This window comes from Blastococcus saxobsidens DD2 (genome assembly GCF_000284015.1).
Lineage (GTDB): Bacteria > Actinomycetota > Actinomycetes > Mycobacteriales > Geodermatophilaceae > Blastococcus > Blastococcus saxobsidens_A.
The window spans coordinates 3364117-3593910 of sequence record NC_016943.1 but is presented as its reverse complement, the minus strand read 5'-3'; the positions used below and the strand labels follow the sequence as shown (position 1 = coordinate 3593910).

Annotated in this window: 200 protein-coding genes, 3 rRNA genes and 1 pseudogene (2 of these 204 cut by a window edge); 128 read left to right on the top strand and 76 right to left on the bottom strand. The window is 73.0% G+C overall.

The annotated features are described in order from the left end of the window. The 6 genes from BLASA_RS16980 to rrf all read left to right on the top strand — a co-directional run. A protein-coding gene (locus BLASA_RS16980; RefSeq protein ID WP_014377443.1) for a M16 family metallopeptidase crosses the window boundary here: on the top strand, positions 1-125 show its final stretch. The gene continues 1240 nt to the left of window position 1, outside the view; only the last 125 of its 1365 coding nucleotides appear in the window; the start codon falls outside the window, past its left edge; the stop codon is at positions 123-125. Positions 126-133: 8 nt separating this feature from the next. Continuing rightward, positions 134-481, top strand: coding sequence for a hypothetical protein (locus BLASA_RS16975; protein WP_014377442.1), 348 nt, complete (start codon positions 134-136; stop codon positions 479-481). A gap of 48 nt (positions 482-529) precedes the next feature. Further along, positions 530-1327 carry a 4-hydroxy-tetrahydrodipicolinate reductase gene (gene dapB, locus BLASA_RS16970; RefSeq protein WP_014377441.1) on the top strand — a complete coding sequence of 266 codons (798 nt, stop codon included), beginning with the start codon at positions 530-532 and terminating at the stop codon, positions 1325-1327. A gap of 353 nt (positions 1328-1680) precedes the next feature. After that, positions 1681-3199 (top strand): 16S ribosomal RNA (locus tag BLASA_RS16965). Between the two features lie 491 nt (positions 3200-3690). Then, positions 3691-6817: ribosomal RNA gene (locus BLASA_RS16960) — 23S ribosomal RNA — on the top strand. Positions 6818-6929: 112 nt separating this feature from the next. Continuing rightward, a 5S ribosomal RNA gene (gene rrf / locus BLASA_RS16955) occupies positions 6930-7046 on the top strand. Together the 16S, 23S and 5S rRNA genes form the textbook arrangement of a ribosomal RNA operon. 151 nt (positions 7047-7197) lie before the next feature. Here rrf and BLASA_RS16950 read toward each other — a convergent pair. Both BLASA_RS16950 and BLASA_RS16945 read right to left on the bottom strand, forming a co-directional pair. Next, positions 7198-7863, bottom strand: coding sequence for a DUF2461 domain-containing protein (locus tag BLASA_RS16950; protein WP_014377440.1), 666 nt, complete (start codon positions 7861-7863; stop codon positions 7198-7200). Then, positions 7860-8429 carry a GNAT family N-acetyltransferase gene (locus BLASA_RS16945; protein WP_014377439.1) on the bottom strand — a complete coding sequence of 190 codons (570 nt, stop codon included), beginning with the start codon at positions 8427-8429 and terminating at the stop codon, positions 7860-7862. The genes BLASA_RS16950 and BLASA_RS16945 overlap by 4 nt, the downstream gene beginning before the upstream one ends. A 65-nt stretch (positions 8430-8494) precedes the next feature. Here BLASA_RS16945 and BLASA_RS16940 point away from each other — a divergent pair, with 65 nt between their 5' ends. Beyond that, positions 8495-9718: a winged helix-turn-helix domain-containing protein gene (locus BLASA_RS16940; protein WP_014377438.1), complete on the top strand. Its 1224-nt coding sequence runs from the start codon at positions 8495-8497 to the stop codon at positions 9716-9718. Here BLASA_RS16940 and BLASA_RS16935 read toward each other — a convergent pair. Then, complete coding sequence (locus tag BLASA_RS16935; protein WP_014377437.1) at positions 9681-10112, bottom strand: DUF1232 domain-containing protein; 432 nt, start codon at positions 10110-10112, stop codon at positions 9681-9683. The genes BLASA_RS16940 and BLASA_RS16935 overlap by 38 nt on opposite strands. Positions 10113-10159: 47 nt before the next feature. Between BLASA_RS16935 and thyX the strand changes: the two genes are divergently transcribed. The 5 genes from thyX (at position 10160) to BLASA_RS16910 (ending at position 15011) form a co-directional block, all read left to right on the top strand. Further along, complete coding sequence (gene thyX / locus BLASA_RS16930; protein ID WP_014377436.1) at positions 10160-10912, top strand: FAD-dependent thymidylate synthase; 753 nt, start codon at positions 10160-10162, stop codon at positions 10910-10912. Between the two features lie 77 nt (positions 10913-10989). After that, positions 10990-11796, top strand: coding sequence for a thymidylate synthase (locus BLASA_RS16925; protein ID WP_014377435.1), 807 nt, complete (start codon positions 10990-10992; stop codon positions 11794-11796). Positions 11797-11869: 73 nt separating this feature from the next. Next, a complete protein-coding gene (locus BLASA_RS16920) occupies positions 11870-12403 on the top strand; it encodes a dihydrofolate reductase (RefSeq protein ID WP_014377434.1) in 534 nt (177 codons plus the stop codon). Continuing rightward, a complete protein-coding gene (gene dapA / locus BLASA_RS16915) occupies positions 12400-13296 on the top strand; it encodes a 4-hydroxy-tetrahydrodipicolinate synthase (RefSeq protein ID WP_014377433.1) in 897 nt (298 codons plus the stop codon). The genes BLASA_RS16920 and dapA overlap by 4 nt, the downstream gene beginning before the upstream one ends. 14 nt (positions 13297-13310) lie before the next feature. Further along, positions 13311-15011 (top strand): ribonuclease J, encoded by a 1701-nt coding sequence (locus BLASA_RS16910; protein ID WP_014377432.1) that lies wholly within the window; start codon positions 13311-13313, stop codon positions 15009-15011. A gap of 97 nt (positions 15012-15108) precedes the next feature. Here BLASA_RS16910 and BLASA_RS16905 read toward each other — a convergent pair whose 3' ends face one another. Beyond that, positions 15109-17040, bottom strand: a complete 1932-nt coding sequence (locus tag BLASA_RS16905) for an alpha/beta hydrolase family protein (protein ID WP_014377431.1) — start codon at positions 17038-17040, stop codon at positions 15109-15111. Between the two features lie 89 nt (positions 17041-17129). Here BLASA_RS16905 and BLASA_RS16900 point away from each other — a divergent pair, with 89 nt between their 5' ends. The 4 genes from BLASA_RS16900 to BLASA_RS26340 all read left to right on the top strand — a co-directional run bounded on the left by BLASA_RS16900 (position 17130) and on the right by BLASA_RS26340 (position 22524). Beyond that, the gene (locus BLASA_RS16900) at positions 17130-19649 is read left to right on the top strand and encodes an FtsK/SpoIIIE family DNA translocase (RefSeq protein WP_014377430.1); all 2520 of its coding nucleotides are present in this window, start codon (positions 17130-17132) and stop codon (positions 19647-19649) included. A gap of 67 nt (positions 19650-19716) precedes the next feature. Continuing rightward, positions 19717-21183: a MiaB/RimO family radical SAM methylthiotransferase gene (locus tag BLASA_RS16895; protein WP_014377429.1), complete on the top strand. Its 1467-nt coding sequence runs from the start codon at positions 19717-19719 to the stop codon at positions 21181-21183. A gap of 5 nt (positions 21184-21188) precedes the next feature. Further along, positions 21189-21851, top strand: a complete 663-nt coding sequence (gene pgsA / locus BLASA_RS16890; protein ID WP_231839484.1) for a CDP-diacylglycerol--glycerol-3-phosphate 3-phosphatidyltransferase — start codon at positions 21189-21191, stop codon at positions 21849-21851. A 271-nt stretch (positions 21852-22122) separates the two neighbouring features. Beyond that, positions 22123-22524: a helix-turn-helix domain-containing protein gene (locus BLASA_RS26340; RefSeq protein WP_014377427.1), complete on the top strand. Its 402-nt coding sequence runs from the start codon at positions 22123-22125 to the stop codon at positions 22522-22524. 41 nt (positions 22525-22565) lie between these two features. Here the strand turns inward: BLASA_RS26340 and BLASA_RS16880 are convergent, their stop codons facing one another. Both BLASA_RS16880 and BLASA_RS16875 read right to left on the bottom strand, forming a co-directional pair. Then, positions 22566-23060, bottom strand: a complete 495-nt coding sequence (locus BLASA_RS16880) for a GNAT family N-acetyltransferase (RefSeq protein ID WP_014377426.1) — start codon at positions 23058-23060, stop codon at positions 22566-22568. Continuing rightward, complete coding sequence (locus BLASA_RS16875; RefSeq protein ID WP_014377425.1) at positions 23057-24070, bottom strand: PfkB family carbohydrate kinase; 1014 nt, start codon at positions 24068-24070, stop codon at positions 23057-23059. Before BLASA_RS16875 ends, BLASA_RS16880 begins: the two co-directional genes overlap by 4 nt. A gap of 128 nt (positions 24071-24198) precedes the next feature. Here BLASA_RS16875 and BLASA_RS16870 point away from each other — a divergent pair, with 128 nt between their 5' ends. Next, positions 24199-25035 carry a PspA/IM30 family protein gene (locus BLASA_RS16870; RefSeq protein WP_014377424.1) on the top strand — a complete coding sequence of 279 codons (837 nt, stop codon included), beginning with the start codon at positions 24199-24201 and terminating at the stop codon, positions 25033-25035. A 60-nt stretch (positions 25036-25095) separates the two neighbouring features. Here the strand turns inward: BLASA_RS16870 and BLASA_RS16865 are convergent, their stop codons facing one another. Next, positions 25096-25953 (bottom strand): DNA-formamidopyrimidine glycosylase family protein, encoded by an 858-nt coding sequence (locus BLASA_RS16865; RefSeq protein WP_041775821.1) that lies wholly within the window; start codon positions 25951-25953, stop codon positions 25096-25098. 369 nt (positions 25954-26322) lie between these two features. On the opposite strand from BLASA_RS16865, the gene BLASA_RS25190 reads away from it, so the two are divergent. Continuing rightward, positions 26323-26595 (top strand): TM2 domain-containing protein, encoded by a 273-nt coding sequence (locus BLASA_RS25190; RefSeq protein WP_166486574.1) that lies wholly within the window; start codon positions 26323-26325, stop codon positions 26593-26595. Positions 26596-26603: 8 nt separating this feature from the next. On the opposite strand, the gene BLASA_RS16855 is transcribed toward BLASA_RS25190, so the two are convergent. Continuing rightward, the gene (locus BLASA_RS16855; RefSeq protein WP_014377421.1) at positions 26604-31268 is read right to left on the bottom strand and encodes an ATP-dependent helicase; all 4665 of its coding nucleotides are present in this window, start codon (positions 31266-31268) and stop codon (positions 26604-26606) included. An 88-nt stretch (positions 31269-31356) separates the two neighbouring features. Here BLASA_RS16855 and BLASA_RS16850 point away from each other — a divergent pair, with 88 nt between their 5' ends. The 4 genes from BLASA_RS16850 to BLASA_RS16835 all read left to right on the top strand — a co-directional run bounded on the left by BLASA_RS16850 (position 31357) and on the right by BLASA_RS16835 (position 34880). Continuing rightward, entirely contained in the window at positions 31357-32634 is a 1278-nt protein-coding gene (locus BLASA_RS16850; protein ID WP_014377420.1) for an MFS transporter, read from the top strand. A 180-nt stretch (positions 32635-32814) separates the two neighbouring features. After that, on the top strand, positions 32815-33009 hold the full coding sequence (locus BLASA_RS16845) for a DUF3046 domain-containing protein (RefSeq protein WP_014377418.1): 195 nt from the start codon (positions 32815-32817) through the stop codon (positions 33007-33009). Between the two features lie 175 nt (positions 33010-33184). Beyond that, positions 33185-34222 (top strand): recombinase RecA, encoded by a 1038-nt coding sequence (gene recA / locus BLASA_RS16840; RefSeq protein WP_014377417.1) that lies wholly within the window; start codon positions 33185-33187, stop codon positions 34220-34222. A 4-nt stretch (positions 34223-34226) separates the two neighbouring features. After that, positions 34227-34880 (top strand): regulatory protein RecX, encoded by a 654-nt coding sequence (locus BLASA_RS16835; RefSeq protein WP_014377416.1) that lies wholly within the window; start codon positions 34227-34229, stop codon positions 34878-34880. A 91-nt stretch (positions 34881-34971) separates the two neighbouring features. Here the strand turns inward: BLASA_RS16835 and BLASA_RS24625 are convergent, their stop codons facing one another. The 5 genes from BLASA_RS24625 to BLASA_RS16810 all read right to left on the bottom strand — a co-directional run bounded on the left by BLASA_RS24625 (position 34972) and on the right by BLASA_RS16810 (position 38990). Further along, positions 34972-35601 (bottom strand): hypothetical protein, encoded by a 630-nt coding sequence (locus BLASA_RS24625; protein WP_014377415.1) that lies wholly within the window; start codon positions 35599-35601, stop codon positions 34972-34974. Between the two features lie 71 nt (positions 35602-35672). Further along, on the bottom strand, positions 35673-36569 hold the full coding sequence (locus tag BLASA_RS16825; protein ID WP_014377414.1) for an amino acid ABC transporter permease: 897 nt from the start codon (positions 36567-36569) through the stop codon (positions 35673-35675). Beyond that, positions 36566-37216, bottom strand: coding sequence for an amino acid ABC transporter permease (locus BLASA_RS16820; protein ID WP_014377413.1), 651 nt, complete (start codon positions 37214-37216; stop codon positions 36566-36568). The genes BLASA_RS16825 and BLASA_RS16820 overlap by 4 nt, the downstream gene beginning before the upstream one ends. A gap of 95 nt (positions 37217-37311) precedes the next feature. Continuing rightward, positions 37312-38199, bottom strand: coding sequence for a glutamate ABC transporter substrate-binding protein (locus BLASA_RS16815; RefSeq protein ID WP_014377412.1), 888 nt, complete (start codon positions 38197-38199; stop codon positions 37312-37314). A gap of 35 nt (positions 38200-38234) precedes the next feature. Then, positions 38235-38990: an amino acid ABC transporter ATP-binding protein gene (locus BLASA_RS16810; RefSeq protein WP_014377411.1), complete on the bottom strand. Its 756-nt coding sequence runs from the start codon at positions 38988-38990 to the stop codon at positions 38235-38237. 144 nt (positions 38991-39134) lie between these two features. Here BLASA_RS16810 and miaB point away from each other — a divergent pair, with 144 nt between their 5' ends. Further along, positions 39135-40613: a tRNA (N6-isopentenyl adenosine(37)-C2)-methylthiotransferase MiaB gene (gene miaB / locus BLASA_RS16805; protein WP_014377410.1), complete on the top strand. Its 1479-nt coding sequence runs from the start codon at positions 39135-39137 to the stop codon at positions 40611-40613. Positions 40614-40823: 210 nt separating this feature from the next. Beyond that, positions 40824-42197, top strand: a complete 1374-nt coding sequence (locus BLASA_RS16800; protein ID WP_014375120.1) for an IS4 family transposase — start codon at positions 40824-40826, stop codon at positions 42195-42197. Positions 42198-42233: 36 nt separating this feature from the next. On the opposite strand, the gene BLASA_RS16795 is transcribed toward BLASA_RS16800, so the two are convergent. Beyond that, positions 42234-43694 (bottom strand): DUF349 domain-containing protein, encoded by a 1461-nt coding sequence (locus tag BLASA_RS16795; protein WP_014377408.1) that lies wholly within the window; start codon positions 43692-43694, stop codon positions 42234-42236. A 40-nt stretch (positions 43695-43734) separates the two neighbouring features. Here BLASA_RS16795 and BLASA_RS16790 point away from each other — a divergent pair, with 40 nt between their 5' ends. From BLASA_RS16790 to dapF, 3 genes are read left to right on the top strand one after another with little or no spacing between them, the layout of a single operon-like run. Beyond that, positions 43735-44460 carry a hypothetical protein gene (locus tag BLASA_RS16790; protein ID WP_014377407.1) on the top strand — a complete coding sequence of 242 codons (726 nt, stop codon included), beginning with the start codon at positions 43735-43737 and terminating at the stop codon, positions 44458-44460. Continuing rightward, positions 44457-45377, top strand: coding sequence for a tRNA (adenosine(37)-N6)-dimethylallyltransferase MiaA (gene miaA / locus BLASA_RS16785; RefSeq protein ID WP_014377406.1), 921 nt, complete (start codon positions 44457-44459; stop codon positions 45375-45377). Before BLASA_RS16790 ends, miaA begins: the two co-directional genes overlap by 4 nt. Further along, complete coding sequence (gene dapF / locus BLASA_RS16780) at positions 45374-46246, top strand: diaminopimelate epimerase (protein WP_014377405.1); 873 nt, start codon at positions 45374-45376, stop codon at positions 46244-46246. Before miaA ends, dapF begins: the two co-directional genes overlap by 4 nt. A 6-nt stretch (positions 46247-46252) precedes the next feature. Here the strand turns inward: dapF and BLASA_RS16775 are convergent, their stop codons facing one another. Continuing rightward, positions 46253-46471, bottom strand: coding sequence for a hypothetical protein (locus tag BLASA_RS16775; protein WP_014377404.1), 219 nt, complete (start codon positions 46469-46471; stop codon positions 46253-46255). Positions 46472-46612: 141 nt separating this feature from the next. Here BLASA_RS16775 and hflX point away from each other — a divergent pair, with 141 nt between their 5' ends. From hflX to BLASA_RS16760, 3 genes are read left to right on the top strand one after another with little or no spacing between them, the layout of a single operon-like run. Continuing rightward, the gene (hflX, locus tag BLASA_RS16770) at positions 46613-48076 is read left to right on the top strand and encodes a GTPase HflX (protein WP_014377403.1); all 1464 of its coding nucleotides are present in this window, start codon (positions 46613-46615) and stop codon (positions 48074-48076) included. A 56-nt stretch (positions 48077-48132) separates the two neighbouring features. After that, on the top strand, positions 48133-48855 hold the full coding sequence (locus BLASA_RS16765; protein WP_231839483.1) for a phosphatase PAP2 family protein: 723 nt from the start codon (positions 48133-48135) through the stop codon (positions 48853-48855). Continuing rightward, positions 48827-49894 carry a hypothetical protein gene (locus BLASA_RS16760; protein ID WP_014377401.1) on the top strand — a complete coding sequence of 356 codons (1068 nt, stop codon included), beginning with the start codon at positions 48827-48829 and terminating at the stop codon, positions 49892-49894. The genes BLASA_RS16765 and BLASA_RS16760 overlap by 29 nt, the downstream gene beginning before the upstream one ends. A 3-nt stretch (positions 49895-49897) precedes the next feature. Here BLASA_RS16760 and BLASA_RS16755 read toward each other — a convergent pair whose 3' ends face one another. Beyond that, the gene (locus BLASA_RS16755; protein WP_041775820.1) at positions 49898-50653 is read right to left on the bottom strand and encodes an IclR family transcriptional regulator; all 756 of its coding nucleotides are present in this window, start codon (positions 50651-50653) and stop codon (positions 49898-49900) included. Positions 50654-50760: 107 nt separating this feature from the next. On the opposite strand from BLASA_RS16755, the gene BLASA_RS16750 reads away from it, so the two are divergent. The 5 genes from BLASA_RS16750 (at position 50761) to BLASA_RS16730 (ending at position 57052) form a co-directional block, all read left to right on the top strand. Next, positions 50761-52041 (top strand): CaiB/BaiF CoA transferase family protein, encoded by a 1281-nt coding sequence (locus BLASA_RS16750; RefSeq protein ID WP_014377399.1) that lies wholly within the window; start codon positions 50761-50763, stop codon positions 52039-52041. After that, complete coding sequence (locus BLASA_RS16745) at positions 52038-53222, top strand: ABC transporter ATP-binding protein (RefSeq protein WP_014377398.1); 1185 nt, start codon at positions 52038-52040, stop codon at positions 53220-53222. Before BLASA_RS16750 ends, BLASA_RS16745 begins: the two co-directional genes overlap by 4 nt. Before the next feature lie 62 nt (positions 53223-53284). Next, the gene (locus tag BLASA_RS16740; protein WP_014377397.1) at positions 53285-54376 is read left to right on the top strand and encodes an ABC transporter substrate-binding protein; all 1092 of its coding nucleotides are present in this window, start codon (positions 53285-53287) and stop codon (positions 54374-54376) included. A gap of 55 nt (positions 54377-54431) precedes the next feature. Further along, positions 54432-56267, top strand: coding sequence for an ABC transporter permease (locus BLASA_RS16735; protein ID WP_014377396.1), 1836 nt, complete (start codon positions 54432-54434; stop codon positions 56265-56267). Then, the gene (locus BLASA_RS16730) at positions 56264-57052 is read left to right on the top strand and encodes an enoyl-CoA hydratase/isomerase family protein (protein WP_014377395.1); all 789 of its coding nucleotides are present in this window, start codon (positions 56264-56266) and stop codon (positions 57050-57052) included. The genes BLASA_RS16735 and BLASA_RS16730 overlap by 4 nt, the downstream gene beginning before the upstream one ends. A gap of 69 nt (positions 57053-57121) precedes the next feature. Here BLASA_RS16730 and lexA read toward each other — a convergent pair whose 3' ends face one another. Continuing rightward, complete coding sequence (gene lexA / locus BLASA_RS16725; protein WP_014377394.1) at positions 57122-57889, bottom strand: transcriptional repressor LexA; 768 nt, start codon at positions 57887-57889, stop codon at positions 57122-57124. Positions 57890-58096: 207 nt separating this feature from the next. Here lexA and BLASA_RS16720 point away from each other — a divergent pair, with 207 nt between their 5' ends. The 4 genes from BLASA_RS16720 (at position 58097) to BLASA_RS16705 (ending at position 63425) form a co-directional block, all read left to right on the top strand. Next, a complete protein-coding gene (locus tag BLASA_RS16720; protein ID WP_085972518.1) occupies positions 58097-58600 on the top strand; it encodes a LysM peptidoglycan-binding domain-containing protein in 504 nt (167 codons plus the stop codon). A gap of 125 nt (positions 58601-58725) precedes the next feature. Beyond that, a complete protein-coding gene (locus tag BLASA_RS16715; RefSeq protein WP_014377393.1) occupies positions 58726-59466 on the top strand; it encodes a hypothetical protein in 741 nt (246 codons plus the stop codon). A 377-nt stretch (positions 59467-59843) separates the two neighbouring features. Next, positions 59844-60398: a transcriptional regulator NrdR gene (gene nrdR, locus BLASA_RS16710; protein ID WP_014377392.1), complete on the top strand. Its 555-nt coding sequence runs from the start codon at positions 59844-59846 to the stop codon at positions 60396-60398. A 144-nt stretch (positions 60399-60542) separates the two neighbouring features. Next, entirely contained in the window at positions 60543-63425 is a 2883-nt protein-coding gene (locus BLASA_RS16705) for a vitamin B12-dependent ribonucleotide reductase (RefSeq protein WP_014377391.1), read from the top strand. A gap of 362 nt (positions 63426-63787) precedes the next feature. Here BLASA_RS16705 and BLASA_RS16700 read toward each other — a convergent pair whose 3' ends face one another. Continuing rightward, positions 63788-64252 (bottom strand): PH domain-containing protein, encoded by a 465-nt coding sequence (locus BLASA_RS16700; protein ID WP_014377390.1) that lies wholly within the window; start codon positions 64250-64252, stop codon positions 63788-63790. Between the two features lie 541 nt (positions 64253-64793). On the opposite strand from BLASA_RS16700, the gene BLASA_RS16695 reads away from it, so the two are divergent. The 3 genes from BLASA_RS16695 (at position 64794) to BLASA_RS16685 (ending at position 66237) form a co-directional block, all read left to right on the top strand. Beyond that, positions 64794-65057 (top strand): hypothetical protein, encoded by a 264-nt coding sequence (locus BLASA_RS16695; protein WP_014377389.1) that lies wholly within the window; start codon positions 64794-64796, stop codon positions 65055-65057. 52 nt (positions 65058-65109) lie between these two features. Then, a complete protein-coding gene (locus tag BLASA_RS16690) occupies positions 65110-65688 on the top strand; it encodes an MBL fold metallo-hydrolase (RefSeq protein WP_014377388.1) in 579 nt (192 codons plus the stop codon). Between the two features lie 126 nt (positions 65689-65814). Further along, positions 65815-66237 (top strand): VOC family protein, encoded by a 423-nt coding sequence (locus BLASA_RS16685; RefSeq protein ID WP_014377387.1) that lies wholly within the window; start codon positions 65815-65817, stop codon positions 66235-66237. Between the two features lie 60 nt (positions 66238-66297). On the opposite strand, the gene BLASA_RS16680 is transcribed toward BLASA_RS16685, so the two are convergent. After that, the gene (locus BLASA_RS16680; RefSeq protein ID WP_014377386.1) at positions 66298-68409 is read right to left on the bottom strand and encodes a M14 family zinc carboxypeptidase; all 2112 of its coding nucleotides are present in this window, start codon (positions 68407-68409) and stop codon (positions 66298-66300) included. A 116-nt stretch (positions 68410-68525) separates the two neighbouring features. After that, a complete protein-coding gene (locus tag BLASA_RS16675; RefSeq protein ID WP_041775818.1) occupies positions 68526-68885 on the bottom strand; it encodes a hypothetical protein in 360 nt (119 codons plus the stop codon). Between BLASA_RS16675 and BLASA_RS25185 the strand changes: the two genes are divergently transcribed. After that, positions 68884-69057: a hypothetical protein gene (locus BLASA_RS25185; RefSeq protein ID WP_166486573.1), complete on the top strand. Its 174-nt coding sequence runs from the start codon at positions 68884-68886 to the stop codon at positions 69055-69057. The two genes, BLASA_RS16675 and BLASA_RS25185, sit on opposite strands and share 2 nt — an antisense overlap. Before the next feature lie 17 nt (positions 69058-69074). Here BLASA_RS25185 and BLASA_RS25180 read toward each other — a convergent pair whose 3' ends face one another. Further along, positions 69075-69233 carry a hypothetical protein gene (locus BLASA_RS25180; protein WP_014377384.1) on the bottom strand — a complete coding sequence of 53 codons (159 nt, stop codon included), beginning with the start codon at positions 69231-69233 and terminating at the stop codon, positions 69075-69077. An 85-nt stretch (positions 69234-69318) separates the two neighbouring features. Between BLASA_RS25180 and mgrA the strand changes: the two genes are divergently transcribed. The 8 genes from mgrA to BLASA_RS16630 all read left to right on the top strand — a co-directional run bounded on the left by mgrA (position 69319) and on the right by BLASA_RS16630 (position 76248). Further along, complete coding sequence (mgrA, locus tag BLASA_RS16665; RefSeq protein ID WP_014377383.1) at positions 69319-70353, top strand: L-glyceraldehyde 3-phosphate reductase; 1035 nt, start codon at positions 69319-69321, stop codon at positions 70351-70353. A gap of 54 nt (positions 70354-70407) precedes the next feature. Beyond that, complete coding sequence (locus BLASA_RS16660) at positions 70408-70698, top strand: hypothetical protein (protein ID WP_166486572.1); 291 nt, start codon at positions 70408-70410, stop codon at positions 70696-70698. Then, on the top strand, positions 70695-71954 hold the full coding sequence (locus tag BLASA_RS16655) for a hypothetical protein (RefSeq protein WP_014377381.1): 1260 nt from the start codon (positions 70695-70697) through the stop codon (positions 71952-71954). Before BLASA_RS16660 ends, BLASA_RS16655 begins: the two co-directional genes overlap by 4 nt. 61 nt (positions 71955-72015) lie before the next feature. Then, positions 72016-72621 carry a hypothetical protein gene (locus tag BLASA_RS16650; RefSeq protein WP_014377380.1) on the top strand — a complete coding sequence of 202 codons (606 nt, stop codon included), beginning with the start codon at positions 72016-72018 and terminating at the stop codon, positions 72619-72621. Continuing rightward, entirely contained in the window at positions 72618-73211 is a 594-nt protein-coding gene (locus BLASA_RS16645; protein WP_014377379.1) for a hypothetical protein, read from the top strand. The genes BLASA_RS16650 and BLASA_RS16645 overlap by 4 nt, the downstream gene beginning before the upstream one ends. 92 nt (positions 73212-73303) lie before the next feature. Continuing rightward, positions 73304-75373, top strand: coding sequence for a glycosyltransferase (locus tag BLASA_RS23625; protein WP_014377378.1), 2070 nt, complete (start codon positions 73304-73306; stop codon positions 75371-75373). A gap of 117 nt (positions 75374-75490) precedes the next feature. Then, positions 75491-75700 carry a DUF4177 domain-containing protein gene (locus tag BLASA_RS16635; protein WP_014377377.1) on the top strand — a complete coding sequence of 70 codons (210 nt, stop codon included), beginning with the start codon at positions 75491-75493 and terminating at the stop codon, positions 75698-75700. Further along, positions 75697-76248: a DUF4334 domain-containing protein gene (locus BLASA_RS16630; RefSeq protein ID WP_014377376.1), complete on the top strand. Its 552-nt coding sequence runs from the start codon at positions 75697-75699 to the stop codon at positions 76246-76248. The genes BLASA_RS16635 and BLASA_RS16630 overlap by 4 nt, the downstream gene beginning before the upstream one ends. Here the strand turns inward: BLASA_RS16630 and BLASA_RS16625 are convergent. The 3 genes from BLASA_RS16625 to BLASA_RS16615 are packed head-to-tail and all read right to left on the bottom strand — an operon-like array spanning position 76232 to position 78119. Continuing rightward, positions 76232-76639 carry an arsenate reductase ArsC gene (locus BLASA_RS16625; protein ID WP_014377375.1) on the bottom strand — a complete coding sequence of 136 codons (408 nt, stop codon included), beginning with the start codon at positions 76637-76639 and terminating at the stop codon, positions 76232-76234. The genes BLASA_RS16630 and BLASA_RS16625 overlap by 17 nt on opposite strands. Further along, complete coding sequence (arsB, locus tag BLASA_RS16620) at positions 76636-77760, bottom strand: ACR3 family arsenite efflux transporter (RefSeq protein WP_014377374.1); 1125 nt, start codon at positions 77758-77760, stop codon at positions 76636-76638. Before arsB ends, BLASA_RS16625 begins: the two co-directional genes overlap by 4 nt. Beyond that, on the bottom strand, positions 77757-78119 hold the full coding sequence (locus BLASA_RS16615; protein WP_014377373.1) for an ArsR/SmtB family transcription factor: 363 nt from the start codon (positions 78117-78119) through the stop codon (positions 77757-77759). The genes arsB and BLASA_RS16615 overlap by 4 nt, the downstream gene beginning before the upstream one ends. Positions 78120-78224: 105 nt before the next feature. Between BLASA_RS16615 and BLASA_RS16610 the strand changes: the two genes are divergently transcribed. Continuing rightward, complete coding sequence (locus BLASA_RS16610; RefSeq protein WP_014377372.1) at positions 78225-78659, top strand: ArsI/CadI family heavy metal resistance metalloenzyme; 435 nt, start codon at positions 78225-78227, stop codon at positions 78657-78659. A gap of 88 nt (positions 78660-78747) precedes the next feature. After that, positions 78748-79695 carry a hypothetical protein gene (locus BLASA_RS16605; RefSeq protein WP_166486571.1) on the top strand — a complete coding sequence of 316 codons (948 nt, stop codon included), beginning with the start codon at positions 78748-78750 and terminating at the stop codon, positions 79693-79695. Between the two features lies 1 nt (position 79696). On the opposite strand, the gene BLASA_RS16600 is transcribed toward BLASA_RS16605, so the two are convergent. Continuing rightward, positions 79697-80323, bottom strand: a complete 627-nt coding sequence (locus BLASA_RS16600) for a CAP domain-containing protein (RefSeq protein ID WP_014377370.1) — start codon at positions 80321-80323, stop codon at positions 79697-79699. 86 nt (positions 80324-80409) lie between these two features. Between BLASA_RS16600 and BLASA_RS16595 the strand changes: the two genes are divergently transcribed. The 4 genes from BLASA_RS16595 to BLASA_RS16580 are packed head-to-tail and all read left to right on the top strand — an operon-like array spanning position 80410 to position 84322. Then, positions 80410-81216 carry an SDR family oxidoreductase gene (locus BLASA_RS16595; protein ID WP_014377369.1) on the top strand — a complete coding sequence of 269 codons (807 nt, stop codon included), beginning with the start codon at positions 80410-80412 and terminating at the stop codon, positions 81214-81216. 16 nt (positions 81217-81232) lie between these two features. Next, positions 81233-82339, top strand: coding sequence for a carboxylate-amine ligase (locus BLASA_RS16590; RefSeq protein WP_014377368.1), 1107 nt, complete (start codon positions 81233-81235; stop codon positions 82337-82339). Beyond that, entirely contained in the window at positions 82332-83642 is a 1311-nt protein-coding gene (locus BLASA_RS16585; protein ID WP_014377367.1) for an erythromycin esterase family protein, read from the top strand. Before BLASA_RS16590 ends, BLASA_RS16585 begins: the two co-directional genes overlap by 8 nt. Further along, positions 83639-84322: an alpha/beta hydrolase gene (locus BLASA_RS16580; protein ID WP_014377366.1), complete on the top strand. Its 684-nt coding sequence runs from the start codon at positions 83639-83641 to the stop codon at positions 84320-84322. Before BLASA_RS16585 ends, BLASA_RS16580 begins: the two co-directional genes overlap by 4 nt. 79 nt (positions 84323-84401) lie before the next feature. Here the strand turns inward: BLASA_RS16580 and BLASA_RS16575 are convergent, their stop codons facing one another. Then, positions 84402-85829: an NAD(P)/FAD-dependent oxidoreductase gene (locus BLASA_RS16575; RefSeq protein WP_014377365.1), complete on the bottom strand. Its 1428-nt coding sequence runs from the start codon at positions 85827-85829 to the stop codon at positions 84402-84404. On the opposite strand from BLASA_RS16575, the gene BLASA_RS24360 reads away from it, so the two are divergent. Beyond that, positions 85759-86583 carry an alpha/beta fold hydrolase gene (locus BLASA_RS24360; protein ID WP_083878181.1) on the top strand — a complete coding sequence of 275 codons (825 nt, stop codon included), beginning with the start codon at positions 85759-85761 and terminating at the stop codon, positions 86581-86583. The two genes, BLASA_RS16575 and BLASA_RS24360, sit on opposite strands and share 71 nt — an antisense overlap. Positions 86584-86779: 196 nt before the next feature. After that, positions 86780-87982 (top strand): IS30 family transposase, encoded by a 1203-nt coding sequence (locus BLASA_RS16565; RefSeq protein ID WP_014376903.1) that lies wholly within the window; start codon positions 86780-86782, stop codon positions 87980-87982. A 350-nt stretch (positions 87983-88332) separates the two neighbouring features. On the opposite strand, the gene BLASA_RS23620 is transcribed toward BLASA_RS16565, so the two are convergent. Together BLASA_RS23620 and BLASA_RS16555 are read right to left on the bottom strand one after the other, a co-directional pair. After that, positions 88333-89025: a DUF4190 domain-containing protein gene (locus tag BLASA_RS23620; RefSeq protein WP_014377364.1), complete on the bottom strand. Its 693-nt coding sequence runs from the start codon at positions 89023-89025 to the stop codon at positions 88333-88335. A gap of 442 nt (positions 89026-89467) precedes the next feature. After that, a complete protein-coding gene (locus BLASA_RS16555; RefSeq protein ID WP_014377363.1) occupies positions 89468-90886 on the bottom strand; it encodes a xylulokinase in 1419 nt (472 codons plus the stop codon). Between the two features lie 226 nt (positions 90887-91112). Here BLASA_RS16555 and BLASA_RS16550 point away from each other — a divergent pair, with 226 nt between their 5' ends. Continuing rightward, positions 91113-92393, top strand: coding sequence for an ROK family transcriptional regulator (locus tag BLASA_RS16550; protein WP_014377362.1), 1281 nt, complete (start codon positions 91113-91115; stop codon positions 92391-92393). A gap of 58 nt (positions 92394-92451) precedes the next feature. After that, on the top strand, positions 92452-93615 hold the full coding sequence (xylA, locus tag BLASA_RS16545; RefSeq protein ID WP_014377361.1) for a xylose isomerase: 1164 nt from the start codon (positions 92452-92454) through the stop codon (positions 93613-93615). A 42-nt stretch (positions 93616-93657) separates the two neighbouring features. Here xylA and BLASA_RS16540 read toward each other — a convergent pair whose 3' ends face one another. The 3 genes from BLASA_RS16540 to BLASA_RS16525 all read right to left on the bottom strand — a co-directional run bounded on the left by BLASA_RS16540 (position 93658) and on the right by BLASA_RS16525 (position 95603). Next, positions 93658-94071 carry a hypothetical protein gene (locus BLASA_RS16540; protein ID WP_014377360.1) on the bottom strand — a complete coding sequence of 138 codons (414 nt, stop codon included), beginning with the start codon at positions 94069-94071 and terminating at the stop codon, positions 93658-93660. Next, the gene (locus tag BLASA_RS16535) at positions 94071-94580 is read right to left on the bottom strand and encodes a cupredoxin domain-containing protein (RefSeq protein WP_014377359.1); all 510 of its coding nucleotides are present in this window, start codon (positions 94578-94580) and stop codon (positions 94071-94073) included. The genes BLASA_RS16540 and BLASA_RS16535 overlap by 1 nt, the downstream gene beginning before the upstream one ends. 519 nt (positions 94581-95099) lie before the next feature. Then, positions 95100-95603 carry a hypothetical protein gene (locus tag BLASA_RS16525; protein ID WP_014377357.1) on the bottom strand — a complete coding sequence of 168 codons (504 nt, stop codon included), beginning with the start codon at positions 95601-95603 and terminating at the stop codon, positions 95100-95102. 164 nt (positions 95604-95767) lie between these two features. On the opposite strand from BLASA_RS16525, the gene BLASA_RS16520 reads away from it, so the two are divergent. The 6 genes from BLASA_RS16520 (at position 95768) to BLASA_RS16495 (ending at position 103311) form a co-directional block, all read left to right on the top strand. Next, positions 95768-96931, top strand: a complete 1164-nt coding sequence (locus tag BLASA_RS16520) for an ROK family protein (RefSeq protein ID WP_014377356.1) — start codon at positions 95768-95770, stop codon at positions 96929-96931. 143 nt (positions 96932-97074) lie between these two features. Then, positions 97075-98649: a sugar ABC transporter ATP-binding protein gene (locus BLASA_RS16515; RefSeq protein WP_231839481.1), complete on the top strand. Its 1575-nt coding sequence runs from the start codon at positions 97075-97077 to the stop codon at positions 98647-98649. Continuing rightward, on the top strand, positions 98646-99845 hold the full coding sequence (locus tag BLASA_RS16510; RefSeq protein ID WP_014377354.1) for an ABC transporter permease: 1200 nt from the start codon (positions 98646-98648) through the stop codon (positions 99843-99845). Before BLASA_RS16515 ends, BLASA_RS16510 begins: the two co-directional genes overlap by 4 nt. A 121-nt stretch (positions 99846-99966) precedes the next feature. Beyond that, positions 99967-101022 carry a substrate-binding domain-containing protein gene (locus BLASA_RS16505; protein ID WP_014377353.1) on the top strand — a complete coding sequence of 352 codons (1056 nt, stop codon included), beginning with the start codon at positions 99967-99969 and terminating at the stop codon, positions 101020-101022. Between the two features lie 68 nt (positions 101023-101090). Beyond that, a complete protein-coding gene (locus BLASA_RS16500; RefSeq protein ID WP_014377352.1) occupies positions 101091-102272 on the top strand; it encodes a Gfo/Idh/MocA family protein in 1182 nt (393 codons plus the stop codon). A gap of 31 nt (positions 102273-102303) precedes the next feature. Further along, entirely contained in the window at positions 102304-103311 is a 1008-nt protein-coding gene (locus tag BLASA_RS16495) for a sugar phosphate isomerase/epimerase family protein (protein WP_014377351.1), read from the top strand. Positions 103312-103401: 90 nt separating this feature from the next. Here BLASA_RS16495 and BLASA_RS16490 read toward each other — a convergent pair whose 3' ends face one another. Then, on the bottom strand, positions 103402-104988 hold the full coding sequence (locus BLASA_RS16490; protein ID WP_231839480.1) for a DEAD/DEAH box helicase: 1587 nt from the start codon (positions 104986-104988) through the stop codon (positions 103402-103404). Positions 104989-105400: 412 nt separating this feature from the next. Between BLASA_RS16490 and BLASA_RS16485 the strand changes: the two genes are divergently transcribed. Continuing rightward, positions 105401-106735, top strand: coding sequence for an MFS transporter (locus BLASA_RS16485; RefSeq protein ID WP_014377349.1), 1335 nt, complete (start codon positions 105401-105403; stop codon positions 106733-106735). On the opposite strand, the gene BLASA_RS16480 is transcribed toward BLASA_RS16485, so the two are convergent. The 3 genes from BLASA_RS16480 to BLASA_RS16470 form a co-directional block, all read right to left on the bottom strand. Beyond that, a complete protein-coding gene (locus BLASA_RS16480) occupies positions 106715-108322 on the bottom strand; it encodes a GMC family oxidoreductase (RefSeq protein WP_014377348.1) in 1608 nt (535 codons plus the stop codon). The genes BLASA_RS16485 and BLASA_RS16480 overlap by 21 nt on opposite strands. Further along, positions 108319-109872, bottom strand: coding sequence for an aldehyde dehydrogenase family protein (locus BLASA_RS16475; RefSeq protein WP_014377347.1), 1554 nt, complete (start codon positions 109870-109872; stop codon positions 108319-108321). The genes BLASA_RS16480 and BLASA_RS16475 overlap by 4 nt, the downstream gene beginning before the upstream one ends. Positions 109873-109933: 61 nt before the next feature. Next, on the bottom strand, positions 109934-110374 hold the full coding sequence (locus BLASA_RS16470) for an ATP-binding protein (RefSeq protein WP_041775815.1): 441 nt from the start codon (positions 110372-110374) through the stop codon (positions 109934-109936). Between the two features lie 132 nt (positions 110375-110506). Here BLASA_RS16470 and BLASA_RS16465 point away from each other — a divergent pair, with 132 nt between their 5' ends. After that, the gene (locus BLASA_RS16465) at positions 110507-113491 is read left to right on the top strand and encodes a sacsin N-terminal ATP-binding-like domain-containing protein (protein WP_014377345.1); all 2985 of its coding nucleotides are present in this window, start codon (positions 110507-110509) and stop codon (positions 113489-113491) included. Positions 113492-113509: 18 nt separating this feature from the next. On the opposite strand, the gene BLASA_RS16460 is transcribed toward BLASA_RS16465, so the two are convergent. Then, positions 113510-113860, bottom strand: coding sequence for a hypothetical protein (locus BLASA_RS16460; protein WP_014377344.1), 351 nt, complete (start codon positions 113858-113860; stop codon positions 113510-113512). A gap of 227 nt (positions 113861-114087) precedes the next feature. On the opposite strand from BLASA_RS16460, the gene BLASA_RS26010 reads away from it, so the two are divergent. From BLASA_RS26010 to fabG, 3 genes are all read left to right on the top strand, one after another. Continuing rightward, positions 114088-114486 carry an STAS domain-containing protein gene (locus BLASA_RS26010; RefSeq protein ID WP_014377343.1) on the top strand — a complete coding sequence of 133 codons (399 nt, stop codon included), beginning with the start codon at positions 114088-114090 and terminating at the stop codon, positions 114484-114486. 106 nt (positions 114487-114592) lie between these two features. Continuing rightward, entirely contained in the window at positions 114593-115804 is a 1212-nt protein-coding gene (locus tag BLASA_RS16450; protein ID WP_014377342.1) for an acetyl-CoA C-acetyltransferase, read from the top strand. A 44-nt stretch (positions 115805-115848) separates the two neighbouring features. Next, a complete protein-coding gene (gene fabG, locus BLASA_RS16445) occupies positions 115849-116619 on the top strand; it encodes a 3-oxoacyl-ACP reductase FabG (RefSeq protein WP_014377341.1) in 771 nt (256 codons plus the stop codon). 3 nt (positions 116620-116622) lie between these two features. On the opposite strand, the gene BLASA_RS16440 is transcribed toward fabG, so the two are convergent. Beyond that, positions 116623-117498 carry a DUF1206 domain-containing protein gene (locus BLASA_RS16440; protein ID WP_014377340.1) on the bottom strand — a complete coding sequence of 292 codons (876 nt, stop codon included), beginning with the start codon at positions 117496-117498 and terminating at the stop codon, positions 116623-116625. Then, positions 117498-118349: a DUF1206 domain-containing protein gene (locus BLASA_RS16435; protein WP_041775814.1), complete on the bottom strand. Its 852-nt coding sequence runs from the start codon at positions 118347-118349 to the stop codon at positions 117498-117500. Before BLASA_RS16435 ends, BLASA_RS16440 begins: the two co-directional genes overlap by 1 nt. Positions 118350-118464: 115 nt before the next feature. Here BLASA_RS16435 and BLASA_RS16430 point away from each other — a divergent pair, with 115 nt between their 5' ends. The 3 genes from BLASA_RS16430 to BLASA_RS16420 all read left to right on the top strand — a co-directional run bounded on the left by BLASA_RS16430 (position 118465) and on the right by BLASA_RS16420 (position 122069). After that, positions 118465-119121, top strand: coding sequence for a hypothetical protein (locus BLASA_RS16430; protein WP_014377338.1), 657 nt, complete (start codon positions 118465-118467; stop codon positions 119119-119121). A 70-nt stretch (positions 119122-119191) separates the two neighbouring features. Beyond that, positions 119192-120799 carry an SIR2 family NAD-dependent protein deacylase gene (locus BLASA_RS16425; protein ID WP_041775813.1) on the top strand — a complete coding sequence of 536 codons (1608 nt, stop codon included), beginning with the start codon at positions 119192-119194 and terminating at the stop codon, positions 120797-120799. A 40-nt stretch (positions 120800-120839) separates the two neighbouring features. Then, entirely contained in the window at positions 120840-122069 is a 1230-nt protein-coding gene (locus BLASA_RS16420; protein WP_014377336.1) for a cytochrome P450, read from the top strand. 155 nt (positions 122070-122224) lie between these two features. On the opposite strand, the gene BLASA_RS16415 is transcribed toward BLASA_RS16420, so the two are convergent. Both BLASA_RS16415 and BLASA_RS16410 read right to left on the bottom strand, forming a co-directional pair. Continuing rightward, the gene (locus BLASA_RS16415) at positions 122225-124507 is read right to left on the bottom strand and encodes an ATP-dependent DNA helicase (RefSeq protein WP_014377335.1); all 2283 of its coding nucleotides are present in this window, start codon (positions 124505-124507) and stop codon (positions 122225-122227) included. 164 nt (positions 124508-124671) lie between these two features. Further along, the gene (locus BLASA_RS16410; RefSeq protein ID WP_014377334.1) at positions 124672-125433 is read right to left on the bottom strand and encodes a hemerythrin domain-containing protein; all 762 of its coding nucleotides are present in this window, start codon (positions 125431-125433) and stop codon (positions 124672-124674) included. A 268-nt stretch (positions 125434-125701) separates the two neighbouring features. Here BLASA_RS16410 and BLASA_RS16405 point away from each other — a divergent pair, with 268 nt between their 5' ends. The 5 genes from BLASA_RS16405 (at position 125702) to BLASA_RS16385 (ending at position 131563) form a co-directional block, all read left to right on the top strand. Then, the gene (locus tag BLASA_RS16405; protein WP_014377333.1) at positions 125702-126502 is read left to right on the top strand and encodes an alpha/beta fold hydrolase; all 801 of its coding nucleotides are present in this window, start codon (positions 125702-125704) and stop codon (positions 126500-126502) included. Next, entirely contained in the window at positions 126499-128778 is a 2280-nt protein-coding gene (locus BLASA_RS16400; protein ID WP_014377332.1) for a SpoIIE family protein phosphatase, read from the top strand. The genes BLASA_RS16405 and BLASA_RS16400 overlap by 4 nt, the downstream gene beginning before the upstream one ends. 74 nt (positions 128779-128852) lie before the next feature. After that, positions 128853-129170 (top strand): hypothetical protein, encoded by a 318-nt coding sequence (locus BLASA_RS16395; protein ID WP_014377331.1) that lies wholly within the window; start codon positions 128853-128855, stop codon positions 129168-129170. A gap of 100 nt (positions 129171-129270) precedes the next feature. Further along, on the top strand, positions 129271-130431 hold the full coding sequence (locus BLASA_RS16390) for an acyl-CoA dehydrogenase family protein (RefSeq protein ID WP_014377330.1): 1161 nt from the start codon (positions 129271-129273) through the stop codon (positions 130429-130431). Positions 130432-130510: 79 nt separating this feature from the next. Continuing rightward, a complete protein-coding gene (locus BLASA_RS16385) occupies positions 130511-131563 on the top strand; it encodes an acyl-CoA dehydrogenase family protein (protein ID WP_014377329.1) in 1053 nt (350 codons plus the stop codon). A gap of 23 nt (positions 131564-131586) precedes the next feature. Here the strand turns inward: BLASA_RS16385 and BLASA_RS16380 are convergent, their stop codons facing one another. The 3 genes from BLASA_RS16380 to BLASA_RS16370 all read right to left on the bottom strand — a co-directional run bounded on the left by BLASA_RS16380 (position 131587) and on the right by BLASA_RS16370 (position 134397). Continuing rightward, complete coding sequence (locus BLASA_RS16380) at positions 131587-132810, bottom strand: MFS transporter (protein ID WP_014377328.1); 1224 nt, start codon at positions 132808-132810, stop codon at positions 131587-131589. A gap of 70 nt (positions 132811-132880) precedes the next feature. Beyond that, entirely contained in the window at positions 132881-133678 is a 798-nt protein-coding gene (locus BLASA_RS16375; protein ID WP_231839479.1) for an SDR family NAD(P)-dependent oxidoreductase, read from the bottom strand. Next, the gene (locus BLASA_RS16370; protein ID WP_014377326.1) at positions 133675-134397 is read right to left on the bottom strand and encodes a GntR family transcriptional regulator; all 723 of its coding nucleotides are present in this window, start codon (positions 134395-134397) and stop codon (positions 133675-133677) included. The genes BLASA_RS16375 and BLASA_RS16370 overlap by 4 nt, the downstream gene beginning before the upstream one ends. A gap of 208 nt (positions 134398-134605) precedes the next feature. On the opposite strand from BLASA_RS16370, the gene BLASA_RS16365 reads away from it, so the two are divergent. From BLASA_RS16365 to BLASA_RS16330, 8 genes are all read left to right on the top strand, one after another. Further along, a complete protein-coding gene (locus BLASA_RS16365; RefSeq protein WP_014377325.1) occupies positions 134606-135625 on the top strand; it encodes a TAXI family TRAP transporter solute-binding subunit in 1020 nt (339 codons plus the stop codon). An 80-nt stretch (positions 135626-135705) separates the two neighbouring features. After that, complete coding sequence (locus tag BLASA_RS16360; protein WP_231839478.1) at positions 135706-136218, top strand: hypothetical protein; 513 nt, start codon at positions 135706-135708, stop codon at positions 136216-136218. Continuing rightward, complete coding sequence (locus BLASA_RS16355) at positions 136218-138491, top strand: TRAP transporter permease (protein ID WP_014377323.1); 2274 nt, start codon at positions 136218-136220, stop codon at positions 138489-138491. The genes BLASA_RS16360 and BLASA_RS16355 overlap by 1 nt, the downstream gene beginning before the upstream one ends. A gap of 30 nt (positions 138492-138521) precedes the next feature. Then, positions 138522-139361, top strand: a complete 840-nt coding sequence (locus BLASA_RS16350) for a DUF6282 family protein (protein WP_231839477.1) — start codon at positions 138522-138524, stop codon at positions 139359-139361. Beyond that, complete coding sequence (locus tag BLASA_RS23615) at positions 139358-141571, top strand: Ldh family oxidoreductase (protein WP_014377321.1); 2214 nt, start codon at positions 139358-139360, stop codon at positions 141569-141571. The genes BLASA_RS16350 and BLASA_RS23615 overlap by 4 nt, the downstream gene beginning before the upstream one ends. After that, positions 141568-142821, top strand: a complete 1254-nt coding sequence (locus BLASA_RS16340) for an MFS transporter (protein ID WP_014377320.1) — start codon at positions 141568-141570, stop codon at positions 142819-142821. Before BLASA_RS23615 ends, BLASA_RS16340 begins: the two co-directional genes overlap by 4 nt. A gap of 29 nt (positions 142822-142850) precedes the next feature. Continuing rightward, positions 142851-143534, top strand: a complete 684-nt coding sequence (locus BLASA_RS16335; protein WP_014377319.1) for a dimethylmenaquinone methyltransferase — start codon at positions 142851-142853, stop codon at positions 143532-143534. Continuing rightward, positions 143531-144412 (top strand): DUF1932 domain-containing protein, encoded by an 882-nt coding sequence (locus BLASA_RS16330; protein WP_014377318.1) that lies wholly within the window; start codon positions 143531-143533, stop codon positions 144410-144412. The genes BLASA_RS16335 and BLASA_RS16330 overlap by 4 nt, the downstream gene beginning before the upstream one ends. A 6-nt stretch (positions 144413-144418) precedes the next feature. Here the strand turns inward: BLASA_RS16330 and BLASA_RS16325 are convergent, their stop codons facing one another. Together BLASA_RS16325 and lhgO are read right to left on the bottom strand one after the other, a co-directional pair. Then, a complete protein-coding gene (locus tag BLASA_RS16325; protein ID WP_014377317.1) occupies positions 144419-145618 on the bottom strand; it encodes an MFS transporter in 1200 nt (399 codons plus the stop codon). 64 nt (positions 145619-145682) lie between these two features. Continuing rightward, entirely contained in the window at positions 145683-146906 is a 1224-nt protein-coding gene (gene lhgO, locus BLASA_RS16320; RefSeq protein WP_014377316.1) for an L-2-hydroxyglutarate oxidase, read from the bottom strand. Between the two features lie 136 nt (positions 146907-147042). Here lhgO and BLASA_RS16315 point away from each other — a divergent pair, with 136 nt between their 5' ends. The 4 genes from BLASA_RS16315 to BLASA_RS16300 are packed head-to-tail and all read left to right on the top strand — an operon-like array spanning position 147043 to position 150383. After that, on the top strand, positions 147043-147930 hold the full coding sequence (locus BLASA_RS16315) for a dihydrodipicolinate synthase family protein (RefSeq protein ID WP_014377315.1): 888 nt from the start codon (positions 147043-147045) through the stop codon (positions 147928-147930). Between the two features lie 30 nt (positions 147931-147960). After that, complete coding sequence (locus BLASA_RS16310; protein WP_014377314.1) at positions 147961-148815, top strand: fumarylacetoacetate hydrolase family protein; 855 nt, start codon at positions 147961-147963, stop codon at positions 148813-148815. A gap of 3 nt (positions 148816-148818) precedes the next feature. Further along, positions 148819-149610 (top strand): SDR family oxidoreductase, encoded by a 792-nt coding sequence (locus tag BLASA_RS16305; RefSeq protein ID WP_014377313.1) that lies wholly within the window; start codon positions 148819-148821, stop codon positions 149608-149610. Next, on the top strand, positions 149610-150383 hold the full coding sequence (locus tag BLASA_RS16300; RefSeq protein WP_014377312.1) for a fumarylacetoacetate hydrolase family protein: 774 nt from the start codon (positions 149610-149612) through the stop codon (positions 150381-150383). The genes BLASA_RS16305 and BLASA_RS16300 overlap by 1 nt, the downstream gene beginning before the upstream one ends. Positions 150384-150398: 15 nt before the next feature. Here BLASA_RS16300 and BLASA_RS16295 read toward each other — a convergent pair whose 3' ends face one another. Beyond that, positions 150399-151085, bottom strand: coding sequence for a TetR/AcrR family transcriptional regulator (locus BLASA_RS16295; protein ID WP_014377311.1), 687 nt, complete (start codon positions 151083-151085; stop codon positions 150399-150401). A 100-nt stretch (positions 151086-151185) separates the two neighbouring features. On the opposite strand from BLASA_RS16295, the gene BLASA_RS16290 reads away from it, so the two are divergent. The 7 genes and pseudogenes from BLASA_RS16290 (at position 151186) to BLASA_RS16255 (ending at position 159915) form a co-directional block, all read left to right on the top strand. Next, positions 151186-153333, top strand: coding sequence for an acetate--CoA ligase family protein (locus tag BLASA_RS16290; protein ID WP_014377310.1), 2148 nt, complete (start codon positions 151186-151188; stop codon positions 153331-153333). A 32-nt stretch (positions 153334-153365) separates the two neighbouring features. Then, the gene (locus tag BLASA_RS16285; RefSeq protein WP_014377309.1) at positions 153366-154103 is read left to right on the top strand and encodes an enoyl-CoA hydratase-related protein; all 738 of its coding nucleotides are present in this window, start codon (positions 153366-153368) and stop codon (positions 154101-154103) included. Between the two features lie 65 nt (positions 154104-154168). Continuing rightward, positions 154169-155305, top strand: a complete 1137-nt coding sequence (locus BLASA_RS16280; RefSeq protein WP_014377308.1) for an acyl-CoA dehydrogenase family protein — start codon at positions 154169-154171, stop codon at positions 155303-155305. Then, entirely contained in the window at positions 155302-156381 is a 1080-nt protein-coding gene (locus BLASA_RS16275; RefSeq protein WP_014377307.1) for an acyl-CoA dehydrogenase family protein, read from the top strand. The genes BLASA_RS16280 and BLASA_RS16275 overlap by 4 nt, the downstream gene beginning before the upstream one ends. Beyond that, a pseudogene (locus BLASA_RS16270) lies at positions 156378-157826 on the top strand (UGSC family (seleno)protein). The gene BLASA_RS16275 and the pseudogene BLASA_RS16270 overlap by 4 nt, the downstream one beginning before the upstream one ends. Then, a complete protein-coding gene (locus BLASA_RS16260; protein WP_014377304.1) occupies positions 157823-158857 on the top strand; it encodes a hypothetical protein in 1035 nt (344 codons plus the stop codon). The pseudogene BLASA_RS16270 and the gene BLASA_RS16260 overlap by 4 nt, the downstream one beginning before the upstream one ends. Continuing rightward, the gene (locus BLASA_RS16255; RefSeq protein ID WP_014377303.1) at positions 158854-159915 is read left to right on the top strand and encodes a hypothetical protein; all 1062 of its coding nucleotides are present in this window, start codon (positions 158854-158856) and stop codon (positions 159913-159915) included. Before BLASA_RS16260 ends, BLASA_RS16255 begins: the two co-directional genes overlap by 4 nt. A 33-nt stretch (positions 159916-159948) precedes the next feature. Here BLASA_RS16255 and BLASA_RS16250 read toward each other — a convergent pair whose 3' ends face one another. From BLASA_RS16250 to BLASA_RS24615, 4 genes are all read right to left on the bottom strand, one after another. Continuing rightward, positions 159949-160569: a hypothetical protein gene (locus BLASA_RS16250; protein WP_014377302.1), complete on the bottom strand. Its 621-nt coding sequence runs from the start codon at positions 160567-160569 to the stop codon at positions 159949-159951. Between the two features lie 110 nt (positions 160570-160679). After that, positions 160680-162164 (bottom strand): HNH endonuclease signature motif containing protein, encoded by a 1485-nt coding sequence (locus BLASA_RS16245; RefSeq protein ID WP_051005051.1) that lies wholly within the window; start codon positions 162162-162164, stop codon positions 160680-160682. A gap of 93 nt (positions 162165-162257) precedes the next feature. Further along, positions 162258-163136, bottom strand: a complete 879-nt coding sequence (locus BLASA_RS25400; protein WP_193345663.1) for a hypothetical protein — start codon at positions 163134-163136, stop codon at positions 162258-162260. Between the two features lie 35 nt (positions 163137-163171). Further along, entirely contained in the window at positions 163172-163762 is a 591-nt protein-coding gene (locus BLASA_RS24615; RefSeq protein ID WP_166486567.1) for a DUF6318 family protein, read from the bottom strand. 150 nt (positions 163763-163912) lie between these two features. Here BLASA_RS24615 and BLASA_RS16235 point away from each other — a divergent pair, with 150 nt between their 5' ends. Genes BLASA_RS16235 through BLASA_RS16225 form a run of 3 tightly spaced genes read left to right on the top strand, consistent with a single transcriptional unit; the run spans position 163913 to position 167686 of the window. Beyond that, on the top strand, positions 163913-165445 hold the full coding sequence (locus BLASA_RS16235) for a class I adenylate-forming enzyme family protein (protein ID WP_014377298.1): 1533 nt from the start codon (positions 163913-163915) through the stop codon (positions 165443-165445). 43 nt (positions 165446-165488) lie between these two features. Beyond that, complete coding sequence (locus BLASA_RS16230) at positions 165489-166538, top strand: LLM class F420-dependent oxidoreductase (protein WP_014377297.1); 1050 nt, start codon at positions 165489-165491, stop codon at positions 166536-166538. After that, positions 166535-167686, top strand: coding sequence for an acyl-CoA dehydrogenase family protein (locus BLASA_RS16225; RefSeq protein ID WP_014377296.1), 1152 nt, complete (start codon positions 166535-166537; stop codon positions 167684-167686). The genes BLASA_RS16230 and BLASA_RS16225 overlap by 4 nt, the downstream gene beginning before the upstream one ends. Positions 167687-167696: 10 nt before the next feature. Here the strand turns inward: BLASA_RS16225 and BLASA_RS16220 are convergent, their stop codons facing one another. Genes BLASA_RS16220 through BLASA_RS16210 form a run of 3 tightly spaced genes read right to left on the bottom strand, consistent with a single transcriptional unit; the run spans position 167697 to position 169673 of the window. Then, on the bottom strand, positions 167697-168122 hold the full coding sequence (locus BLASA_RS16220) for a hypothetical protein (protein WP_014377295.1): 426 nt from the start codon (positions 168120-168122) through the stop codon (positions 167697-167699). Between the two features lie 50 nt (positions 168123-168172). Then, positions 168173-169207: a glutathione S-transferase family protein gene (locus BLASA_RS16215; protein WP_014377294.1), complete on the bottom strand. Its 1035-nt coding sequence runs from the start codon at positions 169205-169207 to the stop codon at positions 168173-168175. A gap of 46 nt (positions 169208-169253) precedes the next feature. Continuing rightward, complete coding sequence (locus BLASA_RS16210) at positions 169254-169673, bottom strand: DUF1810 domain-containing protein (RefSeq protein WP_014377293.1); 420 nt, start codon at positions 169671-169673, stop codon at positions 169254-169256. A 54-nt stretch (positions 169674-169727) separates the two neighbouring features. On the opposite strand from BLASA_RS16210, the gene BLASA_RS16205 reads away from it, so the two are divergent. Then, positions 169728-170309, top strand: coding sequence for a TIGR03086 family metal-binding protein (locus BLASA_RS16205; RefSeq protein ID WP_041775809.1), 582 nt, complete (start codon positions 169728-169730; stop codon positions 170307-170309). On the opposite strand, the gene BLASA_RS16200 is transcribed toward BLASA_RS16205, so the two are convergent. Together BLASA_RS16200 and BLASA_RS16195 are read right to left on the bottom strand one after the other, a co-directional pair. Further along, complete coding sequence (locus BLASA_RS16200; protein ID WP_051005047.1) at positions 170273-170740, bottom strand: hypothetical protein; 468 nt, start codon at positions 170738-170740, stop codon at positions 170273-170275. The genes BLASA_RS16205 and BLASA_RS16200 overlap by 37 nt on opposite strands. Continuing rightward, the gene (locus BLASA_RS16195; protein ID WP_014377290.1) at positions 170737-171324 is read right to left on the bottom strand and encodes a TetR/AcrR family transcriptional regulator; all 588 of its coding nucleotides are present in this window, start codon (positions 171322-171324) and stop codon (positions 170737-170739) included. Before BLASA_RS16195 ends, BLASA_RS16200 begins: the two co-directional genes overlap by 4 nt. Before the next feature lie 55 nt (positions 171325-171379). Here BLASA_RS16195 and BLASA_RS16190 point away from each other — a divergent pair, with 55 nt between their 5' ends. The 3 genes from BLASA_RS16190 to BLASA_RS16180 all read left to right on the top strand — a co-directional run bounded on the left by BLASA_RS16190 (position 171380) and on the right by BLASA_RS16180 (position 174519). Then, the gene (locus tag BLASA_RS16190; RefSeq protein WP_014377289.1) at positions 171380-172435 is read left to right on the top strand and encodes a flavin-containing monooxygenase; all 1056 of its coding nucleotides are present in this window, start codon (positions 171380-171382) and stop codon (positions 172433-172435) included. A gap of 93 nt (positions 172436-172528) precedes the next feature. Then, entirely contained in the window at positions 172529-172999 is a 471-nt protein-coding gene (locus BLASA_RS25175) for a hypothetical protein (RefSeq protein ID WP_014377288.1), read from the top strand. A gap of 122 nt (positions 173000-173121) precedes the next feature. Then, positions 173122-174519 (top strand): DUF4407 domain-containing protein, encoded by a 1398-nt coding sequence (locus tag BLASA_RS16180; RefSeq protein ID WP_014377287.1) that lies wholly within the window; start codon positions 173122-173124, stop codon positions 174517-174519. A 53-nt stretch (positions 174520-174572) separates the two neighbouring features. Here the strand turns inward: BLASA_RS16180 and phaZ are convergent, their stop codons facing one another. Beyond that, positions 174573-175811 (bottom strand): polyhydroxyalkanoate depolymerase, encoded by a 1239-nt coding sequence (gene phaZ / locus BLASA_RS16175; RefSeq protein ID WP_014377286.1) that lies wholly within the window; start codon positions 175809-175811, stop codon positions 174573-174575. Between the two features lie 199 nt (positions 175812-176010). Between phaZ and BLASA_RS16170 the strand changes: the two genes are divergently transcribed. The 11 genes from BLASA_RS16170 (at position 176011) to BLASA_RS16120 (ending at position 187845) form a co-directional block, all read left to right on the top strand. Further along, positions 176011-176475, top strand: a complete 465-nt coding sequence (locus tag BLASA_RS16170) for a hypothetical protein (protein ID WP_014377285.1) — start codon at positions 176011-176013, stop codon at positions 176473-176475. Between the two features lie 37 nt (positions 176476-176512). Next, positions 176513-177046, top strand: coding sequence for an NUDIX hydrolase family protein (locus BLASA_RS16165; RefSeq protein ID WP_014377284.1), 534 nt, complete (start codon positions 176513-176515; stop codon positions 177044-177046). A 38-nt stretch (positions 177047-177084) separates the two neighbouring features. Then, positions 177085-177858, top strand: a complete 774-nt coding sequence (locus BLASA_RS16160) for an IclR family transcriptional regulator (protein ID WP_014377283.1) — start codon at positions 177085-177087, stop codon at positions 177856-177858. A 154-nt stretch (positions 177859-178012) separates the two neighbouring features. Beyond that, entirely contained in the window at positions 178013-180454 is a 2442-nt protein-coding gene (locus tag BLASA_RS16155; RefSeq protein ID WP_014377282.1) for a GcvT family protein, read from the top strand. Positions 180455-180456: 2 nt separating this feature from the next. Beyond that, the gene (gene solA, locus BLASA_RS16150; RefSeq protein WP_014377281.1) at positions 180457-181608 is read left to right on the top strand and encodes an N-methyl-L-tryptophan oxidase; all 1152 of its coding nucleotides are present in this window, start codon (positions 180457-180459) and stop codon (positions 181606-181608) included. Next, positions 181605-182735 carry an aromatic ring-hydroxylating oxygenase subunit alpha gene (locus tag BLASA_RS16145; protein WP_014377280.1) on the top strand — a complete coding sequence of 377 codons (1131 nt, stop codon included), beginning with the start codon at positions 181605-181607 and terminating at the stop codon, positions 182733-182735. Before solA ends, BLASA_RS16145 begins: the two co-directional genes overlap by 4 nt. 93 nt (positions 182736-182828) lie before the next feature. After that, entirely contained in the window at positions 182829-183416 is a 588-nt protein-coding gene (locus BLASA_RS16140; protein ID WP_041775808.1) for a helix-turn-helix domain-containing protein, read from the top strand. Further along, a complete protein-coding gene (locus BLASA_RS16135) occupies positions 183407-183868 on the top strand; it encodes a hypothetical protein (protein ID WP_041775807.1) in 462 nt (153 codons plus the stop codon). The genes BLASA_RS16140 and BLASA_RS16135 overlap by 10 nt, the downstream gene beginning before the upstream one ends. Before the next feature lie 108 nt (positions 183869-183976). Then, complete coding sequence (locus tag BLASA_RS16130) at positions 183977-187249, top strand: DEAD/DEAH box helicase (protein ID WP_014377277.1); 3273 nt, start codon at positions 183977-183979, stop codon at positions 187247-187249. A 31-nt stretch (positions 187250-187280) separates the two neighbouring features. Beyond that, the gene (locus tag BLASA_RS16125; protein WP_014377276.1) at positions 187281-187511 is read left to right on the top strand and encodes a ribbon-helix-helix protein, CopG family; all 231 of its coding nucleotides are present in this window, start codon (positions 187281-187283) and stop codon (positions 187509-187511) included. A 1-nt stretch (position 187512) separates the two neighbouring features. Further along, positions 187513-187845: a type II toxin-antitoxin system PemK/MazF family toxin gene (locus tag BLASA_RS16120; RefSeq protein WP_014377275.1), complete on the top strand. Its 333-nt coding sequence runs from the start codon at positions 187513-187515 to the stop codon at positions 187843-187845. Between the two features lie 84 nt (positions 187846-187929). Here BLASA_RS16120 and BLASA_RS16115 read toward each other — a convergent pair whose 3' ends face one another. The 13 genes from BLASA_RS16115 to eat all read right to left on the bottom strand — a co-directional run bounded on the left by BLASA_RS16115 (position 187930) and on the right by eat (position 206232). After that, positions 187930-188289 (bottom strand): PIN domain-containing protein, encoded by a 360-nt coding sequence (locus tag BLASA_RS16115; protein ID WP_166486566.1) that lies wholly within the window; start codon positions 188287-188289, stop codon positions 187930-187932. A gap of 23 nt (positions 188290-188312) precedes the next feature. Further along, positions 188313-188564, bottom strand: coding sequence for a type II toxin-antitoxin system CcdA family antitoxin (locus BLASA_RS16110; protein ID WP_197536232.1), 252 nt, complete (start codon positions 188562-188564; stop codon positions 188313-188315). Positions 188565-188601: 37 nt separating this feature from the next. Continuing rightward, positions 188602-189807 (bottom strand): DUF3322 domain-containing protein, encoded by a 1206-nt coding sequence (locus BLASA_RS16105; RefSeq protein WP_014377272.1) that lies wholly within the window; start codon positions 189805-189807, stop codon positions 188602-188604. Between the two features lies 1 nt (position 189808). Beyond that, a complete protein-coding gene (locus BLASA_RS16100; RefSeq protein WP_014377271.1) occupies positions 189809-193192 on the bottom strand; it encodes an ATP-binding protein in 3384 nt (1127 codons plus the stop codon). After that, positions 193189-193836: a DUF4194 domain-containing protein gene (locus BLASA_RS16095; RefSeq protein WP_014377270.1), complete on the bottom strand. Its 648-nt coding sequence runs from the start codon at positions 193834-193836 to the stop codon at positions 193189-193191. The genes BLASA_RS16100 and BLASA_RS16095 overlap by 4 nt, the downstream gene beginning before the upstream one ends. Before the next feature lie 126 nt (positions 193837-193962). Further along, positions 193963-194262 (bottom strand): type II toxin-antitoxin system PemK/MazF family toxin, encoded by a 300-nt coding sequence (locus BLASA_RS16090; protein ID WP_014377269.1) that lies wholly within the window; start codon positions 194260-194262, stop codon positions 193963-193965. Beyond that, on the bottom strand, positions 194262-194498 hold the full coding sequence (locus BLASA_RS16085; RefSeq protein WP_014377268.1) for a hypothetical protein: 237 nt from the start codon (positions 194496-194498) through the stop codon (positions 194262-194264). The genes BLASA_RS16090 and BLASA_RS16085 overlap by 1 nt, the downstream gene beginning before the upstream one ends. Before the next feature lie 59 nt (positions 194499-194557). Further along, positions 194558-196015: a DUF3375 domain-containing protein gene (locus BLASA_RS16080; protein ID WP_014377267.1), complete on the bottom strand. Its 1458-nt coding sequence runs from the start codon at positions 196013-196015 to the stop codon at positions 194558-194560. A 132-nt stretch (positions 196016-196147) separates the two neighbouring features. Continuing rightward, entirely contained in the window at positions 196148-197470 is a 1323-nt protein-coding gene (locus BLASA_RS16075) for a helicase-associated domain-containing protein (RefSeq protein WP_014377266.1), read from the bottom strand. Beyond that, positions 197467-199236 carry a DUF6398 domain-containing protein gene (locus BLASA_RS16070; protein WP_014377265.1) on the bottom strand — a complete coding sequence of 590 codons (1770 nt, stop codon included), beginning with the start codon at positions 199234-199236 and terminating at the stop codon, positions 197467-197469. The genes BLASA_RS16075 and BLASA_RS16070 overlap by 4 nt, the downstream gene beginning before the upstream one ends. Before the next feature lie 191 nt (positions 199237-199427). Further along, entirely contained in the window at positions 199428-203924 is a 4497-nt protein-coding gene (locus tag BLASA_RS16065) for a cation-translocating P-type ATPase (RefSeq protein ID WP_014377264.1), read from the bottom strand. Between the two features lie 81 nt (positions 203925-204005). Next, positions 204006-204761 (bottom strand): FadR/GntR family transcriptional regulator, encoded by a 756-nt coding sequence (locus BLASA_RS16060; protein ID WP_014377263.1) that lies wholly within the window; start codon positions 204759-204761, stop codon positions 204006-204008. A 19-nt stretch (positions 204762-204780) separates the two neighbouring features. Further along, the gene (gene eat / locus BLASA_RS16055) at positions 204781-206232 is read right to left on the bottom strand and encodes an ethanolamine permease (RefSeq protein ID WP_014377262.1); all 1452 of its coding nucleotides are present in this window, start codon (positions 206230-206232) and stop codon (positions 204781-204783) included. 297 nt (positions 206233-206529) lie between these two features. Here eat and BLASA_RS16050 point away from each other — a divergent pair, with 297 nt between their 5' ends. The 4 genes from BLASA_RS16050 to BLASA_RS16035 are packed head-to-tail and all read left to right on the top strand — an operon-like array spanning position 206530 to position 210737. Further along, positions 206530-207894, top strand: coding sequence for a glutamine synthetase family protein (locus BLASA_RS16050; RefSeq protein WP_014377261.1), 1365 nt, complete (start codon positions 206530-206532; stop codon positions 207892-207894). A gap of 31 nt (positions 207895-207925) precedes the next feature. After that, complete coding sequence (locus tag BLASA_RS16045) at positions 207926-208612, top strand: gamma-glutamyl-gamma-aminobutyrate hydrolase family protein (RefSeq protein WP_014377260.1); 687 nt, start codon at positions 207926-207928, stop codon at positions 208610-208612. Next, positions 208609-209970, top strand: coding sequence for an aldehyde dehydrogenase family protein (locus BLASA_RS16040; protein ID WP_014377259.1), 1362 nt, complete (start codon positions 208609-208611; stop codon positions 209968-209970). The genes BLASA_RS16045 and BLASA_RS16040 overlap by 4 nt, the downstream gene beginning before the upstream one ends. Positions 209971-209972: 2 nt before the next feature. Continuing rightward, entirely contained in the window at positions 209973-210737 is a 765-nt protein-coding gene (locus BLASA_RS16035; protein WP_014377258.1) for a 3-oxoacyl-ACP reductase, read from the top strand. Here the strand turns inward: BLASA_RS16035 and BLASA_RS16030 are convergent. From BLASA_RS16030 to BLASA_RS16010, 5 genes are all read right to left on the bottom strand, one after another. Next, positions 210724-212076 (bottom strand): ABC1 kinase family protein, encoded by a 1353-nt coding sequence (locus BLASA_RS16030; protein WP_014377257.1) that lies wholly within the window; start codon positions 212074-212076, stop codon positions 210724-210726. The two genes, BLASA_RS16035 and BLASA_RS16030, sit on opposite strands and share 14 nt — an antisense overlap. A 32-nt stretch (positions 212077-212108) precedes the next feature. Next, complete coding sequence (locus BLASA_RS16025; protein ID WP_014377256.1) at positions 212109-212531, bottom strand: nuclear transport factor 2 family protein; 423 nt, start codon at positions 212529-212531, stop codon at positions 212109-212111. A 207-nt stretch (positions 212532-212738) separates the two neighbouring features. Then, positions 212739-213011, bottom strand: coding sequence for a type II toxin-antitoxin system VapC family toxin (locus BLASA_RS16020; protein ID WP_014377255.1), 273 nt, complete (start codon positions 213009-213011; stop codon positions 212739-212741). A 16-nt stretch (positions 213012-213027) separates the two neighbouring features. Continuing rightward, a complete protein-coding gene (locus BLASA_RS16015; protein WP_014377254.1) occupies positions 213028-214953 on the bottom strand; it encodes a primary-amine oxidase in 1926 nt (641 codons plus the stop codon). 110 nt (positions 214954-215063) lie between these two features. Next, positions 215064-216242 (bottom strand): LLM class flavin-dependent oxidoreductase, encoded by a 1179-nt coding sequence (locus BLASA_RS16010; protein WP_014377253.1) that lies wholly within the window; start codon positions 216240-216242, stop codon positions 215064-215066. A gap of 275 nt (positions 216243-216517) precedes the next feature. Here BLASA_RS16010 and BLASA_RS16005 point away from each other — a divergent pair, with 275 nt between their 5' ends. Further along, entirely contained in the window at positions 216518-216895 is a 378-nt protein-coding gene (locus BLASA_RS16005) for a YybH family protein (protein ID WP_014377252.1), read from the top strand. A gap of 163 nt (positions 216896-217058) precedes the next feature. Here BLASA_RS16005 and BLASA_RS16000 read toward each other — a convergent pair whose 3' ends face one another. Next, positions 217059-217682 (bottom strand): hypothetical protein, encoded by a 624-nt coding sequence (locus tag BLASA_RS16000; protein ID WP_014377251.1) that lies wholly within the window; start codon positions 217680-217682, stop codon positions 217059-217061. A gap of 661 nt (positions 217683-218343) precedes the next feature. On the opposite strand from BLASA_RS16000, the gene BLASA_RS15995 reads away from it, so the two are divergent. From BLASA_RS15995 to BLASA_RS15980, 4 genes are all read left to right on the top strand, one after another. Beyond that, on the top strand, positions 218344-219420 hold the full coding sequence (locus tag BLASA_RS15995) for a DNA cytosine methyltransferase (protein WP_231839476.1): 1077 nt from the start codon (positions 218344-218346) through the stop codon (positions 219418-219420). Between the two features lie 60 nt (positions 219421-219480). Further along, positions 219481-220554, top strand: coding sequence for a NaeI family type II restriction endonuclease (locus BLASA_RS15990; RefSeq protein WP_014377248.1), 1074 nt, complete (start codon positions 219481-219483; stop codon positions 220552-220554). A 91-nt stretch (positions 220555-220645) separates the two neighbouring features. Beyond that, positions 220646-221038, top strand: a complete 393-nt coding sequence (locus tag BLASA_RS15985; protein WP_231839475.1) for a very short patch repair endonuclease — start codon at positions 220646-220648, stop codon at positions 221036-221038. A gap of 62 nt (positions 221039-221100) precedes the next feature. Further along, on the top strand, positions 221101-222216 hold the full coding sequence (locus tag BLASA_RS15980) for a DNA cytosine methyltransferase (protein ID WP_014377246.1): 1116 nt from the start codon (positions 221101-221103) through the stop codon (positions 222214-222216). Between the two features lie 308 nt (positions 222217-222524). Here the strand turns inward: BLASA_RS15980 and BLASA_RS15975 are convergent, their stop codons facing one another. Beyond that, entirely contained in the window at positions 222525-223937 is a 1413-nt protein-coding gene (locus BLASA_RS15975; RefSeq protein ID WP_014377245.1) for an IS1380 family transposase, read from the bottom strand. 501 nt (positions 223938-224438) lie between these two features. Between BLASA_RS15975 and BLASA_RS15970 the strand changes: the two genes are divergently transcribed. Further along, complete coding sequence (locus BLASA_RS15970; protein WP_166486807.1) at positions 224439-229142, top strand: sacsin N-terminal ATP-binding-like domain-containing protein; 4704 nt, start codon at positions 224439-224441, stop codon at positions 229140-229142. Further along, positions 229139-229794, top strand: the start of a protein-coding gene (locus tag BLASA_RS15965) for a nuclease-related domain-containing DEAD/DEAH box helicase (RefSeq protein ID WP_041775804.1). Its footprint extends 856 nt past the window's final position; the window shows 656 of its 1512 coding nt (coding positions 1-656); it begins with the start codon at positions 229139-229141; its stop codon lies beyond the right edge, outside the window. Before BLASA_RS15970 ends, BLASA_RS15965 begins: the two co-directional genes overlap by 4 nt.

Here is a 229794-nt window from a genome sequence, read left to right as displayed (position 1 = left end):
TGCTCGCCCGGATCGAGGCCGTGGACGAGACGCAGGTGCGGTCGGTCGCGGGGGAGATCTTCGGCCGGGAGACCTGTCTCGCCGTCGTCGGGCCGTACCGCGAGTCCGACCTCGACCGTCTCTGAGGTCCCGGGTGGGCGCTGTCGGCGGGGCTCCGGCCCGCGCCACCTTCGCGCTCGTCGTCCTGGTGTCGCTGGTCGTGCTGTTCGTGCCGGCGTCCGGGGTGCCCTCGGCGCCGCCCGGGACCGACAAGGTGGTCCACCTGCTGCTGTTCGCCGCGCTGGCGGTCAGCGGCCGGTGGGCAGGCGCGCGGACGGCACCGCTCGCGGCCGCGCTGCTGACCTACGCGGCCGCCAGCGAAGTCGTCCAGGGCCTGACCCCGCTGGCGCGGTCCATGTCGTTCGCGGACTGGGCCGCGGACGCGATCGGCGTCGCCGTGGGGCTGGTGGCGTGGGCCTGGGCCACCCGTCGGCCGCGTTGATCCGCGGGCTGTCTTGCGTCCCGGCCCCGGGCCGGGAAACCTGACCGGGTGACCACCAGCGCGACCGACCACCAGCCCGCCCCCGCCGCCCGCGAATCCGCGCTCATCCCGGTGGGGGTGCTCGGGGCGCGGGGCCGGATGGGCACCGAGGTGGTCAAGGCGGTGAACGACGCCGAGGATCTGGAGCTCGTCGCGATGGTCGACGACGGCGACTGGTTGTTCAACGTGGCCGACGCCGGTGCCCAGGTCGTCGTCGACTTCACCCGGCCCGACGTCGTCATGGACAACATCCGCTTCTGCATCGACAACAACATCCACTGCGTCGTCGGCACGACCGGTTTCGACGAGGCGCGGTTGGCCACCGTCGCGGAGTGGCTGGAGCCCAAGCCCGAGGTGGGTGTGGTCATCGCCCCCAACTTCGGCATCGGCGCCATCCTGCTCATGCGCTTCGCCCAGGAGGCGGCGCGGTTCTTCCCCTCGGTGGAGATCGTCGAGCTGCACCACCCCGACAAGGTCGACGCGCCCTCGGGGACGGCCGTGCGGACGGCCCGGCTCGTCGCATCCGCCCGTCGCGCGGCCGGGCTGCCGGCCTCACCCGACGCGACCACCGACTCGCTCCCGGGCGCACGGGGCGCGGACGTCGAGGGCGTGCCCGTGCACGCCGTGCGCCTGACCGGACTGGTCGCCCACCAGGAGGTCCTCCTGGGTGCGGCGGGGGAGTCCCTGACCCTGCGGCACGACTCCTACGACCGGGCGTCGTTCATGCCAGGTGTGCTGCTCGCCGTCCGGGAGATCACCCGCCGGCCCGGACTGACGGTGGGCATCGAGAGCTTCCTCGGCCTCTGAGCCCGCTGCCCGGGGCACCCGAGCGGGGGCGTGGCGGGCGTCACGGGGGGTGGGTTTGACCGGGCCTGGGGGGCGGTGTAACTTTCTCTTTGCGCCGCGCGGCCCGCAAGGGCCGCCGGACCAGGCCCCGGTAGACGGGCTGCTGGAAACCGGCGTAGAGTTGGACAGCCAGCCAGGGATGAAGCCCGGAAGGGCCGATTTTCTGCGCGTCCGCTCCTTGAGAACTCAACAGCGTGCCGAAAGTCAGTGCCAAGTAATACCCCGTGCCATGGCTGTTGTGGTTGTGGCAGGGATTCCTTTGGTTGATTGATATCGCGAGTGTCAGCTCGCGGTTCTCAGCTGCGATCAAATCATCTACGGAGAGTTTGATCCTGGCTCAGGACGAACGCTGGCGGCGTGCTTAACACATGCAAGTCGAACGGTGAACTCCGCTTGCGGGGGGATCAGTGGCGAACGGGTGAGTAACACGTGGGCAACCTGCCCCTGGCTCTGGGATAACTCCAAGAAATTGGGGCTAATACCGGATATGACCGCTGACCGCATGGTCTGGTGGTGGAAAGATTTATCGGCTGGGGATGGGCCCGCGGCCTATCAGCTTGTTGGTGGGGTAGTGGCCTACCAAGGCGACGACGGGTAGCCGGCCTGAGAGGGTGACCGGCCACACTGGGACTGAGACACGGCCCAGACTCCTACGGGAGGCAGCAGTGGGGAATATTGCGCAATGGGCGGAAGCCTGACGCAGCGACGCCGCGTGGGGGATGACGGCCTTCGGGTTGTAAACCTCTTTCAGCAGGGACGAAGCGAGAGTGACGGTACCTGCAGAAGAAGCACCGGCCAACTACGTGCCAGCAGCCGCGGTAATACGTAGGGTGCAAGCGTTGTCCGGAATTATTGGGCGTAAAGAGCTCGTAGGCGGTTCGTCGCGTCGGCTGTGAAATCCCGAGGCTCAACCTCGGGTCTGCAGTCGATACGGGCGGACTTGAGTTCGGCAGGGGAGACTGGAATTCCTGGTGTAGCGGTGAAATGCGCAGATATCAGGAGGAACACCGGTGGCGAAGGCGGGTCTCTGGGCCGAAACTGACGCTGAGGAGCGAAAGCGTGGGGAGCGAACAGGATTAGATACCCTGGTAGTCCACGCCGTAAACGTTGGGCGCTAGGTGTGGGGCTCATTCCACGAGTTCCGTGCCGCAGCTAACGCATTAAGCGCCCCGCCTGGGGAGTACGGCCGCAAGGCTAAAACTCAAAGGAATTGACGGGGGCCCGCACAAGCGGCGGAGCATGTTGCTTAATTCGATGCAACGCGAAGAACCTTACCTAGGCTTGACATGCACGGAAATCCTCCAGAGATGGTGGGTCCGTAAGGGCCGTGCACAGGTGGTGCATGGTTGTCGTCAGCTCGTGTCGTGAGATGTTGGGTTAAGTCCCGCAACGAGCGCAACCCTCGTTCTATGTTGCCAGCACGTCATGGTGGGGACTCATAGGAGACTGCCGGGGTCAACTCGGAGGAAGGTGGGGATGACGTCAAATCATCATGCCCCTTATGTCTAGGGCTGCAAACATGCTACAATGGCTGGTACAAAGGGCTGCGATACCGCGAGGTGGAGCGAATCCCAAAAAGCCGGTCTCAGTTCGGATTGGGGTCTGCAACTCGACCCCATGAAGTTGGAGTCGCTAGTAATCGCAGATCAGCAACGCTGCGGTGAATACGTTCCCGGGCCTTGTACACACCGCCCGTCACGTCACGAAAGTCGGTAACGCCCGAAGCCGGTGGCCCAACCCTTGTGGAGGGAGCCGTCGAAGGCGGGATCGGCGATTGGGACGAAGTCGTAACAAGGTAGCCGTACCGGAAGGTGCGGCTGGATCACCTCCTTTCTAAGGAGCACTGGCCGCCCACTCAGCTCCGCTGGGGTAGTGGGTGGTCCAGAGCTGCGCCCACATCGTGATCGGTGCCCATCTGCGGGTGCCGGCGTGTGTGTGGGGTGGTGCTCGAGGGTGGAACGCTGACCAGTTCGGCCGGCAGCTGCTGCTGCCCCTAGTACGGCGTCACCTTGCGGTGGCGTGTGGAGCGGGGTGTCGGTGGGTGGGTCCGGTCGTAGGCACGCTGTTGGGTCCTGAGGGAACGGGCCGCCCCGCGTGCGGGGTCGGGTTGTTGTCCTTGTGTCAGGGCCGGTCTGCATCTCGTACCACCGATGCCCCTTGCGGGGTGGGTCGGGTTCGGCGGGGTCGGGTGACCGGTGGCTGGTCGTACGTTGAGAACTGCACAGTGGACGCGAGCATCTTTTGACTCTGATTAGCAGAGTTTCGAGTGTGTAGGCCCGCTCATCGATGTCCTTCCGGGCGTGTGGTGGGTGGGATTTTTGTGTGGCCAAGTTGTTAAGGGCACACGGTGGATGCCTGGGCACCAGGAGCCGATGAAGGACGTAGGAGGCTGCGATAAGCCTCGGGGAGCTGTCAACCGAGCGTTGATCCGAGGATGTCCGAATGGGGGAACCCCGCACCAGTCATGTGGTGTGACCCGCGCCTGAACACATAGGGCGTGTGGAGGGAACGTGGGGAAGTGAAACATCTCAGTACCCACAGGAAGAGAAAACAACAGTGATTCCGTGAGTAGTGGCGAGCGAAAGCGGAAGAGGCTAAACCGTTTCCATGTGATAGCCGGCAGGCGTTGTGGAGGCGGGGTCGTGGGACAGTTCAGTCACTCCTGCCGGGGTGGCGGGGAGTCATAAAAGACTTGTGTTAGTGGAAGGCCTCTGGAAGGGGTCGCCGTAGAGGGTGAGAGCCCCGTACACGAAAACCGAGTCTCTCCCGAGCTTGTTCCCAAGTAGCACCGAGCCCGTGAAATTCGGTGTGAATCTGGCGGGACCACCCGCTAAGCCTGAATACTCCCTGGTGACCGATAGCGGACAAGTACCGTGAGGGAAAGGTGAAAAGTACCCCGGGAGGGGAGTGAAATAGTACCTGAAACCGTGTGCCTACAAGCCGTGAGAGCCTTATGCCCTTCGGGGTGGGGGTGATTGCGTGCCTTTTGAAGAATGAGCCTGCGAGTTAGTGGTACGTGGCGAGGTTAACCCGTGTGGGGTAGCCGTAGCGAAAGCGAGTCCGAACAGGGCGATCTTCAGTCGCGTGCTCTAGACCCGAAGCCGAGTGATCTACCCATGGCCAGGTTGAAGCGCGGGTAAGACCGCGTGGAGGACCGAACCCACCAGGGTTGAAAACCTGGGGGATGAGCTGTGGGTAGGGGTGAAAGGCCAATCAAACTCGGTGATAGCTGGTTCTCCCCGAAATGCATTTAGGTGCAGCGTCACGTGTTTCTTGCCGGAGGTAGAGCACTGGATGGCCGATGGGCCCCACAAGGTTACTGACGTCAACCAAACTCCGAATGCCGGTAAGTGAGAGCGTGGCAGTGAGACTGCGGGCGATAAGGTTCGTAGTCGAGAGGGAAACAGCCCAGATCATCGGCTAAGGCCCCTAAGCGTGTGCTAAGTGGAAAAGGATGTGGGATCGCAGAGACAACCAGGAGGTTGGCTTAGAAGCAGCCACCCTTGAAAGAGTGCGTAATAGCTCACTGGTCAAGTGGTTCCGCGCCGACAATGTAGCGGGGCTCAAGCACACCGCCGAAGCCGTGGCATTCACATGATCGCCCGCCGGTACCTCTCGAAGGTGCCGGCCAGGTGTGTGGATGGGTAGGGGAGCGTCGTGTGGCGGTGGAAGCGGCGGAGTGATCCAGCCGTGGACGCCACACGAGTGAGAATGCAGGCATGAGTAGCGAGAGGGGAGTGAGAACCTCCCCCGCCGGAAGACCAAGGGTTCCTGGGCCAGGCTAATCCGCCCAGGGTGAGTCGGGACCTAAGGCGAGGCCGACAGGCGTAGTCGATGGACAACGGGTTGATATTCCCGTACCCGCGAAGGAACGCCCATGCTGAACCCAGCGATGCTAACCCACCGACGCCGGTGCGCCCACTTGTGGGCACGCCGGGGAAGCTGGGGACCCGGACTGGTAGTAGGCAAGCGATGGGGTGACGCAGGAAGGTAGTCCTACCGGTGAGTGGTAGTACCGGGGCAAGGGTGTGGCCCGTGGGATAGGTAAATCCGTTCCACACGAGGGTGAGACCTGATGCATAGCCGATTGAGGCGAATTGGATGATCCTATGCTGCCGAGAAAAGCCTCTAGCGAGTTCCGAGTGGCCCGTACCCCAAACCAACTCAGGTGGTCAGGTAGAGAATACCGAGGCGATCGAGCGAACTGTGGTTAAGGAACTCGGCAAAATGCCCCCGTAACTTCGGGAGAAGGGGGGCCATCGATCGTGAACCGCTCTTGCAGTGGGGAGCGGTGGGTGGCCGCAGAGACCAGTGAGAAGCGACTGTTTACTAAAAACACAGGTCCGTGCGAAGTCGTAAGACGATGTATACGGACTGACGCCTGCCCGGTGCTGGAACGTTAAGGGGACGGGTTAGCCGCAAGGCGAAGCTCAGAACTCAAGCGCCAGTAAACGGCGGTGGTAACTATAACCATCCTAAGGTAGCGAAATTCCTTGTCGGGTAAGTTCCGACCTGCACGAATGGCGTAACGACTTCTCAGCTGTCTCAACCACAGGCTCGGCGAAATTGCACTACGAGTAAAGATGCTCGTTACGCGCGGCAGGACGGAAAGACCCCGGGACCTTTACTATAGCTTGATATTGGTGTTCGGTTCGGCTTGTGTAGGATAGGTGGGAGACTGCGAAGCGGGCACGCCAGTGTTCGTGGAGTCGCCGTTGAAATACCACTCTGGTCGAATTGGATGTCTAACCTCGGTCCGTGATCCGGATCAGGGACAGTGTCAGGTGGGTAGTTTAACTGGGGCGGTTGCCTCCCAAAATGTAACGGAGGCGCCCAAAGGTTCCCTCAGCCTGGTTGGCAATCAGGTGTCGAGTGCAAGTGCACAAGGGAGCTTGACTGCGAGACCGACGGGTCGAGCAGGAGCGAAAGCTGGGACTAGTGACCCGGCACCGGCATGTGGAAGCGGTGTCGCTCAACGGATAAAAGGTACCCCGGGGATAACAGGCTGATCTTCCCCAAGAGTCCATATCGACGGGATGGTTTGGCACCTCGATGTCGGCTCGTCGCATCCTGGGGCTGGAGTAGGTCCCAAGGGTTGGGCTGTTCGCCCATTAAAGCGGTACGCGAGCTGGGTTTAGAACGTCGTGAGACAGTTCGGTCCCTATCCGCCGCGCGCGTAAGAGACTTGAGAAGAGCTGTCCCTAGTACGAGAGGACCGGGACGGACGAACCTCTGGTGTGCCAGTTGTACCGCCAGGTGCACTGCTGGTTAGCTACGTTCGGCAGGGATAACCGCTGAAAGCATCTAAGCGGGAAGCTCGCTTCAAGATGAGGTCTCTCACCGGGTCAACCGGGTAAGGCCCCCGCCCAGACCAGCGGGTTGATAGGCCGGAAGTGGAAGCACCGCAAGGTGTGCAGCTGACCGGTACTAACAGGCCGAGGGCTTGACCACACAACACCTACACTCAGGTGCTCTGTGACAACGGGTCAACACGAAGATGTCACGCGTCCACTGTGCGGTTCTGAACGCACGAACCAGACCGGTTCGTACAGGTTCACAGAGTTACGGCGGCCATGGCGAGAGGGAAACGCCCGGCAACATTCCGAACCCGGAAGCTAAGCCTCTCAGCGCCGATGGTACTGCCCTGGAGACGGGGTGGGAGAGTAGGACGCCGCCGGACAACCATTCCCGAAGGGGCCCCAGCATCCGTGCTGGGGCCCCTTTCGGCATGCCCGGCACCGGACGGGCACACTGCCGTCCCCCCGCGTCAGGTGCACATGCCACCGGCCCGGGACCTCCTGCACAGAAGTCCGGCCGTGCCTGGAGAGGCCTCAGCGGCGGGGGCGCGGTTCTTTCGTCGTGGCGCCCACGTTGTCGCCCAGCCAGACGTTCAGCGTCGCCAGGTCCCGCCACGAATCGCGGACCCGGGTCGGCACTGCCGGCGTGTGCAGCCAGTCCTCCGGCGTCCAGTGCCGGGTGGCGTGCAGCGACTTGTGCCTCAGCAGGTCGATCCGGTCGTCGTCGGCGGAGAAGCCGGCCGGCACCCGGACCAGGCGGTCGCCCTCGATGTCCCAGCCGCCGGCACGGAGCCGGGCCACCTCGGCCTCCAGTCGGGGGCCCTGCACGTCGTCGGCCACTGCGCGGCGGTACCGCGCCACCTGGTCGGACTCCAGTCGCCAGCACCCTCCGGAGACCATCAGTCCGTCGGCGGAGATCTGGACGTACCAGGAGCCCGCCCCGCGTCCCCCGAGCGTCACCACGGCGCCTTGGTGGGTCTTGTACGGCGTCTTGTCGTGGCTGAAGCGCACGTCGCGGTAGGGACGAAACATCTTGGCCGCGCCGAACTGCGGGGCCAGCTCCTCGAGGAGTGCCGCCATGGGGGCGCGTACGTGCGCCTCGTAGTCCGCCCGGTGCGCCGTCCAGTACGTCTTGCTGTTGTCGGCCTCGAGGCCCTCGTAGAAAACCAGCCCCTCGTCGGGGAAGCCGGCGAAGCTCATCGGTCCGCGACCTCCTCGTCCAGCGTCGTGTGCCAGCGCAGTTCCCGCAGGGGTGCGTCGCCGGTCTCCAGCGTGCGGGCCCAGCCGTCGGCCCCCCAGCCCGCCGACTCGAAGAACCCCGCGGAGACCTCGTCCGATTCCGGGAGCCACGTCTGGAGCCGCCGCACTCCCTCACCGGCCGCCAGGTCGGCGACGGCGGCCAGCAGACGGCTGCCGTGGCCGCGGCGTCCCCACCGGGGCTCGACCAGGAGCGGGCCGAGCTCGGCGGCCTCCTGGTCGTCGGCGACCGGGGCCACGGCTGCGAACCCGACCACCTCGTCGCGCTCCACGGCGACCAGGACGCGGTGACGCGGCGTCGGAGGCGCGGTGATCGCCTGGCGCCACGACGCGGTGACGGCGGCGTCGTCCCAGCTGTCGAGGACCGCGGCGGGCAGGACGGCGCGGTAGGCCGTGCGCCACGTCGTCGCCTGGACCCGGGCGATCGCCGGGGCATCGGCCGGACGGGCGGGGCGGACGGAGACGTCCGCCGATCCCGTGAGGCGCGGGAAGGGCGGCAGGGAGGTCACCCGGGCAGCGTATGTCTGCGGCTCCCGGCCGCGGAGGTCGTACCGGGCAGGCAGGATCGGACGACGTGACCGCTGTCGAACGGCTGCCTGCCGCGCTGGCCCGGCGCATCGCCCTTGCCGCGCAGGGGTTCGCCGATCCGCGCCCGGCCACCGCCATCGGCACGCGTCAGCTGCGCCGGCTCACCGACCGGCTCTCGGTGGTGCAGATCGACTCGGTGAACGTGCTCTCCCGGTCGCACTACCTTCCCGCCTTCAGCCGCCTCGGCCCCTACCCCCGGCCGGCGCTCGATGCGCTGTCCAACCGGCGGCACGAGCTGTTCGAGTACTGGGCGCACGAGGCGTCGTTCCTCCCCGTGCGGTTGCACCCGTACCTGCGCTGGCGCATGGCGGCCGCCCACCAGGAGGCGTGGGGTTCGATGACGCGGGTCCAGCGGGAACGGCCCGAGTACGTCGCCGCGCTGCTCGACCGGGTCAAGTCGGACGGGCCGATCCGGGCCAGCCAGCTGCAGGAGGAGCGACCCAACCGGCCCGGCAGCATGTGGAACTGGCATGCCGGCAAAGCCGGCCTGGAGTACCTGTTCTTCACCGGCGCGCTGACCGCGACCGCCCGCACCGCGGGCTTCGAACGGGTCTACGACCTGCCCGAGCGCGTGCTGCCCGCCGAGATCGTTGCCGCGCCCACCCCGGACCGTGCCGACGCCGTCCGGGAACTCGTCCGCGCCGCCGCCCGTGCGCTCGGGGTGGCCACCGAGACCGATCTGCGCGACTACTTCCGGCTCAGCCCGGCCGATGCGCGGACGGCGATCGCCGAGCTCGCCCATGCCGGTGAGCTGCAGCCGGTGGAGGTGGCGGGCTGGAGCCGCCCGGCATGGCTGGATCCCGCGGCCCGCCGACCCCGGTGGGTCCGCGCGCGGGCCCTGCTGAGCCCGTTCGACTCCCTGGTGTGGGAGCGGCCGCGGGTCGAGCGCATCTTCGGGTTCCGGTACCGGCTGGAGATCTACACGCCGGCGGTCAAGCGCGTGCACGGCTACTACGTGCTGCCGTTCCTGCTCGGGGACCGGCTCGTGGCCCGCGTCGACCTCAAGGCCGACCGGCAGGCGGGCGTGCTGCGGGTGCAGGCGGCCCACGCCGAGGAGCGGACCGACCGCGATGTCGTCGCCGCGGCGCTGGCCGACGAGCTGCGGCTGATGGCCGGCTGGGTGGAGCTCGGCGACGTCGCCGTCGTCGAGCGGGGCGACCTGTGGCCCGACCTCAGCCGCGCGCTCCGGGTCCCGTCGTCCCCGGCGTGAGCCCCGCCAGCCGGCACACCACCGCCAGCCCGGCCGGCTCGCCCGGCCAGTGCCGGAGGAGCGCCTCGTCCCCGGCGCCGCGCACCACCGAGCGCAGCGCCCAGGCGACGACCACCACGTCGTCGGCGTAGCCGAGGACCGGGACGACGTCGGGGACCAGGTCGACCGGTGAGAGCAGGTAGGCCAGCAGCAGCCACAGCCGGATCCGCAGCCGCCGCGGGAGGGACCGGTCGCCGGCCAGGCGGCGTACGAGCCGGGCGACGTCGGGCAGCAGCCGCAGGCCGTCGCGCACGGTGAGCCCGTCGGGGCGGGTGTGCCACAGGACGGCCAGCAGCAGCAGCCATGCGAGCAGCAGCCCGCCGGCGACGGCGATCAGCAGGCGCGGCCCGTCCACGCTGCCAGTGTGCCGGGGGTCCGGGCCCGCGGCCGTACGCTCGGGCCGTGCCCCAGATCGTGCCGCTCCGGGTCCAGGTCATCGCGCAGACCCAGTTCGCCCCACCGGCGGACCTGCCGTGGGACACCGACGCCGACGGCGGCCAGGCGCTCGCCGAGTTCGCCGGTCGGGCCTGCTACCAGTCGTGGGACAAGCCGAACCCGGCGACGGCGACCAACGCCGGCTACCTGCGGCACATCCTCGAGGTCGGCCACCTCTCGGTGCTCGAGCACGGCACCGTGAGCCTGTACCTCACCGGCGTCTCCCGGTCGCTGACCCACGAGCTGGTCCGGCACCGGCACTTCTCCTACAGCCAGCTCTCGCAGCGCTACGTCCCCGAGGGCGACGCGGCCGTCGTCGAACCGGCCGTCATCGCCGAGGACCCCGAGCTGCACGAGCAGTTCCGCGCCGCCACCGAGGCGTCGCTGGCCGCGTACCGGAGGCTGCTCGAGCGGCTGGAGGAGCGGTTCGCCGACGTCCCCAACGCCACGCTGCGCCGGAAGCAGGCCCGTCAGGCCGCGCGCGCGGTGCTGCCCAACGCCACCGAGACGCGGGTCGTCGTCACCGGCAACTACCGGGCCTGGCGGCACTTCATCGCCATGCGGGCGAGCGAGCACGCCGACGTCGAGATCCGCGAGCTGGCGATCGCCTGCCTGCGCGAGCTGCAGCAGGTCGCCGGCAACGTCTTCGGCGACTTCCGGATCAGCGCACTGGCCGACGGCACCGAGGTCGCCGCCAGCCCCTTCGTCGCCGAAGGCTGAACACCTCGCTGGCATCTCCTGGCACGTCAGGCGCTGGCCTTCCGGAGCTGTCGGTGGCCGGCCGTAGTCTCGGGTACGTGGCAGCTCCGATCGACACCCAGTACGAGGACCTCCTGCGGCGGATCCTGGAGCAGGGGACCCCGAAGGAGGACCGGACCGGAACCGGCACGGTCAGCCTGTTCGGCGAGCGGCTCCGGTACGACCTGTCCGAGACCTTCCCCCTGGTGACGACGAAGAAAGTGCACTTCAAGTCGGTCGCCGTGGAGCTGCTGTGGTTCCTGCGGGGCGACAGCAACATCGCCTGGCTGAAGGAGAACGGCGTCACCATCTGGGATGAATGGGCCTCGCCCGACGGTGAGCTGGGGCCGGTCTACGGCGTCCAGTGGCGGTCCTGGCCCACGCCGGACGGGCAGCAGGTGGACCAGATCACGGCGCTGCTCGACACGCTGCGGACCGACCCCGACTCCCGGCGCATGATCGTGTCGGCGTGGAACGTGGGCGCCCTGCCGGAGATGGCGCTGGCCCCCTGCCACGCGCTGTTCCAGTTCTACGTGGCCGACGGCAAACTCTCCTGCCAGCTCTACCAGCGCAGCGCCGACATGTTCCTCGGGGTGCCGTTCAACATCGCCAGCTACGCGCTGCTGACCCGCATGATCGCCGCCCAGGTGGGCCTGGCGCCGGGCGACTTCGTCTGGGTGGGCGGCGACTGCCACATCTACAACAACCACGTCGACCAGGTGACCGAGCAGCTCTCCCGGGACGTGCGGCCCTTCCCGGCGCTGGAGCTGGCGGAGGCCCCGTCGCTGTTCGACTACACCTACGGGCACTTCACGCTGCGCGACTACCGGCACCACCCCGCGATCCGGGCAGCCGTGGCGGTGTGACCGAGCTTGCGAGGTCACCGATGGGCACAGCACGGTCCGGAGCGGGCCCGACGAGCGCCAGCGAGGCGGACACGTGACGGTCGGGCTGATCTGGGCCCAGGCCCACGGCGGCGTCATCGGCGCAGAGGGCGGCCTGCCCTGGCACCTCCCCGAGGACCTCGCGCTGTTCCGGCGGCTGACCACCGGCTCCACGGTGGTGATGGGCCGGCGGACGTGGGAGTCGCTGCCCGAGCGCTTCCGCCCGCTGCCCGGCCGGCACAACGTCGTGCTGACCACCGACCGCGGGTGGTCCGCCGACGGCGCCCGGTCCGCGCACTCCGTCGAGCAGGTCCTGGCCGAGCACGAGTCGTTCTGGGTGATCGGTGGCGGAGCGGTGTACGCGGCGTTCCTGCCGCACGCGGACCGCCTGGTGGTCACCGACGTGGACGCCGACTACCCGGGGGACACCTGGGCGCCGGACCTCGACGGCTGGACCCGGTCGTCGCGGGCGCCCACCGAGGGCTGGTCGGTGTCCGGCTCCGCCGGACTGCGCTATGCGGTGTCGGAGTACGTGCGCCCTGGGCGCGACCCGGCCGTGTCGCAGGGCTCGGTAGATTCCACGTCATGACCACCGACCCCGCCCGGCCGTTCGGGCGCGTCCTGACGGCGATGATCACCCCCCTCGCCGAGGACGGCTCGATCGACCTGGCCGGGGCCCAGCAGCTGGCCGCGCACCTGGTCGACCGGGGCGGCAGCGACGGGCTGGTCGTCTTCGGCACGACCGGGGAATCGCCGACGATCAGCGACGCCGAGCAGCACGCGGTGCTGGAGGCCGTCCTCGACGCCGTCGGTGACCGCGCCACCGTCCTCGCCGGCGTCGGGACCAACGACACCGCGCACTCCATCGAGAAGGCGCGGTCGGCCGAGCGGCTGGGCGTCGACGGCCTGCTGGTGGTCACCCCGTACTACAACAACCCGCCGCAGGCCGGACTGCTCCGGCACTTCACCTCGATCGCCGACAGCACCGACCTGCCGGTGATGCTGTACGACATCCCGCCGCGCTCGGTGGTGCCGATCGAGGTGGAGACGCTCGTGCGGGCGGCCGAGCACCCACGCATCGTCGCGGTCAAGGACGCCAAGGCCGACATGGGCGCGATCGCGTGGACGCTGGCCCGGACCGACCTCGCCTACTACAGCGGCGAGGACATGCTGACCCTGCCGATCCTCGCCCTGGGCGGCGTCGGCGTGGTCAGCGTCGTCAGCCACGTGGTCGGCCCCCGGCTGGCCGAGATGATCGCTGCCGTGGAGAGCGGTGACCTGGTCACCGCCCGGTCGATCAACCAGAGCCTGCTGCCGGTCTACACCGGCATCTTCCGCACCCAGGGGGTCATCCTCACCAAGGCGGCGCTGAACGAGCTCGGCCTCCCGGCCGGTCCCGTGCGCCCGCCGCTGGTCGATGCCACCCCCGAACAGATTGCGCAGCTGCGCACCGACCTCGCCGCCGGCGGGGTCCAGCTCTGAGAGGCGACGACGTCGTGAGTGGTCAGGTCACCCAGCCCCATCTGGACCTCAAGGCGCCCCCGCCGCTCCCCGAGGGGGGCCTGCGCGTCATGGCGCTGGGCGGTCTCGGCGAGATCGGCCGCAACATGGCCGTGCTCGAGTTCGACGGCTCCCTGCTCGTCATCGACTGCGGCGTCCTCTTCCCGGAGGCCGAGCAGCCCGGCGTCGACCTGATCCTGCCCGACTTCGGCGTCATCGAGCACCGCCTCGACGACATCGCCGCCGTCGTGCTGACCCACGGCCACGAGGACCACATCGGGGCGATCCCGTACCTGCTGCGGTTGCGTGAGGACATCCCGCTGGTCGGGTCGCGGTTCACCCTGGCGCTGGTGGCGGCGAAGCTGCGCGAGCACCGGCTGGACGCCACGTTCGTCGAGGTCGCGGCCGGCGACGACCACCTGGCCGGGCCCTTCCACTGCGAGTTCATCTCGGTGAACCACTCGATCCCCGACGCGCTCGCCGTCGCCGTGAACACGCCGGCCGGCCTGCTGGTGCACACCGGCGACTTCAAGATGGACCAGCTGCCGCTCGACGGCGTCCTCACCGACCTCGGCGCGTTCGCCCGGCTCGGCGTGGAAGGCATCGACCTGCTGCTCGCCGACTCCACCAATGCCGAGGTCCCCGGCTTCGTCACGCCCGAGCGGTCGATCGGCCCCGTGCTGGACGATGTGTTCGCCCGCGCCTCGCAGCGGCTGATCGTCTCCAGCTTCGCCAGCCACGTGCACCGGATCCAGCAGGTCCTCGACTGCGCGGACAAGCACGGCCGCAAGGTGGCGCTCGTCGGTCGCTCGATGGTCCGCAACATGGGCGTGGCCCGCGACCTGGGGCTCCTACGCGTGGCACCCGGACTGATGGTCTCCCTGGACGACGCGGCCAAGATGCCGCCGGAGCAGGTGGTGCTGGTCAGCACCGGCTCCCAGGGCGAGCCGCTGTCGGCGCTGGGACGCATGGCCCGCGGCGACCACCACCAGGTGACCATCGAGGCCGGTGACACCGTCGTCCTCGCCTCGTCCCTGGTGCCCGGCAACGAGACGGCCGTCTACAAGGTCATCAACGGCCTGGCCCGGCTGGGCGCGACCGTGGTGCACAAGGAGACCGCGCGGGTGCACGTCTCCGGGCACGCGCCGGCGGGTGAGCTGCGCACGCTGCTCAACGTGGCCAAGCCGCGTTACCTGATGCCCGTGCACGGAGAGTGGCGGCACCTGCGGGCGCACGCCAAGCTCGCCGAGGAGACCGGCATGGCCACCGATCGCATCCTCCTGGCCGAGGACGGCGTCGTCGTGGACCTCGTCGACGGGAAGGCGACGATCGTCGGCTCCGTGCCGATCGGCAACGTGTACGTCGACGGGCTGAACGTCGGCGACGTCGGCGAGGAGGCGCTGCAAGCCCGGCGGATCCTCGGCGACGAGGGCTTCGTGGCGCTCACCGTGGTCATCGAGCCCTCGACCGGGACGATCGTCCGCCCGGTGCACCTGTCGACCAAGGGCTTCTCCGACGACCCTGCGGCGTTCGACGAGGTGCTCCGGCTGGTGGAGGACAACCTCAAGCGGGCGTTGCAGGACGAGGGCGTCGACGCGCACCGGCTGTCGCAGATCATCCGGCGCACCGTGGGCAAGTGGGTGTCGGACAAGCACCGCCGCCGCCCGATGATCATCCCGACGGTGCTGGAGGTCTGACCCGCCCTCGTCCGCGGGCTCCCGAATGATCAGGTCACCTGATCATTTGGGCTCCTGGCTCAGCACCGACGGTGAGCCAGGATCCAGAACGATCAGGTCACCTGATCGTGATCGGGGCGAGCTTCTCGGCGGCGGGCAGGTCGAAGCCCCAGACCTGCGCGTAGAAGCTGAGCTCGCCGTCCAGGGCTGCCCGGATGTTCGCCGCCTTGCGAAAACCGTGCTGCTCCCCCGGGAAGAGCAGGTAGGCGTGCGGCACCCCCCTCTCCCGCAGGGCCGCCACGATGGCCTCAGCCTGCGACGGCGGCACGACGGCGTCCTCGTCGCCCTGGAAGACCGCCAGCGGGGTGTCGAGGGTGTCGACGTGGTTGATCGGTGACCGCTCGGCGTAGACGCCGGCGCCCTCCGGCCAGGGTGCGACCAGCCCGTCCAGGTAGCGGGACTCGAACTTGTGGGTCTCGGCGGCCAGGGCCGCGAGGTCGGCGACGCCGAAGTGGCTGGCGCCGGCGGTGAAGACGCCCGGGCGCATGGCGAGCGCGGCGAGGGTCGTGTAGCCGCCGGCCGAGCCGCCGCGGATCGCCATGCGGGCCGGATCGACCCGCCCGGCGTCGGCGAGGAAGCGGGCGCACGCGACGACGTCGTCGAGGTCGACCACGCCCCACCTGCCCTGCAGCGCGTCCCGGTAACGGCGGCCGTAGCCGGTGGAGCCGCGGTAGTCGACGTGCGCGACGCAGAAGCCACGGGAGGTGAAGTACTGGATCTCCAGGTTGAGCACGCGGTCGTGGCTGGACGTCGGCCCGCCGTGGACCATCACCACCAGCGGTGGCAGCTCGCCGTCGGGTGCCTGGGCGTCCGGGTTGGCCGGCGGATAGACCACCGCGTGGGCGATGTCGATGCCGGTGCCGTCGTCGGAGGTGGGGAAGGTGACGAACTCGGGCCGGGAGAACCACGCCGGGGCCAGGCCGAGGTCGCGTGCCTCGCGCAGCACCTCCGCGGTGGCGGAGTCGGCGTCCACCCGGAGGACGACGGGCTCGGCCGCCGGCCCACCGGCCGCGCAGACGATCCGCGTGCCCTGGGCGCCGAGGCAGCCGAACGCCGCGTACGGGACGTCGAGCTCGCGGGGCCCCGCACCGGGGGAGAGGACGGCGAGCCGGTCGGCGCTGTCCCGGCCGTAGGCCAGGGCGACCCTCCCGTCGTCCAGCAGCGCGAAGCGGCGCTGTCCGAACCGCCACTGCGGACCGGCGATGTCGCTGCCGACGTCCAGCACCAGCTCGGCCTCGCCGCCGGCGCGCCAGCGGTACAGCGACCAGACGTCGGTGCGGTCGCAGAGGAACCACAGCGTGCCGTCGGCGGCCCACGTCGGCTGCACCACCGACTCGCCCGACCCCCCGGCGACGACGGTCTCCCTCCCGTCGCCGGAGCGGACGACCAGCTGGGCGGCATCCCACGGCATGGAGGGGTGGTCCCACTGCAGCCAGGCGAGTGCGCCGTCCGGTCCGGGGCGCGGGTCGGAGACGAAGTCGGGTCCGGTGACCAGGACGTCGGTGCCGCCGTCGGGCCGCACGAGCACGATCTCGTTCACCACGTCGGCCGCGGCACCGGAGACGGTGTGCGTCTCACGCACGGCCAGCACGCCGGCGGGGGTGACGTGCAGGTCCGCGTGGCGGACGCCCGATGGCACCGCCGGCTCCGGAGTGACGGCGACCGGTGCGGCGCTGCCGGCGTCCAGTCGGTACAGCCGCTGGTCGGAGAACTCGATGAACCACAGGGAGCCGCCGGATACCGTCCACGCGCCGCCGCCGTACTCGTGCACGCGGGTCCGGGCGTTCCAGGGCGCGGCGAGCACGTCGGCGACCGTGCCGTCGGACGACCGCCGCACGATCACCGACCGGCCGCCCTCGTCGGGCCGGGACTCCGACCACCAGACCTCCTCGCCGTCCACCACCACCTCTCCCAGCCGCGCCGCGGTGCGGACGACCAGTTCGGAGGTGATCGGGGTGGGCCAGCTGCCGGTGGGGAGCGCGGTGCTCATGCCTGTGACGTTAGGAGATGGGCGGCCGGTGTGGGACACGACGTCTGGCCTGCCCGGCGACGACCCCGCTCGGGCTTACGGTCTGACGCATGCCTGCCCGCACCACGTCGACCCGCCGGCCGGCCGCCACCCGCAGCCGATCGGGTTCGACGGCGGCGAGCAAGAAGCGACCCCCTGCCAAGAAGGCGCCCAACCGCCGTCCGCCCGCGAAGAAGAAGGCCCCCGCGGGCCCGAGTCTCTGGCGGATCGCCAGCGGCGGCTGGAACCTGCTCGCCCGCGGCGCCGGTGGCCTCGCCCGCTCGGTCGCCCGTCCGGAGGAGGCCGAGCCGCTCGCGCCCGAGCACCGGCGCGACGGCGTCGGGCTCGCCGTCCTCGGTCTGGCGATCGTCCTCGGTGCCGCCGCCTGGAGCGACGGCATCGGGCCGGTCGGGGCCGGGCTGACCGACGGCGTGCGCTGGATCGTCGGCTCGCTGGTGATGGTGCTGCCGGTCGTCCTCTTCTTCGCGTCGCTGCGGCTGCTGCGTCGCGGGCCTCGGCCCGAGGCCCGCGGCCGGCTGGCCATCGGCTGGCTGTGCAGCGTGGCCTCGGTGTTGGGCATCGCCCACATCGTGGGCACGGCGGCCGACCCGCAGAAGGGCCGGCCAGGGTCCGGTGGGCTCGTCGGGTGGGCCGTCGGCACCCCGCTGACCGCCGGGCTCGGTGCGGTGGTCGCCGTCGTGCTGCTCACGCTGCTGGCCTTCTTCGGGCTGCTGGTCATCACCGCCACCCCCGTGCACCAGATTCCCGAGCGGTTGCGCGAGTTCACCGACCGGCTGCTCGGCCGCGACGAGTACGACGACGAGGCGGACGACGAGTACGGCGACTACGACGACGAGGAGCCGGAGGAGGAGCCGGTCAGCCGCCGGTCCCGCCGGCGATCCCTGTCCGAGGACCTGCTCACCACCGGGCCCATCGACCACGCCGCCTACGCCGAGGCGCCCGAGGCCACCCGCACCACCGAGCCGGAGCACACCGTGCTGGCGCCCCCGCCGCCGGTGCCGTCGGTGCGGCGGCCGGTCGAGGACCGCACCTTCCCGCCGGAGGACCTCCCGCCGATCACCGAGCCGGAGCAGCTGTCCATCCAGCCGGTCGAGGGCGACTACGTGCTGCCGGCGCTGTCGATGCTGCGGCCCGGGGACCCGCCGCGGGCGCGGTCGAAGGCCAACGACGTCGCCATCGAGGCGATCACCGGCGTGCTCGACCAGTTCAACATCGACGCCGCCGTCACCGGGTTCACGCGTGGGCCGACGGTGACCCGCTACGAGGTGGAGCTCGGTCAGGGCGTCAAGGTCGAGAAGATCACCGCGCTGACCCGGAACATGGCCTACGCGGTGGCCAACGACAACATCCGCATCCTCGCGCCGATCCCCGGCAAGTCCGCCGTCGGCATCGAGGTGCCCAACACCGACCGCGAGAAGGTCAGCCTGGGCGACGTGCTGCGCTCGCAGGCCGCCAAGCAGGACCCGCACCCGATGCTGGTCGGCCTCGGCAAGGACATCGAGGGCGGCTTCGTCTGCGCGAACCTGGCGAAGATGCCGCACCTCCTGGTGGCCGGTGCCACGGGTGCCGGTAAGTCCAGCTGCGTCAACTCGATCCTGACCTCGCTGCTGCTGCGGGCCACCCCGGACCAGCTGCGGATGATCCTGGTCGACCCGAAGATGGTCGAGCTGACGCCCTACGACGGCATCCCGCACCTGATCACGCCGATCATCACCGACCCCAAGAAGGCCGCGACCGCGCTGGCCTGGCTGGTCGAGGAGATGGAGCAGCGCTACCAGGACATGAAGTCCACCGGCGTCCGGCACATCGACGACTTCAACCGCAAGGTGGAGAAGGGCGAGATCACCGCCCCGCCGGGGAGCGAGCGGGTCTACCGGCCCTACCCGTACATCCTGGCGATCGTCGACGAGCTCGCCGACCTGATGATGGTGGCGCCGCGCGACGTCGAAGAGCACATCGTCCGGATCACCCAGAAGGCCCGTGCCGCCGGCATCCACCTGATCCTGGCCACGCAGCGCCCGTCGGTCGACGTCGTCACCGGCCTGATCAAGGCCAACGTGCCCTCCCGGCTGGCCTTCTCGACCTCCAGCCTCACCGACAGCCGGGTCATCCTCGACCAGCCGGGCGCGGAGAAGCTCATCGGCATGGGTGACGCCCTGTTCATGCCCATCGGCGCCGGCAAACCGATGCGCGTCCAGGGCGCCTTCGTCACCGACGCCGAGATCGAGGCGGTCGTCGAGTTCACCAAGCGCCAGGCCGAGCCGGAGTACCGCGAGGAGGTCTTCTCCGCCGGTTCGACCGGTGAGAAGAAGGAGATCGACGAGGACATCGGCGGTGACCTGGACCTGCTGCTGCAGGCCGTGGAGCTGATCGTCACCAGCCAGTTCGGGTCGACGTCGATGCTCCAGCGCAAGCTCCGGGTCGGCTTCGCCAAGGCCGGCCGCCTCATGGACCTCATGGAGAGCCGCGGCATCGTCGGACCCTCCGAGGGCTCCAAGGCCCGCGACGTGCTGATCAAGCCCGACGAGCTCGAGGCGACGTTGTTCACCATCCGCGGCGGCGAGGGCTGACGCAGCTACGGGCGGGATCACTCCGACGCGAGGTGGGAACCGCCGGTCCGGCGACTACGATGGGCGGGTGACAGCCACGCCCCGCCCTGCCCGGACCGTGGCCGTGGTGACGCTCGGGTGCGCCCGCAACGAGGTCGACTCCGAGGAGTTGGCCGGCCGACTGGCCGCCGACGGGTACGAGCTCGTCGAGGACGCCGACGGCGCCGACGCCGTCCTGGTCAACACCTGCGGGTTCATCGAGACGGCCAAGAAGGACTCGGTCGACGCGATCCTGGCTGCGACCGACTCCGGTGCCTCCGTCGTGGCGGTCGGCTGCATGGCCGAGCGCTACGGCTCCGAGCTCGCCGGGGCGCTGCCGGAGGCCACCGTGCTCGGCTTCGACGACTACGCCGCGATCGGCGAGCGGCTCGACGACGTCCTCACCGGCCGCCCGCTCGTGCCGCACACCCCGCGCGACCGCCGCACCCTGCTGCCGATCAGCCCCGTCCAGCGTTCGGCGGTCCTCGCCGGGGCCGGGGGGCGGGGAGAGGACAGCGCGCCGGCCATCCCCGGGCACGACTGGCTCCGCCGGCGCCGGCTGGCCTCGGGCCCGACGGCGGCGCTGAAGCTCGCCTCGGGCTGCGACCGGCGCTGCGCGTTCTGCGCGATCCCGACCTTCCGGGGCGCCTTCGTCTCCCGTCCGCCCGCCGAGGTGCTGTCCGAGGCGGCGTGGCTGGCCTCGCAGGGCGTCCGCGAGCTGGTGCTGGTCAGCGAGAACTCCACGTCCTACGGCAAGGACCTCGGCGACCTGCGCTCGCTCGAGAAGCTGCTGCCGCAGCTGGCCGCCGTCGAGGGGATCGTGCGGGTCCGCGTGGCCTACCTGCAGCCGGCCGAGCTGCGCCCCGGGCTCCTGGAGGTCATCGCCGGTGCGGGGGGCCACGGGGGAGTCATAGCTCCGTACTTCGACCTGTCGTTCCAGCACTCCTCGCCGACGCTGCTGCGCCGCATGCGACGGTTCGGTGGCACCGACGACTTCCTGCGCATCATCGAGCGGGCCCGTAGCCTGGCACCGGGCGCCGGCTTCCGCACCAACGTCATCCTCGGCTTCCCCGGCGAGACCGAGGACGACGTCGCTGAACTCGAGCGCTTCCTCACCGAGGGCCGCCTGGACGCGGTCGGTGTGTTCGGCTACTCCGACGAGGAGGGCACCGAGGCGATGCGGCTGGCCGGCAAGCTCGCGCAGCACGAGATCGACGCCCGCGTCCGGCGGATCACCGACCTGGTCGAGGAGCTCACCGCGCAGCGGGCCGAGGACCGGATCGGCGAGCGGGTCGAGGTCCTGCTCACCGAGGACCTCTCGGCCACCGAGGGGCCCGGGACATGGCTGGGGCACGCCGGGCACCAGGACCCCGACGCCGACGGCACCACCACCGTCACCGGGGTGCCGGCCGACGCGGTCGACGGCCGGCTGGTCGACGCGGAGGTCGTCGACACCGAGGGCGTCGACCTCGTCGCCCGCGCCCTCGTGCCCGCCGCCGCCCCAGCGGGGCGGTGACCGCTGTGACCGACGCCGCCGACCCGGTCGTGACGCCGCCGCAGTCGGTCAGGCTGGTCAACCTGCCCAACGCGCTCACCGTGCTGCGACTGGCTCTCGTCCCCGTCTTCGCCGTGCTCCTGCTGCAGGACCACGGCCTCGACGACGCCGGGCGCTACTGGGCGACGCTGGTCTTCGGCCTGGCGATCATCACCGACCGGTACGACGGGCTGATCGCACGGCGTACCGGGCAGGTGACCGAGTTCGGGAAGCTGGCGGACCCGATCGCCGACAAGGCGCTCACCGGGACCGCGCTCATCGGCCTGTCGATCCTCGCGTTCCTGCCGTGGTGGGTGACGGCGGTCATCCTCGTCCGCGAGGTCGGCGTCACGCTGCTGCGCTTCTGGGTGATCCGGCACGGGGTCATCGCCGCCAGCCGTGGCGGCAAGGCCAAGACCGTGGTGCAGTCCCTCGCGATCGCCCTCTACATCCTCCCGCTCACCGGGGCGCTGGCGACCACCCGCTGGTGGGTGATGGCAGCAGCCGTGCTGCTGACCGTGCTGTCGGGCCTGGACTACGTCTACCGGGCCGTGACGCTGCGCCAGACCAGCGCCCGGGCCATGCGTGCCGCCGCCGCGCGCCGTGCCGCGGGGCCCGGCGCGGGCGCCCGCACGGACACCGCCGCCTGAGCGACGTGACCTCCCGGCTGGAGGCGCTCACCGGCGACGTCCACCGCGCGCTGCTCGCCCGCGGCGAGGTCCTGGCGGCGGCGGAGTCCCTCACCCGCCCTGCTCGACCGGCTGCGCGAGCCCGCGCGCGGGAACGCCGGAGGGGAGGCCGGCGTTACGCCATGAGCGGACTCGGGCCCGTCGGCAGGCTGCCGGTACGGGTGCCGCGTACCGTGGGCGCACGGTGCTCGACGGCACCGCCGCTTCCCCGCTCGCAGGACAGGAGACGGCCATGATGCTGCTGCGCACCCAGCTCGGGAACACCCTGCGCGGCCACCGGCTGCGTCAGCACCGCACGTTGCGCGACGTCTCCGGTGCTGCCCGGGTCAGCCTGGGATACCTCTCCGAGGTGGAGCGTGGGCAGAAGGAAGCGTCCTCGGAGCTGTTGGCCTCCATCTGCGACGCCCTGGAGCTCGAGCTGGCCGATCTGCTCGCCGAGGTGAGCCTGGAGTTGCGCGGCGCGACCGCCGGCGCCGAGGTGCGTCCGCTGGGTGCGCCCGCCGAGACGCCCGCCGGCGCGACGGCCGGGCAGCAGCAGACCGACGCCGGCGCGGAGCCGGCTCTCGCCCTCGTGGGCGCGGGCCAGCAGGGTCGGACCTCGCGGCAGCGCGACGCGGTGTCGCTCGCCGCCTGAGGACGCGCGCCCGGACGGGGCCGGCGGCCTCGTCGCGGCGGTCAGGCCTGGTGCGGGGGTAGGGCGCGGGTGAAGACCACCCGGTCGGCGCCCGGACCGGCGTGGCCGGGCGACGGCGCGGCGTGCGCGCCGAACCGGGCGGCCAGGACGGCTGCGGCCGGATCGCCGGGCAGCGCCACGCCCTGCACGACGCGGGCGCCCACGCCCCCGGCCAGGCCGGCGAAACGCCCGAGCAGTCTGACCGCGATCCCGCGGCCGCGGTGGTCGGGATGGACGGCGACCGCTTGCACCACGCCGAGGCGGTCCGCGCTCACCACGCCCAGCAGGTAACCCGCGTCCTCGTCGTCCGCGGTGAGGGCGAGGGCGCCGAACCCGCCGAGCTGGTGGAAGAACACCGGGTCGTGCAGCCCGGTGATCGACGCGTCGTCGAGCGCCGAGCCCGCCCAGAACTCGGCCCGGCGGGCGAGCAGCCGGCCGAGCAACGCGCCGGCGGAGAGCTCCTCGAAGCCGACCAGCCGGAGACGGTCCTCCGTCACCGGCGGTCCCGGGCGGCGGCCAGCTCGTCGCGCGTCGGGGGATCGGCGCCCACCCGCGTGCAGTTCAGCGCCGCGACCAGCGCCGCGTCGTCCACCAGGGCCAGCAGCTCCTCGTCGGGGAGGCCCGCCAGCGACGTGCGGCTGGCGACACCCACGGCAAGCAGTCCGGTGAGCAGGCCCGCGGCGAGCGAGTCGCCGGCGCCGACGGTGTCGACGACGTCCACACGCGGGCTCTCCCGGTGCAGCACCGGCCGGTCCGGGCGGGCGATCCGCAGCGGTCCGCCGCCGTCGGTGAGCACCACCAGTGCCGGTCCCCGGTCCGCCCAGCGGCGAGCGGCCTCGTCCAGGTCGGTGGTGTCCGGCTCCAGCCAGGCGAGGTCCTCGGCGCTCACCTTGACCAGGTCGGCGTGCGCGACGAGCTCGACCAGGCGGCGGGTGACCCCCGCGCGGTCGTTGCCGAGGGAGGCCCCGACCGGGCCGTCGGCGAGCATCGGCCGGATGTTGGGGTCGACGCTGACCAGCGCGTCGTCGCCCAGCCGGGCGACGAGGCGGGCGATGGCGGCGCTGCCCGGCTCGGTCCAGCTGGAGATGGAACCGACGTGCAGGGCACCCACCTCGTCCGGGAGGACCCGGCCCAGCTCCTCCTCGGTCCACCGCCAGTCGGCCGCGCCGACCACGTGGAAGCCGTAGTCGGGGCTGCCGTCCTGCCCGAGGCCGACGACGGCGAGGCTGATCGGCTCCCCGGCGTCGACGAACCCGGCGGTGTCGACCCCCGCGAGCTCGGCGTGCCGCCGCAGGTGCCCGGCCAGCGGGCCGGTGCCGAGCCGGGCCAGCAACCGCACCGGCGCGCCCAGCCGTCCGGCGGCGACGGCGACGTTCAGCGCGTTGCCCCCGGGACGGGCGACGTAGTGCGGTGACGTGCCATCCGGTCCCGCACCTGCCTCGGGCACGGGCAGCAGGTCGACGACCAGTTCGCCGAGGACGCAGAGCGTCCGGCCAGGGGTCTGCACGCCCCGAACCCTAGCTGCGCCTCACCCGTGAGGACGCCCGCGTTGGCTCCGGGGGGCGATCACCTGGAACGATGCTCGGTGACGAGCATTGCCGGGCCGGCTGTGCGCCGGAGCAGGAGGACCCACCCATGCCCAATCCGTTCGTGAAGCTGTGGAAGTACCTCACCGCATCGGCCAACGCGCAGATCGACCAGCGTGCGGACCCGAAGATCCAGATCGCCCAGGCCATCGAGGCCGAGCAGCAGCGCCACCAGTCCCTGGCCAACCAGGCCGCCGCGGTGCTGGGCAACCAGCGCCAGCTCGAGATGCGGCTGAACCGGCAGCTCGGCGAGGTGGAGAAGCTCCAGTCCTCCGCCCGCCAGGCGCTCGTGCTGGCCGATCAGACGCGGGCCAAGGGGGACGCCGCCAAGGCCGCCGAGTACGAGCAGGCCGCGCAGGCGTTCGCCACCCAGCTGGTGGCCGCCGAGCAGTCGATGGAGGACCTCAAGCGCAGTCACGACGAGGCGCTGCAGGCCGCCGAGCAGGCCCGGGGGGCGGTCGAGCAGTCCCGGATGCGGCTGCAGACGACGCTGGCCGAGCGCACCAAGCTGATGAGCCAGCTGGAGCAGGCCAAGATGCAGGAGCACGTCGCCGCCTCGATGCGTCAGGTGAACGAGCTCTCCGCGCCGGGCAACACCCCGAACCTGGGTGAGGTCCGCGACAAGATCGAGGCCCGCTACGCCAACGCGCTGGGTCAGGCCGAACTGGCGCAGACCTCGGTCGAGGGCCGGATGCTCGAGGTGCAGAAGGCGACCCTCGACGTCGCCGGCTCCTCCCGGCTGGACCAGATTCGGGCCTCGATGGGCGGCGGCACGCCGGCCGTCGAGGGCACGTCTGCCGCGGGTGCGATCGAGCAGGGTGCATCGATGCCGCAGCCGGCCGCCGAGCAGCACGAGGCCCAGCCGGCCGATCGGCCCGAGCAGTAGCAGGACCCTCCTGGCCCCCCACCGCCCGCAGGCTCGCGGCGGAACCCTGCGGGAGGGCCGTCAGCGGTAGACGGTCACCGGCCGCGGGCGGTCCGGCTCCCCGGTGCGGGCCTGTGGGTCGATCGGAGAGCGGGCCGCCTGGCAGCGCGGGCACCACCAGGTGACCCGCTCCTGCAGCGGCGGACCCTGCTCGCCGAGCAGGATCGCGGTGCCGCAGCGGAAGCACGGCTTGCCTTGCCGGCCGAACACCCAGTGGTCGCGGCCGCGCCGCCGGTCGCCGGTCGTGTTCTGCTCCGGGTGGTGCAGGTTCGCGCGCATCAGCCGCTGCGCGCGTTCGATCAGCGGGCGCAGCCGCTCGTCGACGTCGGCCACGCGGGCCCAGGGGTTCAGCCCGAGCAGGAACAGCGACTCGACCTTGTAGAGGTTCCCGATCCCCGCCAGATTCCGCTGGTCGAGGATCGCGACGCCCACCTGGGCGTCGGGGTCGCCGCGCAGCCGGCGCAGTGCCTCCTCCAGATCCCAGTCGGGGCCCAGGATGTCGGGGCCCAGGTGGCCGACGAGCCGGTCCTCCTCGGCCGTCGGGACCAGCTCGACGTCGTGCAACCGGTAGCCGACGCACTCCCACTCGCCGGTGGCCAGCACCATGCGGACGTCATGGGCGGGTCCGCCCTGCCACCGCGTGCCGGGCCGGTAGATGTGCCAGCTGCCGTCCATCCGGAAGTGCGTGCGCAGCGTGCGACCGTCGACCAGCCGGACGAGCAGGTGCTTGCCGCGGGGCACGACCTCCGTGACCGTCGCCCCGGTCAGGTCGACGGTCGCCAGCTGGGGAACCCGGAACTCGCCGCGGCGCAGGGTGGCGCCGCCCAGCGCGCTGTGCATGCGCTGGGCGGCCAGCCACACGGTGTCTCCTTCTGGCACGGGCCCATGATCCCCGGCTGAGGACGGTCGAGGCGGGGGCGGTGCGCCGTGCGAATCCCTGCAGGCGGGTTCGCGTGAACTTCCGCTGCCGGATGCCGATGCATCAGGCGTCGGACCGGCCGGTCTGCGCACTCATCCCGCACCCGAGGACGCGACATGACCTACCCACCGCAGGGCGGCCCCGGCGATCCGACGAACGCGCAGTGGGGTCCGTCCTTCCATCAGCACGGTGGCCAGCCGGCCTCCGCTCCGCCACCCAGTCCTGGGTGGCCGTACGCGCCGGTGCCGCCACAGCCTGCTCCACAGCACATCGGCCATCCGCAGGTCCCGGTCCAGTCGTATGCGACCGGCCCGTACCCGGTGATGCCGATGCCCTACAAGGACACCACCGCCGCCTGGCTCCTGTGGCTCTTCCTCGGTGCGTTCGGCGCCCACCACTTCTACCTCGGCCGGACCAGTTGGGGGGTCGCCTACGCGGTGGGCTTCGTGCTCAGCTGGTTGCTCGTGGTCGTGATCATCGGATTCTTCGGGCTGATCGCGCTTTTCGTGCTCTGGATCGTCGATGCCACCCAGATGTCGCAACGGCTCCTCCGGCACAACGCCCACGCGTACGCGGTCAACCGGTCACTGGGACTGGTCTGAGGCCGGAATCACTTCACCGGCCGGCGCGGGACCGGCGCCAGTCCCGGCGAGGTGACTCCGCCGCGTAGGCGCAGGCCTCGGGGCGTCGCGGCGAAGCCGGCCCCCTGCAGGGCCTGGGACAGCGGGGTCGATTCGTGCACCGAGGCGCCGTCGGCCTTCTGCACCACCATCCGGCCCAGTGCGCCCGCGGACACTGCGCCGGAGAGAGCCGTCGCCGCCTCCTTGAGCAGCTGCTCGTCCTCGGTCCAGGACAGCAGGGTCTTCCCGCCGCGCTCGACGTAGAGCACCAGTTCGCCGTCGACCAGGACGACGAGGGCGCCGGCCTTGCGGCCCGCCCGGTGCCCGGCGGCCTTGGGGGTGGCTCCGGTGCCTTCCCCGACGTCGACCGCGTCGCCGTCGACCGGCACGGACCGGTCGGGCCACGGCAGTGCGGCGCCGTAGACGTTCGCCGGGTCCGTGGCCGCCAGCACCACCGCGCCGGCGGGAACCCGGTCCGGCGAGGCGAAACTGCGCAGCCGGTCGACGGAGCCCGGTGTGCCGAACTGGGCCGCGCCGAGCGTCTCCACGAAGTAGCCCCGGCGGGCCCGGCCGTTGTCCTCGAACGCGCGCAGCACCGGGTAGACGGCGGAGAAGCCACCGGGTACCTGCTCGGCCATGACCGCACCGCGGGTGAGCACGCCGTGCCGCTCCAGCAGCGCCTCGGCCCGGGCGGTGCCGCGGCGGGTGGCGTTGGGCTCCCGCTCGGGCAGCCGCGACCACCGTCCGGCGACCGTGGGCGGTCCGGTCCGGGTGGGCATCGCGGGGCGACCCAGCCGGCCGCGGCCCGCGCGGGCACGGTCCAGCCGGACGCGCGGCGCCGCGGGCGGCCTCCGGTGGGTTCCACCGCCGCCGAGCCGGGTGCGCAACGGGGCCAGCGTGTCGTTGGTGAGGGCGCCGGCCCAGACCAGGTCCCAGAGGAGGTCGGCCAGCGCGGTGTCGTCGGTGGCGCCGAGGCTGTCGGACAGACCGCGGAAGAACATGGCCTGTCCGCCGGCGAGCAGGTCGAGCAGCGGCTGCCCCTCGGCGGGGAGCTCCAGCTGCTCCGGCAGCAGCAGGGACGCCAGGTCGGCGGGCACGAGGCCGATCCAGCCGTCACCCCCGGGCAGCCCGCCGGAACCGGCCCAGAGCACCTCGCCCGCGCTGGTCAGCTCGTCCAGCATGGCGGGGGAGTAGTCGCGCACCCGGGACGGCAGGACGAGCGACTCCAGTGCGCTGGCCGGCAGCAGTGCACCGGCCAGTTGCTCCACGACCGCCAGGACGCCGTCGGCACCGCGCAGCCGGCCGCCGACCGACTGCCAGGACGGGGTGAATCTGGCCAGCGTGCTGATCGGGACCGGTTCCACCTCCTGGCGGAGCCTGGCCAGGCTCCGCCGCCGGATGGAGCGCAGGACGTCGGCGTCGCACCATTCCTGCCCGCTGCCGCCGGGGCGGAACTCCCCGGTGACCAGCCGGCCGGTGCCGGTGAGCCGCTGCACGGTCGCGGTGACCACCGCGACGCCCAGGCCGAGCCGGGCGGCGATCTCGCCGGGCTGGAACGGACCGTGGGTGCGGGCGTACCGGCCGACGAGGTCGCCCAGCGGGTCGGCGACCGGCTCGGTGAACACCTCGGGCACGCCCACGGGCAGGGCGGTCCCCAGCGCGTCGCGCAGCCGGCCGGCGTCCTCGATGGCGACGTAGCGCTCCTCGCCGGCGATCCGCACCACGATCGCGCGCCGGGCCGAGACCAGCTCGTCCAGCCAGGCCTGCGGCGCCCCGCGGCGGGCGGCCTCGACGGCGGTGAGGTCGCCGACGACCCGCAGCAGGTCGCCGGCGCCGTCGACGTCGCGCGGGTGGCGCTGCTCGGGCAGCCGTTGCAGCTCCGCCTCGATCTCCGCCATGGCCTCCGCGTCGAGCAGCTCGCGCAGCTCCGAGCGCCCCAGCAGCTCGGCGAGCAGGCCGGTGTCCAGTGCGAGCGCCTGGGCGCGGCGCTCGGCCAGCGGGGCGTCGCCCTCGTAGAGGAACTGGCCGACGTAGCCGAACAGCAGGGACTGGGCGAACGGGGATGCCGTCTCGGTCTGCACGTCCGCGACCCGCACCCGGCGGGCTCGCACGTCCCGCATGAGCTCGACCAGGCCGGGCACGTCGTAGACGTCCTGCAGGACCTCCCGCGCGGCCTCCAGCGTGATCGGGAACGAGGAGAACTCGCTGGCCACCGAGAGCAGCTGGGCCGCCCGCTGCCGCTGTTGCCACAGCGGGGTGCGGCGGCGCGGGTCGCGGCGGGGGAGGAGCAGCGCCCGGGCGGCGCACTCGCGGAACCGGCTGGCGAACAGGGCGGAGCTGCCGACCTCGGCGGTGACCTCGCGCTCGACGTCGTCGGGATCGAGGACGGCGAGCTCGGCCTCGGGCGGTTCTCCGGTGGTCTCGGGCAGCCGCAGGACGATGCCGTCGTCGGAGTGCATCGCCGAGACGTCGACGCCGTACCGCTCCCGCAGCCGGGCCGCCAGCACGAGCGCCCACGGCGCGTTGACCTGCGCGCCGAAGGGGGAGTGCACGACCAGCCGCCAGTCGCCCAGCTCGTCGCGGAAGCGCTCGACCAGCAGGGTGCGGTCGTCGGGGAGGTGGCCGGTGGCCGCCTTCTGCTCGGCCAGGTAGGCGGCGAGGTTGGCCGCGCCCCACTCGTCGAGGCCGGCGGCGCGTGCCCGCTCCAGCCCGGCTTCCGGCGTCGCCGCGCCCACCTCGCGGAGGAAGGCGCCCAGTGCCCGGCCGAGTTCCAGCGGCCGGCCGGGCGCGTCGCCGTGCCAGAACGGCATCTTCCCGGCCTGGCCCGGCGCGGGGGTGACCAGCACCCGGTCGTGGGTGATGTCCTCGATCCGCCAGGACGACGAACCCAGCAGGAAGACGTCGCCCACCCGCGACTCGTAGACCATCTCCTCGTCGAGCTCGCCGACCCGCCGTCCGCCGGTCCCCTCGGCGCCGACGAGGAAGACGCCGAACAGGCCCCGGTCGGGGATCGTCCCGCCGCTGGTCACCGCCAGCCGCTGCGCGCCGGCCCGGGCGGTGAGCGTGTCGGTGACGCGGTCCCAGGTGAGCCGCGGGCGCAGCTCGGCGAAGGCGTCGGAGGGATAGCGCCCGGCCAGCATGTCCAGGACGGCGTGCAGCGCCGACTCCGGCAGCGAGGAGAACGCCGCCGACCGGCGCACCAGCGCACCGACCTCGTCGACGGTGCGCGGCCGTTCGGACACCATCGCCACGACCTGCTGGGCCAGCACGTCGAGCGGGTTGCGCAGGTAGCGGATCGACTCGATGGCGCCGGCCTTCATCCGCTCGGCCACCAGCGCGCACTGCACGAGGTCGCCCCGGTACTTGGGGAACAGCACCCCGCGGCTGACCGCGCCCACCTGGTGCCCGGCCCGGCCGACCCGTTGCAGCCCACTGGCGACGGTGGGCGGCGCCTCGACCTGGACGACGAGGTCGACCGCCCCCATGTCGATGCCGAGCTCCAGGCTCGAGGTGGCGACGACGGCGGGCAGCTGCCCCGACTTCAGCGCCTCCTCGACGATCGCCCGTTGCTCGCGGGACACCGACCCGTGGTGGGCGGCCGCCACCGGGCTGACCGCGCCCGGCGTCCCGCCACCCGACACGCCCTGCGTGCACATCAGCGCGGCGGCGTTGGTGCCCGGCGGCACGGTCTCGCCGGTGGCCCGCTCGTAGGCCAGCTCGTTGAGCCGGCTGGTCAGCCGCTCGGCCAGCCGCCGGGAGTTGGCGAACACGATCGTGCTGCGGTGCGCCTGCACCAGGTCGAGCACCCGCTCCTCGACCGCCGGCCAGATCGAGTTGCGCGGCTGGTGGCCCGCCGCCGAGCCCTCCAGCTCGCCGGTGGGCTGCCCGAGCTCGCTCATGTCCTCGATCGGGACGACGACGGAGAGGTCCCACTGCTTCGTCGATCCCGGGGCGACCACCTGCACCGGGCGGCCCCCGGCGAGGAACGTGGCCACCTCCTCGACCGGCCGGACGGTGGCCGACAGGCCGATCCGCTGAGCCGGCCGTTCGAGCAGCTCGTCGAGCCGGTCGAGGGAGACGGCCAGGTGCGCGCCGCGCTTGGAGTCGGTGACCGCGTGCACCTCGTCGACGATCACCGTCTCCACCCCGCGCAGCGCCTCTCGCGCAGCACTGGTGAGCAGCAGGAACAGCGATTCGGGGGTGGTGATGAGGATGTCGGGTGGGCGGCGGGCGAAGGTGCGCCGCTCGTCGGCCGGGGTGTCGCCGGAGCGGATGCCGACCCTGATCTCCGGCCGGGGGAGGCCCAGCCGCGCGGCGGCCTGACCGATGCCGGCCAGCGGGGCCCGCAGGTTCCGCTCGACGTCGACCGCCAGGGCCTTCAGCGGTGACACGTAGAGGACGCGGCAGCGCGTCCGCTCGTCCGCCGGCGGGGTGGCGGCCAGCCGGTCGAGCGACCAGAGGAAGGCGGCGAGGGTCTTGCCCGAGCCGGTGGGGGCCACGACCAGCGCGTGCTCGCCGCTGCTGATCGCCTGCCAGGCGCCGTCCTGGGCCGCCGTCGGCCGCTCGAAGGCGCCGGTGAACCACGCCCGGGTCGGCTCGGAGAACCGGGCCAGCGCACCCCGGCCACGGGCGGGATCGGACGCGCGGGCGGACACGACGACAGTGTCCCCGCGGTGTACGACACTTCGCTGGCCGACGGCGGAGTCCGCCGCCCGGACCACCCGCAAAGCGACAGGAGCGCACGTGGCAGCACCGCAGCAGATCGAGCCGGCGGTCGACGTCGCCGGCGTCCAGCGTCGTACCGTCGGCGTCCTGAGCGGCGGCGTGGCGCTGGCCGGGCTCGGCGTGACCGTCGGCATCACCGCCGGCGGGCTGCTCGCCCGCGACGTCGCCGGCACCGACAGCGCCTCGGGACTCGGCCAGACCGCCGGCGTGCTCGGCGCCGCGGTCCTCGCCGTGCCCCTGGCCCGGATCAGCGACTCCGCCGGCCGGCGCACCGGGCTCGCCACCGGCTACGGCATCAGCGTCGTCGGTGCGGTGGTCACCGTCCTGGCGGCGGCGGCCTCCTCCCTCGCGCTGCTGCTGGTGGGGCTGTTCCTCTTCGGGGCGTCGACGGCGTGCGGGCTGCAGGCCCGCTACGCCGCGGCCGACCTCGCGGCGCCCGACCGTCGCGGCCGGGCGCTCTCCCTGGTCGTCTGGGCCACCACCCTCGGATCCGTCGTGGGTCCCAACCTCGCCGCACCGGGCGCGGAGCTGGGCGTGGCGCTCGGGCTGCCGGCTCTCGGCGGGGTGTTCGTCGTCTCCGCCGTGGTGTTCGCGGTGGTCGCGGTGGGGATCCTGCTGCTCCTGCGGCCCGACCCCCTCCTGCTGGCCCGGCGGATCGGCGGGGGCAGCCGCGCGCCGCGGCCGCGCCGGGCCACGTGGGCAGCGCTGCACGTCGTGTGGGCGACCCCCGGCGGGCGCCTGGGCCTCACGGCCGTGGTCGTGGCCCACTCGGTGATGGTCGGCGTCATGGTGATGACGCCGGTGCACATGGGCCACGCCGGAGGTCCCGACGACGCGGTGCTCCGGCTGGTGGGCCTGGTCATCAGCGTGCACGTCGCCGGCATGTACCTGTTCTCGCCGTTGGTCGGCGTCCTCGCCGACCGGATCGGCGCATCCTCCGTCGTCGCGCTCGGCGGCCTGCTCCTGCTGGCCGCCGCCGCCGTGGCGGGCACGGCGGCGCCGGCGGAGTCGGTGCAACTGGGTGTCGGCCTGCTGCTCCTGGGCCTTGGCTGGTCGTGCGGGCTCATCGCCGGCTCGGCGCTGGTGACGGCGTCGGTGGGCGCGGAGCTGCGGCCGACCGCGCAGGGGGGGACCGACCTGCTCATGGGGCTGGGCGCGGCCCTCGCCGGGGTGGTCGGCGGCCCGTTGCTCGCGTGGGGCGGGTTCGGCCTGGTGTCCGGTGTCTCGGCCGTTCTGGTGGTACCGCTGGCCGTGGTGTGGTCGTGGGCGCGTTTCAGCGCCCGCGGTAGTTCCTGATCAGCAGCACGATCGTCACGACCAGCAGCAGGGCGATCGCGATCTGGCCGATGGTGTCCAGCTCGGACGAGCCGGTGCTGGGGATCACCCGGCCAGTCTAGGAGCCGACGGTGCCCGTGACGGGGCCCTGCGCCCCGGTGGCCGACGTCGCCCTCCGGACCGGCGCGCTAGCGTCGAGGTGTGCGACTGCAGGAGTTCTGGGCCCGGCTCGACCGCCAGTTCGGGGCGATGCGCGCCCAGAGCGTGGCCCGTGACCACGTCTTCGCCGACCTGGGGGGTTGCACCGCCGCCGACGCGATCGAGGCGGGCGTGCCGGTGCGGAAGGTGTGGCTCGCCGTCTGCGAGGCGTTCGACGTGCCCGCCAAGGAGCGCTGAGTCCCGGGCGTCGAGAGGACCGGCGTGTCGGCCTGGCGATCGAACACCTGTTCGTCCTACTGTGGCATCCACAGGGCGGTCGCTCTTCCACACCCCGCCCGGAATCCGAAAACTGTCGGTGCCTCGCCCTAGCGTCGGTCCCGACCCGCTTCTCGCGAACCGAAGGTGACGCACCATGGCAGCAACGCTCGACCGCGACAAGGCCCTCGACATGGCCCTCGCCCAGATCGACAAGCAGTTCGGCAAGGGCTCGGTCATGCGGCTGGGCGACAGCCCCGAGGTGGCCATCAAGGTCATCCCGACCGGCTCGATCGCCCTCGACATCGCCCTGGGCATCGGCGGGCTGCCGCGTGGCCGGGTCGTCGAGGTCTACGGGCCGGAGTCCTCCGGTAAGACCACGGTGGCCCTGCACGCGGTCGCCAACGCCCAGGCCGCCGGCGGCATCGCCGCCTTCATCGACGCCGAGCACGCCCTCGACCCGGAGTACGCCCGCGCCATCGGCGTGGACACCGACGCCCTCCTGGTCAGCCAGCCCGACACCGGTGAGCAGGCCCTCGAGATCGCCGACATGCTGATCCGCTCCGGCGCGCTCGACGTCATCGTCATCGACTCGGTGGCGGCGCTCGTGCCGCGCGCCGAGATCGAGGGCGAGATGGGTGACAGCCACGTCGGTCTGCAGGCTCGGCTGATGAGCCAGGCGCTGCGGAAGATCACCGGCGCGCTGAGCAACTCCGGCACGACGGCGATCTTCATCAACCAGCTGCGCGAGAAGGTGGGCGTCGTCTACGGCTCGCCGGAGGTCACCACCGGTGGCCGCGCGCTGAAGTTCTACTCGTCGGTGCGGCTCGACGTCCGCCGCATCGAGACCCTGAAGCAGGGCACCGACGCGATCGGTAGCCGCACCCGCATCAAGGTCGTCAAGAACAAGGTCGCCGCGCCGTTCAAGCAGGCCGAGCTCGACATCCTCTGGGGTCAGGGCTTCAGCCGTGAAGGCGGCATCGTCGACGCGGGTGTCGAGCAGGGCATCGTGAAGAAGTCCGGCGCTTGGTACACCTACGAGGGCGACCAGCTCGGTCAGGGCAAGGAGAACGTCCGCAACTTCCTGAAGGACAACCCCGACCTCGCCGACGAGATCGAGAAGAAGGTCAAGGAGAAGCTGGGCATCGGCCCGACGCTAGACGCCCCGGTAGCGGTCGACGCGCCCGACTTCTGACCCGGTGCTCGACGATCGGCCGTCGAACCGCCGGCGCGGCCCCGGCAACGCCCGGGCCGGCCGGCGGTCGCGGGCGACCGGGAGCGACGATCCCCTGACCCCGGACGTCGCCCCCGGGTCCCCGGAGGACGAGACGGGCGATCCCGCACAGGTTGCCCGGGCTCTCTGCCTGCGGGCGCTGACCGGCGCCCCCAAGACCCGTCAGCAGCTCGCCGACCTCCTCGCCAGGCGGGATGTGCCGGACGAGGCGGCCGAGGCCGTGCTCGACCGGTTCACCGATGTGGGCCTGATCGACGACGCGGCGTTCTCCCGCGCCTGGGTGAGCAGCCGGCAGGCCGGGCGCGGGCTGGCCCGCCGGGCGCTCGCGGCTGAACTGCGGGCCAAGGGCGTGGACCCGGAGACGGCCGCAGAGGCGGTGCAGGTCGTCGATGACGACGACGAGCGCGAGGCCGCCCGCCGGCTGGTGGAGCGGCGCGCCCGCGGGATGGGCCGGCTGGATCGAGCGACGGCCACCCGGCGGCTGATCGGGATGCTGGCGCGCAAGGGCTACAACGGCGGGCTGGCGGCGGCGGTGGTCCGGGAGGCGCTGGACGAGGCCGACCTCGCCGGGGACGCCGACGACGTCCCGGAGTTCGACGAGGACAGCGCGCTTCCCTGAGGGGTTCGCGGGCGCCCGCTGGCTCGGAGGTGCCCGGACGTGCCGCAGGGGCCGGTCCGGATCGGACCGGCCCCTGCTGGTGTCACGGGGGTCAGCCGGTGGCCAGCCACGCCGTCACGTCGACCGCCAGGCCGTCCGGCGCCTCGGGGTCGGGCACCAGCCAGGCCGGGTCCCGGAGCTGGCCGCTGGCGAGCCAGCGGGTGATCTCCTCGCCCAGGCCGTCCTGCGACGAGGTGCCGGGGCGGCGGCGCTCCCCGACGAAGGTCAGGTCCGCCTGCGTGCCGTCGGCGTAGCGGAACACCACCCGGCACCGGGAACGGCGGTGCCGGGCCGGCGGCACCACCTCCCGGACGAGGGCGCTCTCGGCTCCGGCGGCCTCGGCGAAGGTCGCGCCGGCCGCGCGCAGCCGGGCCACGAAGGCCTGCCCGGCATCGATGCCGGCGGTGGCGTCGGGGCCGCCGGGGACAACCGGCTCGATCGCGGCCTCGGTCTCGGCCTCGGCGGGGGCGGGGGCATCGAACCGAGCGGCGACCTCAGGATCGGCGGGGGCGCTGATCGTGGTTACGGCAGCGACCGTCTCGGCGGGGGAGGTCGTCTCGGCGGCGGTGATGGTGCCGACCGTGGCGGACCTGATCGTCTCGGCGGCGGCCCGGGGGACCGGGGGCAGGTTGCGGCGCCCCACCGCGTGCATCGTCTCCATCGTGACGAACAGTCTCGCCACGAACTCCTACCGTGCCGCGTCGGCACGCCAGGGTGGTACGACTGGGTCGGACGGGATCGAGCGTCGCCAGGTCACGCCCCGTCGCGTACGGGCACCGGGGCGCCCTCCGTGGCCTTCACCGGTCGACCTGCTCGTCCCTGTCTCGCCTGGATGTACTGGGCCAGTCGGCCGAGGGTGTAGTTGATCGCGATGTAGAGCAGCGCGATGACCGTGAAGGTCTGGATCGGGTTGTCCAGGTTCCGGATGATGCTCTCGCCCTGGCTCAGCAGTTCGTCGAAGTTGGCCACGAAGACCACCAGCGAGGTGTCCTTCAGCACGACCACCAGCTGGCTGATGATCGCCGGGAGCATGATCCGGAACGCCTGCGGCAGCAGGATGATCCGCATGGTCTGCCCGTTGGTGAGGCCGGTGGCCAGCGCCGCTTCGCGCTGCCCGCGGGGCAGGGAGGCGACCCCCGCGCGGACCACCTCCGCGAAGATGACCATGTTGTACGCCGTGAGGCCGATGATCAGGCCCCAGAACACCTGGCCACCCGGCCATCCGCTCAGGTCGACGCCCACGTCGGGCAGCGCCCGGACGCTCAGGTACACGAGGACGACGACCGGCAGGCCGCGGAACACCTCGACGAACCCGATGAGCGGGATCCGGGCGTACCGGCCCAGGGACAGGCGCGCGACGGCGATGAGCGTGCCGATCACCACCGACAGCGTCATCGCGACGAGCGCTGCCTTGATGGTGTTGACGATGCCCTCGGCGATGACCCCCCAGACCAGCTCGAAGTTCTCGTTCCCCGGGTTGATCAGCGGCCCCCAGAGCTCCATGGAGAACTGGTTCTGGCCGGCCAGGCGCAGCACCACCAGGACGGCGATGGCGAGCAGGAAGATTGCGCCGACGGCGGTGCCGATCGCCGTCCGGCGGCGGGCCTTCGGGCCCTGTGCGTCGAAGAGCACGGTTTCCTGCTGGTTCATCGCGCGATCGCCACCTTCCGCTCGATGATCTGCAGGACCGCGCCGGCCGGGAGGGTGATGAGCAGGAACCCGATCGCCACACCGATGAAGATCGGCAGCGTCTCGTAGCCGCGCGCGCTGGTCAGCGTCTGACCGGTGCTCCACAGGTCACCACCGACGCCGAAGGCGCCGACCACGGCGGAGTTCTTGAACATCGCGATGATCACGCTGCCCAGCGGCGGCACCACCGTGCGCAGCGCCTGAGGGAGGACGACGAAGCGCAAGCTCTGCGAGAAGTTCAGGCCGATCGAGCGGGCCGCCTCCGCCTGGCCGGCGGGGACGGAGTTGATGCCCGACCGGATGGCCTCGCAGACGAACGCGGACGTGTACACGATCAGGCCCAGGACGCCGAAGAAGTAGAAGGTCCGGTTGATGCCGAGTTCGGGCAGGCCGAAGGCGCAGAAGAACAGCACCACCGACAGCGGGGTGTTGCGGAAAATCGACACCCAGAAGGTGCCGAAGGCGCGCAGCGGCGGGACGGGGGAGACCCGGAACGCCGCGATCAGCGTGCCGAGCAGCAGCGAGCCGACCATGGCCACCACGATGATGCTCAGCGACGTCAGGAAGCCGTCGACGTACAGGTCGAGGTTCTCGATGACCGGGCTCACGTACCCCCCTCAGTGCCAGCGGTGACGGTGCCGCGCTGCGGCCGTCAGCGACCGGCCGGCCGTCGTGGCCGACCGGTCGCTGGTGGGACGGACGATCAGACGCACTCGGCGGGCTCGGGGAGCTCGGGCGTCTGGGTGCCCTCGATCTGACCCGCGGTGGCCTCCCAGGCGGCCACGTAGGCCTCCTCGTTCGCGGCGAGCGTCTCGTTGATGAACTCGCAGAAGGCGACATCGCCCTTCTCGATGCCGATGCCGTACGGCTCCTCGGTGAACTGCTCGCCGACGAGCTTGAACTCGCCGTCGGACTCGGAGACGAAGCCCAGCAGGATCACGTTGTCGGTCGTGACGGCGTCGACCTGGCCGTTGCTCAGGGCGTCGGCGCACTGCGAGTACTCGTCGAACAGCACCAGCTGCGAGTCGCTCGCCAGGTACTCGCGGATCTGCTCCGACGGCGTCGAGCCGGTCACCGAGCAGACGGTGGCGTCCGGGTTCTCGGTGAACGACTCCGGTCCGGTGATCGTGTCGTTGTCGGCCGCGACCATGATCTGCTGGCCGGCCTCGTAGTACGGCCCGGCGAAGGTGATCCGCTCGGCCCGCTCGTCGTTGATCGTGTAGGTGGCGACGACCATGTCGACCTCGCCGCCCTCGATGACCTCCTCGCGCACGGCGGAGGGGGTCTGCTCCCAGGTGATGTCCTCGGGCGCGATGCCGAGTTCGGCGGCGATGATCTTGGCGATCTCGACGTCGAAGCCCTCGAGCTCGCCGTCCAGCGTCTCCAGGCCGAAGCCGGGCTGGTCGAACTTGGTGCCGACGGTGATCGAGCCGCTCTCGGCGATCTCGGCCATCGTCGTCCCCGCCTCGAACTCGGGGGCCTCGGCGACGTCCGGCTCGGGGGCGGCCACCTCGTCGTCGCCGCCGCACGCGGCGGCGGTGAGGGCGACGACGGACAGGGTGGCTACCAGGGCGCCACGGCGAAAACTCATGATTCGGGGTCCTCTCGCTTGACGGTCTCGTGTGATCAGTGGGTGAGGATCTTGGACAGGAAGTCCTTGGCCCGGTCCGACTGCGGGTTGGTGAAGAAGGCCTCGGGTTCGGCGGTCTCGACGATGCGACCGCCGTCCATGAAGACGACGCGGTTGGCCGCCCGGCGGGCGAAGCCCATCTCGTGGGTGACGACGACCATCGTCATCCCGTCCCCGGCCAGGCCGACCATGACGTCGAGGACCTCGTTGATCATCTCCGGGTCGAGCGCCGAGGTGGGCTCGTCGAAGAGCATCACCTTGGGCTCCATCGCGAGCGCGCGGGCGATGGCCACACGCTGCTGCTGCCCGCCGGAGAGCTGCGCGGGGTACTTGTCCGCCTGGGCGCTGACGCCCACCCGGTCGAGGAGCTCGCGGGCCCGCTTCTCGGCGTCGGCCTTCGACTGCTTGCGCACCTTGATCGGCCCGAGGGTGACGTTCTCGAGGATCGTCTTGTGCGCGAAGAGGTTGAAGCTCTGGAACACCATGCCGACGTCGGCGCGCAACCGCGCCAGCTGCTTGCCCTCGTCGGGCAGCCGATCGCCGTCGATGGTGATCTCGCCCTTCTCGATCGGTTCGAGCCGGTTGATCGCGCGGCACAGCGTCGACTTGCCCGAACCCGACGGGCCGATGACGACGACCACCTCGCCCCGGGCGATGTCCAGGTCGATGTCCTGCAGGACGTGCAGGTCACCGAACCACTTGTTGACGCCGGACAGGCGGACGAGTGGCTCTCCGTTCGAACGGCTGGTCATTCTCGCGACCCTAAGGGCGGAAGGTCGCAGTTCCCGCACCGTGGGATCACGAAGGCGTAACGAAGGTGGATGTTTCCCCCGGGCGGGGCACCGGCCGTCGCCGCGGTCGGGCCGGCGCACGGGCGCCGTACCCTCGCTCCTGTCATGGAGAGCCCTGTCGAGAGCCCCGCGCGCACGTACCGCGTGCGCACCTACGGGTGCCAGATGAACGTGCACGACTCCGAGCGCCTGTCCGGCCTGCTCGAGGAGGCCGGCTACGCCGCCGCCGCGGAGGGCGACGACGCCGACGTCGTCGTCCTCAACACCTGCGCGGTCCGGGAGAACGCCGACAACCGGCTCTACGGCAACCTGGGCCACCTGCGGCCGGTCAAGGACGCCCACCCCGGCATGCAGATCGCCGTCGGCGGCTGCCTGGCGCAGAAGGACCGCGGCGAGATCGTCCGCCGGGCGCCGTGGGTCGACGTCGTCTTCGGCACGCACAACGTGGGCTCGCTGCCGGCGCTGCTCGACCGGGCCCGGCACAACGCCGAGGCCCAGGTGGAGATCGCCGAGTCCCTCGAGGTCTTCCCGTCCACGCTGCCGGCGAAGCGCGACTCCGCCTACTCGGGCTGGGTGTCGATCAGCGTGGGCTGCAACAACACCTGCACGTTCTGCATCGTCCCGGCCCTGCGTGGCAAGGAGAAGGACCGCCGGCCCGGCGAGATCCTGGCCGAGGTGCAGGCGCTGGTCGACCAGGGCGTGCTCGAGGTGACCCTGCTCGGGCAGAACGTGAACGCCTACGGCGTCGAGTTCCGCGACCGGGGCGCCTTCGCCGACCTGCTGCGGGCCACCGGGGCGATCGAGGGGCTGGAGCGGGTGCGCTTCACCAGCCCGCACCCGCGGGAGTTCACCGACGACGTCATCGACGCGATGGCCGAGACCCCGGCGGTGTGCCACCAGCTGCACATGCCGCTGCAGAGCGGGTCGGACGACGTGCTCCGCCGGATGCGCCGCGGCTACCGGCAGGACCGCTACCTCGGCATCATCGACCGGGTGCGCGCCGCCATGCCCGACGCGGCCATCACCACCGACATCATCGTGGGCTTCCCCGGCGAGACCGAGGAGGACTTCGAGCAGACCCTCGAGGTCGTCCGGCGGGCCCGGTTCGCCAGCGCCTTCACCTTCCAGTACTCCAAGCGCCCCGGCACGCCGGCCGCGGAGATGGCCGGCCAGCTGCCCAAGGACGTCGTCCAGGAGCGGTACCTGCGGCTGACCGCGCTGCAGGACCAGATCAGCTGGGACGAGAACCGGAAGCTCATCGGGCGGAAGGTCGAGCTGCTCGTCGCCTCCGGCGAGGGCAGCAAGGACGCTGCGCGCGGCCGGCTCTCCGGCCGCGGCCGCGACGGCCGGCTCGTGCACTTTACGGCGGCCGACGGCGTGCGGCCCGGCGACGTCGTCGAGACCGCCATCACCGAGGCGGCCCCGCACCACCTGGTCGCCGACGGCGCGCTGCTCTCGCACCGGCGCACCCGGGCCGGCGATGCGTCGGAGGCCGGGCGGAAGCCCACGACGCCGGGCGTCTCGCTCGGCATGCCGCGGATCGGCGTCCCCGAGCCGCTGCCGGTGCTCACGACCGGCTGCTGAACCACGGCAAAGGAGGCTATGCATACGGAATCGCGCGGCAAACCGTATGCATAGCCTCCTATGCCTGGGGGGCTAGCGGCAAGGCCGTTCAGTTAGCGGCAGCGGTGAGGTGTCAAGGACGTCGTTGTTGCGGCGTGTCGATGCGGGAACAGGCAACGGAGCTCCGGTAAGAGGGGACGTCCGCCAAGACGATCTCCACCGGGAGCTCCGTTGCCCGTCGAGTCTGACATCAGCCAGGTCGTTCGTGTGGTCAACGTCGCCGGAGGCCGGTTCGCGCCGGGTCATCTGGGTGAGCTGACCCAGATCGTGCCGTTCGAGATGGTCGACGCCGTGCTGGCCAAGACCGGCACGGTGCAGCAGCGGGTGCGGGACCTGCCCTCGCGGGTGGTGGTCTACCTGCTGCTGTCCGCGGTGCTGTTCGCCGAGTGCGGCTACCGGCAGGTGTGGGATCGGATGACCGCCGCCCTGGACGGGCTTCCCGTGCCGGCGCCGACTCCTGCGGCGCTGGCCGCGGCGCGCCGCCGCATCGGTGCGGCACCACTGCGAGCCTTGTTCGACCTGCTCCGCGGGCCGGCCGCCGGCCCGGCCACCAAGGGCGTGTGGTGGCGGGGCCGGCTGGTGACCGCGATCGACGGCACCACGATGTGCTGCCCGGACACCCCGGCCAACCTGGTCGTCTACCGCAAGGGCGGCGGGCACCACGGCGGCACCGGCTATCCGATGATCCGGCTGCTGGCCCTGGTCGCCTGCGGCACCCGGGGGCTGCTGGCCACCACGTTCGGGACAACCGGCCGCGGTGAGACCGGCTACGCCACCGACCTGGTGCCGGCCATGCGCGCGCCGATGATCGTGCTGGCCGACCGCAACTTCGCCGCCGCCGATCTACTCGCCCAGATCGCCGACCGGGGTGCGGACCTGCTGGTCCGGGTCAAGACCGGACGCCGGCTGCCGGTCTGCGCCCGCTGCGCCGACGGGTCCTGGCTGTCCCGGATCGGCCCACTGGAGGTCCGGGTCATCCGAGCCGAGATCACCATCACCACCCCCGGCGGGCAACGCACCGAGGTCTACCAACTGGTCACCACGGTGACCGACCCGGACTGCCCGGCCACCGAGCTCGTCCGGCTCTACCACGAGCGGTGGGAGATCGAGACCGCCTACTGCGAACTCAAGCAGACCATCGGAGACGGACGGGTCCTGCGCGCACGCACCCCCGCCGGCCTCGAGCAGGAGATCTACGCCCTGCTGGTGGCCTACCAGGCGCTGCGGATCACCATCGCCGACGCCACCCTCACCGCACCCGACGTCGACCCCGACCGGGGCAGCTTCACCATCGCCCTGAACACCGCCCGCGACCAGCTCATCAAGGCCGCTGGGGTCATCGCCGAGACCACCGTCGACCTCCTCGGCGGCATCGGCCGGCAGGTCCTTGAGCACCTGCTGCCCGACCGCCGCTGCCGGACCAGTCCGCGCGTGGTCAAGCGGGCGATTTCCAACTACGCCCCACACACCGCCAGCGGGCGCCTCCGCGGCCCCAGCCACAAGGCCACCATCAGCATCGACGTCCTGGTCCACCCCGACCCTTGACAACCGAGCCCGACGCCTAACTGAACGGTATTGGGGCTAGCGGCGGGCGGACTTCTCCGCTTCGGCCAGCCACTCCCGCCGGGTGGCGAGATTGGCCTGCGCCTCGGTGATGCGCCGCTGGTCGCCGGCGGCCTCGGCCTTGGCCAGCTGCTCCTCGGCCTTGGTGACGGCGGCCCGCATCGAGGCGACCATCGGGTTCTCCGGCGCGGTGCGCACCCGGCCGGCGTCGGTGGCGCCGCGCACCTTCTGCTCGACGGCCTGCATGCGGTCCTCCAGCGAACGCATGACCCCGCGCGGCACGTGGCCGATGGCGTCGTAGCGCTCCTGGATCCTGCGCAACGCGTGCTGCGCCCCGCGCAGGTCCTTGGCCGGGTCGAGCTGCTCGGCCTCCGCCAGCAGCTCCTCCTTGGCCCGCTGGTTGGCGACCTGCTCGGCGTCGCGCGCCTTGTCCTGCTCGGCGCGGGCGGCGAAGAACGCGTCCTGGGCGGCGCGGAACTCCTTCCACAGGTCGTCGTCGCCGTCCCGGCCGGTGCGCGGCACCGCCTTCCAGCGGTCCATCAGCGAGCGCATGGCGGCGCTGGTCGGGCCCCAGTCGGTGGACGCCGACAGCCGCTGCGCCTCCGTGATCAGCTCCTGCTTGGCGGCGCGGGCCTCACCCCGCTGCGCGTCCAGCTGGGCGAAGTGGGTGCCGCGACGGCGGCCGAAGGCGTCCCGGGCGGCCGCGAAGCGGGACCACAGGGCCTCGTCGGTCTTGCGGTCGATGCCGCGGATGGTCTTCCACTCCTCGACGATCGCCTTGAGGCGGTCGCCGGCAGCCTTCCACGCCGTCGATTCGGCGGCAATCTGCTCCGCCTCGGCGGCCAGCGCCTCCTTGCGTGCGATCTGCGCGGCGCGGGCGGCGGCCTTCTCGGCGCGCGAATCGGCGGCCGCGGAGTCGGCGGTCGCCACCATCGCGCGGGCGCGGGCGGCGAGCCCTTCGAGGTCGCCGACGGCGGCCGCGGTCGGGATCGACCCGGCCAGGGCCTGCGCCTTGTTCTTGATCTCCGCCGGGTTGCCGGTGTGCGCCTTGAGCCGGGCCTCCAGCAACGAGACCTCGGTGGCGAGGTCGTCGAACCGGCGGCCGTAGTGGGCCAGACCGGCCTCGGCATCGCCGGCCTGCCAGGAGCCCACCTCGCGCTCGCCGTCGGCGGTGCGCACGTAGACGGTGCCGTCCTCGTCGACCCGTCCCCACTGCGCGGGGTCGCTGACCACGAGGGCCGGGGGCGGCCCGGGAACGGGCGCCGGCGACGCCGGCGACGCCGGTGCCGCCGCATCCTCCGTGGGGTCGGCGAGGGCCGCCTCCCCGGGGGTCGGCGCCGCCGGCGTACCGGCCGCGGGGGTCACCGCGTCGGGACTGCCGGAAGCGTGCTCCGCCTCGGGGGCGGTGGTCTCGGGGGTCTCCGCAATCGGCGGAGCGGCCTGCTGCACCCCGTTGCCGGGGTCGTCCGTGCTCGACACGTCCCGCAGTGTTCCACGTCGCATCGGCGACACTGCTGCAGTGACCATCGTTCCCGGCGGCCTCCCGGCGCGGACGCCCCGTCCGTCGGCCGCCATCGCGTTCTGCCCGTGCCCGCCGCTGCTGCTCCCGGCGGTGGAGGGCCGGCCGGCGCCGGAGACCCGGGCCCTGCGCGCGGCCTGCGCCGAGGCGGTCGCCGAGCTGGTCACGGCGGCCCCCGAGGTGGTGGTCGTCGTCGGCCCGGGCGCCGTCGGGGGCGAGCGGTTCGGCCCCGGGGACGGCGGCGACCTCCGCGGCTACGGCGTCGACCTGGAGCTGCCCTTCGACGGCCGGGTGCGCCCCGGCGGCCGCCGGCTGCCGCTGGCGCACACGGTGGGGGCCTGGCTGCTGGACGAGGCGTCGTTCGCCGGGATCCGGGTGGGCGTCGGCCCGGCCGATCTCGGCCAGCTGCTGCGGGACCTGCCTGCACCCGTCGGCGTCCTGGCCATGGGCGACGGCTCGGCCCGCCGGACGCTGAAGGGGCCCGGGTACCTCGACCCCGCGGCCGAGCCATTCGACGCCGTGGTGGGCGCCGCTCTGGCCGCCGGTGACGCCGCGGCGCTGGCCGGGCTGGACGCCGCGGAGGGCGCGCGACTGCTCGCCGCGGGCGTGCCCACCTGGCGGGCGGTCGGTGCCGCGTTCACCGGCCGGCACGTCACCGCGCGGCTGTGGCACGACGCCGCCCCGTTCGGGGTGGGCTACCCGGTGGCCGACTGGATGGTGGCGTGACCGCGCCGCCGGTCGTCGCCGTCGTCGGGCCGACCGCCACGGGGAAGACGGCGCTGGCCGTGACCCTGGCGCACCGGCTGGGCGGTGAGGTGGTCAACGCCGACTCGATGCAGCTCTACCGCGGCATGGACATCGGCACCGCCAAGCCCGGCCCTGCCGAGCGCGGGGGCGTGCCGCACCACCTCATGGACCTGTGGCACGTCCGGGAACCGGCGTCGGTGGCCGAGTACCGGCAGCGCGCCCGCGCCGAGATCGACCGGCTCCGTGCGGCAGGGGTGGTGCCCTTCCTGGTCGGCGGCTCCGGGCTCTACGTCCGCGCCGTCCTCGACGAACTCGACTTCCCGGGGACCGACCCGGCGCTCCGTGCCCGTCTCGAGGAGGAGCTGACCGCCGTCGGCGCCGGGGAGCTGCACGCCCGGCTGGCCGCCCTGGACCCGGCCGCGGCCGCGGCCGTGCTCCCCACCAACGGACGGCGGATCGTCCGGGCGCTGGAGGTCATCGAGCTCACCGGTGGCCCCTTCCGGGCGCAGCTGCCCGAGCCCGCCCCGCACTACCCGGCCGTCGTCATCGGCGTGGACCGCGCGCCGGCCGAGCTCGACGCGCGGATCGCCGCGCGGGTCGACCGGATGTGGGCCGCCGGTTTCGTCGACGAGGTGGCGGGGCTGGCCGCGGACGGGCTCCGGGACGGCCCGACGGCGTCCCGAGCGTTCGGCTACGCCCAGGTGCTCGCGGAGTTCGACGGCACCCTGACCGCCGACGAGGCGCGGGAGCGGACCGTCAGCGCCACCCGGCGCTTCGTCCGCCGGCAGCGGTCGTGGTTCCGCCGCGACGCCGCCACGGCGTGGTTCGACGCCGCCCGCCCCGACCTGGCCGACGCGGTCCTGGGCGAGATCACCGGCCGTACGATCGAGGGGTGACCGCCTTCCCGCGCGTGCTGCAAGGGCACGGCACCGAGAACGACTTCGTGGTGCTGCCCGACCCCGACGGCACGGTCTGGGCGGGGGACCGGCTCGACGCGGCCACCGTCCGCCGGCTGTGCGAGCGCCGCGCCGGGCTGGGTGGCGACGGCGTCCTCCGGCTGGTCCGCAGCGCCCACGTGCCCGACGCGCCGCAGGTGCTGGGGGAGGACCTGGGCCGGTGCGAGTGGTTCATGGACCACCGCAACGCCGACGGTTCGTACGCGGAGATGTGCGGCAACGGCATCCGGCTGTTCCTGCACGCGCTGATCGCCGAGGGGCTGCTGGACCGGGCCGCCTGCGCGGAGGGCGTGCTCGTGGGCACTCGCGGCGGGCCCCGGCGGGTGGGCGCTGCCGCCGACGGCGGCTACTGGGTGGACATGGGCCCCGCCCGTGAGTTCGGCCGGGGGGCCGCCGAGCTGGACGGGCGCAGCTTTCCCGGGCTGGCCGTCTCGATGGGCAACCCGCACCTGGCCGCCCTCACCGACGTGGACGTCGGCAGCCTCGACCTGACGACGCCGCCGCTGTTCGACGCCGACCTCTTCCCCGAGGGCGTCAACGTCGAGCTGGTCAACGTCGTCGAACCCGGTGCGCACATCCGGCTGCGGGTCTTCGAGCGGGGCGTGGGGGAGACCCGGTCGTGCGGCACCGGCGCCTGTGCCGCGGCGTACACCGCCCTGCGGTCCGAGGGCGTGACCGTGGGCACCGTCGTCGTGGACGTCCCCGGAGGCCGCCTGTCGGTGCAGGTGACCCCCGGGACGACGATCCTCAGCGGGCCGGCGGTCCTGGTCTCGACCGGCACCCTCTGCCCGGAGTGGCTCGCCGCCTGATCCGGCTCAGAGGCCGCCCTTCTCGCTACCGGTCGGCGGCTCGTCGGGCTTGCTCCCGGCCTGCCGCTCGTCGAGCGACGGGCGGCCCGGCGTGTAGCCGGCATCCCGGCTGACCCCGCCCGGCGCGTCCAGGATGTCCCGCGGCGGATGGAGCCCCTTCGGGTCCCGACCCGGGTCGTCGATCGCGTCGTCGGCTCCGGGGGTACTGGCTCCGGACTCGGTCATCGGTTCCTCCTCGTGCTGGGCCGTCGGATCCCCCGGCCCTACCCGCAGCGCCGATCGGGATGCACAGCGGCGGTTCCGGTGTTCTACCCGGCGATGACAACTCAGGTGCCTTCCCTGCAGGACCGTGCCAGGCTGGACACGATGACGACCGCCCCCGACGCCCTGCCGTTCGACGAGCAGACCGAGCTCGACACCCGCCGCGCGGCCGCCGCGCAGCGGGACGAGACCGACGAGACCACCGGCTCCTACGCACGGGAGGCGCGTGGCGCGCTCCGCCGCGTCGCGGGGCTCTCCACCGAACTCGCCGACGTCACCGAGGTCGAGTACCGGCAGCTGCGACTCGAGCGGGTCGTGCTCGTCGGGGTCTGGACCGAGGGCACGCAGGCCGACGCCGACCGCTCGCTCGCCGAGCTCGCCGCGCTGGCCGAGACCGCCGGCTCCCAGGTGCTGGAGGCGGTCAGCCAGCGCCGCGACAAGCCCGACGCGGCCACCTACGTCGGCTCGGGCAAGGCCAACGAGATCCGCGACGTCGTCGCCGCGACCGGCGCCGACACCGTGATCTGCGACGGCGAGCTCACCCCCGGCCAGCTCAACCAGCTGGAGAAGATCCTCAAGGTGAAGGTCGTCGACCGGACCGCGCTGATCCTGGACATCTTCGCCCAGCACGCGAGCAGCCGGGAGGGCAAGGCCCAGGTCGAGCTCGCCCAGATGCAGTACATGCTGCCGCGACTGCGCGGCTGGGGTGAGTCGCTGTCCCGGCAGGCCGGTGGCCGCGTCGCCGGCGGTGGCGGGATCGGTACCCGCGGTCCCGGTGAGACGAAGATCGAGACCGACCGGCGGCGGATCCGCGCCCGGGTGAGCAAGCTGCGCCGGGAGATCGCCGGCATGGCGACCGCGCGGGCCACCCAGCGGTCCAGCCGGGACCGCCACGCGGTGCCGAGCGTGGCGATCGCCGGCTACACCAACGCGGGCAAGTCCAGCCTGCTCAACCAGCTGACCGGTGCCGGGGTGCTGGTCGAGAACGCGCTGTTCGCGACCCTGGACCCGACGGTGCGCCGGGCGCAGTCACCGGATGGCCGGGAGTACACGCTGACCGACACGGTCGGCTTCGTGCGCCACCTGCCGCACCAGCTGGTGGACGCCTTCCGCTCCACGCTGGAGGAGGTGGCCGCCGCCGACCTGCTCGTGCACGTCGTCGACGGCTCCGACCCCGACCCGCTCGGCCAGATCGACGCCGTCCGGATCGTGCTGTCCGAGATCGACGCGGCCGCCGTCCCCGAGCTCATCGTCGTCAACAAGGTCGACGCGATGACCGAGGAGGACATCCTCACCCTCCGCCAGGCCCTGCCCGGCGCCGTGTGGGTGTCGGCCCGCACCGGAGCCGGGATGGAGACCCTGCGCCGGATGATCGCCGAACGGCTGCCGCACCCCGACGTCGAGGTCGACGTGCTGGTTCCCTACGAGCGGGGTGACCTCGTGGCCCGGGTCCACCGGGACGGCGAGGTCCTCGCCGAGCAGCACGAGGGCGCCGGGACCCGGCTGACCGCACGGGTGGACGGCGCGCTCGCGGCGGTGCTCGAGGAGTTCGCGGTCCCGGTCGGCTGAGTGCCGGACCCGGTCGGCCGGATCACGATCCGGTCACGGGCCGGTACGGTGACGGCGTGACGAGGGGAGCGGTGCGGGAGACCGGTCTGCCCGGGTCCCCGCCCGTCGTCTCGGTGGGCCGCCCCCCGTGGTGGCTGCTCGTCGTGGCGGCGCTGGTCGGCGGTCTGGTGACCGCCGACCTGCTCGCCCGCGGGGCACTGGAGCGGCTGGACCTGCGGCTCTCGGAGATCGTGAGCGACTGGGGCCTGCAGGACTCCGCGGCCTATCCGGTGGTCTGGCTGTTCACCCAGCTCGGCGGCCGGGTGACGATCCTGGTCGTCCTCGCCGGGCTGGTGGGGTACCTGCTGTGGCAGCGGCGGACCTGGTTGCCGATCGCCCGGGCGGTGCTGGCGGTCGCCGTGCTCACCGCCGGGGTCTATGCGATCAAGTACGGCATCGGGCGGACCGCGCCGGCGTTTCCGGGGTCGTACTTCTTCCACGCCGACGGCGTCTCGTTCCCCTCGGGGCACGTCGCCAACGCGGTGCTGATGTGGGGCGTCGCCCGGTGGCAGGCGGTCGAGTACGGCCTGCCGCCCGCGGTCCAGCGCACCTTCTGGTGGTTGAGCGTGGCCGGCCCCGTGGGCACCGGGGTGGCGATGGTGTCGCTGGACTTCCACTGGATCACCGATGCGGTCGTCGGAGCGGCCGTCGGTATCGTCCTGCTGGGCGTGGTTCATGCACTCGACGCACTCGTTCTGTCACGCTGGGTCCGTGCCCGAGCCGGCCGACCGACCGCGTAGCCGCGCCCGTGGGCGCTGGCCGCCCCCGGCGACCGCGCTGGCCGGTGGGCTGGCGGTCGTGGTCGTCGCCGCCGGTCCGGCGCTGGCGGAGGAGGCGGCACCGGGGGCGGCGGCGCCGTCCGTCCGGTGTGCCGTCACCGACCCGCGTCTCGCCGAGCTGTCCGGGCTCGTCGTCGTCGGCGAGCAGATGCTCGCGCTCAACGACGGCGGCGACCAGGTGGCCGTCTTCGGTCTCGACCCGTCCTGCTCGGTGGTCGACGTGCAGACCGCTCCGGTCGATCCGTACGACCCCGAGGACCTCGCCGTCGGGCCGGACGGCACCGTGTGGGTCGCCGACACCGGCGACAACAACAGCGACCGCGCGACCGTGGCGCTGCACGTGCTGCGGCCCGACGGCACGGCGTCGCTGCACCGGCTGACCTACCCCGACGGTGCGCACGACGCGGAAGCGCTGCTGATGGCGCCGGACGGCACCCCCTACCTGGTGACCAAGGAGGTCCTCGGCGCCAGCGCGGTGTACCGGCCGGCCGGCGCGCTCGTCGACGGCGGGACGGTGGCGCTGGAGCGGGTCGGCAGCGTGGACGTGACGCTCACCGGTACGCCCGGCGGCCCGGTCGGCCGGGCCGGGCAGCTGATGATCACCGGTGGTGCGGTCGCCGCGGACGGCAGCGCACTGGCCCTGCGCACCTACACCGACGCCTACGTCTGGCCGCTGCAGGGCTCCGACGTCGCCGGCGCACTGACCGGGGAGCCCGTGCGCACCCCGCTGCCGGAGTCGCCGCAGGGCGAGGCGGTCAGCTTCGCCGCGGACTCCCGCGCGCTCGTGGTCGCCAGCGAGGGCCTGCCCAGCGAGGTCACCGTCGTCCCGCTCCCGGTCGCGGCCGTGCCGGCGACCACCGCCCCGCCCCCTGGTGAGCCGCTGCCCAGTTTCGCCGATCTCACCCGGTCGGACCGCTCGCCCCTCCCGGCCGCGCTCATCGCGGCGGCGGTCGCCACCCTCGTCGTGTGGCTCGGTGGCCGGCTGCGCCGGCGGTCCTGAGGTTCATGGCGTGGGCCGCCAGCCCAGCTGGCGGCTGCACTCCGCCGCGGCCGCGGTGACCTGTTCCCCGTAGACCGGCCACAGGCGCCGGGGGCACCGGGAGGTCGGCAGCGACAGGCTCAACGTGGCCACGGGCATGCCGGAGCCGTCGAGGATGGCCGCCCCCACCGCAGCGATGTCCGGGTGGCGGGTGCCCACGGAGACGGCGTAGCCCTGCCGGCGCACCCGCCGCAGCTCGCGGAGCAGGGTCTCGGGATCGGTGTCGGTGTGCGCGGTGAGCGCCTCCAGCGGGGCGGCGCGCAGCAGCGCGGCGGCCCGCGGCTCGGCCATCGCGGCGAGCACAGCCTTTCCCGACGCCGTCGTGTGGAGGGGGGCGCCGTTCCCCACCGAGGCATGGGTCCGGACCGGGTGAGCGCCGTCGATCTTGTCGAGCAGGACGATCCGCCGCTCCTCCGGCACCGACAGGTGGACGGTTTCGCCGGTCGCTGCGGAGAGCCGGTGCATGGCCGGCAGCGCGACGCGCCGGATCTCCTCGTCCGCTCGGTGCCGGGATCCGATGGCCTGCGCCTTGGCGGTGAGCGACCACCGGGTCGGCTCCTCGGTGCCGGCCCGGATCCAGCCCAGCTCGCCGAGGGTCAGGAGCATGCGCTGGACCGTGGACTTCGGCAGCTGCATGGCCCGTGACAGGTCGCTGACCCCGATGGGCTGGTGCTCGGAGACGGCTTCGAGCACGGCCAGCGCCACGGATACCGACCTCATGTGGTTGACGTCACCCTTCCCTCGGCCCTACTGTGGCGCCCACCACAGCGTGCCACTGTACGGCAAAGCGTGCCACACAGTGGCACGGTCGGCAAGGCAGTCGGGAGATGTACGTGTCAGACCAGGTCCCCCAGGGCGCCCTCTCCGGCGTGCGGGTCCTCGACCTCACCCAGGTCATGGCGGGGGCGTACTGCTCCATGCTGCTGGCCGACATGGGTGCCGACGTGATCAAGATCGAGCGGCCCGAGGGCGGGGACGACACCCGCCGGATGTCCCGCGGCCCGGACGTCGAGCACTCTCCGGCGTTCAACGCCATGAACCGCAACAAGCGCGGTATCGCCGTCGACCTGAAGGACCCACGTGGCGCGGACGTCGTCCGGCGGCTGGCCGAGGACGCCGATGTGCTCGTGGAGAACTTCCGTCCCGGCCTGCTGGACCGGTTCGGACTGGGACAGGAGGCGCTCCGGGCGGCGAACCCGGCTCTCGTCTACTGCTCCATCTCCGGATTCGGCGCCACTGGTCCGTACGCCGGTCGCGGCGGATACGACCTCATCGCCCAGGCGATGAGCGGCCTGATGAGCATGACCGGTGAGCCCGGACGGCCGCCGGCCAAGGTCGGCGTCCCCATCTGCGACCTCAACGCCGGCGTGTTCGGCGCCTACGGCGTGCTGTCGGCCTACATCCACCGGCTGAAGACGGGGGAGGGGCAGTTCGTCGACACGTCGCTGCTCGAGGCGGGGATCGCCTACACGGTCTGGGAGACGGCGATGTTCTTCAGCCTGGGGGACGTGGCCAGCCCGATGGGATCGGCGCACCGGTTGTCCGCCCCCTACGAGGCGCTGCCCACGGCCGACGGGTGGATCGCCATCGGGGCGGCCAACGACCGGAACTGGGCGCGGTTGTGCGCCGGCCTCGGGATGGAGCGGCTGCTGCAGGATCCGCGGTTCGAGAACAACCCCGCCCGGATGACGTACCGGTTCGAACTGGCCGGGGAGCTGGCGGCGACGCTGCGGCAGCGGACGACGGCCGAGTGGCTCGAGGCCCTGCACGCGGCCGGGGTGCCCAGCGGGCCGCTCTACGACATCGAGCAGGTCTACGCGGACCCGCACGTGCAGGCACGGGAGATGCTCGTCGAGACGCAGCACCCCCGCATGGGCACCGTCCGCCACATCGGCGCCCCCGTGAAGCTGTCCGGCACCCCGTCGGCCATCCGCCGCCCGGCGCCCCTGCTCGGCGAGCACAGCCGCGAGGTGCTGGCGGAGGCCGGGATGTCCGCCGCGGAGATCGAGGAACTCGTCTCCGCCGGCGTCCTGGTGACGCCTGACGACCACACCCGCACGACCGGTGCGGCAGCCAGCCCCCTCGATTCGACGGAGGTCCCCGCGTGACCCACCTCGTCCTGTCCGGACTGACCAAGAGTTTCGGCGCCGCACCGGTGGTCGACCACGTCGATCTCTCCATCGAGGAGGGGGAGGCCGTCGTCCTGCTCGGGCCCAGCGGCTGCGGCAAGACCACCTGCCTGCGCATGATCGCCGGCTTCGAGCGCCCGGACGCCGGGGAGATCCGGCTGCGGGACAAGGTGCTGGCCGGGCCGCGCATGTTCGTCCCGCCGGAGCGCCGCCAGATGTCGGTGGTGTTCCAGAGCTACGCCCTCTGGCCGCATCTCAGCGTGCGGGAGAACGTCGGTTACGGGCCGACGACGGCGAAAGCGAGCCGTGGGGAGGTCCGGCGCCGGACCGACGAGGCGCTGGCCATGGTGCAGCTGGACGGTCTGGCCGACCGCTACGCCCACCAGCTCTCCGGTGGCCAGCAGCAGCGCGTCGCGCTGGCCCGGGCCCTGGTGAACGACCCGGCACTCCTGCTGCTGGACGAGCCGCTGTCCAACCTCGACACCCGGCTCCGGGAGGAGATGCGCTCGGAGATCAAGCGCATCCACCGGTCGCTCGGGGTGACGATGGTCTACGTCACCCACGACCAGGCCGAGGCGCTGTCGCTCGCGGACCGGCTGGTCGTCATGCACGCGGGCCGGGTGGTGCAGGTCGGCGCCCCGGAGGAGGTCTACCGGCGCCCGAGGACGAGCTTCGTCGCCCGGGCCCTCGGCGCGACGAACCTGCTGCCCGCCACCGTGTGCGGTTCGCCGTCCCCCGAGGGCGTGCCCCTCCGGCTGCCCGGTGGCATCACGGTGACCGCCCCACCGCCGGCGGACGTGGCCGTGCAGGCGGGGGACGAGGTGGCCGTGTCGATCCGTCCCGTCGATCTCCGGCTCACCTCCGGGACCTCCAGCGCCGCGGGGGCCGCTCGGGTCAGCGAGGCGCTGTTCTTCGGGGACCACGTGCAGTACGCCGTCGACCTGCCCGGACTCGCCGAGCCGCTGAAGGCGACCGGTCCCAGCCTGGGCCGCTTCGACGTCGGCCAGGACGTCGTGATCGAGGTGGACGGCACCGCGGTCGCCATCGTCAGCGATGGACCGGCGGCCTCCGTCCCCGGCGATGACGGCCACCACCCGGGGCCATCGGCCAACGCGGGCGCCTCGCCCGCCCCAGCTCCGGCCGGGCGGTCCGCCGCGTGACCGGGATCCGTCGCTCCGCCGTTCGTCCACCGTCCACGCACGTCCGTCCGAGAAGAGGCACCGTGTCGATTCGTCCCACCGCCCGCCGCAGGAACGCCCTGTTCGCCGTTCCCTTGTCCGCCGTCCTTCTCGCCGGGTGCGGCAACGGCTCCGAGCCGGCCGCCGAGGGCGGTGAGGCGGCGAGCGAAGCCGCCGGCATCGAAGGCATCAGCGAGGACCTGATCGCCGCTGCCCAGGAGGAGGGTGGAGTCGTCATCTACGCCGGCGGGCACACCCGTCCGGGGGTCGAACTGCTCCAGCAGCGGATGCAGGAGCTCTTCGACGTCGAGGTGACCTTCACCCGGGAGGACTCCGGCTCGGTCGCCAACTCCATCTCCGCCGAACTGGCGAGCGGCTCTCTCAACGCCGACGTGGTCAGCCTCACCGACCCGGACACGCTGCAGCAGTGGGCGGACGAGGGGATCATCACCGAGCCCGAGATCCCCAACGCCGACGAGATCATCGACGGCCTGGACGATCCCGACAACCCGCAGGTGCCCTACAGCCTCGTGCCCCTCGGGATCATGTACAACGGCGCCAGCACCGACCCCGCAGACCTGCCCACCACGTGGGAGGAGTTCGCCTCCTCGACGGAGGGCACGATCGTGAGCTCCGACCCGGGGGCGTCGGGTACCGCGCTCGCGTTCTACACGACGCTCACCGGCCTCTACGGGGAGGAGTGGCTCGCGCAGCTGGCCGAACGCGATGTGATCGTCACCGACAGCAGCCTGGCCCTGGCGCAGCTGGTGCTCACCGGCGAGGCCGACATCGGTGTCCCGGCGATCGAGTCCGCGGTGCTCAGTGCCGCCGCGGAGGGCGAGCCGCTGGAGATCGCCTTCATGGAGGACGGCGTGCCGACCTTCACCAGCGAGCTGGCGATGCTGACCGACGCCCCGCGGCCCAACGCCGCGAAGCTCCTGATGCAGTACCAGCTCAGCGAGGACTTCCAGAACGCGCTGGTCGAGCTCGGCGGGCGCAGCGTGCTGGAGGGCGCTCCGCAGCCGGCGGAAGGTGCCGACCTCTCCGACGCCACGCTCCTTCCCGCCGATCTCGAGGAGATCGCTGCCCGGGGAGACCAGGTGGTGGCCCGCTTCGCCGAACTGTTCAACCGGTGAGCACGGACGCGGTACGGGCCGGCGCGCTCGCCGGCCCGTGCGAAGGGAGCGGGCCGTGACCCTGAGCGGCCCCGCGACGTCGACGGTGCCGGGCGCCGATCCGCGCGAGCGGTCGGCGGCCGGCCCGGCCGGGGGGCCACCCCCCGGCCGGGCGCCGCGCCGACGTCGGTCGACCGGTTTCGAGCGCGCCATGCGCCTGGTGTGGGTGCTGGCGCTGCTGGCCCTGGTGGGCTATCCGATCGCGCAGGTGTTCGGGCAGAGCTTCGTGGCCGACGACGGCGGGTTGACCCTGTCGAACTACGCGTTGCTGGGCACCGAACCCCTGTTGCTCGAGGCCATCCGCAACTCGCTCTGGATCGCCTGCGGCACGGTGCTGGGCAGCTTCCTCGTCGGCCTGCCGCTGGCCTGGTTCACCGTGCGCACGGACATGCCGATGCGGCGGTTCTTCCGCGGCAGCGCCGTCCTCACCTTCGCGGCACCCAGCTTCATCGCCGCGCTGGGGTGGGTGCTCCTGCTCGGGCCGCGCAACGGCGTCCTGAACACCACGCTGATGTCGATCTTCGGCCTGGAGGAGTCACCGTTCGACATCTTCACCCCGTGGGGAATCATCTTCGTCCTGTCGCTGTTCCTCTACCCGCTGGTCTTCCTGCCCGTGTCAGCGGCCCTCGAGGGCATCGACCCCGCACTGGAGCAGGCCGCGGCGAGCCTCGGCGCCTCCCGCTGGCGGGTGCTGCGGACGGTGACGTTCCCCGTCATCGCGCCGGCCCTGATCGCCGGCTCGATCCTGGTGTTCGTCTCCTCGGCGATCATCTTCGGCCCGGTGGCGATCCTCGGCGCACCGACCGGTTTCCAGACCATCCCGACCGTGCTGCTGAGCCTCATGCAGTTCCCGCCGCGGATCGAGGTGGCCGCGGTGATCTCCGTGCCGATCCTCGTCATCATCGCGGCGCTGCTGCTCATCCAGCGAAAGCTCGTGGGCGGCAGGAAGTTCACCGTCATCGGGGGCAAGCCGGGCCGGCAGGACGTCACGCACCTGGGAGCCGGTCGCTACCCGGCGGTGGCGTTCTGCGTGGCCGTCGTGGTGCTGAGCCTGGTCATGCCGTTCGGCATGCTGCTGGTGACGTCCTTCCGCAAGGCCCTGGGCCGTCCTCTCGGGTGGGACAACTTCACCCTGACCGGCAACTACGAAGAGGTCTTCGGCCGGCCGCTCATCGCCGCCGCCATGGGCAACAGCTTCGCGCTGGCGATCGGCGGCACCCTGCTGGCCCTGGCCGTGGCGCTGCTCGCCTCGTGGTTGGTGCACCGCACCAAGGCACGCAGCAACGCGGTGATCGTCGGTGCCATGGCCGCGCCGCTGGCCTTCCCGGGGGCGGTCCTCGGCATCGGATTGATCATCGCCTACGCCGCCCAGCCGTTCGGGCTGGGCGGGACGCTGACGATCCTGCTGATCGCCTACACGGGCAGCGCACTGCCGTTGACGTTCGCCTACGTCCACGCCGGCATGGGTCAGATCGGTGCGGAGGTGGAGGAGGCCTCCCGCAGCCTGGGCGCCTCCTGGGCGCGCACCTGGCGGCGGATCACCGTCCCGCTGCTGCGGCCCTCCCTCCTGGCCGCGGGACTGCTCAACTTCGTGCTCCTCTTCAGGGAGCTCGAGATGTCGGTGTTCCTCTACACCGGCGCCAATCCGACGGTCGCCACGGTGCTCTACAACCTGGCCAGCGAGTCGCTGTACCAGCGGGTCGGCGCGCTCTCCGTGGTGATCCTCCTGATCAACATCGTGGTGACCGTGGTCGCGATGCGGCTGCTCGACCGCAAACCCGGCGAGTCCCCCCGGCGGTCCCGCCGTTCCCCGTCCGTCGCACTCAACACACCCCCGGAGGAAGCAGCATGACCGTGACCACCACCGATGTCGGTAGCGGCGTCCACCTGCGCTACGAGACCCCGCACATCGCCGTCCTCACGCTGGACAGCCCTCCCTCCAACACCTTCAGCTGGGAGAGCCGGCGGTCCTTCATGAAGGCGCTGGACATCCTGGACGCCGACGAGAACGTCCGGTGCCTGGTGATCACCGGTGAGGGCCGCGCCTTCACCGCGGGAGCGCACCTGGGCGAGGACCAGTCCATGAGCGACGAGCAGCTGACCGACTACCTCGCCGAGTTCAGCCGGGTGCTCAACGGAGTCCAGCACTTCCGCGCGCCGGTCATCGCGGCCATCAACGGGGCGACGATCGGCGGGGGGCTGGAGTTCTCCCTCTGCTGCGACATCCGCATCGCGTCCACGGACGCGTTCTTCGTGGCCGCCGGCGTGAACGTCGGTCTCATCGTCAGCTTCTGGCGCCTGCCCCGCGTGATCGGGCTCGGCCCGGCCAAGGAGATCCTGCTGACCGGCGCCCGCTACACCGCCCAGCAGGCGCTCAACTGGGGACTGGTGACCGAGGTCCACGAGCCGGCCGATCTGATGCCTGCCGCGCTGGCGAAGGCGCAGCGCATCGCCACGCGTGCCCCGCTGTCGGTCGAGGTCACGAAGGAGGCGGTGACGGGGGCCTTCGAGATGGACTTCGCCCAGGGACAGGCGCTGCAGACCAAGCGGTTCCTGGAGATGTTCCGTACCGAGGACCACCAGGAGGCGCTCCGGGCCTTCTTCGAGAAGCGGGACGGCGACTACAACCGGCGCTGATCGATCCTCGGACGTCAACGGCGGGTCCGACCTCTCCGGAGGACGGACCCGCCGTCGGCCGTTCCGGGATCAGACCCGGCGGAGGACGCTGACCACCCGGCCGAGGATCGTCGCCTCATCGCCCGGGATGGGCTCGTAGGCGGAGTTGTGCGGCAGCAGCCACACGTGCCCGTCCCGGCGCTTGTACGTCTTGACCGTCGCCTCGCCGTCGATCATGGCGGCCACGATCTCACCGTTCTCCGCCGTGGGCTGCTGACGCACCACGACCCAGTCGCCGTCGCAGATGGCTGCCTCGACCATCGAGTCACCGGCCACCTTGAGCATGAAGACCGTGCCCTCGCCGACGAGCTCGCGCGGGAGGGGGAAGACGTCTTCCACCGCTTGCTCGGCGAGGACCGGGCCACCGGCCGCGATCCGCCCGACCAGCGGCACGTACGCGGGCGCCGACGCCCGGTCGCCGTCCCCGAGCGCCGGCGGCTCGACGACCGCGGTCGCGCTGCGGCCGGCCTCGCCGGGAAGACGCACGTCGAGGGCCCGGGGCCGGTTGGGGTCGCGGCGCAGCCAGCCCTTCTTCTGCAGGACCGACAGCTGGTGGGCGACCGACGAGGCGGAGGAGAGGCCGACGGCCTCACCGATCTCCCGGACGGACGGCGGGTAGCCGCGACGCTCGATGGAGTCGCGGATCACCTCCAGCACCCGGCGTTGCCGCTGGGTCAGGCCGTCGCCGTCGGCGCTCCGGTCGGGGAAGGTGCGCACCGACGCCGAATCGCCGGCCGGGTCCGGTGTGGTGCCCGCGGTGCCACGTCGGCCGCCGGACGTCCCACTCGAGTCCGTCACGTCTCCTCCTCGCCGGCTGCCCGTGCAGCTGCTCAGCCCTGGTCGTCGGAGGAACCGTAACGCCGATCGCCGGACAGTTCAAACAGGTGTTCGAAGATCGTCGTGTCGCGTCGCATCTGTCGGTGGCATCCGGTACACATCGGACAGACGTTCGAATCGAACGTGTGTTCGGGTCGACGGGCGTCGGCCGGCGAGAGGTGGACAGCGATGGCGAGCACTCGTGCACTGTTGGCGCATGGCGGCGAGGTGGGGGTGGAGGGCCGGGTCGCCGGCGCGGCGCCCTCCGCGCGGCATCTCCGGGCGCTGCCGCCGGTACCCGCCGCGTACGCGGTCCCGCCGGCGCCGCGACGTCGCTCGGTCGCCTTGTCGCCGGACCCCGAGGCGGTCCGACCGGTGCCGCGCCGGACGGCCGGCCCGCAGGCCCCGCCGCTGCGGTTGACCGCACGGGGCCGGCGCCTGGTGGTGGTCCTGCTGCTCCTCGTGGTCACGGGGATCGCCGCAGCCGCCGGTGCGCTGCTGAGTGACGACGCAGAGCGCCTGGAGCTCATGGGCACCAGCAGCGTCATCGTCGAGCCGGGCGACACGCTCTGGTCCATCGCGAGCGGAGTGGCAGGGGAGCGGGACGTTCGCGAGGTGATCGACGGGATCCAGCTGCTCAACGGCCTGGACAGCGCTTCCATCGAGCCCGGTCAGGTGCTCGAGCTCCCCTGAGCTCCTCGCGGTGGGCGGTCGAACGGCCCCGCGAGGACAGCTGCACAATGCGACCGGCCGACTTCGTCAACCCTGAGTGCGAGCACGTTCACGCTCTGTCGCGACGAGGCGCATACGGTCCTCCCGTGTCGAGCGTCGTGGAGAACCGAGCAGCCGTGTTCGCCAGTCAGCCCCAGGTCGTCGAGGTCTACCAGGCAGGTGCCTGGTGGGCGGGGGAGCTGCTGGGCTGGCGACATGACGACACCGGCACGTGCCAGGTGTGGGTCCGGGCGGTCGTGGACGGGATCGAGCAGACGACGTGGACCGACCTGGCGACGTTGCGGCTGCCCGAGCGCTCGCCGGCCCCGCAGGCCGCCCCGGTGGTCGCGGTGACGCAGGCCCTGCCCGCCGCCGCTCCGGCACACGACCACGACACCACTGCCAGCCTTCCCCTGAAGCGGGACCACCTCCGGCGGCCCGCTCCGGCCCGCGCCGGGGGACGACGGCGCGCACCGGAGGAGGCCGACGTCCACCTGGCCCATGCCTCCTCCACGCCGGTGCCCGCGCCGGGGCGCCACCGCGCCTCCGGTGAGGCGGTGGACGTGGCCGCCGGGCGGCATCGGGCTGCTGACACGGGGCTGTTCCCCGCCGTCGGCGGAGCCGGAGCCGAGGTGGCGCCCGCACGGCGGGACGAGTGCCCCGAGACCACCGCCCGGCCGGTCCCGTCGGCTCGTACGGCGCTTCCCGTGGAGGTGTCGTCGGTGGGCCGGGGGTGGACGCCTCCGGCCGATCTGGACGGTGACCTGCTGACCCGCCCCATGCGCCTGGGTGACCAGGTGCCGCACTCCCGCCGCCCCCGGGTGAAGGGTCCGTGCAGCAGCGTCTGACGCCAGGCGTCGCATTCGACGGCGCCGGACCCCACGGGGCCCGGCGCCGTCGGCATGCCCGGGTGCGAGCGCCGGGGGAGGGGGACCGGCGCGTCCTCCGGCAACTGTTCCGCGCGTCGCCCCGGCGTGTCGTGTGACTGGAGGGGACCGGTGTTCCGCGTGCGCACGGGCGGGTCGGGGCGGAACACGCCGGGGAAACGATCACTTGCACATCTTGTGTGGCCCGTCCTAGGGTTCCCCTACATCTAGTAGTTACAGAGCTGTAAGCCCGTCCACAGGCCCTTCCTCAGGTTCTCCCCCGAGCATCCACCGGATGTCCCCAGGGGGGTCCACAGCCGGCCGGGGGCGGGGCACCCGGAGGGAGGAGGTGAACCACCGTGCGTTGCCCGTTCTGCCACAACCCCGACAGCCGGGTCATCGACTCCCGCGAGGCCGACGAGGGCGCCACCACCCGGCGCCGTCGGTCCTGCCCGAACTGCGGGCGGCGGTTCACCACCGTCGAGGAGGCGGTGCTCGCCGTCGTCAAGCGCAACGGCGTCAGCGAGCCGTTCAACCGCAGCAAGGTGGTCGCCGGCGTCCGGCGCGCCTGCCAGGGGCGCCCCGTCGACGAGGACCAGCTGAAACTCCTCGCCCAGCAGGTCGAGGACGCCATCCGCGCCACCGGCGCCGCCGAGGTGCCCAGCCACGAGGTGGGGCTGGCCATCCTGCGGCCGCTGCGCGAGCTGGACGAGGTGGCGTATCTCCGCTTCGCCAGCGTGTACCGGGCCTTCACCTCGCTCGAGGACTTCGAGAAGGAGATCTCCGAGCTCCGGGCCCGGCACATCGCCGCGGGCACCCCGCCGCTGCCGGGCATGCAGACCGACCCACCGGTCCGCCGGCGGGGCGGTGGGCGCAGTCAGCCCACGGCCGACGCCGGCGCCGCCGGCACCTGAGAACTGTCAGTGCCCACCGATAGACAGCAGTTCGAGCAGTTACCGATCGCGGCTCTTCCCCAGCCCCCGATCCGCCACCGCGCAGCACCACCGCGCAGCCCCGCGAAGCACCATGCGACACACGACCAGGGAGAGCTCCACACCATGACCGAGACCGACGACCGCTTGGCCGGCGCCCGCACCCGCCGCAGCGCGAAGGCGCCCAGCCGGGGCAAGGGCCTCAAGATCAAGCGCGTTTTCACCACCGCCGGTGTGCACCCGTACGACGAGGTGACCTGGGAGCGCCGCGACGTCGTCATGACCAACTGGCGTGACGGCTCGATCAACTTCGAGCAGCGCGGGGTCGAGTTCCCGGCCGAGTGGAGCATCAACGCCACCAACATCGTCACCACGAAGTACTTCCGCGGTGCGGTCGGCACCTCGCAGCGGGAGACCAGCCTGCGCCAGCTCATCGACCGGGTGGTGCTGACCTACACCGAGGCCGGCCGCGAGCACGGCTACTTCGGCAGCGAGGGCGACGCCGAGATCTTCGAGCACGAGCTCACCTGGATGCTGCTGCACCAGTACTTCAGCTTCAACAGCCCCGTCTGGTTCAACGTCGGCACGAGCGCGCCGCAGCAGGTCAGCGCCTGCTTCATCCTCGCCGTCGACGACGAGATGGACTCGATCCTGAACTGGTACCGCGAGGAGGGTCTGATCTTCAAGGGCGGCTCCGGTGCCGGCCTGAACCTCTCCCGCATCCGCTCGTCGAAGGAGCTGCTCTCCTCCGGTGGCACGGCCTCCGGTCCGGTCAGCTTCATGCGCGGCGCCGACGCCTCCGCCGGGACCATCAAGTCCGGTGGCGCCACCCGACGTGCGGCGAAGATGGTCGTCCTCGACATCGACCACCCCGACGTCGAGGAGTTCATCGAGACCAAGGCGCGCGAGGAGAACAAGATCCGCGCGCTGCGCGACGCCGGGTACGACATGGACCTGGGCGGCAAGGACATCACCAGCGTCCAGTACCAGAACGCCAACAACTCCGTCCGCGTCTCCGACGAGTTCATGCGTGCGGTCGACGAGGGCGCCGCCTTCGGTCTGCGCGCCCGTCTGGACGGCTCGGTGATCGAGACCGTCGACGCCAAGACGCTGTTCCGCAAGGTCACCCAGGCCGCCTGGGAGTGCGCCGACCCGGGCATCCAGTACGACGACACGATCAACGACTGGCACACCAACCCCGAGACCGGCCGCATCAACGCGTCGAACCCGTGCTCGGAGTACATGAGCCTGGACAACAGCTCGTGCAACCTGGCGTCGCTGAACCTCATGAAGTTCCTGAAGGACGACGGCACGTTCGACAGCAAGAACTTCGTGAAGGCCGTCGAGCTGGTCATCACCGCGATGGACATCTCGATCTGCTTCGCCGACTTCCCGACCGAGCCGATCGGTGAGACCACCCGTGCCTACCGTCAGCTGGGCATCGGCTACGCCAACCTCGGCGCCCTGCTCATGGCCACCGGCCACGCCTACGACTCGCGGGGCGGCCAGAGCCTGGCCGCGGCGATCACCTCGCTGATGACCGGCACCGCCTATCGCCGCTCGGCCGAGCTCGCCGGCATCGTCGGCGCCTACGAGGGCTTCGCCCGCAACGCCGACGCCCACGCCCGGGTCATGCGCAAGCACGCCGCGGCCAACGACGCCATCCGCCCCGTCGGGGCCGACGACGCCGACGTGCTCAAGGCCGCGACCGCGCAGTGGCAGGAGTGCCTGGAGATCGGTGCCGAGAACGGCTGGCGCAACGCGCAGGCCTCGGTGCTGGCCCCCACCGGAACCATCGGCTTCATGATGGACTGCGACACGACCGGCATCGAGCCGGACTTCTCGCTGGTCAAGTTCAAGAAGCTGGTCGGCGGCGGCTCGATGCAGATCGTCAACCAGACGGTGCCGCGGGCGCTGCGCAGCCTGGGCTACCAGGAGGAGCAGATCGAGGCGATCGTCGAGTACATCGCCGAGCACGGCCACGTCGTGGACGCCCCGACCCTGCGCCCGGAGCACTACGAGGTCTTCGACTGCGCCATGGGGGAGCGGGCCATCTCGCCGATGGGCCACGTCCGCATGATGGCCGCGGTGCAGCCGTTCATCTCCGGCGCGATCAGCAAGACGGTCAACATGCCGGAGTCGGCGACCATCGAGGACGTCGAGAAGATCTACTTCGAGGGCTGGAAGCTCGGCCTCAAGGCGCTGGCGATCTACCGCGACAACTGCAAGGTCGGCCAGCCCCTGTCCGGCGGCAAGGGCAAGAACGACGGCACCAAGGACGAGGCCAAGGCCGAGGCCGAGGCGCCCGCCGCGCTGTCGCACCCGGTGCGCAAGCGGCTGCCGAAGAAGCGGACGAGCGTCACCACCTCGTTCAGCGTCGCCGGCGCCGAGGGCTACATGACCGCGGGCATGTACGAGGACGGCAGCCTGGGTGAGGTCTTCCTCAAGCTGGGCAAGCAGGGGTCGACGCTCGCCGGTGTGATGGATGCCTTCTCGATCGGCATCTCGCTGGCCCTGCAGCACGGTGTGCCGCTGGAGACCTACATCCAGAAGTTCACCAACATGCGGTTCGAGCCGGCCGGCATGACCGACGACCCGGACATCCGGATCGCCCAGTCGGTGATGGACTACATCTTCCGTCGCCTGGCGCTGGACCACCTGCCCGTGGAGAAGCGCGCCGGCCTCGGCATCTTCACCGCCGAGGAGCGGGCCGCCCAGGTCGCCGGCTCGTACGGGACCTCGGCCTCGACCGCCACCGTGCAGGAGGATGAGGTCGACCTGGAGCAGCTGCGTGGCTCCGCGCCGATCGAGGCCGCCAAGCTGCAGGAGAAGGTCACCCCCGACGGCCCGACGTCGGTCAAGGAGGCGCACTCCTCGGCCGAGCTGCTCGAGCTGGTCACCGGCACCGCCACCGACGCTCCGCTGTGCATGACGTGCGGCACGAAGATGCGCCCGGCGGGTAGCTGCTACGTCTGCGAGGGCTGCGGCTCCACCAGCGGCTGCAGCTGAAATGACCATCTCCGCCGTGATCCCTATGCGGGTCTGAGCCAGGGCGACCATCGCGCCTCGGCGCAGTGGGTCTGACCATCGCCAGTGTCCCCCCGGAGCGCGTCCCCCCGGAGCGCGTCGCTCCGGGGGGACACGCGTCGAGGAAGCGTCTATGTCGTTCGAGGACACAGACCGCCCGAACTTCCGGCCGGTGTCGACGAGACGGTCCTGTGGCGGTACCTCGACCTGCCCGAGTTCCTGGCGGTCATCGAGGCTCGACCACTGCACTACACCCGCTCGGGACTACAGCCGCTCGGACCTCAAGGCGGGCCGATGGAAGGGCACGGCCGCGCAGTCGGGGGACCCAGCCAGCGCCGGAGCGCCTACGCGTCAGCGGTAGGGAGAGGGGTCCCTCCGAGCCACTGCCGCAGCTCCGCGGCCTGCTGTTCCAACCGTCGCTTCCCGGGGCACGGCAGCGTCTCCGTCGCGACCAGATGGAGGGTCGTCCCGTCCTCGAGCAGCAGCTGGACCCGCCGCAAGGACCCGAAGCCGGCCTGGCGGCCCACCATCACCCGGTCGATGTCTGAGCGCTGGAGCCGGCGGGTCTTCAGTCGGTTCCGCACCTCGAGTGATCCGTCGGCATGCGCGCGGACGCGGCTGAGCGCCGTCGCCGTGTTGTACCCGGTGATGCCCACCGCGAAGGCCACGAAGACAGCCGTGATGAGCGGGGGACCGCCGGTGGTCAGGACGAACACCACCAGGGCGACGCCTACTACGAGAGAGGCGCCGTAGAGGGCGGTGGAGAGGCGCGGTGGGCGCAGCTCGAGCACGACGTTCGGCGAGGTCACGGCGCTGATGATGCAGTGACCCCGGTCGGGGACGCTCGCTGGCGGCCACTTGCGCCCATGCGGGTGACCGACTCAGCGGGGAGCTTCCGTTCCTCCGCATCCCCGCAGGGAGTACGGCCGGGGCGATCCAGGGGACAGGCTCCCGGAGCCTCACCACCGGGCACTGTGGGGACCCGGCAGGGGACGTGACCCCCGGTGGCACACCGCCGAGTTCATCCGGCCCAGCTGAGGGCGTCGGACGACGGCACGCTGCCAGGGTTCGCGGGAGATGTTCTGTCCCGGGTGCTGACGAAGGTGCGGGTCATGACGGCACCTTGGGCACCGGCCGGCCTGACGAAACCCCGCACGGAGATCTGGGGCGGTTCGTCATGTGAGTCCTGCGGAAGTCACAGGCTCTGACATGGGTTCGCCAGAGCCGCTCGGTCGTCCGTCTGTTTCGAGCGCATGAAGACTTCGTGAACGAGGCCGTCGCGTATTCCGGTGCCGCCGCGCACCGTCCATGCTCTACCGAGCAGAGCCACCGGAGTGAAGGGAGCGAGACGTGCGTGAGTTCGTTGACGAGGTCGCCGTCTTGAGTCGGTGGCTGGGCCGGGACGTCGCCGCGGACCTGGGCGGAGTCGTCCCGCTCTGGAACGCATTCCGGTTCCGTGATGCGGCCGTGTTCGACGCCGACCTGTCGGAGTGCGCCGGCCGGCGATACCTCGTGCGCGGTGAATCCGTGCGCGAGTTCGTCCTCAGCCAGACCACGATCGACGAGGCGTACAGCGACCTGCACCGAGGCGACGCGCTGCCCGCCGTGGCGTAGCCGTACCGCTCCGGAGGAGCTTCCGCGCGGTTCTGTTGCTAGCGTCCGCCGCATGGCCGACCTGTCGAGAACCGCCCGCGTTGACGTCCTGGTCGAGGGGTACGTGCGCATGCCGCAGGTGGCAGGCACGGTCAGCCTCATCCGGGATGCCGACCGGGTCGTGATCGTCGACCCGGGCATGGTGGCCGACCGGGACCTCATCCTCCGCCCGCTGCGTGACCTCGGGGTGCGGCCCGAGGACGTCACCGACGTCGTCGTCAGCCACCACCACCTCGACCACACGCTCAACGTCGCGCTCTTCCCCGTGGTCCCGGTGCACGACTTCCAGTCGGTCATCGACGGGGACACGTTCACCCGTCGCGCCGCCGACGGTGTGCAGCTCGCGCCCAGCATCCGCCTGCTGGCCACGCCGGGGCACACTCCGCAGGACATCACCACGCTCGTCGGCACCCCGGATGACGTCGTCGCACTCACGCACCTGTGGTGGACCGAGGACGGGCCGGCCGACGACCCCTACAGCCATGACCGGGACCAGCTCCGGCAGCAGCGTGAGCGGGTGCTCGACCTGGCCACCCTGGTGGTCTGCGCCCACGGCGCGCCCTTCCGCCCGAGCTCCGCCACGCCTCGCTGAGCCGGCCGGCCCTCGGACGGGCCGGTGGGCGATGAGTTCCGCGGCGATCGCCGGTCTTCCTCTGCACGGGACCGATCGACGTCCTGCCCGCCTGCCTGCACCAGCGACGACCCGAGGAGACCGACCATGTCCGTCCAGCTGAACCCGTACCTGAACTTCCGGGACGACGCCCGCCAGGCGATGGAGTTCTACCAGTCCGTCTTCGGCGGGACCCTCGACGTGTCCACGTTCGAGGAGTTCGGGGCCGCGCAGGACCCAGCGGAGAAGGACCTGGTCATGCACGCCCAGCTGCGTGGTGACCACGGCGTCGTCTTCATGGCCTCGGACACGCCGCGCAGCATGGAGTTCCGGCGCGGCACGGACATGAACATGTCGCTCAGCGGTGATGACGAGGCACTGCTCCGGGGCTGGTTCGATCGGCTCTCCGACGGCGGCAGCGTCGCCATGCCGCTGGAGAAGGCCCCGTGGGGGGACGTCTTCGGGATGTGCGTCGACCGGTTCGGCGTCAACTGGCTGGTGAACGTCGCCGGTCGGGACGCCGGCGGCTGATCGACGCGCTCGAGCGGGGAACGCCGGAGATCCCGGCGTTCCCCGCTCGGCCGGTACCGCTCAGCGCCGGCCACAGGCCTTGAGGTCCACCCGCAGCTGCTGCCCCCGGTCGACGACCACCGGCACCGTCTGCCGAACCTGGCCGGCGACCTCGCAGGTCAGCGTCCAGTTCTCCACCAGCCCGGGCACCGACGAGGACTCCGCGTCGAACAGCGACGCGGTGAGCGTCCACGTCGGAGCCACGGAGGCGAAGTTGATCGCCCGGAGCACGTAGGTGCCCTGGGCCGGGTCCTGCAGCAGCACCCGCTCCTTCTCCCCGACGAAGTTGCCCGAGCCGCCCACCTGCTCCAGCGAGCCGTCGGCGTTCTTCCGGTACACCTCGAGGTCCATGTCGTCCGGCGTCGGCCAGTCGAGCACGATCTCGAACAGGTCGGCGTCCCGGTCGACGGTGAACTCGGAGTCGGTCGACTGCAGCGGCAGCGTCGTCCCGGTGAACGTCTCCTGCGCCACCGGCTCGGACGACACCGTCTCCACCTGCCGGTCCTTGACCACCGGACGGGTCGAGGGGTTGACGTGCCAGGTGAACCGGCCGTCGGGCCCGACCGTCATGGCCGTGTCCAGGGTGTCCTCGATCGACCCTGTCCAGGTCGGGGTGGCGACGGTCTTCCGCAGCCGCAGGGTCGCCCCGGCGGGCGCCTTGCCGGTGAGGACGGAGTGCGTCGCCGGGTTCACCGCGTTCTCCAGCGCCAGGAGGTACGCCTCCCGGTTCCCCCTGCCCGCGTGCTCGCCGGCGCCGAGGTACTCGTCGATCACCTGGGGAAACGGCGGGTGGAACTCGTCGGGCCCGATCTCGAAGGTGTAGCCGAAGCCGCCGGTGGCGTTGTACGACCAGTCCTCGGTGGAGCCGGTGGTGTCGTACAGCTCCCAGGCGTGCTGGCTGGTGTAGCCGTTCTGCGCGGCCATCGCGTCACCGAGCGCCTTGAGCGCGGCCTCGTCGTAGGGGTCGCCGAGCGGGATCCCCTCACTGGGCGGCACCTGGTCCGGGGCGACGCCGCCCGGCCGCAGCACCAGGTTGGAGAACGTGTGGTTGGTGATCAGCGTGGTCACGTGCCGGCCGCTGACCAGTTCGCGGATGTTCTGCGTCTCCGGCTCCGAGAACGCCGCCGCGCCCCGGTAGGTCGGGTCAGCGAACAGGTCGGAGGCGCCCGGCCCGCCCCAGTAGCCGCCGTAGTTGCGGTTGAGGTCCACGCCGGTGCCGTAGCCGCCGGGGCTGGTCAGGCTGCCGGCCCGGCAGGTGCCGTCGGGGGTGTCCTGACCGTCGACCAGGCGGCAGTTCTTCCGCTTGTAGGCGTTGCCGGGCGTGCCGAGGATCGTGCCGGTGCCGCCCTGGTCGACCTCGCGGAGGTCGACCAGGCCGCCGTCGGTGCGGGAGAGCTCGAAGCCGTCGACGTTGACGACCGGGACCACCACGACCCGGGACCGGTTCACCAGGTCGGTGATCCGCGGGTCGTTGCCGTAGTTCTCCACCAGGTCGACGGCGAACTCCATCGCGTGCTCGCCGGAGGGCCACTCGCGCGCGTGGTGAACGCCGAGCATCACGAACGTCGGCAGCCCGCGGTCCGGGCCGCGGACGTCCGCGCCGATCTCGACGCCGTGGATCTCCCGGCCGTCCAGCGACCGGTGGGGCAGCGTGATCAGCTCCACCAGGTCGGGGTGGTCGCGCTCGAGTGCGGCCATGTCGGCGTCGTAGTCGGCCAGCGTGCGGTAGGCGTCCCGGCCCGACGGCAGCGGCGAGGTGGTCGTGGCGGCGGCGTAGGCGGCGTTGACCCGGCTGTTCTCCGCCTCGCGGACCAGCAGGTCGGGGATGCGGACGGCGTAGGAGAGCCCGGCGGCGAGCAGCGCCGTGACGTCGGCGGGGGAGTGCAGCACCACCTCGACGTAGTCGTGGCCGGCGTGCTCGGTCAGGTCGAGACCGAGGGTCTGCAGCAGCCGCTTGTCCTCGCGGGTCGGGGTGTCGACGGTGACCAGCTGCGGCCGGAACTCCTCGGCCGTCAACTCCCCTCCCGTCGCCGCTGCGGGCGCAGCGGGTGCGGTCGCCGTGGTCACGGCGACGAGGACGGCGGTGCCGACCGCGCACAGCGCGGCACGTCTGCGGGGGGATCGGGGGTTCATAGCGCCTCTCCGGTGCGAGCAGGGTGCGTCGTGGTCTGAGCCAACGAGCACCCGCCCGGGAGGTCACGCTGCTGCCGGCACCACCGGTGGGGTGGGCAGCCGGGAGGGCCGTCCGGTCATGCGCCGCAGGGCGGCACCTCCGCGGCCGTCAGGGCCCAGGCCGGGAGCTCGGCGCGGAACGTGCCGCGCAGGGCCGGCGATCCGGTGACCCGCCAGTCCACCGGGCCGCCGACCTCGGGTTCGTGCTCGTGCCACTCGAACCGGTCGACCATCGCCGGCCGGGGCAGCTGCTGGTGCAGCTGCGGGTCGAGGAGCTGCCGCCACCAGACCTGCTTGACGGCCAGCTCGTCGCCCCGGGCGCGCCTCGGCCGTTGTAGCCGGCCAGCCTGGCGGCTGCGCCCACCCGGGGTCGCGGTCAGTCCGGCAGGTGGACGGCGGCTGGACGGCCCGGCGGCCGGCGCGGGAGGATGCCTCATGACGGAGAACCGCTACGCCATCGCGCTGGACCAGCTCGAAGGCGGTGTCCGGGTCGAGCCTGCCGAGCAGGTGGCCGAGCACCCCGAGCCGGGGCCGCCGCCGGCGGATGGCTGGAGCACCGATCCGCGGCCGTACGCCGGTGGCGCCGCGGGCGACGCCGACGGCGACTGACCGCTCGACGCCCGGGGTCAGACCCGGTCGTTCCTCTTGGTCCAGCCGAACGCAGCCGTGGCCAGGAACAGCACCAGGCCGATCATCAGCAGCCAGAACAGGCCCTCGACCACCGCACCGATGACGGCGAGCGCGAGCCAGACGACCAGCAGCAGTCCGAGCAGGCGCAGCAGCACGGGGCACTCCGGGGGGACGGCGGGACGGGCGTCGGCCAGCCTAGGCGACCCAGCGGGCCCGGCGGGCGTCGGAAAGGATGGGGGCATGCCCTTCTCCGCAGCCGACGACCGTTACGACTCCATGGCCTACCGGCGCACCGGCCGCAGCGGCCTGGACCTGCCGGTGATCAGCCTGGGGCTGTGGCACAACTTCGGGGACGACGTGCCCTTCGACCGGCAGCGCGACATCCTGCGCCGCGCCTTCGACCTGGGCATCACCCACTTCGACCTGGCCAACAACTACGGACCGCCCTACGGGTCTGCGGAGACCAACTTCGGCCGGCACCTCGGCGACGACTTCCGGCCCTACCGGGACGAGCTGGTCCTCAGCACCAAGGCCGGCTACGACATGTGGCCCGGTCCGTACGGCCAGGGCGGCGGGTCGCGGAAGTACCTGACCGCGAGCCTGGACCAGTCGCTGCGCCGCATGCGGCTGGACTACGTCGACATCTTCTACTCGCACCGGCCCGACCCGACGACGCCGCTCGAGGAGACGATGGGGGCGCTGGACGCCGCCGTCCGCTCCGGCAAGGCGCTGTACGCGGGCATCTCCTCCTACTCGCCCGGGGACACCGCCGAGGCCGCGGCGATCCTGGCCGATCTGGGGACGCCGCTGCTGATCCACCAGCCCTCGTACTCGATGCTCAACCGCTGGATCGAGCGCGACGGTCTGCTGGACACCCTGACCGACGTCGGCGCCGGCTGCATCGCGTTCTCCCCGCTGGCGCAGGGGATGCTCACCGACAAGTACCTGGGCGGCGTGCCCGAGGGCTCGCGGGCCAGCCAGGGGAAGTCGCTGTCGCCGGACTTCCTCACCGAGGAGGCGCTCGGCCACGTCCGTGCGCTGGACGAGCTGGCGCAGCGGCGCGGGCAGAGCCTGGCGCAGATGGCGCTGGCCTGGGCGTTGCGCGACGAGCAGGTGACGACGGTGCTCGTCGGCGCCAGCAGCGTCGGGCAGCTGGAGCAGAACGTCGGGGCGCTGGGGAACCTCGGCTTCTCCGACGACGAGCTGGCCGCGATCGACCAGCACGCCGTGGACAGCGGTATCGATCTCTGGGAAGGCCCGCGCACCGCCGGCTGACCGCCTGTGGATGACGGCAGCGGATCCGGTGCGCTTCTCTCTAGCATCCGCCGGGTGAGCCACCGTCTGGAAGTCGAGACATCCGTGCTGCACGACGCGGGCCGGTCCCTGCTGGTCGTCCACCAGGAGTTCGAGGGGGCACGGGACGTCGCCGACGTCGGTGGCGACGTGATCGCGCACGACCGGCTGCGGGACCGGCTGCACGAGTTCGCGACCAGCTGGGACAGCCGGCGGATCGAGATGGCCACCATGATCGAGGGGCTCGGGCAGGCCGCGAAGGACGCCGCGACCACCTACGAGCGGATCGAGTCCGAGCTGGTGGCGGCGATGGCGGGGGAGAAGTGAGCCGCCCGCGGGACTGGACGCCGCTGCGCCCGTCGGACCCGGTCGGCGGCGATCCCGCGGCGATCGCGCGCCTGGCCCAGCGGTACGCGGCCACCGCGGCGGCGATCAGCACGGCGGCCACCGCCCTGCGCGAGATCCACGACAGCACCACCGTCTGGGAGTCCGAGGCCGGCCGGGCCTTCCGCGACCGCACCACCGAGGTCGGCGACACGATCGTCCAGGCCAGGGAGCGCTACGAGCGGACGGCGGCGGCTCTGGCCGGCTACGCCACGACTCTGGACGGCATCCAGGCAGAGGCCGATCTCGTGCTGGCGAGAGCGAAGCGGGCCGAGGCGGCCCGCGATGCCGCGTGGCGGGCCCGGGAGCGCAACTCCGCGCTGAGCGAAGCCGATCCCGTGGCCGGCAGCCGGGCGCACGACGACGCGGCGGCGGCCACGGCCGACATCCACGCGGCCGGCGCGGACCTCCGGGAGCTGGAGGACGAGTGGCGGTCGGCCGGGAACGCCGCCGCCGACGCGATCGAGGAGGTCAACAGCGGGGACCGGCTCGAGGACGACGTCTGGGACGACCTCCTCGACGCGGTGCGCGTCATCACCGGCTGGGCAGGGGATCTGTCGGCCCTGCTGGGCGTGCTCTCCGTGGCCTTGAGCGTCATCCCCGCACTGCAGCCGTTCGCCGCCCTCCTGGCGGCCGCCGCACTGGTCCTCGGCCTGGTCTCCCTCGCCGGCAGCTCGGTGCTCCTGTTCCACGGCCGTGCCGCGCTGGGCGACGTCCTGCTGGGCGTCGTGAGCGTCGTGACCTTCGGCGCGGGGCGCGCGTTCGTGCTCGCTGGGCAGGCCGTGCGACAGGGTGCCCGAGGCCTCGCGAGGCCGGCGTTCATCCGGTCGCAGCGCGCCCGGGGCGCGAGCCCGCGGCAGGCGGACCGGATCGCCCTCACCGGCCGCGTCACCGGAGGGGGCCGGCCGGCGAAGGCGAACACCACTCGTGCCGTCAGCGGCTCGGGCTGCTGGCCCACCAGGTCGGAGTGGGCCTCGGCGTACCGCCCGTCGTCGATCCACACGCCCCCCGCGACCGGCAGGGCGCCGGAGTTCCCGGCCGGCACCGACTGCCTTCCCGAGGTCGCGGCGGCCCTACGGCGGGCGCGCTACGCGGACACCGGGGCGCAGGTGTCGGGCGTCGCAGGTCTGGGCGTGAGCAGTGCACAGCTGACCATCCCGGAGGGACCGCCGCGTCCGCCGGTCTCCCGCGACCGGTGAACGGCTCCGATCCGCGGCTCGTGCTCCTGGCCGGCAGGCGGGCTCTGCGGCGGGCTGCGCTGTGACGGCGCACGTGTCGCAGGCGGCCGCGGGGGTTGCCCCGAGGGACTTCACCTTCCTCGTGCCGAACGACTGGGCGCGGGTGCGGGTGGACGACCGGGCCCACTGCGAGGACGACGTCCGGCAGATCGCCCGGGTGGTGACCAGGGGCCGGCCCGACCGGCACTCCCTCTACCCGCAGGTGGTCCGTCTCCTGCACGACACCGTGGAGTCCCACACGCGGGAGTACGCGGTCGAGATCTACCTGTCCCTGCTGCAGAGCGGGGGACTGCCGATCGCCTGTTCGATGGTGGTCGACGTGGTCTCTTCGCGGCAGGTGGGGGCGGGCACCGACGGGGGGCTGGCCGCGTTCCTCGCGACGGCCGGCGCGGGCGACGCGGAGGTGCTGGAACTGATGTCCGGTCTCGTACCGCGGGTGCGGCGCCGACGCACCGCGACCGTTCCCGGTACGACCGAGGCCGTGGAGACCGAAGTGCTGCAGTACCGCTATCCGATCGCCGGTGGAGGGTTCGTCCTGCTGACGTTCGCCACGCCCCAGCTGCAGCTGCTGGAACCGCTCACCGCTCTGTTCGACGCGGTGGCCGGCTCCTTCCGGTGGCTCCCGTGACCGGGCCGATCCGGGACTGGGCCTACGACGTCGAGCCACCGGACGACGGCTGGATCTGGGTGCCCGACCCGGAGGAGGACCTCGCGGCCTGGGCGCAGGCGGCGTGCGCCGACCTGTTCGTCACCGGACCGGCGGAGGTCGAACTCGCCGACCAGCTGCGCTCCGTCGCACGCCGGCTGCGGGAGCGAGCCCCCGACACCGGCGCGTTGTGGATCCCCGACCCGGTGTACGGGGTGCTCGCCACGCTGGTCACCGACCGCGTCAGGGTCGCGGGGACACCGGAGGAACTGGTCGCGGAGTACCGGTTCGCGGCCGATCCGGGGCTGGCGCCGCCCCAGGTGGCGATCGTGCAGCTGCCGGCCGGGCCCGCGGTGCGCGTCCGTCGCCTGGAGACCGTCGCCAACGGACTGGGTGCGGAGCAGCTGATCGAGACGGTGACGCACCTGGTGCTGCCGCCGGGGATCGTGGACGTCGACGACGCCCCGACCGCCATCGAGCTCGTCGTGACGTGGACGCTCCTGCAGGAAGGCGACGAGTTCGCGCAGATGGCCGCCGAGGCCGCCGGGCGGCTCCGCATCGTGCCCGGCTGATGGCGCCCACGACCTGATCCGCCTCCGCCCCACCGCGTATCTCACCCCGACGGGGGATGTGCCGCGGGACCAGGCGTGTCGATGCCTGCGGCGTGAGCACAATCGCGACCGCCCGCCAGGGCAGCGGCCTCCCCACGCCCGCCGGCGGCTACACCGCGGCGGGCCTCGGGCGGCCGACCGGAGCGCGCGACGCCGTCCCCGCGCCGGAGAGCACCCTGCGGCTGGCCGTGGTCCGGACCGTGGCCGTGGCCGCCGTCCTGGCCACCGGCGGCTACCTGACCTGGCGCCTGTTCAGCACCCTGCCGGAGGGCCCGGCACTGTGGATCGGCGTGCCCTTCCTGGCGCTGGAGCTCTACGGCGGCATCGGCCTCGTGCTGTTCGTGATGACGACGTGGAACGTGGCGCCGGCCACCGTCCCGCCGCCGCGGCCGGGCCCCGCCCCGTCGGTCACCGTCCTCGTCGCCACCTACAACGAGCACCTCGACGTGCTGCTGCCCACGGTCGCCGCCTGCCTGGCCATGGCCGGCGACCACGAGACCTGGGTGCTGGACGACGGCGACCGGCTCGAGGTGGAGGAGATGGTCACCGCCCTGGGCGCGCGCTACGTCAGCCGCGCGGAGCACGACCACGCCAAGGCCGGCAACCTCAACCACGCGCTGGGGCTGGTGCAGACGGAGCTGGTGGCGGTGTTCGACGCCGACCACGTGCCCGAGCCGGAGTTCCTGACCCGCACGGTGCCCTACTTCGCCGACGACCGGCTCGCCCTGGTGCAGACCCCGCAGCACTTCTACAACACGACGTCCTTCGAGCACCTGCGCCCGGACGTCGACCTGCACGAGGAGTCGCTGTTCTACCGGGTCATCCAGCCGGGCAAGCACCACGCCGGGGCGGCCTTCTGGTGCGGCACCAACGCCGTCCTGCGTGCCAGTGCGCTCCGGGAGATCGGCGGCGTGGCCACGGAGTCGCTCACCGAGGACTTCCACACCACCATGAAGCTGCACCGCGCCGGCTGGCGGAGCGCCTACCACAACGAGGTGCTCGCCCGGGGCCTGGCGGCCGGCAGCCCGGACGCCTTCTACGCCCAGCGGCGCCGCTGGGGCCGGGGCGCCATGCAGGTCATCCAGCACGACAACCCGCTCACCGCCACCGGGCTCACCCTGCGGCAGCGGCTGGGCTACCTCTACTCGCTGTCGGCGTGGTTCGACTCGTGGCGGACCCTGGGCATGGCGCTCGTGCCGGTGGCCGTGCTGGTCACCGGGCTGTTCCCGGTGGAGGCGTCGCCGGCGCAGTTCGCGCTCATGGCCGGCGTACCGTACCTGCTGCAACAGGTCGCCCTCACTCTGCTGTCGCGCGGGTTCGCCTCGGCCCGGTTCTCCCTGCTGTTCGAGGTGGTGCGGCTGCCGTCCAACCTCGCCGCCACACTGACGCTGGTCCGGCGCGGCACCGGCCGGTTCGCGGTCACCGCCAAGGGGCGCACCGGTGAGGCGCGCACCCGCGCCCGGGTGCCGCGGCTGCTTCTCGTGCTGGCCGCGGTCCTCGTCGGCGGCCTCCTGTACACGGCGGCCAGCACCGTCGGCTGGACCCCGACCCGGCACGGGCCCGGCGCCATGACGCTGATCCCGGTGTTCTGGGCGGTGGTCACCCTCGGTTTCGTGCTGGCCGCGATCCGGCGGATCCGTGACCCCCGGTTCTCGGCCGAGCGACGGGAGGGCCACCGGTTCCCCGCCACCATGCAGGCCGTCATCGACGGCGTCCCCGCCCGGCTGGTCGACGTCTCCCTCGGCGGCGCGCAGGTGCGGGCCCGGGGGGCCGGCGCCACCGTCGGGGCGGAGGTCGAGCTGGCCATCCGGGTGCCCGACCGGGCGGCGCACGTGGTTTTCCGGGCCACGGTCCGCTCCCGGCAGGGCGACGTCCACCGGCTGCAGTTCACCGGACGGCAGTGGGCCGAGCTGGCCGCGCTCTCGGCGACGGCGTTCGGTGCCGGTGCCGCCCGCTGGGCGGCGGCCGCCGAGGTCACCCCGTCCACCGTGCCGGCGCCGAGTACCCGTGCCCGGGCCGCCGACGGGCGCGCGGACGCGGTGGCGGCTGCCGTGCACAGCCCGTTCGTCTCCTCGGCCGGGCTCCCGCCGCGAGCGGCGACACCGAGCCGATCCCGCGGCTGACGTCGGAGCTCGAGCGAGCACTGGCCGGCGCCGGGAGCTGCCCCCGCCGCCTCGCCACGGTCGGCCGGAGGCGGCAGGCTGGTACCGACCATCCCCGAGGGAGAGGACGGCCCCACCATGGTGGCGCGCTACGAGTACAAGGTCGAGGAGCTCCGCGAGGGGCTGGTCGGCGGCAAGATGTCCGGCGGCAAGCTGGAGAAGGTGCTCAACCAGCACGCCCGCGAGGGCTGGCAGCTCAAGGCGATCACCTCCGTCGAGGTGAAGGGCCGCATCGGCCCCGGTGGCGTCGACGGCGTGCTGGTCACCTTCGAGCGCCCGGTGGTGTGACGCTGCACTCTCTGAGCGCCGATCGCCGGCTGGCCGAGCACCGGGACGGCGTGGAGCCGGGAGAGGCGCTGGGCTGGTTCCGCGCCCTCCCGCCGGTCGGCCCCGATCAGATGATCGGCCGCTGGCGGGGGAGCGGGCTGCCCACCGGCTCGCCGCTGGACGGGCTGCTGGAGTCCTACGGCTGGTACGGCAAGGAGTTCGTCGACGCCGAGACCGTGCACCCGCTGCTGTTCGGCACCCGGTCCGGGCCGCGACCGGTGGATCCGGCGCTGATCCCGGTGAGCGTGCTGCGGGACCGGCCCGGCCTGGCGCACTCGCGGGCCGCCCGGCTGGCGTTCAGAACGGTCCGCCCGCTGCTCACCACCACGAAGCCGAAGGCGCGGCTGCGCGCGGTGGAGCACCACGGCATCCTCACCGCGGCGATGGTCTACGACGCGCTGCCGATCATCGACGTCTTCAAGCAGGTGTCCCTGGACGTCCGCCTCGGCCTGATGGACCTGCGTGGCCTGCCCGACCCGTTCTTCTTCGTGCTCAGGCGGGAGAGCTGACGCCGAGCTCGGCGAGCAGCCCGCGGATTCGCCGCTCGATCTCGTCGCGGATCGGCCGGACCGACTCGACGCCCTTGCCGGCCGGGTCGTCCAGCTGCCAGTCGAGGTAGCGCGTCCCGGGAAAGACCGGGCACGCGTCCCTGCAACCCATGGTGATGACGACGTCGGAGGCCTCCACGGCGTCGGCCGTGAGCACCTTCGGCCGCTGGTCGGAGATGTCGATGCCCACCTCGGCCATCGCGTCGACCGCGGCGGGGTTGACCCGTTCGCCGGGCTGCGATCCGGCCGAGCGGACCTCCACGGCGTCGCCGGCCAGGTGTCGCAGCCAGCCGGCGGCCATCTGCGAGCGGCCGGCGTTGTGCACGCAGACGAACAGGACGGACGGGGTCATCGGGTGCTCCGGATCGCGGCGGGGACGCCTGCGTCGCCGGGGAACCAGCGGCGGGCGGCCCACAGCGAGACGTAGACCAGACCGACGAGGACGGGCACCTCGATCAGCGGCCCGACGACGCCGGCCAGGGCCTGCCCGCTGGTGACACCGAAGGTCCCGATGGCGACGGCGATCGCCAGCTCGAAGTTGTTGCCGGCGGCGGTGAACGCCAGCGTCGCCGTCTTGGCGTAGCCGAGACCGAGCCGCATGCCGAGCAGGAAGGAGCTGCCGAACATCAGCGCGAAGTACGCCAGCAGCGGCAGTGCGATCCGGGCGACGTCCCACGGCTGCGAGGTGATGGCCGCACCCTGCAGCGCGAAGAGCATGACGATGGTGAACAGCAGCCCGTAGAGCGCGATGGGGCCGATGCGGGGGAGGAACCGCTGCTCGTACCAGGCGCGGCCGTTGCGGCGCTCGCCCAGCGTGCGGGTGAGGAAACCGGCCAGCAGCGGGATGCCGAGGAACACCAGCACCGAGGCCACGATGGCCCAGACGCTGAACTCCGCCGACGTCGTCGACAGGCCCAGCCAGCCGGGCAGCACCTGCAGGTAGAACCAGCCCAGCGCGGCGAAGGCGGCGATCTGGAACACCGAGTTGATCGCGACCAGGACGGCGGCGGCCTCCCGGTCCCCGCAGGACAGGTCGTTCCAGATCAGCACCATCGCGATGCAGCGGGCCAGGCCCACGATGATCAGGCCGGTGCGGTACTCGGGCAGGTCGGGCAGCAGCAACCAGGCCAGGGCGAACATCAGCGCCGGACCGACCAGCCAGTTGAGCACCAGGCTGGCCGCGAGCAGCTTCCGGTCGCCGGTGACCCGGTCGAGCTCGGAGTACCGCACCTTGGCCAGCACCGGGTACATCATCAGCAGCAGCCCGATGGCGATGGGCAGGCTGATGCCGCCGACCTCGACGGCGCCCAGGGCGTCGTCCAGCCCCGGGACCCAGCGGCCCAGGGCCAGGCCGAGCGCCATGGCGGCGAGGATCCAGACCGGGAGGAACCGGTCGAGGGTGGAGAGCCTCTGCAGGACCGGGGCGTCGGCCGGGACATCGGTGCGCGCGGTCTCCCGGACGGCGTCGCTCATGCCGGCACCGCTGTATCGAAGAGGCTGGCGACCGCGCTGAGCGCGGCGGGCCGGACGGCGTAGTAGACCCACACCCCGCGCTTCTCCCGGTCCAGCAGCCCGGCCGAGTGCAGCACCTTGAGGTGGTGGCTGATCGTGGCCTGCGTCAGGTCGAAGGCGTCGTTGAGGTCGCAGACGCACGCCTCGCCGCTCGGGCTGGAGGCGATCAGGCTGACCAGGCGCAGTCGCACCGGGTCGGCCAGCGCCTTGAGCAGCGGGGCCACCTGCTCGGCCTGCTCGGCGGACATCGCCGTGCCGGACAGCGGCGTGCAGCACGCCAGGCCGGGCTCGCTCATCGTCGTCTCCTCGATCGCGGACATCGCCGTCAATCATAACGACGAACATCGTATTGACAAGCATCTATACGTGGTGGCACGGTCCTAGGACATCGACAACCGTCGATGTCCGCTCTCAGGAGGTTCCCCATGTCCCGTGTCCAGCTCGCGCTGCGCGTCGCCGACCTCGACGCCGCCGTCGACTTCTACTCGCGCCTCTTCGACGCCGTCCCCGCCAAGCGCCGTCCCGGCTACGCCAACTTCGCCATCGCCGAACCGCCGCTGAAGCTCGTCCTGCTCGAGGGCGCGGCCGGCGAGGCGACCCGCATGGACCACCTCGGCGTCGAGGTGCCCTCCACCGACGAGGTCACCGCGGCGACCAACCGGCTCGCGGACGCCGGCCTGGCGACGCGGGTCGAGGACAACACCACCTGTTGCTACGCCGTCCAGGACAAGGTGTGGGTGACCGGCCCCGGCGGTGAGCCGTGGGAGGTCTACACCGTCACCGGGGACGCGCGCCCCGACCTCGAGGGGAAGACCGCGGCGGAGCTCTCCGCCGTGGCGGGTGACGGGACCTGTTGCTGACCGGCCGAGCGTGTGCGCTGGTGTGCAGTTCTGGGCCCAGAACTGCGCATCGGCGCACACCGTCGGCTCTCTGGCATCGTTCCCACGCGTGGATCTCGACGAGACGGCCGGCGAGCTGTACCAGGTCCCGCCCGAGGAGTTCGTCGCCGTCCGCGCCGCCCGACAGGACGAGGCCAAGGCGGTGGGGGACCGGGCGCTGGCCAAGGCGATCGGCGCGCTGCCCAAGCCGTCCACCGCGGCCTGGGTGTGCAACCTGCTCGTGCGCGCCCACCGCGCGGAGATCGATGGCCTGGTCGAGCTGGGAGACCTGCTCCGCGACGCCCAGCAGAACCTGGCCGGCGACGAGCTCAAGGCCTTGAACCGGCAGCGGGCCCAGCTGCTCACCGCGCTCACCCGGCAGGCCGGCGCGCTCGCACGCGTTCGCGGGCACGTGGTGAGCACGACCATCGCCGGGCAGGTGGAGGAGACGCTGCGCGCCGCGATGAGCGACCCCGAGGCGGGGGAGGCGCTGCTCGGCGGCCGGCTCACCTCCGCGATGTCCTACAGCGGGCTGGGCGGGGCCACCGGTCGCCCGGAGCTCCGCCTCGTCCCGCCGGCCGAGCCGGCTGCGAGACCCGCCCGGGCGTCGTCGCAACCCGCGGTCCGGAAGGGGCCGGACCCGGAAGCGGCGGCCGACCGTCGCCGCCGCGAGCAGGAGGAGCGCCGCCGGGCCGCCGAGGAGAGGCGCCGCCGCGAGCTGTCGACGGCCCAGCAGGCGGCCGAGGAGGCGAGGGTGGTGGCGGAGGAGGCGCAGGTCGCCCTCGCGGAGCACCGCCGCGCCACCGAGCAGCTGGCCACCCGCCGGGCGGAGCTGCAGGCACGCGCCGAGGCGCTGGCCGGCCAGCTGGCCGAGGCCGAGCGGGAGGCCGGCGCCGCGGTCGCAGCGCTGAAGCGCGAGGAGCGGCGCCGGACGGCGGCCGAGCGGGAGGCCGCGGATGCGGCCGCGGCCCACGACGCCGCCGTCGCGCGCGTGGCGGAGCTCGCCGCCGGCGACTGACTCAGGCGCAGGACGGGCCGTCCTCCTGCGGACGGGCGATCGGCTCCGTCGGTGGGGTCTCCCGGCCCACCTCGGCGCGGTCCGCGTCCACCGTCCGGCCGAACTCCTGCGCCGCCCACACCGACCCGTCGGACGCGCAGTAGACGCCCACCCCGAGCCGGTTCCAGCCGGGGTTCAGCACGTTGGCCCGGTGACCGTCCGAACGCATCCAGCCCGCGTGGGCGACGCCGGCCGGCACCGGACCGGAGGCGGTGAAGACGTTCTCGCCCAGCCCGGTGAAGCCGGCCAGCTCCTCGCGGCCGAGCACCGCGCGGACGTCCTGGTGCTCCAGCACCCCGCGCTCGGCCATGGCGACGCTCCAGTCGCGGGCGACGCCGGCCAGCGCACCGTTCCACTCGACGGGTTCCAGGCCGCGTGCGCGGCGTTCGTCGTTGACCCGGTCGAAGATGTCCCGCGCGATGCGCTCCTCGATGCCGGCGTCCGTCCCGGGAGGGGACTGCGGGGCCGGCGCGGTCGCCGTGGCCAGCACGCTCGACGAACCGTCCACCACCACGCAGCCGGTCACCGACAGCGCCACGGCGAGCAGGCCCCCGGCGAGCGCGCGGAAGGTCCTGCACCGAACGGCCACGGGCGTGCGGTACCCGCGTCCCGCGCCGGCACTCGGCGCGGACCGGCCGAGCTGCGGGCGCCTCCCCGCCGACCTAGCGTGACGCCATGACGGAGCAGCGTGCACGGATCGCGATCGTCACCGGATCGGAGTCGGGCATCGGGCGGGCCACCGCCGTCGCCCTGGCCGAGCAGGGCTGCGACATCGGCATCACCTGGTACCGCGACCGCGACGCCGGCGAGGCCACCGCCGAGGAGGTGCGGGCCCTCGGCCGGCGCGCCGAGCTCCGCCACCTGGACCTGACCCGCCTCCCCGAGGCCGCGGCCGTCGTCGACGAGCTGGCCGACGCGCTCGGCGGTGTCGACGTCCTGGTCAACGACGCCGGGACCGGGCACCTGACCCCGCTGCTCGACCTGGACTTCGCCACCTGGCGCGAGGTGCTGACCACCGACCTCGACGGGGCGTTCCTCTGCCTGCAGCGCGCGGCCCGGCGCATGGTGGAGGCCGGCATCGGTGGCCGGATCGTGAACATCACCAGCGTGCACGAACACGCGCCCCGCGTCGGCGCCGCCGGATACTGCGCCGCCAAGGGCGGGCTCGGCCTGCTCACCAAGGTCGCCGCCCTCGAGCTGGCCGGGCACGGGATCACGGTCAACTCCGTGGCACCGGGGGAGATCGCCACCCCGATGACCGGGCAGGAGGACGAGGACCCCACCGCATCCGGCCACGAGCGGCCCGGGGTCCCGCTGGGCCGGCCGGGGGACGCCCGCGAGGTCGCCGCCGTCATCGCCTTCCTCGCCTCGCCGGCGGCCGGCTACGTCACCGGCGCGTCGTGGACCGTCGACGGCGGCATGCTGCAGATGGGTCCGATGGCCGGCTCGCACCTGGACGGCGACGACTGGCGCCGCGGATGAGGCCGGCGGTCCGGCCATGACCGACATCGGGGCCACTCTCGGCGCGGAGGAGGAGTTCCACCTCGTCGACCCCGACACGTTCGCTCTGACCCCCAGCCCCGGGCTGGTCGGTGCCGCGCTGCGGCACGAGCTCGGCGAACAGGTGCACCCGGAGATCACCACGACGCAGCTGGAGACGGCGACGGGTGTCTGCCGCACGCTGGCCGAGCTGCGCGCCGAGCTCCAGGCGACCCGGGCGCAGGCGCGGACCGCGGCCGCCGACGCCGGGGTGACGCTGTTGCCGGCATCGACGCACCCGTCCGCCGGCTGGCGGGAGCAGGTCATCACCCCCGGCCCGCGCTACGTGGCGATGGTCGAGCGCTGGGCCGGGCTCGCGCAACGGCAGGACATCTGCGGCTGCCACGTGCACGTGGGCGTCCCCGACCTGGACACGGCGGTCGCCGTCCTGGACCGGGTGCGCCCCTACCTGCCGGTGCTGCTGGCGATGACCGGCAGCTCACCGTTCCACGACGGCGCCGACACCGGCTACGAGAGCTACCGGACGCTGTGGTGGGGGCGCTGGCCGCACACCGGGATGCCCGAGGCGATCGGAACGGCGGACCGCTACCAGGAGGTCGTCGACGGGCTGGTCACCGCGGGCGTCATCGGGGACGCCTCCCACCTCTACTGGGACGTGCGCCCGTCGTCCCACCTGCCCACCCTGGAGTTCCGGCTGGCCGACCTGTGCACCGACCTGGACGACGCCGTCCTGCACGCCGCGCTGGTCCGCTCGCTGGTGCGGGTGCTCGCCGCCCGCGCGCAGCGCGACGAGCCCGTGCCACCGGTCCGCGCCGAACTGCTGCGCGCCGCCCGTTGGCGCGCCGCGCGCGACGGCATCGGTGGCCGGCTGTTCGATCCTGTCGCCGGGGTGCTCGTCGACGCGCGCACCGCCGTCGAGGGGCTGGTGGCCGAGCTCGCCGACGACCTCGCTGACCGGGGCGAGGAGGACGAGGTGCGCCGCCTGGTGCGGCAGCTGTTCGGCCGGGGTACCTCTGCGGCGCGCCAGCGCGCGGTCTGGCAGCGCACCGGTGACCTGCGGGAGGTTGCCGCCGCGATCGTCCGGGAAGGCAGCACCCATGGCTGACTCGATTGCTGCACAGATCCAGGACCTGGCCCGGCCGCTGCGGACGCCGGACGACCTCGACCCGCTGCTCGAGCGGATCGGCGACGCCCGGGTCGTGGCGATCGGGGAGGCCAGCCACGGCACGCACGAGTACTACGCCTGGCGGGCCGCCCTGACCAGGCGGCTGATCGAGGAGCAGGGGTTCACGCTCGTCGCCGTCGAGGGCGACTGGCCCGACTGCTACCGGGTCGACCGCAGCGTGCGGCTGCGCCCCGGCGCCGCCGAGGACCCGCGGGACGCGCTCGACGCCTTCTCCCGGTGGCCCACCTGGATGTGGGCCAACGACGACGTCGTCGAGTTCTGCCGCTGGCTGCGCGACCGCAACGCCGGCCGGCCCGAGGAGGATCGCGTCGGCTTCTACGGCATCGACGTGTACAGCCTCTGGGACTCGATGCACGCACTGCTCGACTGGCTGGCCGAGCACGAGCCCGGGCACGTCGACCAGGCCAAGCGGGCGCTGGCCTGCTTCGAGCCGTTCGGGGAGGACGGCGCCGAGTACGCGTTCGCCAGCCGGTTCGCCCCCACGTCCTGTGAGCAGGCGGCCGTGGACCTGTTGCGCTCGCTGTGCGAGCAGCGGGGCCGCGTGGAGGCCGGGATCGACGCCGACGCGCGGTTCTCCGCCGAGCAGAACGCGGCGGTCGTGGTGGACGCCGAGCGGTACTACCGGGCGATGATCCGCGGCTCGGCCGAGTCGTGGAACGTCCGCGACGAGCACATGGTGGACACCCTCGACCGGCTGCTCGACCGCAGCGACGGCGGGCCCCACCCGCACCGGGCCGTCGTCTGGGAGCACAACACCCACATCGGCGACGCCCGCGCCACCGACATGGCCGGCGCCGGGATGACCAACGTCGGTCAGCTGCTGCGCGAGCGGCACGGCACCGACGACGTCGTCCTCGTCGGGTTCGGCGGGTACCGCGGCGGGGTGATCGCGGGGGCGGAGTGGGGTGCGCAGATGGCCCGCATGCCGGTACCGCCGGCGCGCGCGGGCAGCGTGGAGGCGCGCATCCACGAGGCCGTGGGCCGCGACGCGCTGTTCGTCTTCCCCCGCGGCGAGCGGCCGGAATGGCTGCACCGGCGGCTGGACCACCGGGCGATCGGCGTGGTGTACCGGCCCGAGCGGGAGCGGTGGGGCAACTACGTCCCGACGGTCCTCGGGGAGCGGTACGACGCCTTCCTGCACCTCGAGGACACCACCCCGCTCCAGCCCCTCCACCTCGAGCGCGCCGACGAGCACGTCCCCGCCGGCGCGTACGGGCAGTGACCGTGCGGGGGCACGCCTCGTCCGGCCGTCTCGACAGCCGGCCGACGGCCACGCCCACCGGCGCGGCGTGGCCGCCCGGGGTCCACGAACTCGACCTCGGCGGGGGAGCGGAGGTGCTGCTCGCCGTCCCGCCGGGCGAGCCGGTCCCGCGGCCGCTGCTGGTGTTCTTCCACGGCGCGGGCGGGAATCCGGCGCAGAGCCTGGCTGCGCTGGGGCGCACGGTCACCGACCGGGGGGTGCTGGTGCTGGCGCCGCAGTCCGGTGCGGCGACCTGGGACCTGCTCGCCGGCCGGCTGGGCCGCGACGTCGCCGTCCTCGACGCCGCCCTCGCGCAGGTGGCCGAACGGGTGCCGGTCACCCGCTGTGCGATCGGCGGGTTCTCCGACGGCGCCTCCTACGCGCTGTCCCTGGGCCCGGCCAACGGCGACCTGTTCGACGCCGTCCTCGGGTTCTCCCCGGGGTTCGCCTCCCCGCCGGCCACCGTCGGCCGGCCGCGGCTGTGGATCACGCACGGCATCGACGACCGGGTGCTCCCGGTGGACCGCTGCGGCCGCCGGCTGACCACCGCGTTCGGCGACGCGGGTTACGACGTCAGCTACGACGAGTTCGACGGCGGGCACGTGGTGCGCCCGGAAGGGGTCGCCGACGCTCTCGGGTGGTGGCTCGGGGACGACGGCTGAGCGGACTCAGATCGACCGGGTGTCGCCGCTGCGGTCGGTGTAGGCCTGGTGCACCCGCCCGTCGAGCGCGACGTCGACCTCAGGCCGAATCGCGGTGGGTGACGTCCTCGTTCGCGGGGTCGGTGTCCTTGGGGCCGCCGGTCTTGGAGACCTCCCACCGCGGCCCGAGCTGCTCCAGGGCCAGGCGGCCGTAGACCTGCTGCTGGGTGGCCACCCGCTCGGCGCGGCCACGGCCCAGGAAGCTGACCATCCAGTGCAGCACCGTGGTGATGCGGCTCTTGAAGCCGACGATGTACATGAGGTGCACGACCAGCCACAGGACCCAGGCGAAGAATCCGCTGAACTTCAGCTTGCCGACGTCGGCGACCGCGGAGAACCGGGAGATCGTCGCCATCGATCCCTTGTCGAAGTAGTGGAACGGCGGCTGGGCCGGCGTGCCGGCCACCCGGCGCTCGATCGCCTCAGCCGCGTAGCGGCCGCCCTGGATCGCGACCTGCGCGACACCGGGCAGCTTGCCCAGCGCCATCATGTCGCCGACGACGTGGATCTCGGGGTGCCCGGGCAGCGTGAGGTCCGGCTGCACGGAGATGCGGCCCGCGCGGTCGACCTCGGCGCCGGTCTGCTCACCCAGGATCCGGCCGAGCTCGCTGGCCTGCACCCCGGCCGCCCAGATCTTGGTCGCCGCCTGGATCCGCCGGGTCTGCCCGTCGGCGTCCTTGACGTCGAGGCCGTCGGCGTCGACGTCCGTGACCATCGCCCCGAGCTGCACGTCGACGCCGATCTCGTTGAGCTGGCGGCGGGCGCGGTCCCCGAGCTTCTGGCCGAAGGACGGCAGCACCGCCGGAGCGGCGTCGAGCAGGATGATGCGGGCGCAGGAGGGGTCGATGTTCCGGAAGTCGCGACGCAGCGTGCGGCGGGCGAGCTCGGCGATCTGGCCGGCCATCTCCACACCCGTGGGCCCGGCCCCGACGACCACGAAGGTCATCAGCCGGTCGATCTCGTCGGGGTCGGTGGCGATCTCCGCCAGCTCGAAGGCGCCGAAGATGCGGCCGCGCAGCTCCAGGGCGTCGTCGATGCTCTTCATGCCCGGCGCGAACTCGGCGAACTGGTCGTTGCCGAAGTACGACTGACCGGCACCGGCGGCCACGATCAGCTCGTCGTAGGGATGGACGAGGGTCCGGCCGAGGATCTCGGAGGTGACCGTGCGGGCGGCCACGTCGATCTCGGTGACCTCGCCGAGCGCCACCCGGGCGTTCTTCTGCCGGCGCAGGATCTCGCGGGTAGCCGGGGCGATCTCGCCCTCGGACAGGATGCCGGTGGCCACCTGGTAGAGCAGCGGCTGGAACAGGTGCTGGGCGGTCTTGCTGACCAGGGTGATGGCCACCGGCGCCTTCTTCAGCGCCTGGGCGGCGAACAGGCCCCCGAAGCCCGAGCCGATGATGACGACGCGCGGCCGACCGCCGGGGGAGTCGCTGGTGGCGGGTGCCTGCGCCGGTGATGTCGTCATGATGATCGATCCTTCCACTTCGGCCCGTCCCGCTCGCGCACGGCCACCGTGGCGAAGCAGGGCGCACGCGCTGGTGGCACTGCGTTCGCGGAGTGCCGGCCGGGCCGGTAGACCCGTCGGGGTGCCGCCTTCGGTCTCCGTCGTTCTCGTGCCCGGTCTGGGCCTGGATGAACGTTCCTCACGCAGGTTGCGCGAAGAACTTGCCGCCACCGTCGTCCCGCTCCCCGGCATGGGGCTGGCGGAGCCGGTCCCGGCGGTCGACGAGCTCGCCGCCCGGCTGGTGAGCGCGCTGCCGGCCGGCCCGGTCGTGCTGGTCGGGCACTCGCAGAGCTGCCAGGTCGTCGCCGCGGCCGCCACCGACCCCCGCGTCGCCGGCATCGTGCTGTGCGGCCCGACGACGGATCCGCGGATGCGCCGGTTCCGCGTGCTGGCGTGGCGCTGGCTGCGCACCGCCGTCGCCGAGCCGTGGTGGCAGGTGCCGCTGGTCCTGCGGCAGTGGCTGCACACCGGCCCGCGCGCCATGACGGCGCTGTGGCGCACCGCCTCACCCGACCCCATCCACGCCCGGTTGCACGGGCTGCGGGTGCCGGTGGTCGTCGTGCGGGGCACGCGCGACGCGCTGTGCCCGGCCGACTGGGTGCAGCAGGTGGCGGCGGCCGCCCCGCAGGGCCGCCTGGTCGAGCTGCCGGGAGCGGTGCACATGAGCGTGCAGACCCACCCCCGCGAGGTGGCGGCCGTGGTCCGGTCGCTCTGACGTCGGCGTCGAGGGGCCCGTGAGTGATCGGTTGTCCGTCAACGGCCGTACAGCTGGCCTATTGCCGCTGCCGGCACTCGCCCTGATGGCGGCCTCAGAGACAGGGCGCTGACGGAACGATGTGCGCAAACGGGCAGTTCTCAAGCCTTGGGTTCAAGGAGTCGACGCAACACCTCGATGAGACGGGGTGGTGTCGATGGGAGCAACGGGACATGTACCGCTGCCGCAGGAGGTGCGTCGGCGGTTCTGGCAGCTGATCGCCGCGGGATCCTCGACCGAGGACGCCTCGGCAGCCGTCGGGGTCACCGGCAGCACCGGGCGGCGATGGTTCGTCGAGGCCGGCGGCATACCCCCTGTGCAGCTGGCCGAGCCCAACGGCCGCTATCTGTCCGTCAGTGAGCGTGAGGAGATCGCGCTGGATCGGGCGGCCGGTCTGGGCGTCCGCGAGATCGCCCGGCGGTTGGAGCGCAGCCCCTCGACGATCAGCCGGGAACTCGCTCGCGGCTGTCTGACGCGCCGTCCGGCCGGCCGCTACAAGGCATCGGTCGCCCAGGCCCGCGCCGAGGCCCGGGCGCGCCGGCCCAAGCCGGCCAAGCTGACCCAGCATCCGGTGCTGCGCGACTGGGTGGCCGACAAGCTCGAGCACCTGCAGTGGAGCCCGGAGCAGATCAGTCATCGGCTGCGGCTGGCGTTCCCCGACGATGAGTCCATGCGCATCAGCCACGAGGCGATCTACCAGTCCCTCTACGTGCAAGGCCGGGGTGCGCTGCGCCGTGAGCTGGCCGTCTGCCTGCGCACCGGCCGGGCGCTGCGCAAGCCGCGGCGGCGAGCCGATGGCCGCCGTGAGCGGATCAAGGACAAGGTGATGATCTCCGAGCGGCCCGCCGAGGTCGCCGACCGCGCGGTGCCCGGACACTGGGAGGGCGACCTGATGGTCGGCAAGGACAGCGGCTCGGCGGTCGGCACGCTGGTCGAGCGCACCACCCGGTTCACCATGCTGCTGCATCTGCCAGCCGATCACGGCGCCGAAGCCGTCGCCGCCGCAATCACCGCCAAGATCACCACCATGCCGGTCGCGCTGCGCCGCACGCTGACCTGGGACCAGGGCATCGAGTTGGCCCGGCACGCCGAGATCACCATCGCCGCGGACCTGCCGGTCTACTTCTGCGATCCGCACAGCCCCTGGCAGCGCGGCAGCAACGAGAACACCAACGGCCTGCTGCGCCAGTACCTGCCCAAGGGCACCGACCTGTCCGGGCACAGCGCCGCCGACCTGGACGCCATCGCCGACAAGCTCAACGGCCGCCCTCGCAAGACCCTCGGCTTCCACACTCCGGCCGAGGAACTCGCTCGACTATTGTCTGATGATCAACTAGCCGGTGTTGCGTCGACCAGTTGAATCCGCCAGCCAGAAACTGCCCGTCCGCGCACACTGTTCGGCTGCCGGAAGGTCGTTGCGGCCGTGCGTCCCTCAGTGGGCCGCTATGGGCTGGCTGCCGCCGGAGAGTCGTCTTGGTCGGGCGGCAGAAGCTGCAGTTCCTCAGCGGCCGGTAGCTCTGTTCCGTTGGCCCTGCCGCCGCCGTAGACCTCCAGGCGGGTGCGACTGGCGTTGTCGTGTCCGAGCCCGGGTCATCCCCTGCGTGCCAGGGCAGACGCAGCAGTACCCAGGGCACGGCGACTGTCGCCCACTCACGAAAGCGCCGGGCCGGCTCCAGAACGGAGCCGGCCCGGCGATTCCTCGTCCAGGTGTCAGTAGCCGGCTGCGACGCAGGCCTCGCCCACGCGGGCGTCATCCTCGGTCAGCGCGGCGTCCAGGTACGAGGGGTCCTCGCCGGTGCTGATGGCATCCGCGGTCAGCTGCAGGTTGTCCGACATCAGCTGCACATCCTGGACGAACACCGGGTCCGAGGTGCTGGCGGCCGCACCCTCGAGCGTGGTGCGCACGTCGGTGATGAGCAGCGCGTACTCCTCAGGCGTGGTGACGGTCGCCACGCCCGCGTCGAACTCGCCCAGGGCAGGAGCAATGACCTCGCACGCCGCGAGCACGCCCGAGGGGTCCCCGGCCGGCTCATCGACCGGGGCCGCGGCCTGGGTCTCCGCCGTCGCACCCGTCTTCGCGGCCTCCTGGACCGCCGCGAAGACGAAGAAGAAGGCCAGCAGGGCGAGGAGCGTGAAGACGATCGACAGAATCAGCCCGGCGATGGCCAGACCGCGGCCGCCTTCGCGCCGCTTCTTGATCTGGCTCAGGCCGAGGGCGCTGAACAGGATGCCCAGCGGGCTGAACACGAAGGCGAAGACCAGGCCCAGGATCGCCATCGTGTTGGTGCGCTGGGGAGTGGGCTCGAAGCCGGGGGTGTCGTAGCCGTGGGCCGGCTGTCCCGGCGGGTACTCGGTGGATTGGACCGGACTGGTCGCCGGCTCGTAGGGCGTCTGCTGCGACACGTTGAGATTCCTCCGTGAGAGCGCCGGACCCCGTGGCCGGCGAGGGATGTCGTCGGGAATCTCGGCGACGCCAGCGACGACGCGTCCCGAAACGGACCGATTCACCAGATCCGTCACCCCACCCGTCCCGCCGATGTCATCAGACCCAGTGGCCACCCCTTCGGCGGCGACCCGCGGGGCGGACGACTGACGCCATGGCCCTGAACCGAGCCGACCCGCTCCGGGCGTCACTCCAGCGGCCCCCGCTGGCACGCCATGGACTGGACGAACTGGCGTCCCGGAGTGGGCCGTACACGCTCACCCGTCGCTGCGGGGCGTTCCCGGGGGAACGCGTCGGCGGCCCCACTGCCCCCGAGTGGGCCGCCACGAGCCAGCCGCGTCCGCGAACCAGTAGACGCGAATTCATCGTGCTGCCGTAGTCGACTCCCTCCGACCGACCCTCCTACTGGCCGTCGGTCCGGCCGCGCACCTCCGCGTAGCGCTCCCGCACGGCGGTCGCCGCGGGGGCGTCGAACTCGGCGAGCCCCGGCTGCGACCACTCCGGTGCGGCCTCGGCGCCCGAGAGCACCCAGGCCGCCTGCCGGGCCGCGCCGTCGGCCACGTACTCGCCGGGCGGGGGCACCAGCACCGGCCGGCCGAAGATGCCCGGGGCCAGCTGCTGCACCGCAGGGGAGCGCGCCGCGCCGCCGATCAGCAGCACCCGTTCCACGGTCACGCCCTGGGCGACGACCGCTTCGATGCCGTCGGCCAGCCCGCAGAGCAGCCCCTCCACCGCGGCCCGCGCCCAGTGCGCCGGCGTCGAGGTCCGCAGCGTGAGCCCGTGCACCGAGCCGGTGGCGTGGGGGACGTTCGGCGTCCGCTCGCCCTCGAGGTACGGGACGAGGACCAGCCCGTCCGCACCCGAGGGTGCCGACAGCGCGAGCTCCGACAGCGTCTCGTGGTCCACGCCCAGCAGTGCGGCCGCGGCGTCGAGCACCCGGGCGGCGTTCAGGGTGGCGACCAGGGGGAGGTGGTTGCCGGTGGCGTCGGCGAAGCCGGCGACGGTGCCGGTCACGTCCGCGACCGCGGTCGGGGTCACGGCCGACACCACGCCGGACGTGCCGATGGAGACGACGACGTCACCGGGCCGCGCCGCCAGCCCCAGGGCCGCGGCCGCGTTGTCGCCGGTGCCGGGACCGAGGACGGCGCTGCCGCCGGCGAGCGCGCCGACCCGTTCGGCCGGTCCGGCCACCCGGGGAACGGCGGGCCGACGCCCGCGCATGGCGCGCTCCAGCAGGTCCAGCCGGTACTCACCGGTGCGGGCCGACCAGTAGGCGGTGCCGCTGGCGTCCCCGCGGTCGGTGACCAGCGTGCGGAGGTCGCGGTCGGCGGACAGCCGCCAGGTCAGCCAGTCGTGCGGCAGGCAGACCGCGGCGGTCCGGTCGGCGTTGGCCGGTTCGGCGTCGGCCAGCCAGCGCAGCTTGGAAGCGGTGAACGAGGCGACCGGCACCAGGCCGACGGCGTCGGCCCAGGCCCGGCGGCCCGCGGCCTCGTCGCCGTCGCCGAGCTCGCGGATCAGTTCGGCCGCGGCCGGCGCGGAGCGCACGTCGTTCCACAGCAGCGCGTCGCGGACCACCTCGCCCCGCTCGTCGAGGCACACCATGCCGTGCTGCTGGCCGCCGACGGCGACGGCGGCCACGTCGTCGAGCCCACCGGCGGCCGCGGCCGCTTCACGGAACGCCTCCTCCCAGGCCTGCGGGGCGACCTCGGTTCCCTGGGGGTGCGGTGCGCGCCCGGAGCGGACGAGCTTCCCGGAGCCGGCGTCCCGGACCACCACCTTGCAGGCCTGGGTCGAGGTGTCGATTCCCGCCACGAGGGTCATCGGACCGGGCTCCGGTCCGCTCGGGCGGTTCCGCGGACGAGGCCGGCCGCGGGGAGGAGCGGCATCGAGACGGGGGTCATGGGAAGGGGACCTTAGGCCGCCGGGGCCGGACGCGCCCCGTCGAGGGCCCCCGAGGGAGGGTCGCCCGTCTTGACCGCCGTCGCTGCCACCCCTAATTTGTTGATGCAACCGACGAATCCCGTCGGATCCGCTCCAGGAGGTGGCGATGGGAACCGGACCGTCCCGGTACGACGGGTCCTCGGAGCGGCACATCCCGGCCGACCAGGCCACCGTGCGGCGCACCAATCTCGGGCTGGTGCTGCGCCACCTGCGCGACTCCGGCCCCCGCTCCCGCGCCCGGATCGCCCAGGAGACCGGGTTGAACAAGGCGACGGTCTCCAGCCTCGTGGCGGAGCTGGCCGAACGGCGGCTGGTGAGCACCGGGGACGTCGACCGGGCCGGCTCGGTCGGCCGCCCCGGCCTGACCGTCCACCTGGACGGCGCCTGCGTCTGCGGCATCGGCGTGGAGCTGAACGTCGACTACGCCGCCGCACTGGTCCTCGACCTGCGCGGCCAGGTGCTGTTCGAGCAGCGCCTGGCCCTCGACGTCCCCGCGCTCGGTGCCGAACGCACGCTGGACGCGGTGGCCGGGCTGGTCACCGAGGCCGTCGCGGCGACCGCCGGGCGGGGCGCCCGCCCGGTCGGCCTCACCGTGGCCGTCGCCGGCCTGGTGCGCAGCGTCGACGGCGTCGTGACGCTCGCGCCGAACATCGGTTGGCGGGACGTCGCCGTCCTGGACGGGCTCCGTGCGCGGCTGGACGTCGACTTCCCGATCCGGGTGGAGAACGACGCCAACCTCTCCGCCATCGCCGAGTGGGCCATGGGCTCGGAGGCGCGCACGCCCGACCTCGTCTACCTGACCGGTGAGGTCGGTGTCGGTGGCGGCGTGATCGTGGCCGGACGGCTGCTGCGCGGCGCCGGTGGGCTCTCGGGCGAGGTGGGGCACACCTCCCTCGGCGACCCGGACGCCGTCTGCGGCTGTGGCCGGCGCGGCTGCTGGGAGACCGTCGTCGGGCTGGCCGCCCTCCTGCGGGCCGCCGCCGACCCCGGCGACCCGGTGCACGACCCGGGCCGCGACCTGGAGGCCCGGCTGGCCGAGGTGGCCCGCCGGGCCGGGGACGGCGACCTCCGCACCCTGGCCGCCCTTCAGCAGGTGGGCCGGTCGCTGGGCACCGGCGCCGCCGTCCTGGTCAACCTGTTCAACCCCGGCGTGGTGATCCTCGGCGGCTACTTCGCCGTCCTGGGACCGTTCTTCCTCGAGCCGCTGCAGGCCGAGCTCGAGGCCCGGGTGCTCGGGCCCGGCGTGGCCGGGGCCCGCGTGGCGCTCTCGACCCTCGGCTTCACCGCCGCCGTCCGCGGCGGCGCCCACGTCGCCCTGGAAACGGTCTTCGACGACCCCACGCTGGTCCCCGTACCGGCCGCCCTCGAACCCGCGGGCGCCCGGTGACCGGCGCCCGGCCCGCAGGCAGTGTCCGCAATCGATCCCTCTGGACGGAGATCCCCGCATGACCGACCGATTCACTCCCAGCAAGGACGACAAGTTCAGCTTCGGTCTCTGGACCGTGGGCTGGCAGGGCGTCGACGTCTTCGGCGGCCCGGTCCGCCCGCTGCTGGACCCGGTGGAGGCCGTGCACCGGCTGGCCGAGCTGGGTGCCGCCGCCGTCACCTTCCACGACGACGACCTGGTGCCCGACGACGCCACCCGCGACGCCACGCTGGAGCGCTTCAAGAAGGCGCTGGCCGAGACCGGCGTCGGCGTGGAGATGGCCACGACCAACCTGTTCGGCGCCCCGGTGTTCAGGGACGGCGGCTTCACCGCAAACGACCGCGCCGTCCGCCGGTACGCGATCGCCAAGGTGCTGCGCAACATCGACCTGGCCGCCGAGCTGGGCGCCAAGACCTACGTGCTGTGGGGCGGCCGCGAAGGTGCGGAGTCCGGTGGCACCAAGGACGTCGCCGCCGCGCTCGACCGGTACAAGGAGGCCCTCGACGTCCTGTGCGCCTACGTGCGCGACAAGGGCTACGACATCCGGTTCGCCCTGGAGCCCAAGCCCAACGAGCCGCGCGGTGACATCCTGCTGCCCACGATCGGGCACGCGATCGCCTTCATCGACGAGCTCGAGGAGCCCGACCGCGTCGGCCTCAACCCCGAGGTCGGGCACGAGGAGATGGCCGGGCTCAACTTCGCCCACGGGATCGCCCAGGCGCTGTGGCACGGCAAGCTCTTCCACGTCGACCTCAACGGCCAGCACGGCCCGCGCTTCGACCAGGACCTGCGCTTCGGTGCCGGCAACCTGCGCGGTGCGTTCTGGACCGTCGACACCCTGCTGGGTGCCGGCACCGGCAAGGCCTACGACGGCTACCTGCACTTCGACTACAAGCCGCCGCGGACCGAGGACATGGACGGCGTCTGGGAGACGGCCCGCGCCTGCATGCGCAACTACCTGATCCTCAAGGAGAAGGCGCAGGCGTTCCGCGCCGACCCGGAGGTCGTCGAGGCGCTGGAGGCCGCGCGGGTCGGCGAGCTCGCCGTCCCGACGCTGGCCGAGGGCGAGAGCCTGGACGCGCTGCGCACCGAGGCCCACGACCCGGAGACCCTGGGTGCCCGCGGGCTGCAGTTCGAGCGGCTCGACCAGCTGGCCATGGAGCACCTGCTCGGCGTCCGCTGACCCGTACCGGGGCGGGCCGGGTCACGGCCCGCCCCGCTCCGGTCAGGCCGGCCGCCGCCGGGAGACGACGGCCAGCACCCCGAGGACGACGACGGCGCCCGCCTCGATCCAGAACGTCTCCCACCACAGCGGCGCCGCGGTCGTCTCCACGAACCCGAACAGTCCCACGGTGGTGGACAGCAGCAGGGCTGCGAGGGTGCCCGCCGCGACCAGTGCCCCGAGCGCCGCGGCCCAGGGCAGCAGCCGCCGGGGCGCCGCCAGCAGGAGGACCGCCAGGCCGAACCCGGCGATCCCGTTGAGCAGGAACGCCGGCCCGATCACGTCGATGGTCCGGTAGCCGTCGGCCCACAGGTCCAGGTGCAGCCAGCCCATCGCCGCCAGCAGGACCGCGCCGGCGGCCCGCAGCGCCCAGGTGAGGGCCGGGCGGGACCGTGCCGGCGCCGTCGCGGCGGTCATCAGGTCACCTCGATGGTGATCTCCATGCCCATCGCGCGGTGGGCCCCGACACTGCAGTAGAAGATGTACTCACCCGGCTCGAGATCGACCATCACCGTGCCGGAGTCCCCGGGGCTCAGGATCTCGGTGGCGGCGACGTCCTCGCCGTCGCGCTCGACGACGAGGTCGTGGCTCGCGCCACCGGCGTTGACGACCTCGATCTCGTAGCTGCCGGCGGGCACGCTCTCCTGGTCCACGGAGATGCTGAAGTCCTCCTCCGTGGCGGTGATCGTGCCCACTGCGCTCTCGGCGGCGGACGGCGCGGCCGAGCTCGAGGGTGACGGGGTGGAGGACGACGGGCTCGAGGACGACGGGCTCTGCGCGGACGTCGGCGCGGCATCCGCGGTCTCGGTCTCCGGGCTCCCGCCGCAGGCCGACGCGGCGGCGAGGGTGCCGGCGAGGACGAGCGTCGCGGCGGTCCGGGGCATCCGCCGGGAGTCACCGGATCGGGAACGGGTGGAACGGGACATGCGCACTCCTCGGGTCGGCGGTGCCGTCCGCTCTGCTGCACACGGCGCCCGCTGGTCCCGCAAATTGGTGCTGTCGCGGGACGTCTGGTGTTCGTCAGCGGTGGCCCATCCGGATGGGAGGGGTCGGACCGCACCGTCCTGGTGCACCACTCGACGACGGTGCTGAGCACCTCTGCGTCGACGGGGGAGCGCAGCTCGCGCTCGTAGGCGCTCATCGACGCCGCGCCGGGCTGGCGGCGCAGCGTGTGCGTCAGGTCGGGGACCAGCCGGGTCTCCACCGGACGTCGGCCGTCGCCGCGATCTCCTGCAGGTCCGCCGGCCGCACCTGCAGATCCTTGCTGCCGGTGACGCCCGTGCGGCTGCGTGTGGTGCAGGCGACCGGACGCTGACCACGGGAGCTGCGCGCGCAGCTCTCCGACGTCCCCACCGCCACGCTGTACCGGCAAACCAGCCCGGCGACGGACGCCGCCGAAGGCTGGTCGGCCTGGTGCACCGTCCGGAGAGGGGCCCCGGGGGAGATCAGTCGCTGAGGCGCTTGCGCGCCTTGGCAGCGCGCTTGTTCGCCTTGTCCAGGGTCTTCGCCGCCCTGCGCACCCGGCGCGGCTCGCGGTCGACGGTGCCGCGCACCAGCAGGCCGATGCCGATGCCGAGCAGCCAGCTGTCCTTGGCGATCGCCAGCCCCTGCTCGGTGGGAGCGAGGCTGCCTTCCTTCCGCATGCCCGGGGTCTTCAGGTAGAGGCCCAGCAGCCCGCCGGAGAACGTCGTGAGCGCCGCGCCCGCTACGGCCGTGGGCACGAACGGCGTCAGCAGTGCGGCGCCGATGGCGATCTCCGCCGTCGACAGCGCCTGCGCGAACTGCTTCGGCTCCATCTTCCCGAGGAACGGGTACGTGCCGGCGGCGAAGCCGTGCATGCCGGCGGCGGCCTCCTCGTCGGCGCCGCGCTTGCCGAGGCCGCTGTTGAGGATGAACGCGCCGGCGGAGATGCGGGGGGCGATCTCGGACAGGGTGATGGGCAGGCCCACGGGGACCACCTCTCTGGTCGACGGAGTGCGTGCAGCGCTCGGTCCGCGCAGCTGTCGAGCAGTGCCCCGTGCACCCGCGCCCAACCGTGGGGAGGCGAGGGGTGGTCTCCCCCCATCGGTCCACGTGCCCCGAGGTCGGGCCTCGCGCGTGTCACTATGACGGCGTGGCGTCCACCTCTGCCTCGGCCGGCGTGCTGCTGCGCCACGTGCGCACCGGCCGCGCGCGCAGCCGCGCCGACCTCGTGGCGCTGACCGGCGCATCCCGGAACACGGTGAGTGCGCGGGTGGACCAGCTGATCTCGGCGAACCTCCTGGAGGAGGGCGGCCGGGGCTGGAGCACCGGCGGGCGCCCCCCGACCCTGCTGCGGTTCAACAGCCGGGCAGGATGCGTGCTGGCGGTCGACCTCGGGGTGACCAGCGTCGACGTCGCCGTCACCGATCTGTCCGCCCAGATCCTGGGCACCGTCGGTCATCCCATCGACATCGCCGACGGGCCCGGGCCGGTGCTGGCGGAGGTGGACCGGCTGGCGCAGCAGGTGCTGGCCGAGGTCGGGCTCACCCCTGGCGACGTGTGCGCGGTCGGCGTCGGGGTACCTGGGCCGGTCGAGTTCTCGACCGGCCGGCCCTCGCATCCGCCGATCATGCCGGGCTGGCACGACTACCCGGTGCCCAGCGCCTTCGGGCGCTACGACTGCCCGGTCTACGTCGACAACGACGTGAACGTGATGGCCCTGGGGGAGATGGGCGTCGCCGGATCGGTGCAGGACGTGCTGGTCGTGAAGGTCGGCACCGGCATCGGCTGCGGGATCATCGTCGACGGCCGGGTCTACCGCGGTGCGCAGGGTAGCGCCGGCGACATCGGGCACATCCACGTCGCGCAGCCGGACGGGCGCACCGTCGTCTGCCGGTGCGGGCAGGACAACTGCCTGGAGGCGATCGCGGGCGGGGGAGCGCTGCTCCGGGACGCCGTCGCGGCGGGGCTGCCGGTCGCCACGGTGCGCGAGGTGGTGCGGCTGGCTGCGCAGGGCGACGGGGTCGCGCTCGGGCTGGTCCGGGATGCGGGCCGCACGATCGGCACCGTGCTGGCCTCGCTGGTCAACTTCTTCAATCCGCACCGCATCGTCATGACCGGCGGCGTCGCCCAGGCCGGTGTGCCGCTGCTCGCCGGCATCCGGGAGGCCGTCTACCGGCGGTCCATGCCGCTGGCCGCCCGGGCGCTGGAGGTCACCGTCAGCGAGGCTCCCGACCTGTCCGGACGCGTCGGTGCCGCCCTGATGGCCATCGAGGAATTCCTCGACGAGGACTCCGTCCAGGCCCTGGCGCGATGACATTGCGATCCTCCGGATCGCAGTGTGATGGTCTCGGTTCGGTAACCCCGCCGCACCACCCTTGACCCCCTGTGACCGCGCACATAGGTTGCTGCCTCAACGGACTAATGGTCAAGACTGAGCAAAAGTCTCGAGGTGGCGATGTGGCCGATGGACCGGGGCCGGGAGGCGGCTCGCGCAGCGGAGCGCCGCTGCTCGAGATGCACGGGATCGTCAAGACCTTCCCCGGGGTGCGTGCGCTCGACGGCGTCGACCTCGACGTGCGGGCCGGCGAGGTCCACTGCCTGCTCGGCCAGAACGGGGCCGGCAAGTCCACGCTGATCAAGGTGCTCGCCGGCGCCCACCAGCCCGACGCCGGCACGATCAGCTGGGAAGGCGAGCCGGTCACGCTCGGCGACCCGCAGGCCGCGATGTCGCGCGGCATCGCCACCATCTACCAGGAGCTCGACCTCGTCCCGGGGCTCACCGTCGCCGACAACGTCTTCCTCGGCCGGGAGCACGCCCGGTTCGGCCTCGCCCGGATGGCGTCGGCCAACCGCGCCACCGCGGACCTGCTCGCGCGGCTCGGGCACCCCGAGATCCGGCCCACCGCCGAGCTCGGCTCGCTGTCGGCGGCGTCGCAGCAGATGGTCAGCATGGCCCGCGCGCTGTCCCAGGACGCCCGGCTCATCGTCATGGACGAGCCCTCGGCGGTGCTGGACAACGAGGAGGTCGAGCGCCTCTTCGGCGTGATCCGGGAGCTGACCGCCGACGGTGTCGCCGTCGTCTACATCTCCCACCGGCTCGAGGAGATCCGGCAGGTCGGCGACCGGATCACCGTCCTCAAGGACGGCCGCACGGTCGCCACCGGCCTGCCCGCCCGCGAGACGCCGACCCGGCAGGTCATCACCCTGATGACCGGGCGGGACATCGAGTACGTCTTCCCCGAGCGGTCGTCCGCGCCCCGGGACGGCGAGCCGCTGCTGGAGGTCGAGGACCTGGGCTTGCGCGGCCGGTTCGCCGACGTCTCCTTCACCGTGCGGCCCGGCGAGATCGTCGGGCTCGCCGGGCTGGTGGGCTCGGGCCGGTCGGAGATCCTGGAGACCATCTGCGGCGCGCGGAAGCCGACGGCGGGCACGGTGCGGGTCGCCGGACGCCGGCTGCGTCCCGGGGACGTCGCCGCCGCGGTGGCCGCCGGGCTGGGACTCGCCCCCGAGGAGCGCAAGAGCCAGGCCCTGCTGCTCGGCGACTCGGTGGCCCGCAACATCAGCATCTCGAGCCTCCGCCGGTTCGCCCGCGCGGGCTTCCTCTCCGGCCGCTCGGAGAAGCAGGCGGCGCAGGAGCAGGTGGACGCGCTGGACGTGCGCCCGGCGGACGTCAGCCGTGAGGTGCGCACGCTGTCGGGCGGCAACCAGCAGAAGGTCGTGCTCGCCCGGTGGCTGCTGCGCGACTGCCGCGTGCTGCTCCTCGACGAGCCCACCCGAGGTGTCGACGTCGGCGCGCGATCGGAGATCTACGCGCTGATCCGCGGCCTGGCCGACCGCGGGGTCGCCGTCGTCGTCGTGTCGAGCGAGATCCCCGAGGTGCTCGGGCTGGCCGACCGGGTGCTGGTCATCGCCGACGGCTCCGTCGTCACCGAGCAGCCCGCGTCCGCGCTCGACGAGCACCGCGTGCTCGACCTGGTCATGGAGAAGGCGGCCGCCCGGTCGCGCGCCGCCGGAGAAGGAGACGTGGCATGAGCGAGAGCAGCACCGCGACCGTGACGGAGGGCGCCACCTCGCCGGCCGCCGGCCGCGGGCCGGGCAACGGCTCGGGATCGGGCTTCCTGTCCGGCCCGATCGGGCGCAACCTCGGCCTGGTCATCGCCCTGGGCATCCTGTGCGCCGTCGGCGCGGCCACCGCACCCGACCGGTTCGTCGACATCGACAACGTGCTCACGATCCTGCGGCTGGCCGCGGTCATCGGCGTGGTGAGCGTCGGCATGACCTTCGTGATCATCGGCGGCGGGATCGACCTCTCCGTGGGGGCGCTGGTCGCGCTGTCGTCGGTCTGGGCCACGACGCTGGCCACCCAGGCGATCGCCCAGGACTTCCACTGGATCGTGATCGTGCTCACCGCGATCCTGGTCGGCGCCGGTGCCGGCCTGGTCAACGGCATCGTGATCGCCTACGGCAAGATCGTCGCCTTCATCGCCACCCTCGCGATGCTCGCCGCGGCCCGCGGCCTCGCCGAGATCATCTCCAACCGGCGCACCCAGATCCTGGACAACCAGGCCTTCCACGCCTTCTTCGACGGCGACGTGTTCGGTGTGCCCACGCTGGTCATCATCTTCGCGCTGGTCGCGGGGGCCGGCTGGGTGCTGCTGAACCGGACGACGTTCGGCCGCCGCACCTTCGCCGTCGGCGGCAACGCCGAAGCGGCCCGGCTGGCCGGCATCCGGGTGCAGCGGCACACCGTCTGGCTGTACGTGCTGTCCGGGGTCACCTGCGGCATCGCCGCGGTGATGCTGGTGGCCCGGACGACGACCGGCACCTCCACGCACGGCCTGCTCTACGAGCTCGACGCCATCGCCGCCGTCGTCATCGGTGGCACGCTGCTCATCGGCGGCCGCGGCACGATCGTCGGCACGGTCTTCGGCGTGCTGATCTTCACCACGCTCGGCAACGTCTTCACGCTCAACAACCTGTCCAGCTCGGCACAGGCCGTCGCCCGCGGCGTGATCATCGTGCTCGCCGTCCTGCTCCAGCAGCGGGTGGCCACCGGTGGGTTCAGCTTCCGCCGGAAGGCGGGCGGCGTCTCGTCCTCCGGTGCCGGTGCCGGCGCCGCACCCGGCACGCCGGCCGGATCGGTCTCCGGCGGCACGAGCGAACCCGGGGCGCCCGGCGGAGCCCGTCCCGGTGGCGCCCGTCCCGGCGGCACCACCGACCGCCCCTAGACCCGGCCGGGCGTGGGCGCCCCGGCGCCCTGCACCCGGTCGCACCGACCGCCGGACCGCCGGTCCGCGGCGCACCACCCCGACCCCTGGCACCGCCGCCGGGGCGAACCGAGGAGAGAAGATGACCGCAGCGAGGCGGCGCCCGACCAGGCGCCTGACCACCCAGACCGCGGTGGCGCTCATCGGCGCCGGCGCGCTGCTGGCCGGTTGCACGAGCAACGAGCCCGCGGACACCGGGGCAGCCGACACCGACGCCGTCGCCAGCTCCAACGACGAGGTCGGCGAGACCGTGCGCATCGGGTTCTCCGCCCCGGCCGCCGACCACGGCTGGATGGCCGCGATCACCGAGGCCGCCCGCGAGCAGGCCGAGCAGTACGAGGACGTCGAGCTCACCGTCGCCGAGGGCACCAACGACGTCAGCACCCAGATCGCCCAGGTCGAGACGTTCATCAACGAGGGCGTCGACGCGATCGTCCTGCTGCCCTTCGACGGCGCCGCGCTCACCCCGGTCGCCCTGGAGGCCATGGAGGCCGGCATCCCGGTGATCAACGTCGACCGGGAGTTCTCCAGCCCGTTCGCGTCCCGGTCGACGATCCTCGGCGACAACTACGGCATGGGCGTCTCGGCCGGCACCTACGTCTGCTCCCGCCTGGGCGACCAGCCCGACGCCGTCGTCGCCGAGATCGCCGGCATCGACTCCCTGCCGCTGACCCAGGACCGCAGCCAGGGCTTCGCCGACGCCCTGGCCGACTGCGGCCTCGACGTCGACAACCGGGTCGCGGCGGAGTTCACCGTCGAGTCCGGCGAGGAGGCGGCAGCCAACCTGCTGCAGGCCGCGCCGGAGATCGACGCCATCTGGAACCACGACGACGACCAGGGCGTCGGCGTGCTGGCCGCCATCGAGAACGCCGGCCGCGACGAGTTCTTCATGGTCGGCGGCGCCGGCTCGGCCAACGCCATGCGGGAGATCCAGTCTGGGGACTCCGTGCTCGAGGCGACGGTCATCTACCCGTCGACCCAGGCGGCCGACGGCATCTCCCTGGCCCGCCTGATCGCCCAGGACAAGAGCATGTCCGACCTGGTGTCCCAGGGCGTGCCGAAGCGGATCATGCTGGCGGCGCCGGTCGTCACGGCCGAGAACGTCGACCAGTACCTCGACAACGCGTTCGAATCCTGACCCGCTGACCGGGGCCGCCGGGCGGCCCCCCCGCCGCCCGGCGGCCCCGGCACTCCCGAGGAGCCCCCATGACATCCCCCGGCCGCCCGCCCCTCGGCGTGGGCCTCATCGGCTACGCGTTCATGGGTGCGGCGCACTCCCACGCGTGGCGCACCGCCCCCCGCTTCTTCGACCTCCCCCTGGAGCCGCGGCTGGCGGTTCTCGCCGGACGCAACCGGTCGGCCGTCACCGAGGCCGCCGGCCGGCTCGGCTGGGCCGCCACCGAGACCGACTGGCGCCAGGCCATCGAGCGCGACGACGTCGACCTGGTCGACGTCTGCACCCCCGGCGACACCCACGCGGAGATCGCCATCGCGGCGCTCGAGGCCGGCAAGCACGTGCTCTGCGAGAAGCCACTGGCCAACTCCGTCGCCGAGGCCGAGGCGATGGCCGAGGCCGCCGCGAAGGCCGCCGCCCGCGGCGTGCGGTCGATGGTCGGCTTCACCTACCGCCGGGTGCCGGCGATCGGGCTGGCCCGCCGGCTGGTGGCCGAGGGCCGGCTCGGGGAGATCCGGCACGTCCGGGCGCAGTACCTGCAGGACTGGATCGCCGACCCGGCCGCGCCCATGTCGTGGCGGCTGGAGAAGGACAAGGCCGGCTCCGGCGCGCTGGGCGACATCGGCGCGCACATCGTCGACCTGACCCAGCACATCACCGGGCAGGCGCTGACCGGGGTGAGCGCGCTGCTGGAGACCTTCGTGACGGAGCGGCCCCTGCCCGCGGAGACCGGGAAGCTGGGCGGGGTCGGCGGCGCCGAGACCGGGCAGGTCACCGTGGACGACGCGGCGGTGTTCCTCGGCCGCTTCACCGGCGGCGCGGTCGGCGTCTTCGAGGCCACCCGGTTCGCCCTGGGTCGCAAGAACGCCATCCGGATCGAGATCAACGGATCGGCCGGCAGCCTGGCCTTCGACTTCGAGGACATGAACGTCCTGCACTTCTTCGACGGCAGCGAACCGGCCGAGGTCGGCGGCTTCCGCCGGATCGTCGTCACCGAGCCCGAGCACCCCTACGTGGGCGCCTGGTGGCCGGCCGGGCACGGGCTGGGCTACGAGCACGGCTTCACCCACCAGGTCGTCGACCTGGTCACCGCCATCGGCACGGGGGAGGACCCGAGCCCCTCCTTCGCCGACGGTCTGCAGATCCAGCGGGTGCTCGACGCGGTGGAACGCAGCGCCACCGCTGACTCCGTCTGGACCCCGATCCCCCGATGACTTCCGGACCCGTTCTGCGAGGAGAGCCCTGATGCCCCGTCCCGTCACCCTGTTCACCGGCCAGTGGGCCGACCTGCCGTTCGAGGAGATGTGCCGGCTGGCCTCCGGGTGGGGCTACGACGGCCTGGAGATCGCCTGCTGGGGCGACCACCTCGACGTCGAGCGCGCTGCGAACGACGACTCCTACGTGCAGGAGCGCCTGGCGCTGCTGGAGAAGCACGGCCTCAAGGTGTGGGCCATCTCCAACCACCTCAACGGCCAGGCGGTCTGCGACGACCCGATCGACGAGCGGCACCGCGGCATGGTGCACCCGCGGGTCTGGGGCGACGGCGACCCCGAGGGCGTCCGGCAGCGGGCGGCGGAGGAGATGAAGCTGACCGCGCGGGCGGCGCGCAACCTGGGCGTCGACGTCGTCGTCGGGTTCACCGGGAGCAAGATCTGGAAGACCGTGGCGATGTTCCCGCCGGTTCCCGAGTCGATGATCGAGGACGGGTACCGCGACTTCGCCGACCGGTGGAACCCGATCCTCGACGTCTTCGACGAGGTCGGCGTGAAGTTCGCGCACGAGGTGCACCCGTCGGAGATCGCCTACGACTACTGGACGACGGTGCGCACCATGGAGGCGATCGGCCACCGGGAGGCGTTCGGGCTGAACTGGGACCCGTCGCACTTCGTGTGGCAGGACCTCGACCCGGTGAGCTTCATCTGGGACTTCAAGGACCGGATCTACCACGTCGACTGCAAGGACGCGAAGAAGCAGGTCGGCAACGGGCGCAACGGCCGGATGGGCTCGCACCTGCCCTGGGCCGACCCGCGGCGCGGTTGGGACTTCGTCTCCACCGGCCACGGCGACGTCCCGTGGGAGGCGTGCTTCCGGATGCTCAACACCATCGGCTACGACGGGCCGATCTCGGTGGAGTGGGAGGACGCCGGCATGGATCGCCTCATCGGAGCCCCGGAGGCGCTGGAGTTCGTGCGGCGGATGGCGTTCGACCCGCCGTCGGCGGCGTTCGACGCGGCCTTCTCCAGCGGCAACTGACCCGCATGTTGATCAGGTGACCTGATCAACAGGGGTCCTGGCTCACCGTGGACAGTGAGCCAGGACCCCTCATGCTGAGCCAGGAACCGGTCAGCGGCCGCCGCGGCGGGAGTGGGCGCTGAAGGACGCCGCCGACGACGATCCCGCGCGGGCCGCCAACTCGGCGCGGGTCCGCGCCGGGCCGGACGGACGCCCGGAGCCGGAGCCCCCGCGTGAGCCGCCCGAGGACGCGGCCTTCGGGGAGCCGCCGCCCGAGGACCCGCGGCCCGAGCCGCCCCGACGACGACCGCCGCCGCCGCCCTGACCCTGCGGCTGCGGTTCCGGCGCGGGAGCCGGCTCCACGTAGGGCGCCGCCGGGCCGGTGAGCTCCTCGATCTGCGCGGCACCGGGCCGGATCTGGCTGACGATCGGGCTGATGCCGGCCTGGCGGGTGAGGGTGCGCACCTCGCCGGTCTGGTCGGGCGTGGTCACGGTGACGACGGTGCCACCGGCGCCGGCGCGAGCGGTACGGCCCGAGCGGTGCAGGTAGGCCTTGTGCTCCGTCGGCGGGTCCACGTGCACGACCAGGGCGACGTCGTCGACGTGGATCCCGCGGGCGGCGATGTCGGTCGCGCACAGCACCCGGGTCGAGCCGTTGCTGAACGCCTCGAGGTTGCGCTCGCGGGCGTTCTGGCTGAGGTTGCCGTGCAGGTCGACGGCGGGGATGCCCGACGCGGTGAGCTGCTTGGCGAGCTTCTTGGCCTGGTGCTTGGTGCGGGTGAACAGCACGCTGCGGCCCAGCCCCGCGGCCAGCAGCCGCACGACCTCGCCCTTGTCGGCGCTCTGCACGTGGAAGACGTGGTGGGTCATCGTGCTGACCGGTGCGACGGCCGGGTCGACCGAGTGCGTGGTCGGCTTGCTCAGGTAGCGCTTGACCAGCACGTCGACGCCGTTGTCGAGGGTGGCCGAGAACAGCATCCGCTGACCGACCTTCGGCGTCCGGTCCATGATCCGCTTCACGCCGGGCAGAAAGCCCAGGTCGGCCATGTGGTCGGCCTCGTCGAGGATCGTCACCTCGATCGAGCCCAGGTCGCAGTGGCCCTGCTGGATCAGGTCCTCGAGCCGGCCCGGGCAGGCGATGACGATGTCGACGCCCTTGGTCAGGGCCTGCACCTGCGGGTTCTGGCCGACACCACCGAAGATCGTGGTGGCCGACATGCCCAGGGCGCGGGCCAGCGGGTCGACGACGGCGAAGACCTGGTTGGCCAGCTCGCGGGTCGGGACCAGCACCAGCGCGCGGGGGCGCTTGGCCTGCCGGCGGGTGCCGGAGGCGGCCAGCCGGGCGACCAGCGGGATGGCGAAGGCCAGGGTCTTGCCCGAGCCGGTGCGACCGCGGCCGAGCACGTCACGGCCGGCCAGGCTGTCGGGCAGCGTGGCGACCTGGATCGGGAACGGCGCGGTGATGCCGCTGGCGGAGAGCACCTCGACCATCGGCGCGGGCACGCCGAGGGCCGAGAAGGTGCTGTCGGTCGGCAGGACGGTCGCGTCGGCGCCGACCGGGACGACCGGCGCGGTGGGCACGGTGGCCGCCTGCTGCTGGTTCTGCTGCTCGCCGGCCGGGCGGGCGCCGCGGCCGCGGCCGCCGCGACGACGGCGGGGGGTCTCGGAGGTGGCGGGGGTGTTCTGGGTGGAGGTCAATGGAGTCCTTCGACGCTCGAGTGGCCGCACGACTCCCTCGGCGAGCGCGAGCGCCGGCACCTGCGCGGAGCAGGCGGGCTCGCAGCTGGCGAGACGTCGGTCAGCCGGGCGCACCAAGGTGGCGCAGCCTCAGCCCGACGTCGATTCCTGCCGCTCCGGATGAGCGAGGGCGGCGCCGGTACGTAGTACTCAACCAGACCGGGCCCCGGTCTGGTCCGACATCGGGGGAGTGACAGGTCACATCGGGTGAGTCGCGCCTCCCCTGCCGACCTCACCGTCCGGTCGCCGACCTCGCGCTGGAGCGTGAGGACGGGGACCGCGCGGTGAGGTCCGCCGTCGGACGGCGGGAACGGTGCGGAATCTGGCATCCCGGTGCCTGGGACGCGGCCGCACCGTGCGTCATGCTGCCGTGGTGACCGTGCTCGACCCGCCCACCCGCAGCGCGCCGCCGCACCGGATCCACCCCGCGTGGTGGGTCGCCGGGGTGACCTTCCTGGCGCTGGTCGGCGCCGCCGCCTTCCGCGCGGTGCCCGGCGTGCTGATCGACCCGCTGCGCGACGAGTTCGGCTGGTCGGTCTCCACCATCTCCGCGGCGGTCGCGGTCAACATGGCGCTCTACGGGCTGACCGCCCCGTTCGCCGCGGCGCTGATGGAGAAGTTCGGCATCCGCCGGGTCGTCATGTGCGCGCTGCTGGTGGTCGCGCTCGGCAGCGGCCTGACCGTCTTCATGACGACCAGCTGGCAGCTGGTGCTGCTGTGGGGCGTGCTCGTCGGGCTCGGCACCGGATCCATGGCGCTGTCGCTGGTCGCCACGGTGACCGGCCGCTGGTTCGTCGCCCGGCGCGGGCTCGTCTCCGGGATCCTCACCGCGGGCGGCGCGGCCGGCCAGCTGGTCTTCCTGCCGCTGGTGGCGTTCATCGACTCGGCGTGGGGCTGGCGGGCCGCGTCACTGGGGACGACGGCGGCCGCGCTCGCCGTCCTGCCGCTGGTGGCCTGGCTGCTCCGCGACCGGCCCCGTGACCTCGGCGTCACGCCCTACGGCGGGACGGCGGCCGACGACGTCGAGCCGGTCCGCGCCGGGGCCGCGCGTGCGGCGATGCGCGGCCTGGCCGAGGCGGCGCGCAGCCGGCCGTTCTGGCTGCTGGCGCTCGGCTTCTTCATCTGCGGCATGTCGACCAACGGCCTGGTGCAGCCGCACTTCATTCCGGCAGCGCACGACCACGGCATGCCGGTGACGACGGCGGCCGGCCTGCTCGCCGTCGTCGGGATCTTCGACATCGCCGGCACCGTCTTCTCCGGCTGGCTGACCGACCGGGTCGATCCGCGGGTGCTGCTGCTGGCCTACTACGGGCTGCGTGGCTTCTCGCTGTTCCTGCTGCCACCCCTGTTCGGGCCCGAGTTGCACGTCAGCATGATCGCGTTCATCGTGTTCTATGGCCTGGACTGGGTGGCCACCGTGCCACCGACGCTGGCGCTGTGCCGGGAGCACTTCGGCGCCCGCGCGCCGGTGGTGTTCGGCTGGGTGTTCGCCTCCCACCAGCTGGGGTCGGCGGTCGCCGCGTTCGGCGGCGGGGTGATCCGCGACGTCACCGGCTCCTACGACCTGGCGTGGTTCCTCGCCGGCGGCCTGTGCATCGTCGCGGCCGCCGCGTCGATCTCGATCCGCCGGAACACCACGCCGCCCCCGGAGCCCGCCCTGGCGACGTCCCCGGAGCTGGCCGGCCGATCAGCCGGCGGCGGTGGCTGACGCGGCGGGGAGGCGGCCGAGGATCAGGTCGGCCGCCCGCTCGGCGATCATGATCGTCGGCGCGTTGGTGTTGCCCCGCACCAGCGTCGGCATGACCGAGGCGTCGACCACCCGCAGGCCCTCGATGCCGCGCACCCGCAGCCGGGAATCCACGACGGCGGAGTCGTCGGTGCCCATCCGGCAGGAGGACCCCGGGTGGTACAGCGACTCCAGCGTCTCGCGCACCGACCGCCGCAGGCCGTCCCGCCCGTGCACGGTGCCGCCGGGCGACCACTCCTCGGCCAGCACGTCCGACAGCGGGGCGGCGCCGGCGATCTCCCGGGCCTGCTCCACGCCCGACACCAGCGCCTCGAGGTCGCGGTCGTCGGTGAGGTAGCCGGCGTCGATCGCCGGAGCCCACGTCGGATCGGCCGAGCGCAGCCGCACCGAGCCGCGGGAGTGCACGTCCACCAGCACCACCGCGGCGGTGAAGGCGTCCACGTCGGGGTCGACCTCCGCCTGCTTCCAGAACTTGACCGGCAGGAAGTGCAGCTGCAGGTCGGGTTCGGCCAGCTCCGGCGACGAGCGGGTGAACAACCCCGCCTCGGCGAGGTTGGAGGTGAGCGGTCCGCGGCGGGCGCCGAACCACCGCGCGTAGCCCGACGGCGAGTCGCCGTGGGTGAGCGACTTCCCCGACCGGACGTGCCAGACGACCGGCACCAGCGGGTGGTCCTGCAGCCCGCCGCCCACTCCCGGCAGGTCGTGGACGACGTCGACGCCGACCTCGCGCAGGTGGTCGGCCGGGCCGATGCCCGACAGCATGAGCAGCTGGGGAGAGTTGACCGCGCCGCCGGACAGCACGACCTCGCGGCTGGCGCGTGCGGTGTGCAGCCGGCCGCCGCAGCGGTACTCGACGCCGGTCGCCCGGCCGTTCTTGACCAGGACCCGGGTGGTCAGCGCGCCGGTGCGGACGGTCAGGTTCGGCCGGTCCACGGCCGGGTGCAGGTAGGCGTCCGCGGAGGACCAGCGGCGGCCGCGCTTCTGCGTGACCTGGTACCGGCCGACGCCCTCCTGCGTGGCGCCGTTGAAGTCGTCGTTGCGCGGGTAGCCGGTGGCGGCAGCCGACTCGACGACCGCCGTCGTCCACGGGTGCACGGAGCGCAGGTCCTCGACCCGCAGCGGACCGCCCACGCCGTGCCACTCGTCGGCGCCGCGGGCGTTGTCCTCCATCCGCGTGAACACCGGGAGCACCTGGTCGTAGGACCACGACGGGTCGCCGGTCAGCTCGGCCCACTCGTCGTAGTCGGACCGCGCGCCGCGGATGTAGATCATCGCGTTGATCGAGGACGAGCCGCCGAGCAGCTTGCCGCGGGGCCAGAACAGCTTCCGGCCGCCGAGACCGGGCTGCTCGTCGGTCGTGTAGTTCCAGTCGTGCCGGGTCCGCCAGACCTTGTAGAGCCCGGCGGGGATCTGCACCTCGAGCAGCTTGTCCGAGCCGCCGGCCTCGAGCAGCAGCACCCGCAGCGTCGGGTCCTCGGTCAGCCGGCCGGCCAGCGCGCAGCCGGCCGACCCGGCGCCGACGATGACGACGTCGAACTCCTCGGTCACCGGTGCCGCCCGTGGACCATGCCCATCACCCGGGCCAGGGCGTCGGCGGCCTTCTCGGGCCGGCCGAAGCTCATCAGGTTCACCGGCAGGGCCACGCGCTGCCGGGTGATCGCCTTGGCGCGGGTGAACTCCTTGAGCCCGTCCTCGCCGTGGATGCGGCCGAAGCCGGACTCGCCCACGCCGCCGAAGGGCAGCGCCGGCACCGAGGCGAAGGTGAGCACCGAGTTGACCGACGTCATGCCGCTGCGCATCCGGCGGGCGAGGTCCATGGCGCGGTCCTTGGACGCCGAGAAGACGGCGCCGGCCAGGCCGTAGCTGGTCGCGTTGGCCCGCTCGAGCGCCTCCTCGGCGTCGCGCACCCGGGTGATGGTGAGCGTCGGCCCGAAGGTCTCCTCCGTGATGGCGGAGGAGTCCTCGGGGACGTCGAGCAGCACGGTCGGGGCGACGTAGCCCTCGGCCGGGACGGCGTCGGGGTCGGTGCCGCCGGTGACCACGCGGGCGCCCGCGGCGGCGGCGTCGGCCACGTGCCGCCGGACGATGTCGATCTGCGAGGACATCGTCATCGGGCCGTAGGTGGCCTCGCCGTCGGAGCCCGGGCGCAGCTTCTGCACCTGGGCGGTGACCTCGGCGACGAACCGGTCGTACACCGCGGAGGTCGCGTACACCCGCTCGATGCCGATGCAGGTCTGCCCGCCGTTGCTCATCGCGCCCCACACCGCGGCGTCGGCGGCGGCGACCACGTCGGCGTCGTCGTCGACGATCATCGCGTCCTTGCCGCCGAGCTCCATGAGCACCGGGGTGAGGGTCTCGGCGCAGGCAGCCATCACCTTCTTGCCGGTGGCGGCGGAGCCGGTGAAGGCGAGCTTGTCCACGGGCACGCGGCACAGCGCGGCGCCGGTCGAGCCGTTGCCGGTGACGACCTGGAAGGCGTCCGGCACGTCGGGGACGGCGGCCCGCCAGGCGGCGGCCAGCCAGGCCCCCACGGCGGGGGTGTGCTCCGAGGGCTTGAAGACGACGGCGTTGCCGGCGGCCAGGGCGTAGGCGATCGAGCCCATCGGCGTGAACACCGGGTAGTTCCACGGGCCGATCACGCCGATGACGCCCAGTGGCTGGTACTCCAGGTAGGCGGCGTGGTTGGCGGCGAGCATGCCCGAGGCGACCTTGCGCAGGCCGAGGGTCTTCCGGGCGTGGCCGGCGGCCCAGGCGAGGTGGTCGACGGCGAGGGTGATCTCGAGGATCGCGTCGGCGTGCGGCTTGCCGTTCTCCCGGTACACGAGGTCGGCCAGCTCGTGCATGCGCCGGGCGAGGTAGCCGCGGTAGGCCGACAGGCGCTGCTTGCGCCCGTCCCAGCCCAGCGCGGCCCACTGCTCGGCGGCGGTGCGGGCCCGCGCGACGGTCTCGCCGACGGCGGCCTCGTCGTGCACGGGGAAGACGCCGACGACCGCACCGGTGGTCGGCGCCGTCGACTCGAAGGTCTGGGTGGTGGCGTGCCGGTCGACCGTGCCCGCGGCGGCGTCGGTGACCGTGTCCATCTGCTCGGCGAGCGACATGCGGCGCACGTTACCCGCGGGTCACAGACACCGCGGGAGAGGTCGCCCGAACGGGATGCGCTCAGCCGTCGTCGGCCGCCACCACGGCCCAGGCGGTCTTCGTATCCGGCTCGGTGAACCAGCCGTGCGCGGCCGAGAGATCGGCGACCAGGTACAGGCCGAAACCACCCAGGCCGGGGTCGCGACCCTGCGCGGGAACGGGTACGACGTCCGGCTTGGCGTCCCGGACGGCGATCAGCCACGCGTGGTCGTTCCGGCCCAGGACCGCGGCGACCGGGGAGCCGCCGTGGCGCAGCGCGTTGGAGGTCAGCTCGTCGGCGATGAGCACCAGCCGCTCCGACCAGTGGTCCCGCTCGGGACGTGCGACGGTGCGGCTGCCGGTCATGGAGGTGCGCAGCCGGGCGCGCAGCGCGGCGAGCTCGCTCAGCGAGCCGAGCTCCTGGCGCCAGACCTCGGCGAAGCCGCGCGGCGGGCGCGCGGACTGCCAGAGCGCCACGCTCACCGCCTCTCGTCGCCGGCCGGCCGCGCCGGTTCGTTCCCGGCGGCACCGTGCCCGTTCCACGGTGGCTCGAATCCTCGGCTCACCCGGAAGGAGGGACCACCGTCGGCCGCCCGGCCTCTAGGGTCCGGGCGCATGGCCGCCAGCACCGCCGGGGAGCTCCCCGACCCGTTCGGCACCGCGGCCCTGCGGCGCACCGTGCTGGCGGCGTGGACGGCGTCCCCGGCGCGGTTCCGGGAGGACGCGAACGTCGAGGAGGACCTCGTCCACGGCGGTTACCGCGACCGGGTGCTGGTGGAGCTGGCGCAGAACGCCGCCGACGCCGCCGCGCGCACCGGGGGAGCCGGCCGGCTCCGGCTGCGGCTGGACGGCGGCACGCTGCGGGCCGCCAACACCGGGGCGCCGCTGGACGCCGCCGGCGTGCTCGGCCTCGCCACGTTGCGCGCCTCGGCCAAGCGCGACGACGCCGCGTCGGTCGGCCGGTTCGGCGTGGGGTTCGTCGCCGTCCTGGCCGTGAGCGAGGAACCCGCGGTGCTGTCCCGGACCGGCGGGATGCGGTTCAGCGCCACGGACACCCGCGCGGAGGTGGCGGCGCGCCCGGCGCTGACCGGGGAGCTGGCCCGCCGCCACGGCGCCGTCCCGGTGCTGCGTCTGCCGTGGCCGGCGGCCGGTGCGCCGCCGGCGGGCTTCGACACCGAGGTGGTGCTGCCGCTGCTGCCGGGAGTGCGGGACGGCGTCGCCGCGGCGCTGCGGGAGCTCCCCGCGGAGCTGCTGCTCGCGCTGCCCGCGCTGTCGGCCCTGGAGGTGGTGGTCGACGGCACGTCGCGGACGGTCGAGCGGAGCGGGGGGATGCCGGAGGTCCGGCTGTCGGAGGACGGCGTCGTCACCCGTTGGGCTGCGGCCCAGCGCGCGGGGGAGCTGCCGGCCGAGCTGGTGGCGGACCTGCCCGTCGAGGAGCGGGGCCGCCGGGCGTGGACGGTGACCTGCGCGGTGCCGCTGGAGGACGGCCGGCCGCGTCCGCTGACCGGCCGCCAGGTGGTGCACGCCCCGACGCCCAGCGACGAGCCGCTGTCGCTGCCCCTGCGCCTGATCGCCCCGTTCCCGCTCGGCCCCGACCGGCGGCACGTGCTGCCCGGGCCCGTGACCGACGTCCTGGTGGCCGCGGCCGCCGACGCGCTCGCGGACCTCGTCGGCCGGCTGCCCGCCGATCCGGCGCTGCTGGGGCTCGTGCCCCGCGTCGGCCTGGCCGGTGCCGAGCTCGACGCCGCGCTGCTCGGTGCGGCCCTGGACCGGCTGCGGGCGACCGCGTGGCTGCCGGTCGCCGGCGACCCGGGCGCCCGGCAGCCACCGGAGCGGGCGGTCGTGCTGGACGACGCCGACGAGCCACGGGTGGCCGCGCTCACCGGCGTGCTGCCGGGGTTGCTGCCCGCCGACTGGTCGCGCCGCGGGAACCTCCCCGCCCTCACCGCGCTCGGCGTCCGGCGGGCCGGGCCGGCCGAGGTGGTGGAGGCGGTGCGGGGCGTGGCCCGCCCGGCGCGGTGGTGGGCGCAGCTCTACGCCGCCTTCGAGCGCGCCGACCGCGAGGAGCTCGCGGCGCTGCCGGTGCCGCTGGTCGGCGGCCGGACCGCGCACGGCCCCGCCGGAGTGCTGCTGCCCGAGCCCGGCCTGCCGGTGGACCGCCTGGCCGCCCTGGCGCTGCGGCTGGCCGATCCGGCCGCGGTGCAGCTGCCGGCCGCGCGCCGGCTGCTGGAGCGGCTGGGGGGCCGGCCGGCGACGGCGGAGGCGGTGCTGGCCGATCCCGCGGTGCGCGCGGCGGTGGAGAACTCGCTGGACGCCGCCGACGACCGGTTCTCCGGGGCGCCCGAGCCCGAGGAGCTGGCCGAGGCGGTCCTCGCCCTGGCGACCGCCGCGCCGTCCGCCGCCGCGGAGCTGCCGTGGCTCGCCGAGCTCGCGCTGCCCGACGCGGACGGCGGCTTCGGGCCGGCGGGGGAGCTGGTGCTGCCCGGCTCGCCGTTCGCGGCCGTGCTCGAGGACGGCGCCCTGGGCACGCTCGATCCGGCGTTCGCGGCCCGCGCCGACGCCGCGGCACTGCGCGCGGTGGGGGTCCTGGACGGCTTCGCCGCGGTGCGCGCCGAGGATCCCGACGAGCTCGACGTCGACGGTGCGCAGGAGTGGGCCGACGCCGTCCTCGACCGGCTGCCCGGAGGCCCGCCGCCGGCGTGGCCGCCGCTGGTGGCCGTCCGCGATCTCGAGCTCGTCGCCGACTGGCCGGGCGCGCTCGAGTTGCTGGCGGCCGCGCCGGCGGAGGCGTGGGCCGACGTCGTCGTCGGCCGGGTCCGGGCACCGGGCTACCTGCGCTGGTGGCTGCGCACCCATCCGGTGCTGGGCGGCCGGCGCCCCGACCGGCTCGCGCACCCGGGGAGCACCGAGCTCGCCGGGCTCTACGACCCGGCCGGCATCGGGGAACCGCTGCTCGGCCTGCTGCGGCCACCGGCCACGCTGGACGACGTCCTGCCCGACCCGGACGGCGCCCTCGACCTCCTGGACCGGCTCGGCGATCCGGCCCGCACCGTGCGCCCGGGCGTGCTGGCCCGGGTCTACGCGCGACTGGCCCTCGCGCTGGACGGCGTGGACGCCGAGCCGCCCGTGCGGGTGCGGGTGGCGGCGGACTGCGTGGTCGGCCGGGCGGTGGTCCTCGACCAGCCGCACCTCGTCCCGCTGCTCGACCTGCCCGTCGTTCCCTCCGGGGGAGCGCCGGGAGCGGTCGCGGACCTGCTGGACCTCCCGCTGGCGAGCGAACGGGTGCAGGCGGAGGTGACCAGCCGGCCGGTGCGGCGCGTGCGCTGGGCCGAGTTGCCCGGCGCGACCCTGGCCGCGGCGCGGCTGGACCGGGACGAGCTGCCCGGAGAGGTGGCGGTGCACGATCCGCTCACCGTCGCCGGACGGCCGGTCCCGTGGTGGCCGGAGGAGGTCGTCGACCACGTGGACGGCAGCCCCGGCGCGCTCGGCCGGGCGCTGGCCTGGCGGGTCGGCGCCTGGCCACTGCGCCAGGCGCTCGCCGAGGCCTTCGCCCACCCCGACCGCGCCGCCGACCTGGCGGCCGAGGACGCGGTCGGTTGACGGACCCCAGCGCGCGGACTAGCGACCGGCGCCGTCGGCGCCGGAGGCGGTGCTGCCGGACCTGCGCGCCTGCCGGGCCTTGGCCGCTTCCCAGCGCACCCGGTCGCGGGCGCGGGCGTCGGCTCCGCGCTCCCACTTCTCCTGACGGCGGCGGGCGCGGGCGTGCTCGCGGTCCTCGAAGGTCTCGTGCGCATCCCAGTTCCGGGCTGCCGCGCCCACGCCCACGGCGGTGAGCACTGCGATGGCGACGGCCGAGGCGACGATCGGGTCGAGCACCGCGAACGCTCCCGCGGCGACCGCCACCCCCACGAGCACCCCGACGACCAGGAATGCGGAGGGGCGGCGGGACGAGGAGCGCGACCGGGTCACCGGTCCAGTATCCGTCCGGCAGCGGCGGCTCCCGAGGGAGGCTGGTCACACGGCCGGGCCGATCGGTCCACCGCCCCGGCCACCCCCGGACAGGCCCCTTGCGCGCCGTACCCCCGGTGCCTACGGTCGGAGCAGCGGTTCAACAAGAGCCGCGACCCCAGTGCTGGTCGTCGTGTCGTTCGCGTCCCGCAGGCTCACTGGTCCGGACAGCGCCCGAGAGGCAACCCGTGACCGCTTCCTCCCTCGACTGCGTCCAGGCCGAGCCGGTGTTCACCGGCGTCGTGCCGACCCCGTCCGCACTCGTCACCCTCGCGGTGGCCGGCTCCGCCTCCCATCCGCAGCTGACGGTCACCGGCGAGGTCGACTGCAGCTCCGCCCCCGAGGTCCGCGCCGTGCTCGACCAGCTGGTCGACGCCGCCCCCACCGAGGTCGTCGTCGACCTCACCTGCGTGACCTTCCTCGACTCCGCCGGGCTGAGCAGCCTCGCGGCCGCGCACCGGCGCGCTCTGGCCGCCGGCGGGCGGCTCCGTGTCCTGGCCGCCACGCGGGCGGTCATCCGGCCGCTCCAGATCACCGGCCTGTGGGACCTGCTGGACGGTCAGCAGGTCGACACGCTCGCCTGCTGACGTTGTCCGGGGGCGGGGTGGTCAGCGCCCGGGCCCGCCGGGCAGACTCGAACCCGCCACCCGGGCCGAGCCGGACGCCGGGTGCCGACGAACGAGGAGGACCACCGTGCGCGAAGCGGTCATCTGCGAGCCCCTGCGGACGCCGGTCGGCGGATTCGGGGGTTCGCTGCGCGACGTCCCCGTCCAGGAGCTGGCGGCCACGGTGATCCGGGCGCTGATCGAGCGCACCGGGCTGCCGCCCGAGTCGGTGGACGACGTCCTGCTCGGCCACTGCTACCCGACGATGGACGCGCCGGCGCTCGGCCGCGTCGCCGCGCTCGACGCCGGGCTGCCGGTGACCGCCTCCGGCCTGCAGGTGGACCGGCGGTGCGGATCGGGCCTGCAGGCGGTCGTGTACGCCGCGATGCAGGTGCAGTCCGGCACCTCCGACGTCGTCCTGGCCGGCGGCGCGGAGTCGATGAGCAACGCGCCCTTCTACTCGACCGCGATGCGCTGGGGCGTCAAGTCCGGCCCCGGGGTCCTGCTGGAGGACGGGCTGGCCCGCGGCCGGGTCACCGCCGGAGGGCAGCACCACCCCGTGCCCGGCGGCATGCTCGAGACCGCGGAGAACCTGCGCCGCGAGTACCAGATCGGTCGCGAGGAGCAGGACGAGTACGCCGTCCGCAGCCACCAGCGCGCCGCCGCCGCCGCGGCCGAGGGCCGGTTCGCCGACGAGATCGTGCCGGTGACGGTGAAGAGCCGGAAGTCCGAGACCGTCGTCGACCGCGACGAGCACATCCGCCCCGACTCCTCGGTGGAGACCCTCGCCAAGCTGCGCCCGATCCTGGGCAAGAACGACCCCGACGCCACGGTGACCGCGGGCAACGCATCCGGCCAGAACGACGGCGCCGCGGTCGCGATCGTCACCCACCCGGAGAAGGCCGCCGAGCTGGGGCTGCGCCCGCTGGCCCGGCTGGTCTCCTTCGGCGTCGGCGGCGTGCCCCCGAAGACGATGGGTATCGGCCCGGTGCCGGCGACGGCCAAGGCGCTGTCGCTGGCCGGTATCACGCTCGCCGACGTCGACCTGATCGAGCTCAACGAGGCGTTCGCCAGCCAGGTGCTGGCCGTGGCCCGCGAGTGGGGCTTCACCGACGCCGACTGGGAGCGCACGAACGTCAACGGCTCCGGCATCTCGCTGGGTCACCCGGTGGGCGCGACCGGCGGCCGCATCCTCGCCACGCTGCTGCGCGAGATGGACCGCCGCGACGCCCGCTACGGGCTGGAGACCATGTGCATCGGCGGCGGCCAGGGGCTGGCCGCGCTGTTCGAGCGGGTCTGAGCGACACTCTCGTCCATCGTCCCCGAGCCGAGGAGCAGCACCGCATGTCCACGCCCACGAACGGTTCCGCCCGTGTCGCGATCGTCACCGGTGCCGCCCGCGGCATCGGCGCCGCCACCGCCCAGCGGCTGGCGCAGGACGGCTTCGCCGTGGCGGTGATCGACCTCGAGGAGGACGACGCCCGCGGAACGGTCGAGGCCATCGAGGCCGCTGGTGGCCGGGCGCTGGCCGTGGGGGCCGACGTCGGTGACGCCGAGCAGGTGCAGGCCGCGGTCGACCGCATCGCCGCGGAGCTGGGCCCGCCGGTGGTGCTGGTCAACAACGCCGGCGTCACCCGCGACAACATGCTGTTCAAGATGAGCGACGCCGACTGGGACATCGTCATGCACGTGCACCTGCGCGGCTCGTTCCTCATGACCCGCGCGGCGCAGAAGCACATGATCGACCAGAAGTGGGGTCGGATCGTGAACCTGTCCAGCACCTCGGCGCTGGGCAACCGCGGGCAGGCCAACTACGCGACGGCCAAGGCCGGCCTCCAGGGCTTCACCAAGACGCTCGCCATCGAGCTGGGCAAGTTCGGCGTCACCGCCAACGCGATCGCGCCGGGGTTCATCGTCACCGACATGACGAAGGCGACCGCCGCGCGCATCGGCCAGGAGTGGGAGCCCTACGTCCAGGCCCGCGCCGCGGCGATCCCGGTCGCCCGCGCCGGCCAGCCCGAGGACATCGCGCACACCGTCTCGTTCCTGGTCAGCGAGGGTGCCGGGTTCGTCTCCGGCCAGGTTATCTACGTCGCCGGCGGTCCGCGCGCGTAGGCCTCAGGACGAGGGGTCGCGGTCGGGGTAGCGGGCCCGGGCGAGGGCGTACACGCCGAAGGCCGCGAACCCGGCCGCGACGCCGCCGAGCAGCCAGGGGCCGGCGTCCACCCCGGCGATCGCGGTCATCGCGCCGTCCAGACCGGTGGCGGTGGAGGCGTCGGCGGCGGTGGCGGCCCGCCCCAGCAGGACGCCGACCAGCCCGAAGGCGATGCCCTTCGCCAGGTAGCCGATCCGGCCCAGGGCCTCGATCGCCGGTTCCCACCGGTCGGGGGCCGTGGGCAGGTCGATGTCGCGCATGAAGCCGCCGGTGCAGCCGCGCACGAACGTGTAGATCCCGACCGCCACCACCCCGGCCGCGACCGTGCCGATGAGCAGCGCCCCGCCGGGGATCAGCAGCGTCTCCTCGGTGAGGTCGCGCAGCCGCTCGTCGGCCTCGTACTCGAACCCGGCGGCGAACAGCAGCGCGGTGAGTCCGAGGACGCCGTACACCGCGCCCTTGGCCAGGCACTTGGCGCAGACGACCGCCGTGTGCACCCGGTGCTCCGGATCGAGCAGCCCGTGCCACCAGAGCAGCACCTCGGCCGCCTGCCAGAGCGCCAGCGACAGCATGCCCAGGCCGATCGCGACGAGCAGGAACTCGCCGCCCGGCCCGGCGGCGACGGTGAGCAGGGCACCGGTCTGGTCGGCGTCGGCCCCGCGCAGGCCCAGCGCCATGCGCAGCGCGAGGAACGCGATGAGCAGGTGCATCGCCCCGTAGGCGATCAGCCCGGCGCGGGCGAGGTGGGTGAGCCACGGGGAGTCGGTGACCCGGCGGACCCGGTCGACGAGGTCGCGGAGCCGGTGGACCAGGGGCTGTGCGGCAGGCACCGGCGGCATCAGGTCCGTTCGGGGTAGCGGGCGCGGACGAAGCAGTAGATGCCGAAGGCCGCGATCCCGACGGCGATGAGCGTGAGCAGCACCTGCCCGGCGGGAACGCTGCCCAGCCGGTGGAGGGCGCCGTCCAGTCCGGCCGCCTTGGCCGCGTCGAACGTCACCGCGGCCCAGACGAGCAGCCCGCCGATCAGGACGAAGGCGGCGCCCTTGCCGGGGAAGCCCACCTGGCCCAGCCGGGTGACCAGCCGTGTCGCTCGCGCCGGGCAGTCGCTGAGGTCGATCTCCTTGAGGAAGCTCTTCGAGACACCCTTGTAGACGTTGTAGACGCCGATCCCGACGACGACCAGCCCAGCGATGCCGACCAGCCACCGCCCGCCCGGCCACCCGAAGACGCCGGCGGTCGCCTGCTGCGGGGTGCTGGTGCTGCCGGTCTGCCCGCCGCCGGTGGCGAAGCGGAACGCCAGCACCGCGAGCGTGAGGTAGATGACCGTCTTGGCGACCGCCTTGCCGGTCCGCTCCCACGCCGTCGTGCGGGCCTTCCCCGACGCGGTCAGCCCGTGCCGCCAGCGGAGGATCTCCGCGGCCTGCCAGAGGGCCAGGGCGATGAGACCGACGGCGAGCACCCACAGCAGCGGCTCGCCCAGCGGTTGCTGGGCGAGGGTGGCCAGTGCCCCGGACTGGTCGGCCGGAGCGCTGCTGACGCCCCACGCCACCTGCAGCGCGAGCCAGGCGACGAGCACGTGCACCAGGCCGTAGGCGATCAGCCCGACGCGGGCCAGGTGCTCCAGCGCGTCGCTGTCGCCCGCCCGCGCGGCCGCGTCCGTGGGTGATCCGGCATCGCCCCGCACGCTCATGGATTGCCTCCTGACCTCGCGCTGCGTCGTCGCAGCTGCGGCGTCGATCAGCGTGGCACGGACCACGGTCCGGTGCCTCCCCGAGCAGCGCGGCGGGTGAGGGACACTGGGTGCCGTGGCGAACGGAACCGGAATCCTCTCGGCCGGCACGGTGGGCATGGCGACCCCGGAGGTCGCCCGGCGTACCTGGCCGCGGTGGCTGGCCCTCGGGATCGGCATGGTCGCCGTCGCGGTCGTCGCCGTGGCCTGGGACGCCGCGGGGGCCCGGCTCCTGCTGGGCGCGCTCGGCGTCTTCTTGGCCGTGCGCGGCGCGACGCTGCTGCGCGTCGCCCGGTCCGGCGCGGTCGACGGTGCGCCGGCCGCCGGTGCGCAGCGCCTCGGCGTGGCCACCGTCGCGCTGGGTGCGGCGGGGCTCGTCGTGGCACTGGCGTCGGCGGCGCTGTCGGCGACGGTGCTGCTGATCGGCGTCCCGGTGCTCCTGCTGGCGACCTCGGCCGGGCTGCTGGCCCGTGGGGGCAGCGCCCGGCGCGGTGGGCAGGCGCTGGTGGTGTGGTCGCTGCTGGTCACCGGCCTGCTGGTCGCCACCGGCCTGGCGCAGGGCTGGGACCGCGCCGCCGATCTCGCGACCGTGGTGGCCGCGCTGGCCGTCGCCGTCCTCGGCATCCCGCTGCTGATCGGCGCGGTGAACCTGCGGACGGTGGCCAATGCGCCGGCCCCCGTGCGGGGCGGCTGCGGTGGCTGCGCCTGCGGTGCCGGCGGCTGCGGCGCCTGACCTCCACCGACCGACCGCCGCCGACTGACCGCCGCCGCATGTCCGCGGGGCCCTGGGTAAGGCCGTCGGCGTGAACGGACACGTGTTCGTCGTCGGCGCGGACCTCACCCGGTTGTCGTGCGACGACGTCCTGGTGCCCACCGACCGCTCGCTGCGGGTGGCCCGCAGCTGGCGTCCGCTGCTGCCCGACGAGCTGATCACCGACCGGCAGGACGACGGCGACTGCGTCGGGCTGTCGTGGTCGGGCCGGGAACGGGTCCTCGAGGTCCCCGGGGACGGTCCGCGGCGGACGTGGCTGGTCGACACGGTCGACGACGGCGGGCACGGGCTCTCCTGGCTGCTGGACGGCGCCCGGGAGGCGCTGGCCGCCGTCGCCCGGCGGGAGGTGACCGGGCCGGTGCACGGCCGGGCGCGGCGACTGGTCGGGCTGCCGGCCCTGGGGACCGGCTGGGGCGGTGCCGCGGGGCAGCGGGGCGCACTGCTGCAGCAGCTCCTGCCGGTGCTGCGCGAGGCGGCCGAGGAACACGGGTTCGACATCGCGCTGGTGCTGCGCGGGCCGAGCGACCTGGCCGCCGCCCAGCGGGTGCGTCGGGGGCAGGACGGCGGCTGGGAGCTGCCCGACCACCTCCGCCAGCTGGCCGAGCAGCTCGGTGAGCGGGCCCGCCGCGGCCAGCTGGCGCTGTTCGTCGGCGCCGGCGTGAGCGCGGCGGCGGGGTTGCCCACCTGGGAGCGGCTCGTGGACGAGCTCGCCACCCGCTCGGGCCTGGACGACGCGCTGCGCGAGGGGCTGTCGGGGCTGCCCCCGCAGGACTCGGCCGCGCTGCTGGCGCGCGAGCTGGGCTCCGACCAGCTGGAGGCGTTCGTCGCCGAGCGGTTCGGGCCGGGCTCGTACGCCCTGGCGCACGCGCTGCTCGCCGACCTGCCGGTGCAGGAGTTCGTGACCACGAACTACGACCCGCTGGTGGAGCTGGCGGCCAGCGACATCGGCCGGCAGGTCAGGGTGCTGCCGTACGAGGAGGCCGAGCCGGGGCGGCCCTGGCTGCTGAAGCTGCACGGTGACGCCGCGCACCCCGAGAGCGTGGTGCTGACCCGCGAGGAGTACCTGCAGTTCGGCAGCACCGGCGCCGCGCTGGCCGGGGTGCTGCACTCGCTGCTGCTCACCCGGCACGTGCTGTTCGTGGGCACCTCGATGCTCGACGACGACCTCATCCGGATCGCGCACCAGGTGCGCACCGCGCTGCAGACCCAGGGCTCCGGCACCGCCCGCCGCACCGGCACGGTGCTCGCGCTGCGCGAGGACCCGGCCCGGGCGCGGCTGTGGGAGCGGGACGTCGAGACGGTGGCGATGAGCCCGGCGGACGGTTCCCCCGCGGAGGCGGCACGCCGGCTGGAGGTGTTGCTGGACCTCATCGGCTGCCTGTCCACCCCGCCCACCGGGTACCTGCTGGACCCGGCCTACCGCGGGATGCTCAACGACGAGGAGCGCGCGCTGGCGGGGGCGCTGCGCACGGTCGCGGAGGCGCTGCCGCCGGAGGCCTCGTCCACGGCGGCGCTCGAGGTGGCGGACCTGTTGCGCCGGCTCGGCCACGGCAGCTCGGCCGCCGACGGCGAGGAGCCGCCGCGCGAGCTCGTGCGCGGGCCCCGGGACGACCGGCCCCGGGAGCAGCGGCCGGGCTGACCGGGATTGCCCGGCGGGGCTGCTGGGCAGGCAGGTCCGCATGCCTCGTCTCGAGAACGGCCTGAAGATGCTCGCGAAGGGCTACGCCTGGCTGCCCGACGAGCGGCGCCGCACCGGGCGACGCACCGTGGCGACCCGGCTCGGCGGGATGCCGGCGTACGGCATCGTGGGCCCGGAGGCCGCGCGGTTCCTCTACGACGAGGACCACGTCCGGCGGTCGCACGCCATCCCGGAGCCGGTGCGGGGGACGCTGTTCGGCAAGGGAGCGGTGCACACCCTCGACGGGGAGCTGCACCGGGTGCGCAAGGCGATGTTCGTGGCGCTGCTCATGCGCGAGGACGGCATCGCCTCGCTCGTGGAGCAGGCGACGGCGGCCTGGGACGCCGCGGCCGGCGAGTGGGCCCGCCGGCCGGAGATCGTCCTCTTCGACGAGGCCGGCCGGGTGATCGCCGGCGCGGTCACCCGCTGGGCCGGGGTGGCGGTGCACGACCACGAGGTACCCGGCCTGGCCCGGGACCTGCTCGCCATGGTCGACGGGTTCGCCAGCGGTGGCGTGCGGCACGCGCGTGCCCGGCGGGCCCGCGGACGCCGCGAGCGCTGGCTGTCGCAGCTGGTCCGGGACGTGCGCAGCGGCGTCACGGCCGTGCCCGAGGGCTCGGCGGTCGATGTCGTGGCCCGGCACCGCGACGCCGGCGGCGAGCAGCTGGACTCCCACGTCGCCGCGGTCGAGCTGCTCAACATCATCCGGCCGACGACGGCGGTCGCCTGGTTCATGGCCTTCTCCGGGCACGCGCTGATCCGCTGGCCGCAGCACCGCGAGCGGCTGGCCGGCGGCGATGCCACGTTCGCGGAGGCCTGGGCGCACGAGATCCGGCGGTTCTACCCGTTCGCGCCGTTCACCGGTGGGCGGGCGCCGCACGAGGTGGAGTTCGACGGGGAGCGGATCCCGGAGAACGCGATGATCCTGCTCGACCTGTACGGGCAGAACCACGACCCCGAGCTCTGGGGGGACCCGTACGCCTTCCGCCCCGAACGGTTCCTCGACCGGCCGATCGGCGAGTTCGAGCTCGTTCCACAGGGCGGCGGTGATCCGCGCACCAACCACCGCTGCCCCGGCGAGCAGATCACCGTCGCGCTGCTCGCGGCGCTGGCGGGAAGGCTGGCCCGGCTGGACTACGAGGCGCCCGAGCAGGACCTCACCATCGCCCTGCACCGCATCCCGGCCAAGCCGGCCAGCGGCGTCGTTCTGCGGGTGCGCGGCGGGGCCTGAGGTACTTCTCCGGACAGTCGGTCTCTGCCCACAGGACGTGGGCAGAGACCGACTGTCGGCGGGGCCCTGTCGTGCCCGGCCGGAATACCTGTCGTGCCCGGCGGAACCCTGTCGCGCCCGGCCGGGACCGTGGCTGGGGGCGCCACCGCTCTCGGTCAGCGCAGGTCGAGCCCCTTCAGCTCCACGGGCAGCTCACCGGGGTGGACGACGCCGAGCCGCTGGGTGGCGCGGGTGAGCGCGACGTAGAGGTCGTTGTGCCCGCGCACCCCCTCGTCGAGGATCCCGGCCGGGTCGCCGACGAGGACCGAGTCGAACTCCAGGCCCTTGCTGCCCTGGGGCGTGAGCACCACGGCCCCGGCGGTGAGGTCGCCGTCGGCCGACGCCGACGGCACCCGCCGCCGGACGGCGTCGGTGACGGCGGCCAGCCGGCTGCGCGGGACGAGAACGGCGAGGGTCCCCTCCTCGGCATCGAGCTCCGCGGCAGCCTCGGCGACCGCGTCGGCGAGCTCCTCGTCGGCCACCTGGCGGGCCCACGGCCGCTCGCCGGTGGACCGCACCGAGCTCGCCGCCGACGTGTCCGCCCCACCGGCGGCCAGCACCTCCGCCGCGATCTCCATGATCTCGGCGGGGGTCCGGTAGTTGACGGTCAGCTCCTCCATCCGCCAGCCGCGGCGGTCCCGGGGGCCCAGCGCCGGCTCGAGCACCTCGGCCCAGCTGGAGGCGCCGGCCGCCGACCCGGTCTGGGCCACGTCACCGACCAGCGTCATCGAGCGGGTGGGGCAGCGGCGCAGCAGCACCCGCCAGGCCATCGCCGACAGCTCCTGCGCCTCGTCGACGATCACGTGCCCGTAGGTCCAGGTGCGGTCGGCCGCCGCGCGCTGCGCCGTCGACCGGCTGTCGGTCTCCTCCTGCCGGTCGGCGAGCCCTTCCGCGTCGAGCAGGTCGCCGGCGGACAGCTCCTCCGACTCGTCCTCGGTCTCCCAGTCGGTGGAGCGCGAGCCGTGCAGGAAATCGAGGGTCTCCTGGGCGTGCCGGAGCCGGCGCTGCTTCTCCCGGCGGGCGGCCGTCCGCTCGGCGGAGTCGTCGACGCCGAGCAGCTCGTCGGCCTCCTCCAGCAGCGGGACGTCGGCCGGCGTCCAGGGCGCCGAGGCCGGGCGGGCGAGCAGTGCGCGATCGGCGTCGGTCCACCCCTTGGTCGCCGCGGCGAGCCGCTGCGGGGAGGAGAACAGGTCCCGGAGCAGCCGCTCGGCGGTCAGCCGGGGCCACAGCCGGTCGATCAGCGCGTGCACCGCGGGTTCCGCGGCGACCTCGCGGCGCAGCGCGGCGACGTCGCCGGCACCGAGCAGGTTGGCGCCGCCGAGCACGTTCTGGCCGAGCGTGTCGGCGTACTTGTGCGCCACCAGGTCGATCACGGCACGCGCGAACGCCGGACGGGCCTCGTTGTGCAGCCGGGAGACCGCGCGGGCCCGGCTGCGGGCGCGGGCGGCGTCTGCCTTGGCGAAGCGCACCGGCGTCCCGTCGATGGTCAGCGGAGCCGGCTGGTCCAGGACCGCCTGGCGGGCGCGGACGGCGGCGGTGACGACGTCGACCATCGCCAGCCGCCCCTTGACCTCCGTGACCTCCGGTCGCTCGGGCGCGTGTGCCTGCAGGCCGGGCCGCAGCCCGCCGAGGTCGGCCAGCACGACCCCCGTCTCGCCGAGGGAAGGCAGCACGTCGGCGATGTAGGCCAGGAAGGTCGGGGAGGGGCCGACGACGAGCAGCCCGCTGCGCGCCAGCCGCTCGCGGTGGGTGTAGAGCAGGTAGGCGGCGCGGTGCAGGGCGACGGCGGTCTTCCCGGTGCCCGGACCGCCCTGGACGACCAGCACACCGCGGTGGTCGGCGCGGATGATGCGGTCCTGCTCGGCCTGGATGGTGCGGACGATGTCGCTCATCCGGCCGGTGCGGGTGGCGTTGAGCGCGGCGAGCAGCACCGACTCACCGGCCAGCCCGGACCGTTGGGCGAGGTCGGGGTCGGTGAGGTCCAGGGTCTCGTCGGTGACGCTCACGACCGTGCGGCCGCGGGTGCGGATGTGCCGCCGGCGGCGGACCCCGAGGTCGTGCAGGGGAGTGGCGGTGTAGAAGGGCTGGGCCGCGGGCGCCCGCCAGTCGACCAGCAGCGGCTCCTCGCGGCCCTCGTCGGTGTTCAGACCGATCCGGCCGACGTAGCGGGGGACGTCGCTGTCGTGCCGGTCCAGGCGCCCGAAGCACAGCCCGCTGTCGGCGGCGTCGAGAGCGACGATCCGCTGGGAGTGCAGCTCGACCGCCGCCTCACGCTCACCGACCGCCTGCGGGTTGTGCGGCACCGTGGCCAGCGCCTCATCGAGGCGGGCGACGGTGCGCGCCCGCACCTCGTCGAGCCGCTGGTGCAGGCCGGTGACGTAGGCCTGTTCCGCCGTCACCTCGGCGTCCTGCCTCGGTGCCTGTCGAGCTGTCGTCACTGCCCATCGCTTCCGTCGTCCGTTCCGGCGGACAACTATCGTCCGAGCCCCTGCTCAGGGCACGACCGACAGGCTGTGAGCCTTCACGCAACGCTGAGGATGGGCGTCCTGCTACCGGCGGGACGTCACCGGGCGGGCGGGGCGCCGCGCAGCCGCACGATGGCCGCGCGGTACCGCCCGCCGCCGTAGACCCGCCAGGCCAGCCGGGTGCCCCGGGGGGTGCCGAGCAGCAGCCGGGCGCGGTCGCCGGCGCAGCAGTCCTCCAGGGCGAGGCCCAGCACGAGCAGCCGCTGACGCCCGGAGAGACCGCACCGGGCCGTGCGGATGATCGGCGTCCAGTCGGCCTCGGTCAGGTGGGCGTCCAACAGGGGCAGCAGCGTCCGCTCCTCCTCAGCGGTCTGCGCGGCCACGTCGTCGGCCAGGGCGCGGCAGGCGCGGCCGAAGGAGTCGCGGGCGCGACCGCTGCTGGTGACGGCCCACTGGCGGGCGGCGGTGTCGAGGTCGCGCAGCGCGGCGTCGATCCGGGCGCAGGACAGCGTCCAGTCGGCGACCGCCACCGCCGCGGTGGGCCGTGCGGTCGCCGGGACCGCGCGCAGCAGCGCCGGCCACACCGCCTCCCGCTCCACGGCGTGGTGGTGCAGCAGCACCCGCGCGACCAACCCGGCGTGGCAGGTGAGGATCCCGGTGCGGACGCACTCGGCGTCCGGTGCCCAGGAGACGACGTCGGCCAGGGTGCGCAGCTCGCGGCGCACCAGCTGGTGCAGCACCCGCTGGTAGGCGGCCGCACGGCCGGGGTGCGCGGCTCGGTCCGGGGGGACGGCAGGCGCGGCCGGGCGGCGGGGCACCGGGATGCGGACGACGGGGGAACGGACCGCGGTAGCGGTCATGGCACGCACCTCGTTCGGCGGTTCGGGCCGGTGCTCCAGGGGTCGGGGAGCGGGAATGCCGCGCAGGGTAGGGGCACCTGTGCGCGGGGCGACAGCGGTCTTCCGTCGCCCACGGACGGCCGGACCCGCCACCCGGCGCCGCGCGGCGATGGGTCCAGGGGAGGTCACGGACGGTGACGACCGCGCGTGGCAGTTGCTGGGCGGGGCGGTTCCGTCGTCGTGGCCGGGGTCGGCGACATCGGGCGTCGGGTCCACTACGGTCGGCTGCGTGGGCAGCGTCGTGACGCGCAACCGGGTGAACGTCAGCGGCCCCGCCGAGGGGCGGCCGATGGTGTTCGCGCACGGCTTCGGGTGTGACCAGACGCTGTGGCGGCTGGTCGCTCCCCGGTTCAGCTGCGACCACCGCGTCGTCCTGTTCGACCACGTGGGGTCGGGGCAGTCGGACCTGTCGGCCTACGACCCGGACAAGTACGGCGCCCTGGACGGGTACGCGACCGACGTCGTCGAGATCTGCCGCGAGCTCGCGCTCTCCGACGTCGTGTTCGTCGGCCACTCGGTGAGCGCCATGATCGGGGTGCTCGCCTACCACCGGGCCCCGGAGCTCTTCGGGGCCATGGTGATGATCGGCCCCAGCCCGCGGTACGTCGACGACGGGGACTACGTGGGCGGGTTCAGCCGCAGCGACATCGTCGGCCTGCTCGACGCGCTGGATAGCAACCACCTGGGCTGGTCGGCGCAGATGGCCCCGGTGATCATGGGCAACCCGGAGCGGCCCGAGCTGGCCGAGGAGCTGACCAACAGCTTCTGCCGCACCGCGCCGGACATCGCCCGCCAGTTCGCCCGGGTCACCTTCCTGTCGGACAACCGCGCCGACCTGCACGGGGTCGAGGTACCCACCCTGGTGCTGCAGTGCAGCGCCGACGCGATCGCCCCCGACGCCGTCGGTGAGTACGTGCACCGGCAGATCCCGGGCAGCACGCTGGTGCGGATGCGGGCGACCGGGCACGTGCCCCAGCTCTCCGCGCCGGAGGAGACGACGGCCGCCATCCGCGCGTTCCTGACGCCGTGACCGGCCCGGACGGCGGCGAGCCGGCCGGTCCGCAGGACGCGCGGGATCGGGAGTCGCAGCTCGACCGCCTGCTCGACGAGGACCCGGCGGACCTCTACGAGAACGCGCCGATGGGCTATCTCTCCACCCTGCCCGACGGCCGGGTCGCGCGGGTCAACCGCACGTTCTGCGCCTGGACCGGGCGATCTCCGGAGGACCTGCTGGGCAGCCGCCTCCAGGAGCTGCTGAGCGTCGGTGGCCGGGTGTTCTACGAGACCCACCTGGTGCCGCTGCTGCGCATGCAGGGCGCGGTGCGCGAGATCGCCATCGACGTGACCCGGATCGACGGCTCGCTGCTCCCGTGCCTGCTCAACGCCGTCGAGATGCGCGACGACGACGGCACGCCGCTGCTGGTGCGCGCGACGTTGTTCGAGGCGACCGCGCGGCGGCGGTACGAGCGGGAGCTCCTGGCCGCGCAGCGGCTGGCCGAGGAGTCCGAGGCGCGGTCGCGCACCGTCCAGAAGGTCGTGTTCGACCTGGCGGCCGCGATGACACCCGAGGACGTCGCGACGGTGATCGTGCAGCGCGGGCGGGCCGCGATGAAGGCGCGCGGTGCCGCCCTGGTGCTGGTGGAGGGCGAGGCCGACGATCCGCGGGAGCTGCCCGGGTTGCGCCCGGTGCGCTCCGACGGGCTCTCGGTCCGTCTGCTGCGGCGGCTGAAGGAGGCCGCCGGCAGCCGGCTGGCGCTGGAGCTGGCCCAGGGGTTGCGGTCGGTGGTGCTCGATGCCCGGCTGCGGGCCGACCAGCCCCAGTTGGCGGCGGCGATGGCGGCGGACGGGGTGACCGACCTGGTGATCGTGCCGGTGTCGGCCGACTCCAAGCGACTCGGCGTGCTCGTGCTGGCCCGCGGCGAACCGGGACGGGGCGACCTGATCAGCCTCGAGGAGCCGGGGGAGAAGCGCGCGCTCCACCCGGCGCTGGTCGATCTGCTGTGGACCCTGGGGCGGCAGGCGGGACAGGCGCTCGAGCGCGTGCGACTGTACGAGCAGACCCGGCAGCAGGGGGAGCGGGCGGCGTTCCTGCTGGCGGCCGCACGGCTGATGGCCGACGCCGCGGACGTGACCGAGACCGTGCAGCAGCTGGCCGACCTCGTGGTGTCCCGGCTGGCCGACGTCTGCGTGATCGACCTGGTGACCGAGCACGGCCTGGCGCGGTCCGCGGCCCGGCACCGCGACCCTGCCCGGCAGTTCCTCCTCGACCGGCTGCGGGAGAAGCAGGCGCCGACGCGGTCGCCGCTGCACCCGGGAGTGCGGGCGCTGCGCGAGGGCCGGACCCAGTGGCTGCACGACCCCGCCGAGGGCCGGGCCCTGCTGGCCGAGGTCGCCGTCGACGACGAGTACCGCGAGCTCCTCGAGCAGCTGCAGCTCCAGCGCGTGGTGAGCGTGCCGATGATCGTCGACGGCAGGCGGCTGGGCGTGGTGACCCTCGGGGGCGACCGGCAGCGGCCGCCGTTCACCGCCGCCGACGTGGACGTGGCCGAGCAGCTGGCGCTGCAGCTGGCGCAGGTGGTAGACCGGGCGCAGCGGTTCGAGTTCGAGGAGCGGACCTCGCACACGCTGCAGGCCAGCCTGCTCCCACCCGCGCCGCCGGAGGTGCCCTCGATCGCGACCGCGGTGCGGTACGTCGCGGCGACCCAGGGGGTCGACGTGGGCGGCGACTGGTACGACGTCGTCCGGCTGCCCGGGAACCAGGTGGCGATGGCGGTGGGCGACGTCGTGGGCCACGACATCACGGCCGCCGCCACCATGGGGCAGCTGCGCAGCGTGACCCGGGCGATGTCGGTGGACGGGCCGTCGCCGGCCGTGCTCATCGACCGGCTGCAGCGCGGCTGGGAGCAGTTCGGCCTGCAGCGGATGGCGACGGCGCTGTTCGCCACCCTGGACCCGGCGACCGGTGAGCTGCGGATCGCCTCGGCCGGGCACCTGCCCCCGCTGCTGTGCTCGGACGGCACGGCGGAGTTCCTGCCGGTGCGGCCGACGCGGATGCTCGGTGCCCCGGCCGCTGCGGCGGAGGAGTGGGCCGGGGTGCTCCCGACGGGGGCGACGCTGGTGCTGTTCACCGACGGGCTGGTGGAGAGCCCGGGTGCGGACATCGACGCGGGGATGGACCGCCTGCTGGAGGTGGCCGCGCGGTCGTGCACGGCCGACCCGGCCGAACTGTGCGACCGGCTGCTGGCCGAGCTGACCCGCGAGCACCGGGCCGACGACATCGCCCTCCTCGCGCTGACCCGGACCTGAACCTCACGCGCCGCCCACCTTCCGGGCGGCGCCGTTTCGGGACACCATGGGACCAACTCCGGTTGGGGGCGGTCATGGACTCGAGAGCTCGCGGCAACCCGGTCACCGAGGCGATCGACGGTGCCTCCGGCGACTGGTCGATGTCGGGGGACGCGATGCGCTGGTCGCCGGACCTGGCCGAGCGCACCCCGGTGAGCGGGGATCTCGGTGGGCTCGAGTCCGGCTCCGGCGTCGGCCCGGTCCTGGCGCTGGACGTCGCCGGGGTGCGCCGGCTGGTGTCGGGCGCGCTGTCGTCGCTGGGCACGGTGGCCACCGACGTCGTCAGCGAGCTGCGTCAGCTCACCCGCGGCCCGTCGACCGAGGATCCGGCCGAGCCCCGCCCGGAGGACTGATCGCTCTCCGGTGCATGTGCGGTGCGTGGGGGCCCGAAGGGGCGGGTCGTTCCGTCGACCTGTAGAACGGCGGAGAGCACGACCACACCTGGGGAGTCGCATGAGCAACTCGTTGACACTGGCGCCGGCACCGCGGTCGGAGGCCGCGGAGCAGGTGCGGGGGGAGGTGCGCGACTTCCTCGCCGCCGAGGTCGCCGCGGGCACGTTCACCACGCACGTCGACACCTGGCTGTCCGGCGTCGACCCGGCGTTCTCCAAGAAGCTGGGTGAGCGCGGCTGGCTGGGGATGACCTGGCCGAAGCGGTACGGCGGCCACGAGCGCTCGGCGATGGAGCGCTACGCCGTCACCGAGGAGCTGCTCGCCGCCGGCGCCCCCGTGGCCGCGCACTGGATCGCCGACCGGCAGTCCGGCCCGAACCTGCTGACCTACGGCACCGAGAAGCAGCGGCAGGAGATCCTGCCGCGCATCGCCGCGGGGGAGTGCTTCTTCGTCATCGGGATGAGCGAGCCGGACTCCGGCTCCGACCTGGCCTCCATCCGTACCCGCGCCACCCGCAACGAGGCCGGCGACTGGGTGGTCAACGGCGCCAAGGTGTGGACGTCGAACGCGCACCACTCGCACTACGGGATCGTGCTGGTGCGCACCTCGCCGTCGGACTCCGCCAACCGGCACGCCGGCATGTCGCAGCTGCTGATCGACCTGTCGCTGCCGGGCATCACGATCAACCCGATCCGCATCCTCGACGGCGGCCACCACTTCAACGAGGTGGTGTTCGAGGACGTCGTCGTCCCCGGCGACATGCTGCTCGGCGAGGAGGGCAACGGCTGGCACCAGGTGACCGCCGAGCTCGCATTCGAGCGGTCGGGCCCCGAGCGCTTCCTGTCGACCTATCCACTCGTCGCCGAGTTCGGGCGCCGGGTGGCCGACAGCGGTGACCCGGCCGCACTGGTGACGCTGGGCCGGCTGTCCGCGCGCATCCTGGCGCTGCGGCAGATGTCCCTGCGGATCGCCGCCGCGCTGGACCGGGGCGAGCTGCCGAACATCCCGGCCGCGCTGGTGAAGGACGTCGGGACGACGTTCGAGGCCGACGTCATCGACGAGGTCCGCCGCGTGGTCGACGTGCTGCCCTCCCTGGACTCGCCCGACCCGCTGGCGCGGGCGCTGGCCGAGGCGCAGCTGCACCAGCCGGGCTACACGCTGCGGGGTGGGACCAACGAGATCCTGCGCGGGATCGTGGCACGGGGGCTGGGCCTGCGATGACCACAGCGAGTGAGCATCGCAGCGAGGAACGAGCGAGGAGCGGAGCGAGCGCGGTGTCGAGCAAGGGAGCAGAGCGCTGATGGCATCGGACCAGGACCTGGTGGTCGAGACCGTCCGGGACATCCTGAGCGGCCACGAGCCGTTCGTGCTGACGGTGGACCGCCGGTGGGACGCGGGGCTGTGGTCGGCGCTGGCCGACGCGGGGCTCACCGGTGTCGGGCTGCCGGAGGAGGCCGGTGGGTCCGGCGGTGAGCTGGCCGACGCGGTGGCCATCGTGCGGACGCTGGCGTCCGGTGCGGCGGCGGTGCCGGTGGCCGAGCAGCTGCTGGTGGCCGGCCCGGCGGTGATCGCGGCGGGGCTGACGCTGCCGCCGGTGGAGGAGCCGCTCACGTTCGCGATCGCCGACGGTGTCACGGCGTCCCCGGGCGCGGAGGGCTGGACGCTCACCGGTACGGCCACCGACGTGGCGTGGGCCGGGGCCGCCGCGCACGTCGCCCTCCTGGCGCACGGCCCGGACGGTGAGGTGCTGGCGCTGTTGTCGTCCGACGGCGTGCCGGCGACCGATGCCTTCAACCTGGCCGGTGAGCCCCGCGGGACCCTGACCCTCGACGGCGTGCCGGCGGCGGTGGCCCCGCTGAACGCGGGCCAGGCACGTGAGCTGCGAGCCGGGTTCGCGCTGGCGCGGGCGGTGCAGCTGGCCGCGGCGTTGGAGACCGTGCTGGCGTGGACGGTGCAGTACGCGGGGGAGCGGCACCAGTTCGGCCGCCCGCTGGGCAAGTTCCAGGCCATCCAGATGGAGCTGGCCGAGATGGCCGGCGAGGTCACCGCGGTGACCGCGGTGACCGACGCGGCCGTGCAGGCGCTGGCGCACGGTTCGGCGGACGTCGTGCTGGCAGCCGCGGCGGCGAAGGTGCGGGCGGGTGCGGCCGTCGAGGTGGTCGCCCGGCTGGCACACCAGGTGCACGGCGCGATCGGCTTCACCCAGGAGCACAAGCTGCACCACCTCACCCGGCGGCTGTGGTCGTGGCGGGACGAGGCCGGCAGCGAGCTGGTGTGGTCGCGGGTGCTGGCCGAGGGGCTGCTGGTCGACGGGCCGGACGGGCTCTGGCCGGCGCTGACCCGGGTGGTCTGAGGGCGTGATCGGCCGCGCGCGCCTCAGCTGCAGCGGGCGGCGCGCTCGGAGAGCGCCAGCAGGACCGCGGCGGCGAGGGCGCAACCGGCCACCGCGGTGAACCCGGCGCCGTAGCCGAAGGCGGTGATCAGCGCGCCCCCGGCAAGCGGCGCGATGACGCGGCCGAACTGGCCGGCCAGCGCCTGGTGGCCCGACACCGTCGCGAACACCACACCGGGCACGTACTGCCCGAGCAGCGCCGGCCGGGCGATGTTGAGGACGCCGAAGCCCACGCCGAACAGGATCACGAACACGACGGTGGCCGCCGGCTGGGGAAGCAGGAACAGCAGCACCACGCCGAGGGCCTGCCCGGCCACCATCGCCGCGGTGACGGTGCCGATGCCGACCCGCGCCGCGAGCACGGTGAGGACCACCCGCCCGGTCACCGAGAGCGCGCCGAGCGCGCCGGCGGCCACCGCGGCGAGCCCAGGTGGCGCGCCGGTCTCCAGCAGGTAGGCGACCAGGAACACCGCGACTGCGGCGTTCGCCACCATCTGCAGCGCCGTGGCCAGCGTCAGCCAGCGCACCGCCGGCCGTCGCCAGGCGGCGCCCGGACCGCGGTAGGCGGCGAGGCCGGTGCCGGCCACGGGGACCGGGGCGCCTCCGCCGACGGGGTCCGGCGGCGGGCCGGGGTCCGGCCGGCCGTCGGGCTCCAGGCCCAGGTCGGCCGGGGAACGGCGCAGCAGCAGCGCGTGCGGCACGGCACACGCCGCGACGACCGCGGCGAGCACCACCAGCGCCGGCCGCCAGCCGAGCGTCTCGATGAGGAACTGGGAGGTCGGCAGGAAGATCGTCGAGGCGAAACCGGCCACCACGGTGAGGGTCAGCAGCGCCTTCGGCCGGTCCCGGCGGAACCAGCTGTTGATCACGGCGTACGCCGGCTCGTAGAGCACCGCGGCGCTGGCCAGCCCGATGCCCGCGAACGCCAGGTACAGCTCGACGAGGTCGTCGGCCCGCGACCAGGCCAGCACGGAGGCCCCGCCGAGCAGGCTGCCGGAGGTCATGATCCACCGGGACCCGGAGCGGTCCAGCCACCGGCCCACCACCACCCCGCCGATGCCGGTCAGGGCCAGCGCGAGGGTGAGCGCGCCGGAGAGCTGTGCGGTCGAGGTACCCAGCTCCTCGCGCATCGGCACGAGGAAGACGGCGAAGGAGTAGTAGAGGACGCCGTAGGAGATGGTCTCGGTGACCGAGAGCGCCCAGACCATGTGCCAGCCCGGGAAGTCCCGCCGCCGCCCGGTACCCGCGCCGGTGCCCGTTCCGGCGGTCAGCGGACGGTCATCCCTTCCTGCGGGCGATCTTCCCCGTGCCCGCCTGGTCCAGCGGGTAGACGAGGACGTCGGCGATCACCACGTGGGGCGGCTGCCCGGCGATCCAGGTGACGACGTTCGCGATGTCCTGCGCCGCCAGCGGAGTGACCCCCTCGTAGACGGCGTCGGCCGCCTGCTGGTCGCCGTGGAAGCGGACGACGGAGAACTCGGTCTCGACCATCCCCGGGTCGACCTCGCTGACCTTGACGCCGCTGCCGAGGACGTCCATCCGCATGCCGCGGGTGATCCGTTCGACCGCGGCCTTGGTGGCGCAGTAGACCGTGCCGCCGGGGTAGACCTCGCGGCCCGCGTTCGACCCGACGTTGATGACGTGACCCGAGCCGCGCTCGACCATGCCGGGGAGCACCGCCCCCGACACGTTGAGCAGGCCGCGCACGTTCGTGTCCAGCATCTGGTCCCAGTCGTCCGGGTCGTCCTCGTGCAGCGGGGTCCTGCCGCGGGCGAGGCCGGCGTTGTTCACCAGCACGTCGATCGGCGAGAAGTTCTCGGGCAGCGACCCGAGAGCGGCGTTCACCGCGTCCCGGTCACGCACGTCGAGCGCCAGGGGCAGCACGGCCCCGTCGTGCTGCGCCGCCAGCTCGTCGAGCCGGTCGGTGCGGCGGGCGGCGGCGACGACGCGCGCCCCCTGGGCGAGGAAGGCATCGACGCAGGCGCGGCCGATGCCGCTCGATGCGCCGGTGACCAGGACGACGGGGGGATGGGCCATGGGTCGCTTCTTCCGGTCGGAGATGGGAGGTGCGGTCACCGGCCGGAGCCCAGTGCCCGCGGGGACGGGGAGGCCACGGGATCGAGGCCGTCGTAGGTGTCGCCGTCGGGATGGATGTCGAGGTAGGAGTCGCGGGACAGCGCGATGTGGCGGTGCATCGCCTCGGCGGCGCGGCCGGCCTCGCCCGCGGCGATGAGCTCGGCCACCCGGCGGTGCTCCGTCCAGGCACGCGGCGCGATGGCGGACACCAGGGGGGCGAAGAACCAGCGGCTGCGGTGGGAGAGCTGCTCGCCGAACTCGAGGAGGATGTGGTTGCGGGCGCACTCCAGTACGGCGCGGTGGAACCGGGCGGTGTGGGTGGCCATCTGCTGGGCCGCGACTCCCCGCGCCCAGTCGGCGTCGGCCTGGTCGCAGATCTCCAGCAGCCGCGCGGCATCCGCGGGGGTGCAGCGCTCGGCGGCCAGGTGCGCGGCCTCACGCTCCACGAGCTCCCGGGCCTCGAAGAACTCGTGCACCTCCTGCGCCGTGGGCTGGTTGACGAAGGCCCCGTACCGCGGGCGGATCGTGATCCAGCCGTCCCGGTGCAGCCGCTGCAGCGCCTCCCGGACCGGGCCCCGGCTCACGCCCAGCTGCGAGGCCAGCCGTTCCTCGACCAGGTGATCACCGGGCGCCAGGCTGCGGCTGATCAGCAGTTCCTGCAGCCGCTCGTACACGTGCTCGCGCAGCGGCAGCGTCGCGATCGGTCGTTCCTCCAGCATCGGACCGCACCTCCGCGCGACGTGGGGAATCGTCATCGTCCCGTGACAATGTAAACAGTAGACAGCCGGATTTGTGAACTGGTTCACTGCTGTGACCTGCCCTACAGCTCAGGCACATGCCCCATCGGCTGCGGGTGGGCCGTCACGCGGTGTTCCCGCCGCCGGCCCTCCGGCCCGGCCGTGTCGGCACCCGACAGGAAGGCCACTGATGTCCACGACTCTCGGCACGTATCCCGGCAAGCGCTCCCGCTTGCTGCTCTCCCTCGGCGTCGCCTCGACCCTCGTGCTCACCGCCTGCGGTGGCGACGACGCCGAGGAGCCGGCCGCTGATGGCGGTGGCGAGGCCGCCCAGGAGTTCGACGAGCAGCTGACGTTCGCCACCGGTGGTACCGGCGGCGTCTACTACCCCTACGGCGGTGGTATGGCCAACCTCCTGAGCTCCGAGATCCCCGGCCTCACGGTCACCGTCCAGGAGACCAACGCGTCGGTCGACAACATGCAACTGCTCGACACGAACCAGGCTCAGATGGCCCTGGCCCTCGGCGATGTCGTGTCCGACGCCGCGAACGGGGAGAACACCTTCAGCGAGGCGCTGGAGATCTGCTCGCTGGGCAACACGTACAACAACTTCGTCCACTTCTTCACGACGGCCGACACCGGTATCACCTCGATCGAGGACCTGGCGGGCAAGCGCGTCTCGCCCGGCGCCGTGGGCTCGGCCTCCGAGGTCACCGCCGACCGGATCATGGAGGCCGCCGGCATCGACCCGCAGGCCGACATCGAGCGCGTCCAGCTGGGTGTGGCCGAGACGGTCGCCGCGATCCAGGACGGCACGGTGGACGCCGGCGCCTGGTCCGGTGGTCTGCCCACCGGTGCGATCGTCGACCTCGCGAGCACGAGCGACCTGGTGCTCATCCCGACCGGCGAGTACGCCGAGCCGCTCGCCGAGGAGTACGGCGACTTCTACTTCGCCGAGGACATCCCGGCCGGTACCTACGAGGGCCAGGAGGAAGCGGTGCCCAACGTCGTGTCGCCGAACATCCTCGTGGTCCGCACCGACATGGACGAGGCCCTGCAGGAGGCCATCACCCGCACCATCTTCGAGAACGAGGAGCAGCTGCTCACCGTGCACCCCGCGGCCGAGGAGCTGAACGCAGAGACCGCTGACGAGGTCGAGTTCATCGAGACCTGCCCGGGCGCGCAGGCCTACTTCGACTCGGTCGGCTGACCCCTTCCCGAGCCTCCGTGCTGCCGGGCGCCGGACCATCGTCCGGCCCCGGCGGCACCGGGCATCCCCGCCTCCTCGCCGTGCGCCGCCGTCGCCTGCTGATCGGATTGCTCGCCGTGCTCACGGCGATCGCCGTGGCGGGCGGCGTCGCAGCGGTCGCCACGGGGGGCGAGGGGGAGCAGGCTGTCACCGTGCGCGGGCCGGACGGGAAACTGATCGCGCGGGTCCCTCTCGCCGGCGACACGTTCGCCGTCGGGTACCGCAACAGCATCTACCGGACGCTCGCCGAGGAGCGGTACCGGGTGCTCCCGGACGGCCGCTTCGAGCTGGTGGAACTGGCCGCGGAGCAGGTCGCCGTCCTCGAGGAGTACTACGCCGTCCCTGGCCCGCCGCGACCGTCGCCGCCGGGCGACCGGCTCCCGTTCGTGGTGGATCCCGACCCGAGCCGGCCGGCCGTCTTCGAGGATCTCCGCATCGCCGCAACCGACCTCGGCGAGCGCACACTGTTCGTGCCCGGCTCGGAGCCGGTCCCGATCTGGCAGCGCGTCGTCACAGAAAACCCCTCCGTGATACTCGACATCGAGGAGAGTTGATGAATCTCCGACGCCGGACGCAGAAGCAGACCGGACCGGAGCCGGCCGACGGCGGGGCGACCACAGCGGGCGGTGACCCCGGCAGGACCCCGGGCGACGTCCCGGGGGCGCCACCGGCCAGCCCGGGCGCGCGGGCCGGGGTCGAGGACGCCTCCACCATCGACAAGAGCATCGACCGGGACCGGGAGGTGGACCCCGACGAGATCGACGAGGAGGCGCTGCTCGCCGAGTACGAGGCGGAGAAGCCCGCGCGGCACCTCACCGGCATCCCCGGTTACGTCGTCGCGGTCGTGGGCGTCGGGCTGTCCCTCTTCGCCCTCTACTGGGTGTTCAACCCCATGCCGCGGCAGGTGTACCTCCCGCTGTTCCTCAGCATCGGGTTGTTCCTGACCTTCCTGACCTACCGCGGCTGGGGCCGGTCGGACACGGACAAGCTGAAGGGCAAGGCCGACCACCCGAACATCCTCGACTGGCTCCTCGCCCTGGCCTCGCTGGCGCCGGGTCTCTACATGGTCTACGACTGGCAGGGCTTCTTCCGCCGGGCCATCGTCCCGACGGACACCGACCTCATCGTGGGCACCCTGCTGGTCCTCCTGGTGCTGGAGGCGGCCCGGCGCACGGTGGGCCTGCTGGTCCCCATCGTGGTGCTCGGGTTCCTGGCCATGGCCTACTTCGGTTCGTCCATGCCCAGCCCGTTCACCACCGCGGACTTCCAGTGGCCGCGGCTCATCGGGCACAACGTCATGGGGACCCAGGGCATCTTCGGCGTACCGCTCGACGTCGCCGCGACCTACATCATCCTGTTCACCATCTACGGTGCGGTGCTGGCCGCCTCCGGCGCGACGAAGTTCTTCATCGACCTGTCCTTCGCCGCCTTCGGTCAGTCGGCGGCCGGTCCCGGCCGCACGGTGACGCTGTCGGGCTTCCTGCTCGGCACGGTGTCGGGCTCCGGCGTGGCGACGACGGTGACCCTCGGTGGCTTCGGCTGGCCGCTGCTGCGCAAGGCCGGTTACTCGTCGGAGGCCGGTGGCGGTGTGCTCGCCGCTGCCGGTATCGGCGCCATCATGTCGCCGCCCACCCTCGGCGCCGCGGCGTTCATCATCGCCGAGCTGCTCAACGTCTCCTATCTCGAGGTGCTGATCTGGGCGACGATCCCGACGATCCTGTACTACCTCGGGATCATCCTGGCGATCGAGTTCGACGCCCGCCGGCACGGCACGCACCAGGTGGAGGTGGAGGACAAGTCGGCGTGGCGGCTGCTCTTCCGGTTCGGGTACCACTTCAGCTCGCTGGCCGCGATCGTCTTCTTCCTGGCCCTGGGCTACACGCCCTTCCGCGCGGTCGTGTACGCCACCGCACTGGCCTTCCTGCTGAGCTTCCTGGACCGCGAGCACTGGATGACGCCCAAGCGGCTCTGGCACGCGCTCGGCCAGGGCGCGGTCGGTGCCCTCTCGGTCATCCCCGTCATGGCGGTCGCCGGGATCATCGTCGGTGTCATGACCCTCACCGGTCTGGCGCTGCGGCTCGCGGGCATCATCGTCGACTTCGCCGGTGGCAGCCTGGCCCTGACCGCACTGTTCTCGGCCGTCGTCGTCGTGCTGCTCGGCCTGGCGGTACCGGTCACGGCGAGCTTCATCATCTCGTTCGTGATCATCTCGCCGGCTCTCCAGCAGGTGGGCGTCGAGCCGTTCGCCGCCGCGATGTTCATCTTCTACTACGCGGTGCTCAGCGAGGTGTCGCCGCCGACGGCCCTCTCGCCGTTCGCCGCAGCGGCGATCACCGGGGGCAAACCGGTGCCCACCATGTGGCTCACCTGGAAGTACACGCTGCCGGCCTTCCTGGTGCCGTTCATCTTCGTGCTGTCGCCGAACGGGGTCGGCCTGCTGTTCGAGGGCGGTGCCGCCACGGTCGCCATCGCGTTCGTCGCCTCCTCGCTCGCCGTGGGCGCGCTCGCCGTCGTCACCGGCAAGTGGCTGATCGGCCCGGCCGGCTGGCCGGAGCGGGTGCTGTTCCTGGGCGCGGCGCTCGCGCTGCTGGTCATGGAGCCGCTGTGGATCGGCGTGGGCGTCGGGCTCGGCCTCGCCGGGACGCTGGTGCACCTGCTGATGCGCCGGCGCGCCGGGCACTCCGTGGGCGGCCCGCTCGGCGCGATGCTCCCCGGTGGGGAGAGCGATCCCGAGCAGGCGTCGGCGGCGCCCGGGTCGCCGGCCGGCTCGGGCGCGACCGCCGCACCCCGCAGCACGACGGGCACCGACGACCGCGGGGAGCACTGACATGAGCCACGTCGTCCGGTGGGGGAGGCCATGATCTCCGGGGTTGCCGACCTGCACGTCCACGGCGCGCCCAGTCTGATCGAGCGGCACGGGCTCGACCACGAGGTGCTCGGCGCGCACGGGGCGGTCGGCGTCGACTTCGCCGTCCTCAAGGCGCACGAGGGTTCGACGGCGGAGCGGGCCGCGCTCGCCGCTGACCGACCAGGCGCCGCGGGGGTCGAGGTCGTCGGCGGGATCGTGCTGAACTCCCCGGTGGGCGGGGCCAACCCCGATGCGGTGGAGGTGGCCGCCCGGCTCGGCGGCCGGGTGGTCTGGATGCCCACGGTCTCGGCGCCGGCGCACATCGCGTCGGCGTCCAGCCCGGAGCTGTCGGTCCACCGCACGCTGGCGTTCCGGCAGGTCGACGTCCTCGACGAGGCCGGGGCCCTGCTGCCCGACTGGCACGACGTCATCGATGTCGTCGCCGCGCACGACCTGGTGCTGGCGTCGGGTCACCTGACCTGCTCGCAGGCGCTCGTGCTGTTCCGCGCGGCGAAGGCCGCCGGGGTCACCCGCATGCTGCTCAACCACCCGCGGATGCCGTTCCTGCAGTGGGACGACGACGCCGCTCCGGAGTTCGCCGACCTCGGCGTCGTCCTCGAGCTCGGCATCCTGCCCGACATCCTGACCACCGACGGCCCGCCCTCGACGACCCTCGGAGAGGTCTACCCGCACGACATGCTGGCCTTCGGCGGCGACCTGGGCCACGCCCACTACCCGACCATGCAGCAGGCGCTGCCCGGCTGGCTGGCCGACCTCGAACGGTCGGTGGGGGAGTCGGACGCCGAGCTGATTATGACCACGGTCGGCCGGCGGCTGGTGCAGCGGTGATCCGGATCGCGCTCCTCCCCGGCGACGGCGTCGGCGAGGAGGTGCTGGACGGTCCCTCGCGACTGCTCCGGCAGCTCGCCCAGGAGGGCGCGGTCGAGGTGACCGGCCCCTGGCCGGTGGGCGCTCGCGCCGCGGCCGCCACCGGGGAGGTGCTGCCCGAGGAGACCCTCGCCGCCTGCGACGCGGCCGATGCCATCCTCCTCGGCGCGGTCGGCGAGGACCCGGGGGTGCCGGCCGAGGTCTGCCCCCGACCGGAGGTGGCGCTGCACCGGCTGCGCGAGCGGTACGACCTGCGGATCTCCGTCCGGGACGTCCCCATGGGCGAGGACAGGGACCTCACCGTCGTGCGCAACCTGATCGGCGGGTCCTACGGCACCGGGCCGGGCGACCGGACCTACTCCCAGGACGGCGGTGAGGCGGCCGACGTGCTCCGGCTGACCCCCGAGCGGATCGCCGAGGTGGTCGAGCTCGGCATCGACCGGGCGCGGCAACGCGGCGGCGGCCGCCTGGTGTCGGTGGACAAGGCGAACCTGTACGCGACCGGGCGGCTGTGGCGGGACGTCGCCACCGAGGTCGCCGGCCGGCGCGGCGTGCCGGTCGAGCACCGCTTCGTCGACCGTGCGGCCTTCGAGCTGGGCTCGGGCGGCGCGGTGCCCGACGTGATCGTCACCGAAGGTCTGCTCGGCGACATCCTCAGCGACCTCGCGGCCGGCCGGGCCGGTTCCCCGGCGCTCTGCGGCTCCGCCTCGATCCACCCGGGGGAACCGGTGCAGGGGCGCTGCCAGGGCCTGTTCGAGCCGGCACACGGCTCGGCTCCGCGGCGCACGGGCCGCGACCAGGTGAATCCGCTCGGCGGCTTCCTCGCGCTCGTCGCGCTGCTGCAGCACTTCGCGGAGACCCGCACGCTCGGCGACCGGCTGCGGACGGCCGTGCAGACCGTCCTCCGCCAGGGACCGTGGACCTACGACCTCGCCCCCGACGGGGTCGCCGCGGCCGGGACCCGGGACGTGGCCGCGGCCGTGCTCGCCGCCTTCGACGACGCCGGTACGACGGCAGCCACCGGGGCCACCGAGCCGCGCACGGCCCAGGAGCCGGCCGGCGTGGAAGCCGTCGAGGCGGTCGCGGAGCCCGCGGTGCGGGTGCCGGCCGACGACCTGCAGGCGTGGACCGTCGAGGTGCTCGAGGCGGTGGGCGTGCGGCCGTCCCACGCCCGGGAGGTCGCCCACGTGCTGGCCTATGCCGACCTGTCCGGCATCGACTCGCACGGCATCGCCCGCCTGCCCGCGTACGTCGCGATGATCGGCAGCGGGGCGATCACGGCCGACGCCGAACCGACGGTGCACTCCGACGGTGGCGCGGTGGCGCTCGTCGACGGCCACGGCATGCTCGGCCACCCGGTCACCGCCGTGGCGCTGCACGAGGCGGTGGAGCGGGCGCGCCGGCTCGGTCTGGGCTGGGTGAACGTGCGGGACAGCAGCCACCACGGGGCCAGCGGTTCCTACGTCTACGACGCGGCGCGGCAGGGTCTGGTGGCCATCGCCGCGACCAACACCGGGCCGATCGTCGCGCCCACCGGCTCGGCCCGCCCCTACTTCGGCACCAACCCGCTGGCGCTGGGCATGCCGGTGGCCGGCGAGGAACCCATGGTCTTCGACATGGCGACGTCGGCGGTCGCCGGCGGCAAGTTCGAGATCGCGCTGCGCCTGGGGAAGCAGATCCCGCTGGGCTGGGGCCTGACGGCCGAGGGCCACCCGACCACCGACCCGGGCGCGGTCTACCCGGGCAAGGGCCCGCTCCTGCCTCTGGGCAGCGACCGCGAGCACTCCAGCCACAAGGGGTACGGCCTGGCGCTGCTGGTCGAGCTCCTCACGGCCGTGCTCGCCGGAGGGCCGTTCGGTCCGGGCGTCGGCAACCTGACCGCCCGCGCCGTGACCGGCCCTCCCCGGACCAGCCACCTGGTCGTCGTCCTCGACCCCGCACGGCTCGGGGACCCGACCCGCATGCAGGCCGAGACCCAGCGGCTGCTCGGCGAGCTGCGCGCGCTGATCCCGGTGGACCCCGCGCTACCGGTGCGGACGCCCGGCCAGCGGGCGGCGGCCGAGCGGACCGCCCGACGGGTGCAGGGCGTGCCGTTGGACGCCGGGACCCACGCCGCCCTCCGGCAGCTCGGGGAACGGGTCGGCCGGCCCCTGGGTGTGCCCGCTCGGTGACCGGACCGCCCCCAGGAGCCGGAGCCCCGGCGTCGACCCGCGCGATCCTGCAGGCCGTCGCCGTCTCGGTCCTGGGGGTGCTGCCGGCCTTCCTGGTCGGCGCGCTGGCGGTGCAGATCCGCGCCGACCTCGAGGTGGGCCTGGGACTGTTCGGCCTGGCTGCGGCGACGCTGTTCGCCGTGTCCGGCACCTGCGCGCGGCCCGGCGGGCGGCTGGTGCAACGACTGGGCGCGCGCAGGGGCGCGGTGCTGGCCGCGGTGCTGGCGATCGGCTCGCTGGTCACCATCGGCACCGCCTCGTCGGCGGGCTGGCTGATGGCCGGCCTGGCGATCGGCGGGCTGGGCAACGCGGTCGCCCAGCCCGCGGCCAACCTCGGCATCTCCGAGTTCGTGACCGAGCACCGGCTCGGGCTGGCCTTCGGCATCAAGCAGTCGTCGATCCCGGCGGCCACCCTGCTCGGCGGTCTCTCCGTCCCCGGCATCGCGCTGGTCTTCGGATGGCGCTGGGCGGCCGCCGCAGCGGTCGCGCTGGCGGTACTGCTGCTCGTCGCGACGGCCGTCGGCGGGCGGGACGCGCACGCCGGGCCCCGGACCGCGGACACCGGCGCACCGGACAAGGGCCTGCCGCGCGGAGGGCTGCTGGTGCTGACCCTCGGCGGGTTCCTCGGTGCGGCGGCCTCGACGTCCACCGGCGTCTTCCTCGTCGACTCCGCCGTCGCGGCGGGCGTGGCGCCCGGCCGGGCCGGGCTGCTCTTCGCCGCCTGCTCGGTGCTGGGCCTGGGAAACCGGATCGGCTTCGGGTGGCTGGCCGACCGGCATCCCGACCGGAGCCGCTACCTGTTCATCGCCAACCTGCTCACCGGCGGCGCCCTCGGCTACGGCTTCCTGGCCACCGGGCAGACCGCGCTGTTCGTCCTGGGTGCGGCGATGGCCTACGGCCTGGGCTGGGCCTGGACGGGTCTGTTCCACTTCGCCGTGATCCGCGACAACCGGGCCGCCGCTGCGTCGGTGACCGGGTTCGTGCAGACCGGCTTGTCCCTGGGCGCAGCCGGCGGACCGCTGTTCTTCGGCGTCGTCGCGCAGACGTTCTCCTATCCCGCCGCCTGGCTGACCGCTGCGGTGCTCAGCCTGCTCGCCGCCGTCACGATCCGCCTCAGCCGCCGCATGGTCCGCCGGTCGCGTGGGCTGCCGGTTCCCGGTCTCCGCCGCCGGGTGCCCGTGCAGGACGCCGACCTGCAGGCGCCCACCTGAACCCCCCGACCCCCACCTGGAGGACCGAGATGAGCACCTGTCGCCGTCACCCCGCGGGCCCGCGGCCCGACCCCGGGCTGCTGGTCCGCTGCCGCGACCTGCCCACCAGCATCCTGTCCGACAGCATGGAGCGGGTCGGTGGTGTCCGCGGGGTGCACTGGGTCCCCGGTGGGCGCTGGCCACGGGTGGCCGGGCCGGCGCTGACCGTGCGCACGCGCCCCGGGGACAACCTGGTCATCCACCGCGCCCTCGATCTGGCCGAGCCCGGCGACGTGCTGGTGGTGGACGGCGGCGGATTCCTCGAACGGGCGGTCCTCGGCGAGATCATGGGTCGCTACGCCGTCACCCGGGGGATCGCCGCGATCGTCGTCGACGGCGCCGTCCGGGACGCCGAGGGGCTGGCCGCCGGGCCGATCCCGGTCTTCGCGGCGGGCATCAACCACCTCGGCCCGTACAAGGACGGGCCGGGGGAGGTGCACGGGCCGGTGCAGGCCGGCGGCAGCGTGGTCCGCTCGGGCGATCTGGTGGTCGGCGACGCCGACGGCGTGGTGGTCGTGCCGCACGAGCGCGGGTCCGAGGTGGTGGGCCGCGGGGAGCAGCGGTTGCGCGCCGAGGAGGAGCAGTTCGCCGAGATCGCCGCGGGCACGTTCGACCGCTCCTGGGTGCTGGAGACGCTCACCGAGGAGCTCGTGACCGGGGACGGCCCCCGGTGAGCCTCCGCTGGGGCCTGCTCGGGTTCGGGGAGGCCGGGCGGGTCATCGGCGGGGCGGTGGCGGCCGCCGGGGCCGACCTGCTGGTGCACGACCGCGTCCTGGCCGACCCGGCCCGGGGGCCGGCGGTGCGCGCGGCGATCACCGCTGCGGGCGCGACGGCGGCCGACGACGTCGCCGCGCTCGCCGACCGGGAGGTCGTCCTCTCGCTGGTCACCCCGGCGACGGCGGTGGCCGCCGCGACCGGTTACGCGCCGCACGCCGGGGACGGCGCCCTCTACGTCGACCTGAACTCGACCGAGCCGACCGCCAAGCATGAGGTCGCCGCGGCGCTGGCCGGTGTGCGGGTGGTCGACGGGGTGATGACCGGCGGCGGGATCACCCTCGACGGCGCGGCGATCCCGATCTCGCTGGCCGGACCGGACGCCGCCGAGGCCGCCGGGCTGCTGATCGGGCTGGGGTTCAACGCCTCCGTCGTCGGCAGCGAGGTCGGTGCCGCGGCGGCCCTGAAGATGCTGCGCAGCGTCGTGGTCAAGGGCATGGAGGGACTGTGGGTGGAGGCCCTGCTGGCGGCACAGGAGCTCGACGTCGTCGAGCCGCTGATCGCCATGGTGGAGGAGACGCTCGACCGCTACCCGACGCGGGACTTCGCCACCATGCTGGTCACCACGCACGTGGCCCATGCCGGCCGCCGGGCGGTCGAGGTGCGGATGGCCCGGGACACCGTCGCGGGGACCGGCGTGCCGCCGTTGCTCTCGAGCGGGCTCGTGCAGCGGCACGAGCGCAGCGCTCGGGGCCTGGCCGCGGCCGGGCACGAGCCGGGCGCCGTGCCGACGTCGCTGACCGCCGCCCTGGAGGTGCTCCGCGGCCTGCCCGGGTGAGCCGGGTCAGGCATGCCGGGTTCGCCGCCGCAGCTGCTGCGCGGCCACCAGCCCGGGCCGGTCCCGCAGGAGCATCCGGCGGCCCTGGACGATCACCGCCCCGGCGACCACCGAGACCGCAGCCGTGGTGTACCAGGCGACCGCGTAGGAGGTCGCCGCGACGAGGAGGCCGAACAGCAGCGGTCCCAGCGCCGCCCCGGCGCCCATCCCGCCCTGGGTGATCGAGGTGGCGCGGGCGGCCATGCCCGGGTGCATCCGGGCGACGGAGTAGGTGGACAACCCGGCCCACGCCCAGCCGGTGCAGTAGCCGATCACCGCACCGGCGGCGATGAGCACCTCCACCCCGGTGCCCAGCAGCGCGTAGGACAGGCCGCCGATCGCCATCTGGGCGGCGACCACGAGCAGCCACCGGGTGCGCACCTTGTCCGCCAGCCAGCCGACCGCGATCCGGGCCGACGCGCCGGCGGCGCTGGCCACCGCGGCGAGCAGCCCGGCCGTGCCGGGGGAGATGCCGGAGTCGACGGCGGTGGCGACGAAGAACGAGCCGAGCGCGTTGCCGGTGGCCGCGCCGAGCATGATGCCGCAGGCCAGCACGACCAGCGCGGCGCGGCGGAAGGGCCCCGCCGCCTCCGACGCCGCGGCGGCGCCCCGTGGGGGGAGCCGGCGGCCGCTGGGGACGGTGAGCATCACGAGCAGGGCCAGCCCGGCACCGATCGCGAACGCCGGCCGCCACCCGAACGGGATGGCGACCAGCGGGACCGCCGCCCCGGCGAGCATCGTCGCCAGCGGGATCGCCGCCTGCTTCGTGCCGTAGGCCAGCCCGTGGCGCTCGGGGGTCACCGCCCGGGCGATCAGGTCGTTGCTGGCCGGCTGCCCGATGCCGTTGCCCCAGCCCGCGACGACGAGGGCACCGACGAGCACGGGGGTGTGCTGCGCCGCCACGGCGATGACCAGCATCGAGATGGCGGCCACCAGCGCCGAGAGCCGCACGACCGGGGAGGTGCCGAAGCGGCGCACCACCATGCCGGCGGTGAAGGCGGCCAGGGCGGAGGAGAAGAAGAAGCAGGCCACCAGCACGCCCAGCAGCGAGGGGCCGAAGCCGAGGTCCGCGCGCAGCTGCACCCACAGCACGCCGACCATGAAGCCGGGCAGCACACCGGCGGTGGTGACGCTCACCGCCGCGGTGGCCGCGGTCCGGGAGCTCACCGGGCCGCGGGTCCCGGGAGGCGGGCGCACGGCGGTCAGACCCGCCGGCGGAAGGCGGCCCCGGTCACGACTCCGGGCCGCGGCCGAGGAGGTCGTCGACGATGTGCTCGGCGATCGCCAGCGAGGAGGTCGCGGCGGGGGAGGGCGCGTTGCGGACGGCGACGACGGCGCCGGTGCGGGTGATGCGGAAGTCGTCGACGAGGCTGCCGTCGGATTCGAGCGCCTGGGCGCGGATGCCGGCGGTGGCGGGGACCAGGTCCGCAACGGTGAGTTCGGGGACGTAGCGCTGGGCGGCGGCGGTGAAGGTGCGCTTGCTCAGCGAGCCCCGCATCTCGGCGATGCCGGTCTTCCAGTGCTGCTTGGCGAACTTCCGGAAGCCGGCGTAGCGGACGATCTCGGCGAGCTCCTTGGCGCTGACGTCGCGGCGGCGGTAGCCCTCCCGCGCCATGGCGAGCACGGCGTTGGGGCCGACGAGCACCTCGCCGTCGAACCGGGGGGTCAGGTGCACCCCGAGGAACGGGTAGCGCGGGTCGGGCACCGGGTACACCAGCCCGTTGACCAGGGATCGCTTCTCGGGGACCAGGGCGAAGTACTCGCCGCGGAAGGGCACGATGCGGGGGGCGGGGACGTCGCCGGCGAGCTGGGCGAGCCGGTCGACCTGCAGGCCGGCGCAGAGCACGACCTGGTCGACGGCGAGCTCCTCACCGGTGGCCCCCTGCACGACGACCTCCTCGGCCGGCCCACCGGAGGTGTGCCGCAGCCCCGTGACGGCGAACCCGGTGCGGATCGTGGCCCCGGACGCCTGGGCGTCGGCGGCCAGCTGCCGGGTGATCCCGGCGTAGTCGACGATCGCGGTGGTGGGGGAGTGCAGGCCGGCGACGCCGGTGACGTGCGGCTCGAGCTCGTGCAGCTGGGCCCGGTCGATGATCCGGATGCCGGGGACCCCGTTGGCGCGGGCCCGCTCGGCGATGGCGTCCAGCCGGGACTGCTCGGCGGCGTCGAGGGCGACCAGCACCTTGCCGATCTCCTGGTAGCCGAGGTCCTTCTCGGCGCAGAACTCCTGGAGCAGGCCGACCCCGCGTCGGCAGAGCAGCGCCTTGAGCGAGCCCGGCTCGTAGTACAGGCCGGCGTGCACCACGCCGCTGTTGCGGCCGGTCTGGTGCGCGGCCAGCCGGTCCTCCTTCTCCAGCAGCGTCACCTGGGCGTCGGGCCGCAGCTGGAGCAGCCGCCGCGCCACCGCGGCGCCGATGATGCCGCCGCCGACGACGGCGAAGCGAGAGGGGGTCATCCTGCTCCGATCGTGTGCTCCGCACGGCCACCCCGGGCCGGGGAACCGGTCCCGGCAGCCGCTACGGTGTGCCTGTGATCCCAGTCACCGAGTGTCGCAGCCGGGCCGTCGGGCCGTTCCCGCGGGGTGTCCGGCGGTGAGCGCCCTCCGGGGCGTGCTGCCCATCACGCTGACGCCCTTCACCGACGACGGGGCGGTCGACGAGGCCAGCATCGACACCCTCGTCGAGGACTACCTCGGTGCCGGGGCGCACGGCCTCACCATCCTCGGCATCATGGGGGAGGCCGCCAAGCTCCTCGACGAGGAGCGGGAGCGGGTGCTGCGGCGCTACGTGCAGGCGACCGCGGGGCGCGCACCGGTCGTGGCCGGCATCTCGGCCCGCGCGACCCGGATGGCCCTGGACTACGCGCGCCGCGCGGAGGACGCCGGCGCCGCCGCGGTCATGCTGGCGCCGCCGGACAACACCAAGAACCTGGATCTGGTCTTCGAGCACTTCCGCCGGGTGGCCGAGGCGGTGTCGGTGCCGGTGGTCGTGCAGGACGAGCCGGTCAACACCGGCGTGACCATGCCCGCCCCGTTCCTGGTCCGGCTGCTCGACGAGATCGAGGGCTGCCGGTACCTCAAGCTCGAGGAGACGCCGACCCTCCCGAAGATCACCGCGGTGCGGAACGCGGTGCGCTCGCCGGTGGGCATCTTCGGCGGCCTCGGCGGGGTGTACCTGTACGAGGAGCTGCTCCGCGGTGCCGACGGGATCATGACCGGGTTCGGCTTCCCGCAGGTCCTCGTCGGCACCTACGAGAAGTTCGTGGCCGGGCAGCGCGCGGAGGCGCAGGAGTACTTCTTCCGGCACCTGCCGCTGATCCGCTACGAGGCGCAGCTCGGCGTCGGCGGGGTCACCATCCGCAAGCAGGTGTTCGCCCGGCGGGGAGCGATCAGCTCACCGCACGCCCGTTTCCCGGCCCCGCCCGTCGACGACATCACTCTCGCCGAGCTCGACGACCTGATCAGCGCCGTCGGGCTCTGAGCGACCGTCCCCCGAGAGCTAGGAGCCCCTGTGCGACTGACGTCCCTGCGGATCGACGGTGCCGAGCCGGCCGCGCTCGTCCGGCCATCCGGTGCCGTGCTGCTCACGGCGGTGAACGAGGCTTTGGGCACCACCTGGTCGGGCACGGTGCAGGAGCTGCTGGAGAACGGTGAGGTGCAGGCGCTGCGCCAGTGGGTGGGCGGGGCGCCGGCCGGGCTGCTCGACGACCTCGCCATCCCGCAGGACCAGCTGGCCCACGCGCCGCTCTACCGCCGTCCCCGCAAGATCTGGGGCATCGGGCTGAACTACGTCGAGCACGCGGCGGATCTGAAGGAGAAGGCGCCGTCGACCGAGCCGGCCAGCTTCCTGAAGCCCGACACCGCGATCATCGGCCCCGGCGACCCGATCCGGATCCCGCCCCAGTCGCAGCGGACGACGGCCGAGGGCGAGCTCGGGGTCATCATCGGCACGGAGTGCAAGGACGTCGACGAGGCCGACGCCGCCTCGGTCGTCGCCGGGTTCACCACGATCGTCGACATGACCGCCGAGGACATCCTCGAGATCAACCCGCGGTACCTCACCCGGTCGAAGAGCTTCGACACGTTCTTCAGCTTCGGCCCCGAGCTGGTCACCGTGGACGAGGTGCCCGACGTCGACGCACTCGAGGTCTCGACCCTGCACAACGGCGAGGTGCACCGGCGCAACGTCGTCTCGAACATGACCTTCCGCCCGTGGTGGCTGGTGGCCTTCCACTCGCGGGTCATGACCCTCCTGCCGGGCGACATCATCTCGACCGGCACCCCCGGCGCCGTCCACATCCGGCCCGGCGACACCACCGGCTGCTCGATCGTCGGCTTCCGTGACCTCTCGAACCCCGTGGAGTGACTGATGGATCTCGAACTGACCGGCAAGGTCGCGCTCGTCACCGCGGCCAGCAAGGGCCTCGGCCGGGCGACCGCGACGCAGCTGGCCGCCGAGGGCGCCCGGGTGATGATCTCCAGCCGGGGTGAGGAGCAGCTCGCGAAGACGGCGGCGGAGATCAGCGAGGCCACCGGCGCGCAGGTGGAGTACTGCCCCGCCGACGTCGCCGACGTCGCCGACGTGACCCGCCTGCTGGAGGAGACCCGGCGCCGCCTCGGTGGCGTCGACGTGCTCGTCGCCAACGCCGGCGGCCCACCGCCCGGAGGCTTCCTCGCAGCCGACGACGACGCGACGTGGTACCGGGCGCACGACCTCAACCTGATGAGCACGGTGCGCCTGATCCGCGGCGTGCTGCCGCACATGCGCGAGCAGCAGTGGGGCCGGATCGCCGTCGTCACCTCGTCGTCGGTCAAGCAGCCCATCGAGAACCTGCTGCTGTCCAACACCTACCGGATCGCCGTCGTCGGCCTGGCCAAGTCGCTCGCGACCGAGTTCGCCCCCGACGGCGTGCTGGTCAACACGGTGGGTCCGGGCCGGATCGCGACCGACCGCGTGGCCAGCCTCGACGCCAACCGGGCGAAGCAGACCGGCCTCTCGGTCGAGGAGGTGCGGGCGCAGTCGGAGAAGGGGATCCCGATCAGGCGCTACGGCGAAGCAGAGGAGTTCGGCCGGGTGGCGGCATTCCTCGTCTCGGGCGCCAACACGTACATGACGGGGCAGAACCTGCTCGTCGACGGCGGCATGGTCAAGGCGATCTGATGCGCCTCGCCCGCTACACCACCGCCGGCAGCAGCACGTCGTCCTACGGCCTGGTCGAGGGCGACGGCGACGACGCCGTCGTCGTCCGGCTCGAGGGCCCGCCGTTCGACGGCGTCCGGCGCACCGAGGAGCGCACGCCCCTGGCCGAGGTCACCCTGCTGGCTCCGGTGGAGCCGAGCAAGGTCGTCGCCCTCGGGCGCAACTACGCCGAGCACGCGAAGGAGCTCGGCAACGAGGTGCCCGAGATCCCCATCGTGTTCCTCAAGCCCTCCACCGCCGTGGTGGGGCCGGACGCCGAGGTCCCGTACCCGGCGCTGACCTCCGACCTGCACTACGAGGGGGAGCTGGCCGTCGTCATCGGGCGGCGGTGCGTGGCCGTCGCGGCCGAAGACGTCGCCGGCGTGGTCTTCGGCTACACGGTGGCCAACGACCTGACCATGCGCGACATCCAGAAGTCCGAGGGGCAGTGGACCCGCGGCAAGGGCTTCGACGGCTCCTGCCCGCTCGGCCCCTGGGTGGAGACGGAGATCGACCCCTCGGCGCTGTCGCTGCGGTCGACGGTCAACGGCGAGCTGCGCCAGGACGGCACGACCGCCGACATGCTGCGCGACGTGGCGGCGTGCGTCTCCTGGGTCAGCCAGGCGATGACCCTGCTGCCCGGTGACGTGGTGCTCACCGGCACCCCGGCCGGGGTGGGCTCGCTGCAGCGCAGGGACGAGATCGCGGTGACCATCGAGGGCATCGGCACGCTGAGCACGCGCATCACCGGCTGAGCCGGCGCGGCCCGGTCAGCGGGGGGCGGGCAACCCCAGCGACTGCGCCCACAGCCGGGTCATGGTGTGCACCAGGCGCTCCTGGTCGAAGTCGCCGCCGAGCACCAGCCAGTAGTGCACGAGGCCGTTCACCATGGCCACCAGCGCGTGGGCGCTGTACTCGGTGTCCAGGTCGGCGGCGACGAGGCCGGCGGACTGGAACCGCTCGATGCTGTGCCGCACCCGGCCGACCATCCGCTCGCGGGCCGCGTGCCGGAGCGCGCGCACCTCGGGGTCGAAGGTGGTCACCTGCTCGAACAGCGCCATCAGCGCGGTGTTCTCCCGGTACATCGCCACGAACCGGCGGTTGGCCCGGTCGATGCCGTCCACGGGGTCCAGCGGCTGCGAGCCCGGCTGCGTCCCGTCGGCGGCGCCACCGAGGGAGGCGTAGAGCTCGTCCATGGTCGCGGCGATCAGCGCCCGGAACACATCGGTCTTCGAGCGGTAGTAGGTGTAGAAGCTGCCGTGGGCGACCCCGGCCGCGGCGGAGATGTCCGTGACACGCGCGTCCAGGAAGCCGTCGCGCTCGAACACGTCCCGGGCGGCGGCGAGCAGCCGGGCGCGCATGGCCCGTGCGCGCTCCGTGCGCGCCGCGCCGGACATCTCCTCGGGGAGCGACGCGGCCGGGGCCTGCGCGTCAGCCGCGCGCGGATGCTGGACCACGGGTGCCCTCCCGGATTCGCCGGCCGTCGGTTGACACTGACATCGACGTCAACTTAGCTGCTGGTGTCCACCCCGTCGCCCGCCCGGAAGGCGGTACCCCGTGACCGTGCCGTCGACCGAGTCCGGTGCTCCCGAGGGGCTCGGCGCGCTGCTGCGTCCGCGGGGGATCGCACTGCTGGGCATCTCCGGCCGCTCGGAGAACCTCATGTCCCGGCCGCTGCGCTACCTGGTCGAGCACGGGTACTCCGGCGCCGTCTACCCGGTGAACCCGAACTACGAGGAGCTGGTCGGGCAGCGGTGCTATCCGACGCTGGCCGACGTCCCGGGGCCGGTCGACCTGGTGCTCGTGCTCGTGGCCGCCGACCGGGTGGAGGACGCCATCCGGCAGGCCGCGGCAGCGGGGGCCTCGGCCGCCGTCGTCTACGCCTCCGGCTTCGCCGAGGTCGGGCCCGGGGGGCTGGCCCTGCAGCAGCGCCTGGCGGCGGTGGCGCGGGAGACCGGCGTCCGGGTGCTCGGCCCCAACTGCCAGGGCTTCCTCTACGCGCCGACCGGGGTGGTGGCCACGTTCACCGCGGCGGCCGACCGGCCGCTGACCTCCGACAGCGGCGTGGCCTACGTGGGGCAGAGCGGGGCGGTCGGTGGCTCGGTGCTCGACCTGGCCACCGACATGGGCCTGGGCCTGTCGTTCTGGGCCAGCACGGGCAACCAGGCTGACCTGGACCTGGTGCAGGTCTCGCAGGAGCTGCTGGAGGACCCGGCCATCCGGGTCCTGATGCTGTACGTCGAGGCCACCGACGACGGGCAGGCCTACGCCACGCTCGCCCGCCGGGCGCGCGAGACGGACAAGCAGCTGGTGGTGCTCCGCTCGGGGCGGTCCAGCGCCGGACGGCGCGCGGTGGCCAGCCACACCGGCTCCATGCTCGGTGACGACGTCGCCTTCGTGCTCACCTCCGAGGAACACGGCGTGGTGCTGGTCCACGACATCGACGAGCTGCTGTCGGTGGCCGCGGTGCTGTCCACCGGCAAGCGGTCGGAGGGGCGGCGGGTCGCCGTCGTCACCACCTCGGGCGGCGCCGGCAGCCTCGCGGCCGACCAGTGCGAGGACCTCGGCCTGGAGATGCCCGAGCTGTCCGCCGACACCCAGGACCGGCTGCGCCCGCTCATCCCGGCGTTCGGTGCGCTGGCCAACCCCGTCGACGTCACCGCCCAGCTGTTCAACCGGGGGGCGCACGCGTTCGGCGACGTGTGCCGGATCGTCGCCGACGACCCCTCGGTCGACGCGATCGCGGTCTTCGTGACGATGGTGGTCGGCGACGCCGGCGCGCGGCTGGCCGAGGACCTCGTGGCGACCGCGGCCAAGCTCCCCGTCCCGCTGCTGGTCGGCTGGATCGCCGGCCAGGAGCTCACCACCGAGGGACGGCGGGTGTTCCGCGAGGCGGGGATCCCGGTCTTCGGCGCGGTCGGCGACGTGGCCCGTGCCGCCGCCCGGATGGCCCCGCCGGCGCACCGGGGCACCGCGCCGGCCCTGCCGCCGGCGCCCGAGGTGCCGGCTGCCCGGGTGCGCGAGCTGCTCGCTGCCGATGTCGTCGACGGGCCGGAGCTGCTGCGCGCGATCGGCATCGCCCAGCCGTCCTCGACCCTGGTCACCACACCGGAGGCCGCGCGGGAGGCGGTGGCGGCGCTCCCGGGGCCGGGCGTGCTGAAGCTCGCCGCCGGCGACCTGGCGCACAAGAGCGAGGTCGGCGGCGTGCGGGTGGGCGTCGCGGCCGAGGAGGCGGCGGCGGTCTTCACCGAGCTGGTCGAGGCCGCCCGCCGGCACCACGTGCCCGACGTCGAGGGCGTGCTGGTGCAGGAGCTGATCCCGCCGGGCACCGAGCTGATCCTCGCCGCGACCGCCGGCCGGGACGGCTTCCCGCCGGTGATCACCGTCGGCCTCGGCGGGGTCACCACCGAGCTGTACCGCGATCTCGCCTCCGGGCTCGCCCCGGTGAGCCCGGAGCGCGCCTGGACGATGCTGCGCGGCCTGCGCGCCTGGCCGCTGCTCGCCGGCTTCCGCGGCGCCCCACCGGCCGACGTGACCGCCGCCGTCGACGCGGTGGTGCGGCTGTCGCAGGCCGCCGTCGCCGGTGGCGCGCGGCTCGCGGAGTTCGAGCTCAACCCCCTGATCGTCGGGCCGCGGGGCGGTGGGGCGACCGCCGTCGACGTGCTGGTACGCACCACCGGGCACCGCGCCCCGCTCGGCGAATAGCACCACCGACACAGAGAGGCAGGACTTCCCCCGTGGGACAGGTACACCTGGAGAAGCAGGGCGGCATCGCCGTCCTCACCGTCGACAACGTCGAGGTGAAGAACGGGCTGACGCCCGAGATGGGGATGCAGCTGTCGGAGCTCTGCGACGACGTCGACAGCGACCCGGCCATCGGTGCCGCCGTCGTCCTGGGCAAGGGCGGCACGTTCTGCTCCGGTGCCGATCGCCGGCGCTGGACGGCGGGCTCCGATCAGGCCGAGGACAAGACCTACAAGGAGCTCGGGGCGGTCTACCAGGCGTTCCGCCGGGTCGGGACGCTGCAGGTGCCGACGATCGCCGCCGTCCGCGGTGCCGCCGTCGGCGCCGGCATCAACCTGGCGCTCGCGACCGACCTGCGGATCGTCTCGGAGACTGCGCGGCTGATGGCCGGCTTCCTCCGCATCGGCCTGCACCCCGGCGGCGGCTACTTCACGATCAGCTCCCGGACGGCCGGCCGCGAGGCCACCGCCGCGATGGGGCTGTTCGGCGAGGAGATCGACGGTGTCCGCGCCGCCGAGATCGGCCTGGCCTGGAAGGCCGTGCCCGACGACCAGGTCGAGGAGTTCGCGCTGGAGCTCGCCGGGCGCGCGGCCAAGGACCCGGAGCTGGCCCGCGAGGCCACCCGCTCCTTCCGCACCGAGGCCGGCCCGCCCGGGATCGGCTGGGAGGCCGCACTGCACTTCGAGCGGGCCACCCAGATGTGGTCCCAGCGGCGGCGCGAGACCGCCTGACCTCCCCGCCGGACCGCCCGTGCGGGCGGTCCGGCGGGACACCCCCCCGACCCAGGAGGCCCGCCGTGCACTTCGGCGCCACCACCCTCAGCCCGGCCGAGGAGTCGTTGCGCGCCGAGGTGCGCGACTTCCTGGCCGCGGAGCTGCCCGCCGACCACTTTCCCGCGCTGGGCTTCGCCGCCCGGCACGATCCGGACTTCTCCCGCAAGCTCGCCGCCCGGGGCTGGGTGGGCATGGCGATCCCCCCGGAGTACGGCGGGCACGGGCGGACCGCGGTCGAGCGGTTCATCGTCGCCGAGGAGCTCCTTGCCGCGGGCGCGCCCATCGGCGCGCACTTCGTCGCCGACCGGCAGACCGGCCCGACCCTGCTGCACTACGGCACCGAGGAGCAGCGGCGGACGTTCCTGCCGGGCATCTCGGCGGCCGAGATCTTCTTCTCCCTCGGGATGAGCGAGCCCGATTCCGGCTCGGACCTCGCCTCGGTGCGCACCCGTGCGACCAAGGTGGAGGGTGGCTGGACGGTCACCGGCACCAAGGTCTGGACCGGCGAGGCGCACCTGAACCACTTCTTCGCCGTGCTGTGCCGGACCTCGCCGATGGAGGACGGCAAGAAGCACGTCGGCCTCTCCCAGCTGATCGTCGACCTGCGCGGGCCCGGGGTGACGGTCTCGCCGATCCCCTTCATCGACGGCTCGCACCACTTCAACGAGGTCGCCCTCGAGGACGTCTTCGTGCCCGACGACATGGTGCTCGGCGAGGTCGGCTCGGGCTGGAAGCAGGTGACCAGCGAGCTGGCCTACGAGCGCAGCGGTCCCGATCGCTGGCTGTCGACCTTCCCCGTGCTGCGGGAGTTCCTGCGGAAGGCCGGCGCGGCGGTCGATGACGGTGACGCGACGGTGGTCGGACGGTTCGCCGCCCGGTTCTGGGCGATCCGGCAGCTGTCGCTGTCGGTGGCGCGCGCCCTGGACGCCGGTCAGGCGCCCGCGGTCGAGGCGGCGTTGGTGAAGGAGATCGGCACCCGGTTCGAGCAGGACCTGGTCGAGGCGCTGCGCGTGGCGGCCGAGATGGAGGTCGACCAGGGGTCGGGGTCGCTCTTCCAGCGGCTGCTCGCCGAGGCGGTCCTCAACTCACCGGGGTACACGCTGCGTGGTGGCACGACCGAGATCCTGCGTTCCGTGGCCGCGAAGGGGCTGGGCTCATGAGTGACGACCGGACGATGCTCACCGAGGTCGCCACCGGCCTGTTCCGCAACCTGTCCACCCCGGAGGACGTCGTCGCGGCGGAGGGCACCGGCTGGAGCGAGCGGCTGTGGTCGGCACTGGTGGAGTCCGGCTTCCCCTCCGTCTCGGTGCCCGAGGAGGCCGGTGGCTCGGGAGGCGACGTCGCCGACGCCTGTGCGCTCCTGGCGGCGGCCGGCCGGTTCGCCGCGCCGGTGCCGCTCGCCGAGGCGGGCCTGCTCGGCGGATGGGCGCTCGCCGCGGCCGGGCTGGAGCTGCCCGAGGGCCCGGTGTCCGTGGCCGTGGGCCGGCCCGGCGACGTGGTCGAGCTGTCCGGAGGCCCCGGCGCCTGGCGGCTGACCGCGCGGCTGCAGCGGGTGCCGTGGGGCGGGCGGAGCACCCGTGTGGTCCTGCTGGCCTCCGTCGACGGCGAGTGCTCCGTCGTCTCCGCGCCGACCGCGGCGGCGGAGGTGACGCCGGGCCGGAACCTCGCCCTCGAACCGCGGGACACGCTGACGTGGGACGACGTCCCGCTGTCCGACGAGGTGGTCGCCCCGGCGCCGGAGGGCGTGGACGGCGAGGCGCTGCGGCTGCGCGGGGCGCTGGGCCGGGCGGCGCTGATCGCCGGGGCGCTGGCCCGGGTGAGCGAGCTGACCGTGCGCTACACCGGCGAGCGGGAGCAGTTCGGCCGGCCGATCGCGCGGTTCCAGGCGGTGCAGGCCCATCTGGTGACGATCGCCGAGGAGGCCCAGCTGGCCGGGCTGGCCACCGAGGTGGCGGCCCTCAACGCGCGCCCGGACCCGAGCTTCTTCGACGTGGCGGCGGCCAAGGCGGCCGCGAGCGAGGCGGCGACCGTCGCCGCCCGGGCCGCGCACCAGGCGCACGGCGCGATCGGCATGACCAAGGAGTACGAGCTCGGCCAGCTGACCCGGCGGCTGTGGTCGTGGCGGGACGAGTTCGGCAGCGAGCGGTACTGGAACCGGGAACTCGGGCGGCGGCTGGCCGGCGCCGGCGCCGACGAGCTGTGGCCGCGGATCTCGACGGGGTTGGTGAGCGGATGAGCAGCGACTGGGACGTCGCCGTCGTCGGTGCCGGGGTGGCGGGGCTGACCGCCGCACGGGTGGCTGCGGAGGCGGGGCTGCGCGTGGTGGCCTACGACCGGATGGCCCCGGGTGGGCAGCTGGTGAACCTGACCGGGCTGCACGACGTGCCGGCGCCGGGTGAGGTCTCGTCCTCGGCCGAGCTGATGGGCCGGCTGGTGGCCGAGGCCGAGGCGGCCGGGGTGACGACGGCGTTCGCGGAGGTCACCGGGGTGCACGCGGGTGCACCGCCGCGGCTGGAGACCTCCGAGGGCGAGGTCACCGCCGGCGCGGTGGTGGTGGCCACCGGGCTGGGCCCCGGGCGGCTGGGGCTGCCGGGCGAGGAGCTGCTCGTCGGCCGGGGCATCTCCACCTGCGCGGGCTGCGACGGGCCACTGTTCCGCGGGCGGGCGGTGGCGGTCGTCGGCGACGACGAGTGGACCGCCGAGGAGGCGCTGGAGCTGGCCGAGGTCGCCTCCGCGGTGACCGTGCTGGTGCCCGGGCAGCCACGCTGGTCCGCGGAGCGGGCCGGGCGGCTGGCTGCCTCGGCGCGCGTCGAGGTGCTGACCGGGGCCGCGGTCACGGCGCTGCGGGGCGAGGGCGTGCTGTCCGGTGTCGTCGTCGCCACCGCCGGGGGCGAGCGGGAACTGGCGGTCGACGGGCTGTTCCCCTACGTCGGGCGGCGGGGGCCGGACACCCTGGTCGCCGGGCTGCCTCCGGACGAGTCGGGCCGGCTGCCCACCGAGGAGGACGTGCGCACCGCCGTGCCGGCGGTGTTCGTCGCCGGCGACGCCCGCTCGGGCGCTCCTGAGTCCGTGCGATCGGCGGCAGCCGACGGCGAGGCCGCCGGTACCGCGGCGGTCGCGGCGCTGCGCGCCGCGGGAGGCCCGGGGCTGCGGATCGTGGATCCGACCTTCGGCGTCCAGCCGGCCGACTCCGCGGCCGAGACGCAGGCCGGGGGGACGGCCGACTGGTCCGAGGTGGCGCTGTTCTCCAACTCGAAGCCGAACGCCACCGAGCTGCTGCGCGGGGTGGGGGCGCGGCTGCAGGAGCACTGGGAGCTGCCCGAGATCGGCTACGCCAGCAAGCCCAACGCCTCGGCCGCCGCCGACAAGGACGTCATCGACTGGCTGTCGCAGCGCTACAAGATGGTGCTGGTGGCCGTCGGCGATTAGGGCTCGTGCTCGTCGTGGAGTCTCCACGACTCGGTGGAACTGGAGAAGCGTGGCGTCGTGGCACCGCTGCTGGTGACCTCGTCGTTCCTGCCCCTGGTGGAGGCCCAGGCGAAGGCCCGGCGGGTGACGCCGCGGGTGGTCGTCGTGCCACATCCGGTGGGTGGGCTGAACGAGGCGGAGCTGGCCGAGCGGATCGAGGCCGCCGCCGGTGCGCTGCTGCCGCTGGCCGACGAGGCGCGGGGGAGCGCATGACCGACACGGAGGTGATCGAGCTCCCCGGGGTGACCGAGGAGACCTGGCACGAGGCCGCGGAGGAGCGCGGCTGGGGCGACGGGCTGCCGACGGTGCCGCCCACCCCGGCGCGGGTGGCGGCGGCCCTGGCGGCCCTCGAGGGCATCGACCTGGACCTGGGGCCGGTGCCGCCGTCAGGCCTGGTGCCGACCCGGGAGAGCTTCGCGGCGAACGCGGTGATGGCGGGGTGCCGTCCGGCGGACCTGCCGGTGGTGCTGGCGGCGGTGCGGGCGATCCTGGCGCCGGAGTACAACCTGCACGGCGTGCTCGCGACGACCCACCCGTGTGCGCCGCTGGTCGTCGTCGGTGGGCCGGTGCGGACGGTGGTCGGTCTAAACTCCGGCGGCAACTGCTTCGGGCAGGGCACGCGCGCCAACGCCGTCATCGGCCGGGCGGTGCAGCTGATCACCACGCACATCGGTGGCGCGCGACCGGGGTCGATGGACCGGTCGACGCAGGGCACACCGGCGAAGTACTCGTGGTGCTTCGCCGAGAACGAGGAGGAGAGCCCGTTCGAGCCGTTCTCGGTGCGCCGCGGGTTCGCCCCCGGCGAGTCGATGGTGACGGTGGCGGCCTGCGAGGGCCCGCACAACATCAACGACCACGGGTCGACCACGGGTCTCGGCTTGCTCATGACGATCGCCGGGACGATGACCGACGCCGGGTCCAACAACGTGTACGTCAAGGGCCCGCACTTCCTGGTGCTGGGCCCCGAGCACGCCGCGACGCTGCACCGCGACGGGTGGACGGTCGACGCGATCCGCGACTGGCTGTGGGAGCGGGCGCGGATCCCGGTGTCCCAGTTCTCCGAGGAGAACCGCCGGCAGTTCGAGGACTGGGGCGTCGAGCCCGACGGCGACATGTACCCGGTGAGCACCGGGCCGGAGATGCTGCACGTGCTCGTGGCGGGGGGCGCCGGCAAGCACTCGGCGTGGATCCCGTCGTTCGGGGCGACGGCGGCGGTGTCCCGCGCGGTGCCGGTCGCGCGGTGACCCACCCGGGTCTGCCGCTCGTCGCCGGCGACGCGGACCCGGCCGCGGTGCTGGCCGACCTGCTGGCGGCCGGGCACGGGGACGGGCTACCGGTGGTGCCGCCGACCGCGGACCGGCTCGAGGCGATGCTGGCCGGGGTCGCGGCACCCGACGCGGAGCTCGGGCTGGTCCCGCCGCTGTTCGGGGCGCTGAGCGTGCGGGCCGTGGCCTGGTACGCGGTGCTGGCCGGCTGCCGGGCCGATGAGCTGCCGGTGGTGGTCGCCGCCTGCCGGGCGGCGCTGGACGACTCGTTCAACCTGCTGGGCCTCTCCACGACGACCGGCGCGCCGGCGGTGGCCGTGCTGGTGCACGGGCCGGTGGGGCGCCGGCTGGGCATGACGTCGGGCGCGGGCGGGCTCGGGACGGGGAACCGGGCGAACGCCTGCATCGGGCGGGCCGTCTCGATGGCGCTGGCCGGCATCGGGGGCGCGACCGTGGGCGTCACCGACATGGCGACGATCGGCCAGCCGGCCAAGTACACCTGCTGCACGGCGGAGGCCGCCCGCCCGCTGCCGTCGCTGGCGCAGCGCCGCGGTCTCGGGGTGGATGTCGACGCGGTGACGGTGATCGGGGCCGGCGCCATCGTGGAGGTGCTGCCGGGGGAGGGCTACCGGGAGCCGCCGTCGGTACTGGGCCCGGCCGCGGCGGCGATGGCCGGGATGGTGCTGGCGATGGGGGACCCGGCGCGCGGTGCGCTGGGGGAGCAGTTCCTGCTGCTGCCGCCCGAGCCGGCGGAGCTGCTGTCGATGCACGGGTGGGGCCACGAGCAGATGGCGTCGTTCCTGCTCGAGCAGGGTGCGGCGCTGCTGCAGGGCGCCGCAGCATCGCTGGCCTTCCGAGCGGGGGTGCCGGCGTATGCGGCCTCGGGGCTGGCGGTGGCAGGATCGCCGGCCGACGTGCACGTCGTCGTCACCGGGGGAGCGGGCGTGAAGATGCTGCTGCTGCCGACCTGGATGGGCGGGTCCCGGTCGGTGACCGCGCCGGTGCTGCCGCTGGGGTCCGGTCCCCGGGCGGGCTGACCACTCGTCGGCGGCGGCGTCGGTCCGGGAAGCTCAGACGGTCTCGGGCACGTGCAGGTGGGCGACGACCAGTTCGAAGGTGGCCACCTCGAGCAGTTGGGCCCCCATGAGCCGGCTGAACTCCTGGCGGAGTTCGGTGGCCCGGTCCAGCGACGCCTGTATGGCCTCCCGGCTCTCGTAGGTGACGGCGGTGGTGCTCCGGCCCTCGGTCGGGTCGACGAGCATGCTCACCGAGCAGAAGCCGGGGATGTCCTCCAGGCGTGGCACGAGGCTCACGCCGAAGGCGTCGACCATGTGGTCGAGCCGATCGGGGCGGCCGCGGGTCCAGGTCACCCGGGCGCAGGCACCCTCCGGCGCCGGACGCACGCGGTGCAGCACGGCGATGGACCACTCCTCGACCGTGGACGGCCCGCCCAGGATCTCGGCGGTGCGTGCGCGCATCGCCTTCACCCCGCCGGCGCTGCGGTGCAGGGCGGCGCGGTCCTCCCAGGCGGTGGTGACGATGCAGCGGCCGGAGTGCCGGTCGGCCAGCATGGAGAGACCGACGAAGCCGTCCATGCCGAGGACCGCGGGAAGCACCCGGTCCCGGACGTAGACGACGCCGCGGTCGACGTTCACCGGGGTGCCGGTGATGGTGGTGGAGCGCGCGTACATGCGACGGTTCCTCTCGCGAGCAGGCGAGCCCCGGACGGCATCGCCGCCCCGCTCACTGTCCTCGTCCGGGCACCCGTTGTCACCATTTCCGGACGCGCCGGTTCCGTCGATCAGCAGCGCAGCTGGTCGGGTGGGTGCTCTTCTTCCAGCCACGGTGGGTCCGGTTCGGAGTCGTAGCACCAACCGGGTGGGCGGGTCTCGCGGGAGACGCCGCTGGGTGTGCGGACGATGAGTCGTCCGTCGTCGAGCAGTTGGAAGGACCAGCCGCGGGCGAAGGTCTTGATCCGGTGGTGCCGGCGGCAGAGGCAGCAGAGGTTCCAGCAGTCGGTGGGGCCGCCGTCGGCGTGGGCGGTGCCGTGGTCGATGTCGCAGCGGCCGGCGCGTCGCCGGCAGCCCGGCATCCGACAGTGCCGGTCCCGGGTGCGGATGAATCTGTCCTGTCTGGTGCTCGGCTCGTATGCGGATGTGGGTGGTGGGGGACCGACCCCGGGGCCGTCGGCGGCTCCGCTCTCCGGTGGGGCGTCCCCGTCGGCGCGGGCGCTGCTCCGCCGGGCGCCGCTCCGGGTGCGGCGCCGACGCATGCCGGCCCCGCGACGCAGTTGGTCGAGGGTGGCGACGGCGAGGAGGCGGCCGCTGACCGGGTCGCCCACGGCCACCTGCACGCAGCCGCCGGCGGGCGCGGAGCGGACGCCGAGCATGTCCAGTTCCCGGAGGAGCTCTCGGCACTCGGCGGCGGTGACGATCTCGCCGGCGACCTCGGCGGCGGGCTGCGGCGTCGACTCCGGGCCGTCCGGCTCGCGCAGGGATGTGATGGGTGCGTGTACGTCCAGGCGGGCGGTGACCGGCGGCCGGGAGGTGTCCCAGGGGCGCAGGATGAGGTCGGCGGCGATGGCCGCCCGGATGACCCCGATCGGCCGCTGGTCGCCGTCGGCGCGCAGCATCTGGGCGTACTGGTCGATGGCGTCGACGCAGGCGGCGGCTCGTGCGACGGGCAGGTCGATGACCAGCTGGCTCATCCCCTCCCCGGTGCGGTGCGCGCGGACGTCGGCGCGTCGGGCGGCCTCTTCCCGTCGTTTGTCCAGGGCTTCGGCGTCGAGCTGGGCCAGGGCGCGGCGGACCCGCTGCCGGAGTTGGGGGACGGTGAGCCGCCCGGCGGCGGGCAGAACGCGCCGTTCGATCTCCTCGATCACCGACTGTTTCGCGGGGCTCAGCAGGTCCACCAGAGCGCGCATCTTCCGCACGTCGATCTCTCCGGCGTACAGGGCGTCCCACGTGCCGGTCAGGCTGGTGGTGAGCACGATCGACTCGATCGCCAGGGACTCCGCTTCCGCTTCCGAGCAGCCGCGGATAAGCGCCAGCTCGGCGGTGAACGTCTCGCTCACCTGGGCCAGCACTGGGCTCCGTCGGAGGCGGGTGTCCAGCCCGGGGCCGCCCAGGCGACCGAATTCGCGGTCCCGCTCGATCGCCCGCCGCCGGGCCAGGGCCGCGATCGCCTCGGCTCGTTGGGCGGCGTGCCGGGCCTCGCGGGCGTCGGCGGCCCAGATGTCAGCGACCAGCTCCAGATCGCTCAGCCCCACCGCGACCGTGTCGGGCACGTCGCGGATCGGGACACCATCGGCTGGCTCACGAGGTGGGCCGGAGTCGAACACACCCACACCGTAGAACCGACCTACGACAGTTTCCGCAGGTCAGTCGTAGGGGTTGGTGAGCACGGTGCGGGCCTGCAGGACGTCGAAGGTGACCGGTGGGCCGTCGGTGGTGGTGGTGCCGGGCACGTCGGCGGGCGTGCCGCCGTCGACGGTGAACGTCGCGCCCCAGGTCACGGTGAGGGAGGCGGTGTAGGTGCCCGACTGGTAGGAGTGCTCGACGGTCTCGTCCGGGTAGGGCCGGCCGGGGTCGGTGCTCACGATCTGGCCGGTGGCGTCGCCGGTGTGCCAGGTGAACCGCTGCGCGGTGGCTTCGATGACGACCTGGAAGCCGCGGATGTCGACGGTGAAGGTCTGGGTGGTGGGGGAGTCGGTATAGAAGATGACTGGCAGCCCGGTCAGCCCGTCCCCGGGTGGCTGGTGCTGGGTCGTAAGCTGGGGAAGCGGCAGCGTCTCGAAGTAGCGGAACACTTCACCCGGCGACGGTGGCGGGTTCAACGCGGTGATGTCGATGCAGGCTCGCTGTCCGACGATCCACGGGCCTACGGGCGTGCCTACAGAGGCGTCTCCCGGTGGAAATTCGTCCTCGGTCCTTGTCGTGCCGTTTGGTCCCGACAGCACGAGGCGCCGTTGCTCGGGCACCAGGTATTCCACGACTCGACCGGGTGCTGCTGGGCACTCGAAGAAGTCGCTTGGTCGGCACCCGCCGTTCTCCCGGTCAGCGATGACGCAGGGCCTTGAGAGGCGATAGGTGTACGGGTGCTCCACGGGGGCGTTTTTTGAGGCCGCCCAATAGCCGCCCGGCGACCGCTCCAGGTAGGCCGCGGTCAGAGAACCGGGGCCGGTCGTGACGCCCGGGCCGTCGCAGTCGAGTCCCACGCAGGCCTGCGCCGAGGTGGCGCTCACCGCGATGGCTGTCACCAAGACACTCAGCACGAGGAGTAGCCGTTGCATGGTCAGCCCACCGTTAGGCCGGTGATGACCCAGCTCTGGAGGTCTTCGTTCCACAGCAGGCTTGCGCCCGACTGCAGCTCTTCGGGCGTCGCGGCGGATCGATCGGGCACGATCTGTCCGGCCTGGTCGACCGCGGTGATGGGGCCCTGGACGTAGGCGAATCCCACTTCGGCCGTCTCGCCGTCGACGAGGGCCGGACCGTACTCGTCAAACTCGTATGCGTACTCACGGTAGCTGTAGCTGGCGGCCAGATCAGCCGTCAACGCCTGAGCGATCTGGTTGCACGTGCGGCAGTCCTGGCTGAGCTGCAGGAGAGGTTCGGGATCCCGAGAGTTCACCGCGAGGTGCTTCGTGAGAGCTACGTAGTAGCGGACGAACTCGACCGCACCCTCGGGCGTCTGCTCGCGCGCTTCTTCGGGCACTGGGAAGTCAGCGGGGCCCAAGGTCGGAAGCGCTTCGGTCGTCGGGGCGGCCTCGGTGGTCGGCAGCGTGGTGCTCGCCTCTTGCCTCTCCGAGCACCCGGTGAGCACCAACGCACCCATCACCACGCAGCCGAGCGCCGTCCGAACTCGTCCCCCACGGAGATCATGCACAGCGGGAGACTACGCAGGGTCGCGACGTTTCCGGTTCCGTAACTGTGGACAGCTGCCGCTTGCCGCCGGATCGGGTGACCACGCCGCCCCGGAGAGACCTGGCTCATCGGCGCACAATCCGGACCGGATCGGGCCGGAGACGGGGGACGCATGAGCACGGAGCAGACGACGGGGGAGCATCCCTTCGACACGAGCGGCATCGAGGTCGGTGCCGACGGCATCCGCCGCTACACCGGCCTGCCGGTCAACCTGGTCCGGGTGCTGTTCGCGCAGGCGGCGACCCGTGGCGAGCGCACCGCGATCGTCGAGCTCGGCGGTGGGCAGCTCACCTACTCCGAACTCTGGCAGCGGGCCATGCGCATCGCCGGCGGTCTCCGCGAGTCGGGAGTCCAGACCGGCGACCGGGTCGCCGTCCAGCTGCCCAACGGCGTCGACTGGGTGCTCGCCTTCTGGGGCGCCCTGCTGGCCGGCGCGATCGTCGTCCCGATGAACACCCGCCTGGCGCCCGCGGAGGCGGACTTCATCCTCGGCGACTGCGGCGCGGCCTACGTCGTCCGCCCGGGGGAGCCGCTGCCCGACGGCGAGCCCGGCGAGCTGCCCGACCCGGCGCACACCGACGTCGCCGCGCTCTTCTACACGAGCGGGACCACCGGCCGGCCCAAAGGCGCCATGACCACCCACGAGAACTTCCTCAGCAACGTCGAGTCGGTCATCCGCTGCCGCGAGCTGAGCCGCGACCCGGCGGTGCGGCACGCGACGCTGATCTCCGTCCCGCTGTTCCACGTCACCGGCTGCAACTCCCAGTTCCTCGGCCAGATCGCCCTGGGCGGCACCTCGGTGCTGATGCCACGCTTCGACGCCACGGCCTTCCTCGACGCCATCCCGCGGTACGGGATCACGCTGCTCACCAGCGTCCCGACGATCTACGAGCTGGTGCTGCGCCACCCGGCGCTGGCGACCACCGACGTCTCCACCGTCCGCACCCTCAGCTACGGCGGCGCCCCGATCGCCCCGGAACTCGTGCACCGGCTGCGGACCGCCTTCCCGAACGCCCGCCTCGGCAACGGGTTCGGCCTCAGCGAGACCAGCGCGCTGGCCACCTTCCTCCCGCACGAGTACGCCGGGACGCACGCCGACGCCGTCGGCTTCGCCCCCCCCTTGAACGACGTCCGCCTCGACCAGCCGGACGCGGTCACCGGAGTCGGCGAGCTCCTGGTGCGCGGGCCGAACGTCGTCGCCGGCTACTGGGGCGACCCGGTGCGGACGGCGGAGACGTTCGTCGACGGCTGGCTGCACACCGGCGACCTCGCGACCCTCACCGACGGCATCGTGCGGATCGTCGACCGCGCCAAGGACATGATCAACCGCGGCGGCGAGAACGTATACAGCGTCGAGGTGGAGAACGCCCTGGCCGAGCACCCCGACGTCCTCGAGGTGGCCGTCGTCGGCGTGCCCGATCCGGTGATGGGGGAGAAGGTCGGCGCCGTCGTCCTGCCCAAGCCCGGCACCCAGCCCGACCAGCTGGTGGCATCGCTGTCATCTTTCGCCCACGAGCGGCTGGCCGACTTCAAGTGCCCGCAGTTCGTGCGGGTGATCGACGGTCCGCTGCCGCGCAACGCCGGCGGCAAGGTGCTGAAGAACCCGCTGCGCGACGCGGCGGGCTGGGTCGCCGTCCCGCGGTAGCGATACGTTGCCGGTGACTGCCCACCCGGCGACAGGAGCACCCGTGCGCATCGGCATGCCCATCTCCTACAGCGGCGGGTTCGACCGCACCACCGCCGTCATCACGGACTACGAGAGCGCCGGCCTGGACATCGTCTTCGTCGCGGAGGCCTATTCCTTCGACGCCGTGAGCCACCTCGGCTACCTCGCCGGGCGGACGACGACGGTGGAGATCGCCTCGGGGATCCTCAACATCTACTCGCGGACGCCGGCGCTGCTGGCGATGACCGCCGCCGGGTTGGACTACGTCTCCGGCGGGCGGTTCACCCTCGGCATCGGCGCCTCGGGCCCGCAGGTCATCGAGGGCTTCCACGGCGTGCCCTACACCGCCCCGCTGGCCACGACGCGGGAGGTCGTGGACGTCTGCCGTGCGGTCTGGCGGCGGGAGAAGCTCGACCACCACGGGAGGCACATCGACGTGCCGCTCACGCCCGAGCGCGGCGGCAGCGGCCTGGGCAAGCCGCTGAAGCTGATCAACGAGCCGGTGCGACCGCGGATCCCGATGCTGCTGGCCGCCATCGGCCCCAAGAACGTCGCGCTCGCGGCGGAGCTGTTCGAGGCCTGGCAGCCGGCGTTCTTCCTCCCCGAGGGCAGTGCGACGGCGTTCGGGGCGGCCCTGGCCGAGGGGGTGACGCGGCGGGATCCGGACCTGGGGCCGCTGCAGGTGGTCGCCGACACCCACCTGCTGATCACCGACGACGCCGACGAGCAGGCCACCGCACTGGACCAGGTGCGGGCGCAGCTGGCGCTCTACGTCGGCGGCATGGGGGCCCGGGGCAAGAACTTCTACAACGACCTGGCCGTGCGGTACGGGTACGCCGAGGAAGCCGCCACCGTGCAGGACCTCTACCTCGACGGACGCAAGGACGCCGCCGCCGCGGCGTTGCCCGAGGATTTCGTGCGCGGCGTCGCACTGGTCGGGCCACGCGGCCACGTCGCCGAGCGCGTCGCCGCCTTCCGCGAGGCCGGGGTGACGACGCTCAACGCCCGGCCGCTGGCCGCCGAGCATGCCGACCGGCTCCGCTCCATCGAGCTGCTCAAGAGCCTGGCATGACCCCGCTGCCCGACCACGAGCGCGAGATGGTGGCGCTCACCGCGGACTTCGTCGACCGCCGGGTGCGCCCGCGGGTGGCCGAGTTCGAGGCCGAGGACCGCTATCCGCAAGCCTTCATCGAGGAGATGAAGTCGCTCGGCTTCTTCGGGCTGCTGGTGCCCGAGGAGCACGGCGGCAGCGCGGTGAGCACCGCCTGCTTCGCCCGCGTCACCGAGGAGCTGGCCCGCGGCTGGATGAGCCTGGCCGGCGCCATCGGCGGCCACTCGGTCATCTCCTACCTGCTGGCCACCTTCGGCACCGAGGAGCAGCGCAGCACGTACCTGCCGCGCATGGCCGACGGCGGCCTGCGCGCCACCATGGCGCTGACCGAGCCCGGCGGCGGCAGCGACCTGCAGGCGATGCGCACCCACGCCGACCGGGTGGGCGAGGAGTACGAGGTCTCCGGCAGCAAGACGTGGATCTCCAACGCCCAGCACTCGCAGCTCTTCGGGCTGCTCTGCCGCACCGACCGCGACGCCGCCCCGCCGCACGCCGGGATGAGCGTGCTGCTGGTCGAACCGGGCGCGGGCCTGACCGTGTCGGAGAAGATCCCCAAGCTCGGCTACCGCGGGGTGGAGGCCTGCGAGCTGACCTTCGAGGCGATGCGGGTACCGGCCGGCGCCGTCCTCGGCGGTGAGCCCGGCCGGGGCTGGGCGCAGATGATGCGCGGGCTGGAGATCGGGCGGGTCCAGGTCGCCGCGCGCGCGGTGGGGGTCGCGCAGGCGGCGCTGGCCGCCGCCACCCGGTACGCGCAGGAGCGCGAGTCGTTCGGCAAGCCGATCTGGAAGCACCAGTCGGTCGGCAACCTGATCGCCGACATGGCCACCAAGGTGCAGGCCGCCCGGCTGCTCACCGCCGACGCCGCCGAGAAGCTGGACAGCGGGGTGCGGGCGGACCTGGAGGCCGGGATGGCGAAGCTGTTCGCCTCCGAGGCCGCGATGCAGGTGGCGCTCGACGCCATGCGGGTGCACGGCGGCTACGGCTACTCCAAGGAGTTCGACGTCGAGCGCTACTTCCGCGATGCGCCGTTGATGATCCTCGGCGAGGGCACCAACGAGATCCAGCGCAACGTCATCGCCGCGCAGTGGATCGCCCGGCACGCGCTCTGAGCAGCAGCCGTCAGCGGCCCCACACCGACGACGGCGCCTCGACCAGCGGCAGCACGCTGCCGGCCGCGGCCAGGTGCAGGCTCCAGGACGCCTCGTCCAGCACCGACCGCAGCGCCTCGGCCCACGCCTCGTCGTCCGCGGTGATCTCAGGACCACCCGGCCGGCACAGCGCCAGGGCGAGGTGGCCCTGGCCGCCCAGCTGGTCGCCGAGCACCGTGGCGTGCACGTCGCGCAGACCGACCAGCAGCACCGGATCGGGGAGCTGAGGGAGGTCCTCGACCGGGATGACCACCGGGAGCTGGCGGCCGTCGGCGCCGAACCAGGTCAGCCACAGGCTGCGGCCGGTGAAGTCGGGTGCGCCGAGGACGGCTCGCCAGCGGTCGGTGAGATCGGCGGCGGAGCGGACGGGCACGTCGGTGGGCGGTGAGATCGTCATGCCCGTCACCGTGTCAGCTCCGCGGAGCCGATCCGGGGTTGTCCACAGGGTCAGCGGTGCGGGATCCCGCCCGGTCCGTGGTCGGCCGGCACCTGCTCCGCCGGCGGGGGAGGCCCGGGCGGCGTTCCGTCGCCGAACGGCCGCTCGCCGAGCTGCTCCCGGTCGTGCGGCAGCAGCCAGCCGGACGTGTCCGGGCCCTTCGGGATGATCTGCGTCGGGTTGATGTCGGCGTGCACCACGTAGTAGTGCTCCTTGATCTGCGGGAAGTCGATCGTGTCGCCGAAGCCCGGGGTCTGGAACAGGTCACGCGCGTAGGCCCACAGCACCGGCATCTCCGACAACTTCTGCCGGTTGCACTTGAAGTGGCCGTGGTAGACGGTGTCGAACCGGGCCAGCGTGGTGAACAGCCGGACGTCGGCCTCGGTGATCTGCCCGCCCATCAGGAAGCGCTGGCTCTCCAGCCGCTCGCTGAGCCAGTCCAGCGTGGTGAACAGTCGGTCGTAGGCCTTGTCGTAGGCGCGCTGCGAGCCGGAGAACCCGCAGCGGTACACGCCGTTGTTGACCTCCTGGTAGACCCGCTCCATCACCTCGTCCATCTCGTCCCGCAGGTGCTCGGGGTAGAGGTCGGGCGCGCCCTCGCGGTGGTGGGCGGTCCACTGGGTGGAGAGGTCGAGGGTGATCTGCGGGAAGTTGTTGGTGACGACGGCCCCGCTCGGGACGTCGACCATCGCCGGCACCGTGATGCCGCGCGAGTACTCCGGGTCGCGGGCGAGGAACGCCTCCTGCAGCCGCTCGTAGCCCAGCACCGGGTCGCGCCCGTCGGGGTCGAGGTCGAAGGTCCAGCTGCGCTCGTCGTGCGTGGGCCCGCACATGCCCATGGAGATGGCGTCCTCCAGGCCCAGCAGCCGGCGCACGATCACCGAGCGGTTGGCCCACGGGCAGGCGCGTGCGATGACCAGCCGGTAGCGGCCGGGCTCGACCGGCCAGCGGCTCGAGCCGTCGGAGGTGATGCGGTCGGAGATGTACTTGGAGTCGCGCGAGTACTCGGCCTCGACGTAACCGGATCCGCTCGTGTCTGCACTCACGTCCTCAACCTTCTCGGACACCGGGCGACGGCGCGAGGTGGGGCGCTCAGAGCCGGCTCGTCGTCGCATCGTCCTCGGTGCCGCCGAAGTAGTGGTCGAGCACCTCGCGGAAGACCGGCTGATCCGGGGCGGCGTGCGCGAACAGCGTCATCGACGACCGGAGCTTCTGCGCGTCGATCGAGCCCATGACCGCCACCGGGTCGTCGGTGTCCAGCGCGGTCAGCGCCCGGGCGGACTCGACCAGGCGGCGGCCCAGCACCGGATGCGCCAGGTAGGCGCGGGCCTCGTCCAGATCGGCGATCGCGAACCGCTGCGCCATGCCGCTGCGGCCGAGCCCGGCGATCTGCGGGAAGACGAACCACATCCAGTGGGTGCGCTTGCTCCCGGCGCGCAGCTCGGCGAGCGCCTGGTCGTAGGTGTTGGTCTGCGCGTCGACGAACCGGCGGAGGTCGTGGGGATCGCTCACCCCGGCAGCTTGCCCCAGGCGATGAGTTCCACGCCGCGGTGCCGTCCTACTGGCATGCAGACGACGACCGTGGACCTGGGACCGCAGACCGCCGAGACCGCGCGTGTGGTCGCCGGGGTGGGAGATGACCAGCTGGACGATCCGACGCCGTGCGCCGGGATGTCGGTGGCGGCGCTGCTCGACCACCTGGTCGGGCTGACGCTGGCGTTCCGGTCGGCCGCGGAGCGGGCGGAGTTCTCCGGCGGCCCGTCGGCGGACGCCACGAGCCTGGCGCCGGACTGGCGGACCCTGCTGCCTGCCCGGCTCGACGCGCTCGCCACCGCCTGGGGCGACCCGGCCGCGCGCGAGGGAGACGCCGAGGTGGCCGGCGTACGCCTGCCGGCGTCGGTGATGGCCGTGGTGGCGCTGAACGAGGTGCTCGTCCACGGCTGGGACCTCGCCGTCGCCACCGGGCAGCCCTACCGGCCCGACGATGCCTCCGTGCGGGCGTGCGCCGAGATGGTGGGCGATCGCAGGGATCCCTCGGCCGAACCCGAGGGCCTCTTCGGGCCGGTGGTGCCCGTGCCGGACGACGCCCCGGCGTTCGCCCGCCTGCTCGGTCAGACCGGCCGTGACCCCGGCTGGACCGCTGCCTGACCGAGTGCGACGGCGTGGCTCAGCCGCAGGGTCGCGCTCAGCCACAGCAGGACGTCGTGCAGGCGGAGGACGGTCAGCGGGGCGTCCCCGTGCAGCAGGTCGGCGACGCGCTCCTGGAGGAGGGAGAGGGCTGCGCGGTTGGCGCGGATCTCCCGGTGGATGACCGCCTCGACGCTGCTGTCGCCCTCGCGGACGTGGGGCAGCAGCTGCCAGCGGGTGGGCCGGCTCAGCAGCGGGACGAGCGACGGACGGTGGTGGTGCAGCGCCGCCACCACGTGCTTCGCCGAGACACCCGGAGTCTCCGAGCAGAGCTCCCGGATCCGGCGGAGCCCGGCGCCGACCGTGCCGGGTTCGGCGAGCACGGAGAACTCGTCGTCCGGGAGCTCCGGGAACGGCCGGCCGGCGGCACGGTCGTGCACGGCGTCGGTCATCGCCGGTCCGCGTTCGCCGCGACGTGGATGCCCTCGATCGCGCGGCGGATCCGCGCCGCGGCGTGCTCCGGGTCGGGCCGGCCGGCGTCGAGCCACGCCGCGACGGCGGCGATCGTGGTGGCCGGCGCCAGCTGCGCCGCCCACCGGGCCCAGGCCGGGTCGGGGATGACGGCCGAGAGGTGGTCGTGGGCCATGGCGACCATGTCGGCGGTGAAGCGGTCCGCGTCCGCCCGGAACTCCGGCTCCCGGCCGGACTGGTGGAACAGCACGGTGAACGCGGCGGGATCGGCGGCGGCGCCCCGGAGGAGGTCGTCGACGATCCGCTCGGTGTAGGGCGGCTCGCCGACGGCGTCCTGGAGGTGGTGGCGGGCGCGCGCCAGGACGGCGCGGTAGAGGTCGGCCTTGGTGTCGAAGTGCCGGTAGAGGATCGCCCGGCTGATCCCGGCGGCGGTCGCGACGTCGCCCATGCCGGTGGCGGTGAACCCGTCGCGGGCGAAGACGCCGGTCGCGGCTGCCAGGATCTGGTCCCGCCGTTCGGCTCGCGGCAGCCGGCGCCCCGGCCGGTCGCCGCCCGCGGTCTCCATCGTGGCATCGTAGACGCCCGGATGTATACGTCGACGTCTACACGAGGAGATGCGCATGGCCGGCGACAGCCCCGCCACCGTCGGGACGGTGGTCATCGGCGCCGGGCAGGCCGGCCTGGCCACCGCCTACCACCTGGCCCAGCGCGACCAGGACTTCGTCGTCGTCGAGGCGGCCGACCGCGTGGGCACGAGCTGGCGGCAGCGATGGGACTCGCTGCAGCTGTTCACCCCCGCCGGCTTCACCCGGCTGCCCGGGCTGCCGTTCCCGGCCGACCCCGACGAGTACCCCGGCAAGGACGCCGTCGCCCACTACCTCGAGACCTACGCGCGGCACTTCGCCCTGCCCGTGGAGCTGGAGAGCCCGGTGACCGACGTCCGCCGCGAGGGTGAGCGGTTCCTGGTGACCGCCGGCGGCCGCAGCTGGCGCGCCGGCAACGTGGTTCTCGCCTCCGGCGCCCACCACGCGCCGTACGTGCCGGCCATGGCGGAGGAGCTCGACCCGGGGATCGTCCAGCTGCACTCCCGTGACTACCGCCGGCCCGGCCAGCTGCCCGCCGGGCCGGTGCTCGTCGTCGGCGCCGGCAACTCCGGGGCGGAGATCGCCCTCGACGTGGCCCGCGACCCGGCGGTCCGACGCCAGGTGTCCCTGGCCGGCCGCGACGTCGGCGTGACCCCGAGACTCGGGCGCCGCACCTTCCCGCTCTTCCAGCGTCTCGGCCGCTTCGGCGCGGTCCTGGCGTGGCGGGCGCTGCGGAGCGGCGCGGATCCGCTGGGCCGCGTCCGGCCGGCGAACCTCGCCGCCGCCGGGGTCGAGCGGCTGCCCCGGGTCGCCGGCGTCCGTGACGGGCTGCCGCTGCTGGACGACGGCCGCACGGTCCCGGCGGCGACCGTGGTGTGGTGCACCGGCCTGCGGCCGCACTACGGGTGGCTGCGCCTCGACGCGCTCGACGGCGCCGGCCGGCTGCGGCACCGCGGCGGCGTCGTCCCCGGGGCGCCCGGGCTCTACGCGGTGGGGCTGCCGTACCAGCGGTCGATCACCTCGCACCTCGTCGGCGGCGTCGGCGCCGATGCCCGGGCCGTGGTCGACCGCCTGGTCGCCCGGCGCCGGTAGATGTCGATGCGGTGTCAACTGCCGCCGTCGCGGTGTGTCGACGGCCGCGGCGGGCAAGGGAAGCCCGGACGACGTACCGCAGGAGGAGGAGACATGCGCAGGACCACACGGACGTTCGCCGGCGCGCTGCTCGCTGCCGGCCTGGGCCTGAGCGGCTGCGCTTTCGGCGACGACGAGGCCGACCTCGAGGGCACCGGCATCCCGGCCGTCTTCGACGAGGAGGAGGTCGGTGATCCGGACCGCGTCGACGGCGGGGCCGAGGACGCCGACAGCATCGATCCCGGCACCGGCGGCATCCAGGACGACGACCAGACCGGCGCCGAGGGTGACGACCCCGACACCGTGGAGGACGGCGCGATCCCCGACGTCGACACCACCGACGGAGCGGACACCGACGGGGCGACCACCGGCGACGGGACCACCGACGAGGAGACGAACAGCGAGGCCGAGATCACCGACGACGGCACCACCGACGGCGACAGCCCGTTCGAGAGCCCGGGCGACGACGGTGACGCCGGCCCGGACACCGGCCCCGACACCGTGGAGGACGGCATCGTCGGCTGACAGCTCCGACACCCCGGGCCCGGTAGCGAGATCGATCACGGTGCCGGGCCGCCTCCGGGACTGCCGATAAGCACTCGTGGGTGACGGTCCTTCGCGATCCCCGTCACCCGGGGGTGCACAGCATGAGCGAGCGACGACGGCGGCTCGGTGACGGGCTGACGATCCTGGCCGGCGCACGTCCGGACGTGCTGGCGGCCGCGCCGGGAGCCCGGCCGCGCTTCGTGGCGCTGGGCGGCGTGCTGCTCAGCACGGGTGCGCTGGCCGCCGTCTCGGCTGCCTTCGCCGTCGGCATGGCGCTGGGCGTCTGGTGGCCGGTGGCCCTGCTCGTCGGGCTGGGCTGGGGCGCGGTCGTGGTCAACCTCGACCGGATGATCCTGGTCGGGATGGCGCACGACGCCTCGCTGAAGCGGAACCTGATCATGGCCGTGCCGCGCATCGGCCTGGCGCTGGTCCTCGGCGTCGTCGTGGCGACCCCGCTGACCCTGCAGGTGTTCCACAAGGAGATCGACGCGGAGATCGTGTCGATGCAGGCCGAGGCCGCCGACGCCCACCGGCAGAGCCTCGAGGCGGACACCCGGTTCGCCGACCTGCCCGAGCTGGAGGAGCGGATCGCCCAGCAGGAGGCGATCGTCGCCAGCGGGGGAGCGGCCGACGCCGGGCTCGCGGTGGTGCGTGGCACCGTGGCCGAGAAGCAGGCGGCGCTGGACTCCGCGGTGACCGTCTCCCGCCAGCTCGAGGCCAAGGCGCAGTGCGAGCTGGACGGCACCTGCGGCACCGGTGACGCCGGCACGGGGCGGGCCTACCTGCAGGCGCGGGCCGCGGCCGACGCGCAAACCGCGGTGGTCGACTCGGCGCGTGCGGAGCTCGACGCCGCCGTCGCCGCGGTGACCGCGGCCGAGGGGCGCAGCGCCTCGCTGGCCGAGGGCTCCCTGGACCGCGACCGCGAGGAGTTCACCCGGCTCACCGCGGAGCTCGACCGGCTGCAGGCCGCGTTCGACGCCGAGAACGAGGGCTCCGGCGGCATCCTGCTCCGCCTGGAGGCCCTGGACCGGCTGGGCGACGAGAACATGACCCTGGCCGCCGCGCAGTTCATGCTCTCGCTGCTGTTCATGTGCGTCGAGGTGCTCCCGGTGCTCATGAAGCTGCTGCTCAACTTCAGCCCGCCCACGGCCTACGACCGGCTGGTCGCCCTGCGCGACTCCGGCGACGTGGACCTGGAGGAGATGGCGCAGGAGTCGCGGCGGACCGTGGCCCGGGCCAGGGAGGAGCTCCTGGTGCTCGCCGAGCGGGAGCGGGTGGACCGGCAGAAGGAGGCGATCCTGGCCCGGCGCCGCGTGGCGCTGGCCGAGATCGCCGCCCGTACCGAGGCCGGCCGCGCCCAGCCGGAGACCGCGGCCGCCGAGGCCCCGGCCGAGCCGGGCCGGCAGATGTGGGACACCGGCCCGATCCGGGAGCTGGCCGCCCGCACGGTGCGGTCGGTCCGTCGCCGGCCCATCGACCGGATGCCGACGACCGTCTGACCATCGCAGAGCGGCCCGCCTCCCGGAGGAGGCGGGCCGCTCTGTCGTAGGGCTCAGGCCGGCGCGGCGAGCCGCTCGGCGGCACGCTCGATGAAGCCGCGGAGGACCGGGTAGATCTCCGCCTCCCAACGGGAGCCGCTGAAGACGCCGTAGTGGCCGACCCCGGGCTGCAGGTGGTGGTGCTTGTCCTCCGCCGGGATCCCGGTGCACAGGTCGTGGGCCGCCACGGTTTGCCCGGGGGAGCAGATGTCGTCCTGGGCGCCCTCCACGGTGAGCAGGGCGGTGTGCCGGATGACGCCGGGGTCGACGTGCCGGCCGCGCCAGGTGAAGCGGCCGGTGGCCAGGTGGTGCTGCTTGAAGATGCGGTCGACGGTCTCCAGGTAGAACTCCGCGGGCACGTCCATGACCGCGCCGTACTCGTCGTAGAAGGCGCGGGTGGCGGCTGCCCGTGCGGTGTTGCCGGCGACCATGTCCCGGTAGAGCTGGGCGTGCGCGGTCAGGTGCCGCTTCGGGTTCATCGACATGAACGCGGTCAGCTGGACGATGCCCGGGTAGACCCGCCGGCCGGCCCCGGCGTGGCCCCGGGGCACGGTGTCGACGACGCGGCGCTCGAACCAGGACAGCGGCTTGTCGACGGCCGCGGTGTTGACCCGGTTGGGGTTCACCCGGGTGTCCACGGGCCCGGCCATCAGCGTCATGCTCGGCGGCTGGGCGGGGTCGTCCGCGGCCGCGAGCAGCGCGACGGCCGCCAGGACGGGGACCGCGGGCTGGCAGACGGCGACCACGTGGGTGTCCGGACCGAGGTACCGCAGGGCCGCCACCACGTGCTCGATGTACTCGTCCAACCCGAAGGCGCCGTGCTCGACGGGAACGTCGCGCGCGTTGTGCCAGTCGATGACGTGCACGTCGTGGTCGGAGAGCAGCGTGCGGATGCTGGGCCGGATCAGCGTCGTGAAGTGCCCGGACATCGGGCCGACGACGAGCACGCGCGGCTGGCCGGGAACCTCGGGCTTCTCGAAGTGCAGGAGCGTGGCGAACGGCGTCTGCATCGTCGGGCGCTCGCGCACGGCGACCGTCTCGCCGTCGACCGGCACGGAGGTGATGCCGAATGCCGGGCGCTCGTGGGTGGCTCGTGCGTGGGCGACGATGTCGCACGCCGCGCGCACATGGCGGAGACCGGGCGTGCGGACCAGCGGGGCGGGGAGCGCGTCCAGCGCCCGCGCGGTCAGCTGTGATGCGGCCACGACGGGGGCTCCGGCCCGCCGGTTCCACTCGTACGCGGTGTAGAGCATGGGCCCGCCTTGTCCTGTCGGTGCGACGTGGGTCACATCACGGTAGCCGGGGCCGCGGCCGGATGCGCGGAGCGCCGCATGTCATCCGCGCCCCGGAGGCGAATAGCCTGAACCCTCCGTCGGTGGAGCGGCGGGTTCCTGCGCATGTGACGGGAACGGCCCTCGATCGACTCCCCGACCAGGACGAAGGACGTACCCGTTGAGCAGCCACCACCCGGACCCCGAGGCCGGCAGCAGCGCGAGCGGCTCCGGCGAGCCAGGGCCCGGTGAGATCGTCGTGCCCCCGACCTTCGCCGCGGCAGGGGGTGCCGACGGCGTGGGTTCCGGCGTCACGCCGGGTGTCATCGCCTCCGGCCCGTCCGGTGACCCCGGCTGGGCGCAGCGGAACAGCGGGCTGCTGATCGCCGCCATGGTGGCCGTCGTCGTGGCCGCGATCGCGATCGCCGGGCTCATCCTGTGGCGCGGCGGGATCGACGACGACAACGCGGCCACGGAGGCCGCCGTCGTCGAGGCGATCGCCGGGCAGGGCGGCGAGGTGGAGACCGTCGAGTGCGACGGCGACACCTGCGCCGCGATCATCGGCGGGCAGGCCTACACCGTGCTGGTGCAGGTCGACGAGGACGGCGAGCGGCACTTCGGCTTCGGCGCTTACGTCGGCGACTGATCGGGGTGTCGGCGCGGGCGTGCGCTAGACAGTCCCCATGACGGACGTGACGACGGCGACCGGTGCCGGCTGGCTCTCCCGCGAGGACATGGACGCCGCGCGCGAGCGGCTGCCGATCCTCTACGTCGACGTGGTGCCGGTGCGGGTGGACGGCCACGGCGTGGTCACCGCCGTCGGGCTGCTGCTGCGGGCCGGCGAGGACGGGCAGATCAAGCGGGCGCTGGTCTCGGGGCGGGTGCTGTACCACGAGCGGGTCCGCGCAGCCCTGGTGCGGCACGTGGAGAAGGACCTCGGTCCGCTGGCCCTCCCGCGGATCCCGCCCGCGCCGCAGCCGTTCACCGTGGCCGAGTACTTCCCGACGCCCGGGGTGACGCCGTTCCACGACCCGCGCCAGCACGCGGTGTCGCTGGCCTACGTCGTCCCGGTCGCGGGCGACTGCGCGCCGCAGCAGGACGCGCTCGAGCTGACCTGGTTCGCACCCGACGAGGCCCGCGACCCCGGCGTCCTCGCCGAGCTGGCGAACGGGCAGAGCGCGCTGCTGCTGCAGGCGCTGGCGCACCTGGGCGTCTGACCGCCGCTCGTCCGCAGCCGCTCCGCTAGCGTTGCGACATGCGCAACGGTGTGGACGGGAACGGGCAGCCGGCGCTGGTCCAGTCCGTCGACCGTGCGCTGGCGATGCTCGCCGTGCTGGCCGACCGCGGCAACGCCGGCGTCACCGAGCTCGGGGCCGAGTTGGGGGTGCACAAGTCCACCGCCTCCCGGCTGCTGGCCACACTGGAGGCACACGGCCTGGTCGAGCAGCTGGGGGAGCGGGGCACCTACCGGCTGGGGTTCGGGCTGGTGCGCCTGGCCGGGGCCAGCGCGGCACAGCTGGACCTGACCCGGCTGGGGCGCGAGGCCTGCGAGCGGCTGGCCGCCGAGTTCGACGAGACGGTCAACCTCGCGGTCCTCGACGGCGACAGCGCGGTCAACATCAGCCAGGTGCACGGGAGCGCCTCGGTCGGCGTGCTCAACTGGGTCGGTCGGCGCACGCCGCTGCACGCCACCTCCAGCGGCAAGGTGCTGCTCGCGTTCGGGCCGGCGGCCGCCCGCCGGGCCCTGTCGTCCGCCCCGCTCGAGCGGTACACCCCGGCGACGATCAGTGACGCCGCGGTTCTCGACCGGGTCCTGGCCGAGGTCCGCACCCGGGGCTGGGCGGCGACGGAGGGCGAGCTCGAGCTGGGCCTCAACGCGGTGGCCGCGCCGGTGTGCGCGCCGGACGGCGGGCTGGTCGCCGCGCTCAGCGTCTCCGCCCCCTCCTACCGCCTGCCCGCGGATCGGTTTGCCGCGGTGGCCGAGCGGTTGTGCGTGGTCGCCACGGGAACCGGTCGGCAGCTCGGCTGAGGGCCGGAGGCGGCGCTCCGTGTCGGCGGGATGACCGCCGGGTCAGGACGCGCGGCGACGCGCCGTCCGCTCTTGACGGGGGCGGACCCCGTTCGGAGGCTGTTGCGCATTCCGCGAGCAGTTGCGGAAGCCGCAACGAACGAAGGGCGTGGCCATGGACATGGCTCCCCGCAGGAGGTCCCGCGTCGTTCCCCGGGTCGTCGTCATCGGCGCCGGGATCGTCGGGTGCTCGCTGGCCGACGAGTTCACCGGACGCGGCTGGACCGACGTCACGGTGCTCGACCGGGGCCCGTTGTTCGCGGCGGGCGGATCGAGCTCGCACGCCCCGGGCCTGGTCTTCCAGACCAACCCGTCGAAGACGCTGGCCGAGTTCGCGCGCTACACGATCGGCAAGCTGGGCGGCCTCGAGCTGGACGGCGCACCGGTCTTCCGGCCCGTCGGCGGGCTGGAGGTGGCGACGACACCCGAGCGCTGGGCCGACCTGGCCCGCCGGCACGGGCTGGCCACCTCCTGGGGGATCGAGGCCCGGCTGGTCGACCCCGGCGAGTGCGCCCGGCTGCACCCGCTGCTCGACCCGGGTGCCGTGCTGGGCGGGCTGCACGTCCCGAGCGACGGGCTCGCGCACGCGGTACCGGCCGGGGAGGCGCAGGCGCGGCGGGCGATCGACCGGGGGGCTCGCTTCCTCGCCCGGCACCGGGTCACCGGCGTCGCCGAGGAGCACGGCCGGGTCAGCGGCGTGCACACCGACCAGGGCTTCGTGCCGGCCGACGTCGTGGTCTGCGCCGCCGGCTTCTGGGGCCCGGACGTCGGCGGGCTCGCCGGGCTGACCGTGCCGCTGCAGCCGCTGGCGCACCAGTACGCCACCACCGCGCCGGTGCCGGCCCTGGCCGGCGCGGTGCAGGAGATCAGCGCGCCGATCCTGCGGCACCAGGACGCCGACCTGTACTACCGCGAGCACGGCGACCGGATCGGCATCGGCTCCTACGGCCACCGGCCGATGCCGGTCAGCGCGCAGGACGCCGAGGAGCACGCGAACAGCTGCCTGCCCTTCACCCCCGACGACTTCGCCGACGCCTGGAAGCAGAGCCTGGTACTGCTGCCCGGGCTCGCCGAGACGGAGGTATCCGCAGGCATCAACGGCGTCTTCTCCTTCACCCCCGACGGGATGCCGCTGCTCGGCGAGCACCGCGACCTGCCCGGGTTCTGGGTCGCCGAGGCAGTGTGGGTGACCCACTCGGCCGGGGTGGCCAAGGCGCTGGCCGAGTGGCTGGTCGAGGGGCAGCCGCGCACCGACGTGCACGAGTGCGACCTGCACCGGTTCGTCGACGTGCAGCTCTCGCCGGAGTACGTGGCCGCGCGGGGGGCGCAGCAGTTCGTCGAGGTCTACGACGTCGTCCACCCGCTGGCCCCGGCCGCAGTGCTGCGCTCGCTGCGCACGAGCCCGTTCTTCCCGCGGCAGCAGGAGCTCGGCGCCGTCCTCGGCGAGGCCGGCGGCTGGGAGCGGCCGCTGTGGTTCGAGGCCAACGCGCCGCTGGCCGAGGGGTTGGACCTGCCACCGCGCGACGCGTGGGCGGCGCGGTGGTGGTCGCCGACCGTGGCGGCCGAGGCGCTCGCCACCCGCGACCGGGTCGCGCTCTACGACATCACCCCGCTGACCCGGATCGAGGTGACCGGCCCCGGCGCCTGCGACTTCCTGCAGCGGCTGACCACCAACGACGTCGCGAGGCCCGCCGGCCGGGTCACCTACACGCTGCTGCTGGACGCCGCAGGCGGGATCCGCAGCGATCTGACCGTCGCCCGGCTGGAGGAGCAGCGGTTCCAGGTGGGTGCCAACGGCCCGCTGGACCTCGACTGGTTCCGGCAGCACGCTCCGGACGACGGGTCGGTGCAGCTGCGCGACACCACCGCGGGCACCTGCGGCATCGGGCTGTGGGGGCCGCGGTCCCGCGACGTGCTCCAGTCGCTCACCGGTACGGAGGTATCGCACGCGGCGTTCGGGTACTTCCGGGCGCGGGAGCTGTTCGTCGGCGGCGTGCCGGTCACCGCGCTGCGGGTCTCCTACGTCGGCGAGCTCGGCTGGGAGCTGTACACCGACGCGGCCACCGGGCTGCGGCTCTGGGACGTGCTCTGGGAGGCCGGTCACGCGCACGGGATGGTCGCCGCCGGCCGCCGGGCCTTCGACAGCCTGCGGCTGGAGAAGGGCTACCGCGCCTGGGGGGTGGACATGACCACCGAGCACGACCCCGTCGAGGCGGGGCTGGAGTTCGCCGTCCGGCGCGGCAAGGGCGACTTCGTCGGGAAGGAGGCGCTGGACCGCCGTCCGCACGACCGGCGGCTGGCCTGCCTCACCCTCGACGACCCGGCGACGACGGTGCTGGGCCGCGAACCGGTGCGCGTCGGCGGGACGCCGGTCGGCTACGTCACCAGCGCGGGGTTCGGCTACACGATCGGCCGGTCGATCGCCTACGCGTGGCTGCCGGCGTCGCTCGCCGAACCGGGCCGCGCGGTGACCATCGACTGGTTCGGGGAGCCGGTCGCCGCGACGGTGGCCGCCGAGCCGCCGGTCGACCCGTCCGGCGCGCGGATGCGGTGCTGACCATGACTCACGACGTCATCGTCCTGGGGCTGGGTGGCATGGGCAGCGCAGCCGCCGCGCACCTGGCCGCCCGCGGGCAGCGGGTGCTCGGGCTGGAGCGGTTCGGCCCGGCGCACGACCAGGGATCCAGCCACGGCGGCTCGCGGATCGTGCGGCAGGCCTACTTCGAGGACCCCGCCTACGTGCCGCTGCTGCTGCGCGCCTACGAGCTGTGGGACCAGCTGTGCGCCGACTCCGGTACCGACGTGCTGGTGCGCACCGGCGGGGTGTTCCTCGGCCGGCCCGACAGCCGCACCGTCGCCGGCAGCCTGCGGGCCGCCCGCGAATGGGGGCTGGCCCACGAGCTGCTCGACGCGGCCGAGGTCCGCCGCCGGTTCCCGACGCTGACCCCGGCCGACGACGAGGTGGGGCTGGTCGAGGCCGCCGCCGGGTTCGCCCGCCCGGAGGCGACCGTGGCCGCGCACCTCGACCTGGCGGCCGCGCGCGGGGCGGAGCTGCGCTTCGGCGAGCCGGCGTGCTCCTGGACGGCGACCCCGGGCGGCGGGGTGCGGGTGCGCACGGCCGCGGGGGAGCACGAGGCCGGCGCGCTCGTGGTCAGCCCCGGCTCGTGGGCGCCGGAGGTGCTGGCCGACCTCGGCGTCCCGCTGACCGTGGAGCGGCAGGTCATGTACTGGTTCCAGCCCTCCGGTGGCACCGGCGCCTGGACGCCGGACCGGCACCCGGTCTACATCCACGAGGCGGCCGACGGCACGCAGGTTTACGGCTTCCCGGCGATCGACGGGCCGGACGGCGGGGCGAAGGTGGCCTTCTTCCGGCGGGGGATCCCGTGCACGCCGGCGACGATCGACCGGGAGGTGCACCCGGAGGAGGTCGCGGCGATGGCCGGGCACCTGGCCGGGGTGCTGCCGACCCTGCCGGGCGTGCTGCTGAAGGCCGCCACCTGCATGTACACGACCACGCCCGACGAGCACTTCGTGATCGCGCCGCACCCCGGGCACCCGCAGGTGACCGTGGCCTGCGGCTTCTCCGGGCACGGCTTCAAGTTCGTGCCGGTGGTCGGCGAGGTGCTCGCCGACCTCGCCACCACGGGTTCCACGACGCACCCGATCGACCTGTTCGACCCCCGCCGGCCGGCCCTGGAGGCCACCCCATGACCACGACCCTCCCGGCTCCCTCCTCGAGCCTGCTGCCGACCCTGCCCGGGCGCTACTACACCGACCCGGAGCTGTTCGCCCGCGAGCAGGAGCGGGTGTTCGAGGCGATGTGGTGCTGCGTCGCCCGCACCGACGAGGTCGCCGCGCCCGGCAGCTTCCGGCGGGTGCAGGTCGGCCGGGAGAGCGTGCTGGTGGTGCGCGGCCGGGACGGCGTCCTGCGGGCGTTCCTCAACGTGTGCCGGCACCGCGGCGCCCAGCTGTGCACCGAGGAGTCGGGCCAGGTGCACCGCACGCTGCGCTGCCCGTACCACGCGTGGTCGTTCGGGCTCGACGGTGCGCTGGTCGCCGCGCCCAACCTGGCGCGGATGCCCGACGTCGACCGGGTGGCCAACGGGCTGGTGCCGGTGCACCTGCGGGAGTGGCTCGGCTACGCGTGGGTGTGCCTGGCCGACGCCCCGCCGTCCTTCGAGGGCGACGTCGTCGGGGCGGTGACCGAGCGGCTCGGCGACCCGGCCGCGATCGAGGGGTACGACGTCGGACGGCTGGCCCTGGGCCGGCGGATCCGCTACGACGTGGCGGCCAACTGGAAGCTCGTCGTCGAGAACTTCATGGAGTGCTACCACTGCGCGACGATCCACCCGGAGCTGACCGACGTCCTGCCGGAGTTCAGCCGCGGGTACGCCGCCCAGTCCTACGTCGGGCACGGGGCGGAGTTCGCGGTTTCCGCCGAGGGCTTCACCGTGGACGGTGGTGCCGGCTTCCCCGCGCTCCCGGGGATCGACCCGGACCAGGACCGCCGGTACTACGCGGTCACCGTCAAGCCCGCTGTCTTCCTCAACCTGGTGCCCGACCACGTGATCCTGCTGCGGATGACCCCGCTGGCCGTCGACCGCACGGGAGTCGAGTGCGACTGGCTGTACGCGCCGGAGGTGGTCGCCGCCGGGCTGGACGTCTCCCGGTCCGTCGAGCTCTTCCACCGGGTCAACCAGCAGGACTTCGCCGCCTGCGAGCGCACCCAGCCGGGGATGAGCTCGCGGGCCTACGCCGCCGGAGGGGTGCTGGTCCCCGTCGAGCACCACCTCGCGCTGTTCCACGACTGGGTGCGCGGGCGGCTCGGGGAGGGGTGACGGTCCGCCACGGACCGGTGCGAACGTGATGAGTTGGCCTCGCTACTTCACCAGCGTTGAGTATCCGTTTAATGAACAGTAGTATCCGTTTCTGTGAGAACCGCTCCGCCGCTCGTGGCCCCGTTGTTCCGCTCGGACGGTCAAGCTCGGCTGCTGGCCGAGCTGTTCCTGTCCGGCGCGGACGAGCTCAATCTGAACGAGCTCGCACAGCGGGCCGGACTGGCCTATGGCACGGTCCACCGAGAGGTGCGCCGGCTGCTCGATGCGGGTCTCCTGAACGAGCGGCGAGTCGGCCAGGCCAGGCTCGTCCGCCCGAATCCCGGATCGCCTCTGACCCAACCGGTCCGGGATCTGCTCCTGGTCTCTGCCGGCCCGGTCCCGCTGCTGGCCGCCGAGCTGCGCGACATCGCCGGAGTGGAGGCCGCCTTTCTCTATGGCTCTTTCGCCGCCCGGATGCGTGGTGAGCCCGGGAATGCGCCCAACGACATCGACGTCATGGTCGTGGGCACCCCCGACCCCATGGCGGTCTACGACGCGTGTCAGCGGATCGGTGACCAGGTCGGCCGTGAGATCAACCCGACGATCATGACGCCGGAGGAGATCGGGGAACGCAGTGGCTTCCTCGCCCAGGTCCGGGACAGCCCGACGGTGGGCGTCGTCGGAGACCTGCCGTGGCGGTGATACCGCTGTCCACCGGGCAGCAGCGCAGCGTCGATGCGCTCGTGGCGGCGCGCCGGCTCGAGCGCGTCCCGACCGACGAGCGTCGCTGCGCGGCGTTCCTGGAGCAGGCCGAGACGGCGCTGGCCGACCTGCCGAACGTCCGGCACGCGCAGAACAAGTACAACCTCGCCTACGACGCCGCGCACGACGTCGGCGAAGCCATGCTCGCGGCGTACGGCTACCGCACCGCGCACGGCCCCGGTCAGCACGACGCACTCGGCCGATTCCTGGCCGCCGTCTTCGACACCCCGCCGGAGAACGCCGCGTCGCGGCACTACGACCGGATGCGTCGCGACCGCAATCGGCAGCGCTACAACGCCCAGCCGATCACCATCGCGGCGGCCACCGCCGCCGCAGAAGCGGCCACGGTCCTGTTCCCAGCCGGTCGTACTCGCGTCCATCCCGTTCCCTGACCGAGCCGGCCGACTGTCGCTGCCGCAGTCCGCCGGCTCCGGGCCGAAAGGTCCACGCGGGTGTGGACGGGCGGCCGCCGCCTCGTCGGGCGTCGCTAGCCTCGGGCGGTGCTCCAAGAGCTGCTCCCGGTGCTCACCGATTCCGTCGTCCGCCGGTCGGTCGGGGACGAGTCGTGGCGACGTGGCGCCACGTACGCGCGGCAGGGTCGGGTCTCGGACATCTCGTACTCGCGCCGGCTGGGACAGCTCGGTGCCGTGGTGGTCGGCAGCGGCGGGCGCCGGTACGACACCGTCGCGGAGTTCGACGAGGCGGACGCTCGGTGGTGGGGGGAGTGCAGCTGCCCGGTCGGGGAGGATTGCAAGCACGCCGCGGCGGTGCTCATCGCCGCCCGGAACGCCCTGAGCGGGGTGCGGGCGGAGGTGCCGCCCGCACCGGTCTGGGAGCAGGCGCTGGCCGATCTGGTGGAGTCCGCACCGGCCGGGCCCGGTCGAGGCACCCCGCTGGGCCTGCAGTTCGACATCGAGCCAGCGGGCCCCGGCTCGGCGGACGCGCAGGAGTCGGTGCGGCTGCGTCCGGTCGTGCCCGGAGCCAAGGGCCGCTGGATTCGCACGGGAGTGTCCTGGCGGAACCTGCAGTACGACTACTACTCGCAGCGGGATCCCGCGCAGGCGGCCGCGCTGCGCGAGCTCTACCGGACGCACCAGGCCGCCGATGACAGTCCCGGCTACCACTACGGCACCAGAGACGCCCCGGTGCTGCTCGAGGAGTTCGGTCCGGCGCTGTGGCCGGCCCTGCAGCGGGTGGTGGACGAGGGCGTGCCCCTGCTGACCACGCGGGGCAGGCGGGTCCGGGTGGCGGGCGAGCCGGGGGCGCTCGTCGTGGACGTGTGTCAGGACGGCGACGGCGACCTGCGGGTGCAGGCGGTGGTGGAGCTGGGGGGAGGCGTCCGTGTTCCGGTCGGGTCTGTGCGGCTGCTGGGCAGCCCACCGCACGGCGCCGCGCTGTTCGCCGGCACCGACGGGCTGCCACCGGATGTCCTCGCCGACGACGGGCTGGTGCTGGTGCCACTGGCGCGGGTTCCCCGGCGCGTCGCGAAGCTGGTCACCACGGGTCCGCTGCGGGTGTCCGCGGCCGACCGGGCCCGCTTCCTGACCGGCTTCTACCCGGCACTGCGCCGCGCCCTGCCGGTGCGTTCTTCCGACGGATCGGTGGAGCTGCCGGAGGTCGCACCCCCGCAGCTGCGCCTGGATGTGACGCACTCCGGCGGTCACCGGGCCCGCCTCGACTGGTCGGTGCTGTACCGCACGGGGGACGACGTCCGCCGGTTCCCGCTGGCGCGGGACGCCGCAGCTGCTGCGGATCCGGGACGCGACACCGCCGAGGAGCAGCGGTTGCTGCGTGCCCTGCCCGCTCCACCGGAGCGGTTGCTCAGGGTGTGGCACGTCGGCCCGGAGCCGCGGCCGATCCCCACCGCCGAGGTGTCCGGGCTGGACACCGTGGTCCTCGTCACCGAGCTGCTGCCGCGGCTGGCGGACGTCGGCGTGCTGGTCGAGGTGACCGGCGAGCCGCCGGACTACCGGCGCTCCGAGGCCGCCCCCGTCGTGCAGGTCTCGGCCACCGACCGCGAGGACACCGACTGGTTCGACCTCGGCGTCACGATCACCGTGGACGGCGAGGACATCCCATTCGCGTTGCTCTTCTCGGCGCTGGCGGCGGGCGAGTCGCACCTGGTGCTGGCCAGCGGGCTGTGGTTCGACATCGACCGTCCGGAGTTCGACCGGTTGCGCCGGCTGATCGAGGAGGCGCAGGCGTTGCAGGACGCCGACCGGCCGGGCCTGCGGATCAGCCGCTACCAGGCGGGGCTCTGGGACGAGCTCCTCGAGCTGGGCGTGGTGGCCGAGCAGAGCGAGCGGTGGTTGCGCGACGTCCGGGCGCTGCTCGAGATCGAGGACTCGCCGCTGCCGCCCGCGCCGGCGGGTCTGGCCGCGCAGCTGCGCCCGTACCAGCTGCAGGGTTACCAGTGGCTCTCCGTGCTCTGGGACGCCGGACTCGGCGGCGTGCTCGCCGACGACATGGGGCTGGGCAAGACGCTGCAGGCCCTGGCGCTGGTGTGCCGGGCCAAGGAGGCCGGGACGCTGACCGCACCGGTGCTCGTCGTCGCCCCGACCAGCGTGGTGTCGAACTGGGCGCGGGAGGCGGAGCGGTTCGCGCCGGACCTCGTCGTCCGGACCATCGAGGCCACCGGCCGCAAGCTCGGCATGTCTCTGGAGGAGATGGTCGACGGCGCCGATCTGGTGATCACGTCGTACACGCTGCTGCGGCTCGGGGAGGAGGACTACCGCGGGCTGCCGTGGAGCGGGCTGGTGCTCGACGAGGCTCAGTTCGTGAAGAACCACGCCGCCAAGACGTACGCGGCCGCCCGGCGGGTGCCCGCCCGGTTCAAGCTGGCCATCACCGGCACGCCGGTGGAGAACAACCTCATGGACCTGTGGTCGATGCTTTCGATCGTCGCCCCGGGGCTGTTCCCGAGCCCGCAGCGGTTCACCGAGCACTATCGGCTCCCCATCGAGCGCGGTGGCGACCCCGAGGTGCTGGCCGCGCTCCGGCGACGGATCCGGCCGCTGATGCGCCGGCGCACCAAGGAGCAGGTGGCCGCCGAGCTGCCGCCCAAGCAGGAGCAGGTGCTGGAGGTGGTGCTCAACCCGAAACACCGCAAGATCTACGACACCCATCTGCAGCGGGAGCGCCGCAAGGTGCTCGGCCTCGTCGACGACCTGCAGAACAACCGGTTCACCATCTTCCGTTCACTGACGCTGCTGCGGCAGCTGGCGCTGGATGCATCGCTGCTCGACGAGGCGTACGCCGGGGTGCGGTCGAGCAAGGCCGACGCCTTCCTCGAGCACCTGCAGGAGGTGGTCGCCGAGGGACACCGCGCTCTGGTGTTCAGCTCGTTCACCGGCTTCCTGGGCACGGTCCGGCAGCGGCTGGACGCCGCGGGCCTGCCCCACGCCTATCTGGACGGGCGCACCAAGGACCGCGAGCGGGTGATCGACGAGTTCCGCAGCGGGCGCGCCCCGGTCTTCCTGATCAGCCTCAAGGCAGGCGGGTTCGGGCTGAACCTGACCGAGGCCGACTACGTGTACGTGCTCGACCCGTGGTGGAACCCCGCGGCGGAGGCGCAGGCGGTCGACCGCACCCACCGGATCGGCCAGGACAAGGCGGTGATGGTCTACCGGCTGGTGGCCGCGGACACCATCGAGCAGAAGGTGGTGGCGCTCCAGGCGCGCAAGCGCGACCTGTTCACCCGGGTGCTGGACGACGACGCCGGCGCCCTGTCCGGGACGCTGACGGCCGAGGACATCCGTGGCCTCTTCGCCTGATCCTCGGGTGCTACCGCGGTAGCATCGCGGGATGAAACTCAGCGTCAGCCTGACCGATGACGATGTCGCGCTCCTGGACGACTACCTCCGCCGGTCGGGTCTGACGACGCGCTCGGCGGTGATCAGGCGCGCGCTCCACCTGCTGCCTCAGCCCGACCTGGAGGCCGACTACAGCGCGGCCTGGGACGAATGGGCGGCCTCTGGGGAGCAGGCGGTCTGGGAACCGGCAACGGCCGACGGGATAGTCGATGCGTCGCGGTGAAGTGCGCTTGATCGACCTCGAGCTGGTGCGCGGCAGTGAAGCCAACAAGCGCCGGCCGGCCGTCGTGGTCAGCAACGACCAGGCGAACGCGACCGCCGCACGACTGGGGCGCGGAGTAGTCACCGTGGTCCCGCTGAGCAGCAACGTCCAGCGGGTCTTCCCCTTCCAGACGTTTCTGCCTTCCACAGTCAGCGGGCTCCGCGTCGAGTCGAAGGCTCAGGCCGAGCAGGTGCGGGCGGTTGCGGTCGAGCGGGTCGGTCCGGTGCTGGGCCGGGTGCCGGAGGAGCACATGCTGGTGCTCGACGACGCCCTGCGCCTGCACCTGGCGCTCTGACGGGCGGCGCGAGACGTCCAGGTGTTGCGGTTGCGGCGGATCGCCATCGGCCGCGCTCGATGCGCCGCTGTTCGCCTGATCCAGTTACACGGGGACGACGGTGAACCGGTGGACGGCGTGTTCTGCCAGGGCGCGAAGGTCGCCGGGGTCGCTGGTCAGGACGACACTGCCGGGTCGGGTGCTCGCCGAGGCGGCCACCACGGCGTCGACGGCGGAGATCTCCCCCGCGCGTTCGGTGCGGGTGCGCAAGACAGCGGCCTCCCGGGCCTGCAGCTCGGGAACGGGACGGACCTGGCAGGCCCGCAGCAGGCGGTTCAGCTGGAAGTCGCGCCGATGGTCACCGGTGAGCGCCTCGGTGAGCACGACCGCGGGAACCTCGGCCGGCCACAGGCCGCGCCGTTGCAGTTCGCGGAGCCGGGCCCGCTGGCCGGCCAGCCCGGTCACGCCGCCTGAATCGAGGACCAGGGTCACGCTGGCCGGCCGGCGCGCGCTGTCGTCGGCAACCCGGCCGCCCAGGTCTGCGCAGCCTCGACCTCGGCGGCCGAGATCGGGCCGAGTTCCTCGTCGAGTTCCAGCAGGTAGGCGTCGAGCGCGGCGATCTTGGCCCGACGATCGAGTTCTTCGGCAAGAGCGGCAGCGGCAAGTTTCGACACGTTCAGGCCCGCTTCACGCGCCTGCTCGATCAGGTTGTCCGGAACCGTGATGTTGACGCGAGACATGCGCATACCATACACATTTTTGAGGCGTGGGGTGACATCAGTCGACGCGAAGGGCCCGTTCGGCGAGGGACATCCGCACCCGCTCCTGTTCCAGCCGGACGGAGGGGCCGAAGGCATCGGTGACCAGGGCGGCGTACAGCGCGCTCTCCTCCGGGGTGAGCCGGTCCAGTCGTTCGGCGGTGGGACTGGGCTCCTGCACCCACTGGGTCCGGTGCGCCAGCAGCGTCGCCTGGTCCATCAGTATCGACCGGGTATGCGGAAAGGCCGCGCGCAGCCGGTCGAGGATGGCGAGGCCGTGGGTGTCGATGTCCCCCCAGTACCGGAGGTCGACATCGGCCAGCCAGGTCAGCGGGGTGAGCCGGCGGGCTGCGTAGCCCCCACCCAAGAGCACAGCGGTGCGGGGCCGGGGTGGCAGCGCCAGGTAGGTGATCTCGTTCTCCACGACGATCACGGTGTCGGCGCCGACGGGCGCGTGCGCCAGCTCCTCGACGCGGACGGCGATCTCGCTGAACGGCCCGGCGTGCTCCGGCGGCAGCCGGAGGCGGAGATGGTCGGGCTTGCTCCGGAAACCGAACCGGCCGGCGAAGTCCGACCGGGGGCGGGTGGCGTCGATCCGCGCCGGCGCCAGCTGCGATTCCAGCAGGTCGGCGAGCAGGCCGCGGTGGGTCTCCACGAACTTGGTGTCGACTCCGGGCACGTCGATCTCCCGCAGGTAGCTGCCCGGGCGGGCCTGCTGGTCGATCCAGAGCACCGTGGTGACCAGCCGGTCCCAGTCCTCACCCGCGGCGAGCACCCGCATCGGGGAGCGGGTCATCCACTCGACCAGCGCAGGCGCCAGGTCGCGCGCGGATGCCAGCCGGGCGTCGAAGGTATCGACATCGCGCCAGACGCCGAGGACGGAGATCAGCTCGTCCCAGCTGTCGATGGCCACGCGGGACGGCAGCCGGTTGACCCCGATCAACCGCCCCCCGATCGACGCCTCCACGACCCGGGCGCCGCGGGGCGCCGCCGTCCAGCCCGTGCGCCAGGCCCGGACGTCGTCGAACCGGTCGCCGATGTCACGGGGCCCGGGCCCGCGGATCGGCAGGTCCAACGGCTCGAACGGCAGGCCGGCGGCGTGAGCGCTGAGAGAGTCGCCACGGTCCCAGCGACGCCGCAGCTGGTCGCGAACGTCTGACCACGTCGTCCACTCGCTGCGCCTGCGGCCCGGCCCGGAGGTTCCCCGTGTCGCGCTGCCCGCCATGTCAGCCCGCGTCGCCGGCGGCCCGGCTCAGCGCCTGCTGCTCGCGGTACTCCTCGATGGTCATGCTCTGCATCCGGGAGTAATTGCCGGTCGGGTTGTCGACGAACCCGACGGCGGCCACGTGCGGCTCGATGACGTGGATCTTCTGCAGCGGCGTGACGATGAGCAGTTGCAGGCCGAGCCGGGTGAACAGGGTGAGGGCGAACCGGGTGGACTCGTCGGAGCCGCGGCCGAATGCCTCGTCGATGACGACGAAGCGAAAGGTCTTCGACCGGGCGGCGGCCGGGTCGAGGCGGAACTGGTAGGCCAGCGAGGCGGCCAGGATGGTGTAGGCGAGCTTCTCCTTCTGCCCGCCGGACTTGCCGCCGGAGTCGCTGTAGGTCTCGTACTCGGTGTCGTCCTCCCGCCAGCGTTCGGAGGCGGTGAAGACGAACCAGTTGCGGACGTCGGTGACGAAACGCGACCAGTTCCGGTCGACGTCGCCGTGTCCCGGCCGGCCGCGGAGGCGTTCGACGATGGCCTGTACCTGCAGGAAGCGCTGTTCGGAGTACTGGTCGTCGCCGTCCGCGAGGGCGTCGTCGGTGCAGGCGCGCAGGTCGCGCTTGAAGTCCTTGATCTCGGGGTGCGGGGTGAGTTGCGTGTCCAGCCGGATGTAGCGGCCGGGGTTGTAGTCGATGCCGACGAGGGAGGCGTTGATCGTCGCGACCCGCTGGGAGATCAGCTCGGACCGCTTGTTCAGTTCGGCGAGGAACCCGGCGATGTCGCGGATGGTGTTCTCGTTCAGGTACCGCTTGAAGGTGGCTTCGAAGCGGGGCAGGTCGTCGCCGGTCAGCCGCTCGTGCAGCGCGCGGAACTCGCCGGCCGCGGCCACCGAGGCGTCCATCTCGCTGGTCTCGACGGGATGGTCGCTGATGAACTTCCCCATCGCCCGGACCAGCCGGGACTCCACGCCGGACTGGCGCTTGGCCCGATGGTCGCGGTCCTCGGTCAGCTGCCGGCGCAGCGCCTCCTCCAGACCGTCGACGCCTTCCACCGTGGTCGGTGCGGGGTGCGCCGCGGCGCGGCCGGCCAAGGCGTCCAGATGCTCGGCCGGCACGCTGCCGGCGTCCTCGAGCCGGGCGGCGACGGCGGTGGCGCGCTGCTCGGCGTCCGCCAGCTCGCTGCCGTGCCCGCCGCGTCGCTGCTGGCGCGCTGACAAGGCGTCGTCCGCCTCGGAGATGGCGGAGCGCACCCCGTCGAGCTCCCGGTCGACGCGCTGCAGCTCGCCCGACGCGGACAGCAGCCGCTCGCGCTCCGCGGTCAGATCGGCGATGCGCCGGACGACGGCCTGCCAGTCGAGCTCGGCCCAGTCGTCGAAGACGTCCAGCTTGCTCAACGTGCGGCCCCGCACGGCCGCGGTCCGGTAGGCGGCCTCGGACCGGGCGCGGTCGTCGGCCAGCCGGTTGAGCCGCTCCTGCAGCTGCTGGGCCTGGCTGAGCAGTGCCTCGATCTTCTCCGCGTTGCTCCAGCCGAGCACGTACGACCGGCGGTCGTCGATCCGGGTGGCGTCGTTCTTCTCGTGCCGGCCGCCGGATTCCTTGATCTGGCCGGCGCGGGTGAGGGCCTTCGGGGTGCGCTGGAACGCCTCGATGGAGTCGACGCACACGTGGTCGGCGCGGTGGGCCAGCTGCGCTTCCAGCCACGGCCGCACGGCGGAGTCCTTGATCTCCAGCTTGGCGGCGAGCGAGTCGGCGGACGGCAGTGCCGGCAGGGTTGGGGCGCGCGCGGCGACGCGGTAGTAGACCAGCCGGGTACGCAGGTCGTGGGCGTCGATCCAGCGCGAGACCGCGGGGTAGTGCTCGCCAGGGACGAGCAGCGACAGGGCGAACCCGCGCAGCAGGCGCTCGGCGGCACCCTCCCAGTCGCGGGAGGCCGCCCCGACCTGGATCAGCTCGCCGGCGAAGGGCAGCGCCGCCGCGGGAATGCCGAGCTCGGTGACCAGCCGCTGGCGCAGTTCCAGACTCTGCCGCGGAAGGCTGCTGGTGCGCTGGCGCAGGCTGGCCAGCTCGGCGCGGAGGTCGTCCGACTCGTCCTGCAGGCCGCGCGCGTCGACGGCGAGCTCGCGGAGCCGGTTCTGCGCCTCGGCGGCGTCGGACTCGGCGGCCGCGGTCGCGACTCGGACCTCGACCCGCCGGGCGCTGAAACCGTGCTCGTCGGCGACCGGGTCGAGGCCGGCGGCGGTGAGCAGGTCGGCGAAGGTGGCGGCCTTCTGCCGGCGGGTGTCGAGGGCGCGTTCCTCCGCGTCGACCAGTTCGTCGATGCGGGCCAGCCGGTCGCCGCCGTGCCCGGCACGCTCGACGATCAGCTCCCGCTCTCGCCTCCGGTGCCGGCCCAGGTCGTCGGTGAGCCGGGCGAGCTCCCGGTCGTCCTCGGCCACCGACTCGCGCAGGCACTCGATCCGGCGGGCGAGCAGGTCTGCCCGAAGCTGCGCGGTGTGCACCGGCAGGGCCTCGCGTTGAGCGTCGAGCGCGGCGATCTCGGCGCCGAGCCGGTCGTGGGCGTCGGCGTCGGCGAGCACCGGCCGCAGCTGGTCCAGTTGCGTGCGGGCGCGGACGACGGACTCGTGGGCGCGGGTGAGGTCGTCGAAGTGGGCGACGAGTCGGTCGATCCAGCCGGCGGCGTCGAAGGGTTCGAGCATGTGGCTGCGGACGAAACCGTTGAGGTCGCTGACCGCCTTCATCGACACCGTCTGGTGGAACAGCTCCAGCGCCTGCTCGGAGTCGATGCCGAGCCGGCGGCGGTAGTCGCGGCCGTAGTCGGGAAATGCGTTCTGCACCGAGATCCCGGTCTGGCCCCGCAGGCGACGCTTGAGGGCGGTGACGTCGGTGCCGAAGTCGGCGAAGTCGGCCGCGATGGTGAGGTCGCGGTCGGCGGTCACGTAGAAGCGGTCGGGCTGGCCGCCGTCGCCGTCCTTGAGCCAGAACACCTGCGCGAGGGTGATGGTGGTGTCGTAGCCGGGGTTGGTGAAGACGGCGAGCAGCACCGAGTAGGTGCTGCCCGCCCGCAGGCCGACGTGCCGGGTGGTGCCGGTCGCCTCGTTGCGCTCGGAGCGCCAGTGCCCCTGCACGTAGGACCGGAGACTGCGCTCGCGGGTGTCGGCGCCGGCGGCCTTGTTGTAGGAGATTCGCTGGGCCGGGAGCAGCAGGGTGGTGACGGCGTCGACGACGGTGGACTTGCCGGAGCCGATGTCGCCGGTGAGCAGGGTGTTGGCACCGCCGGCCCGCAGGGTCCACACCTTCTGGTCGAACGTGCCCCAGTTGAGCACCTCGAGGCGGTCGAGCCGGAAACCGGACGGCACCTCGGGTGGAGGAGTCTCGTCGGTGGCGAGGTGGACGGGCGTGGTCACGGTTGCGCCCCTTCCTCGGGCTCGGCGGCGGCATCGGGGTGGCGGAGCTGGGCGGCGTAGGCGGCCAGCCGGGTGTCGAAGTCGGCCAGCCACTGGGCGTCGACGAAGGCCTTGAGGATGCGGCGCACCTCGACCGCGCCGTCCGAACCCGGCACCCGGCGCAGGAAGCCGAGCTCGACGACCTTGGTGATGGACTGGTCGACCTGGTCGACGAGGCGGGCCTCGTTGCTGGTGCTGGGGAGGAACACGCGGAGCATCGCGACGATCTGCTCGCGGGTGAGGACCAGCCGGCTGCCGGCGTCCGTGGCGTCGAACTCGGCCAGCCGGCGGCGCAGCAGTGCGAGCAGCAGGCTGACGTGGAACGACAGCGAGCGGCGGGCGACCAGCCGGGGAACGGCGGACCCCGCCCGGGCGCCGTCGGTGCCCTCTGCGTCGTCGTCCCGCTGCCGGAGGAAGGCGTAGCCCTCGGCCTCGTCGATGACCGGGACCAGGCCGATGGTGGACATGTACTCGCGCAGCCGGCTCTGCAGGGGCAGCAGGTGGCGCCAGACCTGCTCGTGGGTGTCGCGGTAGATCACGCCCTTCATGAGCGAGGTGGCGACCAGCGGCAGGTCGAGCTCGGATCGGACGGGCGGTGCGGTCACATGCCACCTCCGGGCTGAAGTCGAGGACCGCTGCCGATGCTATGGAGGGAGTACGACAGAACCGCACGCAGCTCCGCGTGTCGACACGGCGACATATGCGTGCGCGAGGGGCAGTGCCGCCTCGCATCAGTAGAGATCGAAGGCAGCATGGATCGCTTCGGTCAGCGCTTCTTCCTGGTCCGGCAGCAGGAAGCCGATCTGGCGGCCGAGCGCCGTGCGCGGCACTGTGGTCACGTTGTCGCAGCTCACGACGCTCGGGTGGCTCAGCCCGTTGGCCGCGCCGACTGGCACCTCCGTCGACAGACCGCGGATCGTGTTCGTGATCGGCGCCACGCTCACGCGGGACAGGTGCGGCCGGACCAGTTCCCGGGTGAGCACGAGCACCGGACGACCCTTGTCCAGGCGGGCGACGTGGATCGGCCGCATCAGTCCAGGTCATCCATCCGGACGGTTGCGGCGAAGTCGGCGAGGGCGTCGAGGTCAGGATCATCGGGATCGGCGGCGAGGATCTCGACATCCCGCGCCGCCACTTCCCTGCGCCGCTCACGCTCGAGTGCACGAGTCACTACCGCAGCGCGGCTGGTCGCCCGTCCGTGCGCGACGAGAGTGTCGACGAAGTCGACGAGGTCGTCTGCCAGGCGTACGGCGATCTGCTTGCTCATCCCAGGATGGTACCGAATTGGGATGCAGGCCTGATACCACGTGGGCGCCGATGCGATCCTCACGTCGGCGCCGACTGCGGGAGCTCGGCGCGGCGGGCGTAGGTGAGCCGGGGAACGGTGGCCCGCCGGGTGCGGCCGTCGCTGTCGGTCCAGGCGACCTGCTCGGGGATGTCGTCGAAGACGACGTCGAAGGTGCCGTCGGTGAGGGAGAAGTAGGTGACCAGCTCCGCGAGGCCCTGCTCGAGCGGATGGTGGTTCAGGAGCGTGGCCAGGCCGACCTGTGGTCGCTGCAGCAGAGCGCGCCGCACGTGCGCGGTGAGCGGTGCCGGGTCGACGTGCACCTGCCCGAACAGCGCGGTGGCGTCGAAGTCGTCGTCGCCGCTCTGCAGGTCGCTGCTGTCGACGGCGACCCGCGTCTGCGGCGTGTAGAGGGGACGTTCCATCGGCAGGACGACGGTCGGTGCCAGCGCGTCGATCTCGACGGTCACCTCGATGCGGCGTTCCCCGCGCAACTGGAGCGCGGAGGTCTCGATGCTGCGCAGGATGTCCATCACCCGCCGGTTCTCCAGCCAGACCCGGTCGTCGAGGTAGCGGCGCAGCTGTTCCGACAGCGTGCGCACGGTGGTCTGGGTGCGTTCGCCGGCGGCCAGCCACTCGTGGTGGACGGCGCGCAGGCGGTCGTCGCCGTCGGCGAGGGCGGGCAGCTCGTGCACCCGGCGCAGCAGGTCGGTGAGCTCCTCCTGGCGGGTGGGGGAGAGCAGGAAGTCGTAGAAGGCGTGGAAGCTCTTGCCCTGGTCGGAGTCGGCGATGCTGGCCCGGCCGTCGACCACCTGCTCGAGCAGGCCGCCCTTGGCGCCGTCCCAGGTGGTGATCTGCTCGCGCAGGTCGCGGTCGAGCGCCCGGAAGTTGCCTTCGACTTCGCGGAAGTCGGCCAGCAGCTCGCGCGCGGTGCCGGCGAACTGCTGATACCGGTCGCGCTGGGCGGACGGGTCCATGACGTCGACCTCGCCGCGGCGGACGCGCTCGATCTCGTCGTCGATCTCCTGCCTGCGACGCTCCAGCTCGGCGAGGCGGGTGTCTGGATCGGCCTCGGCGCCGTAGACCATCTGGCGCAGCAGGTCGACGACGGTGTTGAGCCGGGACTCGGTGCCGACGAAGCTGCGGGCCCGTAGGGAGGTGCACCAGGCGACCGCCTTCTCGGCGGCGGGGGTGGCGTCGAAGTGCGGCTCGTCGGAGCCGGCGAGGTAGTACTTGCGCAGCCAGCCGGCGTCGGGTGCCGCCCAGAAGTCGAGGTAGGCGCGCGCCGGTTTCGGGAACAGCGGTGGGTCGTGCCCCTCGTTCAGCGCATGGAGAACATCATCGAGCCGGTCGGCCAGCTCGCCGGCGGCGATGCCGCGGATGTTCCCCTCGACGAAGACCTGGTCGAGGAAGCTGATGATCAGCGGGGCGTGGTCGGCGCGGACCAGCCGCCACGCGGAGCTGTGCCGCTGCAGCGCGGCGACGTCGTCGTAGTGCATGTCCACCTCTCCAGTGCCGGACCCGCCGCCGATGCTAGGGAGGACCACTGACGGAACCGGGTCCCGGTCGGCGCCGGCTCGGTGACGTTCACGCACGCGTATCGATGACCTGCAGATCACCGTCGGCGAGCGTCAGGACGGCGGCACCAGCGGGTGACCCAGCCTCAGCAACGCGGCCCGGGCCTTGACTTCGCCGGCGGGCTCGATGAGCAGGTGCCGCTCGCCGATCCGCGTGCACAGCCCGCGGAGGGTCCGGTCCGTGGTCAGCAGGGTGGCCGTCTGGGCGTCGTCGCACTCCACGACCCGGTGGAACCCGAGGTCGCGCACCCGCCGGAGCCGCACCTCGACGTCGTCCAGCAACGTCTGCACGGCAGGTGGCACGCCGTGGATCGCCCGGTCGGCCAGGAAGCCGGCCAGTTCGTGAGGTGAGCGGCCCGCGTCGGCTGCGGCGAGCAGGCTCGCCGCGGATAGCGTCCACACCCGGTCGGAGCCGCGGGTGGCGAAGGCGTCGAGGACGAGGCGGTCGGCCGCGGGCACGTCGCCGAGGGCGACCACGTCGAGGTTCGGCAGCACTTCGAGCCCGCGCTCGGCCGCCGCCGGCGCGTACGCCGGCGTCAGCCCGGTGGCGTAGGCACCGAGAGCGGTCAGGCGGACGGCGCCGAGCCCGGCGTAGCGGCTCAGCGCGTCGAGCCAGTCGGCGCCCCAGATGTGCCGGAAGTCGTCGCGCACCTGCGCCGGAGCCACGTACTCGACGTCGATCAACCCGAGTGTCGCGGCGTACTCGAACAGCACCGCGAGCACGTAGCGGCCCTCCAGGACCCGGAAGTCGTGGTAGCCGTCGTAGCCGAGGCTGCCGTACTCCGCGTCGACGATGTAGAGCATCCACAGCGCCCGCTCCGACCGGGCGACGGTCAGCCGGTGCTCGTGGCGGCGCAGCGTGGTGAAGGGGCCGTCGATGCCCGTCCACTCCCCGGGCGGGCAATGGCGAAGAGCCGCCGTCGCCGCCTCCCGGCGCGAACCGGCCGCGCTGAGCACCCCGGCGGACTTCTGGCCCTTGATCTGGTCCACCCGGCTGAGCTCGTCGATCGGTGCGTGTCGGGGCCAGCGCTGCCAGATGTCGCGGATGACCTCGTGTGCCTGCTGCCCGAGGGCACGCCGCCCCTTGGGGGTCAGCGCGAGGCGGGAGTCGTCCAGCCGGGCCAGCCCGCCGGCCTGGAGCAGCAGCGGCCACGCGAAGGCGGCGATCGCATCGTCCGGATAGATGTCGCCGGCGACGAGCACGTCGGCCACGGCGCGCACCGTGGTGGCCGACGGCCGGGCCGTCTTCGCGCTGCATTGCAGGCGCCCGGCTTGGCAGAGCCGGAGGACGGCGGCGAGGTTGGCCAGCCCCTCCGGCTCGGTGTTCCGGACGACGGGCTCGTCGGTGGCCCCAGAGTCGAGGTGGCCCGCGTTCACGTGCGCTGGTCCAGGAGCCGGTCGCGGGCCGCCGCCATGCCGGCCCGGTGCTCTCCGGTGAGGTAGTCCGGGGACCCGAGGTGGCCGTCGCCGTAGGCGTATCTCTCTGGCTCCACGCCGATGGCCTTCAGCAGCGCCTTGGCCGGCGGCGCGGGGGAGCCTGTCGACCCGAGGCAGCTGGTCAGCTGCTTCACGGTGAGCCGGCGGTCGCGGAACAGGTGGTTGGCGGTGGCGACGATCCAGCAGACGGCCGCGGCGGATCCCTCCGGCCGGCCGCGGCGGAGGAAGAGCTCGGGGTCGGCCGCGGCCACCCGGGCCAGCAGTCGGCGGGCGGCGGTGCGCAGCTCGGCGTCAAGCAGCTCGTCGCAGCAGCGGTCGACCAGGTCGAGCGCCGCGCCGAGCCGCGGGCGGATGTCGCCCGGCACCTGGTCCCAGTCGAACGGCTCGTCGGGCAGCGGCTTGCCGTCGAGCGCGGCCAGCGCGTCGCGGCCACCGACCGCCTCGGCCAGGTCCTCCAGCGGGTCGAACCCGCTCAGCAGGTCGTCTGTCGCAGGCCAGGGCCCGTCGGGATCGAGCGCGCCCATACGGGCCAGCAGCGCGGCCGGCCCCTGGGGGCGCGGCGTGCGGATCGTCGTCTGGTATTCGCCCTCGAGCTCGTCGACCGCCGCCAGGGTCTCGGCGGTGAGTTCCGCCCGGATGCCGCGCTCGGCGTGGCAGAACCGGAGAAAGGCGCGGAGCAGCTCGGGCGCCTGGGTCAGGTAGGGCACGTCGGCGACGATCGTCCGGGGGATCCAGTCGATCAACAGGATCTCGACGGCCACCGGGCTCCAGCGCAGCGGATCGCCAGGGCCGTAGTCGGTGCCGAACCACAGCAGCGACTCCAGCAGGCTCCGCCGGTCGGCATCGTCGAGCCGGGCTCCGAAGGGCGACGAGAAGAAGCGGTCCGCCAAAGCCTGCCGGGCGTCGTCCGGCCAAACCGGTCGCACGTAGCCGGTGCCCCCGGCGGGCAGCAGGCCGACCATCCACTCGACCAGGGGACGGCAGGCCGGCCAGGTGTCGGTCTCGATCGGCGGGAACGTGATGCGGCTCAGTTCGATCGCCTCGGCGATGCGGGCCCGGGCATCGGCGGGAGCCAGATCGGTCAGCACCGTGTCGAGCTCGTCGGCGGCCTCCGCGCGCATCATGTCGACCAGCTCGGTCAGGGCGCCAGGGGACACGAGGGCGTCCTTCACCAGGGTGCCGAGGTTGTGGTCGACGTAGGCCGCGGCGCACAACTGGTGGCCACCGGGCAGCAGCACGCCGACGACGAGGTTCTCGCCGTCGCCGAGCACGTGACGCATCTCGAACGCTCGCTCCACCGGCTCGGCGCCGTCGAGGTCGGGGAGCCAGCGGGGCAGCACGTGCTCCCGGGCGGCGATCTCCCGCCGGACCTCGTGGCGCAGGACCTCGTCGCCGGCAAGACCGGACAATGCGGCGAGCAGGGCCGACGTCTCCACCTCCTCGATGGCGAAGAAAGCCTGGAGGAGCTCGTCGAGCCGCGGCATCGACGGTTTGTCCCGCCGCCCCAGCGAGGCGCGCTCGTCGAAGCTCGCCAGCAGCGTGCTGGCCAGCCCGAGCAGCGCCAGCGGCTCGTCGGTAGCCAGTGCCGCGGTGACGTCGGCCAGCGGGTCGTGGAGGACCGGCTGCCGCGCCGGGGCTCGGGACCGGCCGTGCGGCCGGTCCTTCGTGGGGCGGCGCGGCTTGCGGGGGTGGGAGCACTTGCTCATCCGGATCAGGCCAGAGCCAGAGGACGACGAAGAGGGACGCCCCTCGGGCGTCCAGCCACCGAGTCGGTACAAGGGGTCTCACACCCGCCCTGCGCGCGTCGACCGGGCCGCGGACACCGTCGCGCAGGAGGCGGTGGCGCCGTGTTGCGGACCCGGTTCCGCCTCGGCGGGGGCGCGTCAGCCCGGGGAGGTCACGAGGAGGTCGCCGGCGCGCCCTGGGTGATCACCCGGGGGACGATCTCGGCGCCCGCGGCACCGGCGACGGCGCAGCCGAGCACCACCGCCCAGGAGAGCGGGTCCAGCGGCGTGCAGCCGAAGAACTGACTGAGGCCCGGGACCTGCACGGTGCCGACCAGCACGGCGAGCGACCCCGCCACGGTGGCCAGCACCAGCGGGCTCCGCCGTCCCGACCACGCCGTCTGGGCCAGCTGGGTGGCGATCAGCGCGGCCAGGCCCATCGTGCTCGCCCGGCCGGGGAGGATCCCGGTGACCCGGCCGGCGGCCCAGGCGGCGGTGGCGCCGCTCGCGGTCGCCGCGCCCCGCACCAGCACCATCCGGCGGACCTCCCGGGTGAACCCGCGGTGCGGCCCGGCGAGCAGCACCGCGGCAAGGGGGTGCCCGGCCAGCGGGCCGTCGTCGTGGCCGTTGCCGTTGCTCGACCGGGGTGCGGCGACCGCGACGGCCAGCGCCGGGAACATGTCGGTGAGCAGGTTGACCAGCAGCAGCTGCCGGGTGCCCAGCGGCGCCCGGCCGCCGACGGCGGTGCCCAGCACCGTGAAGGTCACCTCGCCGGCGTTGCCGCCGACGAGGATCGACACCGCGTCGCGGACGCGCGACCACATGGCCCGGCCCTCGGCGATCGCGTCGACCAGCCGGGTGAGGTCGGAGTCGGTGAGCACCAGGTCGGCGGCGGTGCGGGCGGCCGGCGACTCGGCGCCCTCCACGCCGACGCCGACGTCGGCCAGCCGGATCGCCGCGGCGTCGTTCACCCCGTCGCCGGTCATCGCCAGCGTCGCCCCGGCCCGGCGCAGCGCGCCCACCAGCAGCACCTTCTGCTCCGGGGTGAGCCGGGCGAAGACCGAGTTCTCCGCGACCAGGCGGGCCCGCTCGTCCTCCGAGGCGCGCGCGAGCTGCGTGCCGGTGACCACCCTGTCGGCGTCGGGAACCCCGGCCTGGGCGGCGATGGCGCCGGCGGTCTCGGGGTGGTCGCCGGTGGCGATCACCACCCGGACGCCGGATGCGCGCAGCTGCTCGACGGCGCGGACCGACGACTCGCGCAGCGTGTCGGCCAGCCCGACCAGCCCGCGCAGGGTCAGCCCGGTGGCGGCCTCGTCGAGGTCGTCGGGGGCGGCGTCGACCGCCCGGTCGGCGACGGCGAGCACCCGCAGCCCGTCGGCGGCGAGCTCCTGGATGCGGTCGCGCAGGTCGGGGGCGTCGGCGCAGCGGTGCAGCACGACCTCGGGTGCGCCCTTGATCACCAGCCGGCCGTCGCGCACCCCGGCGGAGAACCCGCGCCCGGCCGCGAAGGGCAGGCTCGCGTCGGGTAGCTGGTCGTACGCGTCGCCGGCGGCCTCGTGGACGGCGCGGTCGGTCTCATGGGAGCGGTGGTCGCCGCTGCCCATGCCGGCGGCGGCCAGCCGGAGCAGGTCGTCCTCGGTTCCGCCGTCCAGCGGCACCAGCCGGGCGACCCGCAGCCGGTTCTCGGTGAGCGTGCCGGTCTTGTCGAAGCAGACGGTGTCGACCCGGCCGAGCGCCTCGAGCACCCGGGCGCTGCGCACCACCGCACCGCGCCGGGAGAGCCGCCGGGCGGCCGCCTGCTGGGCGACGGTGGCGACCAGCGGCAGCCCCTCCGGCACCGCGGCGACCGCGATGGCCACCCCGGCGGCGACCGCCTCGCGCAGCGGGCGGCCCCACAGCACCCCGAGGAGGGTGACCGCCCCGCCGCCGGCGAGGGTGAGCGGGAGAACGGCGCTGGTCAGCTCGGCCAGCCGGGCCTGGACGCCGGCCGGGGGAGCGGCGCCACCGGCGGCACGGGACGCCCGCCCGGCCTGGGTCGCCTGCCCGACCGCGACGACGACGGCCCGCCCGTTCCCGGCGACCACCGTGGTGCCGTCGAACAGCATGCAGGTGCGGTCGGCGACCACGGCCCCCGGCGTCGCGTCGACCGACTTGGCGACGGACAGCGACTCACCGGTGAGGCCGGACTCGTCGACCTCCAGGTCCGATACCTCCAGCAGCCGGGCGTCCGCGGTCACGAGGTCACCGGGCCGGACGTGGACGACGTCGCCGACGCGGAGCTCGGCCGCGGGCACCTCCTCGGGTTCCCCGCTGTCGGTCTCGCGGCGGGCGGTGCGGTCCTGCTCGAGCAGCAGCGCCTCCAGCGCCGTCTCCGCCCGGAGCCGCTGCAAGCCGCTGACCAGCGCGTTGACCACGGTGACCCCGCCGACCAGTACGGCGTCGGTGAACTCGCCCAGGACCGCCGTGGCCGCCGCCCCGGTGGCCAGCACGGGGGTGAGCGGGTCGGCGAGCTCGGCGGCGACGGTGCGCGCGAAGCGGGCCGGGGTGCGGAGGGCCTTCGGTGCGGGCTTGCGGGTGCCGTCCGGCTCGGGTGCGGCGTCGGCCAGCCGGCGCAGCACCTCGTCGGCGTCCAGGGCATGCCACGGCGTGTGCACGGTCGGTGCCGGGACGGGGCGGCGGCTCACCCGGACGGCGGTCCAGGTGCCGACCGTCATGGTGCTCACCGTGGCCCACTTGCCCGGCGTGGTGGCCCGCCGCTGGCCGCGCCGGGGGCTGCCGACGGCGGCGAGCAGCCCGCCCAGGACGTTGCCGGTCAGCGCGGTGCGGACCGCCTGCCGGCTGACCGCCTTGGCGGCGGAGGTGGCGGCGACGATGCGGCAGGCGTCCGCGAGGCCGGACCCGGTGATCAGGTCGGCGCCCCAGGCGGGTGCGCGGCCGTCGAGGACGGGAGCGACGGCGACGTCGGCGGCCAGCAGCGCCGGCCCGTCGGTGGACGAGACCAGCAGGACGCCGTGCCCGTCGGACTGCAGTCGCCGGACCGTGTCCACCAGGTGCTCGTCCGGTGGCGGGTTCTCGTGGGCCGCGCCGGCGATCTCGCCGGTGCTCACGTGCGGGGTGAGCACCAGCCGGCAGCCCGCATCGACGGTGGTGCTGAGGAGCGCCTCGGCGTGCGGGTCGAGCCCGGCGCCGAGGACGACCGTGCCCACCCGGCGGCGGCCCTGCAGCAGCGACCGCAGCTCGCCGCCGGGGGAGTCGTCCGAGGTGCGCGGCGGGCCGAGCCGGAGCGTGCCGTCGTCGTCGTCCGTGCTGCCTCCGCCGAGCAGCCGCGTGGCGGCGGTCCAGACGGCGGCGTGGTCCCACCCGTCGGCCTCCCCGGTGGCCTCGACGACCTCCGGCGGCCCGGTGCAGAGCGCGCCGGCGTCGACGACGACGGTGTCGATCCGGTCGAGCCGGCGGTAGGCGGAGCCGTCCATCGGCAGCACGCCCCGGCGGGAGAGCAGCAGGCCGAGCGAGGCGGCGAAGGACTCGCGGCCCTGCGTGGCGGCCTTGGCGGTGAGCGCCTTGAACAGGTCGGCGGAGCGGCCAGGGCGGCCGGTCAGCGGCAGCAGGGCGAGCGCCGCGGCGAACTCCGTGGGGCCGAGCCGGTCGAGGTAGGTCTCGACGGGGCCGCGGGGGAGGGGAGCGGGGCGCGGCCCGGGTGGTGGTTGCGGCTCGGTGTCGTCGTCCGGTTCCGGCAGGCAGAGCTCCCGCTCGCGGCGGCACCACACCTGGCGCCGGGCGCGCACCTCCAGGGCCCGCTGGATCGCGGCGGCGGCGTTGAGCCCCGGCACGGTCGGGCTCTGGGTGAGCGAGTGCAGCAGCGCGGAGGTGGCGTCGAAGACCAGGTCGGTGCCGACCGGGCCGATGCGGCCGGAGATGGCCTGCTTCAGCCACCGCTGGGAGTCCAGCAGCGCCATGAGCAGCGTGGCGTGCCGCGTGAGGGCCGGGACGGGCAGGTACCTGGCGGCGGTGGCCACCCCGTACGCCGCGGTGTCGATCGCGGCGGAGACGGCGGCGGCCAGCAGCGGCTCGAGGTCGGCCGGGTGGTCGGGGCGCTGCGGGAAGACGTGCTTCCCTCCACGGGCCTGCTCGATCTCGGTGACGACGCCGATGACCTCGTCGGGGGTGATCCGGCGGTCGTCGACGGCGAGCAGCACCCGGCCGACGACGTCGTTGACCGTGGCCCACTCGACGCCCTCGAGGCGCTCCAGGTGCCGGCGCAGGCTGCGCCGGGCCTCGGGCGTCTCGTCGTCGGCGGGGGTCTCCACCTCGATCTGCAGCCGGCCGTGGTCTGCCCAGACCCGCCGGGTGGAGCGGGTCTCCGGCGGCTCGAGCATCCCCTTGGCCGCGTCGAGCAGGTCGTGCAGGTGGCCGCCGGGGAGCGGGTCGGCACCGGTGACGATCGTCCCGACCGCCCGGGCGCCGGAGACGACGGCGCGGCGGGTCAGCTCGACCGAGCCGCCGGCGAGGTCCGCGCCGGTACGGGCGACCTTCCGCGGAACCCCGGACCCGACCAGCAGACCGGCACCGGCCAGCACCGGGACGGCGGCCAGTGCGGCCACCTCGGTGGCCAGGCGCGTGGCCTCGTGCGCGGCCCTGCGGGCCGAGCCGAGCCGGTGCAGCAGAGCCATGGAACCCCCGTGTGGCGACGGTCACCACGAACGGTACGACGGAACCCGGCCGATGGCAGGTCCCGCCGCCGACGTCCCCCGTCAGGTGAGGAAGCCGCGCAGCAGGGCCGCGGTGCCGGCCAGGTGCTCGGCCATGCCCGATCGGGCGCCTGCCGGGTCGCCGGCCAGGATGGCGGTGACGACGGCCGCGTGCTGGCGGTCCGAGTGCTCGATGTTCGGGGGCAGCAGCGGAATGGCGTCCAGCAGCTCGTTGACCCGGGTGCGGACGTCCGCGACGGCCGTCGTCAGCGACGGGGAGCCGGCCACCTCGGCCACCGCGAGGTGCAGGCGCGAGTCCAGCCTGCGGTAGTCGGCGGGTCCGGCGCCGGTGCACCCGGCGAGCAGCCCGGTGAGGTGTCCGCGGTCCGCGCGCGTCAGCGGTCGGGCCGCGGCGGCCTCGGCCGCGCCGGCCTCGAGCACGAGCCGGAACTGCAGGACGTCCTCGAGGTCCGCCGCCGGGCGGCTCCTGGCGGGGCGGGGCCGTGCACCCGCCGGCGGCGCCGCCACGACGAACGTCCCGCCGTAGCGTCCACGCCGGGATTCCAGGTAGCCGGCGGACTGCAGGGTCGCGACCGCCTCCCGCAGCGTCGCGCGGCTCACCCCGAGCCGCGGGGCGAGCTCCCGGCCGGGCGGCAGCCGGCCTCCCGGCGCGACGACGCCGAGCCGGAGCGCCTGGAGCAGCCGCTCCACCGTCTCCTCGAAGGCGTTGCCACCCCGGATCGGGCGGAACACGGCCTCGTCGGCGCCGCGGCCGGGCTCCTCGTCGGCCGCCGGTCGCGGGGCCGCCAGTGGTTCCACGGAAGGTTCCCGGCCGGGGTCAGTCGCCCGCGAGTTCGGCCTCGGCCCGCCCGATCGCCTCGAACTCCTCCTCGGGGGCGTCGGCCACGAGCCGGTGCCGGCTGTAGAACCAGAAGTAGGCCAGCGCCGCCAGGAAGATCAGCGCGGTGATGCCGGCGGCCTTCTCGTCGACGAAGAACGTGGCCACGACGGCGGCAGCGGCGAGGACCAGGGCGGTCCCGGTGGTGGCGACGCCGCCGGGGGTGCGGTAGGGCCGGTGCAGGTCCGGCTCCCGCTTCCGCAGCACGATGTGCGACAGCATCATGAGCACGTAGGACACCGTCGCGCCGAACACCGCGATGTTGATCAGCAGTGCGCCGTCCTGGGTGATCGCGGCGAGCAGGAAGCCGATCAGCCCGGGGACGATCAGGGCCAGGTGGGGCGTCTTCCGGGAACTGGTGCGGGACAGCCAGCGCGGCAGGTAGCCGGCCCGCGAGAGCGCGAAGAGCTGCCGCGAGTAGGCGAACACGATGGAGAAGAAGCTCGCCACCAGGCCGGCGAGCCCGGCGTAGTTGACGAAGTCCGCCAGCCAGGTGTTGCCGCCGTAGGCCTCGCGCAGGGCGAGGGGCAGGGGGTTGTCCGACTCCGCGATCGCCGCCGCACCGGCCCCGCCGGGCGCCGTGACCAGCATGAGCGCTGCGGTGACCAGCAGGATCATCATCGCCGCGACGATGCCGCGGGGCATGTCCCGCTTCGGGTCGCGCGCCTCCTCCGCCGCGAGGGGCACCCCCTCGACGGCGAGGAAGAACCAGATGCCGTAGACGAAGGCGGCGAGCACCCCGGCGAAGCCGAACGGGAGGAAGGCGCTCGCGCCGGCGGCCGCGGTGGGCTCGATGTCGAACAGGTTGTCGATGTCGAACTGCGGCAGCATCCCGATGACGAAGACCGCCAGGGCGACGACCGCGATCGCGGTGATGCCGAACATCAGCCGCAGCGCCTCGCCGACGCCGTACAGGTGCACCCCGACGAAGATGGCGTAGCAGACCAGGTAGACCGGCCAGCCGCTGGTCAGCCCGAAGAGGCCGAGTGCCTCGACGTAGCCGCCGATGAACACGACGATGGCGGCCGGCGCGATCACGTACTCGATGAGGATCGCCGTGCCGGTGGCGAAGCCGCCCAGCGGGCCCAGCGCCCGGCGGGCGAAGCCGTAGCCGGCGCCGGCGACCGGCAGCGTCGAGGCGAGCTCGGCCAGGCCGAACACCATGGCCGTGTACATCACCGCCATGAGGACGGTGGCGATCAGCAGACCGCCCCAGCCGCCCTCGGCGAGGCCGAAGTTCCAGCCGGCGAAGTCGCCGGAGATCACGTAGGCGACGCCCAGCCCGGCCAGGAGCACCCACCCGGCGGCGCCGCCCCGCAGTTGCCGCTGCTGCAGATAATCTGCGCCCACCCGCTCGTACTCGGCACCGTGGATCTGGCGGCGATCGGCCATGCCGGCCTCCATGCTCGGGCCCGCCCAGCGGCGGGCTTTGGGCTTCACCTGGACCTTTGGGTGGATCGGTGGCGCGAAGAGTGGCCGTGCGCACCGGCGCTGTCAAGCGGGTGCGGCGTCGTCCCGCGGGATCGGTGTCCCGGCCTGACCTGCGACAGGAACGGGGAGCGGCCGATCCGGGAGCCGTTGACGCCGGGCCGGTCGGACGTGTTGCATCTGCGCCCAATGGACTCGTGCTGATCCCTTGCAGGCGCCCGCCGTCCGCACGGTGATGAGCGCATCGCCCGAGGAGGCGACGTGGAGCGACCCCCCGCACCGCTGTCGGTGGACGAGTTGCGCAGGCTCGTCGAGCACGGCGACGTCGACACCGTGCTCGTGGCCATGACCGACATGCAGGGCCGGCTGCAGGGCAAGCGCTGCGGTGCGCGGTACTTCATGGAGGAGGTGCTGCCGCACGGCGCCGAGGCCTGCAACTACCTGCTCGCCGTCGACGTCGAGATGAACACGGTCCCCGGCTACGCCATGACCTCCTGGGAGTCCGGCTACGGCGACTTCGCGCTGAGCCCCGATACCTCGACGCTGCGGGTGGTGCCGTGGCACCAGGGGACCGCGCTGGTGCTGTGCGACGTCGAGTGGCTGGACGGCCGGCCGGTCGCGCCGTCCCCCCGGCAGGTGCTGCGGCGGCAGCTGGACCGGCTGGCCGAGTACGGCCTCGCCGCGTACGTGGGCACGGAGCTCGAGTTCTTCACCTTCAGCACCAGCTACGAGGAGGCCTGGCGCCGCGGCTACCGCGACCTCGAGCCGGCCAACCAGTACAACGTCGACTACTCCCTGGTCGGCACCGGCCGCATCGACGGGCTGCTGCGCGGCATCACCCGCGGCATGACCGGGGCCGGCCTGTACGTCGAGTCGGTCAAGGGCGAGTGCAACCTCGGCCAGCACGAGATCGCCTTCCGGTACAGCGACGCGCTGAGCACCTGCGACAACCACACGGTCTACAAGACCGGCGCCAAGGAGATCGCGGCGCAGCACGGCATGAGCCTGAGCTTCATGGCCAAGTTCGACGAGCGCGAGGGCAACTCCTGCCACATCCACCTGAGCCTGCGGGGCTCGGACGGCCGCTCCGCGATGGCCGGGGACGGGGCGTACGGCTTCTCGCCGCTGATGGAGCACTTCCTGGCCGGCCAGCTGGCCTGCCTGGGCGAGCTGACGGCGCTGCTGGCCCCGAACGTGAACTCCTACAAGCGGTTCGCGGAGGGCAGCTTCGCGCCCACCGCGGTGGCGTGGGGAGTGGACAACCGCACATGTTCGCTGCGCGTCGTCGGGCACGGCGAGTCGCTGCGGTTCGAGAACCGCCTGCCCGGTGGCGACGTCAACCCCTACCTCGCGGTCGCGGCGCTGATCGCGGCCGGGCTGCACGGGCTGGAGAACCGGCTGCCGCTGGAGGAGCCGGTCACCGGGAACGCCTACACGTCGGGCAAGCCGCGGGTGCCCTCGACGCTGCGGGACGCGGCCGACCGGCTGGCGGCCAGCGAGATGGCCGTGCAGGCGTTCGGCGAGGAGGTCGTGCAGCACTACGTGCACGCCGCCCGCACCGAGGTGGCCGCCTTCGATGCCGCGGTGACGGACTGGGAGCGGGTTCGTGGCTTCGAACGGCTCTGAGTCCGGAGGGGGGCGTCGTCCCCGGATCGGGGTGACCACCTACCTCCAGAACGCCCGCCACGGGGTCTGGGACCACGAGGCCGCGGTGCTGCCGCGCTCCTACGTCGACGTCGTCGTCCAGGTCGGTGGCTCGCCGTTGCTGCTCCCGCCGGTGGACGAGGTCGATCCCGACGTCATCGGCGTGCTCGACGGCCTGGTGCTCAGCGGCGGCGGCGACGTCGACCCGGCGCGCTACGGCGCCGAGCCGCACCCGCGGACGGGTGGCACGTCCGCCGTCCGTGACCGGGCGGAGGAGACGCTGCTGCGGGCGGCGCTCGCCGCCGGCGTCCCCGTGCTCGGGGTGTGCCGCGGCATGCAGGTGCTGAACGTCGCGCTGGGCGGCACGCTGGTGCAGCACCTGCCCGACGTCGTCGGCCACGAGGGGCACCAGCCGGCGCCGGCGACGTTCGGGAGGACGCGGGTGCGGCTCGACGAGGGCAGCCTGCTCGGCGGCGTGTTCGGCGCCGAGACCGAGGTGCGGTGCTACCACCACCAGGCGGTGGACGTGCTGTCGCCGGAGCTGGTGGCGGTCGGCCGGGCGGGCGACGGGACGCTGGAGGCCGTCGAGCTGCGCGGGCCGCGGTTCGCCGTCGGTGTGCAGTGGCACCCCGAGGTGGACGGCGACGACTGCCGGCTGTTCCAGGCCCTGGTGAACGCTGCTTCTGGAAGGACGACGTGACGACGATCCAGCTGGTCAACCCGGCCGACGAGACGCCGCTGCAGGAGGTGGCGCTGACGTCGGCGGAGGAGGCCGATCACGCGATCGAGCGCGCTGCTGCTGCCCACGCGTCGTGGCGGAAGGTGGCGCCGGCGGACCGGGCGCGGCTGCTGCGCCGCTTCGCGGCCGCGGTGGACGCCGACGTGGAGGGGCTCGCCGCGCTGGAGGTGCGCAACTCCGGCCACCCGATCGGTGCCGCGCGGTGGGAGGCGGGGCACGTCCGCGACGTCCTGGAGTACTACGCGGCGGCGCCGGAGCGGCTGTTCGGCCGGCAGATCCCGGTGGCCGGCGGCGTGGACGTCACGTTCCAGGAGCCCCTGGGGGTCGTCGGCGTGATCGTGCCGTGGAACTTCCCGATGCCGATCGCGGCGTGGGGGTTCGCGCCGGCGCTGGCCGCGGGCAACTGCGTGGTGCTCAAGCCGGCCGAGCTGACGCCGCTGACGGCGCTCCGGCTGGCCGAACTGGCGCGGGACGCCGGCATCCCGGAGGGCGTCTTCCAGGTGCTGCCGGGGCAGGGCTCCGTCGTCGGCCGGCGCTTCGTCGACAACCCGCTGGTGCGTAAGGTGTCGTTCACCGGCTCGACGGCGGTGGGCAAGCAGGTGATGGCCGGCTGCGCCGCGCAGGTCAAGCGGGTGACGCTGGAGCTCGGTGGCAAGAGCGCCAACATCGTGTTCGCCGACGCCGACCTGGAGAAAGCGGCGGCCACGGCGCCGTACGGCGTCTTCGACAACGCGGGGCAGGACTGCTGCTCGCGGTCGCGGATCCTGGTCGAGCGGTCGGTGTTCGACCGGTTCCTGTCGTTGATGGAGCCGGCGGTGACCGGCCTGCGGGTGGGGGACCCGGCGGATCCGTCCACCGAGATGGGGCCGCTGATCTCCGCCGAGCACCGGGCCAAGGTGGCGTCGTACGTGACCTCGGATGCAGAGGTCGCGTTCCGGGGGAGTGCGCCGTCCGGACCCGGTTTCTGGTTCCCGCCGACGGTGCTGACGCCGGCCCCGGGGGATTCGGTGCTACGCGAGGAGGTGTTCGGGCCGGTCGTGGCGGTGGTGCCCTTCGACGACGAGGACGACGCCGTCCGCATCGCCAACGACTCGGAGTACGGGCTGTCCGGGTCGATCTGGACGCGGGACGTCGGCCGCGCGTTCCGGGTGTCGCGGGGCGTGGAGGCCGGCAACCTGTCGGTCAACTCGCACTCGTCGGTGCGCTACGGGACGCCGTTCGGCGGCTTCAAGCAGTCGGGGCTGGGCCGGGAGCTCGGGCCCGACGCGCTCGCGGCCTTCACCGAGACCAAGAACGTCTTTCTCGCCACGGAGGAGTAGTCATGCAGCGTCTGGACGGCCGGGTCGCCGTGGTGACCGGGGGTGGCAGCGGGATCGGGCTGGCGTCGGTGCGCCGGCTCGCCTCGGAGGGTGCCCGGGTGGTCGTCGCCGACGTCGACGAGCAGGCCGGTACGCGCGCCGCCGGGGAGGTGGACGGGCTGTTCGTGCGCACCGACGTGACGAACGAGGCGGAGGTCGCGGCGCTGTTCGCCGCGGCACACGAGACCTACGGCTCGGTGGACGTCGCGTTCAACAACGCCGGCATCTCGCCGTCGGACGACGACTCGATCCTGGTGACCGGCCTGGACGCGTGGTGGCGGGTGCAGCAGGTGAACCTGACGTCGGTCTTCCTGTGCTGCAAGGCAGCGATCCCGTACATGCAGCGCCAGGGCAAGGGCTCGATCATCAACACCGCGTCGTTCGTGGCGGTGATGGGCGCGGCGACGTCGCAGATCTCCTACAGCGCCTCCAAGGGTGGCGTGCTCTCGATGAGCCGGGAGCTGGGCGTGCAGTTCGCCCGGGAGGGCATCCGGGTCAACGCGCTCTGCCCCGGGCCGGTGAACACCCCGCTGCTCCAGGAGCTGTTCGCCACCGACCCGGAGCGCGCGGCGCGGCGGCTGGTGCACGTGCCGCTCGGTCGCTTCGCCGAGCCGGAGGAGATCGCGGCGGCGGTCGCGTTCCTCGCCAGCGACGACTCGTCGTTCATGACCGCATCGACGTTCCTCGTGGACGGCGGGATCTCGGGGGCGTACGTCACGCCGGAGTAGCGGCTCCGCCGGCGTCGTCGTACCCGGGCAGCCACCGGCGGACCTCGGCGTCCACGGCCACCGTGGCGCCCAGCGAGCACAGGACGCCGGCCAGCCCGGTGGCGACCCGCTGCAGCAGCAGGTGGCGGGGCGGGATGGTCAGCCGGCGCTGGGTGCGGGCCGCGCTGCTCAGCGGGTCGGAGGCGCGCCGGGTCTGCTCCTGGATCCAGCTGCGGGTGAACCGGTACCCGGGGGTGCGCAGCGGCTCCAGGTAGGGGTCGAGCAGCGCCAGCAGGGCGGCCGGGTCGACCGTGCCCGGCTGCAGCAGGCCGGCCGAGGCGGCGATGCGGTGCAGCTCCGCCGCGTCGCCGTCCCGACCGGCGGCCAGCAGCGGGCCCAGCCGGGCCGGCCAGCCGGCCGGCATGGGCTCGATGGCGCCGAAGTCCAGGACGCCGAGCCGCCCGTCGGGCAGCAGCCGGAAGTTGCCGGGGTGCGGGTCGCCGTGCAGCCGGCGGGCCCGCACCGGGGCGGAGAGCAGCAGGCGCACCAGCAGGAGCCCGGCACGGTCGCGGTCGTCCTGCACGCCGGCGGCGATGACCCGCGACAGCGGCGTGCCGTCGAGCCAGCGGGTGACCAGCACGACGCCCTCGGCGGCGAGCACGTCGGGGACGGCGATGTCGGGATCGTCGCGGTAGGCGCCGGCGAACGCGGTCTGGCTCTCGGCCTCGTGGGTGTAGTCGAGCTCCTCGACCAGCCGTTCGCGCAGCTCGGCGATCAGCTCCCGGGCGTCGAGCCCGGGCATGGCGGCGTGGATGACGGGAGCCAGCGGCTGCAGCATGCCGAGGTCGGCGACCAGCGCCTCGCCGGCGCCCGGATACTGGATCTTCACCGCGACCGGGGTGCCGTCGGACCAGGTGGCGCGGTGCACCTGGCCCACGCTGGCCGCGGCGACGTGCCGGTCGTCGAAGTCGCGCAGGTGCCGCTGCCAGCCGCCGGGGAAGGCGCGGTCGAGCTGCGCGTGCACCATGGCCGCCGGCATGGGCGGCGCCGCCTCCTGCAACCGGATCAGCGCCTCGCGGTAGGGGCCGACCAGCTGATCGGGCAGTGCGGCCTCCATCGCCGACATCGCCTGGCCGACCTTCATGGCGCCGCCCTTGAGCTGCCCGAGGGTGGCGAACAGCTGCGCGGCGGTGCGCTGCCTGACCTGCGCGGCGACGGCCTCGGCGGGGCGGCCGCCGAGCCGCTTGCCGAGCCCGACGGCGGTGCGGCCGGCGTGCGCGGCGGGCAGCGCGGCCAGCCGGGCCGCCCGCGCCAGGCGGCTCCGCGGCGGCCGGCCGTCCTCCGGGGAGTCGGTGTCCACCGACGGAAGGTAGCGCCGGGAGCCGACGCCGCTTAGTAGTTGCTGACCCCCATGACGTCGGCCAGCCTCCGGGTGTCGACGTACTGCTGGAAGCGGACGAGCTTGCCGTTCCGCAGGTCCCAGACGTGCGCGGCCTGGACGTCCAGTGGCTTGCCCGTCGCCCGGTGCCGGGTGGCGGAGTAGCGCGCCTCGACAACCACCGTGTCGCCGTCCGCGAGGAAGCGGCGGCAGTCGATCCGGAAGTCCTCGAACTCCTGGGCGAGCCTGGCGAAGACGTTCTCCACCACCTGCTGGGAGCCGACGAAGGCGTGCCCGGGGTGCCAGGGGTTCCCCTCGGCCTCGTACCACTCGATGTCCTCGTCCATCGCCCCGACGACGGTGGGCACGTCCCCCTGCGCGAAGGCCTCGTACAGGCTCTTCACGAACTGGACGCTGGTGAGGGTTGTCTGGGTCATGGCGATCTCCTCCGGGCGGATGGTGGGGGGACGGTAGTGAGCTGCCGTGCCGCACGGAACGGGGGCGCGGCATCCGCCGAGGCCGTCGCCGGATGTCCCGGGCGCGCCCGGACGGTGCGTGAGCCGGACGCACCTGCGGGTGGCACGCGCCCGGCCGGCTGGTGTGCCGCCTCCGGTCGACGGCGAGGGATCCCGGCCGCTCTGCGGTCAGCGGGGAACGACCGTCACCGGGCAGCGGAGACCGGGCGCCCGGCCGAGCCGTGCGTCCGCGGTCAGCAGACTGCAGCCGAGTGCCTCGGCGCGCGCGAGGTACGACGCGTCGCAGGCGGAGACGTTCTCCCGCAGCTCCCAGACGCGGTGGAGCAGGCCGCCGACGGGGTGACGGACGATGCCCGGTCGGCGCCAGGTGGCCAGCGCCGCCCATCCGTCGTCCGCGCCGAGCGACCCGCGCAGCACCAGACGCCAAAGCGCCTGGGCCACCTCTGGATCGATCAGGTCACGTGCAGTGCGGCTCCTGACCGGCGCAGTGCGCAGAGGTCGACGCGGGCACCCCCAGCGCCGGGTTGCGGTCGAAGAAGCCGACCGGCTTGAGCGTGAACCCGGCGTAGTCCACCGGCATGACCGGCCAGTCCTCGGGCCGCGGGAAGTGCGTCGGCCCGAAGGTGTGCCACAGGACGACGTCCTCGCCTTCCAGCGGGCGGTCGTTCGCGACGAACGCCGGCAGGCCGCCCGCCCCGGGGTGCTGGTTGACGAAGTCGCCGGCCGGATAGCGCTCAGCGGCGTCGTACCGCGTCACCCACAGGTGCTTGGTCGCGAACGTCGCCCGCTTCGCGATCGAGGAGTTGTCGTCGGCCAGCAGCACCGGCCCGGCCATCGGGTGCAGCGCGTACCCCACCGGCTGGCCGAGGCGGTTGCGCGCCTCCTCGTTCACCACGTGCCACACCCGGCCGACGGTCGCGTCCGCCGTCCGCTGCGCCTGCGACTCCGACCTCAGCGGCGTCCTGGAGCGGGTGAAGCCGTTGCCGTACGGGTTGGCGGCGCTCATCGGCTGCCGGACGGCGTCGAGCTCGTAGACGGTGTTCACCCGCCCGTCGACCGCCATGTCCAGCCGCGCGCAGAACAGGTGCTGGTGGTACGGGGCACCGAGCCCGGGGGCGACCTCGGTGGCGTACGGGTGCTCGTCACCCCGGAAGGCCGACGTGAAGACGACGCCGGTCGACTTGCTCTCCAGCTGGATGGTGCCGTCGAGGTAGAGGTACCAGTAGAAGCCGTAGTCGTAGTTGCCGATCGTGGTGAAGAAGCTGACCACCAGCCGGCGCTGCCGCCGCGTCTCGGCCATGCCGGTGAACAGGTCGGTGTGCTTCCAGAGGACGCCGTAGTCCTCCTCGTGCATGCAGATGGCGTTGGCGATCGTCTTCGGGGTGCCGTCCTCTCCGGCGAAGGTGGCGTCGAAGTAGTGGATCTCGCCGAGGCAGTCGCAGCCGAGCTCGAGGGAGTTGGTGAACCGGCCGTAGAGGTACTCGCCGGTGTCGAAGTAGTTCTGCCAGAACCGCACCGGGGAGGGGTCGGCGTAGGGGACGACCATCTCCGCGATGGACGCCCGGTAGATCACCGACCGGCCGTCGACGGCGAGCTGGTGCAGGGTGAGGCCCTCGCGGGCGTCGAAGCCGATCCGGAACCTCCAGTCGGCCCAGGTGACCTCGTCGCCGTCGACGGTGAAGCTCGGCCCCTCCGGCTGGGTGATCTCGATCGGCTTGAGGTCGGTGCGGGTGGGCTGGGCGTGCGGTTCGGCGTTCCACTCGCCGCGTTCGGCCGGCACCGGCAGGTCGAGGTGGTCGTGCACCGCCGTCGCGACGCCGCGGGTGAGATCGACGTAGGCGACGACACCGTCGACCGGGTGCGCCCACGGCAGGTCGGCCTCATCGGCCTGGAAGAAGCCGAGCACCCGGATGATCCGGTGCCCGAACTCCTCCTCGAAGTAGGAGCCGGCCGACAGCGGCACCGCCCGCACGTTCGCGACGTCGAGCCCGCGCGTGGTCATGGCCGCGACCCAGCGCTCGTCCTCGGCGAGGATCGGCTCGATCGCGCCGAACTCCTCCTCCAGGATCGGCACCTGGCCGTCGGCCACGCCGTCGATCTCGACGCTCTGGACGACGGCGCCGCCGGTGACCGAGACGGTGACGTCCCGCCCGTCGCCGGTGCTGCGGTCGAGCAGCAGCACGCGGACCCGCCGCTCGATCGGATCGCCCGGCGTGAACGCGAGGACGTCGTCCTTGTGCGGCTCGATCAGCCCCACGTAGACGAACCGCGTGTGCCCGCCGACCAGGCCCGCGTCGCGCACGATCCCGGCGGCGGCGGCGATCTCCTCGGCGGTCAGCCGGGCGAGCGGGTGGGTGGCGCTGCGGACCTCGGTCGTCGTCATGTGCTGTCTCTACTCTTCGCGGGACGGTGGCGGAAGGGTCGGTGCGCGAGAACCTGCGGCCTGCGGGGGCGGGCGCACAGTGCCCGCCCCCGGGCCGCCGGCGGACCGGATCAGGCGGTGCCGGCCTTCTCCTTCTCGTAGCGCTCGGTCATCGTGGCGACGGCCTGCATCTGCGCGGCCGCGTAGTCCTCCCGCTTGCCCATCGCGTACTCCTTGGCGGTGAGCGTCTGCTGGGCGTGGCTGATGTTCCCGCCCTGGAAGTGCGGCATGACGTGCTGGGCGATGAGCTCCCAGGAGCGCTTCGTCGCCTGCGGGTTGGCCCACTCGTGGCCGAGCAGCAGCATGGCGCCGAAGCCGCCGGACTGGTCCCACAGCCGCTGCACCTGCGCTCGGGCGTCCTCCACGGTGCCGATGGCACCGATGCCGGCCTCGTTGATGTAGTCGATCATCTCCCTGGCGTCGCCGCCCTCGACCGCCATCTGCGGGAAGGCGGCGGTCTTCTGGAAGTAGCGGAACCAGGTCTCGATGCCGAACTGGACGTCGGCGTAGGCCTGCTCGCGGGTCTCGGCGATGTGCATGAGGCCGACCAGGCGCCAGTCGCGGCGGGACACGGTCTGGCCGTGCGCGGCGGCCCGCTCCTCGACGACGTTCCAGTGGTGGGCGAGGGCGTCGAAGCCGTCCTTGCTGAGCGTGGCGCCGATCGACAGCAGCCCGATCCCGTGCGTGCCGGCCATGCGCGGACCGGTGGGGGAGGCGACGGCGGCGACGGCGACCTCGAAGCAGGGCTGGGTGTACGGGCGCAGGTGCAACCGGGCGTCGATCAGGTTGTGCGTCTTGGTCTGCGCGGTCACCGTCTCGCCGCGCAGCAGCCGCAGGATGATGTCGAGGTCGACCTCGAGCAGCTCCCGGGTGTTGGTGGGGTTCAGGCCCAGCATCATCGAGTCGGTGGGCAGCGAACCCGGGCCGCAGCCGAGCATCGCGCGGCCGCGGGTGAGGTGGTCGAGCAGCACCATCCGCTCGGCCACCCAGAGCGGGTTGTGATAGGCGATCGAGGTGACGCCGGTGCCGAGCTTGATGTGCCGGGTGCGCTCGGCGGCCGCGGCGATGAAGATCTCCGGCGAGGCGATGATCTCCGTCCCGGCCGAGTGGTGCTCGCCGATCCAGGCCTCGTCGTAGCCGCACCGGTCGAGGTGTTCGACCAGTTCCAGGTCCCGCTGCAGCGCGAGCGTCGGGTTCTCGCCGGCGGGGTGGAAGGGGGCCAGGAAAGTGCCGAAGCGCAGACGGTCCATGTGGTTCTCCTCGTGACGGCGGGGGCCCTAACGTAACCTGCGTCACACTCCTCGCGGGCGTTCAGGGTGTGGCGTTCAGGGACGGGTAGCTCTCGGATCCGTGAGGCCGAAGGGGACCTCCCCTTCATCGACGGGCGCGGTCGTCGAGCGTGCGTCCGGTCACCGTGAGAGCGCAGAGCGTCCGTCGGGAAGGCACCGGCGCGGCGTGGCGACCGGACCCGTTGACCGAGTCGCGGACCGTCGCGACGCTGGTTCCCCGGATGCGAGGAGGAGCGATGAGTCGCAGTGACATCGACGCGTTGAACGCCACGTTCATGAAGGGGGTGGAGACAGGCCACGCCGCCGTGCTCGCTTCTGTCTACGCACCGGACGCCCGGGTACTGCCGCCCGGCTCGCCGGCGGTCACCGGCGGCGCGATCGAGCAGTTCTGGCAGGGGATCCTCGACATGGGGATCACCGGCGCCGTGCTCAAGACGGGCTCGCTGGACGAACGCGAGGACGTCGCGATCGAGGAGGGGCAGTACGAGATGCGCGTGGGTGCCGACGTCGTCGACACAGGCAAGTACGTCGTCGTCCACCGCAAGCAGTCCGACGGCGGGTGGCGCTGGGGCCTCGACATCTGGAACTCCGACTCGGCTGCCCAACCGAGCTAGCGCTCCCGGAAGGCCGCCGTCCGAGTGGGCTCGTCGCCGAGGACCGCTCGGGTGGGTGACACCTGCGCCTTCCGGGAGCTCGCGCCGAAGCCCGGGGACGGGACGCCGGCGAGTCCCGCGACCGACGCGACGGCAGCACGAGATGTCGCTGACCTACGTCCGGTCAGACCAGTTCGGGAACGCGCAGGTGGTGCAGGACGAGGTCGAACTCGGCCACGTCGATCGCCGACATGTGCAACCCGCGGCGGAACTCGTCGCGGATGTACATGGCCCGCTGGCGGGAGGCGTCCATGGATGGGCGGTCGGCGTAGACGGCGGTGAGGGAGTTGTCGCCGGTCTGCCGGTCGAGCATCAGGCTGAGGCTGCAGAAGCCGGGCATCTCGTCCATCCGGGGGATGAGGTCCGTGCGGAAGACGTCGAGGACCTCGTCGATGGTGGCTGGGTCGACGCGGGACCAGGTGACCCGGGCGCACGAGTCGTCGCCCGCGGGGTGCAGCCGGTGCATCGCCGCGATCTCCCACTCCCGCACCTCGGGCGTCTCCGCACCGAACTCTTCCGTCGCGTGTTCGCGCATCCGGAGGACCGCCTCGCGGGTCGCGGCCATCGCCTGTTCGTTCTGCCAGGCGGTGGTGACGATGCAGCGGCCGGAGCTCCGGTCGCAGAGCATCGACAGCCCGACGTAGCCGTCGATGCCGCTCACGGCGGGCATGACGTTGTCGCGGACGTCGGCGATGCCGGCGTCGATGCGGTTCGGGTCGGCGGTGATCGTGGTGGTGCGGGCGTGCATGACGCCCTCCCTTCTGGGGACAGGCGCGCGGCGCCCCGACGGCGTCGCCCCAGGTCATCGTGCTCAGGTGCGGACCGCTGTCAACGGGTGCGCGCGCGGGCAGGCAGTGCTCTGCCGACCTCGGATCGACAGCATCGGTACCGAGTGGAGGGCACGGGCAGCGCGAGGGCCTCCCCCGCGAATGAGAAGCCGGGCACGCTCAGGGGAAACCTGTCGCCTCCCTCGCCCGGATGCAGGAGCACCTGCCTCTGACTTTGGCGGTGCACGAGGAGCCTCGGATGGTGGAGCGCGGGCGATCGCCGAGCTGACGCCGCCGCGCATCCAGTCGGCCAACGCGGCTCGCCCGCTGTACCGCCAGGTCCGCGAGGCTTGGCAGCGTTGGCGGACGGTCGGCACCGCCCGGGGGCGGGTCGATCGCAAGTTGGCCACTGTGGGCGGGACCGGATGGGGGGCGGTGCTGGTGCGTCGGCCAGGGCCTCCCCCTCCCTAGCTGGTGCCAGCGGACGGTGATGCTGTTGAGGCCGGTGAAAAATCTCGCTACCTGCGCCCATCACCTGACTGAGCAGGGCGTTCCCGCCCCGCGAGAGCTGACAGCGGGCGAGCCGACTCGGAACTGTCGGAGGGTCCGCATAGCCTGACCGCCATGAGCGTTGGACCTTCCATGATCGACCTGTTCGCCGGCTGTGGAGGGATGACCGTCGGTTTTGCGGACCAAGGGTTCACCTCGAAGCTGGCCGTCGAGTGGAACCTTTTCGCAGCTGCGACGTACGCGGCAAACTTCGGCGAGGAGCACACGAAGTGGGGCGACATCGCCGAAGTCTCTGACGGCGAGATCCCCGATGTGGACGTGATCATCGGCGGTCCGCCGTGTCAGGGCTTCTCCAACTTGGGAAGTAAGGACGTCGACGACCCGCGCAACCAGCTGTGGAAGCAGTACATGCGATTCGTCCAGGTGGCCAAGCCGCAAGTCTTCGTCCTCGAGAACGTCTCTCGCTTCCGCAACTCGAGTGAGTTTCAACTCCTCCTGAATGAAGCCGATCACGGGATGATCAAGGACTACGAGCTGACGCACGGGGTCCTGTTGGCCGCCGACTATGGCGTGGCTCAGCGACGTCCTCGAACGATCGTCATCGGGTCGCGAGTCGGGAGAATCGACTTGCCAACCCCCACGCACGCGAAGGTTCCGACCGGCGGCCTCCTTCCATGGGAGACGGTCCGAAGTCGTATCGATGGTTTGCCGGCCAAGCCGGACTCAGTGGAGATGCCGAAGTCGTCTGTGCCCGTCTTCGGGCAATCTGTGTCTGGCCGGTTCAAGGGCATGGATCTCCACTTTGGGCGCACGCCCCGCCAGCTATCCCTGGACCGGTACAAGCACGTCCCCCCGGGCGGCGGCAGGTTCGACGTACCCAGGCACCTTCTTCCTCGATGCTGGCGCGAGAAGCCCACGGGGACGACTGATGTCATGGGTCGGATGATTTGGGATGCGCCGTCGCTCACTATCCGCACTGAGTTCTACAAGCCTGAGAAAGGGCAATACCTCCACCCGCAGTGGGAGCCGGACGAGTCCAAGCAAGTGAACCGAGTCATCACCCACTACGAGGCAGCGCTCCTGCAAGATTTTCCGCGAGACTTCGAATGGTGCGGATCCAAGGTTGAAATCGCACGCCAAATCGGCAACGCCGTCCCAGCGGGTCTGGCGAAAGCTATCGCCAGACACATCAAGCCCTACCTGAGCTGACGCGCCAGCTACGGGCCGCCTGGCAGAAGATCGGTCGCAGTGCCGGCAGAGTAGCGCGGCGTGACAAGCTTCAAGTCAGCTGCTAGGCGCCGGCGCGACCGCAATGGGTTCAAGCTGCACCCGACCCCCGCGGAGCCGATGTCCAGGCAGCGACCGGACATCCCTCTGGATACCGGACAGCCACCGCAAGACCTGCGGCCGTTCGTCGACTGGTTCGCGGGCCAGGAGGACGCCTGTCAGCGGTTCGCGTGGGTGCTGAGGGACTCGCTTGACGACCTCTTCGACGGCCAACGAACGGGTCGTTGGTGCTATCAACACACGTCCAAAACCGAGCGGACCCACCTCGGCACGATGATCGAGATCAACCTGACCAAGGAGTTTTCGATTTCCAATGGGGACGACCTCGACTGGAAGGTCGCCGGCTACGACATTGACTGTAAGTTCAGCCGAGACTTCGCGGCCTGGGAAATCCCCATGGAAATGTACCTGTGCCCAGATCATGGCGAGCAAAGCGGTAAGGCCGATCATCCGGCGCTGGTGATCTGGGTCAATGACGACACGAGTCAATGGGCGGTCGGCATCGTACGCGTGCGGGATGACCTCCTCGCCTGGAAGCAGGACGGTTCTCGTCGTGCGTACAACCGGGACAACAAGCGCAAGATCGCCAGAAGTCAGCGGGACCGAATTTTTTGGATGTTCGGGGGCCTTCAGCCACTGCCGGAGAACACGTTGCTTCACATGGACGCTCGGGTGCGAGACATGATTTTCGCCGACGGTCGATCAGGGCAGAAGCGGGTCAATGCGCTGTTTCGCGAGCTCCAACAGGTGACCGTCCGTCGGCCGGTCGTCCTCACCGTCGGCCAGCAGGATGATGCTCCGAAGAGGGTGCGAGACGCCCGCAATTCCCTCGCCCACGAAGGCATCGTCGTCCTGGGGCATCAGGAGGCCCATCCGAGGATCGCCACGGACTTGGGACTACCGATTTGCGACAAGGGGGAGTGGCTTTCGGTCCGTCTGGTGGATGTGGAGAGCTGGAGTGGCCGAAGGAAGACTTACCACACCGAGAGATTCTGGTCAGTCGCGGAGGACGACGAGTGGTCACCAGCTATCCGAGGCTTCTACTCGAAGGGATAGCTGAGGAGCCGGTCGCTGGAGCAGGTCGGCACCGATGGAGGCAGCCATGACTCGGGAACCGTCACAGGCGCCTGTGCCTAGCTCCGCAGGCGTGGCCGCTCGTATGAGGGGGCAGGCTCGACAGGACACCGCGCCCGAGATGGCGTTGAGGCGCCTGCTGCATGCCCGGGGCAAGCGCTATCGCGTGGGTTGGCCGGTGCCCGGACTGGCCCGCAGGAAGCTGGACATCGCGTTTACGCGAATTCGCGTAGGGGTCAACGTCCACGGCTGCTTCTGGCACGGCTGTCCGATACACGCGACCTGGCCGGCCGCGAACGCCACATGGTGGCGCCAGAAGATCGAGGCCAACAAGGCTCGGGACAAGGCGACGCGCGCGCACCTGGAGGACGTCGGTTGGACCCTCGTCGAGGTATGGGAGCACGAGGTGCCTGAGGACGCTCTTGCGAGGGTCCTTGCTGCGCTGGAGACCGCGAGTCGTACGTGATGCCGATCATTTGCGGCGCGTCGTAGTCAGTAACTGTCGGTGGTGCCGGCTAGCTTGAGGTCGTGCGGGAAAGCCGGTTCACATTGCTCGATCTGTTCGCCGGCTGCGGGGGGATGACTCGGGGTTTCCTCGGCGAGGGCAATTTCATTGGCGTCGGCGCCGTGGAGATCGACCGCACGGCAGCGGCAACCTACGCAGCCAACTTCGATGTGGATGGCCGTCACATATTCGCAGGGGACATCGCCGGCTACACCGATGTCCCGCGCGCCGACCTCGTCGTCGGGGGGCCGCCCTGCCAGGGCTTCTCCGCGCTTGGCCGGCGGGACCCGGCGGACGCGCGCAACCAGTTGTGGCGCGAATTCGTACGTGTCGTCCGCGAGTCCGACGCGCGGATGTTCGTCTTCGAGAATGTCGACCGGTTCGCCAAGACCCCCGAGTTCCAGCTGCTCCGACAGACGGCGAGTGAGGACGGTGAGCTTGCCGACTTCGACACCCAGGTCTTCCGGCTGAATGCTGCCGACTACGGCACCCCGCAAAAGCGCATCCGCACCATCGTCGTCGGGTCGCGGGTCGGCCCGGTCGACGAGCCCCGGCAGACGCACGCCAAGACACCGGGCGGTGACCTGGACCGGTGGGTTGGTCTCAGGGAGGCGTTTCTCGAGGGGCCGGTCGTCCTCGAGCCGGAGGTCCGCGAGACGTGGCTCCCAGAGAGTCTCGTCGAGTTCCAGGGACACGACATCCCGGGGACGTTCAAACTTCGGGACCTGCACATCACGCGGAACTACGACCTCATCTCCGAGGTTCGATACGCGCACATCGCTCCTGGCAAGGGTCGGTTCGATCTGCCCGATGAACTCCAGTACCCCTGCTGGCGCCGGCACACGAGAGGAGCAGGCGACGTCCTCGGCCGGCTGCAGTGGGATGAGCCCGCCGTGACGATCCGCACGGAGTTCTTCCGGCCCGAGAAGGGGCGCTTCCTCCACCCGCAGTGGGAGAACGGCGGCGACCAAGTCAACCGTGCGCTCACCCATGCCGAGGCCGCGGTCGTCCAGGGTTTCGACGACCGCCACCTTTGGTGCGGCACCAAAGCGGAGATCGCTCGCCAGATCGGGAACGCCGTCCCGCCACCGCTGGCTCGAGCCGTGGCGCACGTGGTTGCCGCCCGGCTGGCGTCGTAGCGCTACTGCCACACAAAACGGGAGCCATCGCGACGGCTGCCGATGGAGCGGGCTGGCATCGCTGAAGATTGCAGGTGCAATACGTGGCAAGCAGGCGACGGGAATGGTTTGTAGCGGAGCAATTGACGTCCTGAGCCTCCCTAGCCCGGATCTTTCGTCGTCTCGCCGGTGATCATCGGGACGGGACTCGGTGGGCCGCCGGTGGGTGATTCTGGCAGTGGGGTGTGACGGTTCGGCCGAGGTCGCTCGGGTGGGCGCCGGTTCCACGGTCCGGGGTGGTGCAGGTCGTCGGGACGAAGACGCGGGGGTCAGCCGGGAGCGGCTACCGGTCCGCCGAGGAGGTCGCGTAGCCGGATAACGGCGTCGTGGACGACGGCGGCCCAGGGGTGGTGTTCGGCCAGGTGCAGTAGCCGGCGCCGTCCGGTGCGGGCCAGGGTGGCCGGGACGGTGAACAGCCTGGTGCGCAGCCGTTTTGGCTCCCAGCGTCGGGCGGGGTGGTCGACGAGGGCGAGCATCTGCATCCAGGCGGTGAGCTCACAGGCCAGCGCGACGATGGCGCACCAGATCTGGTTCTGGTCGAAGTCGTGCAGCGGCAGGTTGGTCAGCCCGGTGTCCTTGGCGCAGCGGATGCGGTCCTCGGCGCGGGCCCTGCGGCGGTGCCGCAGCTCGAGTGCGGGCAGCTGCCCGCGGGTGCTGTTGGTGGCGAACGCGGTGACCCGCAGCCCGTCGGCGTCGGTGATCCGCAGCTGCGCGCCCGGGTGCGGGCGCTCTTTGCGGGCGATCACCCTCATCCCCGGCGGCCAGCCTGTGAGGTCCAGCAGGCCGGTGAGTTCGGCGACCCAGGCACCCTCGCGGATGGCGTCGTTCGCGTCGTAGGCCGACGTCCACACCTGCTCGGGGAGCAGCTTGAGCAGCTCGGCGGTGTTCGCCGGCAGCCCGAAGCCGATCGAGTAGGACAACCGCTGCCCGTGCAGCCAGGTCAGGAACTTGTGGCTCGCTCCGGCCCCGTCGGTGCGGATCAGCACCTTCCGGCCGGGCCGGGTGCCGGGCCGGTGCCCGGGCAGCTGCGCCAGTGCCTGGCGGGCCACGGTGATGTGGTCGGCGGCGGTGTTGGAGCCGGCGTTGCCGGCCCGCAGCAGCACCGATAGGGGTTCCCCGCTGCCCTCGTGGCCGTGGTCGACGAACGAGCACAGCGGGTGGTGGCCGAACCCGCGCTTGAACGTCGGGGCGGCCTGCTCCTTCTCCGAGTGCGAGGTGACCAGGGTGGCGTCGATGTCGATGATCAGCGGCGCGGAGGCGTCGGCGGCGTGGCCGGGGGCGTGCTCCCCGGCCAGCCCCCACACCGCAGCCCGCGCAGCAGCGCGGGCGATGTTGATCGCCTTCAGCGCCGCGGGTGCATCGGTGGCCAAAGCGTCGATGCACCGGGAGACCGTCGGATCAGAGGCCGCCGGGCCGTAGACCCGAGGTTCGGCGCGCAGCAGCGCGATGTCGGCCAGGCAGTCCCCGCCCAACGCAAGGGTGACTGCGAGGTCGAGGATGACCTTGCCGGGGTCGTGGATCGCCAGCGGCTTGCGCCACGGAGACAGCGCCGCCGCCATCGCCGAGGCCAGGCCGCTGGCCCGGACGGTCTCGGTCAGCAGGACGCCACCGGCCTGACCGACCGCTGGTACGTCGGCCGTGTCGACCGTGAGGCGGGGATAGAAACGGCTACGCTTGTTCACCTGGAAGGTGCTCCTTGAACGGCTCGGACAGGTCCCTCGACAAGACCCATCCTCGCTGGTCAGGAGCACTTTTCAGTTGATCAACACTCGCTCACGCCGCTCCGCCGTGAAAGCCCCGGGCTAGGGCTAGGTGGTCTGTTCCGGCAGTTCCCAGCCCCATGCTGGATGTATTAGATGTGTCGGGCCGGCGATCCTGGTCGCCGCACCTGCTGGCGGGTCTGTCGCGTCCGGCGACGCGCGTCCGAGGAGTTCCACCGGGTCGACAAGGGTTGGGTTCATCGCCCGGCTGCCGGTTCCGCTGGTGGACTCAGGGCGAACATCGCCGTGGTGTCGCCGGTAGAGCCTGACTTCCGCGCTGCGTCGCCACAACTGCCCTCTGCACACGTAGTCTGCACGGGTGACGGAGAGTACGGTAGTAAGCACCTGGCGCCACGAAGAGGTCTCGCCAATCCTTGATGCTGCATGCGTCGTAGCGAGCATCGGCAACCCGCTGTGATGGCCATGTCAGTGAGTAAGGACCCGTGGAAGCCCGACGTTGAGCTGGTACGGGAGGTGCAAAACCAGTTTGCTGCACAGATCGCCGCCTGTGAGCAACAGCCGCGGCTGATCGAGGAGCAGGCCAATCACGAGGAGTCCATCAGAACGGGGGGTTATGCCCATCGAACGCTGCTGGAGCTCGTGCAGAACGCTGCGGACGCGCTTGCAGGCGCGACCGACCTGGCCGATGAGGCCCGCGTCGAAATTGTGCTCGACCCACGAACCGCGACCCTGTACTGCGCGAACTCGGGTCGGCCTTTCTCGAAGTCGGGCATCACCGCTGTCACGATGGCCTACCTCAGTGGCAAACGGGGCGATGAGATCGGCAGGTTTGGCCTCGGCTTCAAGTCCGTCCTCGCGGTCACCGATGCCCCTCAGGTCTTCAGTCGCTCGGTCTCCTTCGAGTTCAACTCAGCGGAGGCCAAGGCTGCCCTGCGTCGCATAGCCCCCGCGGCTCGCCGCCTGCCCGTACTTCGGACGGCAACTCTCATCGATGCTGCCGCAGAGTTCGATCGCGACCCGGTGCTGGCTGACCTCGCTACATGGGCGTCGACGGTCGTCAAGCTCCCGCGGGTGACCGACATCCAGCGGCTCGAGAAGGAGATCCAGGAGTTCCGTTCCGAGTTCCTGCTCTTCGTCAGTGCTGTGCGCGAGGTGAGACTGCGCGTCCTCGGTGAGGGGGGCTTCACCACGAGCCACGTCTCGAGGGACCTTGGGGCGGGGAACTTCAAGATCGAGCGACCCGACGGCTCGGGCGACGAGTGGCTCGTCGAGGGCCGGATGCACTCGCCGTCAGCGGAGGCCCGCAAGGAGGTCGGGGAAGCCGTCTCCCGGCAGCAGATAAAGGTGACCGTCGCCCTGCCGCGAAGCCTCGGCAACCGGACGGTCGGTCAGTTCTGGTCGTACTTCCCGCTGCAGGATCAAACAACTGCCTCCGGCCTCTTCAACGCCCCATGGAGCGTCAACGACGACCGGACGACCATGCTGTCGAACGATTACAACCAGGAGATCCTCGAGACGCTGTCGGAGATCTTCGTAGACCTGCTGCCGCGGCTCTCCACGGCAGAGGACCCGGCGGGACACCTGGACTACATGCCAGCCCGTGGCCGCGAGCTCCGAGGCTTCGGCGACGAGCACCTCACCCAGAACATCCCTCGCCTGGCCGCGGGACGAGCCTTGGTACCCGACGCCCACGGAACACTGGCGCATCCGCGCGACCTGCGTCCCCTCGACTTCGAGATGACCGTACGCGAAGACGTGCACCGGGCCTGGTCCATCTCGCCGAACACCGGGTCGGACGTCCCCCACTTCCGCTGCTACGCCTCGCCGACCCGCACAACGCGCCTGCGCGATCTCGTCACCCTGGCCAACCTCGAGGAGAACTTCGACGCCCGCGACCGTGACCTGCGGAAGGCGCTCGAGACGGCTCCCAAGCGCGGACTCCTCAGCTGGCTCAGGGAGTGGGCGGAGGGGAGCGATCCGGTGTCCGCGGCCAACGCGTTCCGGGTCGCGGTCGACCTGCACGGCAAGTTCGGTGTCGACAAGGCTCGCGTCATTCCCACCTCTGACGGCTTGCGCTCGCTCGCTGACAAGGACGTCGTCTTCCTGGCGAACGAAGATGACCTCGAGGTCGAAGGCGCCGTTTTCGTCGATCCCGGGTTCCTGGCGCAGGCCGGCGTGCGTGCCCACCTGACGCGTGCAGGTTTCCGCGGGCTCGATGCCCAAGCGATCCTCAACGCGCGGCTCGCCCGACTCTCGGACGAGGACGACGACGAGGCGCTCACGAAGCTGTGGGATGCGGTCTTGGACCTGCCCACCCGTGCGGCTGTCGAAATTCTGGGAGCACAGGCCGCGAAGGTGCGCGTGCCGACGAGGAACGGCAGTTGGGCATCGCCCGCCCGTGTCTTCGACGTCGAAGGGCTTGTCGGGCCGCGGTTCGACGCGCGCATGCTGGACCGCGGCCGTTGCCAACCCGACGTCGCTGACCAACTGGGGGTCGTTCGCGAGCCTCAGGGCGACTACCTGCTCGAGGACGAACCGGCGTTCGAGCAGTACCGGGCTTGGGTGCTCGACTCGCTGAACCGGCAGCTGGGGCCAGGAGAGCGCGCGATCGAGAACGTCGAGTTCTCGCGGACATCGGGCCCGGGCCCGGTCTCCATGTTGCTCATGCTGGAGGAGGCTGGAGCCGCCGAGGCCCTGCGCGAGAGTTGGACGCTCGGCCTCCTCGCGCTCCCTGATCATCAGTGGATCTGCGAGGATCTCGCGACGAATCGTGACCACGAGGTGCCCTCGCCGGCGCAGTGGGCCATCGATCGCGCGGGCCTCGTCCCGACCTCGCGTGGGCGTAAGCCACCGGCGGACGCCGTGGCGCCGTCGATGGTGCGCTACGACGGCTTACTGCCGCTGTTCAAGGGCCCTTCAGCTCTTGCAGAGCGGCTGAAACTGCCGCGCGAGCTCGACGCCGTGCCTGCGCGCATCTTCGAGCAAGCGGTTGAGGCGGACCTGTTCCCGCCGACCCTGTCCGATGCAGTCCTGGCCGAGTTCACGCTCGCTGCGGCGGAGGTCGCTTTCACAGACCGCAAGCCGCCGCGGATCCCGGCCCGCATCCGAAAGGCCGTGGAGTCGAGGCAGCCCAACACGGTCTATCTGGCCGTGTCCGATGAGCAGGCCGCCTACCTGGCGTCGAAGGATCGTCCGAGCCTCCAGGTCACCGAGGACCAAGCGGACAGGCTCGTCGCCCGGGTCGGGTGTCGTCGGTTTGAAGACAGCTTCTCGTTCTCCATGCAGATCGAGGGCCAGCTGGCCGCCGAACCGCTCCTGGACGTCTTCACCGGCCTTCGCAACACCCGGTTCGAGCACCGGCTGCTCACCAGCACCCTCTCGCGCGCCGGCCGCATCGCGAAGCGGGTGACGACCGAGGAGGGCGTCGAAGACCAGTCCCTGGCCTGGTTCTTGGACGGCGTCGAGCTCGTTGTCGACCGGCGGATCGAGGACCGGCGACTGCTGGAGATTGCTTCACAGGCATTCGGCCTGAGCCTCAACAACGCCGACATCTCCAGCGTCCTCCAGGCGGGCCTCGACAGGCGCCTCGCGGGCCTACGGGAGGAAGCGAAGGCGGCGCCGACCGATGCGGACCGCCTGGACGTCTACTTCGGGCCGGACGACCTCCGGGATGCGCTGCCCAAGGGCCTGTGGCAGGCGCTCGAGATGCAGGGTCTCGTCGACGAAAGGACCTCGGTATCGGAGCTGTTCCTGACCGTCTACGGGTCCGACTCCGTCAAGCAGCTCGCGGACCAGTTCCGACAGGAGGGCTTCTCCGACGTTCCGACGCAGTGGGCGGGTGGCGACAGAACAATCTCCTGGCTCCGGAAGATGGGTTTCGGCGGCGAGTTCGCCGGACGACGCAACGAGCGGCAGGAGGACGAGTTCGTCGTGCCGGGAGCAGTGCGGCTCAACCCGCTGCACAGCTTCCAGGAGGACATCCGCCGACAGCTGAGCGGCGTCCTCACGAACCTGGACGCAACCGGTAGGCGGGGCAAGGCGATGGTGGAGTTGCCCACCGGCGCCGGCAAGACGCGTGTGGCCTGCGAAACGGTCCTGCGCCTCTTCATCAGTGGCGAGCTCGAGGGGCCGGTCCTCTGGATCGCTCAGTCACAGGAACTGTGCGAGCAGGCAGTGCAGACCTGGAGTTACATCTGGCGCGGACTCGGCGACGAGCGTCCGCTGACCGTCGGGCGGCTCTGGGACTCGAGGGTGGTCCACGAGCCGGACACCGAGTTCAGCGTCATCGTGGCCACGGACGCGCAGTTGCTCTCCGTCCACGAGGACCCCGAGTACGCATGGCTCCGTAGTGCCGCCGCTGTGATCGTGGACGAGGGACACCGTGCGGGGGAGTCGCGGATGTACACCCGGCTCTTCGAGTGGCTCGGGGTCGCGGGGCGGCAGTGGGAACGCCCGTTGGTCGGTCTCTCGGCAACGCCATTCAAAGGCAGGTCGACGAGCGGGACCGAGTCGTTGGTCGCTCGCTTCGGTAGGAAGAGGTTGAGTGCCTTCGAGGGCAACCCGTACCCGCAGCTGGCGGAGTTGGGAATCCTGGCCCGCGTCGAGCACCAGGTGCTCAACGGTGTGCAGGTGGCGCTCGACGCGGATGAGATTCGTGAAGCGCGCAGCCAGCGCCGCGTCAGCTCGACAGTGCTCGAACGGATCGGGCAGGACCAGCAGCGGTTGGCCGTCCTGGCGGATCACGTCATGAGCCAAGACGAATCCTGGCCCATCCTCGTATTCACACCGAGCGTCCTCTCGGCGCAGGTGCTGGCAGCGACATTGCGCTACCGGGGACGGACGGCAGCGGCCGTGAGCGGACAGACCGGTCGCCAGGAACGGCGGGACCACATCGAGAACTTCAAACGGGGCAAGGTGCAAGTCCTTACCAACTGTGACCTTCTGATTCAGGGGTTCGATGCACCCGGTGTACGGGCGCTGTACATCGCGCGTCCCACGTTCAGCCCCAACGCCTACATCCAGATGGCCGGCCGAGGCCTTCGAGGCCCCGAGAACGGCGGTAAGGCCGAGTGCCTCATCGTCGACATGGCGGACAAGTTCGGCGAGGTCGATGACTTGCTCGGCTACCGCGAGTACGAGCAGTTGTGGCGGGAGGGAGGCGAGTGATCGTCGTTCCCGATGTGGTCACGATCGAGAAGACAGCGACCAGCGAGGCCGAGCGACGGCTGGCCCGCTTGCTTCGGGACGTGACGGGTGACAAGGACGCCGTCGCCTTCTACTCGGTCAAACTTCGTTCCCACGAGTACAAGCAGCAGGCGGAAGCCGACTTCGTTCTCCTCTGGCGGGGCGTGGTCATCGTCGTCGAGGTCAAGGGCGGCGGCGTCCGCAAGCACGAGGGTGTCTGGTATTCGGTGGACAGGCGGGGCGACTGGCACCGGTTACGGAGCTCCCCGATGGACCAGGCCCGCACTGCCGCCTTCGCGTTGCGGGACATCCTCAAGGAGGAGGGTGTCGGGTGGTTCCCGCACGAAGCAGTTGTTGTGACGCCGGACATCGAACGGCCGCAGAACTCGGTCGAGTGGTCCTCCACGCACTGGTGGGCGAAGGACGAGATGACCGTTGCAGGCGTCCGCGCATCCCTCGATGCCGTCGCGGAGAGATCTCGGAAGCCGTCGCACTCGACCCGGGCCGCAAGGACTTCGGACCTCCGCGTGCGGCTCTTCGGCGAATTCACTCGCCTTCCGGTGCTCGACGCGCAGCGCGGCGCCGTCCTCGAGGAGCAGAGCCGTGCAACAGAGGGGCAGTGCAAGGTCCTGGC

What these genes read in the sequence shown, in the direction of transcription:
- BLASA_RS16950 (WP_014377440.1), bottom strand. Translation starts at nt 7,863, where the DNA reads ATGAGCTTCGCCGGCTTCCCCGACGAGGGGCTGGTTTTCTACGAGGGC.
- dapA (WP_014377433.1), top strand. Translation starts at nt 12,400, where the DNA reads ATGACCACCGACCCCGCCCGGCCGTTCGGGCGCGTCCTGACGGCGATG.
- BLASA_RS16905 (WP_014377431.1), bottom strand. Translation starts at nt 17,040, where the DNA reads ATGAGCACCGCGCTCCCCACCGGCAGCTGGCCCACCCCGATCACCTCC.
- BLASA_RS16900 (WP_014377430.1), top strand. Translation starts at nt 17,130, where the DNA reads ATGCCTGCCCGCACCACGTCGACCCGCCGGCCGGCCGCCACCCGCAGC.
- BLASA_RS26340 (WP_014377427.1), top strand. Translation starts at nt 22,123, where the DNA reads ATGATGCTGCTGCGCACCCAGCTCGGGAACACCCTGCGCGGCCACCGG.
- BLASA_RS16870 (WP_014377424.1), top strand. Translation starts at nt 24,199, where the DNA reads ATGCCCAATCCGTTCGTGAAGCTGTGGAAGTACCTCACCGCATCGGCC.
- BLASA_RS25190 (WP_166486574.1), top strand. Translation starts at nt 26,323, where the DNA reads ATGCCCTACAAGGACACCACCGCCGCCTGGCTCCTGTGGCTCTTCCTC.
- recA (WP_014377417.1), top strand. Translation starts at nt 33,185, where the DNA reads ATGGCAGCAACGCTCGACCGCGACAAGGCCCTCGACATGGCCCTCGCC.
- BLASA_RS16825 (WP_014377414.1), bottom strand. Translation starts at nt 36,569, where the DNA reads ATGAACCAGCAGGAAACCGTGCTCTTCGACGCACAGGGCCCGAAGGCC.
- BLASA_RS16815 (WP_014377412.1), bottom strand. Translation starts at nt 38,199, where the DNA reads ATGAGTTTTCGCCGTGGCGCCCTGGTAGCCACCCTGTCCGTCGTCGCC.
- BLASA_RS16810 (WP_014377411.1), bottom strand. Translation starts at nt 38,990, where the DNA reads ATGACCAGCCGTTCGAACGGAGAGCCACTCGTCCGCCTGTCCGGCGTC.
- miaB (WP_014377410.1), top strand. Translation starts at nt 39,135, where the DNA reads ATGGAGAGCCCTGTCGAGAGCCCCGCGCGCACGTACCGCGTGCGCACC.
- BLASA_RS16775 (WP_014377404.1), bottom strand. Translation starts at nt 46,471, where the DNA reads ATGACCGAGTCCGGAGCCAGTACCCCCGGAGCCGACGACGCGATCGAC.
- hflX (WP_014377403.1), top strand. Translation starts at nt 46,613, where the DNA reads ATGACGACCGCCCCCGACGCCCTGCCGTTCGACGAGCAGACCGAGCTC.
- BLASA_RS16755 (WP_041775820.1), bottom strand. Translation starts at nt 50,653, where the DNA reads ATGAGGTCGGTATCCGTGGCGCTGGCCGTGCTCGAAGCCGTCTCCGAG.
- BLASA_RS16750 (WP_014377399.1), top strand. Translation starts at nt 50,761, where the DNA reads ATGTACGTGTCAGACCAGGTCCCCCAGGGCGCCCTCTCCGGCGTGCGG.
- BLASA_RS16730 (WP_014377395.1), top strand. Translation starts at nt 56,264, where the DNA reads ATGACCGTGACCACCACCGATGTCGGTAGCGGCGTCCACCTGCGCTAC.
- BLASA_RS16720 (WP_085972518.1), top strand. Translation starts at nt 58,097, where the DNA reads ATGGCGAGCACTCGTGCACTGTTGGCGCATGGCGGCGAGGTGGGGGTG.
- BLASA_RS16705 (WP_014377391.1), top strand. Translation starts at nt 60,543, where the DNA reads ATGACCGAGACCGACGACCGCTTGGCCGGCGCCCGCACCCGCCGCAGC.
- BLASA_RS16690 (WP_014377388.1), top strand. Translation starts at nt 65,110, where the DNA reads ATGGCCGACCTGTCGAGAACCGCCCGCGTTGACGTCCTGGTCGAGGGG.
- BLASA_RS16685 (WP_014377387.1), top strand. Translation starts at nt 65,815, where the DNA reads ATGTCCGTCCAGCTGAACCCGTACCTGAACTTCCGGGACGACGCCCGC.
- BLASA_RS16680 (WP_014377386.1), bottom strand. Translation starts at nt 68,409, where the DNA reads ATGAACCCCCGATCCCCCCGCAGACGTGCCGCGCTGTGCGCGGTCGGC.
- BLASA_RS25185 (WP_166486573.1), top strand. Translation starts at nt 68,884, where the DNA reads ATGACGGAGAACCGCTACGCCATCGCGCTGGACCAGCTCGAAGGCGGT.
- BLASA_RS16675 (WP_041775818.1), bottom strand. Translation starts at nt 68,885, where the DNA reads ATGAGGCATCCTCCCGCGCCGGCCGCCGGGCCGTCCAGCCGCCGTCCA.
- mgrA (WP_014377383.1), top strand. Translation starts at nt 69,319, where the DNA reads ATGCCCTTCTCCGCAGCCGACGACCGTTACGACTCCATGGCCTACCGG.
- BLASA_RS16635 (WP_014377377.1), top strand. Translation starts at nt 75,491, where the DNA reads ATGGTGGCGCGCTACGAGTACAAGGTCGAGGAGCTCCGCGAGGGGCTG.
- BLASA_RS16625 (WP_014377375.1), bottom strand. Translation starts at nt 76,639, where the DNA reads ATGACCCCGTCCGTCCTGTTCGTCTGCGTGCACAACGCCGGCCGCTCG.
- arsB (WP_014377374.1), bottom strand. Translation starts at nt 77,760, where the DNA reads ATGAGCGACGCCGTCCGGGAGACCGCGCGCACCGATGTCCCGGCCGAC.
- BLASA_RS16615 (WP_014377373.1), bottom strand. Translation starts at nt 78,119, where the DNA reads ATGTCCGCGATCGAGGAGACGACGATGAGCGAGCCCGGCCTGGCGTGC.
- BLASA_RS16610 (WP_014377372.1), top strand. Translation starts at nt 78,225, where the DNA reads ATGTCCCGTGTCCAGCTCGCGCTGCGCGTCGCCGACCTCGACGCCGCC.
- BLASA_RS16595 (WP_014377369.1), top strand. Translation starts at nt 80,410, where the DNA reads ATGACGGAGCAGCGTGCACGGATCGCGATCGTCACCGGATCGGAGTCG.
- BLASA_RS16590 (WP_014377368.1), top strand. Translation starts at nt 81,233, where the DNA reads ATGACCGACATCGGGGCCACTCTCGGCGCGGAGGAGGAGTTCCACCTC.
- BLASA_RS16585 (WP_014377367.1), top strand. Translation starts at nt 82,332, where the DNA reads ATGGCTGACTCGATTGCTGCACAGATCCAGGACCTGGCCCGGCCGCTG.
- BLASA_RS24360 (WP_083878181.1), top strand. Translation starts at nt 85,759, where the DNA reads ATGATGACGACGCGCGGCCGACCGCCGGGGGAGTCGCTGGTGGCGGGT.
- BLASA_RS16575 (WP_014377365.1), bottom strand. Translation starts at nt 85,829, where the DNA reads ATGACGACATCACCGGCGCAGGCACCCGCCACCAGCGACTCCCCCGGC.
- BLASA_RS16565 (WP_014376903.1), top strand. Translation starts at nt 86,780, where the DNA reads ATGGGAGCAACGGGACATGTACCGCTGCCGCAGGAGGTGCGTCGGCGG.
- BLASA_RS16555 (WP_014377363.1), bottom strand. Translation starts at nt 90,886, where the DNA reads ATGACCCTCGTGGCGGGAATCGACACCTCGACCCAGGCCTGCAAGGTG.
- BLASA_RS16550 (WP_014377362.1), top strand. Translation starts at nt 91,113, where the DNA reads ATGGGAACCGGACCGTCCCGGTACGACGGGTCCTCGGAGCGGCACATC.
- xylA (WP_014377361.1), top strand. Translation starts at nt 92,452, where the DNA reads ATGACCGACCGATTCACTCCCAGCAAGGACGACAAGTTCAGCTTCGGT.
- BLASA_RS16540 (WP_014377360.1), bottom strand. Translation starts at nt 94,071, where the DNA reads ATGACCGCCGCGACGGCGCCGGCACGGTCCCGCCCGGCCCTCACCTGG.
- BLASA_RS16535 (WP_014377359.1), bottom strand. Translation starts at nt 94,580, where the DNA reads ATGTCCCGTTCCACCCGTTCCCGATCCGGTGACTCCCGGCGGATGCCC.
- BLASA_RS16510 (WP_014377354.1), top strand. Translation starts at nt 98,646, where the DNA reads ATGAGCGAGAGCAGCACCGCGACCGTGACGGAGGGCGCCACCTCGCCG.
- BLASA_RS16505 (WP_014377353.1), top strand. Translation starts at nt 99,967, where the DNA reads ATGACCGCAGCGAGGCGGCGCCCGACCAGGCGCCTGACCACCCAGACC.
- BLASA_RS16500 (WP_014377352.1), top strand. Translation starts at nt 101,091, where the DNA reads ATGACATCCCCCGGCCGCCCGCCCCTCGGCGTGGGCCTCATCGGCTAC.
- BLASA_RS16495 (WP_014377351.1), top strand. Translation starts at nt 102,304, where the DNA reads ATGCCCCGTCCCGTCACCCTGTTCACCGGCCAGTGGGCCGACCTGCCG.
- BLASA_RS16475 (WP_014377347.1), bottom strand. Translation starts at nt 109,872, where the DNA reads ATGTCGCTCGCCGAGCAGATGGACACGGTCACCGACGCCGCCGCGGGC.
- BLASA_RS16465 (WP_014377345.1), top strand. Translation starts at nt 110,507, where the DNA reads ATGGCCGCCAGCACCGCCGGGGAGCTCCCCGACCCGTTCGGCACCGCG.
- fabG (WP_014377341.1), top strand. Translation starts at nt 115,849, where the DNA reads ATGTCCACGCCCACGAACGGTTCCGCCCGTGTCGCGATCGTCACCGGT.
- BLASA_RS16440 (WP_014377340.1), bottom strand. Translation starts at nt 117,498, where the DNA reads ATGCCGCCGGTGCCTGCCGCACAGCCCCTGGTCCACCGGCTCCGCGAC.
- BLASA_RS16435 (WP_041775814.1), bottom strand. Translation starts at nt 118,349, where the DNA reads ATGAGCGTGCGGGGCGATGCCGGATCACCCACGGACGCGGCCGCGCGG.
- BLASA_RS16420 (WP_014377336.1), top strand. Translation starts at nt 120,840, where the DNA reads ATGCCTCGTCTCGAGAACGGCCTGAAGATGCTCGCGAAGGGCTACGCC.
- BLASA_RS16410 (WP_014377334.1), bottom strand. Translation starts at nt 125,433, where the DNA reads ATGACCGCTACCGCGGTCCGTTCCCCCGTCGTCCGCATCCCGGTGCCC.
- BLASA_RS16395 (WP_014377331.1), top strand. Translation starts at nt 128,853, where the DNA reads ATGGACTCGAGAGCTCGCGGCAACCCGGTCACCGAGGCGATCGACGGT.
- BLASA_RS16390 (WP_014377330.1), top strand. Translation starts at nt 129,271, where the DNA reads ATGAGCAACTCGTTGACACTGGCGCCGGCACCGCGGTCGGAGGCCGCG.
- BLASA_RS16385 (WP_014377329.1), top strand. Translation starts at nt 130,511, where the DNA reads ATGGCATCGGACCAGGACCTGGTGGTCGAGACCGTCCGGGACATCCTG.
- BLASA_RS16380 (WP_014377328.1), bottom strand. Translation starts at nt 132,810, where the DNA reads ATGGTCTGGGCGCTCTCGGTCACCGAGACCATCTCCTACGGCGTCCTC.
- BLASA_RS16370 (WP_014377326.1), bottom strand. Translation starts at nt 134,397, where the DNA reads ATGCTGGAGGAACGACCGATCGCGACGCTGCCGCTGCGCGAGCACGTG.
- BLASA_RS16365 (WP_014377325.1), top strand. Translation starts at nt 134,606, where the DNA reads ATGTCCACGACTCTCGGCACGTATCCCGGCAAGCGCTCCCGCTTGCTG.
- BLASA_RS16355 (WP_014377323.1), top strand. Translation starts at nt 136,218, where the DNA reads ATGAATCTCCGACGCCGGACGCAGAAGCAGACCGGACCGGAGCCGGCC.
- BLASA_RS16350 (WP_231839477.1), top strand. Translation starts at nt 138,522, where the DNA reads ATGATCTCCGGGGTTGCCGACCTGCACGTCCACGGCGCGCCCAGTCTG.
- BLASA_RS16335 (WP_014377319.1), top strand. Translation starts at nt 142,851, where the DNA reads ATGAGCACCTGTCGCCGTCACCCCGCGGGCCCGCGGCCCGACCCCGGG.
- lhgO (WP_014377316.1), bottom strand. Translation starts at nt 146,906, where the DNA reads ATGACCCCCTCTCGCTTCGCCGTCGTCGGCGGCGGCATCATCGGCGCC.
- BLASA_RS16305 (WP_014377313.1), top strand. Translation starts at nt 148,819, where the DNA reads ATGGATCTCGAACTGACCGGCAAGGTCGCGCTCGTCACCGCGGCCAGC.
- BLASA_RS16300 (WP_014377312.1), top strand. Translation starts at nt 149,610, where the DNA reads ATGCGCCTCGCCCGCTACACCACCGCCGGCAGCAGCACGTCGTCCTAC.
- BLASA_RS16275 (WP_014377307.1), top strand. Translation starts at nt 155,302, where the DNA reads ATGAGTGACGACCGGACGATGCTCACCGAGGTCGCCACCGGCCTGTTC.
- BLASA_RS16260 (WP_014377304.1), top strand. Translation starts at nt 157,823, where the DNA reads ATGACCGACACGGAGGTGATCGAGCTCCCCGGGGTGACCGAGGAGACC.
- BLASA_RS16250 (WP_014377302.1), bottom strand. Translation starts at nt 160,569, where the DNA reads ATGTACGCGCGCTCCACCACCATCACCGGCACCCCGGTGAACGTCGAC.
- BLASA_RS16235 (WP_014377298.1), top strand. Translation starts at nt 163,913, where the DNA reads ATGAGCACGGAGCAGACGACGGGGGAGCATCCCTTCGACACGAGCGGC.
- BLASA_RS16225 (WP_014377296.1), top strand. Translation starts at nt 166,535, where the DNA reads ATGACCCCGCTGCCCGACCACGAGCGCGAGATGGTGGCGCTCACCGCG.
- BLASA_RS16220 (WP_014377295.1), bottom strand. Translation starts at nt 168,122, where the DNA reads ATGACGATCTCACCGCCCACCGACGTGCCCGTCCGCTCCGCCGCCGAT.
- BLASA_RS16205 (WP_041775809.1), top strand. Translation starts at nt 169,728, where the DNA reads ATGCAGACGACGACCGTGGACCTGGGACCGCAGACCGCCGAGACCGCG.
- BLASA_RS16200 (WP_051005047.1), bottom strand. Translation starts at nt 170,740, where the DNA reads ATGACCGACGCCGTGCACGACCGTGCCGCCGGCCGGCCGTTCCCGGAG.
- BLASA_RS16195 (WP_014377290.1), bottom strand. Translation starts at nt 171,324, where the DNA reads ATGGAGACCGCGGGCGGCGACCGGCCGGGGCGCCGGCTGCCGCGAGCC.
- BLASA_RS16190 (WP_014377289.1), top strand. Translation starts at nt 171,380, where the DNA reads ATGGCCGGCGACAGCCCCGCCACCGTCGGGACGGTGGTCATCGGCGCC.
- BLASA_RS25175 (WP_014377288.1), top strand. Translation starts at nt 172,529, where the DNA reads ATGCGCAGGACCACACGGACGTTCGCCGGCGCGCTGCTCGCTGCCGGC.
- BLASA_RS16180 (WP_014377287.1), top strand. Translation starts at nt 173,122, where the DNA reads ATGAGCGAGCGACGACGGCGGCTCGGTGACGGGCTGACGATCCTGGCC.
- phaZ (WP_014377286.1), bottom strand. Translation starts at nt 175,811, where the DNA reads ATGCTCTACACCGCGTACGAGTGGAACCGGCGGGCCGGAGCCCCCGTC.
- BLASA_RS16165 (WP_014377284.1), top strand. Translation starts at nt 176,513, where the DNA reads ATGACGGACGTGACGACGGCGACCGGTGCCGGCTGGCTCTCCCGCGAG.
- BLASA_RS16160 (WP_014377283.1), top strand. Translation starts at nt 177,085, where the DNA reads ATGCGCAACGGTGTGGACGGGAACGGGCAGCCGGCGCTGGTCCAGTCC.
- BLASA_RS16155 (WP_014377282.1), top strand. Translation starts at nt 178,013, where the DNA reads ATGGACATGGCTCCCCGCAGGAGGTCCCGCGTCGTTCCCCGGGTCGTC.
- solA (WP_014377281.1), top strand. Translation starts at nt 180,457, where the DNA reads ATGACTCACGACGTCATCGTCCTGGGGCTGGGTGGCATGGGCAGCGCA.
- BLASA_RS16145 (WP_014377280.1), top strand. Translation starts at nt 181,605, where the DNA reads ATGACCACGACCCTCCCGGCTCCCTCCTCGAGCCTGCTGCCGACCCTG.
- BLASA_RS16125 (WP_014377276.1), top strand. Translation starts at nt 187,281, where the DNA reads ATGAAACTCAGCGTCAGCCTGACCGATGACGATGTCGCGCTCCTGGAC.
- BLASA_RS16110 (WP_197536232.1), bottom strand. Translation starts at nt 188,564, where the DNA reads ATGTCTCGCGTCAACATCACGGTTCCGGACAACCTGATCGAGCAGGCG.
- BLASA_RS16105 (WP_014377272.1), bottom strand. Translation starts at nt 189,807, where the DNA reads ATGGCGGGCAGCGCGACACGGGGAACCTCCGGGCCGGGCCGCAGGCGC.
- BLASA_RS16090 (WP_014377269.1), bottom strand. Translation starts at nt 194,262, where the DNA reads ATGCGGCCGATCCACGTCGCCCGCCTGGACAAGGGTCGTCCGGTGCTC.
- BLASA_RS16085 (WP_014377268.1), bottom strand. Translation starts at nt 194,498, where the DNA reads ATGAGCAAGCAGATCGCCGTACGCCTGGCAGACGACCTCGTCGACTTC.
- BLASA_RS16080 (WP_014377267.1), bottom strand. Translation starts at nt 196,015, where the DNA reads ATGCACTACGACGACGTCGCCGCGCTGCAGCGGCACAGCTCCGCGTGG.
- BLASA_RS16070 (WP_014377265.1), bottom strand. Translation starts at nt 199,236, where the DNA reads ATGAGCAAGTGCTCCCACCCCCGCAAGCCGCGCCGCCCCACGAAGGAC.
- BLASA_RS16065 (WP_014377264.1), bottom strand. Translation starts at nt 203,924, where the DNA reads ATGGCTCTGCTGCACCGGCTCGGCTCGGCCCGCAGGGCCGCGCACGAG.
- eat (WP_014377262.1), bottom strand. Translation starts at nt 206,232, where the DNA reads ATGGCCGATCGCCGCCAGATCCACGGTGCCGAGTACGAGCGGGTGGGC.
- BLASA_RS16035 (WP_014377258.1), top strand. Translation starts at nt 209,973, where the DNA reads ATGCAGCGTCTGGACGGCCGGGTCGCCGTGGTGACCGGGGGTGGCAGC.
- BLASA_RS16025 (WP_014377256.1), bottom strand. Translation starts at nt 212,531, where the DNA reads ATGACCCAGACAACCCTCACCAGCGTCCAGTTCGTGAAGAGCCTGTAC.
- BLASA_RS16015 (WP_014377254.1), bottom strand. Translation starts at nt 214,953, where the DNA reads ATGACGACGACCGAGGTCCGCAGCGCCACCCACCCGCTCGCCCGGCTG.
- BLASA_RS16010 (WP_014377253.1), bottom strand. Translation starts at nt 216,242, where the DNA reads ATGGACCGTCTGCGCTTCGGCACTTTCCTGGCCCCCTTCCACCCCGCC.
- BLASA_RS16005 (WP_014377252.1), top strand. Translation starts at nt 216,518, where the DNA reads ATGAGTCGCAGTGACATCGACGCGTTGAACGCCACGTTCATGAAGGGG.
- BLASA_RS16000 (WP_014377251.1), bottom strand. Translation starts at nt 217,682, where the DNA reads ATGCACGCCCGCACCACCACGATCACCGCCGACCCGAACCGCATCGAC.
- BLASA_RS15995 (WP_231839476.1), top strand. Translation starts at nt 218,344, where the DNA reads ATGATCGACCTGTTCGCCGGCTGTGGAGGGATGACCGTCGGTTTTGCG.
- BLASA_RS15970 (WP_166486807.1), top strand. Translation starts at nt 224,439, where the DNA reads ATGTCAGTGAGTAAGGACCCGTGGAAGCCCGACGTTGAGCTGGTACGG.